The organism is Lysinibacillus parviboronicapiens (genome assembly GCF_003049605.2).
GTDB lineage: Bacteria > Bacillota > Bacilli > Bacillales_A > Planococcaceae > Lysinibacillus > Lysinibacillus parviboronicapiens.
Genome location: NZ_CP073713.1, coordinates 1376097 through 1606782, shown reverse-complemented (window position 1 = coordinate 1606782; position 230686 = coordinate 1376097). Strand labels below are relative to the sequence as shown.

Annotated in this window: 216 protein-coding genes, 8 pseudogenes and 2 riboswitches (1 of these 226 running past the window's edge); of the genes and pseudogenes, 95 read left to right on the top strand and 129 right to left on the bottom strand. The window is 36.8% G+C overall.

Annotation, left to right across the window (positions count from 1 at the left end; genetic code table 11):
* The 7 genes from C9J31_RS07545 to C9J31_RS07515 form a co-directional block, all read right to left on the bottom strand.
* A protein-coding gene (locus tag C9J31_RS07545; RefSeq protein WP_107951016.1) for a 3D domain-containing protein crosses the window boundary here: on the bottom strand, positions 1-248 show its beginning. 424 nt of this gene lie to the left of the window's left edge; the window shows 248 of its 672 coding nt (coding positions 1-248); its start codon is at positions 246-248; the stop codon falls past the left edge of the window.
* A 160-nt stretch (positions 249-408) separates the two neighbouring features.
* The gene (locus C9J31_RS07540) at positions 409-591 is read right to left on the bottom strand and encodes a hypothetical protein (protein WP_054767807.1); all 183 of its coding nucleotides are present in this window, start codon (positions 589-591) and stop codon (positions 409-411) included.
* Between the two features lie 31 nt (positions 592-622).
* Positions 623-934 (bottom strand): hypothetical protein, encoded by a 312-nt coding sequence (locus C9J31_RS07535; protein WP_054767808.1) that lies wholly within the window; start codon positions 932-934, stop codon positions 623-625.
* A gap of 180 nt (positions 935-1114) precedes the next feature.
* Positions 1115-1345, bottom strand: coding sequence for a hypothetical protein (locus C9J31_RS07530; RefSeq protein ID WP_107951018.1), 231 nt, complete (start codon positions 1343-1345; stop codon positions 1115-1117).
* A gap of 84 nt (positions 1346-1429) precedes the next feature.
* Complete coding sequence (locus tag C9J31_RS07525; RefSeq protein WP_107951020.1) at positions 1430-1888, bottom strand: hypothetical protein; 459 nt, start codon at positions 1886-1888, stop codon at positions 1430-1432.
* 333 nt (positions 1889-2221) lie between these two features.
* On the bottom strand, positions 2222-3208 hold the full coding sequence (locus C9J31_RS07520; protein WP_107951021.1) for a phage lytic cycle repressor MrpR family protein: 987 nt from the start codon (positions 3206-3208) through the stop codon (positions 2222-2224).
* Between the two features lie 15 nt (positions 3209-3223).
* The gene (locus C9J31_RS07515; RefSeq protein WP_107951023.1) at positions 3224-4537 is read right to left on the bottom strand and encodes a ParB N-terminal domain-containing protein; all 1314 of its coding nucleotides are present in this window, start codon (positions 4535-4537) and stop codon (positions 3224-3226) included.
* A gap of 277 nt (positions 4538-4814) precedes the next feature.
* Between C9J31_RS07515 and C9J31_RS07510 the strand changes: the two genes are divergently transcribed.
* The 27 genes from C9J31_RS07510 to C9J31_RS07380 all read left to right on the top strand — a co-directional run bounded on the left by C9J31_RS07510 (position 4815) and on the right by C9J31_RS07380 (position 37441).
* On the top strand, positions 4815-5324 hold the full coding sequence (locus tag C9J31_RS07510) for a helix-turn-helix domain-containing protein (RefSeq protein ID WP_107951025.1): 510 nt from the start codon (positions 4815-4817) through the stop codon (positions 5322-5324).
* 77 nt (positions 5325-5401) lie between these two features.
* Positions 5402-5878 (top strand): hypothetical protein, encoded by a 477-nt coding sequence (locus C9J31_RS07505; RefSeq protein WP_107951027.1) that lies wholly within the window; start codon positions 5402-5404, stop codon positions 5876-5878.
* 380 nt (positions 5879-6258) lie between these two features.
* Positions 6259-6798: a hypothetical protein gene (locus C9J31_RS07500; protein ID WP_107924844.1), complete on the top strand. Its 540-nt coding sequence runs from the start codon at positions 6259-6261 to the stop codon at positions 6796-6798.
* Positions 6795-7565: a hypothetical protein gene (locus C9J31_RS07495; protein ID WP_107951029.1), complete on the top strand. Its 771-nt coding sequence runs from the start codon at positions 6795-6797 to the stop codon at positions 7563-7565. Before C9J31_RS07500 ends, C9J31_RS07495 begins: the two co-directional genes overlap by 4 nt.
* 22 nt (positions 7566-7587) lie before the next feature.
* Positions 7588-8586 carry a hypothetical protein gene (locus C9J31_RS07490; protein ID WP_107924846.1) on the top strand — a complete coding sequence of 333 codons (999 nt, stop codon included), beginning with the start codon at positions 7588-7590 and terminating at the stop codon, positions 8584-8586.
* Positions 8587-8852: 266 nt separating this feature from the next.
* On the top strand, positions 8853-9374 hold the full coding sequence (locus C9J31_RS07485) for a hypothetical protein (protein ID WP_107951031.1): 522 nt from the start codon (positions 8853-8855) through the stop codon (positions 9372-9374).
* Between the two features lie 157 nt (positions 9375-9531).
* Positions 9532-15582 carry a peptidoglycan DD-metalloendopeptidase family protein gene (locus C9J31_RS07480; RefSeq protein WP_107951032.1) on the top strand — a complete coding sequence of 2017 codons (6051 nt, stop codon included), beginning with the start codon at positions 9532-9534 and terminating at the stop codon, positions 15580-15582.
* On the top strand, positions 15582-16178 hold the full coding sequence (locus tag C9J31_RS07475) for a distal tail protein Dit (RefSeq protein WP_107924849.1): 597 nt from the start codon (positions 15582-15584) through the stop codon (positions 16176-16178). The genes C9J31_RS07480 and C9J31_RS07475 overlap by 1 nt, the downstream gene beginning before the upstream one ends.
* Entirely contained in the window at positions 16147-16836 is a 690-nt protein-coding gene (locus C9J31_RS07470; RefSeq protein ID WP_107924850.1) for a hypothetical protein, read from the top strand. Before C9J31_RS07475 ends, C9J31_RS07470 begins: the two co-directional genes overlap by 32 nt.
* Positions 16837-16846: 10 nt before the next feature.
* Positions 16847-17488, top strand: coding sequence for a phage tail domain-containing protein (locus C9J31_RS07465; protein WP_107924851.1), 642 nt, complete (start codon positions 16847-16849; stop codon positions 17486-17488).
* 24 nt (positions 17489-17512) lie between these two features.
* Positions 17513-21307 carry a phage tail spike protein gene (locus tag C9J31_RS07460; RefSeq protein ID WP_193767148.1) on the top strand — a complete coding sequence of 1265 codons (3795 nt, stop codon included), beginning with the start codon at positions 17513-17515 and terminating at the stop codon, positions 21305-21307.
* 12 nt (positions 21308-21319) lie between these two features.
* Positions 21320-21805: a PAAR domain-containing protein gene (locus C9J31_RS07455; protein ID WP_107951034.1), complete on the top strand. Its 486-nt coding sequence runs from the start codon at positions 21320-21322 to the stop codon at positions 21803-21805.
* A 26-nt stretch (positions 21806-21831) separates the two neighbouring features.
* Entirely contained in the window at positions 21832-22998 is a 1167-nt protein-coding gene (locus tag C9J31_RS07450) for a hypothetical protein (RefSeq protein ID WP_107951035.1), read from the top strand.
* Positions 22999-23054: 56 nt separating this feature from the next.
* Positions 23055-23804, top strand: coding sequence for a hypothetical protein (locus C9J31_RS07445; protein WP_107951036.1), 750 nt, complete (start codon positions 23055-23057; stop codon positions 23802-23804).
* Positions 23805-23932: 128 nt separating this feature from the next.
* Entirely contained in the window at positions 23933-24529 is a 597-nt protein-coding gene (locus C9J31_RS07440) for a hypothetical protein (protein ID WP_107951037.1), read from the top strand.
* Positions 24530-24554: 25 nt separating this feature from the next.
* Complete coding sequence (locus C9J31_RS07435; RefSeq protein ID WP_107951038.1) at positions 24555-25628, top strand: hypothetical protein; 1074 nt, start codon at positions 24555-24557, stop codon at positions 25626-25628.
* Position 25629: 1 nt separating this feature from the next.
* Positions 25630-26937: an SPRY domain-containing protein gene (locus C9J31_RS07430; protein WP_107951039.1), complete on the top strand. Its 1308-nt coding sequence runs from the start codon at positions 25630-25632 to the stop codon at positions 26935-26937.
* Position 26938: 1 nt separating this feature from the next.
* Positions 26939-28174 (top strand): SPRY domain-containing protein, encoded by a 1236-nt coding sequence (locus tag C9J31_RS07425; RefSeq protein ID WP_107951040.1) that lies wholly within the window; start codon positions 26939-26941, stop codon positions 28172-28174.
* Between the two features lie 68 nt (positions 28175-28242).
* The gene (locus C9J31_RS07420; protein WP_107951041.1) at positions 28243-29598 is read left to right on the top strand and encodes a LamG-like jellyroll fold domain-containing protein; all 1356 of its coding nucleotides are present in this window, start codon (positions 28243-28245) and stop codon (positions 29596-29598) included.
* A gap of 1 nt (position 29599) precedes the next feature.
* A complete protein-coding gene (locus tag C9J31_RS07415; RefSeq protein WP_107951042.1) occupies positions 29600-30541 on the top strand; it encodes a LamG domain-containing protein in 942 nt (313 codons plus the stop codon).
* Between the two features lie 44 nt (positions 30542-30585).
* Positions 30586-32931, top strand: coding sequence for a LamG-like jellyroll fold domain-containing protein (locus tag C9J31_RS07410; protein WP_107951043.1), 2346 nt, complete (start codon positions 30586-30588; stop codon positions 32929-32931).
* Positions 32932-32962: 31 nt separating this feature from the next.
* Positions 32963-34864 (top strand): DNRLRE domain-containing protein, encoded by a 1902-nt coding sequence (locus C9J31_RS07405; RefSeq protein WP_107951044.1) that lies wholly within the window; start codon positions 32963-32965, stop codon positions 34862-34864.
* A 26-nt stretch (positions 34865-34890) separates the two neighbouring features.
* A complete protein-coding gene (locus C9J31_RS07400) occupies positions 34891-35337 on the top strand; it encodes a hypothetical protein (RefSeq protein WP_107924862.1) in 447 nt (148 codons plus the stop codon).
* A gap of 85 nt (positions 35338-35422) precedes the next feature.
* Positions 35423-35836, top strand: a complete 414-nt coding sequence (locus C9J31_RS07395; protein ID WP_054767862.1) for a hypothetical protein — start codon at positions 35423-35425, stop codon at positions 35834-35836.
* A gap of 18 nt (positions 35837-35854) precedes the next feature.
* Positions 35855-36151 (top strand): phage holin, encoded by a 297-nt coding sequence (locus tag C9J31_RS07390; protein WP_107951045.1) that lies wholly within the window; start codon positions 35855-35857, stop codon positions 36149-36151.
* Entirely contained in the window at positions 36135-36872 is a 738-nt protein-coding gene (locus C9J31_RS23950; protein WP_107951073.1) for a peptidoglycan recognition protein family protein, read from the top strand. Before C9J31_RS07390 ends, C9J31_RS23950 begins: the two co-directional genes overlap by 17 nt.
* Before the next feature lie 185 nt (positions 36873-37057).
* Entirely contained in the window at positions 37058-37441 is a 384-nt protein-coding gene (locus C9J31_RS07380; RefSeq protein ID WP_107951046.1) for a hypothetical protein, read from the top strand.
* A 90-nt stretch (positions 37442-37531) separates the two neighbouring features.
* On the opposite strand, the gene C9J31_RS07375 is transcribed toward C9J31_RS07380, so the two are convergent.
* From C9J31_RS07375 to C9J31_RS07360, 4 genes are all read right to left on the bottom strand, one after another.
* Positions 37532-38266, bottom strand: coding sequence for a hypothetical protein (locus C9J31_RS07375; protein WP_107924865.1), 735 nt, complete (start codon positions 38264-38266; stop codon positions 37532-37534).
* Positions 38267-38504: 238 nt separating this feature from the next.
* On the bottom strand, positions 38505-39293 hold the full coding sequence (locus C9J31_RS07370) for a GNAT family N-acetyltransferase (protein ID WP_107951047.1): 789 nt from the start codon (positions 39291-39293) through the stop codon (positions 38505-38507).
* The gene (abc-f, locus tag C9J31_RS07365) at positions 39286-41082 is read right to left on the bottom strand and encodes a ribosomal protection-like ABC-F family protein (RefSeq protein ID WP_107951048.1); all 1797 of its coding nucleotides are present in this window, start codon (positions 41080-41082) and stop codon (positions 39286-39288) included. The genes C9J31_RS07370 and abc-f overlap by 8 nt, the downstream gene beginning before the upstream one ends.
* A 104-nt stretch (positions 41083-41186) precedes the next feature.
* Positions 41187-41327: an RAxF-45 family protein gene (locus C9J31_RS07360; RefSeq protein WP_167395967.1), complete on the bottom strand. Its 141-nt coding sequence runs from the start codon at positions 41325-41327 to the stop codon at positions 41187-41189.
* A gap of 251 nt (positions 41328-41578) precedes the next feature.
* Here C9J31_RS07360 and C9J31_RS07355 point away from each other — a divergent pair, with 251 nt between their 5' ends.
* On the top strand, positions 41579-43273 hold the full coding sequence (locus tag C9J31_RS07355; RefSeq protein WP_107951049.1) for a methyl-accepting chemotaxis protein: 1695 nt from the start codon (positions 41579-41581) through the stop codon (positions 43271-43273).
* A gap of 226 nt (positions 43274-43499) precedes the next feature.
* Here C9J31_RS07355 and C9J31_RS07350 read toward each other — a convergent pair whose 3' ends face one another.
* Positions 43500-44537 (bottom strand): AbrB family transcriptional regulator, encoded by a 1038-nt coding sequence (locus C9J31_RS07350; protein WP_425312813.1) that lies wholly within the window; start codon positions 44535-44537, stop codon positions 43500-43502.
* A gap of 247 nt (positions 44538-44784) precedes the next feature.
* Here C9J31_RS07350 and C9J31_RS07345 point away from each other — a divergent pair, with 247 nt between their 5' ends.
* From C9J31_RS07345 to C9J31_RS07330, 4 genes are all read left to right on the top strand, one after another.
* Entirely contained in the window at positions 44785-45234 is a 450-nt protein-coding gene (locus tag C9J31_RS07345) for a LytTR family DNA-binding domain-containing protein (protein ID WP_054767865.1), read from the top strand.
* A gap of 1 nt (position 45235) precedes the next feature.
* Positions 45236-45640, top strand: coding sequence for a DUF3021 domain-containing protein (locus C9J31_RS07340; protein ID WP_107951050.1), 405 nt, complete (start codon positions 45236-45238; stop codon positions 45638-45640).
* Positions 45641-45801: 161 nt separating this feature from the next.
* Entirely contained in the window at positions 45802-46557 is a 756-nt protein-coding gene (locus C9J31_RS07335; protein ID WP_107951051.1) for a DUF2087 domain-containing protein, read from the top strand.
* 16 nt (positions 46558-46573) lie between these two features.
* Positions 46574-46930 carry a GIY-YIG nuclease family protein gene (locus C9J31_RS07330; protein ID WP_107951052.1) on the top strand — a complete coding sequence of 119 codons (357 nt, stop codon included), beginning with the start codon at positions 46574-46576 and terminating at the stop codon, positions 46928-46930.
* 388 nt (positions 46931-47318) lie between these two features.
* Here the strand turns inward: C9J31_RS07330 and C9J31_RS07325 are convergent, their stop codons facing one another.
* From C9J31_RS07325 to C9J31_RS07290, 8 genes are all read right to left on the bottom strand, one after another.
* Positions 47319-47678: an MmcQ/YjbR family DNA-binding protein gene (locus C9J31_RS07325; RefSeq protein ID WP_107924872.1), complete on the bottom strand. Its 360-nt coding sequence runs from the start codon at positions 47676-47678 to the stop codon at positions 47319-47321.
* Positions 47679-47864: 186 nt separating this feature from the next.
* Complete coding sequence (locus tag C9J31_RS07320; RefSeq protein ID WP_107924873.1) at positions 47865-48680, bottom strand: YitT family protein; 816 nt, start codon at positions 48678-48680, stop codon at positions 47865-47867.
* A gap of 127 nt (positions 48681-48807) precedes the next feature.
* The gene (locus tag C9J31_RS07315; protein ID WP_107924915.1) at positions 48808-50103 is read right to left on the bottom strand and encodes a M48 family metallopeptidase; all 1296 of its coding nucleotides are present in this window, start codon (positions 50101-50103) and stop codon (positions 48808-48810) included.
* Positions 50104-50726: 623 nt separating this feature from the next.
* Positions 50727-51536, bottom strand: a complete 810-nt coding sequence (locus C9J31_RS07310; protein ID WP_244854887.1) for a CYTH domain-containing protein — start codon at positions 51534-51536, stop codon at positions 50727-50729.
* Positions 51520-52632: an MBL fold metallo-hydrolase gene (locus C9J31_RS07305; RefSeq protein ID WP_107951053.1), complete on the bottom strand. Its 1113-nt coding sequence runs from the start codon at positions 52630-52632 to the stop codon at positions 51520-51522. Before C9J31_RS07305 ends, C9J31_RS07310 begins: the two co-directional genes overlap by 17 nt.
* The gene (locus tag C9J31_RS07300; RefSeq protein WP_107951054.1) at positions 52625-54286 is read right to left on the bottom strand and encodes an ABC transporter permease; all 1662 of its coding nucleotides are present in this window, start codon (positions 54284-54286) and stop codon (positions 52625-52627) included. Before C9J31_RS07300 ends, C9J31_RS07305 begins: the two co-directional genes overlap by 8 nt.
* Before the next feature lie 209 nt (positions 54287-54495).
* Complete coding sequence (locus tag C9J31_RS07295) at positions 54496-55527, bottom strand: ABC transporter substrate-binding protein (RefSeq protein ID WP_107951055.1); 1032 nt, start codon at positions 55525-55527, stop codon at positions 54496-54498.
* Entirely contained in the window at positions 55524-56489 is a 966-nt protein-coding gene (locus C9J31_RS07290) for an ABC transporter ATP-binding protein (RefSeq protein ID WP_107951056.1), read from the bottom strand. The genes C9J31_RS07295 and C9J31_RS07290 overlap by 4 nt, the downstream gene beginning before the upstream one ends.
* A 137-nt stretch (positions 56490-56626) precedes the next feature.
* Here C9J31_RS07290 and C9J31_RS07285 point away from each other — a divergent pair, with 137 nt between their 5' ends.
* The 4 genes from C9J31_RS07285 to C9J31_RS07270 all read left to right on the top strand — a co-directional run bounded on the left by C9J31_RS07285 (position 56627) and on the right by C9J31_RS07270 (position 60034).
* On the top strand, positions 56627-57520 hold the full coding sequence (locus C9J31_RS07285; RefSeq protein WP_107951057.1) for a LysR family transcriptional regulator: 894 nt from the start codon (positions 56627-56629) through the stop codon (positions 57518-57520).
* 399 nt (positions 57521-57919) lie between these two features.
* Entirely contained in the window at positions 57920-58375 is a 456-nt protein-coding gene (locus tag C9J31_RS07280; protein ID WP_107951058.1) for a PTS sugar transporter subunit IIA, read from the top strand.
* The gene (locus tag C9J31_RS07275; protein ID WP_107924879.1) at positions 58375-58638 is read left to right on the top strand and encodes a PTS sugar transporter subunit IIB; all 264 of its coding nucleotides are present in this window, start codon (positions 58375-58377) and stop codon (positions 58636-58638) included. The genes C9J31_RS07280 and C9J31_RS07275 overlap by 1 nt, the downstream gene beginning before the upstream one ends.
* A gap of 127 nt (positions 58639-58765) precedes the next feature.
* Positions 58766-60034: a PTS ascorbate transporter subunit IIC gene (locus C9J31_RS07270; RefSeq protein ID WP_107951059.1), complete on the top strand. Its 1269-nt coding sequence runs from the start codon at positions 58766-58768 to the stop codon at positions 60032-60034.
* 177 nt (positions 60035-60211) lie between these two features.
* Here the strand turns inward: C9J31_RS07270 and C9J31_RS07265 are convergent, their stop codons facing one another.
* The 13 genes from C9J31_RS07265 to C9J31_RS07205 form a co-directional block, all read right to left on the bottom strand.
* Positions 60212-60820 carry an undecaprenyl-diphosphatase gene (locus tag C9J31_RS07265; protein WP_107951060.1) on the bottom strand — a complete coding sequence of 203 codons (609 nt, stop codon included), beginning with the start codon at positions 60818-60820 and terminating at the stop codon, positions 60212-60214.
* Between the two features lie 246 nt (positions 60821-61066).
* On the bottom strand, positions 61067-61990 hold the full coding sequence (locus C9J31_RS07260; RefSeq protein WP_107951061.1) for a D-alanyl-D-alanine carboxypeptidase family protein: 924 nt from the start codon (positions 61988-61990) through the stop codon (positions 61067-61069).
* Between the two features lie 88 nt (positions 61991-62078).
* Complete coding sequence (locus C9J31_RS07255; RefSeq protein WP_202973816.1) at positions 62079-63260, bottom strand: sensor histidine kinase; 1182 nt, start codon at positions 63258-63260, stop codon at positions 62079-62081.
* Positions 63193-63885 (bottom strand): VanR-ABDEGLN family response regulator transcription factor, encoded by a 693-nt coding sequence (gene vanR, locus C9J31_RS07250; protein WP_107951063.1) that lies wholly within the window; start codon positions 63883-63885, stop codon positions 63193-63195. The genes C9J31_RS07255 and vanR overlap by 68 nt, the downstream gene beginning before the upstream one ends.
* Positions 63886-64586: 701 nt before the next feature.
* The gene (locus C9J31_RS07245) at positions 64587-65051 is read right to left on the bottom strand and encodes an ANTAR domain-containing response regulator (protein ID WP_238602190.1); all 465 of its coding nucleotides are present in this window, start codon (positions 65049-65051) and stop codon (positions 64587-64589) included.
* A gap of 211 nt (positions 65052-65262) precedes the next feature.
* Positions 65263-66120, bottom strand: coding sequence for an ethanolamine ammonia-lyase subunit EutC (eutC, locus tag C9J31_RS07240; RefSeq protein ID WP_107951064.1), 858 nt, complete (start codon positions 66118-66120; stop codon positions 65263-65265).
* A gap of 15 nt (positions 66121-66135) precedes the next feature.
* Positions 66136-67497, bottom strand: a complete 1362-nt coding sequence (locus C9J31_RS07235; RefSeq protein WP_010858707.1) for an ethanolamine ammonia-lyase subunit EutB — start codon at positions 67495-67497, stop codon at positions 66136-66138.
* Between the two features lie 386 nt (positions 67498-67883).
* On the bottom strand, positions 67884-68951 hold the full coding sequence (locus C9J31_RS07230) for a sensor histidine kinase (protein ID WP_107951065.1): 1068 nt from the start codon (positions 68949-68951) through the stop codon (positions 67884-67886).
* A 644-nt stretch (positions 68952-69595) separates the two neighbouring features.
* A complete protein-coding gene (locus C9J31_RS07225; protein ID WP_107951066.1) occupies positions 69596-70930 on the bottom strand; it encodes a sensor histidine kinase in 1335 nt (444 codons plus the stop codon).
* Entirely contained in the window at positions 70927-71565 is a 639-nt protein-coding gene (locus tag C9J31_RS07220; RefSeq protein WP_107951067.1) for a response regulator transcription factor, read from the bottom strand. The genes C9J31_RS07225 and C9J31_RS07220 overlap by 4 nt, the downstream gene beginning before the upstream one ends.
* Positions 71566-71577: 12 nt before the next feature.
* The gene (locus C9J31_RS07215) at positions 71578-72147 is read right to left on the bottom strand and encodes a glycoside hydrolase family 73 protein (protein ID WP_107951068.1); all 570 of its coding nucleotides are present in this window, start codon (positions 72145-72147) and stop codon (positions 71578-71580) included.
* A gap of 466 nt (positions 72148-72613) precedes the next feature.
* Complete coding sequence (locus tag C9J31_RS07210) at positions 72614-72799, bottom strand: hypothetical protein (protein WP_107951069.1); 186 nt, start codon at positions 72797-72799, stop codon at positions 72614-72616.
* A 955-nt stretch (positions 72800-73754) separates the two neighbouring features.
* Entirely contained in the window at positions 73755-74123 is a 369-nt protein-coding gene (locus C9J31_RS07205) for a hypothetical protein (RefSeq protein WP_107951070.1), read from the bottom strand.
* 381 nt (positions 74124-74504) lie between these two features.
* Between C9J31_RS07205 and C9J31_RS07200 the strand changes: the two genes are divergently transcribed.
* Entirely contained in the window at positions 74505-75293 is a 789-nt protein-coding gene (locus tag C9J31_RS07200; RefSeq protein WP_107951071.1) for a hypothetical protein, read from the top strand.
* Between the two features lie 796 nt (positions 75294-76089).
* On the opposite strand, the pseudogene C9J31_RS07195 reads toward C9J31_RS07200, so the two are convergent.
* Together C9J31_RS07195 and C9J31_RS07190 are read right to left on the bottom strand one after the other, a co-directional pair.
* Positions 76090-76509 (bottom strand): annotated as a pseudogene (locus C9J31_RS07195) (ABC transporter substrate-binding protein); the annotation flags it as partial.
* 400 nt (positions 76510-76909) lie between these two features.
* A pseudogene (locus C9J31_RS07190) lies at positions 76910-77284 on the bottom strand (winged helix-turn-helix domain-containing protein); the annotation flags it as partial.
* Here C9J31_RS07190 and C9J31_RS07185 point away from each other — a divergent pair.
* Positions 77284-77736, top strand: a pseudogene (locus C9J31_RS07185) (hypothetical protein); the annotation flags it as partial. The pseudogenes C9J31_RS07190 and C9J31_RS07185 sit on opposite strands and share 1 nt — an antisense overlap.
* A 110-nt stretch (positions 77737-77846) precedes the next feature.
* Here the strand turns inward: C9J31_RS07185 and C9J31_RS07180 are convergent.
* Positions 77847-78059: a hypothetical protein gene (locus C9J31_RS07180; protein ID WP_107951072.1), complete on the bottom strand. Its 213-nt coding sequence runs from the start codon at positions 78057-78059 to the stop codon at positions 77847-77849.
* A 564-nt stretch (positions 78060-78623) separates the two neighbouring features.
* Here C9J31_RS07180 and C9J31_RS07175 point away from each other — a divergent pair.
* Positions 78624-79859, top strand: coding sequence for an IS110 family RNA-guided transposase (locus C9J31_RS07175; protein ID WP_107951746.1), 1236 nt, complete (start codon positions 78624-78626; stop codon positions 79857-79859).
* A 242-nt stretch (positions 79860-80101) separates the two neighbouring features.
* Here the strand turns inward: C9J31_RS07175 and C9J31_RS07170 are convergent, their stop codons facing one another.
* The 5 genes from C9J31_RS07170 to C9J31_RS07150 form a co-directional block, all read right to left on the bottom strand.
* Positions 80102-81010 carry a sensor histidine kinase gene (locus C9J31_RS07170; RefSeq protein WP_107951738.1) on the bottom strand — a complete coding sequence of 303 codons (909 nt, stop codon included), beginning with the start codon at positions 81008-81010 and terminating at the stop codon, positions 80102-80104.
* 19 nt (positions 81011-81029) lie between these two features.
* Positions 81030-81701: a response regulator transcription factor gene (locus C9J31_RS07165; protein WP_107951739.1), complete on the bottom strand. Its 672-nt coding sequence runs from the start codon at positions 81699-81701 to the stop codon at positions 81030-81032.
* Between the two features lie 10 nt (positions 81702-81711).
* A complete protein-coding gene (locus tag C9J31_RS07160; RefSeq protein ID WP_107951740.1) occupies positions 81712-82491 on the bottom strand; it encodes a DUF2705 family protein in 780 nt (259 codons plus the stop codon).
* Positions 82484-83401, bottom strand: a complete 918-nt coding sequence (locus C9J31_RS07155) for an ATP-binding cassette domain-containing protein (RefSeq protein ID WP_202973826.1) — start codon at positions 83399-83401, stop codon at positions 82484-82486. Before C9J31_RS07155 ends, C9J31_RS07160 begins: the two co-directional genes overlap by 8 nt.
* Before the next feature lie 244 nt (positions 83402-83645).
* Entirely contained in the window at positions 83646-84269 is a 624-nt protein-coding gene (locus C9J31_RS07150) for a flavin reductase family protein (RefSeq protein WP_211634932.1), read from the bottom strand.
* 194 nt (positions 84270-84463) lie between these two features.
* On the opposite strand from C9J31_RS07150, the gene C9J31_RS07145 reads away from it, so the two are divergent.
* From C9J31_RS07145 to C9J31_RS07130, 4 genes are all read left to right on the top strand, one after another.
* Positions 84464-84775 carry a winged helix-turn-helix transcriptional regulator gene (locus C9J31_RS07145; RefSeq protein ID WP_211634937.1) on the top strand — a complete coding sequence of 104 codons (312 nt, stop codon included), beginning with the start codon at positions 84464-84466 and terminating at the stop codon, positions 84773-84775.
* Positions 84776-85536: 761 nt separating this feature from the next.
* Positions 85537-85788: a hypothetical protein gene (locus tag C9J31_RS07140; RefSeq protein WP_107949592.1), complete on the top strand. Its 252-nt coding sequence runs from the start codon at positions 85537-85539 to the stop codon at positions 85786-85788.
* A gap of 103 nt (positions 85789-85891) precedes the next feature.
* The gene (locus C9J31_RS07135) at positions 85892-86185 is read left to right on the top strand and encodes a hypothetical protein (RefSeq protein ID WP_107949594.1); all 294 of its coding nucleotides are present in this window, start codon (positions 85892-85894) and stop codon (positions 86183-86185) included.
* Positions 86186-86258: 73 nt separating this feature from the next.
* Positions 86259-86690, top strand: a complete 432-nt coding sequence (locus C9J31_RS07130; RefSeq protein WP_107949596.1) for a hypothetical protein — start codon at positions 86259-86261, stop codon at positions 86688-86690.
* 964 nt (positions 86691-87654) lie between these two features.
* Here C9J31_RS07130 and C9J31_RS07125 read toward each other — a convergent pair.
* From C9J31_RS07125 to C9J31_RS07110, 5 genes and pseudogenes are all read right to left on the bottom strand, one after another.
* Entirely contained in the window at positions 87655-88629 is a 975-nt protein-coding gene (locus tag C9J31_RS07125; RefSeq protein ID WP_107949598.1) for a glycerophosphodiester phosphodiesterase family protein, read from the bottom strand.
* 301 nt (positions 88630-88930) lie between these two features.
* Positions 88931-89464, bottom strand: coding sequence for a VanZ family protein (locus C9J31_RS07120; protein ID WP_107949600.1), 534 nt, complete (start codon positions 89462-89464; stop codon positions 88931-88933).
* Between the two features lie 421 nt (positions 89465-89885).
* Entirely contained in the window at positions 89886-90770 is an 885-nt protein-coding gene (gene vanY, locus C9J31_RS07115; protein ID WP_107949602.1) for a VanY-A/VanY-F/VanY-M family D-Ala-D-Ala carboxypeptidase, read from the bottom strand.
* A gap of 496 nt (positions 90771-91266) precedes the next feature.
* Positions 91267-91356, bottom strand: a pseudogene (locus C9J31_RS23555) (spore coat protein); the annotation flags it as partial.
* Between the two features lie 399 nt (positions 91357-91755).
* Positions 91756-91989 carry a hypothetical protein gene (locus tag C9J31_RS07110; protein WP_193767065.1) on the bottom strand — a complete coding sequence of 78 codons (234 nt, stop codon included), beginning with the start codon at positions 91987-91989 and terminating at the stop codon, positions 91756-91758.
* A 351-nt stretch (positions 91990-92340) separates the two neighbouring features.
* On the opposite strand from C9J31_RS07110, the gene C9J31_RS07105 reads away from it, so the two are divergent.
* Positions 92341-92454, top strand: coding sequence for a YjcZ family sporulation protein (locus tag C9J31_RS07105; protein ID WP_107924892.1), 114 nt, complete (start codon positions 92341-92343; stop codon positions 92452-92454).
* Positions 92455-92643: 189 nt separating this feature from the next.
* On the top strand, positions 92644-93153 hold the full coding sequence (locus C9J31_RS07100; RefSeq protein ID WP_107924893.1) for a DUF3231 family protein: 510 nt from the start codon (positions 92644-92646) through the stop codon (positions 93151-93153).
* Between the two features lie 53 nt (positions 93154-93206).
* Here C9J31_RS07100 and C9J31_RS07095 read toward each other — a convergent pair whose 3' ends face one another.
* Together C9J31_RS07095 and C9J31_RS07090 are read right to left on the bottom strand one after the other, a co-directional pair.
* Positions 93207-93386, bottom strand: a complete 180-nt coding sequence (locus C9J31_RS07095; RefSeq protein ID WP_327323559.1) for a hypothetical protein — start codon at positions 93384-93386, stop codon at positions 93207-93209.
* A 164-nt stretch (positions 93387-93550) separates the two neighbouring features.
* A complete protein-coding gene (locus C9J31_RS07090) occupies positions 93551-93700 on the bottom strand; it encodes a hypothetical protein (RefSeq protein ID WP_193767066.1) in 150 nt (49 codons plus the stop codon).
* Positions 93701-94026: 326 nt separating this feature from the next.
* Here C9J31_RS07090 and C9J31_RS07085 point away from each other — a divergent pair, with 326 nt between their 5' ends.
* Together C9J31_RS07085 and C9J31_RS07080 are read left to right on the top strand one after the other, a co-directional pair.
* Positions 94027-94173, top strand: a complete 147-nt coding sequence (locus C9J31_RS07085; RefSeq protein WP_244854884.1) for a recombinase family protein — start codon at positions 94027-94029, stop codon at positions 94171-94173.
* Positions 94174-94208: 35 nt separating this feature from the next.
* Positions 94209-94769, top strand: a pseudogene (locus tag C9J31_RS07080) (recombinase zinc ribbon domain-containing protein); the annotation flags it as partial.
* A gap of 243 nt (positions 94770-95012) precedes the next feature.
* On the opposite strand, the gene C9J31_RS07075 reads toward C9J31_RS07080, so the two are convergent.
* Genes C9J31_RS07075 through C9J31_RS07050 form a run of 6 tightly spaced genes read right to left on the bottom strand, consistent with a single transcriptional unit; the run spans position 95013 to position 99630 of the window.
* Positions 95013-95384 carry a GntR family transcriptional regulator gene (locus tag C9J31_RS07075; protein ID WP_274520177.1) on the bottom strand — a complete coding sequence of 124 codons (372 nt, stop codon included), beginning with the start codon at positions 95382-95384 and terminating at the stop codon, positions 95013-95015.
* Between the two features lie 18 nt (positions 95385-95402).
* On the bottom strand, positions 95403-97001 hold the full coding sequence (locus C9J31_RS07070; RefSeq protein WP_107949608.1) for a hypothetical protein: 1599 nt from the start codon (positions 96999-97001) through the stop codon (positions 95403-95405).
* Positions 96991-97692 (bottom strand): ABC transporter ATP-binding protein, encoded by a 702-nt coding sequence (locus C9J31_RS07065; protein WP_193767067.1) that lies wholly within the window; start codon positions 97690-97692, stop codon positions 96991-96993. Before C9J31_RS07065 ends, C9J31_RS07070 begins: the two co-directional genes overlap by 11 nt.
* An 18-nt stretch (positions 97693-97710) precedes the next feature.
* Positions 97711-98490, bottom strand: a complete 780-nt coding sequence (locus C9J31_RS07060; protein WP_107924898.1) for an ABC transporter permease — start codon at positions 98488-98490, stop codon at positions 97711-97713.
* Positions 98487-99395 carry an ABC transporter ATP-binding protein gene (locus C9J31_RS07055; protein ID WP_107949612.1) on the bottom strand — a complete coding sequence of 303 codons (909 nt, stop codon included), beginning with the start codon at positions 99393-99395 and terminating at the stop codon, positions 98487-98489. Before C9J31_RS07055 ends, C9J31_RS07060 begins: the two co-directional genes overlap by 4 nt.
* On the bottom strand, positions 99376-99630 hold the full coding sequence (locus C9J31_RS07050; RefSeq protein ID WP_054767878.1) for a PLDc N-terminal domain-containing protein: 255 nt from the start codon (positions 99628-99630) through the stop codon (positions 99376-99378). Before C9J31_RS07050 ends, C9J31_RS07055 begins: the two co-directional genes overlap by 20 nt.
* A gap of 186 nt (positions 99631-99816) precedes the next feature.
* On the opposite strand from C9J31_RS07050, the gene C9J31_RS07045 reads away from it, so the two are divergent.
* From C9J31_RS07045 to C9J31_RS07030, 4 genes and pseudogenes are all read left to right on the top strand, one after another.
* A complete protein-coding gene (locus C9J31_RS07045; RefSeq protein ID WP_054767879.1) occupies positions 99817-100356 on the top strand; it encodes a helix-turn-helix domain-containing protein in 540 nt (179 codons plus the stop codon).
* Between the two features lie 85 nt (positions 100357-100441).
* Complete coding sequence (locus tag C9J31_RS07040; RefSeq protein WP_107949613.1) at positions 100442-101302, top strand: YitT family protein; 861 nt, start codon at positions 100442-100444, stop codon at positions 101300-101302.
* A 968-nt stretch (positions 101303-102270) separates the two neighbouring features.
* On the top strand, positions 102271-102579 hold the full coding sequence (locus C9J31_RS07035) for a hypothetical protein (protein WP_235616302.1): 309 nt from the start codon (positions 102271-102273) through the stop codon (positions 102577-102579).
* Between the two features lie 189 nt (positions 102580-102768).
* Positions 102769-103044: pseudogene (locus C9J31_RS07030) on the top strand (universal stress protein); the annotation flags it as partial.
* A gap of 318 nt (positions 103045-103362) precedes the next feature.
* Here the strand turns inward: C9J31_RS07030 and C9J31_RS07025 are convergent.
* The 4 genes from C9J31_RS07025 to C9J31_RS07010 are packed head-to-tail and all read right to left on the bottom strand — an operon-like array spanning position 103363 to position 106794.
* Entirely contained in the window at positions 103363-104880 is a 1518-nt protein-coding gene (locus C9J31_RS07025) for a sensor histidine kinase (RefSeq protein ID WP_107949617.1), read from the bottom strand.
* The gene (locus C9J31_RS07020) at positions 104864-105565 is read right to left on the bottom strand and encodes a response regulator transcription factor (protein ID WP_107949619.1); all 702 of its coding nucleotides are present in this window, start codon (positions 105563-105565) and stop codon (positions 104864-104866) included. Before C9J31_RS07020 ends, C9J31_RS07025 begins: the two co-directional genes overlap by 17 nt.
* Positions 105566-105600: 35 nt before the next feature.
* Entirely contained in the window at positions 105601-106215 is a 615-nt protein-coding gene (locus C9J31_RS07015) for a DedA family protein (RefSeq protein WP_107949621.1), read from the bottom strand.
* A gap of 3 nt (positions 106216-106218) precedes the next feature.
* Positions 106219-106794 carry a class I SAM-dependent methyltransferase gene (locus C9J31_RS07010; RefSeq protein ID WP_107949623.1) on the bottom strand — a complete coding sequence of 192 codons (576 nt, stop codon included), beginning with the start codon at positions 106792-106794 and terminating at the stop codon, positions 106219-106221.
* 296 nt (positions 106795-107090) lie between these two features.
* Between C9J31_RS07010 and C9J31_RS07005 the strand changes: the two genes are divergently transcribed.
* Positions 107091-107993, top strand: coding sequence for a hypothetical protein (locus tag C9J31_RS07005; RefSeq protein WP_107949625.1), 903 nt, complete (start codon positions 107091-107093; stop codon positions 107991-107993).
* Between the two features lie 91 nt (positions 107994-108084).
* On the opposite strand, the gene C9J31_RS07000 is transcribed toward C9J31_RS07005, so the two are convergent.
* Positions 108085-108678, bottom strand: a complete 594-nt coding sequence (locus C9J31_RS07000) for a TetR/AcrR family transcriptional regulator (RefSeq protein ID WP_107949627.1) — start codon at positions 108676-108678, stop codon at positions 108085-108087.
* Between the two features lie 149 nt (positions 108679-108827).
* Here C9J31_RS07000 and C9J31_RS06995 point away from each other — a divergent pair, with 149 nt between their 5' ends.
* The 4 genes from C9J31_RS06995 (at position 108828) to C9J31_RS06980 (ending at position 112403) form a co-directional block, all read left to right on the top strand.
* Positions 108828-109556: an ABC transporter ATP-binding protein gene (locus C9J31_RS06995; protein WP_107949629.1), complete on the top strand. Its 729-nt coding sequence runs from the start codon at positions 108828-108830 to the stop codon at positions 109554-109556.
* Positions 109553-110569 (top strand): ABC transporter permease, encoded by a 1017-nt coding sequence (locus C9J31_RS06990; protein ID WP_107949631.1) that lies wholly within the window; start codon positions 109553-109555, stop codon positions 110567-110569. The genes C9J31_RS06995 and C9J31_RS06990 overlap by 4 nt, the downstream gene beginning before the upstream one ends.
* 221 nt (positions 110570-110790) lie before the next feature.
* The gene (locus tag C9J31_RS06985; RefSeq protein ID WP_107949633.1) at positions 110791-111669 is read left to right on the top strand and encodes an ABC transporter ATP-binding protein; all 879 of its coding nucleotides are present in this window, start codon (positions 110791-110793) and stop codon (positions 111667-111669) included.
* A 23-nt stretch (positions 111670-111692) separates the two neighbouring features.
* Complete coding sequence (locus C9J31_RS06980) at positions 111693-112403, top strand: ABC transporter permease (RefSeq protein WP_107949635.1); 711 nt, start codon at positions 111693-111695, stop codon at positions 112401-112403.
* Positions 112404-112808: 405 nt separating this feature from the next.
* Here C9J31_RS06980 and hblA read toward each other — a convergent pair whose 3' ends face one another.
* The 4 genes from hblA to C9J31_RS06960 all read right to left on the bottom strand — a co-directional run bounded on the left by hblA (position 112809) and on the right by C9J31_RS06960 (position 118847).
* On the bottom strand, positions 112809-113921 hold the full coding sequence (gene hblA / locus C9J31_RS06975; protein WP_107924909.1) for a hemolysin BL binding component B: 1113 nt from the start codon (positions 113919-113921) through the stop codon (positions 112809-112811).
* Positions 113922-113943: 22 nt separating this feature from the next.
* Positions 113944-115188, bottom strand: a complete 1245-nt coding sequence (hblD, locus tag C9J31_RS06970) for a hemolysin BL lytic component L1 (RefSeq protein WP_107949637.1) — start codon at positions 115186-115188, stop codon at positions 113944-113946.
* Between the two features lie 55 nt (positions 115189-115243).
* A complete protein-coding gene (gene hblC, locus C9J31_RS06965; protein WP_107924911.1) occupies positions 115244-116563 on the bottom strand; it encodes a hemolysin BL lytic component L2 in 1320 nt (439 codons plus the stop codon).
* 1240 nt (positions 116564-117803) lie between these two features.
* Positions 117804-118847: a Fic family protein gene (locus C9J31_RS06960; protein WP_107924912.1), complete on the bottom strand. Its 1044-nt coding sequence runs from the start codon at positions 118845-118847 to the stop codon at positions 117804-117806.
* Between the two features lie 410 nt (positions 118848-119257).
* On the opposite strand from C9J31_RS06960, the pseudogene C9J31_RS24225 reads away from it, so the two are divergent.
* Positions 119258-119392: pseudogene (locus C9J31_RS24225) on the top strand (IS5/IS1182 family transposase); the annotation flags it as partial.
* Here C9J31_RS24225 and C9J31_RS06955 read toward each other — a convergent pair.
* The 4 genes from C9J31_RS06955 to C9J31_RS06940 form a co-directional block, all read right to left on the bottom strand.
* Positions 119382-119834, bottom strand: a complete 453-nt coding sequence (locus C9J31_RS06955) for a 2-thiouracil desulfurase family protein (RefSeq protein ID WP_107949639.1) — start codon at positions 119832-119834, stop codon at positions 119382-119384. The pseudogene C9J31_RS24225 and the gene C9J31_RS06955 overlap by 11 nt on opposite strands.
* Positions 119835-120628: 794 nt before the next feature.
* Positions 120629-121150, bottom strand: a complete 522-nt coding sequence (locus C9J31_RS06950; protein WP_107949641.1) for a DUF6886 family protein — start codon at positions 121148-121150, stop codon at positions 120629-120631.
* Positions 121151-121184: 34 nt separating this feature from the next.
* Positions 121185-121946, bottom strand: coding sequence for a class I SAM-dependent methyltransferase (locus tag C9J31_RS06945; RefSeq protein WP_238602105.1), 762 nt, complete (start codon positions 121944-121946; stop codon positions 121185-121187).
* A 212-nt stretch (positions 121947-122158) separates the two neighbouring features.
* Positions 122159-123361: a YbfB/YjiJ family MFS transporter gene (locus C9J31_RS06940; RefSeq protein WP_107949643.1), complete on the bottom strand. Its 1203-nt coding sequence runs from the start codon at positions 123359-123361 to the stop codon at positions 122159-122161.
* 114 nt (positions 123362-123475) lie between these two features.
* Here C9J31_RS06940 and C9J31_RS06935 point away from each other — a divergent pair, with 114 nt between their 5' ends.
* The 5 genes from C9J31_RS06935 (at position 123476) to C9J31_RS06915 (ending at position 130289) form a co-directional block, all read left to right on the top strand.
* Positions 123476-124366, top strand: a complete 891-nt coding sequence (locus C9J31_RS06935) for a LysR family transcriptional regulator (protein WP_107925660.1) — start codon at positions 123476-123478, stop codon at positions 124364-124366.
* Positions 124367-124758: 392 nt separating this feature from the next.
* The gene (guaD, locus tag C9J31_RS06930) at positions 124759-126129 is read left to right on the top strand and encodes a guanine deaminase (RefSeq protein ID WP_107949644.1); all 1371 of its coding nucleotides are present in this window, start codon (positions 124759-124761) and stop codon (positions 126127-126129) included.
* 74 nt (positions 126130-126203) lie between these two features.
* On the top strand, positions 126204-127556 hold the full coding sequence (locus tag C9J31_RS06925) for a uracil-xanthine permease family protein (protein WP_107949646.1): 1353 nt from the start codon (positions 126204-126206) through the stop codon (positions 127554-127556).
* Positions 127557-127783: 227 nt separating this feature from the next.
* A complete protein-coding gene (locus C9J31_RS06920; RefSeq protein ID WP_107925719.1) occupies positions 127784-128095 on the top strand; it encodes an ArsR/SmtB family transcription factor in 312 nt (103 codons plus the stop codon).
* A gap of 1036 nt (positions 128096-129131) precedes the next feature.
* Positions 129132-130289: an MFS transporter gene (locus C9J31_RS06915; RefSeq protein WP_107949648.1), complete on the top strand. Its 1158-nt coding sequence runs from the start codon at positions 129132-129134 to the stop codon at positions 130287-130289.
* A 161-nt stretch (positions 130290-130450) separates the two neighbouring features.
* On the opposite strand, the gene C9J31_RS06910 is transcribed toward C9J31_RS06915, so the two are convergent.
* On the bottom strand, positions 130451-130789 hold the full coding sequence (locus C9J31_RS06910) for a winged helix-turn-helix transcriptional regulator (RefSeq protein WP_107949650.1): 339 nt from the start codon (positions 130787-130789) through the stop codon (positions 130451-130453).
* Positions 130790-130921: 132 nt separating this feature from the next.
* Here C9J31_RS06910 and C9J31_RS06905 point away from each other — a divergent pair, with 132 nt between their 5' ends.
* Both C9J31_RS06905 and solA read left to right on the top strand, forming a co-directional pair.
* The gene (locus tag C9J31_RS06905) at positions 130922-131554 is read left to right on the top strand and encodes a nitroreductase family protein (protein WP_107949652.1); all 633 of its coding nucleotides are present in this window, start codon (positions 130922-130924) and stop codon (positions 131552-131554) included.
* A 556-nt stretch (positions 131555-132110) separates the two neighbouring features.
* Entirely contained in the window at positions 132111-133229 is a 1119-nt protein-coding gene (solA, locus tag C9J31_RS06900) for an N-methyl-L-tryptophan oxidase (protein ID WP_107949654.1), read from the top strand.
* Between the two features lie 220 nt (positions 133230-133449).
* On the opposite strand, the gene C9J31_RS06895 is transcribed toward solA, so the two are convergent.
* The 8 genes and pseudogenes from C9J31_RS06895 to rpoN all read right to left on the bottom strand — a co-directional run bounded on the left by C9J31_RS06895 (position 133450) and on the right by rpoN (position 147563).
* Positions 133450-135429 (bottom strand): hydantoinase B/oxoprolinase family protein, encoded by a 1980-nt coding sequence (locus C9J31_RS06895; protein WP_107949656.1) that lies wholly within the window; start codon positions 135427-135429, stop codon positions 133450-133452.
* Positions 135430-135453: 24 nt separating this feature from the next.
* Positions 135454-137478, bottom strand: a complete 2025-nt coding sequence (locus C9J31_RS06890) for a hydantoinase/oxoprolinase family protein (protein ID WP_107949658.1) — start codon at positions 137476-137478, stop codon at positions 135454-135456.
* A 505-nt stretch (positions 137479-137983) separates the two neighbouring features.
* Positions 137984-139381, bottom strand: a complete 1398-nt coding sequence (locus C9J31_RS06885; protein ID WP_107949660.1) for an aldehyde dehydrogenase family protein — start codon at positions 139379-139381, stop codon at positions 137984-137986.
* 11 nt (positions 139382-139392) lie between these two features.
* Positions 139393-140489, bottom strand: a pseudogene (gene ald, locus C9J31_RS06880) (alanine dehydrogenase).
* Between the two features lie 3 nt (positions 140490-140492).
* Positions 140493-141824, bottom strand: coding sequence for an aminotransferase family protein (locus C9J31_RS06875; RefSeq protein ID WP_107949661.1), 1332 nt, complete (start codon positions 141822-141824; stop codon positions 140493-140495).
* 253 nt (positions 141825-142077) lie between these two features.
* Entirely contained in the window at positions 142078-143724 is a 1647-nt protein-coding gene (locus C9J31_RS06870; RefSeq protein ID WP_107949663.1) for a sigma-54 interaction domain-containing protein, read from the bottom strand.
* Between the two features lie 293 nt (positions 143725-144017).
* Positions 144018-145436 carry an amino acid permease gene (locus tag C9J31_RS06865; protein WP_107949665.1) on the bottom strand — a complete coding sequence of 473 codons (1419 nt, stop codon included), beginning with the start codon at positions 145434-145436 and terminating at the stop codon, positions 144018-144020.
* Between the two features lie 789 nt (positions 145437-146225).
* A complete protein-coding gene (gene rpoN, locus C9J31_RS06860) occupies positions 146226-147563 on the bottom strand; it encodes an RNA polymerase factor sigma-54 (protein ID WP_107925689.1) in 1338 nt (445 codons plus the stop codon).
* A gap of 312 nt (positions 147564-147875) precedes the next feature.
* On the opposite strand from rpoN, the gene C9J31_RS06855 reads away from it, so the two are divergent.
* The 5 genes from C9J31_RS06855 to C9J31_RS06835 all read left to right on the top strand — a co-directional run bounded on the left by C9J31_RS06855 (position 147876) and on the right by C9J31_RS06835 (position 153123).
* Positions 147876-149030 carry an acyl-CoA dehydrogenase family protein gene (locus tag C9J31_RS06855; RefSeq protein WP_107949667.1) on the top strand — a complete coding sequence of 385 codons (1155 nt, stop codon included), beginning with the start codon at positions 147876-147878 and terminating at the stop codon, positions 149028-149030.
* A complete protein-coding gene (locus tag C9J31_RS06850; RefSeq protein ID WP_107949669.1) occupies positions 149027-150109 on the top strand; it encodes an acyl-CoA dehydrogenase family protein in 1083 nt (360 codons plus the stop codon). Before C9J31_RS06855 ends, C9J31_RS06850 begins: the two co-directional genes overlap by 4 nt.
* A complete protein-coding gene (locus C9J31_RS06845) occupies positions 150102-150908 on the top strand; it encodes an enoyl-CoA hydratase/isomerase family protein (protein WP_107949670.1) in 807 nt (268 codons plus the stop codon). The genes C9J31_RS06850 and C9J31_RS06845 overlap by 8 nt, the downstream gene beginning before the upstream one ends.
* A 256-nt stretch (positions 150909-151164) precedes the next feature.
* On the top strand, positions 151165-152310 hold the full coding sequence (locus tag C9J31_RS06840) for a CaiB/BaiF CoA transferase family protein (protein ID WP_244854882.1): 1146 nt from the start codon (positions 151165-151167) through the stop codon (positions 152308-152310).
* Positions 152311-152355: 45 nt separating this feature from the next.
* On the top strand, positions 152356-153123 hold the full coding sequence (locus C9J31_RS06835) for an IclR family transcriptional regulator (protein WP_107949674.1): 768 nt from the start codon (positions 152356-152358) through the stop codon (positions 153121-153123).
* 271 nt (positions 153124-153394) lie between these two features.
* Here the strand turns inward: C9J31_RS06835 and C9J31_RS06830 are convergent, their stop codons facing one another.
* The 4 genes from C9J31_RS06830 to C9J31_RS06815 are packed head-to-tail and all read right to left on the bottom strand — an operon-like array spanning position 153395 to position 156911.
* Positions 153395-153958: a 5' nucleotidase, NT5C type gene (locus C9J31_RS06830; protein WP_107949676.1), complete on the bottom strand. Its 564-nt coding sequence runs from the start codon at positions 153956-153958 to the stop codon at positions 153395-153397.
* A 14-nt stretch (positions 153959-153972) separates the two neighbouring features.
* The gene (locus C9J31_RS06825; protein ID WP_107949678.1) at positions 153973-155058 is read right to left on the bottom strand and encodes an FAD-dependent monooxygenase; all 1086 of its coding nucleotides are present in this window, start codon (positions 155056-155058) and stop codon (positions 153973-153975) included.
* Complete coding sequence (ribD, locus tag C9J31_RS06820) at positions 155055-156164, bottom strand: bifunctional diaminohydroxyphosphoribosylaminopyrimidine deaminase/5-amino-6-(5-phosphoribosylamino)uracil reductase RibD (RefSeq protein ID WP_107949679.1); 1110 nt, start codon at positions 156162-156164, stop codon at positions 155055-155057. The genes C9J31_RS06825 and ribD overlap by 4 nt, the downstream gene beginning before the upstream one ends.
* Before the next feature lie 15 nt (positions 156165-156179).
* Entirely contained in the window at positions 156180-156911 is a 732-nt protein-coding gene (locus C9J31_RS06815) for a GTP cyclohydrolase II (protein ID WP_054768541.1), read from the bottom strand.
* A 272-nt stretch (positions 156912-157183) separates the two neighbouring features.
* Here C9J31_RS06815 and C9J31_RS06810 point away from each other — a divergent pair, with 272 nt between their 5' ends.
* The 4 genes from C9J31_RS06810 (at position 157184) to C9J31_RS06795 (ending at position 161220) form a co-directional block, all read left to right on the top strand.
* Positions 157184-157837 carry a TrkA C-terminal domain-containing protein gene (locus C9J31_RS06810; protein ID WP_107949681.1) on the top strand — a complete coding sequence of 218 codons (654 nt, stop codon included), beginning with the start codon at positions 157184-157186 and terminating at the stop codon, positions 157835-157837.
* A gap of 317 nt (positions 157838-158154) precedes the next feature.
* Entirely contained in the window at positions 158155-159354 is a 1200-nt protein-coding gene (locus C9J31_RS06805) for a quaternary amine ABC transporter ATP-binding protein (protein WP_054768540.1), read from the top strand.
* Positions 159347-160201, top strand: coding sequence for an ABC transporter permease (locus C9J31_RS06800; RefSeq protein ID WP_107925700.1), 855 nt, complete (start codon positions 159347-159349; stop codon positions 160199-160201). The genes C9J31_RS06805 and C9J31_RS06800 overlap by 8 nt, the downstream gene beginning before the upstream one ends.
* 146 nt (positions 160202-160347) lie before the next feature.
* Positions 160348-161220 carry a glycine betaine ABC transporter substrate-binding protein gene (locus C9J31_RS06795; RefSeq protein WP_107949683.1) on the top strand — a complete coding sequence of 291 codons (873 nt, stop codon included), beginning with the start codon at positions 160348-160350 and terminating at the stop codon, positions 161218-161220.
* A gap of 65 nt (positions 161221-161285) precedes the next feature.
* Here C9J31_RS06795 and C9J31_RS06790 read toward each other — a convergent pair whose 3' ends face one another.
* From C9J31_RS06790 to C9J31_RS06780, 3 genes are all read right to left on the bottom strand, one after another.
* Entirely contained in the window at positions 161286-161600 is a 315-nt protein-coding gene (locus tag C9J31_RS06790; protein WP_054768539.1) for a DMT family transporter, read from the bottom strand.
* Positions 161600-161941 (bottom strand): DMT family transporter, encoded by a 342-nt coding sequence (locus C9J31_RS06785; RefSeq protein ID WP_054768538.1) that lies wholly within the window; start codon positions 161939-161941, stop codon positions 161600-161602. The genes C9J31_RS06790 and C9J31_RS06785 overlap by 1 nt, the downstream gene beginning before the upstream one ends.
* Positions 161942-162318: 377 nt before the next feature.
* Positions 162319-162416: riboswitch (guanidine-I (ykkC/yxkD leader) on the bottom strand.
* 31 nt (positions 162417-162447) lie between these two features.
* Positions 162448-163587 carry a PstS family phosphate ABC transporter substrate-binding protein gene (locus tag C9J31_RS06780; protein WP_107949685.1) on the bottom strand — a complete coding sequence of 380 codons (1140 nt, stop codon included), beginning with the start codon at positions 163585-163587 and terminating at the stop codon, positions 162448-162450.
* 135 nt (positions 163588-163722) lie between these two features.
* On the opposite strand from C9J31_RS06780, the gene C9J31_RS06775 reads away from it, so the two are divergent.
* Complete coding sequence (locus C9J31_RS06775; protein ID WP_107949687.1) at positions 163723-164196, top strand: YbaK/EbsC family protein; 474 nt, start codon at positions 163723-163725, stop codon at positions 164194-164196.
* An 812-nt stretch (positions 164197-165008) separates the two neighbouring features.
* Here the strand turns inward: C9J31_RS06775 and C9J31_RS06770 are convergent.
* The 8 genes from C9J31_RS06770 to C9J31_RS06735 form a co-directional block, all read right to left on the bottom strand.
* Positions 165009-165812, bottom strand: a complete 804-nt coding sequence (locus C9J31_RS06770) for a CsxC family protein (RefSeq protein WP_107949689.1) — start codon at positions 165810-165812, stop codon at positions 165009-165011.
* A 143-nt stretch (positions 165813-165955) separates the two neighbouring features.
* On the bottom strand, positions 165956-167128 hold the full coding sequence (locus C9J31_RS06765) for a BC_2427 family protein (protein ID WP_107949691.1): 1173 nt from the start codon (positions 167126-167128) through the stop codon (positions 165956-165958).
* Positions 167129-167986: 858 nt separating this feature from the next.
* Positions 167987-168787, bottom strand: coding sequence for a CsxC family protein (locus C9J31_RS06760; protein ID WP_193767069.1), 801 nt, complete (start codon positions 168785-168787; stop codon positions 167987-167989).
* Between the two features lie 599 nt (positions 168788-169386).
* Complete coding sequence (gene trhO / locus C9J31_RS06755; RefSeq protein WP_107949692.1) at positions 169387-170337, bottom strand: oxygen-dependent tRNA uridine(34) hydroxylase TrhO; 951 nt, start codon at positions 170335-170337, stop codon at positions 169387-169389.
* A 125-nt stretch (positions 170338-170462) separates the two neighbouring features.
* Positions 170463-170699, bottom strand: a complete 237-nt coding sequence (locus C9J31_RS06750; RefSeq protein ID WP_010858682.1) for a ferredoxin family protein — start codon at positions 170697-170699, stop codon at positions 170463-170465.
* Entirely contained in the window at positions 170699-171220 is a 522-nt protein-coding gene (locus C9J31_RS06745) for a YwhD family protein (protein WP_107949694.1), read from the bottom strand. Before C9J31_RS06745 ends, C9J31_RS06750 begins: the two co-directional genes overlap by 1 nt.
* Positions 171217-171402, bottom strand: coding sequence for a hypothetical protein (locus C9J31_RS06740; protein ID WP_107949696.1), 186 nt, complete (start codon positions 171400-171402; stop codon positions 171217-171219). The genes C9J31_RS06745 and C9J31_RS06740 overlap by 4 nt, the downstream gene beginning before the upstream one ends.
* A 249-nt stretch (positions 171403-171651) precedes the next feature.
* Positions 171652-172695 (bottom strand): DUF418 domain-containing protein, encoded by a 1044-nt coding sequence (locus tag C9J31_RS06735; protein ID WP_107949698.1) that lies wholly within the window; start codon positions 172693-172695, stop codon positions 171652-171654.
* 723 nt (positions 172696-173418) lie between these two features.
* On the opposite strand from C9J31_RS06735, the gene C9J31_RS06730 reads away from it, so the two are divergent.
* Positions 173419-176637, top strand: coding sequence for a collagenase (locus C9J31_RS06730; protein ID WP_107949700.1), 3219 nt, complete (start codon positions 173419-173421; stop codon positions 176635-176637).
* 149 nt (positions 176638-176786) lie between these two features.
* Here C9J31_RS06730 and C9J31_RS06725 read toward each other — a convergent pair whose 3' ends face one another.
* Complete coding sequence (locus C9J31_RS06725) at positions 176787-177158, bottom strand: winged helix-turn-helix transcriptional regulator (RefSeq protein WP_054769975.1); 372 nt, start codon at positions 177156-177158, stop codon at positions 176787-176789.
* 157 nt (positions 177159-177315) lie between these two features.
* Between C9J31_RS06725 and C9J31_RS06720 the strand changes: the two genes are divergently transcribed.
* Both C9J31_RS06720 and C9J31_RS06715 read left to right on the top strand, forming a co-directional pair.
* Positions 177316-177852, top strand: a complete 537-nt coding sequence (locus tag C9J31_RS06720; protein WP_107949702.1) for an NAD(P)H-dependent oxidoreductase — start codon at positions 177316-177318, stop codon at positions 177850-177852.
* Between the two features lie 548 nt (positions 177853-178400).
* Complete coding sequence (locus C9J31_RS06715; RefSeq protein ID WP_107949704.1) at positions 178401-178667, top strand: Parvovirus coat protein VP1-like protein; 267 nt, start codon at positions 178401-178403, stop codon at positions 178665-178667.
* 73 nt (positions 178668-178740) lie between these two features.
* Here the strand turns inward: C9J31_RS06715 and C9J31_RS06710 are convergent, their stop codons facing one another.
* Positions 178741-179262, bottom strand: a complete 522-nt coding sequence (locus tag C9J31_RS06710) for a GrpB family protein (protein ID WP_107949706.1) — start codon at positions 179260-179262, stop codon at positions 178741-178743.
* A gap of 236 nt (positions 179263-179498) precedes the next feature.
* Between C9J31_RS06710 and C9J31_RS06705 the strand changes: the two genes are divergently transcribed.
* On the top strand, positions 179499-180041 hold the full coding sequence (locus C9J31_RS06705; protein WP_107949708.1) for a GNAT family N-acetyltransferase: 543 nt from the start codon (positions 179499-179501) through the stop codon (positions 180039-180041).
* Positions 180042-180110: 69 nt separating this feature from the next.
* On the opposite strand, the gene C9J31_RS06700 is transcribed toward C9J31_RS06705, so the two are convergent.
* Positions 180111-180974, bottom strand: coding sequence for an AraC family transcriptional regulator (locus C9J31_RS06700; RefSeq protein ID WP_107949710.1), 864 nt, complete (start codon positions 180972-180974; stop codon positions 180111-180113).
* 411 nt (positions 180975-181385) lie between these two features.
* Here C9J31_RS06700 and C9J31_RS06695 point away from each other — a divergent pair, with 411 nt between their 5' ends.
* On the top strand, positions 181386-181964 hold the full coding sequence (locus C9J31_RS06695) for a GNAT family N-acetyltransferase (protein ID WP_193767070.1): 579 nt from the start codon (positions 181386-181388) through the stop codon (positions 181962-181964).
* A gap of 191 nt (positions 181965-182155) precedes the next feature.
* On the opposite strand, the gene C9J31_RS06690 is transcribed toward C9J31_RS06695, so the two are convergent.
* Complete coding sequence (locus C9J31_RS06690) at positions 182156-183781, bottom strand: collagen-like domain-containing protein (protein WP_238602106.1); 1626 nt, start codon at positions 183779-183781, stop codon at positions 182156-182158.
* A 224-nt stretch (positions 183782-184005) separates the two neighbouring features.
* Here C9J31_RS06690 and C9J31_RS06685 point away from each other — a divergent pair, with 224 nt between their 5' ends.
* Entirely contained in the window at positions 184006-184275 is a 270-nt protein-coding gene (locus tag C9J31_RS06685; RefSeq protein WP_107949716.1) for a translation initiation factor 2, read from the top strand.
* A 246-nt stretch (positions 184276-184521) separates the two neighbouring features.
* On the opposite strand, the gene glnA is transcribed toward C9J31_RS06685, so the two are convergent.
* Positions 184522-185856, bottom strand: coding sequence for a type I glutamate--ammonia ligase (glnA, locus tag C9J31_RS06680; protein ID WP_107949718.1), 1335 nt, complete (start codon positions 185854-185856; stop codon positions 184522-184524).
* 505 nt (positions 185857-186361) lie between these two features.
* On the opposite strand from glnA, the gene C9J31_RS06675 reads away from it, so the two are divergent.
* From C9J31_RS06675 to C9J31_RS06660, 4 genes are read left to right on the top strand one after another with little or no spacing between them, the layout of a single operon-like run.
* Positions 186362-187492, top strand: coding sequence for a SpoIIE family protein phosphatase (locus C9J31_RS06675; protein WP_107949807.1), 1131 nt, complete (start codon positions 186362-186364; stop codon positions 187490-187492).
* A 6-nt stretch (positions 187493-187498) separates the two neighbouring features.
* A complete protein-coding gene (locus tag C9J31_RS06670; protein ID WP_107922928.1) occupies positions 187499-187918 on the top strand; it encodes an ATP-binding protein in 420 nt (139 codons plus the stop codon).
* A 22-nt stretch (positions 187919-187940) separates the two neighbouring features.
* Positions 187941-189635 carry a methyl-accepting chemotaxis protein gene (locus C9J31_RS06665; RefSeq protein ID WP_107949720.1) on the top strand — a complete coding sequence of 565 codons (1695 nt, stop codon included), beginning with the start codon at positions 187941-187943 and terminating at the stop codon, positions 189633-189635.
* A gap of 51 nt (positions 189636-189686) precedes the next feature.
* Positions 189687-190073 carry an STAS domain-containing protein gene (locus tag C9J31_RS06660; RefSeq protein ID WP_107949721.1) on the top strand — a complete coding sequence of 129 codons (387 nt, stop codon included), beginning with the start codon at positions 189687-189689 and terminating at the stop codon, positions 190071-190073.
* A gap of 46 nt (positions 190074-190119) precedes the next feature.
* Here the strand turns inward: C9J31_RS06660 and C9J31_RS06655 are convergent, their stop codons facing one another.
* The 13 genes from C9J31_RS06655 to C9J31_RS06595 all read right to left on the bottom strand — a co-directional run bounded on the left by C9J31_RS06655 (position 190120) and on the right by C9J31_RS06595 (position 205233).
* On the bottom strand, positions 190120-191466 hold the full coding sequence (locus C9J31_RS06655) for a sodium-dependent transporter (protein ID WP_107949723.1): 1347 nt from the start codon (positions 191464-191466) through the stop codon (positions 190120-190122).
* A gap of 235 nt (positions 191467-191701) precedes the next feature.
* Positions 191702-192289 (bottom strand): ECF transporter S component, encoded by a 588-nt coding sequence (locus C9J31_RS06650; protein ID WP_054767205.1) that lies wholly within the window; start codon positions 192287-192289, stop codon positions 191702-191704.
* A gap of 225 nt (positions 192290-192514) precedes the next feature.
* A riboswitch (FMN riboswitch) is annotated at positions 192515-192710 on the bottom strand.
* 188 nt (positions 192711-192898) lie between these two features.
* The gene (locus C9J31_RS06645; RefSeq protein WP_107949725.1) at positions 192899-194209 is read right to left on the bottom strand and encodes an RNA polymerase subunit sigma; all 1311 of its coding nucleotides are present in this window, start codon (positions 194207-194209) and stop codon (positions 192899-192901) included.
* Positions 194206-194739, bottom strand: coding sequence for an RNA polymerase sigma factor SigX (gene sigX, locus C9J31_RS06640; RefSeq protein WP_107922933.1), 534 nt, complete (start codon positions 194737-194739; stop codon positions 194206-194208). Before sigX ends, C9J31_RS06645 begins: the two co-directional genes overlap by 4 nt.
* 168 nt (positions 194740-194907) lie before the next feature.
* Complete coding sequence (locus tag C9J31_RS06635; protein WP_107922934.1) at positions 194908-196680, bottom strand: ATP-binding protein; 1773 nt, start codon at positions 196678-196680, stop codon at positions 194908-194910.
* Entirely contained in the window at positions 196673-197389 is a 717-nt protein-coding gene (locus tag C9J31_RS06630; RefSeq protein ID WP_107923287.1) for a response regulator transcription factor, read from the bottom strand. Before C9J31_RS06630 ends, C9J31_RS06635 begins: the two co-directional genes overlap by 8 nt.
* A gap of 114 nt (positions 197390-197503) precedes the next feature.
* Positions 197504-198685 (bottom strand): c-type cytochrome biogenesis protein CcsB, encoded by a 1182-nt coding sequence (gene ccsB, locus C9J31_RS06625; protein ID WP_107949727.1) that lies wholly within the window; start codon positions 198683-198685, stop codon positions 197504-197506.
* Positions 198682-200358, bottom strand: a complete 1677-nt coding sequence (gene resB / locus C9J31_RS06620; protein ID WP_107949729.1) for a cytochrome c biogenesis protein ResB — start codon at positions 200356-200358, stop codon at positions 198682-198684. Before resB ends, ccsB begins: the two co-directional genes overlap by 4 nt.
* A 13-nt stretch (positions 200359-200371) precedes the next feature.
* Positions 200372-200905 (bottom strand): thiol-disulfide oxidoreductase ResA, encoded by a 534-nt coding sequence (gene resA, locus C9J31_RS06615; protein ID WP_107949731.1) that lies wholly within the window; start codon positions 200903-200905, stop codon positions 200372-200374.
* Between the two features lie 368 nt (positions 200906-201273).
* On the bottom strand, positions 201274-202005 hold the full coding sequence (locus C9J31_RS06610; RefSeq protein WP_107949733.1) for a pseudouridine synthase: 732 nt from the start codon (positions 202003-202005) through the stop codon (positions 201274-201276).
* Between the two features lie 602 nt (positions 202006-202607).
* Complete coding sequence (locus C9J31_RS06605) at positions 202608-203678, bottom strand: D-alanyl-D-alanine carboxypeptidase family protein (RefSeq protein ID WP_107949735.1); 1071 nt, start codon at positions 203676-203678, stop codon at positions 202608-202610.
* 210 nt (positions 203679-203888) lie between these two features.
* Positions 203889-204482 (bottom strand): SMC-Scp complex subunit ScpB, encoded by a 594-nt coding sequence (gene scpB, locus C9J31_RS06600; protein ID WP_107949737.1) that lies wholly within the window; start codon positions 204480-204482, stop codon positions 203889-203891.
* A complete protein-coding gene (locus C9J31_RS06595; RefSeq protein ID WP_107922939.1) occupies positions 204454-205233 on the bottom strand; it encodes a segregation/condensation protein A in 780 nt (259 codons plus the stop codon). The genes scpB and C9J31_RS06595 overlap by 29 nt, the downstream gene beginning before the upstream one ends.
* Before the next feature lie 170 nt (positions 205234-205403).
* On the opposite strand from C9J31_RS06595, the gene C9J31_RS06590 reads away from it, so the two are divergent.
* Complete coding sequence (locus tag C9J31_RS06590; protein WP_107949739.1) at positions 205404-205907, top strand: DUF309 domain-containing protein; 504 nt, start codon at positions 205404-205406, stop codon at positions 205905-205907.
* A gap of 551 nt (positions 205908-206458) precedes the next feature.
* Here C9J31_RS06590 and C9J31_RS06585 read toward each other — a convergent pair.
* The 12 genes from C9J31_RS06585 to C9J31_RS06530 all read right to left on the bottom strand — a co-directional run bounded on the left by C9J31_RS06585 (position 206459) and on the right by C9J31_RS06530 (position 217375).
* Entirely contained in the window at positions 206459-206830 is a 372-nt protein-coding gene (locus tag C9J31_RS06585; RefSeq protein WP_107922941.1) for a GNAT family N-acetyltransferase, read from the bottom strand.
* 200 nt (positions 206831-207030) lie between these two features.
* The gene (gene lysA / locus C9J31_RS06580; protein WP_107949741.1) at positions 207031-208350 is read right to left on the bottom strand and encodes a diaminopimelate decarboxylase; all 1320 of its coding nucleotides are present in this window, start codon (positions 208348-208350) and stop codon (positions 207031-207033) included.
* A gap of 215 nt (positions 208351-208565) precedes the next feature.
* Complete coding sequence (locus tag C9J31_RS06575; RefSeq protein ID WP_107922943.1) at positions 208566-210008, bottom strand: spore germination protein; 1443 nt, start codon at positions 210006-210008, stop codon at positions 208566-208568.
* 15 nt (positions 210009-210023) lie between these two features.
* A complete protein-coding gene (sigF, locus tag C9J31_RS06570; RefSeq protein WP_107922944.1) occupies positions 210024-210815 on the bottom strand; it encodes an RNA polymerase sporulation sigma factor SigF in 792 nt (263 codons plus the stop codon).
* A gap of 10 nt (positions 210816-210825) precedes the next feature.
* Positions 210826-211266 (bottom strand): anti-sigma F factor, encoded by a 441-nt coding sequence (spoIIAB, locus tag C9J31_RS06565; RefSeq protein WP_107949743.1) that lies wholly within the window; start codon positions 211264-211266, stop codon positions 210826-210828.
* Entirely contained in the window at positions 211259-211612 is a 354-nt protein-coding gene (spoIIAA, locus tag C9J31_RS06560; RefSeq protein WP_054767201.1) for an anti-sigma F factor antagonist, read from the bottom strand. Before spoIIAA ends, spoIIAB begins: the two co-directional genes overlap by 8 nt.
* 379 nt (positions 211613-211991) lie before the next feature.
* Positions 211992-213242 carry a thymidine phosphorylase gene (locus C9J31_RS06555; protein ID WP_107922945.1) on the bottom strand — a complete coding sequence of 417 codons (1251 nt, stop codon included), beginning with the start codon at positions 213240-213242 and terminating at the stop codon, positions 211992-211994.
* 13 nt (positions 213243-213255) lie between these two features.
* A complete protein-coding gene (gene deoB, locus C9J31_RS06550; protein ID WP_107949745.1) occupies positions 213256-214437 on the bottom strand; it encodes a phosphopentomutase in 1182 nt (393 codons plus the stop codon).
* An 84-nt stretch (positions 214438-214521) separates the two neighbouring features.
* A complete protein-coding gene (gene xerD, locus C9J31_RS06545; protein WP_107949747.1) occupies positions 214522-215424 on the bottom strand; it encodes a site-specific tyrosine recombinase XerD in 903 nt (300 codons plus the stop codon).
* Positions 215425-215662: 238 nt separating this feature from the next.
* Positions 215663-216127: a ferric iron uptake transcriptional regulator gene (gene fur / locus C9J31_RS06540; RefSeq protein WP_107922948.1), complete on the bottom strand. Its 465-nt coding sequence runs from the start codon at positions 216125-216127 to the stop codon at positions 215663-215665.
* A 124-nt stretch (positions 216128-216251) separates the two neighbouring features.
* Complete coding sequence (locus tag C9J31_RS06535) at positions 216252-216764, bottom strand: hypothetical protein (protein WP_107922949.1); 513 nt, start codon at positions 216762-216764, stop codon at positions 216252-216254.
* 65 nt (positions 216765-216829) lie between these two features.
* Entirely contained in the window at positions 216830-217375 is a 546-nt protein-coding gene (locus C9J31_RS06530) for an NUDIX domain-containing protein (RefSeq protein ID WP_107949749.1), read from the bottom strand.
* 74 nt (positions 217376-217449) lie between these two features.
* Between C9J31_RS06530 and C9J31_RS06525 the strand changes: the two genes are divergently transcribed.
* Together C9J31_RS06525 and C9J31_RS06520 are read left to right on the top strand one after the other, a co-directional pair.
* Positions 217450-218349, top strand: a complete 900-nt coding sequence (locus C9J31_RS06525; protein ID WP_107949751.1) for an aldo/keto reductase — start codon at positions 217450-217452, stop codon at positions 218347-218349.
* The gene (locus tag C9J31_RS06520) at positions 218346-218804 is read left to right on the top strand and encodes a VanZ family protein (protein ID WP_107949753.1); all 459 of its coding nucleotides are present in this window, start codon (positions 218346-218348) and stop codon (positions 218802-218804) included. Before C9J31_RS06525 ends, C9J31_RS06520 begins: the two co-directional genes overlap by 4 nt.
* 160 nt (positions 218805-218964) lie before the next feature.
* Here the strand turns inward: C9J31_RS06520 and C9J31_RS06515 are convergent, their stop codons facing one another.
* A complete protein-coding gene (locus C9J31_RS06515; RefSeq protein WP_107949754.1) occupies positions 218965-219468 on the bottom strand; it encodes a GNAT family N-acetyltransferase in 504 nt (167 codons plus the stop codon).
* Positions 219469-219688: 220 nt separating this feature from the next.
* Positions 219689-220216 (bottom strand): GNAT family N-acetyltransferase, encoded by a 528-nt coding sequence (locus tag C9J31_RS06510; protein WP_107949757.1) that lies wholly within the window; start codon positions 220214-220216, stop codon positions 219689-219691.
* A 213-nt stretch (positions 220217-220429) separates the two neighbouring features.
* Between C9J31_RS06510 and C9J31_RS06505 the strand changes: the two genes are divergently transcribed.
* Both C9J31_RS06505 and C9J31_RS24220 read left to right on the top strand, forming a co-directional pair.
* Entirely contained in the window at positions 220430-220630 is a 201-nt protein-coding gene (locus tag C9J31_RS06505) for a hypothetical protein (RefSeq protein WP_107922953.1), read from the top strand.
* 234 nt (positions 220631-220864) lie between these two features.
* On the top strand, positions 220865-221092 hold the full coding sequence (locus C9J31_RS24220) for a DUF3888 domain-containing protein (protein ID WP_107949758.1): 228 nt from the start codon (positions 220865-220867) through the stop codon (positions 221090-221092).
* Here the strand turns inward: C9J31_RS24220 and C9J31_RS06495 are convergent.
* On the bottom strand, positions 221089-221355 hold the full coding sequence (locus C9J31_RS06495) for a YqkE family protein (RefSeq protein ID WP_054767196.1): 267 nt from the start codon (positions 221353-221355) through the stop codon (positions 221089-221091). The genes C9J31_RS24220 and C9J31_RS06495 overlap by 4 nt on opposite strands.
* 118 nt (positions 221356-221473) lie before the next feature.
* Positions 221474-222658, bottom strand: coding sequence for an acetyl-CoA C-acetyltransferase (locus tag C9J31_RS06490; RefSeq protein ID WP_193767072.1), 1185 nt, complete (start codon positions 222656-222658; stop codon positions 221474-221476).
* A gap of 267 nt (positions 222659-222925) precedes the next feature.
* On the opposite strand from C9J31_RS06490, the gene C9J31_RS06485 reads away from it, so the two are divergent.
* Positions 222926-223897, top strand: coding sequence for an alpha/beta hydrolase (locus tag C9J31_RS06485; RefSeq protein WP_107949760.1), 972 nt, complete (start codon positions 222926-222928; stop codon positions 223895-223897).
* Positions 223898-224184: 287 nt separating this feature from the next.
* Here the strand turns inward: C9J31_RS06485 and C9J31_RS06480 are convergent, their stop codons facing one another.
* From C9J31_RS06480 to sirA, 3 genes are all read right to left on the bottom strand, one after another.
* On the bottom strand, positions 224185-224655 hold the full coding sequence (locus tag C9J31_RS06480) for an S-ribosylhomocysteine lyase (RefSeq protein ID WP_107949762.1): 471 nt from the start codon (positions 224653-224655) through the stop codon (positions 224185-224187).
* A 163-nt stretch (positions 224656-224818) separates the two neighbouring features.
* On the bottom strand, positions 224819-225037 hold the full coding sequence (locus C9J31_RS06475) for a YneF family protein (RefSeq protein WP_054767195.1): 219 nt from the start codon (positions 225035-225037) through the stop codon (positions 224819-224821).
* 100 nt (positions 225038-225137) lie between these two features.
* Complete coding sequence (sirA, locus tag C9J31_RS06470) at positions 225138-225563, bottom strand: sporulation inhibitor of replication protein SirA (RefSeq protein WP_054767194.1); 426 nt, start codon at positions 225561-225563, stop codon at positions 225138-225140.
* Between the two features lie 229 nt (positions 225564-225792).
* Here sirA and C9J31_RS06465 point away from each other — a divergent pair, with 229 nt between their 5' ends.
* From C9J31_RS06465 to C9J31_RS06445, 5 genes are all read left to right on the top strand, one after another.
* A complete protein-coding gene (locus tag C9J31_RS06465; protein ID WP_107922957.1) occupies positions 225793-226146 on the top strand; it encodes a lmo0954 family membrane protein in 354 nt (117 codons plus the stop codon).
* Between the two features lie 15 nt (positions 226147-226161).
* Positions 226162-226800, top strand: a complete 639-nt coding sequence (locus C9J31_RS06460; protein WP_107949764.1) for a PspA/IM30 family protein — start codon at positions 226162-226164, stop codon at positions 226798-226800.
* Positions 226801-226915: 115 nt separating this feature from the next.
* Positions 226916-227596 (top strand): cell wall-active antibiotics response protein LiaF, encoded by a 681-nt coding sequence (gene liaF / locus C9J31_RS06455; RefSeq protein WP_107949765.1) that lies wholly within the window; start codon positions 226916-226918, stop codon positions 227594-227596.
* Positions 227593-228630 (top strand): sensor histidine kinase, encoded by a 1038-nt coding sequence (locus C9J31_RS06450; protein WP_107922960.1) that lies wholly within the window; start codon positions 227593-227595, stop codon positions 228628-228630. Before liaF ends, C9J31_RS06450 begins: the two co-directional genes overlap by 4 nt.
* Positions 228605-229237, top strand: a complete 633-nt coding sequence (locus C9J31_RS06445; RefSeq protein ID WP_054767192.1) for a response regulator transcription factor — start codon at positions 228605-228607, stop codon at positions 229235-229237. The genes C9J31_RS06450 and C9J31_RS06445 overlap by 26 nt, the downstream gene beginning before the upstream one ends.
* 290 nt (positions 229238-229527) lie before the next feature.
* On the opposite strand, the gene C9J31_RS06440 is transcribed toward C9J31_RS06445, so the two are convergent.
* Complete coding sequence (locus C9J31_RS06440) at positions 229528-230550, bottom strand: serine hydrolase domain-containing protein (protein ID WP_107949767.1); 1023 nt, start codon at positions 230548-230550, stop codon at positions 229528-229530.
* Between the last annotated feature and the right edge of the window lie 136 nt (positions 230551-230686).

Here is a 230686-nt window from a genome sequence, read left to right as displayed (position 1 = left end):
TGTAGCTTTTCCTTATTCTTTAACCTTTGCATTTCTTGTTGTCTTTGTAGCCTTTCAGCTTTTAATCGTAGTGCTTGACTGTTGATTTTTGTAACCGAGTTCTCATACTTGCTCTGTGCCGAATTTTGCATGACAACTGTTAAATTATAGTTATTATTTTCAATGTTATTGTCATCTTCGTATAATAGGACAAAGATTATTAAAAAAAGAATAACCCATATTATTGAAATTACTGTTATTGCTTTCATAAAAATACCTTAAACTCTACATTAATACTGGCACATGATTTGCATCAAGGCATATTTATTAAAGTGTAGAATCGAACCTTTTTATATTAATTTATTTAATAGATTGTTCTTATTATGTATTATAGGTATAAAAAATTGATGTACAGATTAATATTGATGATTAACATTTATAAAAGTTCATATTTTTTAAGAATGTCTCTACTGACTTTGCCGCCTCAATTTCTAAATGCTGCATTTCCTTAGAAATGATTAAATTTATATTTCCCATTTCTTGATAAGCTAATGCCATCGCATAACGATCAATAGTACTTCTATTTGAATTCCCATCTTTGAAAGCTTTCATTGAATCCCCTTCCCTTCAAAAATTACTTTAGCTACAATTTAAATGTTCTTTTCAAATAGACTTGTTTATCAATCTCTGCCATGAGTGCACTAAGCTTTTTCAGTGTTATCTCGTTCTCTGATTGGATATGTGATGTTAATAGAGCTTTTTCACGTTTATATTCTATATCCAAAAACGTTGATGCTACTTGCTCTGTTAAATCCACAAGCTTCTTCTGAAACTCTTTACTTTTTAGCAAAAATTCTTTCATGTTGGTTTCATTGTCAAAAACTTTCCCCTGATTGATTGCGCCAAAAATATAGCTAAAATCTAACGTCAATTCTTTTAATAATTTATTATCCATAGTAGCCCCTACTTTCAATATTTTTTACGATAGTTCTAATTGTTTATAGCATTTTGTTTTTATAATTTTATAATATTTTAAATTATTTCATCCAAATAAAGCTGTACTGACTTTCTTGAATGATAGACTTAGAAATTTTCGTATAAATTTCTATTCGCACCTCACCTTTTTAGTATTATTTCATTTAAATGAAAAATTATATGTGCTTCCCCCCTTCATTAAGTCGACAATTTGTTTATCCCCAATGATGCTCTGTACAACATTTCTAGTACCATTAGTCTTTAACAAATTAAAATTTTTGACCTTAGATATGTAAATTATTGCTATTGCTTCAGCGTCGATTTTGCTGATCCTTCCTTTTGATTGTCCAATTAGTTCAGAAGCAAATTCTTTCACTAAAATTTTTTCCATTTCTGTTCACCACCTTTCAATAATAGTACAACATCACCTTTATCATCCTTTCACTTTTTCCGTAACTACTCATTTTCCAAACCTTTAACATATTCTTTCCAATATTTTATGTGCTGGATAGTGGATATTTAAATAATCTTTTAAGCTTTTTAAAGACGTAATACTATCATCATTAATGGTTTTTCTTAAAAAGCCATTATATAAATAAATTATATTTTTAAGCTCTACAACACAGTATATATTGTCCTGACTGTCATCTAATTGAATTAAACTATCATATTGAATATCTTGTGCATTTTGATAGATGAATTTTGTATCAGTCAGTTCATTCATTAATTCTATTTCCTCTTCATGCAATGAATCCATTAGTATTAAACTAGAAACCGAACTGTCCATACATGCACATTCAAGCATATTACCTCCTTCATCTCTCAGAATAACATTTGTAATACTTCCATTAAAATCTTTCATTAACTCATTTGAAATATTGCTATCCTTATAAATAACTAACTCTAAAATAGCTGTTGTTTGTATCTCATCCACTTAAAAACCCCCTAGTATTACAATGATTCCTAATATAACTTTTTCTAGCTATTCTCCTCAGCATTGATTTGTTCTTATCTTATCACGAACAGACGTTCGTTTTCAAGTTTATTTTTAGAGAATATTTACAATTTACCCAATACCCATGTCGTTTTATCTTATTATTTTATTTATAAAGTAAAACGACCATCAGTGGGGATTTTCTCTCACTGATGGTCGTCAAACCAATCGGGCTGCTACAGTCAGTAAAACGCCCACCTCGTCTTTCAACCTGAGGTGGGCGTCTTACTGACCGTTAATGCAGGACAACAAAAAAACTGGTATTCACCAGTTCTATAGCTCTATATTAAAATCTCCATAATTTGTTTTCATAAAATCAAAATCTAATTTATGTTTGAGTATAGAATAACTTACATACTTATTATCTTTGTTCGCATAACCGGTATCATATTTATTTGCAACTTTTTCTAATAGCTCTTTGTCTAGGGTTTTCACTTCATTATCTTTTACCATTTCCCACAAATACCACATCATACCTGAAATCTGTATCGTACTAGCTATTAAATTACTATTGTCAAATATTGTTTTCGCTAAATCCAGTGCTCTATTCCCGAAAGAAGCTCTCAGTTGAATATCACTACTTTTTGAATTTGCTTTCTTAAATATATAAGTATTGTCCGTAAAGTATTTTTGTCCTTGTTTTGGTGTCAAACTAGTAGAGGATATTTTGTCTAATTTTTCAAGCTTCCAATAAAGATCTTCGGTTATTTCAATTTTTCTTCTATACCCCTTATTATTCGTCAATCTAGCAAAGCAAACCCCATTGTCATTACTCAAATCAGCCATTTTTAAATTTAAAATTTCGCTATAGCCTTCACCTTTGATTCCCTCAAATAAACATAATAAAAATACTGCATGCCGTTGATCATCAAATAAACGCATATAAGTTTTCAATTGCTCTCTTGTATACCTGACGATTGACGCTTTATAAATAAATCTACTACAATATTCAATATCGATTATACTCGGTAACCTTTGTGAACGATTTTCCGTATAACCATTCATAATTGCCCAATCTATATACCTTGAGATAAAACCAATGGAGGCACTTATAGGTTGTGGACTAGGTGATTTTAAACTATAAAACAATTCTTCCAATTCCACTTTATTCATATCAAAAATATCCTTATTTTTTTGATTTTCTATCAGCGTTGCTTTATTAAAGAGCGATAAATAGGTAGTTAAACTATTATCTTTTACATCTAAAGATTTTAAATACCACTCTTTTATATCTTTATTAAATACATTATCTTTAAGCATCAATTGTACACCTCATTATTTAATTAAAACCTCAAATACTTTTTGAAGTTTTTTTCTATTTCGTGTGCTTAGTCCGCCATACTGTAAAATACCAAGCTCCTCCCATAATGAATTATGAATTGAGAAGTCAATCTGATCTAAATAATTATTTAAAATTTCAAAAGGGATATTTTCTTCATGCATCCTTGCAGCCAATTCAATATGGCCAACAAACATTCTATTTTTAAACATTAATGAATTTTTATCAGTTAAATTATCCTTGTAATAAGCAAAAAGATACATCATATATTCGTTAATTACTGTTACAACTTTACCTACCTGTAAACGACTTTCTATTTTAAAACTGTTATCGATGGCATTGGATAATTCAGAAAAAGTAACCACTTCCCCAAATGAATATTTAACATTTGAACTAGAAGTAATTTTTCCCTTTAATTCCCCATCAACTTTTAACTCAATAACTACCTCATCAGACAATTTATCTTTTGCTAATTCCTGCAGTCTTGGTTTTGGGATAGGGTTAGCTTTTGCCATATCTACTTGCACGCGTTTACATTGAGCCTCTGTCATATTTGAAAAAATAACAATCATATTACCTTGCAGATCACTTTTTTTCATGTATGCATTATAAATAGAGAAAGTACGATGTGCCCCATCTAAAACATCGAGTGTAGTTCCTTCTAATACAGTAAGGGATTGTTCTTTTTCATCATAATATAATTCTAAACCGTCATTACCCGTACCAACTTTTGCATTGTATCGTAAAGTAGATGTAATTAAATCTCCATTTAATGTTTGCTTTTCAATCTCACGCAATGATTTTGGATTTAAATTCATCACTTCGATAATTTCATTTTTTAGTTTTTTCTTTTTGGCTTGTCGCTGTATATTTGGGTTATACATAGAAATACCACTCATCCAAAGCTTGCCGATAATTGTATTGGGAAGCACTGCTGCAAACTCATGATGACCTGTTCTTATAACATGTTCAAAAGTATATGGTAACGTTATGATGTCTTCATACGGCGATTCTCTTTTATAGAATCTTAATTCTTTGATTTCAGAAGGATTTAACCATTCATTCATCCACCCAGGATTACTGTCATCAAATTTTAAATTAAGTTGCTCACCTAATAGTAATAATTCGCTTAAATTTGTTTCTCTTAGCACATTTTCATCATTAATCATTTCTAAAATATTGCCTATATTAATGTTATATCGATTAAGTTGAATAGATATCTCATCTAAAATTAAATCATGTTGAACTAACAATGGGATTTTAGCTTTAATATCTTCGATTAATAATTCTCGGGTTTTACCAATTTTCAAAGTTCCACTCCCTTGTTTTTCCATTAAAAATATGATTATTTTAATAGTACCATATGCTAAATTAAAATGTAACTATTATAAATGAATTAATGATATACACCATTTCTTTTTAGGAAGATTATTAAATTGCTTATTAAATAGGAAGAAACAACGAAAAATGGTAAATGAATGAGAATTAATGAATGAATTAATATAAAAATATATTGATTTATAAAATATAGCAATTATAATATGGATAAGTGTAATCGAATACTTACATTAAAGGAGATGACAGTTAATGGCCTATCAAACAGCTAAAGATACAAAATATCAACATTTAGTTTTATCAGACGAAACTGTAATTAAAGAATTATTGACGTTTAGAGGTTCAATAGATGATACGATGTTAAATGGCAGTCAGGGCGTGTGTGCATCAAACACTTTAAAAATGAACACGGATGTAATTAGTTTATTTGCCGATTTAGATGAATTAATAAAAAAATGTTTAAATGAAGAGCAAGTGGAATTACTTGAATACATTGCTAAAGACTACACTAATTATAAAATTGGACAGCTTTTAGGGATTCCACTAAAAACGGTGGGACGAAGGTTTAATACAATTTGTCACCAAATAAAACAAGAAAATGATAGACAATGGAGAAAGGTAGTATATACAAAGAATTTAAAACTACGAACTAAAAGTTGTAGCAAATGTAAAGAGCGACTTCCTGCAACCGACGAGTTTTACAGTTTAAATAGCAGCAGTAAAGATTTATATCATTCACAGTGTAAGAAATGCAAAAAGTAGCTTCAAAAAATTACTTGGGCGGAAATAGTAGCTTTTTAGATACACCAGTCACCTTAATAAGTAGAAGGAGCAATAATATGAAACTACAATTACCTCACAGAATGGTAGAATTGAATTTAGACCTCCCAATGGAGGAAAGAGTGCAAACTATAAGATTTATGCTAGAAAATGAAAAAGTGATTTATCAAGGTGAAGAGATACCGTTAGAATTATATTTCAGTATAACCTCACATACCCATCAGACGTTAATTTTATTAGATATGATTGGTTATTATATTACAAAAGGATATTTTACTAAAGCCGAATTGTTATTAGAAGAAGAGAATTTAAAATTTATTAAAGAAACCAAAAGGCGCAATCTCAGACGGCGAGAGATTACAAAATTACTTAGAAATCAAAGTGCCCAGCATCAATTGCAAGATAACTATGTATTATCTCATCATAAACAAAAAGAAATCAAAAAAGGTTCAATCAGACATAACACATTTTCCAATACTTCTTACTTAGAAGCAATTGCCTTTGGAATTGAAGAAGTCGAAGAAGAACATGGTTAATAAACGAATTAATTTAAAATACATACTATTAATTTGAATGAAATTTTCAAATGTATCTATGCGAAGGCATGGATACATCATGAAGGTTTCATGTACTTCAAAAGAGGTTTATAAATGGAATACATAACATGAGAACAGAATCAATACTAAATCGTAAACTGTAAGTACCTGTTTCTCAAATCGAAATTAAGTAGGTGATGACAATTGTATGTATTAAGTGAAACTCAATCAATGGAGGCTTTCTCATCCCCACCAATTGTTAGTTGAAGTAAGTAAATTAATAAATGAATTAATGTAAAAATGTTATAAAATACTCTTTTTTAATCATGAAAGCAAAACCTTCAAAATCAACCTTCTTTAGGAAGTGAGGACAAAGGAGAATGAAAATTGTAAATTATTTATCTAAGTTTTATACAGCATTGAAAGAACATGAGAAGTTACTTCGATTACTGTACTACATGCCAAAAAATCATTTAGATGATCCTTTGGATGAGTCGAAAATGGATATTTCACAGTTACCTGAAAAAGATCTTATTATAAACAACCTATTAGTAGTTGGAGAAAAAACAAGCGATTTAATTGATTCACATTTTTCTCGCATTTGTTTATATACTGGTCCACGAACGCCTCAAAAGCATTATCTTAAAAGCACAAATCAATTTACTGATCATCCCTACTCTAGCACACAACAATATATTTTTGATATCTATACGCCAGTTGCTATCAATAATATAGATTTTCGACTCGATTGGCTAGGTGAAATGTTAAATGAAGTGCTATTTCAAGAGGATATTGAAGAATTTGGAGATATGAGATTTCACAGTGGGATCCCCATTGTAAATACACCTGAAGGATTTGTAGGGTATCGCTGGATTTATATTATTCCTTCTGGTCAAGGGGCAAGAGGTTTTCAATCATGAGCTTTTCAACTAAAAAAGCATTTGGCAAGTCTACTACATATAAAGGATTAAGTATTTATCCTGTTCGCATGGTTGATGCCGATGAATTTTATGATTACGTGCAATGCTTATTATTGCCGAAAAGTGATTTTCAAGAACCAGAAGTCATTAGAATGTCTTATTTCATGTTTTTGCTTGCCCTCTCTCAAAACAAAGATGGCCCTGATTTATTAGCAAAATTAATCGCTTTATATCGTTTAATTTTTAAAACTGAAGACATTCAATTCACAATCAATGAAAAAGGTATGGCATTTATAATTGTCGACGGTATTTCATTGCATGAACGTGATTTCGATAAAATTAAAACCATCATCAGTGAGCAAAACCTCATCGATTTAGATGATGAATTTATCGATCCAGGCACTAAAAAGGCCATTCAAGAAGCACGAGCATTTATGGCAAAAAGAAGAACGAAACAGGCAGATTTAGAACAGCAAATCGTCGCTTATCATTGCAAATCTGGTCTTCCCTACCATGAGATTGAAAATTTAACGCTTTATCAATTTCATAAAGGTTTAATTCGTATGGATTATATGGTCAGCAGTGATGCCATTCTGAATGCACGTTACTCTGGAATGGTTGAATTTAAAAATGATCAAGACCTTCCCCATTGGCTAGGCCATATTGACGAGCCGAAGAAAAATGAGGATGTCATTATGACAAAGTCAGCATTTGACAAACAAATGAAACAGCTAGGACTTGATTCTAGTTCAAATAAAAAACAATAACTTAAAAGGATGGTAATTTATTATGACACAACAAAATCAATTTTTAACTTCAGTAGCAAACGTACGTTTATTTGATCGTTTAACGGATGAATTAATTCTTAACGGTAAAACTTTATTGAATTCATCGATGACACAAGCAATTCAAACACAGGCTATTCATGCAGGTAAAGGCTCGAAAAAAGTATACGAACTTAACTACCAAAAAGAATTAACGTTCTCAATTGAAGATGCTGCATTCGATACAGCTTATATTGCCTTACAAAATGGTACAGAAATCAATCACCAATTAGCTGAATTCTATACGGATGAAATTATTTTACTTGATGCGAGTGGTAAAGGCACATTAGCTGACACGCCTATTGGCAAAGTGCATGTGGAACAAGTTAATGGTACATTCTCGCAATACGCTCCTACTGGCAAAGAAATTTCTGTTCCAGCATTAGCGGGCAAAGAAGTACAAGTTGTCTATGCTGTTCAGGAAATGATGGATACAATTGAAATCTCTGCTGATTCATTCCCGAAAGCTGTGCGTATGGAATTAAATGTAGATATTCGCTCTAATAACGGAAAAACTGGCGAAGTGATTATCGAGGTGCCTAACTTTAAACCAAATGGTGCAGTGGAAATTTCTATGACACATGAAGGTGTAGCTTCTTCTTCTCTTGCAGGTAGCTCACTAGCAGACAAAAAAGGAAACTATGCCTACATTAAACTTCGTAATCTAGCTGATGAAAAAGTACAAGTTACAGCATTAGCTTCGAATCCTTCTCGTCTAGTGCTTGATTCTGCTGTTGCAGGAGATGCTCAACGCATCGCAGTACTAGGTATCCGAGGCGCAGGTTACAGCAATGTCCTTTTACAAAATAGTGATTTAACGTGGACTTCCAAGAACACAACAATCGCAAGTGTTGATGCAAATGGTGTCATTACTTTAGGTGCCTCTGCAGCAGCAAATGACCAAACAATCATTGAAGTAACTGATGGTACATACCTTGAAACAATTGTTGTTGATGTAATTTAAATGAATTAATTTAAAATGAGGCTGTCTAAAAAGTTCTTCAAACAATAACGCCTGTCTTCCTATATGGTAAAAATCCGCTTCGCTTTCCGCGGGCAAGGCATGAGCCGCATCGCTCGCTAAAGCTCCCTGCTGGGTCTCATGCTCTTGCTTTTCCCACAGGAGTCTACGCGGATTCTTACCTTTATATCAGGAAGAATATCTCTAAGCTTATTGTTTTTACTTACTTTTAGGACAGCCCATCTTTAATTAAAAAAAGGAGTTTAAAAATGGCTAAACGTGAAACGAAACTAACATTAGCAGATATTCAACAAAATGCGGATGAGCTCAATAAAAAACAAAAATTTCACATTGATAAAGACCAGGGTAAATTCATTTATTACTATCCAAAATTCAGTAAGCGCAAAGTAACGATATTAATAAATGACTTAGCAAGCACCATCGACTATATACAACAAAATAACTTAGATTTTTTTAAGAATGACCACGAATTACAACACTATGTCCTCTTTTTAGTGATCAAGCATTTTACTGATTTAAAAACTGAACTTAAAGATAAATCTATTGAAAGTCATTTTGCTACTATGAATAATCTAGTAGAGATTGGTTGGTACGACCTATTCTTAACGGAAATGTTTACGATGCAGGAAATCTCAAATGTGCTAGAGGAAATTAGTAAGCGACTCAATTTAAGTATGCAGTTTTTAGAGTTGGAAAAAGAACTAATCCATAAAATCAAGTCTACTGAAAAAGACAAACTCGTAAAAGAGCCTTCACTTAGCACTCGTTAAAATTTTGAACTACTCCCCTACCTTTTTAGGTGGGTACTTGAACATTTTAGGATATTCAAATATATTCGAAAAAATAAAACGATAAACTGATGATTACAGCTACTTTCAAAGTCGCTGTATTTTTTATGTTTATCTATAAATTAGGAGGGAAAATCGATTGAGTACTGGTGGTGGACAAACAAAAAAACCAATGGACTTATTAGTCGCTCTAGGAGTCAATGACGAAGTTTCAAGAAAAAATATACATACATATATAAAGAGATTAAAAAACATAGATGCTCTAACGATAAACTTAGATGTAAAAGGTCACAATACGCAACTATTTCTGGAATACGAAAAGCAAATTCATGCACTCCAACAACATTTAGACGCGTTAAACCAAAAATTGCAGAATGTTGGAACTGGATCATCCCCTCCCCTGTCACTATTCGATGATTTCAAACAGCAAGTGACCACTTCAGTAAAATCAATAGACCAGCTAAATGAAGCAATCGGTGATGCAAATCTAAATGTAAAATCATTTTACAAGCGTTTAGCAAGCATTCCTAGCGGCGACTTACAATCACTAGAGCAGCTATTGACACAACTGAAAACAGAAGTAGAAACAATCAATTTCAACCAATTTAAACTAAACGGCATTCAAGAAACACAACAAAACCTGCAAGCGCTCGAAGCAAATTTATATAATATTTACGAGTTAAATAAAGCCTACGCAAACAACACCGATTTCGAACAATTAACCTACCAAATTTCAGATTTGAATACTCAAATCAACAATATTCAATTTGGGGAAGGTATACATATTGCAGGCATCTCCGAAATCCCAAGCCAACTAGAAAGCATTAATCAAGCTATTGTGGAGTTTAGCAAGAATACTAAAGAAGCCTCACAAAGTTCAACGTCTCTACTTGATTTGGGGGTGAACTTGTATGAGTTATCTAAAACAGCGAAGGATGCATATGGAGATATTAGAGGTGCCGGGACAGGTATAGCAGCAATTGGGAAAGGTCTACTTTCAACATTTGGACCTGGCTTAGCTCTAGCAGGTATCGATTTTGTGTTTGGAAAAATAATTGAAAGCAGTGAGAAAGCAAAACAAAAAATAGCCGAATTTGAAGCTGCTCAAAAAGCAATGCTAAATACTTTTGAACAAAATTCATCTACAATTGATAGTTTAATTCCTCAATATGAAAGATTAAGCGAAATCGTTAATAATGGAAATGCTGATAATAGTGTACTTGCTGAGTATCGTGATATACAAAATGAACTAGCAACACTTCTCCCCTCTTTGGCTTCAGGTGAGGAAGAATACGGTAAGAAAATGGTAGGCTCAGTTGAAGCCGTTAAAATAAAGACAGCATTATTAAAAGAACAATTAGCAATAGAAAAAGAAAATGCTAAAACTGAGGAAGATAAAGCTAGAAAAACAAATATTACAGAAAATGAAACAAAACTAAATAAATTACAATCACAAGTTGATAGTAATATAAAAGGTTTTTATAATCTTAATCAACATAAAGCAAACGGCCCAGTGGGTGGATTATTTGAGAAGAAAATTAGTTCTGATTTCGAAATTGAGTTAAAAAAAAATGATAAACCTATTTTTGACTCTGAAAAAAAAATACATGAGCTATTATCAGAACTTCAAACTAAACTTGCCGAAGCAAAAACTTCAGGAACTGATAAAGATATTGAATATCTAAACTCTTTAATAAATAGCACTGAACATACTTTAAAATTAATACAGGGTCCTACAAAAGAAATAAGTGATCTTTTACCTGTTATGAAAATGAGTTATATAGATAACCTAGAAACTATTATAAGTAAGAATGAAGCTTTAAAAGGTAGTACTGAAGAGTTAGCACAAACACTAAGTGCTGATTTAATTTCTTCATCTAATGCAGATGAAGTTCAAAATTTAAATTCAGCATTGGAAACTTTATTTCAAGATAAAAATGCTTCAGAGTTTATAAATGATATTAGTTCTCAATTTAGCAAACTAGAATATGCCTCTCCAGAAAAATTTAAAGAAACTCAAAAAGAAGTTTCAGATTATATAAAAAATGTAAAATCTGCATATCCCGATATTGATGATTCTAAACTAGCTAGTATTCAAAAAGGCTTGAAACAACATCTTGGAAGTATAGCAACAGACTACAATCAATATAAAGACGCAATGGATGCAACAGGATTGTCACTTCACAACTTTACTTCAGGTGCTACAACTTCAGGTAATGAACTTGATAATCTTGCATCCAAAATGAAACACTATAAAGATGTTACTGAAAAAACGTTAGGTATTTCAAGCTCTTATGTAGATGCGTTAGATGATTCTTTGTTTAGTTACGAAGCATTAACAAATCAATTAGCTGGTTATTCTCAACAGACTTTAGTAGATATATTTAATAAAGAACATTTAACTGCTCAAGAACAAAATATAAAAGATCTTTTAGAAAGTCGATACGAAATCATGCAAGATTTGGCTTCGGTCTATCCTGAACTATTGAACAATGATTCTAAATTTATAGGCCTTTCTTCAGAAAAGATAAAAACAATGATTGCTGAAAACAACGCAAATGATGCATTGTTAAAGGCCTATAAGTTGTCTCGTGAAAATAAACTAACTGAAGAACAACAGGCCACTTTAGATCTCGCACTAGAAACAAATAAACGTATTAACATCATCAATTCCGAAATTGCTGCATTAGAAAATATATTAGCAGCCTATGCAAAAAAAATAGATGACCCAACTTCTTCATCTGACCTTGCAAATCTACAAGATGAAATGGTTTACCACAGAGCTGCAGCAAAATATGATCCAGAAATAAAAATTAGAAAAGCTGCATTAGTAGACTTGACTAAGCTAAAAATTAACTACGGAGAACAACTAAGTAAAGTCGGTAATACTGTTTCCTCTGTAAATAAAGCTGAAAAAAGTGCCAATAAAACAACCAAAGATTCAATCTATATTACAGACAAATACAAACAAACACTAGATAATTTAAATCTTGAGATTGAAAAACAGGTTAAAGTTCAATCCACCCTACCAAAACATTCCGAAGAGTATCGAAAGTCACTTCAAGCACAAATCGAACTCGAAAAGAGAAAGCTTACTTTAATTGAGGATCAAGAAAAATCCATAAAATCTCAGATTGCTGCAGGAAAGATTAATAAAACAGGGACTGTTTCAGGTAATAATGCAACAACTTCCGCGACCTCTTCTAAATTAAATGGTTGGAATGGTCCAATTACAAGCAATTATGGCAATCGTACACTAAATGGAAAAAAGGATTTTCATCTAGGCGTAGATATCGATGGCTCCATGGGGCAACGACTAGACTCCCCTATCAATGGAAAAGTTATTAAAAGTGGTGACGCAGCTAAAAACGGAGAGCATGAATCATATGGAAATATTGTCATGATTCAGGATGACAATGGCATAAAACACCTATTCGCTCATATGAATGAAACTCTCGTAAAAATCGGAGACAATATTACAGCAGGAACCAAAATTGGAACAATTGGTAATTCGGGGAATGTTTATAAAGGTTCAAGTGATGGCTCTCATTTACATTACGAAGTCAGAAAGAACGATAAAACTATTAATCCTACTGACTACTTGAACAATGCAAAATCAGGAATTATTAGCTCTAGCAGCTCGACTGCTGTAGAAACAACGCAACAAGCAATCGACCAAGCAAAATCCGAGTTGCTCAAAATACAAAGTGACATTCTTAATCAAAAAGAGCTAATTGCTAAAATTGAAAAAGACATTATAGACTCTCAGTTATCTCATTTTGATTGGAAGCGAGGAAATATACAATCTAATTTAGATTATGAGGATTCCAAGCTAAAATTGGTTGATAAAAGTTCGAGTCGATATACAAAAACAATCGATCTACAAACGAAATATTTAGAGCAAAAGCAAACCGTAAATAATCAGGAACTCGTCTATTTAGAAGGATTAATTAAAAATGGCTCTCTTTCAGCTATCACGCTAGATGAAATGAAAAGTAGATTATTGGAATTGAAAACCGAAATGTTAGACACCAATAATGCCATTTCACAATTGGCTTTGAACAAACTCGAAACGTTTGACTATCAACGCAGCATGCCAGAATCACAGCTAGAATATGAGAATGCTAAAATACAAGAATTAGATACCAATTCCGCTAGATATGCCAAGACACTGCAACTGATGACCATTTACATGAATCAAAAACAAAAGGTCAATCGAAGCGAGTTACAATATTTACAACAGCAGATTGCAGGTGGCAAGCATTCAGGCGAAGTTTTAGAGCAGCTTAAAGAGCGATATGCACAGCTTACAACTGAAATAAAATTGCTAGATATTGAAATTCGAGAAAAGAATTACGAAATATTGATTAATATTAAGACTCAATATGATGAGAAAAATGATAATATTGAGTTTTCAATCGAGCGAAGTAAAATTATCCAGTCCATGTTTGATGAAGGCTCCGATGAATATATTCGTGAAAGTAAATTCCAAAAAGAACAGCAAAAAAATTTAATAGAAAGTATTAAAAACCAAATAAACACCACCAAAAATAATATATTACAACTCAGTTTGCTTCCTGAGGATTTAAAAAAAGCAGAGGCAGACCTTAAAGCTTTGGCTCTTAAAAAGGCTAGTTTAAGAGCGGAGCTTGCAACAGACGAAAAGAAAAAACAAGAAGAATTAGCAAATAAATTAATTGATGCCTATAAAGAATACATACAAGAAAAACGGGATGCACATATAAAGAGTATCGATGACGAGATACAGCGGGAAAATGACCGTCACGACACTGTCATGGACAATTATAAAGATGAAATGGATTTATTTAGAAAAAATATCCAAGATAAATTGAAACTAATTGACCAGCAAGAATCCCAGCGTGATTATGATCAGGATATTGCTAAACTTGAAAAAGAGCGCAATGATATCCAAGGACAATACAATTTATTGCTGCTAGATAATTCTCACGAGGCTAAATCTAAACGAAAAAATTTACAAGAGCAACTTGCTCAAATTGACGAGGAAATTTCAGAGAAACGCCATGACCGTGAAATAGAATTACGGAAAGAATCATTAAATGAGCAATTAGAAGCAAAAGAAACTGAAATGAGTCAAAAGGAAGAGCTGGAAAATGAATATCACGAAAAAGAATTAAACTTAATAGATGAGAAAAAGAAATATTGGGAACAGTTCTATACTGATAGACTAAATGATGAACGTAAATTCGAAGAAATTAGAAAGAAAATTCGAGATGGAGAATTCGCTTCATTAAAACAGGAATTTGGCGATTTTAAAACTTGGTTAGACAAAAGCATGCCCGATTTAGAGCTGACACTAACAGGAACCTTCGAAAATGTTGGAACCTCTATCAGGCAAAATATTATTGAGAAATTAGAAAAAGCATTAGATTTAATGAATCAGGTTGAGAAATCATCACAAATAGAAAATGGTGAGTATGGTTCTTCGAATGATATTAGCAATAATAAAAACAAATCTTCACTGATTGAAGGTGATATGCAAGTACTGTTAGGAAAGTTTATGACCGATGTTCTTGCTGAAAATGAACCAAACTCTGTACGTAAAGCAAGTATTAGAGAAAAGGCTCACAATCTGGCCCAAGAAGGCAGAAAAAATAATTCTGAGATTCCCACAGATATCGATTTTAATAATTACATAACAACAAAACTATCTGATGATGATCTACTTAAATTAAGTAACTTTTTTATGGAACAAGCGAAGCATGTAGTCATAACTCCCCAACTTCAGGATCTTATCATAGAAAAAGCAAATGCCTTAAGAATAGCCGGGACTCAGTACAGTTTTAATAACTCTGCTTCTGCCTTACAAGGAGGAATTACAAATTTTTCCAGTCAAGGTATTGACGGTTTAGGTGGGAAAGCGATGATTGTCCATCCAAATGAATTAATTCATTCCCCTATCGACACTAAAAACTTACTTTCAATGGCCAATATAATGGATAGAGCTAGCTTATTCTTCCGACCAATATTAGATAGAATCCCGCAATTTAGCAATACCTTCCGTACAGTTCAAGCCGCTTCTGCTTCAACATACGGAGACATCAACATCGAATTTAACATCGATAAAATGAATGGTGATATGAATGATCTCAATAAATTTAGCAAAATGATTAACGATGACTTATTACGTAAGAAAGGGATGAGAAATTAGTGTTAGAATCTATTCATTTTATGTATGATAATATCTCATCAAAGGATATGGGCGTTACGATAGGATGGTCTTCAGGTAATTTATTTGAAGAGAATTTTTTACCGTCACGGCGAATTATCGAAAAGAAAATCGCAAATAATGAAACACCTTACTTTCAGAGAGTGGAGCATGAACCACTCTCTTTTAAATTGTCCTTTTATCTAGATGATTGGGTAAACGAAAGTGATTTAAGAAAAATTGCACGCTGGCTCTTCCAACCCTATTATAAACCACTAGTATTTGATCATAATCCTAATAGAGTCATGTATGCACTTGTAGAAGGTGATTCAACGCTCATACATAATGGGCTCAAACAAGGTTATGTAGAACTAAAGATTCGATGCGATTCACCTTATACCTATTCGCATGAACATATACTAGATAAGATAGAGTTTCGAGAATCGAATAAAAGTTACTTATTAAAGGATGATATGACTACATTTGCGGAAGGAGAATGCCATAATATGAAAATTACTTCAAATGGATTGACAATTGATGCAATGAATAACACATGGGGCATATTGTATGCCAACACTACGAATTGGGGTGACAATTGAAATGGAAACTACAAATAAACTAGGCTTAAAAATTGTAACAGAAACCACATTTGAGCAGGATGATATCAAGGAAACCATTGTCAACTATGGTGAAAACTTTAATAAACTTGAAAAATACTTAAAATCGTCTGCTCAATCTATTGAAGAATTACATGATAACACGTTTTATCCGATTGGTTATATTGTATGGAACAAAGCACCCGCCATTAGCGCCCATATTGGTTGGGTTGCAACGAGAGAAGGCATCCATGCTAAAACCTGGAAACCTAACAAGAATTATGTTGTAGGAGATTTAATAAAGGCTGTGCCTGATAATGGTGGTTTATATGAATGTGTAGTGGATGGCAAAAGTTCAACTAGCTCCCCTACCTTCCTTACAGGATTACATCAAGAGTTTTATGATGTTAATGGTAGTAATTGGCGCAAGGACTATAACTATGAAGTTGGGGATATTGTTTATCCTACTAATGGTAGCAAACAATACTACTACATTTGTGAAACAGCAGGATTGTCTTCAGTAAATGAACCCGTATGGTCTTCCATTCAAAATGAAACTGCATCCATTGATAACTCTGTCGTTTGGCGAAAAGCGAAGACCATTAAATGGAAACGTATTGGAAACAGCTGTGAATTTAGGCCATTTGGCAAAATAGAATAGAGGTGCTTGCATGACAAATTGGGGTTCCATTTCAACGGTAAAAGGCTCGTATATCTCCAACATACATTCTATTTCTACTAATGCCCAAAAATATTTGACAACGATGGCAGCTAATATTGTAAATGTATATGCTAAACAAGTCGAATTCTATTATTCAGTATCCTACGATACGCTTAAGTGGACCGCATGGCAGCCAATAAATTTCAATGATACTGGTCTTTTAGATCAATATAGCCTCAAAGGAATGTCCTTTAGATATAAAATCGTCATGAGTGCTACTAAAGAGCATGAAAAACCTTATATCCAAACATTCTCAATTAGTTTTGATCCATGTGCTGTTTTAGAAAACTTAGGTGATTTTACGGTAAAACCTAAAGTATGGATTAGAAAAAAGAACGGCAATGGAAACGTAGCAATAACGAATACTATGACAAATCAAAAGATGCAATTACATAATTTAATTGATAACGAAGAAGTTTTTATTCATTGTCAGAAAGAAGAAATAGTGTCAAATCGACAATATTTAGGCGTCTATCGCTATGATGATCACAATGATGAATTTTTGGAACTAACGATTGGGAACAACTACATTCAAGCAGATGGAGATTTCGATATGCATGTTAGATACCAACATGTATTTATTCAACAATAATTTTCAATGAAAGGGGGTGATAAAGTGAAATTAGGTGACATTAATTATGATATAAAAGCTGCACAACCGAGAATTTTCCTCTGTAGACCCGATAAAAAAACAATCGCACTTCTTAGTGAAGCTTATGATATTAGCTATAATACGAAGTTAAATGTATTAAATGAATTATCTTTCAAGATACCGACAGTTATTTTGCAAGATGGTGTTCCCACGGACAATCCGAATATCCAAACGATTAAAAATCGATATTTATTTAAACTGAAGTTCGGTCCTGTAACGGAATACTTCTTATTGAATGAATCCACCAAATCTTATAGCGATGATGAATATATTCAATACTCTGCCCTATCGTTGGGTGTGCAACTGAGCGATAAAAATATTAGAGATTTTGAAGTAGTCAGTAAAACGCTCGCACAAATTACAAACGAAATATTATCCTCAGCAAATACTAATTGGAAAATTGGTTATGTCGATAGCTTTTTCGAAACCTATCGCAGCTATGAAGTATCCTCAAATAATATTCTAGAAATTATTTATGATTTAGCAAACCTATGGAATGCTCTAATTGTTTGGGACACACTTAAATGTGAAATAAACTACTATAGACCTGATAATATTGGCAACAATAAAGGGTTTTATATCCGAGATGGCAAATATTTAGAAAGCTTTAATTTGTCTACTAACACGATTGATACAATCACTCGATTAAAGGTTTATGGTCAAGATGGACTGACAATACATCGGTTAAACCCCACAGGTCAGGCTTATTTAGAAGATTTTAGATTCTACCTCTACCCCTTTAAACGTGAAAACGGGGTCGTCATTAGCCATTCGGAGTACTTAAGTGATGACTTATGTATTGCATTAGAAAATTATCATGCATTAGTAGAGTCATTAGCAGAAAAATTCACTCACTTAACGAGTTCTATCACTACGCAGAATTCCATTATTCAAACTGAAGAACAGCGTCTTAGCAGTCTACAAACACAAAGAATTATCATAGAAGATGAATTAGATTTATCCAATGCTAATTTTCAATCGAACTCCCCTTCTCACCTGGATATCATTAACCGACTAGAAGCAAAAAGAGCTGAGATTGCCAATCAAGAAGCCTTTATTCGGGACTTAAACTATCAATTAAGCAATTATCAAGATGAGTTAGAACGATTAAGAAGTAAATTACTTAGAGAGAATAATTTCTCAAAAGAACAGTTAGCTGAATTATCCAATTTTGAAATCGACAAAGAATATACAAATGACTCGATTGTCGATGATCAAGATTTGTTAGAAGAAGCACAAGAAATTTTCAAACAATACTTACAACCTAAAATTAAATTAGACATGAATATGATTGATTTTTTAGCAGTCGTGGAATGTCAAAATGATTGGGATAAACTCAATTTAGGTGATATCGTCAGCGTTCGTTATGACCGATTGCAGGTAGATATTAAAGCTAAAATAACGGAAATTACCTATGATTTTGAAAGAGAAAGTATTTCAGTTATTATCACCAACGAAATTGATGAAAAAAACACCTGGTTAGAGCAGCTTAGTAAGGCTGGCAATACCTCTACTCTCGTCCAAATGGAAAAATGGAAATGGAATCTTTCCGAAAAAAACAATGGGGCCATTAACGACATCATTAACAATAAATGGGACTCATTGAAAAATGCTGTAATGGCTGGATATAACCAGCAAATTGAGATCAATGAGCGCGGCATTACAGTAAAAGATTTAACCGACCCTTTAAGCTGGCTAGTGATTCAAAATGGATTTTTAGCTATCACAAACGATAACGGCAACTCATGGAAGCACGCCATTTCGAAAGATGGCATTTTTGGCGAGAGAATTTTCGGTAAAATAATTTCTGGTGTGAATTTAATCATTGAAGACGAATCAGGTGTTTGGCTGACACAAGGCTCACGGACCACTATTTATAATCGTAACGGTGATGAAGTCATGCGGTTAGGGCTTGTATCAGACAATGAAAAAGATAAGGACGGAAATTTAATTCCTCAAGAATCTGAATGTTTTGGTCTTGTTTCATGGAATACGATAACAAAAGTAGCGTTGACAACTTGTGAAGGTTTTTCAGTCAGCAAAAAAGACGGCGATGATTGGAAAAAAGTACTATGGGCTAATACAGATGGTACGTTGTATTCTCGAAATATGGTGGCCGAAAATATTAAAATCGTAAATAACCTAGACCAAGTAATTTTAGATGCAGAAAATAATTACTTTGATATTGGCTTATTTGACAAGATTGTGGCAGACGGAAAATTGACTACGCTTGAAAAATTAGAGCTTATTAAAGAATTATATAAAATACACTCAGACTACAAGCTGCTTCTCCAACAAGCGCAAAAGTATATTAGAAGTGAACGAGATAATAAAACAGATGTGAATGCCGAATTTAATACAGATACTCAAACGTTCCCTACTGTCTATTCTATAACTGATAGGTACTCTACAAGTGCTTTAAAAGATGCTTATTTAGCACTCATGAATTATATTTCAAGCTATATTAGGATTCTTAATAATGGCTTTTTAGATGCACAAAATTTAAATATTGATATGACTGACCCACTGACTGAATCCACGAGTCCGATTGAGAATCGTGGTATTTTTGTGCAAAAATTTAAAAATTACTATGATGAAGCTACTCGCCTTCGACAAGCTATTGAAGACTCCTTGTTCTATTCAGGTATTCACATGGGTGCGTATAATAATAATTTAATTATGAATGAGTTTGGTTTTATAGCTGTGCGCAGTGATGGAAAATACCGAGCTTTTCTGAATGCTACTAATGGTCTTGCTCTGCAAAAGTGGGAGAATGATAAATGGGTCAGTAAATTATTTGCTACATTAAATGACGACAAATGGGAAGATGGCACACTGTATGCTGAAGGTTTAGTCACAAAAAACTTACGCATTGTAGATGGCAACTTAGGCGACGCCATTATTCTTGATTGGGAACGTGGCATCACTATCTTTGGTAGAAATGGCGAAGAGATAAGGCTAAACGCAAACGAAGCCATTTCAATTTATGTTAACGGCAATAGAAAATTCTACGTTGACACAGATGGTAGGCTTTATGCCAAAGATATTACGACCCATAATTTAAAAATTGTTGACGGTTTTTTAGGAGAGAAAATAACTTTCGACCACAATAAAGGTATTACGATTAACGGCAATAACGGCGAAGAAATACGCTTAAATGCCAATGAAGGCATCGCCATTGATGTTAAAGGTGAAAAGCGCATTTGGATTGGTAAAGATGGCCTTATCTACGCTAAAAAACTTCTTATAATGGGTAATGATAGTGATGAAATGATAAAAGATGTGGATGGAAGTTATATTTCCGATTTAACGGTCAATAAATTAAAGACACTGAATTCCAACCAACCACAAGACTTTATTCATGTTAAGGATAATTTCTTTAAGATTAAAACAAATTATGGCGGTTCTGAAAAAGATAAGCTCACGATCACAGTGAAAGAAACTGGAGATGCTGCTTACCCTCACATGACGTGGGGGGCAGGCGGAGATGCGGGCGCAGGAAACAATGTCGGATACCAATACAAAAAAAGTGATGGCTTCTATTTTGACTATGTGGGCACGGATGGCCAAAAACGAGAAATTGCTCTTAAAAATGGCGATGAATCCATTCTAATGAAAACACCTCACTCCATGAGCTTCGATGGCAAAAATATTAATTTCAAAGCTTCCAATGCCATTACTTTAGCGGTAGGAGAAAATAAAATTGTCATCAGCACTTCGGGAGTTAAGGTAAATGGGTCTCGAATCGACCTCAACTAAGGAGGAAGTAACATGCCTGAAGTTTCAGTGAAAGGAAATAAAATTCAAAATAGCACAGCAACGGGGCATATCAAGGTAAAAAAACCAAATGAATATACTTGTGAAGCCGGTTATATGAACGGTGAATATTATCCAGGATATTGGTCAGGTGGCGTGTGCTATGGTGTTCTAACTCCCCCCTCCTCCTCTCACTCATACGATCACATTAGTGCAACGATTGAAGGGGAAATAAACGAAGGTAGTTCCAATGTATTCGTCAATGGAAAAGAAGTGGTATATTCAGGAGCAAAAACGTCAGAAAAAGACACCTACTCAGTTCCGAGTGGTTGGTCTTATGACAGTGGTTCTCATACAAATGCCACTGGTTCTGTTACTGGAGGAAGTTCGACTGTGTTCGTTAATGGCAAGTCATTAGCCAGAAAAAGCGACAAAGTGACTACTCATGGAGGCACTACACCAACACTAAGTGAAGGTTCCAGCAACGTATTCTCAGGTTGAAAAAAATGAAGAAAGAAGGTGAGTAATTGTCATTACCTATTAACTATTTAGAATTTAATAATCCTATCCATATCGTTTGGAGAAAAGGTACGCCCAACGATCCTTTTATCGATAGACTTGATATTGCACGAGTAGTAAATCAACGGGTATTCTTATTAGAAATTCCTGACGAGATGTTTAAAGTACGTATTGCAGGCATGTTTGAGATAAACTACGAAGCCTTTATAAAACACAACCTCGATAAAAATGAATTTTATGTTGACTATACGAACGGCTTTGTTTATGTCCATGAATCAAAAGAAGCGGAGACCCTTTCCATTATATATAAAGGAAGAGGCCTTATCCTCTACCCTTCTACTCGTATCATTCATTATGATGGAACAACCGCTACTGAATCATTGCATGAAATCATTGAAAAAAGTAAAGCGCAAGTACAAGAATTAATAGATCGAACAGACACTTATGAAGAGTACTTAAAACGTCTTGTCATCGCTATTAACAATTCCAATAACGCCACAGACCAGGCTTTAATTGCAACACAGCAAGCAAAAGATGCTACCGAATTAGTGAAAGACGCGTATGAAACAACCGTTCTAATTTATCAGCCTTTTGTCAATACATATAACGATATTGCGAAAAAGTTCCCTTACCCTGAAGTTGGATGGACTACTCAGGTTTTTGATACAGGCATCCGCTATAGATGGAACGGAAAAGACTGGATTCCTATCGATGCATTAGGGGGCAACATTCCTCTAGCAAGTGAGCTTTTAAACGGATTAATGAGCAAAGAGCATTATATGAAACTTAAAGGTATTACTGAATTTGTTAATGAGAAAACAATTGTATTCATCATTCCAAAAGATATCTTAGAAGGCGTTCAAGATCCTCATGTTGTCTTTGATTACGAAGGTGAAATTGTAGAAGTAAAAGCCTCTGTCACATCAAAAGGCGCTCAACCAACTCCCGTTAAAATTCAAAAATCTGCCAATTTTACGGATTGGCATGATATCACGGATAACCCAGTTGTGATTGGCGAAAACCACTATCTTGATGATAAAACACACGCTTTAACAGAACGTAATGTGAAAAAAGGTGATATTTTCAGATTAACTATCCCCTCTTTTTCTGTCGATGCACAAAACTTATCGGTCAATGTAAAAATAGTGTTAAACGACTCTCTAAATCTTCATTGATTCGGAGAGTTTTTTATTATAAAAAATTAAATTAACTAGAAAGAAGGAATTTTATAATGACAAACGCACCTCAAGTATCATGGTATGAAGGTACAAATAAAAAAGCTGACGAAGTAAAAAAAACAGTAAACTACGATACAGTGGACGCAGACTCACAATCAGCAACTAAAGTTTTCTATATTTGGAACAACAGAGCAGGTGTTGACGATTGCTCTAAAATGGAAGAAGTAGTATTCACTACTCGTGACCGTAATGGTGGTGACGGTAGCTCAGGGGGGAACATTGTTGAAGCAGTTAAAGACAATTGGTTCAACGTTCGTGTAGACAGCTTAAATGAAGGTTCATTCGTTCCTGTTGGTAAAGGCGGTGTAGGAACACCTAACCCTAGTGGTACGAAAGATTTAGGAACTACAGGTACTACAACAAATATGAACGCTTCTACTGCTCAAGTTTGGTCTGCTAATCAAATTTTGACATTAGACACTTATATTCAACCAACAGCAGGTAATGACTTCATTTACAAAGTAACTAAAGCAGGTACTACAGACGCTACAGAACCATCATGGGCAACTGTCGAAGGAAACCCTGTATTTGATGGTACAGCAGAGTTGGTGGCAATAAAAATTGACAAAACACCAAACGCTAAAGAGATTTTAGGTTTCGCAAACAAAACAGACGTTAACGGAACTAATGCAGACTTAGCAGGTGGTAACTTTGTTAAGATTTCTGTGTATGCAGATGTGCCTATCACAGCGTCAGCAGGGAAAAACCTGTTAGTACAACGTGTTTCTTACCGTTACGTGTAAAAGTAACATAATGATATTTAAGAAATAAAACAGTGATTTTTACAGGGCAAGGGGATTTCTCCCCTACCCTATTTTTTATGGAGTTTATAAGACAAAATACTTCAATGCAATGAAGGAGACTGATAAAAATGTTATTCGCAAACGCAGGTAATAATCAAGCAATCGAAATTCCTTTTAACTGGAACGCTGATTATGTAAATGGTAAAAACTATGCTGAGTACGACCTACTTACGCATAAGAAAAATGATTTTTATTTAATTCAGAGAAATCAGGTTGTTCGTTTTGGTTTGTTTGGTCAAGGGATGAAATTTTTCTTCGAAATGTCGGATGGTTCTTTCAATTTAAGAGGTAGACGAATTGAGATTGACTATATTGATGAAGATGGAAAAACTTATCATTTAACAACAAATTTTGAAAACAAAGACCTTATCACATATAAAGAAGCCTTTACTGATTTCAGTAATGTGCAAGGTATTCAGCAATCAAACTTAAAGTCAATTAATTTTGGCTACAAAACAACTTACAAGAAAGATGATGTTCGATTATTCTTTCAGCCTGTTGTTTCACTTCCTTTCAATGAGAGTGCTTTTATTGAAGTTAAATTAACTTCAAACAAACCAATGAATGGTCATTTGGTATTTAAGTCAAGAGGAATTGAAGTAGAACGCTTCTACGCCCCTTTAGAAGCCAATAGAGCAGGTCAGATGAATTGGACTATCAAATAATTAACTAAGAAAGGGAAATGCTCATATGGCTATTCTAGGCGGTAATACAGAGAAGAAAGAGATAGGCTTGCCTATTGGTGTCTCAGGAACTCATGACAATACTGAAATTAACAAGACAACAGGATTTCTTCAACTAGTGGAAGTTGATATTGATGGTCAAGGAAACCCTATTTACACAGAAGAAGGTTCATGGACTTCTGATGTGATTGATTTAGGAGATGTTTTTCAGGACTTCGAAAAAATATTCACAACTAATACAAACAATGGCGCAAGCTCATTCGCAGTATTAACAAGAGTTTCAGACAATGGTAGAGATTGGTCTGATTGGATTGCGATTGCGGAAGATGGGGCAATTCAGTCTGACACTAAGCAGTACATTCAAGTAAGAATAGATTTATTTGCAGGGTTTGTTACGGATGTTTTTACTATAGCGAACAGTGATTTCAATACTAATGAATTTATTGAAGAAAAAGAAGTTAAAGCAGGTAGTTATGTTGTACCTAGATTAACATCAAATACATCTTCCTCAGAAGGTTTTGCTTTTGCAGAAACAGAGTATAGTAGTAGTTATTCAGCTTGGTATGCTTTTGATAAAGCAGACAAAGCAGAAGGTTATCTTTCTAGAAATGGTTTTCTAACAGGTTTTGTAGGATTCTATTTTAACAATCCTGTTAGAGTTAGCAAATATAAGGTAAGAAGCGCAGGTGGTACTAGTGGTCAGCTATCAGGTATGGTTAAGTCATGGGTTCTTCAAGGAAGCTTAGACACTACAAATGGTACTAATGGAACTTGGGTAGACTTAGATACTCAAACTAAGCAATCATGGACAGCAAGTTATCAAGACAAAGAATACTCTATTTTAAACAATGATACTTATAAAGCATATAGACTTAAATTTTCTGAAAACAATGGACATGCTTCATACGCAGGCTTAGGAGAATTAGATTTCTATGAAGAAGGTACAACATCTTTAAGTCTCAAACGTGACTATACTTATGACAAGGAATTAGATTCAACTTGGTCAGACATAGGTAGCTTACACAGAAAGAAAATCACTCGTGATGATTGGGTAAGAATTGATAGATTGGAGGTGAAGTAATATGGTAATAACTTTAGACCCAATCAATAAAGGTAGTAATGTGACTTTAAAGAACGATAATATGACCGCTGTAATTGTCGATGCGTTTGGTACTGCTAGAGCATCTATCGGTAGAAGTAGTGGAAAGTGGTATTATGAGATAACATTCGAAAGCCTTAATAATGCGATGGTTAATGTTATAACTAGTGCGTCTGTAGGGACAACGTATAATTTAACTACATCTAGAGGGTATTATAGCTCGACTGGAACAAAATGGAGTGGAGCACAATCTATATCATTACCGTATGGCACAGCTTTTAAAGCAGGAGATACAGTTGGTGTAAACTTGAATCTAGATGGTGGTGTATTGACATTCTATGTCAATGGTGCAAATCAAGGTGTAGCATTTACTGATTTAAAAACTTTAGGAACTTTATTCCCTGCCATAACATCTGGGTCATCAACTGGTGGTAGTACTGCAACATTTAACTTCGGTGCAACACCATTTAAATATCCCCCTACCGATATTAAATACAAAACTTTGTCATATGATGGCTCAAGAATGATTAATTCTACTAATAAAACTCTTATTTTACATGATGGTGAATATAAGAAATTCACCCCTAAACTAATAGGTAAAGACTCAACTACTAATGTAGTACCCCATATGACAAGTAACACTAGTCCAACAGGGAAGGTAACAGCAAGGGGCGCTTATAATCCTGCATGGCAAGCGTTTGATAAAAATGACTCAACATATTGGTATGATAATGGCTCAAACGCAGGCGCTCCATCATGGCTTCAATACCAATTTGATTCTCCGAAAATGGTAAATAAAATTATATTGGCATCCCAGTCAATTTCAGGTAGCACCTATGGACTAAAAGAATTTTCTTTGTTGGGTAGTCGTGATGGTTTAAATTATGACAACCTCCTATCTGTTAATAACCATCCTAACAGTAGTGCCAAAGTAATCTATGATTTTAACAATAGTAATGAGTATTCATTCTATAAACTACAATTTGGATTAAGCCATTTTAGTTATTATGCATTAGTAAGTTCATTTGAAATGTATGAAATGGATACTCCTGATATTCCTGCCTATTGGTCAACAGTGTCTACTACCCTACCTACTTCAACTAAATTCCAATCAGAAGGTATGGATAATCTTTCTTCCCTACTTGACCGTACAGTTACAGAATTAGAATCTTTACCAATGACAAATAAAAGTGAGATTTTAAATGAGGGTGAAGTTGGCAAAGTATTTAGTAAGACTATTGATTTGAAGAAATATATTGATATTAGAAGTATAAAAGTAGAGGTGAAATAATATGTCAGAAATAACATGGGATTTCAATAACAAAGGCTCAGGAGTGGTGTTGTCTAATGGTAATCTAACTGCCTTAGTTCCAAATGTAAATAACACTGTTAGAGCTACCAAAGGACAAGTGAGTGGTAAGTGGTATTGGGAAGTGACAGTTAACTCAATGTCAACTACCCCTGCAATGACGATAGGGATAGTAAATAAATCAGCCTCTCTGACGGCTAATATTTTCACATCTCAAAATGCAAGGTTTTACTATACTGACGGCAGAAAGATGCCAGAGAGTGTAGCATATGGAGCTAGTTACACAGTAGGCGATATAATTGGAATAGCTTTGAATTTAGATGATGGTACATTAGAATTTTATAAAAATGGAGTGTCACAAGGTATTTCTCATACTGATATTAAAACCATGGGGGAAATATTCCCTGCTGTTTCAAATGGAGGTTCAGCTTACCCAACTACTTATACTGCCAATTTTGGAGCAACGCCATTCAAGCATGGAATCCCAAATGGATACAAACCATTGGACAGCATTAAAAAAACTCTTCTTCAATCCAACAGCAAGACATTTTCACTAGAATCAATCGACACTTGGTATGAAACAAATATGACATCTAATACCGCACCTTCTCCTTTAGTAGCAAGTGCTAGTAGTGTTCATAGTTCAGGCACTTTTCCTGCTTGGAAAGCTTTTAACGGAACTGACGTTGGCACTCTAGACACTTGGATTTCTGCAAATGGAGCATTAAAAGGATGGATTCAAATAGATTATGGGAAAAAACTAGTGGTAAATAGACTTGTTCTCACATCTTCAAATTACGTAAACTATGCGGCGTCAAGCCCCAAAGATTTTGATATTTTATATTCTAATGATGGAATTAACTTTGAAAAAGCTTTGTCGCTAAAGGGTGAAACTAATTGGTCTACTTCTGAAACAAGAGAATTTCACTTCAAAGAAGTGGAGGCTAGGTATTTTAGAATTGATGTTGCCGAAGCTAATAACACTGTATATATAGTTATTGGAGAAATTCTGTTTGGATACTTTAAAGACACCTTAGTCCAAATATCAAAAATATCTCAAAAAAATTTTAGTGAATATGGCGTGAGTCCGCCTCTGGAAAATCTAAGTTCAATCTTCAAAAGTAAAGACTACATTTTACAGGATGAAGTTTCAGAAAATTCAGATGAATTATGGACAACACAATTAGATAGAAAACCACTCAGCATTAGTTTTGAATAGTGCTGAGTTTTTATTTTGAGATATAAAATAGATAACATTAATAGATAGAAAGGAATGAGATAGTATAGATGCTTATTAATAGACAAGCCTATAATTTCAAAGGCACAGGCTCTATAACATTTTCACCTTATAGCGTAGCTTACGGAGAAAGATTCACTATTGAGCTTTGGATAAAACCTTCCACAAACACGCAAGCAGACTTTTCATCTTTCATAATGAGAGGTAATGCAGGCACAGCAAATGGATTGCATATTTATGGAAATAAAATTTGTTTTAGAAGTGGTGAGCCAAATGGTCAAGGTGTTATACTTGAGGATTTTAATAGCGCCAATTACCCTATTGGCGAATGGACTCATGTTGCATTAACTGTCAATGGAAAAGATTTAAAATTTTATAGAAACTTTAATTTAGTTGCTACAGCAGTCGCCTATGGAAGTTCAACTTCAACAGTAAATACGCTTTCAATAGGAGATTGGTCAGCAAACTTTGGCGCTCAATTTAAAGGGTCTATTGCACTTGTGCGAGTTTGGAAAGATATTTTAGACATTAGTGAAATAAACAAAAATTCAAGAAAAGTAATTAAGGCAGATTTGAGATTAGGATACCAACTAAAACCTGAAAGCACGCTTGAAACTGTTATTGGTGTTGTTGGTTATGACTATATACCTTTATTCTCAGATGATAAACTAGCTATTAAAAATCCAACAACAAATGAACACTATTCCCTATCAGACAACACTCTTATTCACCTTCCTGACAACTCAACTAAAAACATGATTTTACATGGTATTGAGCAAGGTAAAGAGATTCAATTAGATGTACCATTTGATAAAAATCTCTACCCAAATGATTCACCTGTTGCAACTACAAAGGGAAAAGTTTTTACACAAGATATTGGAAAAATCAATACTTTGAATATCAAAGAGCCATTTGTAGATTTTGAGCGTTTATACACTTGGTATGAAACAAACATGACATCTGACACTTCCCCTTCTCCATTAGTTGCTAGTGCTAGTAGCGTTTACAACACTAATTATCCTGCTTGGAAAGCTTTTAATGGGACTAATATAAACGATAGCGACGGATGGCTTACGGCAAATGGAGCTAAAGCAGGATGGATTCAGTTAGATTTTGGCAGAGAGGTAAGCTTTAACATGGTTGCGCTAGTATCTTCTCCTGTTACAAACGCTAGTGTTGCATCTCCTAAAGATTTTAATATAGATGGTTCTAACGATAGGGTAAATTACGATACAGTACGCAGTATTACAGGAGAAGGAAATTGGAAACCTGATGAAATGAGACAGTATTTAATTAATCCATTAAAGAAATACAGGTATTGGAGAATAGATATAAAAGAAAATAATGGTCACATTTTTAGCAAGATTGGTGAAATTAGATTCTGCAATAAAAGAGAGGTGAATTGATTTGGCAACAACAGAGCAATTAATGGCGCAATATGGTGTCGCATGGTTTGGTTTTGATGAAACTAGTGGAAATGTTTATGATAAATTAGGCAATGGGTATGTTGGCACAGTTACAGGTGCAACAAGAGTTGAGGGGTGGAATGGTGAAGGTAAGGCAATGAGTTTTAATGGTTCAAATAACTATGTGCAATTTACTAATAAGTTTATTCCAATAAATGAAAAGACCATTAAATTTAAAGTAAAGTTTCCACTAGCTACTTCACCATCAACTTTAATATTTGATACATGTGGCTTTGCAGGAGGAAACTATGGTATATGGATTGCCAATATGGGTGGAAGATTAGGTTTTTCTATGCTTCAAGGTAGTGGAAAAGAAAACTCGTTCTACTCTCAAAATTTAAACGATAATAAGTGGCACAATATTATGATTGTTGTCGACAGCCAAGTTGATTCTTTATCAATTATGAAAATGTATGTTGATGAAAAATTAGAGAACCGTAAAAAAATGAATTTCCCACTTTTACAGGATTCAACTTATAATCTTAGACTAGGCTTCGACAATGATGGTAACACTGGTGGCGCACTTAGTTATTTCAATGGTCAAATAGATGATTTACAAATCTACAATAAGGCTCTATCCCCTTCTGATTTTGAGCAAAAACGCTTGGTAATCCAAACAACAGACAATAAAAATCTTGTTTTATCTCCTACTTCAACTCGTGTAAAAGAGATTCCTAACACAGAAGAAAGCACACTATTGTCTCAAGGTGGAGTAATTAAAGAGATTGATTCAGCAGTCGATAGACCATCAATTGATTTTACTAAATCTACAACTGAATATGAGATTGTAACTAATAACAGAACATCATTAGGAAAAGGCAGAATGTTTACTATTCCTATTGGTAGTGATTTTAAAACAGCAATGATTGAGGACAATTATTAATTTGGTTGTCCTTTTAATATGGAAAAATATTGGAGGTCAATACAATGGCTAATAGCAAAGATAATTTAAATAAATATGGTAAAGCCTTTATTGGTTTTGATGAAACTAGTGGAAATACTATAGATTCTATTGGTGGATATACAGGAACTATATACAACACCCCTACTCGTGTAACAGGTTGGGATGGTAAAGGGTATGCTATGGATTTTAATGGTACTAACCAATATGTCCAATATAATAGTAAGGTTATTCCTATTGGAGCTAAGAGTATAAGGCTAAAACTAAAAATAACAGGTGGCTATCCTGCAAATGGAGTGTCGCAAAACATAATAAATACATTAGGAGAACCTAATCAAAAAGGCTTTATTATCGAACTATTTGGCGACAATTTTGGAATTGCTTCTGCTAATGGAGATTCAACATCTTGGACAAATGTAACCCATTCTTTTATAGTTCAAGTTCCTAGAACAACTTTAAACTTAGCTGATAATATGTGGCATGATATTTTGTTTACATGGGATGGGACATTAAACCCTAATTCTGTAAAACTATTTATAGATGATATGACTAACCCTATCGCTCTAAGTCAAGCCAAAAACCTAGAGACTTCTTATGTCAATAATTTAACACTTGGGAAGTGGGCAGGAGCAGGAAACTATTCATTTTTCAATGGTCAACTAGACCAAATCGAAATTTATGACAGCGTAATCTCCCCTATTCCTGATAAATACCTAGTACAACACAACTCACAACACAAATACCACAATGGCACTTCTTGGCAAACAACTACAGCTACAGAAGAAAACTTCATTAAATATGGAATGAATAATCTAGACCATATTACAGAAGCACAATGGAATGAGCTATCAGGGAACAAATCAATGATTATGTGGTCTGATTTTGAAGACAAGCAATTTGCTTCTGTAGTATTGAACAAAGAGACTTTCAAGGCGCAAGACCTCTTAGGTGATACAGCTCAAGTAATTTACTACACTGATTCAGATACTTCGCAAGTGTCATTTGAAACAGGTGTTGAACCTTATTCAGTCTATGATTACATTGGTGAACTTCCTGAGGTTCTAGTGTACACAGAAACAACAGACGATATTGTCGTGTCCACAACTACTGAGCCATTTGATATTTATGATGAATTTGGCGACAGTGTTGAGGTTCTTTATTACACAGATGATGAAGATGTAAATGAAGCTGATTTAATTCTTGAAGCTAATTGGTCGCCTATAGATGAACTAGAAGGTGATTTTGAAGTTGTCACATGGACAGATGAAGCCCCTGAGACTGCTCAGAGAGTGCTTGAAATGACTGCTATACCAAAACCTCAGTTTATTAAACTAGTCAACCCTAAACGTGTCTATGGTGCTTTAGATGATGTTATCGTCAATGACATATCTCAATCATATCGTGATGAAGCTCGCTACTTTATCGCAGGAGAAACACCTGATAAATGGTATGTATGGGATAAAAAACTAGAAAAGTTTGTTGTCTCTGATGCTTCTACGGAGCAAGCAATATCAGCTAATGGTATGAAACATACAGACCTAAATAACATCACCGATGCTCAGTGGCGTACATGGAAAGAAAAATACTTGAACATTGGTGTGTTCTTGAAAGACAACCCTCGTGACACAATTGTTTCTGTTGTGGAGAGTGTTTCATATGAAGATTATCTTCCTCGTGACACTACAACTATTTCAGACACAAGCTTATACATCTTAAACACTACTGCTAAAATCGACATTTCATTTGACGCTAATATTCTTAAAGGTATTTTAAGTGATGATGATTTAACTCGTGTTCAATATCGTGTATTACTCAACAATGGTTACTACTACCCTACTGATGGAAGCTTTACTAAACTAGGTGAGTCACCTCAGAACATTGAGTTAGTAATCGGTAGTAAAGATATTAGAATTGATGATTGGAACACACTTAAAATAGAGTTTCAAGACTTCTTTGGTACTACTGATTATTGGCAAGCAAGCTTTATTGGCTCATATTCAGGTCTTATGTTCAAGGATGTGTATGGTCAATACTTCTCTAGTGAGATTGGTGAAGTTCTACAGTATCTTGACTTCGGTGTTATCATTGCAGGTCAAACTACAATTGAGCATGAGGTTATTCTTAAAAACCAATATGGCTATGACGTTAAGAACATTCACTTGTATGCTAATACATCTAATTTCCCTACAGGTATGACTTGTGAGTTTAGTACAAGTTCATCTCCTTTTGACCCACAACCTGATTTAAGATTAGGTAGTGTACTACAAAACAACGAAGAAATGTCATTCTTCATTCGACTAAAATCTGAATTAGGCGCAACGCCTGACGCTAACGGTTCTTTTGACATTATCGTAAGAGCAGACAAAGCCTAATCACAATACAATGTGATAAGGAAGTGAAATTATGGAGGAAAATAATTTTAATGAAGGAGTTACGGATCCCCTGCTACAACAGAATACGGGTGAAATAGTAATAGCATCCTTCCACACTGATTCACCCCCTCACAACAGCTTTAAAGCCAAATATTCTTTAATCGCTGTTGGAAACAATGACGTATTTACAGAAATTATTGCGAGACCTGCTGAAAACGCTGATATTAATACATATATTATCCCTCGGGCCTATGATGAGACTTCAAAAGAGATTTACATAAACATTATGTATCGTGGTAATTCAGAAATTCTAACTGAAATTCAACCGATTGGATACAACAACCTAGAAGCTGAAATAGAAATACCTCCTCATAATCGAATGTCAACGCTCTATGAAATTCAACAACCGCCCATTATTACAGACATTTTCAACCCTACTCAAGACGCTTTCACGCGTGAAAAAATAGACTATCAAACAATTAACTACGGTGGCTATTCTTCTATGGTAGTTGGTCGTAGTCACGAGGATATTTGGCGTTCATTTGTACAATTTGACTTATCTTCCATTAATCCATCTTATGTACTTACGGATGCAAATTTAAGATTGTACTACAGTAACAGTATCCCTCAAAATATTACTCTAGAGGTTTTAAATGCTAATAATTCATGGTCTGAATATGGTATTACGCACTTAAATAGACCCACTCCGATTAAGCTAATTACCAATCAATTTACTGTCAACAAACAAGCAGGTTATGTTGAATTTAATGTATTCGATATTGTAAAAAATTGGGTAGCACTTACTCAAATAAATAACGGCTTTATCATTCGTGTGTCTAATGAAATAACGGATGGACAAGTTACATTTAAAACCAGGGAATCCAAACTCCCTCCAGCGTTAGTAGTAGAATACTATGACTCCAGGATATTTAGTTTTGGTAGAAGTCAGCATATTACTGAAATCTTCGTATATAAGCGGCTAAATTCAGGTAAAAATACTGAAATAACTGTTGATTCAACATTTGAATCTTCTGATCAACAAACATATCTTTACGTGCACCGATCAGAAGTGCCTTTAGATGAAGATATATGTGTTGAAATCACAGCAAATAAGCCTTATGTGCCTACCAAGCTAATAGTAGCTATTCCGAAAGATCACGATATTACAACAGAGATTAGTGTTAGAAATCCTAGAAATAGTCGCATTTTGATTGAAATAATTGTAAACAAACCTACTATTCCTATTGAAATATCAGCTTCAAGAAGAAAAGAGGACGAAATTGACACCGAATTAGTCGTTTCTAAACCTTGCACACATGTTGAAATTACTATTCCTACTTATGGGAATAGCGTTATTGACACTGAAATTGATATTAACACTATTTATGCAAGTGTTGTTGACACTGAGATTATAGTGAGCAAGGAAACTATCCCAACGGAAATTACTCCACGAGTTATTAAAAATAATAACTTATATACTGAAATAGCTGTTTCTAAACCAAAAATTTACATTGAAATTGAAGTAAAATATCGCAACGATATTTGGGTCGAAATTGAACCGAATATTAAGAGTGATATACTAATCGAACTTGTTGTATCTAAGCCTACTGTTGAAGCTTTAGTTACTGCTAGAGTATATGAAGATGCTGATTCGGATGCTGAAATTTTTGTAGCCTACGTAAGTGAAATAAACACTGAAATTATCGCACGTAAAGTAAGTCAAATTAATACTGAGATTACTAGTAAAGCAGTCAGTCAAATCAACACTGATTTATCTGTATCGAAGCCAAAGATCCTTGTTGAAATTACTATTCCGACTTGGGATGATTCTGATATTGTCACGACGATCGAACCCCGTGTCCTAATGGTTCATAACACTGACACAGTCATTGTGGTGAATGGCGGCGTTACTGGCTATGCGTTTATTATGTAAATTAGTGAACAAAAGGAGAAATAGAGATGATTATAAAAAATTACGAAATCGGTGAATTACAAGCTTTTCTTTTTAACCTCATTTTAAAAGGGAAAGAATCACGAATGAGAACTCGCTTTATCAAATTGTTAGAACAGCAATTGAATCAAGTAAATCAAGAAAGACAACAATTGGTTGATGAATATGCGGAAAAAGATGAAAATGGAGAAATTTTATATAATACAGAAATTGTAGATGAAAAAGAGATTGAGCTTCCTATTTTCACTGAAGAAGCAGAAAAAGAAGTGCAACAACAAATTTTGACGTTACTACATGAAGATTTTATTATTGAAGAAACGGCAGAAAAAATTGACATGTTACATATTTTACAGGAGATTGTCTTAAATTGTGATTTAGAATTCACAGGTAAGAAAGCAACTCTATTTGATAGATTCTGTGAAATTTTTGAGGATATTACATTACTTGAAAACTAGATGAAATGAGCAGTCAATTCAGGATAGGTGTGGATCTTATCGTCCTCCCTATCCTTTTATTATTTATATAAAGTCGGTGATTAAATTGCAAAATGACAAGCTAGGTGAACGATTAGCTAGTGTTGAAGTGGAAATCAAGAATCAGGATAGCCGTATTTCAAAACTGGAAGGTAATCATGAATTATTGTATCGCTTAACAGTCGTGTCAGAACAACAACAAGAAATGAATAAACACCAACAAATTCAATTAAATAGAATGGATAAAACCTTCAATAACATAAATATTAACCTCACCAAATTAAACATGTCGCAAGTTGAACTACAAGATGATGTAAAGGGCATTGGAAAACGAGTGGACAGTATTGAAGAGGATTTAAAACTGGAATCCGCTAAAGATAGCCTCTCTATTAGTGACACGATCAAACAATATTTACATTGGTGGATTTTCATTCCGACAACAATTGTAGGGGCACTCCTACTAAAATGGCTAGGTTTATAAAGAAAGGAATGGATACATATGAAAATTAACTGGAAAGTTCGCATTTGTAACCCACAATTCTGGGTGACCCTAGGATTATCGATTATTACCCCCCTATTTGCCTACTACGGCATCACTGGCGCTGATTTGACTACCTGGGAAAGTGTCTGGACCTTAATTGTCAATGCGCTTGCTAACCCTTACATATTAGCTTTAATGGCAGTCAGTACATATAACGCAATTTTAGACCCGACCACGGCCAATGTTAGTGATTCAAAAAGAGCCATGGCTTATGTGAAACCGAAACGAGATGATTTTATTGACTATAAACATTAAACAGAATTTAGTATCGCCCTCAAAATACGGTATCAAATGTCCTTATCACATGGATGCACAATTTATAACTATACATAATACAGCCAATGATGCGGCAGCTTCAAACGAAATTCGTTATATGATTAGTAATCACAATCAGGTGTCCTACCATTTTGCTGTGGATGATCAAGAAGTTATCCAAGGATTACCTTTACATCGTACTGGATGGCATTGTGGAGATGGAAAAAGCAACGGCAACATGAAATCCATCGGTATTGAGATTTGTTACTCGAAATCAGGTGGTGAACGCTATGCAAGGGCTGAAGAATTAGCGGTTCAACTTACAGCACAGCTATTGCATGAACGTGGCTGGACAATGGATCGAGTGAGAAAGCATCAGGATTGGAATGGAAAATACTGCCCCCATCGTATTCTTGATGAAGGAAGATGGTCTTCCTTCTTACATAGAGTACAGAAGGAACTGAATCTACTGACGGACAATAAGGGAGGTTTTACAGTGTCACAATTTGAAGAATTAAAAGCGGAGAACCATGCTATAAAACAACAATTAGATTTCATTAAAAAATCGTTAGGATTGGTGGAACGACCTGTTAGTGATTCCCATGAAGCGGGCTGGCAATGGGCTAAAAAACAAGGCCTACTGAATGGGTTAGATCCACAAAAGCCACTTACTCGCGAGCAATTTGCAACTGTCCTGTATCGACAAATCAATAAAAAATAGAAACATACTTTTCCCTCTCACTGTTCGTTATAGCGAATGGTGGAGAGGGAATTTTTTTGCTTCTCCTTCTATTTGAGGAATCACAAACAAATAAATTTTCATCATTTTAAATGTGGCTTTATATTCTTAACACAAAGAACCATGTTACAATAGAAAGGAACATTTGGCATCAAAGGAGACATTACATGAAGCTTTCAAGCATTTTAAATTTTTGTATTCTTGTATTTTTCACGCTACTATTCGTCAATGATTTTTTTCCTACCACTACTTTAGCAGAGGTTTTATCGAAGAAGGTTATCCTTGTTATATTAATCGTCCTCGTCATTATTCAAATATCGACAACAAAGGATACATATAAGAGGCTATCTAAAAAGGCATATGTGGGTGTAACCCTCTACACAGTCGGACTTTGGATTATCTTATCATTACTTGGTGGGAAGTCACAATTCGGACTATCTTTGAACAGCCCCATTTTTTATATTATTGTATTGTTACTGGCGTTTGATTTATTACGGGTCTATCGCCAGTCAAAAAATGAAGAAACAGAAAAGAAAGCAAAACCACAATAAAAAGCATGTTGCCGAGCAGAGCTACACTTTTGAGCTCAATCGGCAACATGCTTTTATTTTTATTCGGAGTCTCCGTCAATCGTTAGATGATTACGATTCTAATGCACCTAGTATGACATCCAGCTCATTAACAGCATGATCTAAGCGTTCCTTCGCTTCGACATTTTGCTGCTTTAATTGACTAAACTCTAACAAATTTTTCTCATGCTTTAATTTTATCGAAGACAAACGTTCTATGCGTGACTCAACCTTTTCAATTGTCTGCTCACAAACTGTTGTCCAGAGCTTTTCCGACTGCTGCATTTCATTTGTAGACGGATTGTGTTGGCGCATGATGCGTGTATACACTGTTTCAATATGTTCAATCAATTCCGTATAAAAATGACGTTCTACTCGTGTTGTTTGGAATGTTGGATGCTCCACCTCTTTTGCATATGGGGTAATTTGGCGGAGTAGTTTCCCAGCATTTTCTCCAAAACCATGCGACAAATTCAGGACATTCATTAGTTGCAAAAGTAAGCGAATTTCCTCGAGATTAATGAGTTGCGCATCGATATTTTCCTTTAACTTTAACGATTCCATATAGCGACGATCGAAATGCTCAATTTCACCATTGCGTTGTTCTACCAAATGGACACTCGCATTTTCTTTTAAGCTTTTAATATAGCGGATTGCATGACTTCTTAACTCTTCCAACGAAAGCGTGTTGTCATTTTCTTGTTGTGGTTTCCCTCGTTGAACATAGGCAAATGCATCCAATTTTTTGGGCCATTGTGCTTTAGGGGTTTCTTCTGAGACATTGTAGCGTATATAAATTCCGTGCATTCCATATCCTCCAAGTCCAATTAACAAGTATCTCTAAAGACAATAAATCGAATACGGCTTTTTTTCAAGTAAAAAACTTTCAAAGTTGTAAAATCTTTTTTCGGAGGTAGTCTATCATGCGCCAAATCCAAAAAATTGCGCAATATTATTTTCTTCCACGTCTTTCCACGTTAAGATTTACTCATGTATAGACTACCTCACAAACTGTGCTTGTCATCACGATTGGACAGCCTGTTTATTAACCCTGACGTAGTTCTTTAATGCTCTTTCCTTCTGTAAACGCATGAATAGATGTCACTGAACCAACTGACTTGAAATTCAACTTGGCATAGACCCTTGCAACAGGCGCACTAATTGGCATAATCCAAAGATTCTCTATTCCTGCTTTCATCGATTGTTGTTGAATATGCCGCAACAAATAGCCAATCAATCCACGTCCACGGAAGCTTTCAATAGTCGCGACACTCTCCACTCTACCTTGATTTCCTGCTACAAAAATATTGGCAGTGCAACAAGCTACCCCGTTAACTCTTAATAAATAATACGTAAAGTGCGGTGATTGATACGTTTTATAGAAAGCTTCTTTTATTAAAGCGGGCTCACCGAATGTGGATATACTCATTTCTACAGCCAATGCTTCTTGTACATTACTATCTGTTACACGCTCAATATCAATCGCTGGATTTATCGGAAGCTGCACAAACTCGCCATTCCAGCATTGTATGTCATCTGTAAAGGTCTCATATTGAAAGCCATGCACATGTAATTTCTCTATGCATTGTTGATTTTCCTCTACATTGTATAAATACATTCTTGGTATAAGTCCTTTTGAAACATAAAATTTCTTTATGTCCATTAAAAAACAATCTACCTGCTCAATCTTCTGCCATATATGCGCATGATTGGCGTCATAGTATGTTGGCATTTCCTGATTATAAAACAATATTCCTGCTGCATACTTCTCCATGTCACTAAAACTTTTTATATAATCAATATCCAACTGTATAATTTTTTCCAGATTACGCATGCTCAATATCTCCTTCTAACCATTGGTCATATAAAACCTCTAGCTGTTGCTCTAATTTAAGGCGTTGTTCTTTGGCAAGTTTCGGTTCTTTTAATTTCAATTCTAGCTTCTCGATTTGCTCTTCAATAGATAGTTCTTTTTTATTATGGATTTTCGCTTGTGCTTTTTCGTTTATCGGTACGTTCACTACGGACAGGCGCTTCGTACGCGCCCATTCATAATCACCCTCATATACCTGGATATGCTCGTATTCAATCCATGCCATTTTTGTAAAGATTTTTTGTAAGAAATATCGGTCATGGGATACACCAACAATTGTACCTTCGAAAGATTCAAGGGTATCCTCCAACACTTCCCGAGCTTCAATGTCTAAATGGTTGGTTGGTTCATCCAGCACAAGTAAATTGATATCCTCATGCATTAACTGAGCTAAACGCAGTCGCATTTTTTCACCGCCACTTAAATCCTTTACTTTCTTAAATACGTCATAGCCATAAAATAAGAACTGTGCAAGTAGATGACGGGCATCGGCTTCCGAAACAGACACACGCTCACGAAAGGCATCAATTAGTCGAATTGCTGGATTGTCATGCTCAAATTGTTGCGATAAGTAACCAATTTTCACACTACTTCCTACCTTACAATTGCCCTTATTTGGCACAATCTCACCTAATATCATTTTGAGCAGTGTTGTTTTGCCACTGCCATTGTCCCCGACAATCGCCACTCGTTCCCCAAAATAAACAGACAAATTACTATCCTTCAATAATGGCTTTTCAAATGCATGACTAACGTCTTGTATCTGTACAACTTCCTTACCACTACGTTCAGCCATCGTTAAGGCCAAGTTCATTTTCTTTTTGGTCATTGGCTTTTTTACACGTTCTATACGTGCCAGTGCCTTTTCCATGCTTTTGGCACGACGATGTAAGGAGGCATTAGGTGGATTCGCTTCATTTGCCCACTGTTTTAAACGTTTAATGGTTTCCTGCATTTTTTTAATTTTCTTTTGTTGTTCTTCAAACTCGGCAAATTGCTGTTCAATTTTCGCCTCTTTTTGTGCCACAAAAGCGTCATAATTCCCCTGATACGTAAATGCCTCGCCATCTTCAATTTCTATAATTTTTTGCGCTATTTGATTCATAAACCGGCGATCATGCGATACTGCGATAATCATTCCAGTAAAGTTTTGCACATAACTTTCTAGCCATTCAATGGCCTGCATATCCAAATGATTGGTCGGTTCGTCTAATAATAGAATGGAGGGATTACTTAAAAGGATTTGCCCTAACATGACTTTTGTTTTTTCGCCACCGCTTAAGTTTGCAAAGGGCTGTGAGAGCAATGCTGTAATACCGAGCCCATTTGCAATCATTGCTAATTGTGCGTCTACCTCGTAGCCCCCCTGTTGCATATAGAGTTCCTGTATATGACCATATTGCTGCAATACTTTGTCAGTAACCTCAGTTTGCATCTCCAACTCCAGCTTTGTCATTTTTGCTTTTACAGCATAGATATTGGCAAATGCCTCCTCAAGTACCTCTTTTGCTGTAAGTAAAGGATAGCTTGGGATTTGATGTAAATACCCAATTGTCGCATCCTTACTTTTAATAATACGTCCTGCATCTGGTGTATCGGCACCTGCTAACAACTGTAATAACGTCGTTTTTCCACAGCCATTTACACCAACAATCGCCACATGTTCTCCTGTATTGACTTCCAGTTGAAGTCCTTCAAATAAGACATTACCACCCATAACTTTTTGTATATGTTCAGCTTTAATTTGCATCGTTTTTTCCTCCATGAAACGTGCGGAAAACATCTTAAGACAACAAAAAAAGACTGCTCCATTAACAAGCAGTCTTTTCCCTCGTTATTTGTGAAAAAGAATGGTTAATCCGCTACGTTTTGTATTTGATTTTGCTTAAAAATGGACAGACCTATCCCGTTGTTTGCAAAATCGAAAGTAAGTACACGTGCAAAATACATCGCTTTATCTGCATTTACACCTGTTCTCGTAGCGTTTTGATTCATTCCTTTTCACCTCCGTTCATCATAATTGGTTTTATATTACCACACTCCATAGAAATTGGAAACAGAAAAAAATGCAATAACTTTTATTTTTGAAATATACAAACATCTCTAGTAGTTATATACTAATGTGGAATAGCAATGTTTTCCTTATTGATTGTAATAATTAGATAATATTATGATTATTTGGTAGTAAGTTACTTTAGTGTTAACTTACTGTCTTTTTGTGTAAGGAAGAACTTGGAGGGACTTCTATGAAAAAATTGAGTATGCAAAACAAAATGAGCTTGTTATTAGTGGGGATCACCTTATTTGTCCTTATTGCAGTAGGGCTCGTTAATACAAGCGAAATGAAAACCACATTAGAAACGGAATACAAGGCTCGTCTTGGCGAAATTTTTGATTTAAGCGTATATAATTTAGATCAAACACTACCTGGTGAATGGCAATTAAAAGATGGGGAGCTTTACAAGGGGGAAGCAAAAATTGCCAACGAGACAGCTTTAGTTGATAAATTAGGAGAGTTATCGCAAGCAGCGATTACTATTTTCGCTAAAGATACACGTATAAATACAAACATTATGGTAGATGGTCAACGCGCTGTAGGTACAACTGCCGATTCAAAAGTTGCGGATGCCGTGTTAACACAAGGAGACGTATACAGTGGAACAGCAGAAGTGGTCGGCAAACCCTATTTAACACAATATGAACCGATAAAAAATGCAAATGGTGAAATAATTGGTATGATATTTGCAGGTGTCCCTACTTCTGAAATAGATGCCGTGGCCCAAAAAATGCTGTTAAAAATGGGGGTCATCGCCTTTATAGCTGCTGTTATTGCTGTCATTGCCGGCATATTATTTGTGCGTGGTATCGTTAAGCCTTTAAAACGTTTAAACGACCAACTTGAAACAATTTCTGCTGGCAAAGGTGATTTGACGCAACAATTAGTCGTTAATGCGAAAGACGAAATCGGTGATCTTGCCCATTCATTCAATGCCATGCTGGAAACACTGCGAAATATGATGCGACATGTCGATGATACAGCCAATCAAGTTTCCGCTTCATCCGCTGAGTTATCTGCTACAGCCGGTTCTACGACAAGTACAACTAAACAATTAACATCCAACATGGCGGAATTAGCGAGTGGTGCAAGCACACAAAAACACAGTGCTAACGAAAATGTCGAAGCCATGCAGGACATTGCAGGTGGTATTCAACTTGTAACAGAAACAAATAGTGAAGTCTCAACCTATGCATCGGATGCCTTTGACACTGCGAAGCATGGTGAAGAATCTGCTCAGGCAATGCAGATGCAAATGCATGTCATGACAACAGCGGTCCAAGAGAGTGCCAATTCTATTGCGGCACTTGACACACATGCCAATAAAATAGGCGAAATTGTAGAGGTCATTCATGCCATAGCTGACCAAACGAACCTACTTGCTCTAAACGCCTCAATAGAAGCGGCGCGTGCTGGAGAACATGGCAAGGGCTTTGCCATCGTCGCAGAAGAAGTTCGAAAATTAGCTGAACAATCTAAAACATCTGCTGCTCAAATTACTGATACTATCCATACCATGCAGCAACTATCCAAAGAAGCAAGCGAACATATGCAACAAAGTGAAAAGGAAGCCACTTCAACTGTGAAGGTTGTTCATACAACAAGCGTAGCCTTTGAAGACATTACGACAAAAGTTTCACTTGTTACAAATAAAATCCAAGAGGTATCTAGTATCGCCGAGGAATTATATGCACGCATCGAACAAGCGAATGCCTCGACACAGATTATGGCTGAAATCGCAGTCGATGCACGTGAGCAGTCAAAAGAAGTCACACAGATTGCGGAAGCCAACCTCTATTCCATGGAAGACATAAACAACGCGGCAACCCAGCTCACAAAAAACGCAGAAACACTGCAAGATTTAATCCATCAGTTTAAATACTAACTTCCGTGAACGCGGTATCTTATCAGCGCAAGTCATGGTTGTTTCAGCGATAAATGCAATTCTATCAGTGCGACATGTCGTTCTAACAACGATTCACTGGGATTCATGTAAAATACTAATTCAGCAAAAGATTGTTCATTATCAAGACATTTGATAATGAGCAATCTTTTTTACGTAGTCCACATCCTTGTTAGGCTATATCTCTAAAGTAGGCATCCAGCCCTTTTTAGGTTCTCACTTTTTTCACGAACACCTTCACGAAAGGAACAAGGAAAATGGAGACAATCAGTAACCTGAATAACTGAAATGCAGTGACAATGGTGACATTCGCATGAACCGAAGCGGCAATAATCCCCATTTGGTCAAGTCCACCCGGTACGATACTTAAAAAACCTGTTTGAAAATCAAGCTCGTATAATCTCTTCAAGATAAAAGTTAAACCATAGGCAGTACCGATAAAAATTCCTGCTGATACAAATGCATAAAACACATGCTTCTTCGATAAATGTAAATCCTCTTTTTTCAATAAAAGCCCAATATAAATACCAATACATAGCTGTGCCATATGAAGAAGAAACAATGGCATTTTTGGGACATCTAGCCCAACTAAATTCAAGCCCATTAATAAAAATACTGGCCCAAGCATATAGCCTGTCGGGATTCTCCCCCTTTGTGCAAGCAAGCCTGCTAGTCCACAAATAGCAAGCAAGCCTGCTAGTTCCCATGTCCAGCCGCCATCTACAGGCATGACATTCCCACCGGAGCCTGCCACCATTAAGGGCACAAAGCCAACAATCAGTAGCACACGCAAAACCTGATAAAATGTAATAACGGCAATATCCATATCCCCTTGCTCCTCAGCGAAAGCCACGACTTGTGCCATTCCCCCAGGTACGCAGCATGCCAAGGCCGTCGAGAAATCTAAATCTGTACGTCTTGCTACTAAAAAACTTATGGCAAGAAACAACACGATAAAGATTACATTCAGCACAATCATACTGCCTAAAAATTGTTTAATATCCTGAACCGCTTCCGGCGTAAAAGCAAAGCCAATGGAATAGCCTGCAACGACTAAACCAAAATTGCGAAAATATTTATGCCATTTCAATTGAACGTTTGTAAACAGTTGGACACAAAGCACTGCAGTAATGGCCCCAAGTAACCAAGGCATCGGAATATGTAAAAATTGAAATAACAGCGCTCCAATATACCCAATACATAACGTAATCAATATTGGCTTCAAAAATTCATACAGACCAAGCACCCCCTTACGAATGAATAGCTCTATTATGCAGTGAACGAAGTCAATTTACCACTCCACTACCTTTCTAGTCCCTATATGCGTATAAAAGAACCTGTTATGAATTAATTGCAACCTCTTATCAAAGAATCTACCCTATCCAAAAATTTCTATGCTACATTTATATTATCCTGATTCGGTTGATGGACGCCATCCGCAAGAGTGCAGGAACAGTTACGTTTAGATGTAATTGATTGTAAGGGGGCCACCAATGAAAATTCATTTAACGATTAATAATGCGCTAGAAGAAACCGAGATTCATATTCACGCAAAGGAGTACAACGAGCAAATTGAAAAACTAATGAAACAATTGCAAGCAGCTCAAACAACAATGCTTGACGGCTATTTGCAGCAGGAAATCCATCTAGTAAAAATCACCGATATTTATTCAATTTATGCAGAGGGTGCGAAAGTATTTTTACAGACGGAAGAGCAGGAATTCGAAACCAAGCGCAAACTATATGAACTAGAAACACAGTTAGCAAAAGACTTTGCCCGTGTTAGTAAATCGACACTCGTCAATATGAACAAAATTGCTTCGATTCAGATGGGCACAATTGGGACCACAGAATTACTTCTCGATAATGATGTATCCATTCATGTTAGCCGTAAGTATATAAAAGAATTAAAGCGCCAGTTAGGTATCGGGAGGGATTCATAACATGAGAATTTTAAGCATGATGATTATCGGACTACTCTTTTCACTTAGCTCTTCCTACGTCCTCGTGACGATTAGTATCGTGTCTAATAATGCTGTGGTAACAGGACCAGAATTACTAGAGCAAATTATAATCGCCGCCATACTCGGCATGGTCATTGGCCTACTCTCCCTAATTTTTGAATTAGAGCGTTTATTATTTACTATTCAGCTTGCACTGCACTTTCTTGCTGTAACACTTTGCGTTTTCATAGCAGGCTATTTTGGCCGTTGGTTTGAACATTCGGGCATGTTCTATGTGTTTGTCTCTGAGGTAATCATTTACTCCATCGTCTGGTGCATTTTATACGTGCTACAAATAAATGATATTGAAAAAATCAATCAAGAACTACAAAAGAGAAAGCAATAACAATATGGGCTTATTACAAAAAATCTGAATATATGCCATATATAATACACATCGTTTATAGAAACGATGTGTTTATTATTGATTTTTAACAAACAATTTGATAAATTATTTATAAATAAACAAACAATATAAATAAAAGTTTGTTTCCAGGAGGTTCCGCAATGGATGTAAATCAATTATTTTGGCAAGCTTCAATTGATGATATTAAGCAAGGCTATACAGAAGAACGGACACACTTCACTTGTTTGCTTTGTGGCGAGACAATCGAAAAAGGAATTATATATCCACACGAGGGTGTATTGTATGAGGCTGAAAAATTTATGCAGCTTCACATAACGGCAACACACCAATCTGTTTTTCATTACCTTAATGGATTAAATAAAAAAATGACAGGCTTAACGGATCATCAAAGTCATATTTTGCGCTTATTTTATGAAGGTAAAACCGATCAAGAGATCAAAGAAGAATTGGAAATAGGCAGTGCCACAACTATCCGTCACCATCGTTTTGCATTAAAAGAAAAAGAGCGTCAGGCAAAAACATTTCTTGCAATGATGGAGTTATTAAAAGAGCATGATGAAAAAGTCGATACTTTTGTGCCTATTCACAAAACGGCAACGATGGTAGATGATCGCTACAATATTACACTTACGGAAGAACAACAGTTACTTGAAAAATTCTTCCCGAGTGGTATCGGCAAAGAGCTTGTCCGCTTCCCAAAACGTGAAAAGCATAAAATTGTTGTACTTCGAGCAATCACAAAGCTTCTGGATGACTCAAAACACTATACAGAAAAAGAATTAACTGCGATTATTCAACCTATCTATGAGGACTATGTGCAAATACGTCGCTATTTAATCGAGTATGGTTTTATGAATCGTAAAGATGATGGCAGTGCCTATTGGGTAAAAAAATAAGAAAGTAGGGTTTAAAGTGGATCATAAAAAAGAATTGAAAGAGTCCTATAAAGAAATTGAAATTGAAGCTGGTGTTTTCACGATGACCAATAAACAAAATGGTAAAGTGTTTGTCAGTAGCTTTAATAATTTAAAACGTTTAAATGGTTTCAAGTTTATGTTAAAAACAAATACACATAATAATAAAGCATTACAGGCTGACTACAATACATTCGGCATGGAGGCATTCGATATCGAGGTTGTCGCGTATTTAAAGAAAAAACAAGAAGGCTATTTCGATGCCAAGAAAGAACTCGAAAAGCTTGAGCAAAAATGGCTCGACGAACTACAGCCCTTTGGCGTACAAGGTTATAATTCTCCCAAGAACAAGTAATACTTGGGATTCCACAAAAAAGTTAGCAGACTGATGACAAAAGGTATTCGCCATAATCACATTGCGAATACCTTTTGAATTTTTATCAACAATACATTATCTCAATCATTTATAAATCTACACTAGTTAATCGGAGCACAGGTGGCGAGTGTAGCTGACGGCATTCGCCTTTCGCTACAGAGCAAAGCTTTCTGCGGGAAAAGCATGTGCTGAAGGCCCCGCCGAGGACACTGAAGCCATGCCCGCGAAAGACGTCCGCCGTAGCAGAAATCAACGGGTTAATATAGATACTTCTCTTTTAAAAGAAAAAAAGACTGTCACCAAACTCAATTTTGAGTTTTGTCTACGGTCTGAGTTAGAGCGATTATGCTGCGTTAAAATAATGTTTCTATTGTGCTGTTATTTGTTGTTGAACTTTTTTTGTCAACTTTGCGAAAACTAAATCATAGGAATGCTGAATGAGCTGTTCAACTACATCCATCGAGATATCTGAATTCATGTAAATAGAGTTCCAATGTGTTTTATTCATGTAATATCCTGGGATAATATCTTCATATGTTTCTCTAAGGTCCTCAGCACGATTAGGTTCACATTTTAAGGTAAGAACTGGCTTCCCAGTGGCATTTCCGCCAATCATGGCATACAGCTTATCACCAATTTGATAACGCTCAGCTTCCCACTCTTCTTTATAATCATGTGTTGTGCCTGCAAGCTTCAAACAATAATCATGTATCTTGTCCTTGTCCATATGATTCGCTCCATTTCAACATTATTAGTATAAAAAAACACACGTTCGGTTATAAACATTATAACCAGTAACGTGTGCCTAAGCAATTGTAATTGTGACTCTTTGTAAGGAACGTTTGGAATCCCTGTCGTGACAAAACACAATCATAGTAGATTAATTTTTTACCAACAAAAACAAAACAATCCCTCACTTTAAGCTACGATCGAACATACCGATGACTTCGGTCGTTTGTAGAATATTGACAAACGCTTTTCCATCTGTTTCTTTAATCATACTTTTTACTTCTGCAAGCTGGTAGCGCGTAATGACGGTAATTAATACTTTGCGCCCCTCTCCAGAGTAAGCCCCTTTGGCATCAATAATTGTTACACCGCGAGGAAGCTTCGCTAAAAGCTGTTGCCTTACTTCTTCACCTTTACTAGTGATAATCATTAGCGTTAATTTAATATGACTTGTATGAATTGTGTCTACAACCTTCCCTGTGGCATAGATGGATACAAGGGTTAGTAAAGCAGCGTCCCAGCTAAAGACAAATCCTGAGATGGCTACAACGACTGCATTCATTCCAGAAAGTAACACACCGAGCGGAAAATCCCGTTTGCGACTTAACAACATTGCTACAATATCAAAACCTCCAGAAGAACCTGAGGCACGAAAAATAATGCCAGAGCCAATACCTACAATGACACCGCCAAATAAAGATGCCAGAATTGGCTCTTGTGTTGCTTTATAAATAGGGATAACATATAAGCTTACCGACAATACGACTACCGATAGAATGGTATATCCTATAAAGCGCTTCCCCAATTTCATAACACCTAAAATTAGCAATGGTAAATTTAATAAAAGGTTCAAAACCCCTGTATTTAAGGGTGTGACAATACCAAGCATGATGGCTATCCCACTTAATCCGCCACTCAAAATTTCATGGGGAATTAACAAAAAATTATAAGCAAAGCCTACTATTATGGATGCCAGCGTAATGATGACAATATTGCGCATAAATAATCCCCCACCATTCTATAACGAACAAATTTTGATTCATCTTTCCCTTAGAATACCCAACTTATTCGCCTGAAAAACCTACATCCATCGTTTTCGTGGCATCTAGTGCCCTTATCTAGAATCCCTATTTCTTTTGTTCTTCCTTAATCGGCGCTTCCTTTTTTTGTCCCTCTTTTTCAGCTACCTTATAAATACGTTCCAGCATAGGCGGATGAGTATAGCGGAACCATTTTACGAGCAGCTGTGGATTAACTTCACTTAAGCCAGACTTTGTTAACTTTTGAAATGCGGTCACCGCGGACGCCTGATCGCCCATTAAGGAAATAGCATACTGATCTGCTCTTGTTTCCTGATATCTTGAAATATAGTTAGAGAGTGGACTCGATGCAAACAAAAGAATAGAGGTAATGAGTAAAAACAATGGTAATGAATGAATGTCGCTAATTTTATTAATTTTTAATATGTGTCCATAACGTGTAATCAGCCATTTCATACATTTCGATGTCAGCCACAGTCCTATTAATGTCAATAAAAGATAACCAGCGATACCAAAATAAATATGCTTCTCTACATAATGGCCCATCTCATGTGCCATGATGAACAAAATTTCATTGTCTGACAGTCGGTTTAAGGTCGTATCCCATAACACAATTCTCGAATTGCTACCTACACCCGTCACATATGCGTTTAAAGCATTAGTCTTTTCCGCCATATTGACTTCATATACATGCTCCGCCGGTATTTGGGCTTGTTCAGCAAGCGTTAAGATTTTTGTCTCTAGCTCTTTATTTTTCAGCGGATAAAAATCATTGTATAACGGATCAATGACAACCGGTTGGATAAACATGACAAAAATCGTAAAGGGGATGGTTAAAAGCCATGCAAACAACCACCATCTCTTAGTACTCTTCCTGATGAGCCAATACAGTACAGATACAATGAGGAAAGTCATGCCAAAATTCACCCAAAAATCAATGACACCGTCTCGCATCCACGAAGAAAAACCTTGTGTACTTATGCCATAGCTTTTACTTAGATAAAAACGATAATATTCGATTGGGTATAATACTACATACAGCACAATCGATAATAAAAACAAATAAGCGGCATTTTGCACAAGTTTCCATTTAGTTTGTGCCGTTGAAACCTTTTCAAAATAGCGTGATAATCCCATCAGCAATATAACTAGGTAGACAAGCCATTCAAAAGGTGTAGCCACAAAAAATAGGAAATTTCGTATTTTTGAATATTCACCACTTAAGTATAGTTCTCGTTCAGACATAAACATCGCTGGGTCCGCAACTGTTCCTTTTAATGCTTGTGGTATTGTGCCACCACCACCATGAAAAATATACCAATACATGCAAAGAACATACACTCCAAATAATAATAGCGCGACAATTCCCATTTTTTTCGCTATGTCATTTCCTCCTTGCTCCATGCTAAGTTCGTCCTATAGTAAGTGTAAGCTAAATCAAAAAAGTTAGAACAAATTTTTCGGTGTTTTTATTTCATCTCATAACCATGCCACAATTTTATTACTAGCAATGTTTCTCTTTACGACATCACATCTATTATGCTCAAGTAATAGTTTTACATAAATAGCTTCTGGCAGATTGGAAATAATAGACCACGGTTTATAATCTATTTTTAAGTGCTAAAAATATGTTCAATGATAGCAGTCTCTTACTGAGACCTAAAACCAACGGCATCGAATGGTTATCCCTCAAGAATTTTTGCAGGTTAGGAGCACAATAGGCGATACAAGCTGAGTGGCGTAAAAGGCGCGGCGCGTTTGCAGGAACAGCACATGTGGAAAATCCAAGTTGTGGTGACCCACCGCAAAATTAGTTAACGCTGTGCCGGCCAAAAGGGAGCGCCTGCAACGAAAATCAACGGTTTCTTGCTATTTATGCTAAAAAAAAGACTGTAGGCAAACTCAAATTTCTTTGAGTGTCTACAGTCAGGGGAGCTTTTATAATGCATAAAAAATCATTTTGTTCAGCGCATTTACAGACGCCCATTGAGAAGGGTTTCCTTGTATTACTTGTCCATAACAAAGGCCGTTTTGCCACGTTGATCTGCACTTAAATAGCCAGCCGTTAGTAAATGATCTTGCCATTGTTGTTCAATGCTAGCCGCTTTGGCAGCATCGCTTTCTTTCGTTGAAAGTTCTACCATGATTTCTCCTTGATAGTTCCAAACTTCAATATCTGCTTCATAACCAGCATAGCTCCCTTTATACGTTGTCGCCGTTGCAGGGCCGTAAACGACAGCCTGTGCTAATGTGTCGTTATACCATGCTGCCGAATCCCAATTTAAAATTTTCTTCGGAACGTTGTCTAAAATTAATTTCTTTGCAGCACTCGTATCTACTGTATCGTAGGAAACTTTAGATGTTGCCTTTAATGACTCTTTTCGACTGATTGTGAACGTACGATTACCGCCCTTAATGTCCAACTCAAATTTATAATTGGATTCAGAGCCAGTGAAACCATGACTCTCTGTGATAGCTAGTGCCTCTTCAAGCGGTGTATTTAGAAATCTTTTTTTATACGTAATATCGATTTTATTGCTACCTTTATAGACACGTAAGCGGTTGTTATAGTCTGCAGTTTGAAAGTTCTTACTTGGTGTATCGAAGTAATAAATTTTCACTTCATCTTTTTTAGTAGCACTGAAAGTACTTAAGATGTTAGCTTCATTGAATAGCTCCGATTTAATATTATATTTAATCTCATGACCAGGTTCGATTGCTGCTTTCGCCTGTGTGACACCCATTACGCCAATACAAAGTAATACAACACCCATTAGAGTTAGTTGCAGTGCCATTTTCTTAACATGGTTCATCATATATGTCATCCTCATTTCCTATAATTTTTAAAAGTGTTGTTTCTTTAGTTGTTAACTGACTGTGAAAATAGATGATTTTTTGAGCGTTTATTTTTTGGGATAGCTCTATGATGTCATGATAATCAGGGTGTGTTTTGTAAAAAAATTGCTTCGCTCGATTTTGCACTACATGTTTCAAGTTGCTGCCATTCTTACAGTACCCAGTAAAAATAACAATGGCTGTCGGAAATTCGGACAACAGCTTCGAAATTGTCGATTCGTCACGCTCTGGGACAAAATAGATTGCGTTATCCCCCTCTGTCTTATCCTGCAAGTGGTTGCTTTTTAATGCTGTTAACACTGTGTTAAACGTTGAAGACATTAGATTTTCTGGCGCCTCGACATAATCTTCAAAAAAGGCCAACAATTCATTGTCTACCATTAGTTCTCTTGCCGTATGCTGAAAAAGGTAAGTCGCTATATCAGCGGTTTTTCCCGAAAAAGAAGATGGAAAAATAATCGGGCAATTTTGCTTGGCATTGATAAATTTCGTGATTTGCTGCAACACTTCTACATTTTTGATGCGCTTCTCAATATGGCCGCTATCAATAAATGCTAAATCATACCCCCTATCATCCTCTGTCGGGAGAGTAGCCTTTAATAGATAGGAATCTACAACATAATCTCCCGAGAAAAATATCACCTCCTCTAAAAATCGAATTTTGTACCACACACTGCCAATTACATGGCCACTAAAGCCCCATTGAAAGGACAGATTATCGCTAATAGTTAACCAGTTGCCCATCGACTCTGGCTGAAATATTGTTATATTTTCATAAGTTTGCTTGAGTTGTTGCGCTGTCATCTTACTCATAAATAGCTGCCCGTTGTAGCCCCACTGCTCAAGTAAAGGGAGAGCACCCACATGGTCAATATGCGAATGAGAAATAAAGACAGCATCTAGCTTGGCCACATGGGCTTCGGTTAAATCTGGGGACGTTTTCTCATGATTATTCATCACGCCACAATCCAGAAGAATGGCCCGCCCTTCAGTTTCGACATAAAAACAATTACGACCATACTCACCAACTCCCCCTAAAATTTCCACATTAAGCACTTGCATGTCCTCCCCGTTTTTGAAGCCAATCTAATACGAACATGAAAATAACTGTCATAGCGACTGTAATAACCGCAACAGCCATCCCTACGCCAACGTTTCCTTGCTCAAATTGGCTGTAGATAAATGTTGCACCCGTCTCAACTGATGGTGGCAAAATAAGCAATCCTGCTACGAGCTCACGCATCGAAATAATAAATGTCATCATCATGCCAGCGAGGATTCCTTGCATTAATAGTGGAATAAAAATAGAGCGGTACATGTCCCAACTACTACGGCCAAAAATAGCGGCTGATTGAAAAATCGATTGATCCAATTGTGATAAAGATGATTTGGTATACTGCACAGAATAGGGTAAGAACAGCACACAATAAGTCACAACTACCATTGCCTTCGTGTTATAAATAGTCGCTGGCAACCAAGGTGCATTCCAGAACATGATTAAACCGACGACAAAAACAATTCCTGGAATAATATTCGGCATGAGACTAAAGAAATCTAACACTTGTTGCTTTTTGCGTTCGCCTTTTTTAATATACAGTGCAATAAATAATCCGATAATCGCTGTTACGACAGCTGTAATTATCGAGAAAACTATACTATTTAGAAATGCTGATAAACCAGCGCTTCCACTTGTAAATACAGCCTGATAAGATGCTAAACTGAAATTACCAGCACTCAAACCATTTCCTCGTACTTTTTGCAACGATGTGACAATAATTGAAAAGTACGGAATAGCTATCGAAAACAGCAACACCATTCCTACAAATAACCAGGAGCCGAGCTTGATATACCATGTATCTTTAATCTCCCGAACAGCAGGGGTTTTACCAGAAAGCACACTGTATGTATATTTACGTCCGATGAAATTTTGGAAATACCAGATGACTAGACACACGGAGAGTAAAAACAATGAAAGGGATGTCGCCATACTAATATCTACCGGCCATCTTGCAAGATAAGAGTGAATTTCTGTCGTAAAAACTTGAAAACCAATGCGACTTCCAAAGGTTGCAGGGGTCCCAAATTCTGCTAATGTTTTGATAAAAATCAGCAATATACCTAGAACATAACTTGAAACCAATAAAGGCAAAACAACTTTTGTCCAATTGCGCCAAGAGCTACGTCCAAAAATGAGTGCAGCATCTAAAAATGACCCATTGATTCTTAGTAATGTATTTTTCAACATTAAATATAAAAAAGGAAACAAATGTAGACTCATAATCATGACCATTCCAAATAAGGAGAAAAAGGTATTGGACATCCATGTTGCACTCGGCATTAACTGCTGTAAAAAGCCATTATTCTGCATAAACAGTATCCATCCCATCGAGCCAATATAAGGTGGTGTCATAAAAGGTATGGTGAGGATAATATCTAACCAATCAAATTTATGTAAACTGGTTTTTGTGCGAATCAATGCCATGGGCAAGGCTAATATCGTTGTGCCCAAAATAACTAATAAACCTAATAATAAGGAGTTGCCCAGTGTTTGCCACAGTCTATCATTAGCAAACATTCTATTCATCTGCGAAACATCTAAATGCCCATCATTAAAAAAAGTATAATAGACAATAGCTATTAATGGCGCGATAGCAAACGTTGCGACAATCGTCAGTAATAATCCAAAAGTGCGTCTGCCTTCCATTATCATTGTTACTTCATTCCTTCCTATGTAAACATGGGTGGAGCTTAGCCTACAGAAGTAGGCTTGATGGGCGTGACAACAAGCAGGCAAGATCCCACAGATGTGGTTGTATCGTGCAGGCTCGCCATGCCCCGCTGAAAATGAATATTTTTTCTATAGAAATTTTTAAGGCCTACTCGAAAGCACTGAGAATTTTAAACTTTTACATTTGTCGCTTAGCGAAAAATATCATTAAATTTAGTTAAAATATCCAGTTGCTTTGCTTCTGCACCTTTCCAGTCCACATTGAACTGTGGAATTTCATCCAATGTTGCACGATCCTTCACAGGAATTTCTTTATTGCCGGGTAGTAAATAAGCATCTGTGACAAGTTTTTGGCCTTCATCTGACAGTAAGAAATTCACGTAAGCTTTAGCACCTTCAACATTCTTAGCCTCTTTCATAATGCCCACAGCTCGGGGACTGACAACTGTCCCACTCTTCGGATAAACAATCTCAACTGGCTCACCACTCGCTTTAGCTTTATAGGCCATATAATCTACACCTGAAATAGTTGCATTTTTGTCCCCTGTAATCACAGCATCAAGAGCTTCCTTATTTGCCCCATTCACTTGCAGTCCATTCTTTTTCCATGATTGGATTGTATCCCAAGCTGTTTTTTCTGCCTCCGCATAGCCGTATAGGAAATCTACCGCAGAACCTGACAAACTTGGATCAGGGATATTAATCTTATCTTGCCACTCCGTTTTTGCTAAATCTGTCCATTCTGTCGGAGCTTCTTTCGTATTTTTCGTATTGTAGGCAATTCCTAATGCCGATGCACTATAGCCATAGTAATAGCCATCTGCATCCGACCAATCACTGTTAATTTTAGTGGCATTTTCAGCGTCTTTATAGCTTTGTAGCTGATCTGAACCCTTTAGTCCGTCTATGGATGCAACAGAAGCTAAGACAACAACGTCTGCCACAGGGTTATTTTTTTCTGCCTCTAAGCGAGATAAGATTTTCCCTGTCGTCCCTTGAAACATTTCTACTTTCATGCCTGTTTTTTCTTCAAAAGCTTGCTGAATATTTGCCGCCAAACCATCCGGACCAGCAGAATAAACTGTTAACGTTTGAACTTCTGGTGGTTTTGCATTCGCCGCATCTTTACTGACACTTTCCGCTGATTGCTTATTTCCGCAACCTGCTAATGTCAAAGCTAAAAGAACCCCTGCTATTGCCAGTAATTTGAAACGTTTTTTCACTGTAAACCCTCCAATTGATAGATTTGTTTTTCATCTACAAAAACTTCCAGTTGCTTGCCATGTTCGAGCGGCATTGCTTCATAAAAGCTCCATTGCTTGCCTTCTACTTGTGCCTGTACTAAATACCGATCTCCCACAAAAGTACTTTTCACAATCATTGCTTGCTTGGCAATGGTTCCTGGCTGTGGACGCCTCGATACACCTTCTGGTCGCACGATACAGCTATCTTTATCCAGCCAATTTACTTTGCCAATAAAATCCGCAACATACGGTGTTGCCGGTGCATGATAAATTTCTTCAGGAGAGCCAATCTGTGCGATTCTGCCTGACTCCATGACAATAATTTGATCTGACATCGTCATTGCCTCTGTTTGATCATGGGTTACAAAAATGGCCTGACAATCTAGTTCATGAATAATATGCATAATTTCATCTTGCATTTTTTCTCTTAGCACTGCATCTAAAGCGGATAATGGCTCATCAAATAAAATTAGTTTGGGATTGGTGGCCAATGCCCGAGCTAGTGCTACCCGCTGCTGCTGTCCACCTGATAATTCGCCGGGTTTTCGTTTTTCAAAACCTTCCATGTTCACCAATCGCATGACGTACGCTACCCGAGCAGGAATTTCTGTCTTTGGCACAATGCCCTTTAAGCCAAATGCAATATTTTGAAAAATGGTCATATGTGGCCACAGCGCGAAATCCTGAAAGACCATAGCTATATTGCGCTTATTTGGCTTGACATTTTTGTGCAACTTAGAAGAATAAATAATCGTGTCATCAAACATAATTTCACCATTTGTTGGTTTTTCAAGACCTGCTAATATTTTTAATAATGTCGTCTTTCCACAGCCTGATTGCCCTAATATTGTGATGAACTTACTATCTAATACCATGTTAATTGGCCACAGCGCTTGAGACTGTCCATATTTTTTCTCTATATTTGTCATTGAGATTTTCATCGTATCCTCCTCGTCTATCTCTACTATAAATTCCAGATATTTAGAAAATATTAACCTACTATTAATATGTCGTTAAAAAAAATCTAATAAACTAAAGCAAATGCAATACTTTATCTAATTTACTTTAGGAGGATAAAATGAATCAGCTAAAATTACAGGCATTTTGCTTACTCGTAGATTTAAAAAAACTAGCTCCTGTCGCAAAAGAGCTAGGGATTACACCACCCACTGTATCCTTCCACATTCGCTCGATTGAAGAGGAATATGGTGTGCGATTATTTCGTACAAACGCAGGAGGCTATCGATTAACAGAAGCCGGACAAGGGCTCTATCACTATGCCCGCCAAATTGTGCAATTACAACAGGACATAAATCGCTTCTTTGAAAATCTATTGGCCGGCCATATCGGCTCCATCCGACTAGGTGCAAGTGGACTACCAGCACATATTTTTATGCCTGATATTATCCATCAAATTTCAACGGCTTATCCAGACATACGAATTTCCCTAGAGGTAAAGACGGCACCTGAAATCGAAAATATGGTGGCCCTCCAAGAACTCGATTTTGGTTTAATCATGGAGACAAAACAACAACATCCATCCCTCGTCTATGAAACGATTGGCGAAGATTCGCTTGTATTAGCTTTAAGCCCTAACCATGAACTTGCAACAAAAAAAGACATCTCTAAGTCAGATGTCCTTAAAAACAAAGTATTATTGCACACTTCATCCAGTTCCACTAATCACTTTATCGAAAAATGGATGGATCCTTTCCAGCCATCCTTCTATACGATTGAACTCGATTCTGTCAGTACCATTAAAAAGATGCTTACCTTTGGCAAAACCATTGCTTTTCTATCAGTGGCTCTTATTGAGGAAGAACTAAAATCAGGTCTATTAATGAAAAAAGATTTACATGACATAACACTGACACGAAAAATTCAGCTCGTCTATCCTAAATCCAGACTAGACAATAACATCGATGCATTTGTAAAAAAATCTATCTACGATTTAGCGGAATCAATTTCATAGTTCACTTTCATATCAATAAAGGCGAATATTATAAAAGAAAATAAAGTAATTGTTCCTATCACATCAGTAATTCCGCTACAGGCGAACGCTTTCCGCGGGCAAGGGGGCATGGTCACGAAGGCGTTGTCACAGGACGTGATGCTTTTAGCCTTCGTTCCCATAAAAGCTCAGTCTAGGGTCGCAGTTCGCTTGCTTTTCCCGCTGGAGCGGCCACTATACGCTCCTACTTAAAAATGGTCATTGGCAGCCATTTGACATCTCTCGATTATTAAAAATCCACATCCGTCAGCATTCAACAATTTCACTAAAAAATTTTCCCTTCCTGACATAATTACCTAACTTGCATTAATAACATAAAGAGAAGTCTTTTAAATGCCCATTGAAAGGAGGTATGACAATTTGCTTTCCGAGTTACTGACTAAGGAGACGATTCAAATTGCTAACAAGGTAGACACTTGGCAGGATGCGATTCGCTTAGCTTCCTCCCCATTATTACAGCAACATAAAATAGAACAGCGCTATATTGAAGCGATGATTCAGGCCATTGAAGAACACGGTCCCTATATAGTGCTAACCCCTAAAGTGGCGATTCCCCATGCTCGGCCAACTAAAGGGGTGAACGAATTCGCCATGAGCCTATTATGCTTACAAAATCCTGTACATTTCGCACTAGATAAACCCGTTTACTTAATCATTGTCTTAGCGGCTATAGATGATGCCTCTCATTTACAGGCATTGGTCGATTTAACGCTCGTTTTACAGGACCCCACTCAAATCGACAATATTATCGCCTGCCAGCATCCAGAAAGCATTGTTGAAAAAATAAAACACTACGCTACAAAGGAGCAAATATAATGAAGATTTTAGTCGTGTGTGGCAATGGCTTAGGTAGTAGTTTCATGATGGCACTCACTGTAAAAAAAGCACTGGCTGAACTCGGGCAAGAAGCCGATGTAACGCATACAGATTTAACAACTGCAACGGCTGAGCAAGCTGATATGTATATCGGTGCAGGAGACATTGTGGATCAACTAGATGATGGTTTTAGAAAAATTGTCCGTGTCGTCAATATGATGAGTATTCCTGAAATTAAATCAAAGCTTGAACCGTTGTTATAATGCATGATTTTTACTTCTATAATGAAATCGCCTCCCCTTTTTTTCTCCTTTATTCATGTTGAAATAGGTGGCTGAGCACAGTTAGTACGGGATGTAAAAAATAATTTGGATAGGATGAGGTGTTGGTATGTTAGATGTTATGATGAATGACATTTTAGGTACACCAGCAATACTAGTCGGCCTTTTCGCATTTGTCGGCTTACTAATCCAAAAGAAATCCGCTTCAACCGTTCTTTCAGGTACGTTAAAAACAATTATGGGCTTTGTGATTCTTGGCGCTGGAGCCGCCGTTTTAATTGGCTCTTTAACTCATTTTAGTAAAATGTTCGATGTTGCCTTCAATGTGCAAGGGGTTATTCCAAATAACGAAGCCATTGTTGCAGCAGCTCAAACGAATTTTGGTACATCCACTGCAATGATTATGGTGTTCGGTATGGTCATGAACTTATTGTTAGCGCGATTTACGCCTTTAAAATATATATTTTTAACTGGTCATCATACATTATTTATGGCGTGTTTAATCGCAGCTTCCCTTTCTGTTGGTGGGATGAGTGGTGCCCCGCTTATTATTGTTGGTTCTATTTTATTAGGTATATGTATGGTTGTATTCCCTGCTATTTTACAACCAACTGTTCGCCAAATTACAGGTAGCGATGATTTTGCTGTCGGTCACTTTGGTAGCATTGGCTATTATGTTTCCGCTAAAATTGGCAAGCTTTTTGGAAATAAAGCACATTCAACAGAAGCTATTCAAGTACCTAAATCGCTAGGTTTTTTAAAAGATACATCTGTTGCAGTTTCCTTAACAATGAGCATATTTTTTATCATTGTCGCAATGTTTGCTGGTCAATCTTATATTGAAAAAGAATTATCAGGTGGCTCTAACTTCATCGTCTTCGCCATTATTCAAGCCATTACTTTCGCAGCAGGGGTATATATTATTTTAGCAGGTGTGCGTATGCTCATTGCAGAAATTATTCCTGCATTTAAAGGGATTGCGGATAAGCTCGTTCCGAAAGCAAAACCTGCATTGGACTGCCCAACGATTTTTCCATTCGCGCCAAATGCAGTAATTATCGGCTTTTTATTTAGCTTCTTTGCAGGATTACTGTCCATGTTTGCGCTCCCACTCATTGGGTTAAAAGTCATTGTACCTGGTCTCGTCCCCCATTTCTTCACAGGGGCAGCTGCTGGGGTTTTCGGAAATGCAACGGGTGGACGAATGGGTGCCATGGCAGGCGCCTTTGCCAATGGCTTGATAATCAGTTTTATACCAGCCATCCTTCTGATATTTATGGGGGATATCGGTTACGAAGGTACAACTTTCGGTGATTCAGACTTCGGAGTAGTAGGTATCCTCATTATTAATATTCTGAAATTATTTGGAGCCGTGTAGATGCGCTGAGGGAACCCAACATTTACTCGTAAAAATAGCCAAAGGGGCCTTAAAAGCCCCTTTTTTGCTTGGTTTTCAAAAATCGTAAAATCTAAAGACTTGTTTAGAATTTATTAGCCAAATATTTATAAATAAAACTGACCCAGATTACATAAAGGATTCATATTGTTAAACATCTCATTTAAATTTTAGTTTTTTTAGCTTGATGAAATTTGCAATAATTACTTTTTCAATGGCTTCGTATTTCGTGATGGTAGTTGTTAGAACTGTTAATTTTGGCACTGTAAAGTAAATGATACTTGCACAAGTAATCCCAATAACAGCACCGACAAAAACATCTAATGGATAATGCACGCCTACCCAAATACGTGAAACGCCCACTAATATAGCTAACAAAATCCAGCCAAACCATGTCCCTTTTTTAAACAACCAAAAGGTCATACAAAATGAAAAAAATAAAATAGTATGATCGCTAGGAAAAGAATTATCGACTGCTTTTTCTATCAACTGATTGGTATTTGACAGCACCGCAAATGGTTGATGATTAAAATGCAATAATCCTGCAAGTTTCCCTACAATTTCAGCCAAAATAAACGCTATACTTCCGCAAATAAGCATTATTTTATGTTCTTTATTTTTAGTAAACCACAACAGTATAACGAAAATAGCTAAGAAAAAAACTGTATATTCAGCAATGATAATCATTGGTAAATTAAGGTGTTGATATTCTTTCCCTAAGCTATTAACCGTTCTAAATAACTGATTATTTATTTCCGAAATATTCATGATACTCTCTCCTTTAAGCTTTATACAGCTATATTAAGAAAAAAGATATCAAGGAACCATCGATTCTGATGACATTAAATAGTTTACTCTAACATTATTGTCACTTTGACTCGAAACTTACTTATTTCTGCTTGAGGTAGGCGTCCTACTGATCGTTAATGTGGGAAAAAAGAGACCCTCCATTGTCATTCTCAAATGCTTGTTTCCATAATTCACATTCACATGTATCCAATATAGTTAATGCTTTTATAAGCCACTATACACCGAAAATGCATCCGTAATATTAAATTGTTCGGTATGATGGTCACCCTCAGCTCCTACTGTAACGAGGATATATTCTTGCTCATTTATGACAGCTAGACTTGCTAGACATAAGCCAGCTTTTTCTGTATAGCCTGTTTTGCCGCCGATAATCTTTCCTTTAGGTAAGTCACTTGAACTAATATTTTTGAACATGCGATTTGTAAATGTTATGCCTTCTGGATGCAGATTGGTCGGGGATGTAGAGTACCTTTGTGCTGTGTACACATCACGAAATGTGTTGTTTGTTAATGCATATTGTAGAAGTATTGAAATATCTTTAACACTTGTATAATGGTCATGGTGATGGAGGCCAGTTGCATTCGTAAAATGCGTGTCTTTCATCCCTAACTGTTGTGCTTTGTCATTCATGAGTTTGACAAATTTTCTCTCTGACCCTGCTACAAAATTTGCTAAACCAATAGATGCTTCTGCTCCAGATGGCAACATCGAACCATAAAGTAAATCCTTAGCGGTTACCTCTTCATTTGCAAGGAAGCCTGCCATTGAAGCATTTTTTTTATATAAATCTGCAAATATACTTTGAGGAAGAAAAACCTTTTCATTTAATTCCGGTATATTTTCAATTGCTACAAGTACAGTCATTATTTTTGTTAAAGAAGCCGGATAAATGACTTCCTCACTATTCTTGTCCAGTAAGATTTTATTTTCATCCAAATTGACTAATACAGCATTTGAACTGTGTAAATCAATATCCAAACTTTCATCACTTTTCGTTGGCATCTCCATCTGAGGCGAGTCCAAAATGTCTTCCATTGGATTCTTCGAATTTTCTTTTACAAATAAAATAAACATTAAAATAATGACTATGCTTAACAAGAGACTAAATAAACTCTTTTTCTTTAACATAAAAACAACTCCTTTTCTCATTGTCTCTATTGAAACATAGAAAAAGGAGTCCTTTTTTAATAATCCATTATAGAAATCTTAAGTTTTCTTAAGAATGTGGAATTTGTACTGTAAACACTGTGTTGTCATCGTTACTCGTTGCAGATATACTTCCGCCATGGGCGACAATAATTTCATTGGCAATCGCCAGTCCCAGCCCCGCACCACCTGTCTGTGTAGACCGGGAAGAATCTAAGCGATAAAATTTTTCAAAAATCATCTCTAACTTTTGAGGAGGAATTGCCTTTCCCCTATTTGTAAATGTAATGATTGTTTGGTCCATGACATTTTCAGCACTAATATCAATGGTACTGTTATCATCACTGTATGCTATGGCATTTTTAAAAATATTATTAAATACCCTTGCTAACTTATTGGCATCAGCAAAAATCTGAATATCCCCTTGAATATTCACAACGGCTTGCTGTCCTTTTGGCGCTAACAAAGGATAAAATTCATCTGCCAATTGCAGTAACATATAGTTTAAATTAATGGCTTCCTTATCTAAAATAATGGACTGCAGGTTAAATCTTGTAATTTCAAAAAATTCATTGATTAATTGCTCAAGTCTATATGATTTATCTAATGTAATCTTTGCATATTTTTCTTTTTGCTCGACAGGCATATCCTTCGCTTCATCCAACAGACTCAAGTATCCAATAATGGATGTCAGAGGTGTTTTGATATCATGCGCTAAATAAACAACAAGATCATTTTTTCGTTGTTCAGCTTCTTGCGCATCCTTTGCCCGTTTTTCTAATTTACTTTTCACAGTATTTAGCTTCTTTTCCATGAATTCAAGCTCTGAAGGGAGTCGTATCTCTTTATCTGATTCATCAGAAAGCATCGTTACACCTGTACTAATCAAAATAAAATAACGGGTAAAACGAGAAAGAGCTACATAAAAAATGACCAGAAGTAAAATAATGAGTCCGATAGCTAACCATAAATGTTTATTCTGCTGAAATAATATTCTGTACGCATTTTGTGCTGCGTAATAGTCTAACTGAAGTACATCCTCACAAAATCTTATAAACCAGTCCGCAAAAGGTGCTTGTAACATACCATCAATTAAAGTGTAGTTGATAATATAACCAATAATCATGGTCAGTACTAATATGAAGATAATTTGTAGAATAATTTTCCTTTTTAACATTCCAAACTCATTTTTCAATTGTATAGCCCACTCCCCACACGGTTTTAATAAATTTTGGTTTTTCAGCAGAATCATTCATTTTTTCTCGTAAATGTCGAATATGAACCATCACCGTGTTATTACTATTAAAATATTTTTCTTTCCAAACTTCTTTGAATAATTCTTCTGAGCTAATGACTCTACCTTGATTTAAGCTTAAAAACCAAAGGATAGAAAACTCTGTAGGCGTAAGAGCTAATTGTCTCTCATTTAGGAAAACTTGCCGTGTATTGTGATTCAAGACTAGACCTGCAAAGTCAATAATGTCTTCATTTTGTTTTGTATCCTGATTATACTTAGTAAATCTCCGAATTTGAGCTTTTACACGAGCAATTAATTCTAATGGGCGAAAAGGTTTTGTTATATAATCATCTGCTCCTAACGAAAAACCATTTATTTTATCAATTTCCTCTTCCTTCGCAGTTAGCATGATCACCGGAAAATTAAATTTTTCTCTAATTTTTCGCAAAATAGTAAAACCATCAATATCAGGAATCATGATATCAAGAATGGCAAGATCCAACTTTACTGTGTCAATACAATGAAGGGCTTCTTTTGCTGTATAAAATTTAAAGACGTTGTAATTTTCATTTTTTAAGTAAACCTCTATTAAATCGGCAATTTCCTTCTCATCATCAATTACTAAAATATTTATACTCACTATGTTGTTCTCCTTAAAATAGTTTAAACCAAGAATTCACTCTAATATAAGTAGGTGCTGACCTTATTATTTCTATTCATCTCCCGTGACATATTATCATAAACATCGAAGTATATCACTGCTTTCAATATACTTGTCATTTAATCACTTTCTTCTTATGGCTTGCCGAAAGCAACATCCTAGATTCATCCATTTTTTTGTAATTATCCAGTTAAAAAATGAATACCCCCTATCCTCTTTCCACATCCATTAAACCAAATAATTTGAAAATTTTTAAGTTAATTCATAAATCTTCATACTTATTTTGAAATTCTTAAGTACTTCTTAAGATAATCTTGATCCCAACTTAACAATCAAGATGCCTGCTCCATGTGGAAAAATCAAAACGGCTACAGTGAAGAAGATCCCCACGGATTGGAGTTTCACTTTATATTTGTCATTCTTGTATCTTTGTTTCTACGTTAACCAGTACAGCAGCTACAATACTTTCATATGGATTCAAAGTTATTACTACAACTTTAGCTTTATTATTTTCATCTATAAGTCGTTTCAAAATTTAAACCTTTAATTTTATTTGGTATCACTTCAGTGTCCAACAAATGGATTGCAGGTTCGATGAGGCAAAAAAACAATGCTGCAATTTAAAAACTTCAATTGCAGCATTGTTTCTATTTTGGTCCCGCAAGTCGCCCGATAGCTGATTACTTTCCATCAAGTTGCCCTTTGGCGCGCTCAATCATTTTTCGCTTTTGAATCTGTTCTTGTGTGAGTTGTAAAGTTAGCTTTAGCTTCTGTGTCTTCTCAGCTTGTTGAAGTGCAATGATGACTGCTGAAATTAAGCTAACTTCAGAAACTGGTTTCACTAGATAACCCATAACATTATCTTGCTTAGACTTTTCTACAAATTGTTTTTGACTATATGCAGTAATCAACAACACTGGTATATCCAGTTGACGACCAATAACCTCACTTGCTTTTAAACCATTTAGTTTTGGCATGTCTATATCCATTAACACAAGATCTGGTTTTAATTTATAAGCAAGTTCAATCGCTCGATCCCCATCTCCTGCTTCTCCGACTACCTCATAACCGTGATTCCAAAGCATTACTTTCAAGTCCAGTCTGATAATTGGTTCGTCTTCAGCAATCAGTATCCGTTTTTTCATAAAACATCACAACCTTTCTGAACAGAAAAAAGGATTATCGTATAATTCATGTCATAAACATTGTTTTTCTTGCATTAAACGGCCCTATTCAACAGACTTTAAGTAAATCACTATCTTTTGTTACGTTACTGCCATTATTAAAGCGCAACAGATAGTTACTCGACGTCCAAGATTTACATGTAATCACTCAAAAACAGGATACCTGTTATCTTTACTTGTTGAAATTTCTTTGCTGAGCAAAAGAAACGCCTGTACACTTAGCAAGAAGCATTTGTTCAATCAACTCAGATAAATAGGCACCCGCTTCAAGTGGTGTCAGTCCATCTTTATGAATATTTGAAATTACCGTCCGATCGGCTTCAACCGTTTTTTCAGTAGGTCGGTATATCATATATGCACTCAAGCTTTCATCTGTATTTAGACCTGGCCTTTCACCAATCAATGAAATCACTAGGTCACAATCAACAATAGCAGCTACTTGGTCTTGCACCCATACACGTCCTCGCTTAATAAAAAATGGCTTAGCGACGCTGATATTTTTTAATTTTAACCCTTGTATTAAAGCAGGCAATAAATTACCTACATTGGCTTCCACAGCCGAAGAACTCAAGCCATCACAAACAATAATTTGCACATCTTTTCGTTTATCTCCGTTTTCATCAAGAAACTTAACCGATTCATCTGACAGCTTTCGACCAGAATCTAAATCCATTAAGTAAGATTGCATATCACGAGCATTTGTCTCCAGCTTATGCAACCCTATCTCCCGAAGAAAATCATCACTTACACCTCTTGATACAGCATCCTGTGCAGCTGCATGATCAATTAAAAATTGTAAATAGCTTGTTGTCAACATGCGGGTGCCAGTTCGACCAATACCAATACGGGCAGGTGTAATACTTTGTGCTCGCTCAATAGATGCAGCATTATGCGGTTCTACAACGCCATTTATCCGTTTTTCTGGAAAATCTATTATCTCTTCCGTTCTTTGATCGCTATTGGCATTTGGCGAATTCAAGTTTTTCTGTACTTCTTCTACTACTCTTTGAACAATTTTTTGAATATTCATTGTATCCCCCTTCCCTTAATCAAAAATTGATAAGTCTCCCGCACGTTTTGTTAGCTTGCCATTTTCCATCAGGTCCATTTTTTCCAGCCATTTTTCAAATTCTCGAAGTGGTCGGAGTCCTAGAATCTCGCGTAAGCTAGCATCATCGTGATAGCTTGTATCTTGATAATTAAGCATAACATCATCCCCACCTGGTACGCCCATATAAAAATTCGCGCCTGCAACTGCTGTTATTATGCCAGCCACTTCCTGATCATTTTGATCGGCATTCATATGATTTGTGTAAGTGGGCGCAATTCCCATTGGCAAGCCATGCAATTTCCCCATAAACCCATCTTCCAAATCCGCTCTAATTAATTGGCGACCATCATACAGTGTCTCCGGTCCTATAAAGCCGGAAACAGTATTGACCATGAAAGGTTTCCAGTGGCGTGCATAGCCGTAGCTTCTTGATTCAAGCGTTTGCATATCTACACCATAGTCGGCATTTAAAGATACCTCCGAACCTTGGCCTGTTTCAAAATACATAAAGTTCGGGCCTGTTGATGTACCATAACGAGCCATCATCTCATATCCCTCATCAAGAATTTTTTTCGATATACCGAATGCTTCGTTGCCTTTTTGTGTGCCTGCTAAACTTTGAAACATAAGTGCGATAGGTGCCCCCTGTTTTAGTGCTTCCATTTGTGTTGTGATATGGGCCAAAACACAATTTTGCGTTGGGATTTGCCATTTCTCAATAAATTCATGTGAGATTGTCAAAAGACTTTTCACGGATTCAACCGTATCTACATTCGGATTAATACCAATAACCGCATCACCTGCTCCGTAGGATAACCCTTCTTTAATTGAATACAAAATTCCTTCTGGAACATCATTTGGATGATTTGGCTGACAACGAAATGCCAAGCGGCCAGGCTCCCCTATTGTAGTATTACAATGTGCTTGATATTTCATTTTCTGGGATGCAAGAACAAGATCAATGCTTGACATAAGCTTGGCAACAGCTGATATCATTTCACTCGTCAATCCCCTCGAAAGCCTTAATAATTGATACGCACCTGTATCAGATGACAAGATATAATTTCGCAGTTCTCCAACTGTCCAATTTTGAATATCTTTGTAGATCGTGTCGCTAATATCATCATAAATCAAGCGTGTTACTTCATCTAACTCATATGGAATAACCGGATTCTCATAAATCTCTTTCAGCTGCATCTCACTAAGTACTACTTTTGCTGCCATACGCTCTAGGGATGATTGTGCTGCTATACGCGCCATCACGTCCCCAGATTTCATTTCACTTGCTTTTGCAAGTACCTCCCTTACCGACGAAAACGTATAGTGAGTTCCTTTTACAACACAGGACAATTTCATCATTTAACACCCCTTTTTATGTTAAAGATTGCAATTAACGAAAAAAAAGCGCTTTCACAATTCCCTGAAGAAATTTTCTTCAGGCGTGAAAGGCGCCTTTGCCTCAAATATTATTTTGGTTCATTTTACACTATTCGTAAGGATTTTGTAAAGAGAGCTTCCTCTTTTCGAAAATAAATACCTGTTAGATTAGAGCTCAATCCTTTTCTGCTCATTTCCGCTCGAATTGCTCGCTACGGACAAGACAAAAGCTTCCTCGAAATCTTGTACAACTAAATTTCTTTGGGGTGACTTGCTTTGAATTCTCTACGCTACAATGAATTAGTTTCACTAGTAGCTACTACTAATTTATTTTAACTGATAGTATTAACTAACGTTGATAGCTATTAAATCGGAAAGGTTATCGAAACTTTTGTGCCTTTGTCGGACAGTGGGAATGACAGAACCCCTTGCAACCTCTCTTCCACTAACATATTCACAAGATGTAATCCTAAAGAAGACATATCGCCTGTGGAAAAAGAATCTCCTATCCCACATCCATCGTCCATTACGATAATAGTGGCCATTTGTTTTCGTTGCCTTAAAATTATTTCAATATTCCCGCGATTCAACGCAGGAAAAGCATGTTTTATGCTATTTTGAACCAACTCATTGACAATCAGTGCAACAGCTGTTGCTTTGTCGGGAGAACAGAATACCGATTCCCCTTCAACAGACACAGCAATATCTTGACCTGGAATAATGGATGAAGAGACTAGCAATGTAGAAATTTGTTGTATTAAAAATTTAATATCTGCTTCCTCAATGCCGCGCTGTGCCAAATAATCATGAACCAAAGCCATACTGGATATACGCGATATACTGTCATGAAATACCTCCGTTACTTCCACCGAATGACACCGTTGCATTTGTAATCGCAGTAAACTAGAAATAACTTGCAAATTGTTTTTGACGCGGTGATGGATTTCCTGAACAACAATGGCTTGATATACACTTTGCTTTTCCTCACTATTGGTCGCATTTATAAGTTGCTCCATATTTTTTTCGTTCTGTACTTCTTGGGAGATATCCCTTTCTTTAATTAACACGGCAATGGTCTCCCCACCCAGATCTTTTATAGGAATAATGTCTTGTTGCATGATTCCACGCTCCTCCGTTATCCCTCTTGATTTAAAAATTGGTTTGCCAGTTTTTAAACTAAATAATACACCTGGTTCCGTTTCTTCAAATGCTATATGCCCTAACATACTTTTTTTATACAAAGTAGGCGTCGTAGTAGGTTTTGCTTCAGCTACAACTAAAGATGCATTGTCTTTTTTCAACAGACAATTAATAAATATATCTGCTTGAGAAAGGTCAGCTATTATCTGCAGGTTCTGAGCCGCAACTAAAATAATTTCACACTGTTCATTTGATAAACCGGTTAAGTGGTTTAAGTCTAAAATTTCTTTCATGACCTATACGTCCCCTTTTTCTAGTTTTCAAACACTATAGCAAAAACAAAAAGTGTGTTCAATGTAACAAACTAGTAAATCGATTTAACATATCTAGGAAGAAGAAATATAAATAATGAACGACAACAATTAGAAGTGCTGACAATGGACCAAATAGTGCCTGAAGACCATTTCGTACGCAAATTGTAAGCTGCTATTGATCTTAATTTTATCTATCCATTAGTAGCATATCAGGTCTCGAAAATACTTAATGTTTACAGTCACAGTCACTTTTCTTTTCAACATAGAAGCATCTATATGAGCCCGTTGCTTTCTACTACGGCGGACGCTTTTCGCAGGCATGGCTTCAGTCTCCTCGTCACTTCGCTTCTGTGGGGCCTTCATTCCATGCTATTCTTTGCAGAAGTCGCCGCCTGCGCTCCAATCAACTAGTGTAATGTCTATAAATAATTGCGGTGATGGCTAGAATGAACCTGTCTTTGCGGATGCCAAAGAAGGCATGGTATATGTTGAAAAACCTTACGAGGGATACAAAAATTGTTTCAAAAGGTATTCGCAATGTGATTATTTCGAATACCTTTTGTCATCAATCTGAAATGAGCTTAGACTGATTAACGAAAACCCTCGTTAAATCAATACTCATATCATTTGATAAATCCTATTTTAAAAGTTATTTTTCCGTTTGCGAGTGTAGCTTCAGCAGAATAGCCTAATTGCTCTGCAAGACTTTTAACTGTTGCAAGTCCAAGCCCAGTACCTGAAAAATGCTTGTCACGAGAACTTTCTCCGACATAAAAAGGCAGCCATATTCTAGAAATATCTATAAGAGTTGTAGCATTACTAATTTCAAACACGCCATTTTCTTCAAGGGAAATATCTATATCATCTCCTGAAGTGTATTTTACTGCATTACTAATCATATTCTCTAAAATAAAATGGACTTTTTCCTGCTCTGTCTTCAGTATGAATTCAGTAGCATCCGTTTTAAGTTGAATTATTTTATCCCCTTGTATCGGTTGATAACTATTCACTATCTCTTGTATTAACTCAATTAAATCAAAACTGGTTTTTTTAGAATCGTTTTCTTCCGTTTTAGCAAAATAAAGCATATCTGTAATTATTTTTTCCATTCTATCAACTTGCTTATTAATAACTGTTAGATAAGTCCCATCATCTAAACCGTCTTTTATTCCACTCGAATACACCTTTATCAGGGCAAGAGGCGTTTTAAGCTCATGTGTTAAACCTATCATAAATTGCTTTAAATCAATGTTGCGTTTTGTTAATATCTGTTGCGCTGATTCAAGTGCCTTACTCATTTTATTGATACTTCTCGCAAGTTCCTCGATTTCATCACCTGTTCGAATTTCAGCCTGCTTAAAATCCAACTCCCCAATTTCTTTTGCCACTTTTTTAAGTTCATTTAGCGGACTTGTTAGTTTTCGAGATAGAATGGCTGTAACTACCATAATCACGAATATACTAATGGCTAAAAGAATTAGGTTAAATCGATTAATAAAATAAGCAATGTCAGTAAATTTAGCCATAGAGGACCCAATCATCATTAGCTGGTTACCTTCTTTTGCATAATGCACAATAAAACTAGACTTTTGTTTCCCTTGATCATAAAGCTTGCCCACAATTTTATCTTCAGCCACTTTTTGTAATACTTCATCAGAAACCCAAAATTTATTAAGGGCAATATGTTCTTTTGACAGTTGTTGTTTTAAGTTTTCATTAAGGTCATTTATATTATCATCAAGCGATACTGAAAGTATCGTCACATCAAATTGACGCTCCACCAAGCTTTCATCATCATAATTCTGATAAGCGACCAAAGCATTCGTTACTTTTTGGTTCAATTGATAGAGATAAAATTTTGGTAGAAAAAACTGGCTCACCACAAGAGAAATGCTAAAAGTGATGATTACAACAAGCGTGATATAAATAGTCAATTTTGTTCCAATTTTATGTTTCATTCGCTTGTACTATATCCAACACCTCGATGCGTTTGGATAATATCCTCTCCAATTTTTTCCCGCAGGCGCCGAATATGTGTGTCTACCGTTCGTGGATCACCCATATAATCCATACCCCAGATCAAATCTAGCAGTTGATCTCTAGTTAATATTTGTCTTCTATTTTGACTAAATACACGTAAAAGTTGGAATTCAGTTTTTGTTAAATCTAATTCTTTTCCCTCTCGCCAAACGCGTTGGCTTGAGATATCGAATGAAACATCATTTAGTCGTTGAACGGATTCCATTTGCAGTAATTTTTTCACTCTCATAATTAACACCTGTGGATAAAATGGTTTATTTACATAATCATCTGCACCATCAGATAGAGCAAGGTATTCATCTTCTCCTGTGTCTCTAGCCGTTAGAATTAATACTTTAATTTTTTGTGTCTCCTTCATCTCGCGACAAACTGTAATGCCATCTTTTTCTGGCATCATCCAATCCAAAATGGCCAAATCAATTTTTTCATGATAGAAAATATCAAGGGCCTCTGCTCCATTTGTAGCAGTAAATACCGTAAATCCTTCCCTTTGAAAATAGCTCTGCAAAATCTTTAACATGTCTAGTTCATCATCTGCAATAAGGATATTCATTTTATCTAACTCCTACTTGTCATATTTCCCTAAATTATACTGTTCGATAATAGCAATTAATTTTTCGGGATACAAAGGATCTGTGGAATAGTGGCTTTTTTTCAATGCATAGGCTGCCTCTTGATAATTTGTTGCAGCAAGTACCTCATAATATTGTTGTTCATTCCAACTCGTTCCCTCTAAAATTAATTTGCTATGGTCAATTAACGCATTTTTCCAATCTGGATAAGCTCTAAATTCAGCTTCTATTGTATAACTTTTATTATTCTTATATTCAATCGTAGGCATTTTTACAGACTTTCCTTGATACCGTCCTTTTATGCCAAAAAGGTTATTTGCGTTTACAGCCAATTCACTTTTGCCAAAACCCGATTCTAAAATAGCCTGAGCTATCGTTACACTGGGTAACATGCCACCTGTTTGTTGGTTTAATTCCACAGCTACTGTTGCAATTTCATCTATAAAATGAAGTTCTTCTCTACTATCTTTGAATAAAAATCTCCCCAAACAAAGGACAGATAATATACCTAAAATGACTACTAGTAAAATTATTGATGTTTTTTTAAAATTAATTTTGCTCATTGTTGAACCTCGTTTCAAATGGTTTAATTTCTTGTATCTTAAAACAAGAATGTTACATTCATTTGACAAAATTTTTTCTGGAATAAGTTTTTTAAATGTTTTATAGAGAATGAAAGTCAAATAACGGAAATATCGTGTAGTTCGAATATTTGCAGAAAATCAACCGATGACATATATTATTCAAACCATTAGAAATCTATTAGACTCGCAGGCTGTTGGAAATGATCTGTGGTTGTCAATCGGTTGGATGGTGTTATTGATTTCATATGTTTTTGGATTGAAGGTTTATAGAAGAGTCTAAAGAGTCATTACTGCAAAAAAGTCACTACTTTTTTGAGATTTTCACAACATGTTTATTAATAAGTTGAAGCTACATGTGAAGAATAAATTTATATGAAAAAATCGAGAATAAGCATGTCTAATGCTTGTTCCCGATTTTGATTCTATTACTTTTAGATTGGTTAATTTATAGCGAATGATCTTTTAAATACTGAATAAATGGATGCTCTTCAATATCTGATTTGCGTGTACAAATACATAAACTTTGCTGAATATGTGCCTGTTCAACATACACCCGCGCTAGTTTCCCATTTGTTATACCTTCTGTCACACTATAGGACGGTGCTAAAGTTACCGTACCCTGCTTCCGCATCGGAACGAGTCATGAATATTGTAGCTTGTGTATGCTTAATTTTTGTATTTTTTATTGTACTTGGCAGTAATAAATTTATGGTAAAAGACATAAAAGACAGGAACAACCAATAAATAAACTCATTCCGTTTGTGATTTCAATATATGATGGTTGTTTTGGACCAGGCTCAGCTCTTATGAATATAACCTATTACCTAAAAAATCAATATATCTATATAAAAGCAGTTGAGTTAACAAGAATTATTACGTTTTCAAGTTGTACAGGTGCCTTTCTTTTTTACTACTTTACGGGCATTGTTAATTGGGGATCCAATTAGTGAGGAACAGATAGAGTGATTTATGTCAATAAATCTGATACGACCTGAACAATCAGCAAGAAAAATATGATTGGTAATAGAACTTGAATCCACTTTGTTTTGATATAAGGTATTATCTTTAAACCTAAGAACGAGCCAACAATAGAGCCAATTGAAACAGGAATGGCTAAGCCGTATACCCTAAAATGGTTAATAAAAAAGGAACACTTCAATAGTTGCAACTATTATTGCTGATGAGATAATTGCTATATAAGAAGGAACAAACATAAAAATCTAATCCAAAAACTTCTGGATTTTTAATGCGCTTGTTGTGACAACGATTGTTGCGGTGTTTTTAATTTTAATTAAAGATAAATAAAAACTTCTGTAATGGATACTTATAAGAGATTACAAATTAGAACGAGGCTGCGACATAACTAGTCAATAAGATAGAAAAGGAGAAATCGAACGACATCGATTTCTCCTTTTTCTTGTTTGGCCAAGCCACTCTGTTTTCTTTACTGTCTTTCTCTGTTAATAGCCATATTTTTCAAAAGATTCACTACCATTAATAAAAGCCCATTTCGTTTTCAACTTTTGTTTTTCCACAGACAGAAAATCGAACTAAACGTTGAACATATATTGTTTAGAATCATCTGTTTATTTCACTTTTAAAGGTATCGTTTCTGATTGGTTATCCCATTTTATTTTTATCTCAACCTCTGTACCTTCAACTGCATTTGAACATCCTTTGGCCATTGTAAAAACGCCATTTTTATCTAACGAATCCGATCCAGAAGTTTCTAAATCGTGAACAATAGTATATTCAATTTGTTTAGGAATAGGTTTATCACCTATATATCGAATATAACCACTCGTAGCACCACATTTATCATTTTTAATTTTGTCGTAAGATACCACAAACTGTACTTCCCAGTTCTCATTTTCCCCTGAAAAAGTCATGACTTTAGGCATACAACCAGATAAGAACATAATACAAAATAAAATGGTAAAAATTTTAAACTTCATCTTTTACACCCTTTCTAAATGTATTAGTTTTAGGTTATCACTAAATAACCAAAATAGTTAATAAAAGTATATACTAAATAATTGGTCATTAAAATACTACGAATTTAGTAGTATTTTAATGACCTTTGTAAAAACAATTTTTTAGGTATTTAGATAGATTACTAGTTTGAATATTCGATTAGATTCCGCAAAAAGAGATTGAATATTATAAATATTTACATTATTTACAATAGGTATTATAATTATAACTGGATATAGTTGATAGTTATTATAAATATTACAAAAATAGTTAGTATAGATACATATTTTGTATTCATACTTTTTTGATTATTGATAACTGAAATCATGATATCCAAATTAAAATAAAAGGAGTGTAAGTGTATGAAAGGTTCAAAAATCCTGGTTATGTTACTTAGCACCATCTTTATTTTAGTAATTGGCAGTTTAAGCAATAATGCTCTGGCTACTGAAATTGCAAAGAAATCTTTTGTGAAAAATTTTGAAATGATTCAATTATCAAATGATGTAATACTTGAAAAAGCATTGAAAGGCGAGTTAGTCAACAATGAGCATACACAAGTAATTGTTACTGATGATATAGAACAACATGTAAAAAAGGTTTTGATTGATAAAATTCTTACTGAAGAAACACTTTCAAACGGAGATGTAATTACTAAAAATTCATCAGAATTATCAATATTCGTTATTGATCCAGAGAAGGCAACAAATGAACAAACTGAATCAGCCGCTATCACACCATTAGATACGACTGACACGCAAGGGCCAACTGGCTCAACTGTTGCAATGAAAATAATTTTAAACTATGACTCGATGAATTTGGGAGGATATAATACACGTAAATTGACTAAATATACAGTAACACCTCTTCAATTCGATTCACAATGGCACATGACTTATTTCGAACATAAGGCAGGAAATTATGGAACTGGATGGAAATCAGACGGGACAATGTATGTTGCTACTGAAACAACAAACCTTATTCCAGTTACAACTATTGTTTATAATTCGAGTAATACTGTCACTACGAACTTTTCGAAATATACAGCTCTTAACAGTGATATTATTGGAGGGTCAAAAGTTTTAGGTGAGTTTAAATATAGACGAGGTACAGGGACAATTAGCACATATGAATTTGATTTTGGTTGGTAAATTTCATTAATCAAATACGCCCTCCAAATAGGTTTACTTTTAAATAGTGACTTTTAGGAGGGCATTTTGATTTATTCTGTTTAGTAAACTTTTCTTCATAGAAGGAACAATTTATGTGGATACAGCTGAAAGTCAAGCGTAATTAAAGGTAGTCTTTTTATTTTTGGTATCTGTTTTATAACTTGGAACAGTTTTGCAACCCCAATCTTACGAAAATATATTAGTAGAATTAGCTGTTGTCTATATAAATCTTGATGACAAAGAAGTTGCATTAAAACTATTTGAAGACTTTAGGGTTCAAGGTAATACAACAAGCACAAATGTCTTCTCCCATAATCAGTTGCACTTAAATCATTCGATATTCCTTAACAAGAACATTTATTTTGCATAAATTACAAAACTAACGTTCTTGTTTGTAAAAAAATGCCCATGCTCAATTAAATAAAATAATATACTACCTACCCAATTCCATACAAAAAAAGAATCTTGGGGACATACTTAAATCAATCTCATCAAAAATAAAAAAGAAGAAATCTAACTGAATGCTTTTTTACTTCTTTTCATTTAGGCAATGGCATTTAAAAAAGCTGCCGCCTGTAAAATACAGGAAGCAACTTCAACTAGAGTAGCTGTTGTGATCTGTGGAAGATACAGTAAATAATTTAATTTTCTATTAGTTTTTTTGGCATACTCATTTTTTGATATGCTTCTTTTTTATTGTGGTTATAAAACTGGGGTTGAGAAGGATTCTCAACCCTAGAAGTTACATTTTTCAGCACTATTTTATGCTCCTTCACTACTTAACTAAAGTATTTGCAAGGTTTTCAAACAACTCTATATAAGTCTGAATTGATTCATTTGTGTAAGTATCTGCAGGTGCATAAATAATTTGTTTTTTAGAAACAGCAGTTGTTTTTTGAAGAGCAGGTGCGTTAGCAATAACATCCTGAGCAGGAACTGCATTTTCTTCACCAGAGATTGCAGCATCACGATCTAATACGAAAAGCCAATCAGGATTACTTTGCGCAATAGCTTCAACAGAAACTTCATCACCTTTATGATCTGAAGTAGAGTCGGCAACTTCTAATGCTGGTGCCCAACCGAAAATTTCATACATTGGTCCCCAAACACGTCCAGAATGAGGAGCTGAAAAACCAATATCCCCACCACCAACGATAACACTCATCACTTTATCTGTTCCATTATAAGCAGACCTTATTATGTAATTTATTTCGAAAATGATGAAGTCTATAGATTGAAATGGATAGTAATTGCTAGCCATCCTAATCACTATTGATAATCATTTTCATTTAACCGTTCTGTGAATCAGTATAGTCTTTAATACTGTGAAAATTTTGTGAAAAATGTAAGATGATAAATAAAGTTAATTTTTCACATTAAGTATTGGATACAAGAAAGTAATGCGTGAAGTATTCTTTTTATAGTTTCCTTCTCTTCAATATCTTCCAGAAACTGCTTGGTTATCACATTTAATAGAACAAAAAAACGAGCAAAACTGGTTGAAACTGTTTTTACTCGTGTTTTTACTCGTGTTTTTTCAATTATGTTTAATATTGATTACTGTGACAAACTATACTTTACCTAGTATATTACTTTTACCATTCAATCATTGAATAACCCCTGCCATGTATTGTTTGAATATATCTGTCTTTCTTTTCGCACTTTAGCTTTTTTCTTAAATATCCAATATATAAATCCACTACATTTGGATTTACTGCTACGTCATATCCCCAAACCTGGTTCAAAAGCATTTCACGGCTCAATATTGTATTTTTATTCTTAATTAAAAATACAAGTAGGTCATACTCACGCTTAGTAAGCAGGAAATTCTCTCCATCTTTTGTCACAATATTGCGGGATGCATCCACGAAGATATCTTTAAACCGAAAGAAATTAGTCTCGTTTGTCTGGATACCTTCCCCCCTTCTTAAAACAACTTCTATCCTTGCTACTAATTCTTCTTTCACAAATTGAACTCACTGCTCTCCATTGGATTTATGTTGTTTTCATTGTTTTAATTATAGGTTTTATGGTTAAGCGTCGCGATACCACCCTCATTTGTATACTTGGCATTTTCATGCTAGCCATTGTTGCTACCGGCGATTTAACTTCTTCTATAAGTGGTGTGTTTAACAGTTTTATCTATGCGATTACTGAGCTTTTGTCGACCATCCTCATTATTTCCATTATTGTTGCGATGAGTCGCGTATTAATGGCATCTGGTATTAACGAGGTCATGGTTGCGCCATTTACAAAAATCATTAAAACACCGACGCTAGCTTATTGGACGATTGGAATTTTAATGATGTTTATCTCTTGGTTTTTCTGGCATTCTCCTGCTGTCGCGTTATTAGGGGCCGTGCTGTTGCCCGTTGCTATACGTGCAGGTTTGCCAGCACTTGGCGTGCCAAACGCCAACAATAGAATCTTTTTAAATACATAAAACAAGTGCTATATTAGAAGACATCAAAATGGCTTAGGAATATCTCCTAAGCCTTTCAATCTTCTTTTAGTGTCCAACCCAACTTGACCCTATGCTACTTTTGCACAGGTACGCTTAAATATATTTGATGGATGTTCATGTGTAACAATATGTTCAGGTTTTAATACTTCTGAAATCCATAACGCAAGATTGCTGTTACGTGGATTATAATGTTCAGATATTTGATTTATTTGCCATTGTGGTAATAAGTCAATCGGAATATCACAAACAAAAATGGTAGGGATTCCGGTATTGGTTAGCATTATCGTGATATTCCCCATATATGCCTTTATCTAATTGTCCAGCAATTGCGGCAAGGTATTCACTCTCCAACATAAATAGTGTCCACTTCCGTTGAGTAGTTCTTCCTTGAATAAGCTAAAATAGACATGTTTGAAATCAGAAACTTGTGTAAAGTGATTGTAAAGTTATTTAATTCTGATCTAAAAATAAGAGCCTCGCTACAAATCATATTGTAGTAAGGCTCTTTAAAGTTGTTTAATTTCTAACCATTTAAATGTGATTGTAGAAAAAATCAATAATAAAGTTGTTTAATTCTTGTTCAACTAAAGCACTCGTTCGTATTATAAGGTCAGCCAGAGTAATCTGGTTGACTATTTTTTATTCAATTTATAGATTGATAGTAGCCGGGGTCGAACGGAAGCACCCGTGGGACTAGATCCCGACAACTAAACTGTTCGCCCTCTACTTGTTAACACATGATTAGGCTGGTTGGGACATTACGATCTCGTATAACAAGCGAAGATATGAATAACAAGCTAGATAGAGGTTACCGGTCAATACACTACCTTAGGAGGAGATAAACTATGAATCCAGTAGTTGGTCTGGATGTCGCAAAAGGTGAAAGTCAGGTTCAAATGTTCTTGGATAAAAAAATGCCCTATAAAAGCAGCGTGAAAGTTGATCATACGGTGGATGGATTGGAAGAGTTACACTCTTATTTATTAGATTTAGAGCGTCAAACAGGAATGAAGCCACCTGTTGTTTTGGAATCAACAGGTCACTATCATGCCCCAGTTGTACAGTTTTTAGAAGCAAGAGAATACATTGTCATTATCGTAAATCCACTGGTATCTTACCGAGCAAAAAGTTCTAGCTTGCGAAAAACCAAAACAGATGCCATTGATGCTTATCACTTAGGCGAACTGTATTACAAAGAGGATTTAGCGCCTCAGAAAAAGCGTGGTGTACAGTTATTAAACCTTCGGCATCTAACAAGGCAACATGAAAATATGACGGGAATTATGATTCAAACAAAGCTTCAATTTCAAGCCGTATTAGATCAAATATTCCCTGAGTACAAAGGAGTTTTTGGCGATTTATACGCTGAGATTTCCATAAAAACTTTACAAGCTTACCCTACTTCTGAATCAGTTAAAGAAGCAGGGGTAGAAGAGATCGCACAATTCATTGATACACATTGCAAAGCACGTTCGTTTAATTGGGCGCTTGAAAGATCGGAAAAATTAATCGGAGCTGCAGAACGCAATCCATTTCAATCAACTCTTTATCAAAGTCTTCTAGTCAGTTTGAATATGTATATTGATTTACTTCAAGTGTACCACCAACAACTTTCTACGTTGGAGCGTGAGATTGATGAGTTAGCGGCACAACTTGAAGAATATGAATTACTCCAATCAATTCCCGGTATTGGTGAAAAAATCGCTGCAACGATTATTTCAGAAATCGGAGAAATTGATCGGTTTAATCATCCGAAAAAGTTAGTAGCCTTTGCAGGACTAGATCCCAGTGTGTTTGAATCAGGTCGCTTTAAAGGCACGAAAAATCACATTACTAAACGCGGCTCGGCTATGCTTCGCCACATGCTTTATACAGCTGTTCGTTGTTCTATTCGAGATAGTCGGAAAAAGAAAACAACACCTGAAACTATCGCACGAAATAAGCGATTACGAGCCTTCTACGATTTAAAACGTGAGGAAGGAAAGCCATATAAAGTAGCCATTATTGCTTGTGCAAATAAGCTTTTACATTGGATTTATGCGATTTTAAAAACGAAAACACCATTCCAAGAAACCATGTAGTGACAGCATTTTCAAATACAACAAAAACCTTCCAAATCGAATTCGGAGGGTTATTTGGGTTGCGCTTTTTAGTATAGCATGAAGTGTTTTTTAATTTAAAAGATTTTTATTGACAATCTATTAGCTGGTTTAGCTTAAGTACTTTTTTTCACAATCTTATAGAGCGACTGTACTATTTTTATATTTTCTTTGCTAATTGTTACGTTTTCTGTTTCAGAAACATTCTTATTAGCTTCTAATGTTTAAATTGGAATTCTATTGATGGGGAGATGGATTTTAAGAATAAACCAATTATCATCCAACTCCGCATCTATTTTCCCATTCATTTTTTCGACTAGTTTTTTTGTCAGATAAAGTCCTAAGCCGCTTGATTCGGTATTCGTTCTACTGGTGTATTCTGTGTAAAAACGCATAAATACTTTTTCTACAACAACTTTACTATCTGGTTTGATGTCATTTTTTACGCTAAAAACAAGATAGTTTTCTTCATCCCCATAACTTATAACAGCTTGACTTTTGGCATAACGGATTACATTTTGAACTATATTCTGTATAACGCGTATTAGCATTAAACGATCAGCAAGAATTGGTCTGTTATTTTCATATTCGGGAAATCGGATTTCAATTCTCTTTTCCTCAAATTGTTCATAGTAGGACAAGAAAATTTCTTCAACTAGGTTATAAAGCAAAATAGAAGAGAATTCTATTTCTTTTTGGTTCGTTTCAATACGTGCCAAGTCATAAAACTGGTCTGTCATCTCAATCAGACGTTTAACAGATTGTTCGATAATAGTTAGATAGTGCTTCCTTCTGCCTCCATCTTTGGCAGTAAGTAAAAGTTGAACATAGCCGTCTATTGATGTGAGTGGTGTCCGTAGATCATGTGAGAGCCCAGCAATTGATAGCTTCACAGTCTCTTCCATCTGTCTTGCTTGGCGATTCTTTTCTTCAAAAGCATCGATCATTTTATTCAATTCATCGACCAAATCCAACAATGTTCGCTCACGAAAATCAAGAGATAACCTGTAGCCAAAACTGGAGCGATCCGGTAGCAGCTTGACCTCATATTTCAATTTCCGAAGTTCTCGCTTTAAGAAATAAATATAAAATAGAAGCGCGAATCCTAGAAAGATAAATATCCATCCCCACATAACATTCACACTCCTATTGTTAATCAAATTTGAAGCCTATGCCCCATACAGTTTTAATATAGGCTGTATTAGCTAAGTTCAGTTTACTCCGTAAATTACTGATATGCATATTAATCGTTTTATTGTTATCAAAAAATGGTTCATTCCAAACACTTTCATAAATATTGGCACGACTGAAGACTTTTTGTGGATTTTCAAGAAACAGTAGAAGTATTGCGTATTCTCGTCCAGTGAGAGAAAGCGTTTGATCGTTTATTATAACTTCACGTGTGTCTAAATTTACTCTTATATCCTTGTACTGAATTTCGGCACTATTGCCGACGGAAGACTTTGAGGCATGTCGTAATTGAATGCTAATTCGTGCAAGAAGTTCCTTCACATTAAATGGTTTTGTGATGTAATCATCTGCCCCATTCGTTAAAAGTTCCACAATCCAGTTTTGGTCATTAATTGCCGTGATCACAATCACAGGAATTGTAGAGTAAGATCGAATTTCTTGTAGAAATTCTTTTCCATTCATCCCTGGTAGCATTAAATCTAATAGAACTAAATCTACATTGTTTTGTGCAATTAACATTTTCCCTTCCGTTCCAGAGTATGCACTTATTGTATTATAACCATGTAAATCTAATGTTTCTTTTATTAAGGAATGAATTGCAACATCGTCTTCAATGATTAATATCTCTGCCATATTTATCTACCTACTTTATGTCTGTTCGTTTAAAGATAATAATTCCTAAAGTTGATGATAGCACGATTGTGATTAGACTGACCAATATCATATCAGGGTATTTTGCAATATCCATAGGCTTTGCGAAATCATAATTGAATAAGTACATTTCCGTAAACCAGTTAGTAAGCGGTTTAAAGTGTTTGGTTTGTTGGAAAGTCCCAGGAACAACCCACGTCGCAATTGTATAAAGAAAACTCCAAATAAGTGAAACAGCACTATTTTTTGATAGAAAACTAATCATCACGTAGACTGATACATTTGCTAATATTAATATATAGAGAGTGCTAAAAGTTTTTATAGCATAGATATAATAATTGTTAATCTCGGCAACTTCACCAAAGCCAAATGCTAATGAATAACCTATCATGCCAATTATGGTGGTTAACATTACTCCAACGAAAGAGACAAGGGTAGCAATAGTAAACTTTGAAAGATAATAATGCGTGCGACTCCGACCTAAAGACAATGCATTCCGAATTGTTCCATTCTGAAATTCTTCACCAATAAAGAAACTAATAAAGGCACTAATTACGAGTAAAATGGTTAATCCATTTTTCTCAATCATCAAGATACCTGTTGATCCATTGATAACAGTATCTTTTACTTGGACGAGAGTTGAACCATGATGCACGAGCACTTTATTATTAATGACTTGGTAAATTGGAAGCAAGGACAAAATGGCTACGACAATCATTAGTTTTTTACTTCGAGACAATTTTACTCTTTCAGCTGTCAAAAGATTAAACATGGTTTTTTCCTCCTGTTATTTGCAAGAAATAATCCTCAAGTTTTTGTCTAGTAGCTCCAATTCTTGAAACGTTCACCCCGGCTAAGACTAATGAACGGTTGATTATTCCAACGTCGTCTAAGCGTTCATAGATGTTAATTTCAGTTCCATTTATTACTTCATAGTCCTTGATCCCTAATTCATCTAGTACAGGGACTGCTTTTTGAACTTCAGTTGTTTCTAATTCGATGTATTGACGAGTTTCACGCGCTAATTCTTCCTTAGAAAATTGGCCGATGAGTTTTCCATTATGCAAAATACCATAATGTGTTGCAACTTGTGAAAGTTCATCCAACAAATGACTGGATAGTAAGACAGTGATACCACAATCTGTCACCAAGCGTTGAATGATTTCTCGCATTTCAACGATTCCTGATGGATCAAGACCATTTGTTGGTTCGTCTAAAATTAAAAACTCAGGGTTAGTAATAAGTGTGGAGGCAATTGCTAAACGTTGACGCATTCCTAAAGAAAAATTCTTAACTTTCTTTTTACCTGTATTGTCAAGGTTCATTAAGTGAAGTAAATCTCCAATCTCTCGTTCGCTTACTCCCCCGTTTGCTGCTTGCACTCGAAGATTCTCGACAGCGGTTAGATCAGGATAAAGTGCTGGCGTCTCAATTGATTGCCCCATTCTTCTTCGTGACTGTTGTAATCCCTTCATACTAGTTTCAGTAAACAGTTCAATGTTGCCTTCATCGATTGTGATTAACCCCATGATGATACGCATAAAGGTCGATTTTCCTGAGCCATTCTCTCCGATTAAACCGTAAATCATACCTCGTTTAATTTCGATAGATACTTTATCAAGTGCTTTGTGTTCACCATATATTTTTGAAATATTCTTTGCCTTTAGAATCACTTCTGACACAAAAATCATCCTTTCAACGTCTTTGAACTTAGTATAAATAGCAAATATAAATAATTAGACTAGAAAAGTATAAAAAAAGTGTAAAGAATAATTTTCTAACTCAATCCAAAGTGCCCTTTAGCTTAATAAGAAAACAATACAACCATTTCTCCGACATCTATAAATCCAAATTGCTTATAGATCATAAATCTCACATCTAAGGTTTAATAATACAAAATAGAACCATCTCAGCTAACAAAATGATTTACGTACCTTTTTGTCCATATGAAAATGCAGGCATCAGTCCGGCAAAGTCTCCTGCCAAACTAGCAAGTGGCTTCCATTTATCGACAGCTATTTTATAGTTTCCTGCATAGATTGCTTCATCTATTTGAACACATTCAACTTTTCCAAGCACTAGATAATCTCCCCCGACAGGAATAATTTGGTCTAACTTAAGTTCGATTGAGATTGGCGCTTCTAGTATTGCTGGCACATTCAAAACTTTACCATTCTGGACAGTCACTCCTGCAAGCTCAAACTCATTTTTTTCTGGCTCTACACTAGCCGATGAACGATACATCGCTTCCCCAAGTTGCTCAGTTACCATATTAATTATATATTCCTTTACTTCACGAATGTTCGTTAACGTATCCTTAATGCTTCCCATTCGTTCATGAACGCCCGGTCCTATTGAGATCAAAAGTGTTGGTGGATTTCGAGAAGCTACAGTAAAAAAGCTGAATGGCGCTAAATTTAAAATGCCATCCTTACTTTTTGATGAAACCCACGCAATCGGTCTTGGTATTACAGAGCCAATTAACAATTTATACATCTCATGCTCGCTCAAATCAATTGAATTAAATATGAGTTTCTGTTCTTTAGACATCTATTCATTCTCCTTCAACTATATTTGATTAAGTAATATGTCGATTCTATAATAGAATTATTATAGACTTCTGAAATACTTATAATTCCATCCCAAATTATAAACTCGAATACAAATAAAACTAGTATGCACTTTTTTGTTAGGTACCTACTTAAAGGAGAGTGAAGTTATTGTCAGAATTAAGTAATAATTTGATGAGACACAACAAACAAAGACCCTTTGACTTCACATTATCGTTAATCGGTGGCAAGTGGAAGATGAAAATAATGTATGAATTATCTTCCGATACGATTTTACGTTATGGAGAGTTAAAGCGGAAAATTCCAGCTATCACTCACAAAATGTTAAGTTCTCAGTTAAGAGAACTAGAGAACTCTGGAATTGTTCACAGAAAAGAATACCCACAAATCCCTCCAAAAGTGGAATACTCCTTATCACCAAAAGGACAGAGTTTAATGCCAATATTAGAGGAAATGTGCAAATGGGGTGTGGCAAATCAAATATGAACTTAATTTTATTAGAGGAAAAAGTACTAGGTAGATCTAAGTCAAGATTCCGGACACACAAAAGTACCTTCTTTAATTTTGCCAAGCTAGGTGCTGCGATATAGAGATACACTAACCTGAATAAATGTGAGCGAACTTTGCCGAGATTGTTGTCCTTTTATGAAACTTGGGAGTGAAGCTGTTGCGTTAAAATAAAGTTTGATCAAGTTATACTAATAACCTTGATAATCGATCATAGAAAAGAGCGTGTTTTGAAAAAAAGATTAATCAAAACACGCTCTTAATATTTGCAATTGATTCATTCTTTTATAAAAAGATTGATCATTTCCTGTCTATGTCGCTCAACAATCGCGCCCGATTGTTCAAAATCGTTGCCATATATTATTAAGCAGAAGCCCCCGTTCCTTTAAGTAGATTCCTTCACAGTACACGGCGACAAAGAAGTGTTGAGTATTAGATTAAATTTTATTAAATAAACCTATGGATGTTCTTTTGAATCTAGAATAATAGGCAGTTACATCATCTCTGTTTTGAGCAAGTAAATCGATAATCATTTTTCCTTATTACCATGTTCACTGTAAAAGAATTTTAGTCTAATTTATTGGAAAATAAATTGATACATATTTTTGATGATAAAGAAAAAGTTATTTAAATATCCTTTTTTTAGCAGTATTATGTTATGGTATAAATAATATTTTTTAAGAGAATAAAAATTTTATATTAAAAAAAAGGATTTATTCTAAAAGGAGTGTTTTTTTAAAATGTTAGGTTTATTTTTAGGTATAGTACTTATCATAATAGGATTTTTTATAATTCCTATTGGCTTTGTTCAATTAAAAGATGAATTAGGGGATTATAGTGATAAGCCAATATATAAAAGAATATTTGTTTATACTATTGAAATTTTTAGTTTCATAAATCTTAGTAACATCATTGGTTGGTTATTGGGTATAGGGTTTTTACTAGTTATTTCAGGTTTCTTTTTTGTAATTTTATTTTTTTCTAAATTATAATACTATTTATGGTAATTTTGAATATAAATGCTACATTAGTAAAAAATTAGTTGAATAATTTTATTATAGCGTTATAGTTTAATGGTTTAGGAGGTGAAATAAAATGGGAGTTATTTCATATGCAAAATCAACATTAAATAGTTGGAGTAATACAAGTACAATTAAAAATAATATTGCATCGTCATCTGCTCAGGGAGCAGCAATTGGTGCTGTTGCTGGTACAACGGTAACAGCAACTTTTTCTTCTCGTGGCTTTACATCTAAAGGTAGTGTTACAGCAGGCGGAGCTGCTGGAGCAACTCTAGGTGCCAATGTGGGTGCTATTAAGGGTGCTGTTACTGGTTCAGTGAAATACGCAGCTGGTTCTACAGCAAAATATTTTGGACTGACAAAGTAAGTAATAAAAATTAAAACTGGATGCAGAATTACATAAATGAGCATCCAGTTTACCATTTTTCAGGGGTGCTAACTTGATTAACTCGATTACTATTTGTGAAAATATAACTGAAGAATTTAAATCCGTTAACGAAAAAAAAATATTTACACCAAAAGATGCACATGTTTGTGCTTTAATTGAGTTAAGTAAAATAGAAGAGGATACATACATTAATATAGAATGGACAATTGATGATAGTAAACAAGAAATAATCGGCATTTATCAACTACCTTTAATCGGGAAAGAAGATGCTTCTAGATTTGCTGTAGCAGGTTTAGATATTCAATTGTTGTTATCAGAGAATATTATATATAAAACTTCTCAAATTAAAGTTACAGTTTACTTAGATAGTAATATTGAGTATAAAATAAGTAATGATTTTATATTAAAACCCTATATTGCTTACAAAGGGAATAAAATAAAAAATATAAATTTACATACATCATCCAAAGAATGGGAGATTTAAAAAGTAATATTATCTCTCAATGTAAAAAAATGCGCATTCAGATTTTGGAGTTAAATAGAAATCTTTACGAAAAATACCGGAGGACAACTTTTTATTGTAGCAGACGCTACATTCTTTTGTTATCCTCTTTTTATTTTAGCCAAAGGAGTGGAGCATAGTGGGGCTAATCCGATTCCTGAAGTCCCGCCAGTAATTAAAGCTACCTTATTTTCAAACCTCATATGATACTCCCCCTTCTTAAATTCATTAATATTCTGCTGACTTTATTTACATGCCTTCTTATTCTACTAAATGGCCCGATTGTTGAACAACAAGTTAAATAACATTCCTCAACTAAAATGCTCCGTTAGCATAAGAAGCGACTGTGTTTATGATACAATCGCTAGAAAAATTTTTACTTTTCAATTCTTTGGAAAAATACCTGATGTAACTCTATTTAATATTTTTCTAAATGGCCATTGGCATAAAGATATTGTGATGACTATTATCAAAATGAAAACAACTAATTGCAGAAAACGATTTGAAAATTGTCCAACAATCCAATTACCTCCATAATAAATACAAATAATCCCCAATAGCACGGTGGAAAGATAGGAAAAAGAAGCGAGAATTGATTGTTTAGCCGTTAATCGTCTTATTGAGTCTCTATTTTTGCGTATGAGATTGATTACCGCAAATATACAGTAAGCTATAATAATAAATGAAAACACACAAATACACCTTTCATTATCAAATCTACTTTTCAGCATATCCATATTATAACATTTACTCTTTAACCAAACCGCCCCTTTAGTTGAAGGAGAAAAAGGCCCTACTCCTTATTGAAGTAAAGCCCCGTTAGCTTAAGTATACAAATTCACAAACTTAGTTGAAATCACTCTATTTACTACAGGATTGTTGCCGTTTTATAACATAAGAAGTACGATTCCTCATAGTGAAGAATCAACTATTTTGATGGGTTAAATCATTTAGTAACCTTATCAACCCTATTTGTCCATATATACCCCTGATATCCTTCTGGAATTTTTTCAAGGCTTTCTTTTGTATCAAATCCTTCTGACCATTTACCATTTCCCTCTACGATCACGACTCGCGTGTTGACAGACTCCATTCTATCAATAAATTTATTTGGCCAACCCCATAAGTACTTCGCATATTTTAAAGGTAAATGTAGCTCCATATTATGCAATTCTTTCGGAATATATCCCGTCCAACCTAATAATTCATATTTTAATAGTGCATTTATCATCATTGTTTTCGTTAACAATTTCAACTCTGCATGTTTTGAACGTAAATAATCAAATCCTTCGCTGTCTCCATCACCATAAACTGTTATTTTATCTAATTGTTTCTTAGACATTTTACTTAAATATGAATCCCACAATACTTTTGTTGTTTCCATATCTCCATCTTTGTCATGAATTAAAAACTCTTTATTAGGAAAAGCTGCAAACACCTCATCTAAGCTTGGCATCATACCGATGCCTTTGCCACGAAACGGAAAGCTCTCTCCATTATCAGCCGTATATCTATAGCCGACATCTAGTTTCTTCAATTCGTTCATCAAATAATCTTTGACTTCACCTTTACCATTTGTTCTATACTCTAAAGCGAAATCATGAAAAACAGCTAATTGATGATCCTTCGTTAACTTAATATCTAATTCCACTACGTCAGCACCATTATCAAAAGCTGCTTTCATAGAAGGCATTGTATTTTCTAAATAGGGGTGCTCAGGTGGATAAATGATTTCAGCTGTATTCGTATCATACTCTACCTTTGAAATATCAAAGGTTTGAGCCAACCCTCTATGAGCTAGAATCTTATAATTTGTATCTTTCGAATAAAATAGACTCGTATTATTCATCCAAACCATAACAACCAAAAGGGTTAATACCCCAAAAATGATATATGTCCTTTTACCTTTTCTTTTTTGCATTTGTTGATCCTTTCTTTTCTTACTTTAAAATGAATTTACAATGTTACATCCTTTTATAAGAGTATTTGAACTTATAGTATAGTGCATTGTATTAAAAATGCAATTCAGATAGCTATTATCTGAAAAATCAAACCTTATTCTCTATTCAACTAACCTGCACCGTTAGTACAATAAGAAAAAAGAGCTACCTATGCAACTCAATGATCTTCATGGAAAGCACCAAGTTAATTTAAGTGTATTCATTCACAAATGTGCAAATAAGATTGCAGAGCAAGGTCTATCAAGCAAGAGTATAAGAATATTAAAGAATGCGAATTTTTATACCGAAAACACCTGATGAAAAACAAATACTCAAAATCAAGAAAATGATTCCCGCTATAATTGAAATGAATCCAATAGCATATTTGACTTTATCTTTAAAAATTTTGCATAGAATTTTATAAATAACAATGCCAAGGAATCCACCTAATCCATTCAAGATTATATCATCAATATCAGTAGCACCTACTTTAAATAAGTATTGCAAGATCTCAACTGCCATACTAATAATGACGCTCCAAAAAGTGTTAATGAATATCCTTTTATTGTGATTAAACAAAATCAAATAGATACCTAATGGTATAAATAAAACAATATTACCCAGAACATTAATTAATGAAATAATACCACCATTAGATAAGTAATCTGTTATAGTATAAAACGGTATAAGATTTACAGATTGAAATGAATTCGTTTTAAAAAATAAAAATGCACATAAAATAAAAAGATAAAATACTAATCCTATAATTAACAAAATATAGTTTTGTTCTGTTTTTTTACTTTCCTTAAGCTTCATAGAGTATTCTCCAAATTCTAATTTATTTTCTTAAAAGATATCTGCCTACATTATTAAACCTGTAAACATTATATTTTACTTAATTAAACCCCTATTTGCGCTATGTGGTACGGTTTGTCTTTTCTGCAACCTTTTTTTATTCCACTTCTATTAATTACTTTGAATCTAAAAAAGGCCACATTTACTTGTGATATGGTTCACCTTGACCTTTCTAAATGAGATTTTATACCTATGGCTTGATCCGGACAACTGAAGAATCTGTTGGATTTTCAATTGGAGATAGTCGCCTTTTGGCTCTCCTTCACTCTTTTGATGTTGTACCTGTATTTGGTATCTCTTTAAGTAGTGTTACAGCATGATTTATAATACCGTTACCGTTCATCAATTTCGTTCAGTTTATTCCGCACCCTCACCTAAGTTTCTACACGTTATCAGGAAATACTGTCACAATCACACCGTCCGTATTATTGCCCGATACCTCATAATGAAGATTGGTTGGCACAGTAATAGTAGTATTTTCAGTAACAGAATAATAAAAGACCTCATGTTTTTCACCATTTACAGTAGCAGAAATATGTTTTTCTTCTTTTAGATAGTCTAAATATTCCTCTAAAACAAAATTCTTTTCTTTCATAATTGCACTATGTGGTAAACCGACATAGCGGATATGCCACGGTTCATTCATAATTCCCGTTATGTCGGTTTTATCCTTTGGGTAACGTAGAGTAAATCCGTATTTCCAAGCGTTCTCTGCAATCCACTGTCCCTCAGGAGCTACCTCCATCTTCCCTTGGGTACTTCCCACATCAAGCGATAGGCCTAAATTGTGTTCGCTGTAACCTGCTGGCAAGGCACGATTAGAACCCATTTCTTCATAAAGTTTAGATTGCTCACCAAATCCTCGAAAACCACTCGTTATTAAAAAACTAGAAACTGCATCTTCTTTCGTATCAAGTACCATATCCGAAAATTTACTTGCTATATCTTCTGATAAATATGTTTCGCTATTAAACAACCGGTATCCTTTTACCAATTCTTTGCGAGCATTTAAATTGATGACATCTGATTTTATACTTTCATTGTGAACTGGGTGCTTACTGTTGACCAAAAGTAAATTTCCTTGATAAATTTGTTCTACTGGAATATCTACTTTTTTTATATTTCCAAAAGACAACTTCCCCTCCACTACACCATTCTCATTATAGGCATTTAATATTACACCTTTTTCACCTTGAAAGAACGGTACTATCTTAAAGGCTGTCACACCGCATATTACAAAAATTAATAAGAAGCCCCACTTTTTCATTCTTAACTTCTCCCTTATTCTTCTTTACTTAATAGATTATAAGTAAAACTAATTAAGAAAAATGTAGGATGAATCTTAAGTTTTTCTTAAATTACTTACTTAAAATATGAAGCTATCTTAACTATTTTGTTTACTTACCTCCTGTTGAAATAAAACCATCAAATCCACTATTTTGAAAACAATTTCTATTTTAAAATTAACTTCAATATGCACCTAAAAATACTCTTTTCTTCAACTAAACTGCACCATTGAGGCTATTTTTTATATAGTTTGCTCGTTTATAGGTATGATGTTAATTTATTATCCAGCTTTATTTCGAAAAATTATCTAATGATTACAGCCGTAAAATTTGGACAGTATTAGTCTTTTGATTTGATATGATATGATATCTTTGATTTTGAAGTGTTAAAAATACATTAATACCTTCAAATTAAAAAACAAGCAGCCGAGTAATTGGTCGCTTGTTTTTGTACCCTTACATAAAAGGGCATAACATTTAGTTAATGAAATTTTGAGGAATACATTCACGAACACCAGAATTTCTCAATGAGTTAAATAAAGCTGCACCAATCCTATTGAGTGTATCTCGCACCCACTTATATAGGCTGTGGCGTTGGTTGACCGTCACAGTGTGGTCTTTGACATAAGATATTGATAAACATCTTAAGACATGAAACCATATCATAAATTGGATTTAATTAGACTATTATAAATTTTTTAATTTATTTAACAATTTTATTTTTATTCATAAAATAATAATAAGCCACACCTATTAGATGTGACTTTAGTGGTAATAACTAATTGTATATCCCTAATCTGTTTTCTTCCATCATAATTTCTGCACGTCATACAGTTCATCTTGCATTCTTTCTACTACGATGTATTCAAATCTAGAGATGTAGAATCAATTGCAATGAATATATTCTGAAGAATAAATTTTTTCCATCAGATTCCTCTCGTTCATAGCGATCATTCATTTACATTTTTATTTTGATGAATTACCTGTTGATTGATTAATGGCTGTATTTTGTATTGATTGATTCATTTGTTGTGACGATTGGTTCATCTGTTGTAAAGGCTGAGACATTTGCTGCAATGGTTGTGCCATTTGTTGTATTGGCTGCATCATTTGTTGAGCATTCTGTAGATTTAATTTATTCGAAATATTTTTTGTGAACTGTTGTAGTGTACCATTTTGAAATCCTCTAGCTACCCCCAAAATAACAGCTCCAATTACACAGATTTTCCCTAATGCTTTTATTTATGTGTAGTCATACTTAGATGATCTACAAGGTAAGCGATTTGTTCCCGAGCTTACATAATCCAACCTTGGTACAGCACATATCTCCATGTTCTTAATGGCTTACACCTAGATCGAACTTTAAAAAATCTATTTCACAGACAAATGGCTAGACCAACATAGCCATCACATCATAACTATAGTAGTGTAAAGCTAATTTAGCCTTACGCCTCCCAATTGTTAAGAGTCACTTTCAATGTGACTCTTTTTAACTACTTTTTATTTTTTCACCTTTTCATATTAGCAATTATCGAAAGGAGGTGAATTTCTATGGGATATAGCTGTGGCTATGACGGTGGCAGTAACTACGGTGGTTCATCATTTGTTTTAATCGTGGTACTATTTATCCTTCTCATTATTGTGGGCGCTAGTTTCTTATATTAACAACATCATTTTTGTGGGCCAGCTAAGATCATCAAATAAAAGCTTGGTCCCTCCTATTTTTTTGTTCTAGGGTCACTTTCATCCGGGTGACCCTTTTCATATTTTTTTATAAAAAGTGGTATTATATTTCTTTCTGTCCACATACTATCCTTGTTTAAAAATAACGAAAAAAGCAAAGGAAGTGTAAATATGGGCATACTTGGTGGAAATCCGAAAGATGAACCATTACATTATGGTGAAGTGTTTACTGTTTGGACAGGTCTATCGACAAACTATGGCTTAATTGCTGGATATCAAACATTTTATAATCATGCTGGCGATGAAGATCTAAAAAAAATGATTGAAGATATTATCGATGTTCTAAGAGACGAAGTAAAACCACTAGAAAAAATTCTAAAAGCTAACGGTGTTGGCTTACCACCTGCACCACCCGAACGACCTGTTGCAAGACTTGAAGATATTCCTGCTGGTGCTAAATTTAACGATCCAGAAATTAGTGCTGCGCTCTCAGTAGATCTTGCTGCTGGTTTAGTTGCATGTAGTCAAGCGATGGGCATGTGCACTAGAGAAGATGTTGCCTTAATGTATGGTCAATTCCATACAAGTAAAGCACAGCTAGGTGCCAAGCTCTTACGTCTAAATAAAACTAAAGGCTGGCTTGTTCCCCCACCATTGCATGTAGATTACCCTGAAAAATAATAATTAGTAAACCTGACAAACCGGTTCCCCAGTATAAACTGGGGATTTTTTTATTATTTGCGTGTTGAAGAATTGCTTTCGTTGCGTTGTTTTTCGTTATTTGAATTATTTCTTTGTTCTTTCGTCAAATCATTTTCTTCACGCACATCTAAATCGTCAGGACTTAAATCTGCCCCATATTCTTCTTGATCTAATTCACTTTTATTGCGCTTTTCTTTTGTCAAAATTATCACCTCCAATTTATAAATTATCCTATTTAGCTTGATTTATACTTTCCCTGTAACAAAGGCAAGATACCTCAGCAACTGTCTTGTGTTTTTATATGTACTAAGCAATTTATTCAATTTCAATGCCTTCATGTAAGCCTTAATGCTTGTACAAAAAATTCTAGACCGCGCTACTGTGCGCACTCTCCTCTCTTGACGGTAATTCCACCTACTGTTAAATCCTTCAGTCTAATTGTCCTACCATACTCCCTAGACAAAATACTTTCCACAACTGGCAACAGCTTACGAACTTTTTCTTCTGTCATATTGAACTTTTGCATAATCACACCCCTTTTTTATCAGAATATGTCGAATGAGCTTGTCTAATTTAACTAATTAAGTACTCTTTTTCAAAATTGTCTAAGTTATTTCATGGAAACTACAGCTAAGGAGGACTATGGGTGAAAAAATAAAGCATGATGGCATGAAAATAAAATGACACTAGGTTAGCAAATTAACGAGGTGTTGCTCTTGACGTCTTGGAACGACATGCCATAAACCTTTAATGAATAAAATGCTGGTGGCATAACTTTTGAATACACCATTTACATAATTCTTTTGCGTCCATGAATATACAATAACAACGACAATAGAAAGGTGGATGTGAATGCGCTGCGCTCTTTATGTGAGGGTGTCGACTGAAGAACAAGTAAAGCATGGTTACTCTATTGTAGCTCAACTTGAGAAGTTAGAAGCATATTGCATTTCCCAAGGGTGGACAATGGCTGGAGATGTGTATATTGATGAAGGTTAAAAGGCCGCATTTCCAAAGAATGATCAACGCTTTTAACGTGTGCAAGATGTGGTCATTCCATGTCAGGACACAGAGTTGGTAAGAAAAAGAACTATCGATGCACAGGTAAAAAAACAGGAAGAACCTGCAATAGTCATATGATATTTGAAGACAATCTCGTTCAAACAGTTTTTGCACAATGGGATGATTCGGTTGGAGATTTTTCAAGTAGTGAAGGCGTAACAGAATTTCCAACAGAACATCTTCAGTCACTAAAAACGACTTTAACGTTTGTGCAAAAATTAATGCGAAAGAAAAAAGTCATGTATGAAAACGATGTAATTGACATTGATGAATTAATGCAAGAGACCGAGAAACTTCGTAAAAAAGAACAAGAACTTCAGCGTGAAATAACAACTATAGAGCAAAATGATAATGGTAATAATGTAGCATTAAAATCATTACTGCTAAACATAGATCAATTGTGGTTCAAGGCAAATGAATATGAACGTAAGCAATTAATGACCTCGATTTTTGAACAATTAGTAATCGATACAAAAGACGACTATCAGAACAGTAAACAAGCAAGAGAGATTATTATCGTTTCGGCTAAATAATATGTCTTTCAATGGCAGAGGTACACTAATCCCTTGGGCATTAATTCCAGCTGCTGCTATTTGTAATGTCAGCCCATTCGAACTTGCACGGCGCAATCTGCTTCCTGTACTTATAGGACTTGTTGTCACGACGATTGTGGCGATGTTTTTGATTTAACCATGGAAAAAACCCATCCTTTTTTATAGATGGGTTTTTAGGTATTTAAAGCACGGAATAGCTTTCGTTCAAATTGGCTTTGACGATTAGGAAAATGAATACCTTTGTGAGATATCACTAAATATTTGTTGTAATTGATGTTGCTCCAGCCCCAAAACATAGGCTTCTACTATTACTTGCTCAAGTTCGATTGAAATTTGTTGTAAATCACTGTCGTTTAAAGGTGATGAATGCGGATTGATAATGAACACTTTTGAGTGAGGCTTTCTTATTATTAGCCCCTTCAATTGTAGTTCTTTATAGCTTTTATGCACAGTATGGAGATTGAGCTTTGTTTGCAACGCCATAGCACGGATAGAAGGCATTGCCTCACCATACTTCAAATTACCTTTAGCGATTTCTACAATCAGTTGCTGAACTAACTGTTTATAAAGAGGAACTGGACTATTTGTATGCAGGGATATCTCTTTTATATTTCACACTTCCTCACGTTTTGTCAAATAACTATGATATTTTCCTACACTAGACAGTAAAATCACCATGCTTCCTATTGCTAAAATGCCCATTGTACTTGTGGCCACCCACTGTGAAGCACCTATAGAAAGTAGCGTAAAATGGATGATTAAAATAAATAACAGCAACGGAAAGCCATAAAGTAGACTAATTAGAACGTTAGGATTTGTTTTCACAGCCTCGGATGGATTTTTCCAATTTAGTAACGGATGTCGCATATCATAAATTGGCGTTAATAAATTGTAATTGATAATGAACAACAAAGTTATGCTCAGATAAAAAATGTCTAAAGTATTGATGCCACGAAATAATAGATAAATGCCATAACTACATAGCACCGCTAGAGCACTAATGAATGAAGAGATTGTGACTTTGGCGAAAAATACTTTTCTTCGATCTAACGGTAGCGCAATACACGTTGTAAAATGTACCCCTTCTCTTGAATAGGGCGTTCCACTTATATTATTTACACAGCTTACACATACAATCATGTAAGCAAAGATGGGAATATCATTACTTAGGTTTAGTGGCACCCCACTCCAATTAAATTGAATAAGAATTAGATATATACCTGTAAAGATGGGGGATAATAGCAAGCCTAGCACTACTTGCATCATAAAATATGGTTCTGATTGAATAACCCAATATTCACGTTGCAAATAAAAACCCCAACTTGTTTTTGCATGAAACAACCTCGCTTTAGCTTTATGTTCCACACTGTTTACGAGGAAAGCATTATTATGGTAACTGCTCGTTAAATTCTTTACACTGGCTATAAATAAAAGAATACAAATACTTAGTAAGAGCAAGTAATAACTAACGCTATTTTCCATTGTATAAGGCATTATTATCATCTTGAAGAATAACTGTTGTGTGGCAAAGCTATACCCTATGTCCAAGAAATCTACAAATGAAGTGGCTAGCGTTGACAGTGTTGAAATATTTAAGTTCTTAATTAACATTGTCATCTCCTCATACTTATCGCTTATAAAGTACACGAAGGGAGCTAAGCCAATTAGTAACACAATGCTAAGCCTTATAGATAAATATATTACTGCATGAGAAAATTTGCGTTGCAAACGACTTAGGATGGATAGTACAAACAACAGGGATAGCGCTACAAAGATATTCAGCAAAGGTAAAAACGTTAAAAAAGTAACGGCTACAGTCCATTTAAAATTTATCAGTACTATTATAATAGTTGGAATGTGAAGAATACTCCCTACTATCAACGGTAATGCTAGACCACTTATTAGTTTAGCTCTGACGATTTCTTTAGGTGATAGTGGTAGACTTGCTAGTATCATAAAGTCACGCTGGCTATATACAATCGAAATTGCAAAATATGCTGTTAATATATAGAGAACCACGTTAGATAGCACAACATGATAAAATAAGTACTCCTCTGCAGTTCCCAAAAAATAAATCATGACATTAAGCCCTAAATACTGTACTGCTAAATAACATATAGCAAGAACTAACATTACTTGAAGCATCGGTTGCTGTGGCCTTGTATATGCAGATGTCAAAAAGATTTTTACGAGCTGAAAATTAAGCTTCATAGGCTTGCTTCTCCATGAAAACCATTTCTAAGTTTCCTTCTTGCAATAGCTTCTCTAGAGACTCATGCAATACAATTTCGCCATCTTTTAACAGGGCGATCGATTTGCAGATTTTTTCGGCAACATCTAATAAATGTGTAGAGAAAAGTACGGTTCCTCCACCTTCTATGTATTCTTTCATACAATTTTTAAATGCTACTACAGCAAGCGGATCTAAACCGTTCAAGGGCTCATCCATAATGAGTACTGGCGGACTAATCGTATAAGCCGTAATGAGCGCCATTTTATGAAGCATTCCATAAGAATACGTCCCCATTGGTTTATAGATACTATTCTCCATACCAAATGCCTTTATCAAGTTATCTAGCTTTCCTTTGTCCTCTACTTCATATAATGTTAAAACATACTTTATCCAGTCATATGCAGAAATATTGTTAAACACTTGAATAGTATCTGGGATAAAATAAAACTGTTTTTTATATTTAACATCATGAGATTTAGGAATATCATTAATAACTATAGCTCCATCGTCATATCTTTCTAAACCGGTAATACAATGTAGTGTTGTTGTTTTACCTGCCCCATTTGCTCCAACAAACCCTAAAACTTCACCTTGTTGAAGCTGTAATTCTACGCCTTTTAGCACTTCATGTTGTCCATACTTTTTCTTTAGATTACGTATAGTTAACACGCTCACACCTACTATCTATCAAAATTTCTTTTTCGCTATCCAATAATGCATCGTCAATGTCATGCCTAAAATAACAAGAAATGTAACTAGTAAATTAAGTTCCCACCAAGCACCAACACTGCCTGTAATTAGAACACTCGATGCACGCAAACTAAAACCAGCTGGATTAAATATATCCAAGACGGGATGTAGCCCAGCAATCAAACGACAAAGTAATAACATGACAATACTTACTAATGCAATAACAGCAGGGCTATTAAAGAATGTACTTAACATCGTTACGAATGTAATGATAAATAACAACCATAGACAGTACAGTGCAAATGCTAAAATTACCTGAGAAATGGGTACAGGAGAAAATAAAAACACTGTATAGCCATATGATGCTATATAGCCAATGGCCAAACTAAAAACCGCCAACAAATAATGTGTTGCTATTTTACTGCCTAGATAACTTGAAATAGACACAGGTCTTGTCAAAATAAATGCCAACATGCCATTGGCTTTTTCTGCTTGAATAACACTCATAGCTGCAACGATAATGATAATAATGCCCAACTGGTCAAACTGTGAATTTAATGTCGAAGCTAGTACTTCTTGACCCTCGGGTTTTGCCATTGTTGGATCAATCATAATCCCTTCCACTCCACCAAGTGACTTTAAAATCATCGGCAGATAATACATCATGATTGGTTGCGTAAGACCTAGTAACATAAAAACAATAGGTAACCACAGTATTTTATATTCTTTCACCATTTGACTGAACTCTTTTTTACTTAATACTGCAAAAGTATTCATACATCCACCACCAATGTTAAAAATGTATCTTCTAAACTCTCTTTAACGCCTATTTCAAACTTTGTAAAAGCTATTTTTTGATCTATAGCATTTTGTAATAATCGATAGGCATCCACTTGCACTTGCTCGACATGAATTTTAAAGCCCTCTTCGTAGTTTTCAACTTTCTTTACATAAGGTAATTGCGCCACTTTTTCGAGCCAGTCGACATCATCTTTTTGTAGTACTAGATAAATAGCTGATTCTTGATTTCGATGAAGCAACTGCTCTTTTGTAGCGTCTTCAATTTTCTGTCCATCTTTGATGACAACAAAACGTTCACAGATTTCTTCAGCATCTCCCAAGATATGTGTAGACAACAAAATCGTCGTTTCACTTTTTATCTCCTTGAGTAAATTCAACACTTCTCTTCGTCCTATTGGATCTAAGGCAGATACGGGTTCATCCATGATAATCAAGGTAGGCTTATGGAGCAACGCTTGTGCAATACCTAAACGCTGCTTCATGCCACCTGAAAATGCACCAACTTTTGACTGTGCTTCTTTCGATAGCCCCACCTTTGATAAGATTAGCGGAATATCTTTGTGCAATTGTTTTTTCGAAATACCGGACAGCGTTCCCATAAATAGTAATGTGTCATAGGCTGTCATCCAAGAGTAGAAATTGGGGTATTGAGGCAAATAGCCAATTTGATTTTTCTTCTTAGATATATTTTGTCCATCAAGAACAATACTCCCCTCATCCGCATAGAGAATATCTGCAATAATTTGAATTAACGTCGACTTCCCTGCCCCATTTGGTCCGATTAATCCTACACACTCATTCTCTTCAATGACCATCGAAAAATGATTGACAGCCGTTTTATGCTTAAACTTTTTTGTTACATTATTGATTTCTAAGCGCACGTTCGTTTACATCCTTTCTGCCAATCGTAAAATATAAAATCGGTCCAATTGTATTAAATAACACAATCACAATCGTCCACATAAGTACGTTTTCTCTTACTTTTCGATAACGATATAAATCAATTAGAGCAATCAAAATCAATAAAAATCCAACAAGTAAAAACGGAATCAAGATGGGTAGAATACTTGCCCAATCAATATGACTTAATTCATCGAAACCATAGTGTAACTTCATAGCTGTTCACCTCATTCATTATCATTATCAATAATGATAACAAAAGACCTTACGAATTGCATTACTTTTTTACACTATACATTTGAATTAATTTATATTATATTTTTTGATAACATTCGCAACTTATATAATTAAGTTGTTTTTTTCTTATTTACACAGCGTTCAAGCTTAATGGAGGAGTTAAATATGCGGAATAAAGCAGAAGTTTTAATGCATCCTGTGAGAATGAAAATCTTACAGGCACTTATGCAAAACAAAGAAGATGGCTTAAGTACATTAGAGATGAATAAAGTGATTAAAGATGTTCCACAGGCGACCTTATACCGACATATTCAGATTTTAACAGATGAAAGTATTATTAAGATTGTCAAGGAACGAAAAGTGCGTTCAGTCGTTGAGAAATTTTATGCATTAAATGAGGATGCAGCACGACTAAATCCGGAGGACTGGCAGCATCTATCCCAAGAACAAAAGCTAAACTATATTTCCTACTATCAATTAGTCTTACTAACGCAATACCAACATTATTTAACCTCAATTGCGGAAACACAACATGTTGAAGATACCGCGACATTTTCATTTGTAGATTTAACTTTATCAAGCGAGCAATTTATGCTTTTTCAACAAGACCTCAATAATTTAATGACTAAATATTATAAAATGGGCACGTTAAATGAGCAGACAGAAACAAAAACCATTGCTTTCAACATTATTCCGAAGCCATAGCTTTCAATTGACCTAAAAAAAATATTACAATAGTAAAGTACTTTTTAGAGAAATAACTTATCGGGAAAAGAAATGGAGAAGATTTATGAAAAAAAGAAAGTTAGTACAAAACATTCGTAAAATTATTATGATTGTCATTGGTGCAGTCATTGCAGCTTACGGGCTAGAGGCCGTGTTAATCCCCAATAATGTCATCGACGGTGGTGTCACAGGGCTTAGTATTATGGGCGCGCATCTATTTGGGATACCGTTAGGCGTATTACTCTTTGTCTTGAATATTCCCTTTGTATATTTAGGCTATAAACAGGTCGGGAAAACATTTGCCCTAATGAGTATTGTCGGCATTGCGGCGTTATCCATTTCAACAGTACTTTTACATGATGTGAAGACGATTTTAGGGCCTGATGATTCCTTATTAATCGTATTAGCTGGTGGTATTTTGCTTGGTGTCGGGATTGGAATTGTTTTACGGAATGGCGGGGCTTTAGATGGCTCTGAGGTTTTAGCCGTTTTACTATCGCGTAAAATTCCATTTTCAGTCGGCGATATTATTTTATTTATTAATGCCTTTATTTTTATTGGCGCTAGTTTTATTTTCGGACTTGAAAGTGCCTTATACTCAGCTTTAACGTACTACATTGCAAAAAATGTGATTGATATTATTCAAGTTGGTTTAGAAAAATCGAAATCTGTTCGTGTTGTAAGTTCAAAATCAGAGGAAATTGGAGACGCTATTCAATCCCGCTTAGGACGCGGCGTTACCTATACACAAGGACGAGGCGGTTTTTCGAACGAGTCTACAGAAATTTTAAACTGTGTCATTAACCGTATGGAAGAAAATAAACTTGTATCGATTATTAAAGATATCGATGAAGGGGCTTTTGTCGTCATTTCAGACGTTTCAGAGGTTCGCGGCGGTAACTTTAAAAAACGCGATATTCATTAGTACAACAAGTGAGCAGGTCCTCAATAACCTACTCACTTGTTTTTTGGTTTCACTACATCATTTTAAGCATCGATGGGAATTAAACGTTAAGTTGCTCATTAGCTAGGCTGACACCATGGGTATTTTATTATTCACGTATAATTTTCAACTGTATTTTTTCATATTTCATTCCGCTAATCCGTCAGCAAGCGCCCATTAAAACACTACCGTTGCACCGATTAAAGCGTACGGATAGCTGCCTGTTGCACTAGCCAATATTCCTGCTAGTGAAGGACCGAGCTTCTGTCCTCAGGCATAACCCGTAGTTAGAAAACCTAAATTTGATGGCTATTGACTGGCAAACCTCCGGGAAATTGGAAAATCATTTCTTGTACGTTGATATCCAAATAATCTCAGCCCTTTCACTTAATGTCAGACTTTATTATTAATAGTTTCGTGTTGTTTGTAAATATCGTTTACAATGCATAAACAAATGTTTACATACATTTTACAATTAATCCAAAGAAACGACATATCGCTATAAAATAATTAATCCTACTAATAAAAAAGAAACAAAAAACATTCTATAGTCTTCCCATGTTTTTTTAAACCAAACTATAAATCAATATCGCTGTAAGAAATATTGATGGCCTGTCTAAACAACAAGTGCTAAAAATTTTCTCTCCATCCTTTCCCCTTCACATTCCTGCTGATCAGATTTATATGCAAACTTTTTCTTGCTCGTCGAACTAACAAGAATTGTAAAATATAGCCAGTTTATTTCGCTAAATTTCTCAAAGGAAAGGGATTACCATAGGCTCTTTTGTTACGAATATGCTAATATTGAATACTAACTAAAACATATAAAGCATCACAGACTTAGTTATTTGATACTTACCTAATTTGAGCTTTCAAATTTATTTTGCAAATGACTAGTGCCATATAATCACCTTTTATAAATCTATATTTTTAAAAAAGAGGAGAATGAAATGGACTTATTTATTGCTAGTGATCGTCAACTGCCCATCCGTTATTATGTTAATGAAGCGATTTGGATTCGTCGCGGTTGTTGCTATTTACCTCAATTAACTTTACCATTTTTTGTAGAGGTAGAAATTAAAAACAGCCTCAACTTACAAATAATCAATGAATATATTCAAGAATTTCAACGACAATACAAACAAACAGAAATTCAAATATTAATCAAGGACACAAATATATTAATAGAAATGTTAGAAACTCTTCCTCAAAAGATGCCATCAAATCCAAATCACCTTCTAAAAATTGAAAGACTATAGTAGGAGTCGGTACATCACCATTGCATCATCTATCATTGCTGACTTCGTCTATATAACGATACAGCGTTGACTTACTAATTCCCGCCTGATTCTTAATTTCGAGCAGTGTATACTGCTTGCTTTTATACATAGCAAACGCCTTTAGCAGATTTTGATAAAGCAAAAAGTGATTTTCTCCATGTTAGCTCGGCTGAAGGCTTAGCGTTAGAACGTCGTCATAAATTAGCGCCCATAGAGCAAATGCTCCAAGCCACTAACATTTCCTACACAACAACTATCCTGAAAGGTTTGCCAGGTCCCGAAATTATCCGTTACGCAAATGAATCGAAGGTGGAATTAGTTGTCATTGGTAGTCGTGGATTAAACCCGCTACAGAAAATGGTATTGGGCAGTGTTAGCCATAAGGTCATGAAAAGCGTGTATTGTCCTACATTAATAGTGAAAACTACTTACGCAGATTGGTAGAAAAAGATAAAAGGTCTTGGGTTGCTTAGAATTCCGAGACCTTTTGATTTGAGAACTATGGAAAAATGTATGACATCAACTTGCGCACTTTGTTAAGCATGTGCATTCAGCCAGTTTTTGATATCACCTGCACAATATTCCCCGATTGCTCAACCTAGTTACGGGCATAGCTTGTTCCACGGACAAGGCAAATCAGCCTGCATCCTACTTGCGAGGTCTAGCTGACTCGTTCTTCAGCAGGTGTTAGTATTTACTGTAGATTTATACAACGGCTCTCCATGGACTACTATTTAGAAGATTTGTTTAGCTCTTTACAGACTACTCTGTGGAAATTGGCAACAAGATTAAAAACTGTAATATCCCCTCTTGATAATTTGCTCGAATTTCCCCCGCATGTAGTTCAACAATACTTTTCGCGATGGCAAGCCCAAGCCCTGAGCCCTCAGAGACACTTGTTCTCGATTGATCTTTTTTATAAAATCGTTCAAATAAGTTCCCTAATTCTTCGTTCGTAAACGGTTCACTATAATTAGAGACGCAAATTTGCAGGCTATTTTGTTGTTTTTTTACAGATACTTTAATTTCTCTTCCACTCGTACTATATTTGATGGCATTCATTAATAAATTATCAAACACTCGCACTATCTTTTCTGAATCGACCGAAGCATATAGGCGCTCTTCCAGAAAATTTTTTTCAAATTCCAGATTACGTTCCTCCGCCTGTGGAACCAATTCTTCTATCAGTTGATCTAGTAACTCATTGATACATACCTTGTGCTGGTTTAATATGATATTGTCGTTCGTAAGTTTCGTGTACTCAAATAAATCATCTATTAGATTTTTTAACTGCTCTGACTTTGAAAAAGCAATCTTTATATACTCCTCATATTGCTCTCTATTGTCATATCTCCCCTCTCTTAATAAACGTAAATACCCCATAATAGACGTTAAGGGGGTCCGCAAATCATGTGATACATTGGTAATTAATTCATTTTTTTGTTTTTCAATTCTTCGTTCCTTTTCAATATTTATCATAATTGCTTCAGCCATATGATTTACATTCTCTGTTAATAATGCTATTTCATCCATCCCTTTTTTCTTTATTCGATAGGATAAATCCCCTTTCGCAATTTCCCTAACTCCCTTCGCCAACTCCTCAATTTGATTCATTTTTCGTTTCGTTATATAGAAGAAGGAAAAGGTAAAAACAGCAATTGCAATAAATAAAGGGATAAGACCCTCTGTCGAACTTGCGATTACCATCCCCTCCGGAATACCACTGACAAACAAATATAAGTTTTCACCTTCTATGATTAATGGATAAAATGCAATAAATTCTTGCGCGGAGTGCTCGATTGCTGGTATCTCATAAACATAGAGCGGATGGTTTGTCGCAAAATCCATTACATTACGAATTTTATTATGCACATTGATTTGTTGCTCTTCCATTTGTTTTGTTTTGTATAAAACCTTGCCGCTCTCATCGGTTACAAACACTTTCAATGCACGCTGTTTCATTTCAAGCTTTACATTTTCTGATTCAATCATTTGCTGTAAAGTTTCTACACTATTTTCATCAATAGCTAAATCTGCCGCACGCTGCGCTTGAAGATTTATCTGTTGCATTCCTTGACTATAGTCAATGGTAGCTGTTTGTTTTATATTCAAAATAAACGGAATTGATGCTTTAGCTGCAAGTAAACCCAAAAAAGCACAAAGAATAAATGTCGTTAATAGTTGAATTCTAATGCTTTGTCGAATTTTTTTTAGAGCATTTACAATGAACTTTTTTAGTTTGTTGAATAAGTAAGGGCTTAGCTTAATGATCTTTTTCAATTTTATAACCTACTCCCCAAACGGTTTTGATATACTGAGGATTTCTCGGATTACTCTCTATTCGCTCCCTTATTTTCCTTATATGTACCATCACTGTGTTATCTGATTGAAATGCTTCCTCTTGCCATACTCTTTCATAAATTTGTTGTGCACTCATTACAATACCTTGATTGTGTGCGAGTAATTCCAAAATGGAAAATTCACGAGGTGTTAACTTCACCTTCTGCCCAGCGACGGCTATTTCATGTGTCGCTATGTTGATTCGCATATCGCCAATCTCTATTTCATGTGCATCCTGTATTTCCGCACTACTCATTTTCAAATACCTTCGAAGCTGCGATTTTATACGAGCAATTAACTCCAACGGGTTAAAAGGTTTTGTCACATAATCCTCGGCCCCCATTGTTAAACCAACAATTTTATCCATATCTTGCGTTTTTGCCGATAGCATAATAATCGGCATCTCAGCTATTTCTCTTACTTTTCTACACATCTGGATACCATCCACATGCGGCATCATGACATCTAAAACAATTAAGTGTACCTTGTGTTGTTTTAACAGCAATAGACCTTCCTCTCCATCACTTGCTTGTAAAACTTCATAGCCCTCATTTTTTAAATAAATGGTGATTAGATCCCTAATTTCTTTTTCATCATCCACTACCAGTATCGTTTCTTTCGTCATACTATCCCACCAATTTCTAGATTAATAATTTATAGTTAACCATTATTTCTCTTTACTTTTAACATTTTCGATAATTTTCGTTTATAACAATAATAAATAATCCACCCGAACATAACGATTATGCCAAAATATACACCATATTGCGTAGCAAGCCTGCCAATCAGTTCCATTTGTTTTCCAAAGAAAAAGCCAAGTGTAAAATATATCATTGTCCATACAAAGCCCGCTGTGTAAGAATACAATGCATAAATTTTAAATGACATGTTATTCATGCCAACTAAATAAGGAATAATGTGCCTAACTACTGGAATAAAATAACTTATCACTAAAGCAAAATGCCCGTACTTGCTGATCATGTCCTTTGATTTTATAAGGTATTTAGCTTTGTTCTTTTTCACCAATTTATCAAGAACTTTAAGACCAAACACTTTTCCAAGGACATACCCTAACGAAAGCCCTGATACAACACCTAGGTAAGTTAAAATAAAAGCCGGAATAACACCCATTTTTTCTAAAGATGACAAAAACCCACCACTCATGACAATCATCTCATCAGGAATGGGCATGCCGACGATGCCAAGCCAAAGGCTAAAAAATAACGCAAAATAACCATAATGTTCAATAAATGCCATTAAATCTTGTAGTTCCATTACTTACTTATCCTCTGACTTCCTTTTTTTGCAACTTAACACATAGGCAGGTGGAAGATTCACCCAAACCTTTTTCAATGAAATGTCGTCAAAAAATTTTTGGATAAAGGATTTTCTAATGAGTGAATATTGAAAAGTAATAAATTCACCATTCTCTTCCAATGTGTCATGTACACTATTTAAAATTCGAGACGATACTGCCGGTTCCAAAGAGGTAAAAGGTAAGCCTGATAATATATAGTCTATTTTTTTAATATGTAATGACGTCACATACGTACGTAGATTTTCAGCAGATCCATGTATGACAATGACACTTGAATCATCTTGATATTTTTTCTTTAATGCAGTAGAAAACACTTCATTATTTTCGATTAGCACGAGTTTCGTTTGCTGTCCTTTTCGTTTGACAATCTCTTTTGTAAAAGAACCTGTGCCAGGTCCTAATTCAACAATACATTGTGCTTCATGACAACTAATGGATTCCACCATTTTTTTCGCTAATAATTTCGAACTCGGTGAAATCGCGCCTGTATTTTTTGGATGTTTAATAAATTCGGTAAAGAATGTTATAAATTGCATCTACTAACTCCCTGTATTATGTCTTGTAAGATAACTCTTACTATAGGGAGCATTTCTTAATAAATTGCATGGGTATTTCTTAAGTTTTTCTTAAGTGCCAAAAATAACAATTTTTTGTAATCATAAACAGGTCATTTTATCTATACACTTTATGTAAGTGAATTATCTCTTTTTTATAAGCAGCTAGAAATTATTTCCCTCTTAAAATAGGCATACAATTGCATTCACTTGAATAGAAACCTATATAGAGAGAAATGTAAATCTAGCTAAAGAATAATAAAGTGGGGTGTAAAAGAATGCTTGAAATAAGTAATGCAAAAGAGATGGTACTTGAAATTGTGCAACATGATCCCCTTTTTATCGTTATACAACATACGCCATTAGAAGAACAACTTTATAGTGATGTCTATTTAACACATATTCATGACAAAGAGCATTACTCCATCTCGGAGGTTGCCAATTGGTTTGAAATTACTGATGCGATGCTCCGTTATTACATCAAACCATTTGAGCAATATATTTTTGATAACACCACGATTAATCCGATCACTAATATACGTTTAAATCTCTCTGCCATATTAAGGCTACGCATGATTCTGCTGTTGAAGGACGAATACCGGGTGAAAGGTTTAAAACAGCTTTTAGGTATTGATGAAGATGGACAGCTCCTCAAACATCAAATAACTGCAACAACACTCGCTTCTACGGACGAACTGGCCAATAAAGTCGATGTGTTAGGGAATGTGTTGCAGCAAATGATGCAAACAGGACTTTTTGATATGCAAACAAGTGATAAGCAAGGTATTTTTCAAATTTCGATTAACCAAGATTTTCTCGCACAAAATATGCAATCTCTTTCCACCGAGTCAAATCATCAAATTATTGAAATTCAAAAAGAAACAGCAGACCTAAAAGATGAAAACGAAAATCTGCAAAAGCAAATACTAGAACTACAAGAGGGTAGTGTGAAGGATATTGTCAAAAAAATTCGTGAGCGTCATATAGAAAATGAAATTGTATCGACATTACGGACAGAAGCTTTACAGCAATTTTCAACGCACAATAAGGCAGGGTTTTTCGCTAAAGTTTTCCGTTCTTCTCAAATCGACATGGAAAAAGAAAAATTTGTTGTAGGCTATATTTCGCAACATTTAGAAGAACGATTAGAGAAAGCTTTAAGTGCTTACTATGAAACATAAACCGGTTATTGGTGCCAGGCACCCAAACAATTCCCACACAATTTGATCACTTCCTGATTGCCTGGCACCCAACCAACTGGCTCTTAGATTGCTATAAACTAGTCAAATGACGGAAAAAGCGTAATATGCGAAAGTGGATAGTCGCTAGTTCTTCAACATTAAAATCCTTGTCATCACTTTCTAACCATTCCTGTATCACACCTAGTATCGCTGATGTTAGAAAGGCTTGAAAATACTGCCTAAAGACCGGATCTAACACTTCAGCCTGAATTAAAGAGAGTTTTTCTAATAAGTTATCACTAAAGACTTTCTTCATCCTCTTACTAAAATCCGGACTCCCCTGCTCCCCAAGTATTACGCGAAAAGCTGTTGCATGCTCTTTAATAAAGTGAATGACAACGACAAATGGTTGGTAAAGTTGTCCGTTCTGTAAGGTGTGAAAGGCTTCTAGTGGTTGAACCTTTTTTACATAGCTCTCCAGTCCACTCAATAGCTCCTGCTGTAAATCCTCCATTACTTCAAATTTATCTTGATAATGGATATAAAAGGTTCCGCGGTTGATATTGGCTGTCAATGCGAGAGTTTTTACGGTTACTCGTTGGAAACCTACTTCTTCCATTTGTATCAGTAATGCCTTTTTGATGGCTTGCTTCGTTTCATAGTTCATTGTTTCATGCACTGACATGAAGAACTCCCTCCTTTGGTGCCTGGCACGCAAACAATTTCCACACAATTCACTTAACACTTTTTGTCATTGTGTTTATTGTATTTGCGTATATGCTAACGTAAAATTTTAATTGTATCAACACTGTGTTCAGTAAAGGAGAGTTGGATATGGGAGAAAATGCGATTACGTTAAGCGCCATCGAAAAACGTTTTCATCAGAAAGAAGTCATTGCCCCCCTTTCCTTAGAAGTTCCAACAGGGCAACTAATCGGTCTGCTTGGTCCTTCTGGCTGTGGGAAAACGACGTTAATCAAAATGATCATGGGGATGATAAAACCCGATAATGGGCGTATCCAAGTATTAGACTATGTAGTACCTCATAAACAGCTTCTCATAGACATTGGCTATATGGCACAATCGGATGCGCTTTATATCGATTTAACAGGTGCTGAAAATCTTCATTTTTTTGCCAAGCTATACCGCTTATCGAAAAAAGAGCGCGTGGAACGTGTAGCGTACGCTGCAAATCTTGTTCGTTTAACAGAGGATTTAAATAATAAGGTAGTGAATTATTCCGGTGGTATGAAGCGAAGACTGTCACTAGCGATTGCCTTAATACAAAATCCTAAGCTGTTAATCTTAGATGAACCAACAGTTGGCATCGATCCAGTATTGAAAAAAGAAATTTGGCAGGAGCTTATTCGCCTGAAAGAAAAAGAGCATAAAACCATTTTAGTGACGACGCATGCGATGGACGAGGCAGAACGCTGTGATCGATTAGCCATGCTAAGAAGTGGACAGATATTGGCACAGGGCACACCGCAAGAGTTAAAAGCACACTATCAGGCACAATATTTTGACGAAGTGTTTTTAAAGGCTGGAGGTGCTATCGTATGAGAATTGGCGCCATTGTGACAAGAATTATTCAGCAGATGATGCGCGATAAACGTACACTTGCACTGTTGTTTTGTGCACCGCTTCTTGTGCTATCCTTAATGTACTTTATTTTTAATAGCGATGAGTCAGAGGTAACGCTTATCGTATCACATGGTCCTGCACAACTAATTGAAAAACTTGAAGCTGCGGATTTTCATGTTATCGAAGATGATAATGTGACAATTACTCAATTAAAAGACAATCAATATGATGCATGGCTAGATATCCAGCAAAAACAAACAAAGTTGACATTATTAAATGATGATCCTTCCGCTGCTAAAGCTTTGCAAATGAAGCTTGCACAAGCACTACAGCCCGAGCTGGCTTCGTCGATGACATTCGTCACTGACTATGTATACGGTGACGAAGATACAGCCATTTTTGATATTTTTAGCCCTATGCTCATTGGCTTCTTTGTATTCTTTTTCGTCTTTTTAATTACAGGCATTGCGTTGTTAAAAGAACGGACTTCTGGAACATTAGAGCGATTACTAGCGACCCCCATTAAACGTTCTGAAATTGTTGCCGGTTATTTGGTGGGATATGGTCTGTTTGCCTTGGTTCAGACAATTATTATTGTACTTTTTGGCATCTATGTACTCGATATTGTTCATGTGGGCTCCATCTGGCTCGTGCTTCTTATCAATAGTTTAGTAGCCTTAGTGTCATTATCATTAGGGGCGCTGCTATCAAGCTTTGCTGCCTCAGAGTTTCAGATGATGCAGTTTATCCCGCTTGTCATTGTGCCGCAAGTATTCTTTTCTGGCATCTTCCCGCTCGATAGTATGGTTGAGTGGTTACAAAATATTGGTCGTATCATGCCTCTTTACTATGCAGCAAATGCCTTAAATGGCGTGATGTACAAAGGATTTACTTTTAGTGAAATTCTAGTTGATTTATTGGTACTTGCAGGCTTTGCTCTCCTATTTATCCTATTAAATATTATTAGCCTAAAAAAATATCGTTCATTATAATAAATCTCCACAGGTTCTGCCAGTTCGCACTGAGCAGGACCTTTTTATTGTCATTTCAAAGTATTCATAAACAAAAATAGAAAATTGTACCACTTTTCAAAAGCAATTGACTACAGATTAATTTATAATAATCTTACAAGTTAATCGAAAAACAACCCTTCGAATTTTTGTAGCGGGTCATGTCCGCACCAGGGGTCATTCATAAAAAAAGGGGTGTAAACATGAATACTATTATAGAATTGCAAAACATCTCTAAACAATATAAAGGCAAGAAAGTTTTAGAGAACATTTCATTGTCCGTTTATGCGCATCAGATTGTGGCACTTGTAGGAAAGAATGGGTCAGGCAAGAGCACGCTACTGAAAATTATAGGAGGCTTAGCGCATCCAGACACCGGTGTAATTGACAAGCATCTACCATCTCTAAACATCGGGTACGTGCCAGAGGTAACCCCTTCTCAAATTCTATTTACCCCACAAGAGTATCTGTATCATATGGGCACAATTAGTGGCATGTCTAGGAAGCAATTACAGCAACGAATCGATTATTTACTGACTATTTTTAATATGCAAGAGGCTCGCCATACGCGGATTGTCCATTTTTCTAAAGGCATGAAACAAAAAATCATGATTATGCAGGCCATGCTTGAAGAAAGAAATCTCCTTATTTTGGACGAACCATTATCAGGTCTTGATGCTAAGGCACAAAGTGATTTAGAAGATACACTAGCCTCTCTAAAAGACAATGGCTTAAGTATCTTGTTAACTTGCCACGAAACAAAATTACTAGAAAATCTCGTAGATCGGGTTTTAGTCATTCAAAATGGGCAAGTTAGTCAAACGAATCCATTACATGATACAGAAAATCACCAAAATAGAGTAATTTTTGAGATTTCCAGTCAAAAGTCACTGGAAGAACTATTGCCTTTTATTGAAATTCAACAACAGCGTTCCTTAAATAATGACATAAAGGAACTAGTAGTAACTGTTAAACAAGAGGATACAAACACACTCTTATTGGCATTGCTTCATCAAAATGCCTCCATTAAACAACTACTGCCTACAAATCGGAAGAAGGAAGAATTCTATACCCATTTCTAAATAAAGGGGAACTATAAACCGAGATGAAAAATTTATTGTGCTATCACTGTATCAATTATTTAAGAACTAAAAACTATATTCCACCTTTTTCAATTTTCATTTTGTTTATTGTGGTGAATTATACGTTTGTGCCTAATCCTATATTAGATAGTTATTCCTTTACATCTATCATGCTGTTCTTTCTGATGGGTTGGTTTACAATCACCGTATTTCACGCTGAGGAAGAAGGGCAAAAAGTCATTACCATACTCCATTCTAAAGGGCAAAGTGCGTATAACAGGTCACTTTTTATTGTTTGTGTAGCTATCGCTTTTTGTCTAAGCACGGTGTCAGTGATTTACCCTACTCTGATTGGAGCGTTTAGTGAACCGCCAAGCGTATTACATCTACTAATGGGTTTTCTATCTCACTTTAGTCTGTCTGTCCTAGCTATAGCACTATCGGCAATATTTACAAGAGAACTCATAAGAGACAGGCAAAATACTTGGTGGGGCGTTCTTAGTATCCTCATTATAGCTGTTGTAATTGCCACGTTAAAAAATGCAATCCTACAAGTGAAAGGTCTTATTTGGCTGCTCCCCCCTGTTCATCTAGTTTTAGAAATGATGAGCTCAGACGACAGTTTGAAATATATACCCACCGTTTTTTACTGGCAATTTGCTTGGATTTTTATTTATAGCATGTTATGGATCGGATTATTCTTTTTCTTCTTGCGTCACAAACGAAAATGGTAATCGTGTAAATTTGACAATAAAGGATTCAACGAACCATGCTTTAGAAATCCAAAGTGTTAATTGTTGAAGATGAAGATGATATTGCCAAGATAGTTAAAGATTATCTGCGTGTGCACAGCCAATATGTCTAACTCTGTAGAATTACAGCTGCCGACGTATCATGCAGACTACTCATCCTCCGAAATCAAGATGATTAATTTACAAAATGAAACTTTAGCAGACCATGTAGTAGATAATTGTAGAGTAAAAAAAATGCCCTCATTGTTGAATGATGGGGCATTTATAACGTATAGGCCGATTTACATATAGGTAATGTATATCTATTATGACTTAATAATTTGATTTTATAGGATTCTAGATTTTTTTACGTCAATCCGTAAGCCTCTTTCTATGTGTGGCAACAGGTTACATTTTTAATTCTTTTATCCCTTCTTTCAATGTGTCTGCATCTACTTTTAATGTTCTCCAGCTGTCTTTAGCTGCATTCAAATTAGGCAGTAAAAATTTGAATTTATTTTGATCGGCTTTTTCAGCTGCATTCTCAATATGTCTCAGCACGCCCGTATATTGAGAGTCTAAGTCATTCCATTGCGCAGACATATAAGTAAGAGCATTAATCGCATCATCGAGTGCATTATACATCTCACTAATACTATTATGCGCAACTCCAACTACACGGTTTAATGTTATTTTGTAATCAACTGTCTGTTGTAATTGTTTTAATAAAGGTTCTAATTGACTTAAATTCTCTTTTGCTATCCCCAGCATAATACCTCCGGCAATCAATGTAGGAATAGTAGGTACAGCTATTGTTATGATGCCATCAGATTCTAATTTTTTATAATAGTTTACTGATTCTAAAACTTCATTTAGGCGCTTTTGATCATCCTCAACCGCAGCCCCTTGGTTTTTTAAAATCGTCTGTAAGAGATCTTTATTATTTCCAAATGCTCTAACATCTTGGCCAATAGCGTCCCTTAATTTAATTAATTCGGCTATTAATTGTTGTGCATATTTTTGATTTAGTTGAATTTCACCTTGTAAATCAGAAATTCCTTCTATTAACGTCTCTCCATCTGCTGTATTAATGGCCTCTACAATTATGTCATAATAATTTTCAAATTTTGTATCGTATTCAATAATACCTGTCAATGTATCTATCAGCTGTTTTTTTACTTTTGTATCCCATGTAAGAGCGTGTGCTCTTGCATCCTTTTGATCTTGTACAATATTACCAGGTAAATCTGGATATCCATTAATATTAATACCTTCAAAGTTCACATCTGGATTCTTAATTAACATATAAGAATAGGCATTCATAGATTTCGCAAAAAGTCCTGCCTTTTGCAAGGTTTCTTTCATCTTCACTTCATTTGCAGAAAGAGACGTATCATCATTGTTAGTTTGCTCAATTTTGCTTGTAACTGCAAAAGCTGCTACTGGAGAGACTACAGAAGATGTTGTCAAGGTTAAAGCCGCAGATACAGCGAGTAGTTTGTAAAGAAGTTTATTATTCATTGTAAATTCCTCCTATCTATTTTTAATTCGTTAGTTCTTGTGTAAAAGCAATGTCTTTTGCAATAAACTCTGCATCTTTATGGATATCATTCCAGCTTTGTTTGGCTGCTTTTAAATCATCAGGTATTAAAGAGAGCTTATGGTCTTGCATTTGATCGATATTATCATATAAATCTTTATAATTTGCCCCCATTGTATGCCATTGAAGTTGAATATTTGTTAGAGACATTATCGCTTGATCTACTGTCTGATACAGATATGTCAGAGTGTCTTTTGTGTTAGTAAGTGAAATAACCGCTTGATTAGCAAGATCGGCTTTCATGCTTAATTCTCCGATTCTATGTGAAATTTCGTTATAGGCGTTCATGTGACTAGACGCCACAACACCAGCTGCTGTACCTAAACCAATGCCTGCTGCACCGAGAGCTGTAAGGCCACCCACAACAACTGGTGTCGCAGTACCACCAGTCACAACAATTACGACCCCTCCCGCAATAGTGCCAATAACTAAAATAGCTGCTCCCAATCCACCACCAATTGACCATGCTAATACATTGTCAAAATGTGCTTGCTGAGTAGCACGTAGTTGCTCAATTTCAGCTTGCAGTTGTGGAACCAGAGCTTGTTTTCCCGCCAATATTGCGGTTAACCCACCCTTGCCATCTGGACCACCCACATTATTTTTAAAATCTATAGTATTTGTATACAATTTTGTTTTGAAAGCTTCTAACATCTTAATGACTTCTGTCACTTCTTTTGAATTTATATCAATTGTACTGACTAAATCACTTATGCCTTCTTTTAGGCCTTCCTTATCTTTCTTTTGTGCAAAATCTACTAATGTGTCGTAATAATTCTGAAATTGTTCATCGTAATTGACAATATTACGCGCTGTCTTTTGAATCTTTGGTTTCGCTGTATCTAACCAATAATTTGCATTAATTCGAGATAGTTCCTGATTTAGGTGAATATTTTTAATTAAATCTCCCCCTTCTAAACCTAAATCAATATTAGATAGATTTACATTCGGTTGTTTAATCATTGTTTTCGCGTACAAATCCATCACAAGAATATGAGATCCTGTTTCAGCCAACGCTTTCTTCAATCCTTCAGGTCCTAGTTCATAATTCCCGTTTTTTTGTTCTTGAGCAATCTGTACTTGAACGTTCTGTTCTTGTGCAAGAGCATGAATAGAATTACTGTTAGTGGCAGTTATAACCGTTGCCAGAGTGACCACGGTCAACACTTTATATGGAAATTTTTTCATACTTTTTCCTCCCAATTTTTCGATAGGTCAATATAATTTTCTCAAATGCTAACGATTAAAATTTATTCACCTGTTCCTCAAGTTGACTTATGACATTTTTTAATCGTCTTAATGTATCTTTTTGAGACTGATTGCTAGTAGTATCAACATCCTTATATAACGTTGAGATACTATTTTTCATAAGATTCAAATCTTCTTTATAGCGTTTCATTAGGTCAAGTTCTACCTCCACTTGGTTAGCAAATGTATGCAAATCATGTTGCACAAGAAGAAGCATAGATTGTTGTAAATCTGCTATTGTTAGTTTCGTTGTTAGGTCATATAATTTTTGGTTTTGCTTCTCTAAATCATCTAAATATGCTCGCTGTTCCGCCATTAGTTTATTTACTTCAGCAAAGGTACTAAATGTTTTTTTGATTTTTTCTGGGTCAATTGCTTTCATCAGGTCGTACTCTTTCGTTTTTGTAGCTGCAGCTGCAGCAATTTCACCTTGTTTGTTTTTCTCAATTGCTTCACGCGCTTCTTTTTTGGCAGCTTCAATCTCTAGAGCAGACATACCCTTGTCTTTTGCTTCTTGCTCTGCTTTTTTCTCTGCTTCTAAAATAGCATTGTTAATTTCTTTTCCTTTGTTATACGCTGCTGCCGCTGTTTGAGCAGCTGGTTCAAGAATATCTTTTGAAAGACTATAAATTTCTTGGAATATTTTAAGGCCTTGTTCATTTAAGGCTCCTGGTACCAATGCTATTTGCTGTAAATTATGTTGAATAGATTTTTGAGTAGCTAGTAATTCATCTTTAAGCTTGTCTATTTTCCCTGTTCCCTCTGCACTTAGTATCCCCTGTGCTTTTGTCACATCAGTATCGAGCTCTTTAAGCTTTTTATCGAGCTGTAATTTTAGATCTGTTAACTCATTGATTTGGAGTTGCGCGTTGTCTTGGTTTGTCATCATCATTTCTTCAAGGACTTCCAGCCTATCCAGGAAACCTTCTTTATCTTCCTGATTGTCTACAAATCCTTTTAATGTTGGATAATAGCTATGAAATTTTGTGACAAATCCTTTACTTTTTGAATTTAGGAGTATTAATTTTGGATAAAGTTCCGATGACCATTCTTTCATATCTTGTTTGATGAGGAATTGCGCTGTATTTAAAGCTGGTACTTCCGCTAACTGAACATTAGGTTTCATTAAAGCTTGGTCTATATACATTTGAATCAATTTAGATTGTGCACCTAATTTTCTTAATGATGAGGAAAGAGCTATGTTCTCTTCTTGAATCTCTGCTTGCACTATAGGCGTTGCAAAAGTATGAATAGGAAGAACTCCCGAAGCAACTATGGATGTAACCATCAATCCTGTAATTATTTTCTTTTTCATTGTGTTTACCTCCCCTGTATAATTTTTATCATAAAAATTTAGTCGATTTCTTACACATTTTTAGCACCCCAATATACTGATAGTTTTAGGAAAAGCTTTGCTTGGAATAACGTTTTCCTATGATGTAAATTTTAGATATATTCACATTTTTTGGCAAACAACAGTGAAAATAATCTATTTTATGTACAAAATAGATTATTTTCACTGTTATTTTGATTTTAAAATAGATTAATATGAACAAAATCAAATTAAATATGTCATAATTTGTGGAAAATTATGAGATAGAAGCTAGAAAAATGACATATTTTTAGTTCTAGTGTAAAAACTAGGGAAACTGAAATGAATTTAGCGTTACTGCTAGTAATTACTCTAGACAGGACGTATTTGGTTTGGATAACAAATAAAAATATTATCTACCTGATATGATTAAATTAACTGTAAGAGGTACCTACAATACAACTTCCCTTGAGTCATATATCAGTTATGTGTTGGATCCATCAGTATGGAGCAGAGGAGCCAAGTTATAACTTTCTAACAAAGGAACTGTTTGTAAAGAGTTGACAACATATGTGAAAGTTACAGGTAAGTTGGTAATTTAGAGCTGTTGATTCAACAGGAAATAATTGATTTAAAAAAACAACGTTCATAACTTAGCCAAGTACATTTCAAAAAATCTAAGTAGTTTTTTCAGTTCCAAAGCCTCGAGAATCACTAGAAACAAAGAAAAATAAAGAACCAATTGCCGATTATTGATTGGCAATTGGTTCTTAGATTTTAGGTGTTTAGTAGACGCTGATTAGCTACCGTATGGACGGTTCATTTCGGGAAATTAACCCAGCCATAGCATTCTCCCTGATCCTCTGCCATTGAAATTAGTCGTCCCCATCATACATGCCCCCTTTATCTGATTAAAACATACCACCATCTTTAATCTCTTTCGTTTATTCGCATGTTCAATCACTAAATCTGTAACAAATTTTTGTACATCATGTCTGCATATGCTTGATATCCATGTACGGAATCGCCCATACAAATGATTTTCCGGCTTTTTAAATTAGCGTTATTTTTAACTTCTACATGAAGTGATTTTTAAGTTATGTATATTAAAGGGACTGACGTGTAAACTAATCCGTCCCTACTATACTCTCTCTATGTAACCGAGTAGATCCTCTTAAATTTTGTGTGTTTCAAAGAATGCATGCAAAGGCTATGCTCAAATGAATTGTGCGGTCCTTTCACTTCAAGATTGGACTTTCATCCAGCGCGCATTTCTCCCTTTTGAAATAAGTTTAATTTCACCTACTAATTGCAAATCAGATAAAGCTTTACTAATTGTACTTTCGGCTATATCTGGATAAATGCTACGAATGCATTCTTTTGTAAAAGGTTGTTTTTGATTATGAATAAAATTCTGAATTCGCTCTATTTTCGTATGCCTACATATAGAATCCAGTACTCTGTTATGTAGATTTTTATAAGCCTCTAAAATAATAGTTAAGAAATTTTTTAACCAGAAGCTAGTATTATGCCCATTACAGTACCAATTAACCGATGATTTATAGATGGCTTCATAGTATTCTGACTCTCTATTCTTTATATATTCATCTAAACAAACATATTTTACAAATGTATGTCCGCTTTTGACTAATAGTAATTGCATTAACATAAGTGTTAATCTACCATTACCTTGACTAAAAGGGATAATACAATAAAGATTCAATATAAAACGAGCTATTAATAGAAGTGTAGGTATCTCTTTTTTACAGTTTAATAAATTGTACTGGTTGCATAATTGTTCTACAGCCATTGGAATATTTTCAGGTGGAAGAGGACGATAAAAAATCGTGTGCATCCCTTTTTCAGGAATTCCTGGGATAGAAAATGGCTTTTGGCGCCATTTTGCACTGTCAGAGGTATTAAAATGAATTAATTGAAAATGCAATTCTTGTATAGTATCTGGACAAATAGAAAAAGTACAAGATTTTTTATGTACAAGCGTCAGGGTTTCATAATAACAAAATATCGCATCTTCCGAAATTGATTGGGGTATCATATCATCTAAAATAAGTTCTTTTAATCGCTTATTTGAAACTTTTATATCCTCATAAACTGAAATATAGTTTTTTATGTAGTGTAGGGGTATAGCTTTTTCAAGCCTTGTGAATATATCAGGTCTTTGCTCTTGGTAAGCGGTCAACTTTCCTTTATATTCACTAATTTCACTAACTAAGTTTATAAGTTGTTGCTCACTATTTATGTACTGGTCTTCGAAAAAATTTCTCATTTTGTTCCTCCTTTCTGGGAAATCATTTTGCTTTTCCTTTGTTACAATCATACATAGTATTATTTTCAAATGCGAATCTTCACTAAATTAAACAAAAATGCCAAAAATAATATCGTTTATTATTCTGTATTTGTTAATTCAGGGTATAAATGTAGCACTAGTGTGAGATAAATACGCATAATTCTTATCGGCAAATTCGTTTGAATATTAAAATGTCACAAAAATTAATAAATAGACCTATACATTTTAGAATGTGTAATTATTCCCTTAAAGGACGATGTGAAAAAAGACATAATTATAGTCAATTCAGACTGTAGAAAGTAAGATAAATCAAGTCCAGAAAAAGCCACTCGCTTGCCGCAGGAGTCTTCTTGCTTTTTGCTCTCTAAGGAATTAAGACGTGTTGTGCGATGATTTCGAAAAACTTACAAAATGAACGAACAACTTAAAATGACGCCGATTGATCAAGTGGTTCCCAAGAACAATTAGTTCGCAAATTAGAAGTTGCAATTGATTTTTCATTCATTTATCCAATTAAAAATCACTATAATTTTCTTCTGACAGCACTGTTATATTATTTCTTCTAAGTAAGGCAGTCGTAACACCTACTCCAACTAATTTTGTGCTACTAAAATCACCATTATAAATCACAGCACTCCCACATGAAGGACTATACTCTTTTAATATGACTGTAGTAGCGCCTACTTCTTTTGCTTTCTGTAATGTCGCGTAGGCACCTTTTACGTACAGTTCTGTTACATCCCGACCAGATTTTTCTAACACAAACGCTTTACCGTTTAGGACGTCTTCGCCGTCTCCTCCAACAATTTCAGCTGGTTCTCGTGGTGTAGAAAAGCCGCCCATTAATTCGGGACACACCGTCACAGCCGCATTTTCTCTCACAAGCCGTTTGATTTTTTCGTCTAAACTATCTGTCCCATTATACCGAACCTTTAACCCTGCTAAACAAGCACTTATTAAAATCATACATGCACCTCATTTCCTTATCACTCTAGTTATGTAGTACGTTTCATCTACTTTAACTAAAAATCCGTCAACAGCTTGTGACACAAACTTTCATATTGATCTGAATGCTTCCTTCCCCAACTCTTTTATTAACGATTGGGATACTTCAACCATTAATTGTAGAAATATTTTTGTAAGGTGCAATAGAAATTTACAGGCTTATTCAAATGATAAACTATATTAATAGCACAACCCGTTTATCGGCTTGTTCTACTATTTTGTTATAATTAATGCTAACAAAATCAAAATAAAGTATTACTCCTTCGAACTAAGTAAAGCTTACATCCACTAGGCTATGGATACTTCTTCAGTTTAACTACATAACATGAAAAGCTGGAAAAAAACATAGTTGACTCTACGGATTAAAGTTGATGAAGGAATTCTTGATTGGAAGGATATATCATGGATACACTATCCCAACAATTTAGGCATAGCCGATGTTAAATATTATTTACCAATATGCTGAATGGATCCATCAACTACGAATACAAGTTTACCTATACATTGTTAGGGTTTACAACCGCTCCATTACAACAGCTTTGACTATTTCGTTCAGAAAAACAGCAAGGCTTCTACAATTACGCCCTTCTTCATAAATGGTAAAAATCCGCTTCGTTTTCAGCGATATGATTCGCAGAAGACTATTGCGGATTTTTACCTTTACAGCAAGACATAATAGATTACTTCAAAGCATTTCCTTTTTGGAACAGCCTTTTGATTTGTAATACTTGCGGTAGCTAAAAAATTCCCAGATTTTATATCCTTGGCTGGGCAAAATGCATTCTACACATAGACCAATTGAACGTTGTTTTTTGAATATCATCATAAATACCCCACAAGTTATCGACGCAACGTAATTCAACATTTCGTTTAATTTGTTCTTGCAAGAGATCAACCACTTCAAATTTGGCGATAGGTGTTTGTGTTGTTTCACTTACATAGTAGCCTGCATTTTCATCCTGTAGTGTGAATTGCTTGATATCAAATTCATACAAAAATAATTTAGTATTTCTCATTCTAGTAAACCATTTGTTTTCTATAACGACTACATGTGTATAGGATGTTGACGTTAGATATGTTCGTTTATCTATTTCAGTAGTGTTTGCACCACTATGAAAGCAAACACGAGGACAATTTCTAGGTGTTAAAAAATTAGGTAAACAATTATCATCTATAGCCCATACAAGTCCTTTCGTAAAATCTAAATCCGTTCGAGTAGGCACTCGGGGCTGAAACACTTGTATATCACTTTCTTCACTTACATGGAAAATCCGCACATGGCTTACCCCCTTGAACTATATATTCTTACCTCTATTTTCTTAGTTTGAACACGATGAAATCCGCACAGTGTAGATCCTCTTCGAATTGAGGATACTTACCTAGCATTTCCTTAGAAGGCATAGGCTCAATAACGTCTTCCAACGTAAACCCTATTTTGATAATGGCTTTTATATAACTCGTTAATGTTCGATGATAAAATACAATCTTTTCATCTGAATCTATTGGGAATCTTTGATCATATACGCCTTCATAGAAATAACGCTGGACCTTCCAATATTGTTTATTCACTTGCTCATTTCGCTCCCATCCACTATTAGGTGTGATAAAACATGGATGAAGAATTGAAAAAATAAAAGAACCTCCTTGTTTTAAAAGACGGTACATCTCGCTTAATGCTGCCTCGTAATTTTCCAAATCTTGCAGTACCATATTCGAGACAATCATATCGAATTGTGCATCCGTTAAAAAATCGAGCTTCTCACAATTCCCCTGTTTATAGACAATAGCCTCCTTACTCGTCGTCCTTTCTTTGGCAATTTCTATCATCTTTTCGGCATAATCAACGGCAGTCATCATAGCTCCTTGTTTAGCAAGTATTCTGCTTAGATAGCCCTCTCCACATCCTGCATCTAAGAGCTTTTTTCCTTGTACATTGTCTAGCAATGAAAAAATCGCTGGATTTAACAGTACCTCACGGTGAATGCCACCATGCTCATCATAGCTTGCTGTGAAACATTCTGCATGGCGATTCCAACGCTTAATGGCCTCGTCAGTTGTCATTTTTTTTTCCATAGTACGCCCTCTTTTCTACTTAATCGTAACGTTACGTTTCTTGTGCACACCCTTATTTTTTCATATTCAAAAAAAAAGAACTAGACTTATAATTTATTTTTTTATATCATGTAGATAGAGGCACGCCATCTTTAAGAAAAAATCAAGCCAGAAATCCATAATCGGATTTCTGGCTTTTCAAATTGGTCTAACTATAATGGCTCTCTAGCCAACTAAGGACTAGATTGTGTGTCAATAGCAATTGTTTTTTCTAGTGTTGCCAGACGCTTACCAGTTATCCATCTACCACATAGCATAACCATCAATGCAACCAAGATAATGGCTCCTGCAAATATGAGGGCTGCTTTGTAGCTACTGTAAACTGTAACTAGCTTGCCTGCGATAATTGGTCCGATAATTTGTCCAAATGCATAGAACGTTGTTAGTAAGGAAACAACGGCTCCACTTTGAGTTGGAAATAGCTGCCGTGCATAAGCAGTTGTTACCGTCACGATGCCAACAAATGTTAGACCAAATAAAAAGGACGACAATAATACGCTCCACACTGTTTGTGAAAATACGGGTAACAGGATACCAACTACTTGGAATATATACGCCACATACAACATTTTGATGGCCGAAAACTTCTCTAATAATACGGTCCACACAGGTGCTGAAGGGATTGCTGCTACACCGACGATGACCCAACTGTAGGAAGAGTAGGCTTGTAATGAGGGAATATTATGAATAATATCCACTAAAAAAGTACCTGTGATGATATAGCCTAGCCCCTCGAAGCAATATGCAGCAATGAGCCATGGCATAAAACCTCGTGACATTTTTGTTTCATAGGATTTCTTGACCTTCATGCCATCATGAACGTGTAAGTTTCTCCATAGCACGAACGTAATGATGAAAAATAGTGCCGATAAAATACCTAAACCTATCCAAGTACCTTGCCAAGCAAAACGCGCTTCAAAGTAAGGCACTAGTAAACCTGAAATAGCAATGCCCAGCCCGATACCGCTAAATAAATAGCCAGACCAGCGTGTTAACGATTGCTTCGCCAAATAATCCATAATAATGCTCGATGTTAACACAAAGATAAGTCCCCCTGTGATGCCTGCAATTAAACGCAGAACAAGCCACACCATGTATATTTCAATCATTCCCATTAGCACAACTGACAGCACATTCAAGACGACACTCAGCAGTAAAATATTCTTTCTATATCGATAAATGAATCCAGCCCATAAGGCTCCTATAAAATAGCCAATATAATTACTGGATGCTAAAAACCCTGCCACTTCCAACGAAAAACCTGCATCATGGCGCATAAACGGGAGTATCGGTGTGAAAGCAAAACGACTTATCCCCATCGCTACAACTAGTAGTAGTACTCCGCCAAATAAAATTCCTATGTGCTGACGATTCATCTTAGCCCCCCCCTTCTATTTTGATGTTACTAAAAGGATACTTAGTGTAAATTAATAAATCTAATATATAATTTATATAAATCTATAAATTTTTTTTATATGAGGAGGGATATTTTGAATTTACATGCACTCCGACTATTCACAAAAGTTGCCGAGCTTAAAAGCGTGTCAAAAGCTGCACAAATACTTAGAATTAGTCAGCCAGCTGTCACAATCCAAATCAGAAATTTAGAAAAAGAAGTAGGTATGATACTGCTTGAATCGAAAGGAAGAGGAATTACCTTAACCCAAAATGGAGAATTTTTATTTACGCAGGCACAGCGATTATTTGATTTAGAAACAAATATTGAAAGTAAGCTAGAGCAATTAAAATGTATGGGTATTGAGGAATTACAAATTGCTTCAACACATGTTCCATCCCATTTTTTATTACCTAAATGGTTAGCGACCTATAAGCAGGCAAACCCTGCTACAAATATCCATTTAAAAACTGCCAATTCACAACAAGTTATTGAAGAGTTGCTCCATTATCAAGTGGATATGGCTTTTATCGTTAAAGAAGATGGCCACCATCCGGATATCGATTACAAATTTCTAATGAATTTAGATTATTGGTTTATCGTGCCTTATGGACATCCATTTGCTAAACAAAAAGTATCATTAGCCGAATTAATGCAGGAGCCATTTGTTTCAAGGGAGGATGGCAGTTCCACGAAAGAATTTTTAAATGCTTTATGTAAAGTTCATAAGACACCTCCACCAAAAGTAGGTCTGCAACTAGATGGCATCAATGAATCCATTCATGCCATTGCAGCTGGTTATGGCGCAATGCTTGCACCTTCTATAGCCGCCTCAAGTTTTATGGAACGACAACAGATTGCTCGTGTGCATGTAAAAGATTTGAATATTCAACGCCCTATTTATCTATGCACAAGAAAAAATGAACATAATACACCTTCAACTTTCAATACCTTTATTGAATTTATCAATCAATCAATTTCATAAAATATTTTCACACTACATTTGGATTTAATTTTACGATGAATTTGCCACCATGAAAATTTTCGTAACAAAGAAAAATGTAGTTTTTTTCATGTGTCATCTAGCAGTAATTGAGTGAGAAATTGTCTTTCATTAAATTCCTCTCGCTAGACAGCGGTCTGTCCTATAATATCTCTATTTCTAGATGACCAAGCGAGTACAAAGGGAAATTTGCTGATATTTCACGAAGTTTTTAGGATAGTGTATATCGTATTTTTGCGCTGTGTAATGGACCTTTCATGTCGCTGACCAACATATAGCCCCCATATATATATTCGTTTTTTATAGACTTAACAGTTAAAATGCCCTATAATAATCCATGAAATTATCAAAATACGAACATTAAGGTGAATTCCATGTCTGAATATACGCAAATATTTAAAGGAACTGCTTTTTCAAGTAAGTCATCACAAGAAGTACAAATCTTAAAAGATTATTTATTCTGTATCAACGCTGACGGTATGATCGCAAAAACTGTAGCACCAGACCATACTGATTATCGAAAATTACTACATACATATCAAGGAAAAGAAAACTTTCACCATTTAGCAGATGGACAATATTTTTTACCTGGCTTTGTCGATCTACATGTCCATGCACCACAATGGGCACAAGCCGGAACTGCATTAGACATTCCACTTTATGACTGGCTGAACACATACACCTTCCCAATTGAAGCCAAATTCTCTGATTTACAGTTTGCCCAAGAGGTCTATGAAGATTTAGTTAGCACGCTACTTGCAAATGGCACAACTACCTCTCTCTATTTTGCGACTGTTCATAAAGAGGCAAGCTTATTGCTAGCGAAAATATGTGCTGAAAAAGGACAACGCGGCCTAGTTGGTAAAGTTGTGATGGATGACCCTGAACAAAACCCAGCATTTTACCGTGATGCCGATACCCAAACTGCGTTAGCTGATACAGAGGAATTTATCTTAGCTGTAAAAGCATTAGCGAAATCGACTAAACAAGGGGTCTATCCGGTAGTCACGCCACGTTTTATACCAAGCTGTACGAATGGCGCTTTGCAAGGTTTAGGAGAATTAGCTGCTAAGTACGATACGCATATCCAGTCTCATTGCAGTGAAAGTGATTGGGAGCATGGTTACGTACAACAGCGATTCAAGAAAAATGATGCCTTTGCGTTACATGATTTCGGTCTGTTAGGCGATAAAACCGTGATGGCACATTGTAATTTTTTAAACGATGAAGATGCAAATTTATTTGCTGAGACAGGCACTGCCATTGGCCATTGTCCAATCTCCAATGCTTATTTTGCCAACAGTGTTATTCCAATTGCGCAGTTCCATTCAAAGGGCGTGGATATCGGTCTAGGATCAGATGTTTCTGGTGGTTTTTCTCCTAGCCTTTTCGATAATGTAAGACAAGCTGTCATGTCATCTAGAATGCTAGAGGACGGTGTGGATGCCACCCTCCCGGCAGAAAAACGAGGCGTACCAAATGCTCGAATTACTATCAATGAAGCATTTTATTTAGCTACAGCTGGTGGTGGCGAAAGTTTAAGCCTGCCCATTGGACGTTTACAAGAAAACTTCACATGGGATGTACAAATTATCGATACGAAATTATCATCTGCCAAACTACCAATTTTTAATGATCATGAAGATTTAAGCGATATCTTCCAAAAAATCATGTATCTTGTTCGCCCAGAAAACATTCGTGAAGTCTGGGTTCAAGGTAGTAAAGTTCATGAAAGAGCTAAATAAACGATTGACCATGAATTTATATGGAACAATGAAATCTTTGATTAATAACTTAACATTTCGAGGTGTGCATCTTAGTGGAAACGCAAATTAACAAGCAAAGTAACGATAAAAATAATACGCATCATTTAACCGTTTTACCCGATGAAAAAGTACCATTTGGTCAATCAGCCCTACTCGGTTTACAACATGTCATGGCTATGGATGTCTATGTCGTACCATTCCTAATTGCAATGCTAATAGGTCTACAATCAGAGCAATCGACCGCTTTGATTCAGTCAACCTTTATTGCAGCAGGCATTGCGACAATCGTGCAAACTCATTTCTGCATGAAACTTCCGATAGCACAAGGTCCTTCTTATGTACCTCTAGGTGCCATTGTAGGCATCTACGCCGCTAGCGGGAGTGGGGAACTTGGTTGGAGCTCAGTATTAGGCGCCAGCTTAATCGGTGCTATTTTAGTAATTATTCTAGGCTATACTGGTGTTTTCAATAAAATTGTGAAGACCTTCATCCCACCAGTTGTCGGCGGGACAATTATCTTCGTCGTTGGCCTTTCGCTCATGCCCGTTGGCTTAAGTTCTAATATTTATAACGGTGCTAGTGCTACGATTAAACAAAACATCTACTTAGCGCTTATTTCAGCAACTGTGTTAATTATCTGTGTGATGCTTGGTTCGGTCTTCCGTAAAAAAGGTCGTGTATTCCGTATCACCTCTGTCATTCTTGCTTTAATCGTAGGCAGTATTTCGGCAAACTTTATGGGCGTTTTAGATTTATCACCTGTTTCACAAGCAAAATGGTTTAGCATGCCACAACTTCCTTTTGCAGACTTCGGTTTCTCGTTTAATCTTTCTGCAATTATTACAATGGTTATAATTTATATTGTGTTAATGGCTGAAACAACTGGTACTTGGTTTGCAGTGAGTAATGTCATCGACAAACCATTAACAGATAAACAAATTAACCGTGGCGTTATTGGAGAAGGCATCGGCTGTTTCATCGCTTCGTTATTAGGTTCAACTCCTGTAACGGGTTACTCAACAAATGCAGGTGTTATTTCTATCACAGGTATTGCCAGCCGCCGTGTCTTTATTGCTGCGGGTGCTTGGTTTATTTTATTCGGATTTTCTGGGAAATTAGCTGCTTTAATTTCAGCCATTCCATCAGCAGTAATCGGCGGTGTATTTGTCATCGTTTGCGGCATCATTGCGATCAGTGGTTTACAAGTCATGAAAAATGAGAAAATTGGTGAAAAGGAAATGTACGTCATTGCTGTGCCTATGATTTTAACTCTAGCCTTAACATTACTTCCTGATGATTTCTTATATTCTTTACCAACAACTGTGCAATATTTATTCGGCTCACCAGTGGCAACGGCTGCTATAGTCGCCATATTATTAAATAAAGTATTACCAAGTGTTAAATAATACAAAATCTTTAATACGATAAAAAGAACGTATAAAACCTCTGCTTACAATAAAATTTTGCAGTGGTTTTATACTGTAGCTATCAATTTTTTATTACATGAACAACTTGCAAGTCAGGAAAATGCTTCTTTCTTTCCACGGACGAGCCATCTAGCCTCCCCCTCAGAGCTTTCTTCCATTTTCTTTTTTTATATTTACAAATCTAGAAAATTAGATATAATATGCACATGGAACCTTTATTGATTTATAAAGCATTGTCAAACGAAACTCGAAGTCAAATCATGTCATGGTTAAAGAATCCTAGTGAATACTTCGATGAAAAACCGTATTTAGAACAAAACCTCAATTTTAAAATTGGTGTATGCGTAGGCGATATTCAAGCGAAAGCAGGACTTGCCCAGTCTGTTATTTCCGGTTATTTGTTGACGATGCAAAAAGCTGGTTTATTGGAATCTGAACGAATTGGTAAGTGGACATACTATCGTCGAAATGAAAAGACCATACAAGAATTTTCTGAGTACATCAAAAAGAAACTATAAAGTGAAACTTCACTCAGGGGGATTTTCTTCATCCCCACTGAGTGTTAGTTGAACCAATCGGGCTTTTATGGTCAGTTTATCGCCCCACCGAGCTGATCGTTGTCATCTTTCAACTTGAAATGGGCGTCTTACATTACTGACCATTAATGCGGGATAAAGTGAAACTTCACTCAGAGGGGTTTTCTTCATCCCCACTGAGTGTTAGTTGAACCAATCGGGCTTTTATGGTCAGTTTATCGCCCCACCGAGCTGATCGTTGTCATCTTTCAACTTGAAATGGGCGTCTTACATTACTGACCATTAATGCGGGATAAAGTGAAACTTCACTCAGAGGGGTTTTCTTCATCCCCACTGAGTGTTAGTTGAACCAATCGGGCTTTTATGGTCAGTTTATCACCCACCGAGCTGACTGTTGTCATCTTTCAATCTTTCAACTTGAAATGGGCGTCTTACATTACTGACCATTAATGCGGGATAAAGTGAAACTTCACTCAGAGGGGTTTTCTTCATCCCCACTGAGTGTTAGTTGAACCAATCGGGCTTTTATGGTCAGTTTATCACCCACCGAGCTGACTGTTGTCATCTTTCAATCTTTCAACTTGAAATGGGCGTCTTACATTACTGACCATTAATGCGGGATAAAGTGAAACTTCACTCAGAGGGGTTTTCTTCATCCCCACTGAGTGTTAGTTGAACCAATCGGGCTTTTATGGTCAGTTTATCACCCACCGAGCTGACTGTTGTCATCTTTCAATCTTTCAACTTGAAATGGGCGTCTTACTGACCATTAATGCGGGATAAAGTGAAACTTCACTCAGAGGGGTTTTCTTCATCCCCACTGAGTGTTAGTTGAACCAATCGGGCTTTTATGGTCAGTTTATCACCCACCGAGCTGACTCGTTGTCATCTTTCAATCTTTCAACTTGAAATGGGCGTCTTACTGACCATTAATGCGGGATAAAAGGAAGGGAGGCTTTTTTTGTTTTAACATATCTACAATTATAGATATGTATATATGATTGGAGGAAAATTTAACATGAAAAAAATTAACCCGTTACTTATCAGTATTTTAGCGCTAGGCGTATTCGGCATTATTACCACAGAAATGGGTATTATAGGTGTTCTACCACAGGTTACTGAAAAATTTAATATAACAACTTCACAGGCCGGATTGCTAGTAAGTATATTTTCTTTAGTCGTCGCCATTTCAGGTCCATTCCTGACATTGCTCGCTTCTGGTATTAACCGTAAAGTCATTCTATTAACGGCTGTTCTTATTTTTGGGATTTCAAATATTGTTTATGCCTATACAACTAAGTTTGACGTAATGTTAGTTTTCCGTATCATCCCTGCTATTTTTCATCCTGTCTTTTTTTCAGTTGCCCTCGTGACAGCGGCTAAACTTGTCTCTCCGGAAAAGAGTAGCAAGGCAGTAACGAAAGTTTTCTCCGGTATAACAGTAGGATTTGCTTTTGGCGTCCCAGTGACTTCGTATCTGGCTGAAAAGATTTCATTAGAAGCAGGTTTTCTGTTTGGAGCTATTGTTAGTGCAATAGCCTTTTTAGGCATACTCGCTTGGCTGCCCTCTTTGCCTGTTACTGAAAAATTATCTTATGGTAAACAGCTTGGAATATTACGTAAACCACAATTGTGGCTAAATATCCTGACCGTTATTTTTATTTTTGCGGCAATGTTTTCTGTGTACAGTTACTTTGCTGAATATCTAAGTCAAGTGACTAATATGAATGGGTCATGGATTAGTGTCATGTTGATGGCTTTTGGTACAATCATGATTTTCGGAAACTTTTTATTTGGAGGTTTGTTACACAAAAGTGTAACAAAGACCGTTATCATGTTTCCTCTACTATTTGCACTCGTGTACTTATTTATTTATTATCTGGGTTCGTATTTCATCCCGATGATTGTTATCGTATTTATTTGGGGTGCTGTGCATTCTGGGGGACTTATTGTCAGTCAGGTATGGTTAACAACTGAGGCAAGTGAAGCACCAGAATTCGGAAATAGCTTGTTTGTGTCATTTTCCAATCTTGGTATTGCCATTGGAGCCGCTGTCAGTGGTTGGTTTATCTCTTATTTTGGCATACATAATTTAATTTGGATTGGGATTATATTTTCACTGCTTGCCTTCTTACTAATCATAGTAAAAATCCAAATTTTCAAACCAAATGTGTAAAGAATCAATATGCATTAAGCTAACAAAAATCGTTAGATAGATAAATATAGACAAGAATAGAAAAAGCACTCTCGTTTATAAACAATCGAAAGGTTCCCTGGTGAATAATTTACATTTCCAAAATAAAAACTGGTTAGACATTCTAACCAGTTTTATTCGTATTATTTCTTCGTTATCTGTTCAAAATCACATAAATCAATCCATTTTTGAATGGACTGAATAACTTCTTGGAACGCTAAGCCATTGGGTGTCAGCTCATATTCTACTTTTTTTATGGAGGAATCAATGAATTTTTTATTGATGAGTCCAGCATCTACAAGCTCATTTAAACGCTCTGTTAACAAACGATCGGAAATTCCAGGGATAGCAGCATGAATTTCATAATACCTTTTCGGCCCTGCTAACAAGGTATAAATAATCATACCCATCCAACGTTTCCCTATAAATTCAATTGCCTGATGATAGCTACTACAAATATGTGAACAATTCGGTTGAGTCATATCATAACCTCCCGCCTGAGAATTTATTTTCTTCTATTGTAACATAAAATTATTTTTTATTTGACGTATAAACTTACTAATGGTAAGATTTAAAACATCAACTTACAATTAGTAAGTTTTAAGGAGGAAATTATGTCAACGACTCATACACAATCTCAACTATATACAATTATGCATGAAAGAAAGTCTGTTCGTGTATACGATCCTACATTCAAAATTCCTCAAGTGGAGCTTGAAGAAATCCTAAAAGAAGCCACAACTGCACCTTCTTCTAGCAATCTTCAAGCATGGAGATTTCTTGTCATTCAAGATGATGCAACGAAAACAGAGCTTCGTGCCATTGCTAACAATCAAGCACAAGTTGAAACTGCATCTGCAATAATTGCAGTTCTAGGTAATGCAGAAATGTATAAACAAGTTGAGCAAATTTATACGCAAAATGTGGCGGAAGGGCATATGGATGAAGCGCAAAAGAATTTGATGATTCAAAATACACTTTCTACGTATCCAGCAGCTCCATTAGAGGTTAGAAAAAACATTGCAACATTTGATGCAGGTTTAATTTCCATGCAACTCATGCTGATTGCCAAAGAAAAAGGTTATGATACAGTGACAATGGGTGGATTTGATAAAGTGAAATTTGCTGAAAGATTCGAATTACCAGACCATCTCTTCCCTGTTGTCTTAATCGCTATCGGTAAAGCTGCAGCACCAGCATATGGCTCATCACGTTTGCCATTAGAAGATATTGCTCGTTTTATCTAAATTTGTGTAGACAAAAGGTATTCTGAATGATTACATTCAAGAATACCTTTTGAAATTTTAACAGAAATATTAGTTACATATATACCCTGGATTTTTCCATATTTAATTAGCTCTGTATGGACAATTTTTTAATCCCTCATAAAATTGCCTTTCTTTCGTATCCGCAAAATACATGTTTAATATTTTTATAATTCTTATTTAAACAGACACTAGCCGATTGGGGCGCAGGCAACGAGTGTCGCTGACAGCATTCGCCTTTCGCTACAAAACAAAGCTTCCTGGGGAATAGCAGACGCTGAAGATCATGCATGAGGAGTCTGAAGCCATACCCGCGAAAAGCATCCGCCATAGCGGAAATCAACGGTTTATACAGCTATTTCCATTATAAAAGACAAAAGACTATCACCAAACGCAAGCTTTTGAATTTTTCTACAAACTGAACTAAGTTTGTATTTTTTTCACACATTCCTTATCAAATAAAATAATGTATTTTTCCAAAATTTCTGTTTTGTTTTATAATTCTTTGTTATACTTGAGCAAAAAGGTAGGGATTTAGATGACTTATGATTGTATTATAATCGGTGCTGGTTCGATGGGAATGGCAACGGGCTATTATTTAGCGAAGGCTGGAAAAAACGTATTAATGATTGATACCTTTGATCCCCCACATGAAGAAGGTAGCCATCATGGTGAAACAAGAATTATTCGTTTTGCTTACGGCGAAGGTGCTAGCTATGTACCTCTTGTTAAACGGGCTGGCGAGCTATGGCGTGAACTAGAAGCACAAACGAATGCATCATTATTTTACCAAACAGGAGTTATGAATGTCGGTGAAGTGAGCCATTCTTTTATTCAAAATGTCCTAACAAGTGCCGATCTTTACGATTTACCATTACAACAATATTCAGCTATTGAAGCAATGGAAAAATGGCCTGGCTTAACATTACCGGAAAACTTCGTGGCTTGCTTTGAGCCTACTGCTGGTGTACTTCGTGTGGAAGCTTGTATTAACGCCTATAAAAAGTTAGCTTTAGCAGCTGGTGCATCATACCATCCGAACGAAAAAGTACAGTCGATTGATGCCGGTGAGATTGTGCGTGTACATACGAAAAAAGGCATATATGAGGCCAAGCAGCTGATTGTAACAGCAGGTGCTTGGGCAACAGAGTTACTTCAAACAATGGATATCTCCTTACCTGTTACGCCAACACGAAAAACATTTGCTTGGTTTGAAGCTGATGAAACCCTTTATGGTGATGATGTATTCCCTGCTTACTGTTTTGAATTTGCAGATTCTGCTTACTATGGCTTCCCAAGCATTAACGGTGCTGGCTTAAAGCTTGGCCGACATGATGGTGGTGAGCCTGTCAATCTAAACGAACCGCTTCGTCCATACGACGAACAGGATACCGTGGATTTACAAAATTTCATCAATCGCTTTATGCCCAAGCATGGTGCACTTAAATTCGGAAAAACATGCAAATATTCCATGACACCTGATGAGGATTTCATTATTGATTTTTTACCTAAACATCAAAATATTGTGATTGCAGCGGGTTTTTCAGGACATGGCTTTAAATTTAGTAGCGCGGTTGGTGAAGTATTAGCGGACCTTACCCTTCATGGAGAAAGCAAACAAGATTTATCACTCTTTCAGCTCAGTCGATTTAGCTAATTAACCAACAAAATGACTTCCATATTGACGAACAAATTATTTTTGTTACATACTATTATTTTTAATAATGGAGTGGCAATAATACTTACATCTTTTTTTAAAAAATCATTTTTTAGCTATGGTAATTGATGAACCTTGCTGTTTTAAGCTCAATTTATTGAATCTAAAAAAGTGTTCATCTCTTGACAGATGGACACTTTTTCCATGCTTGTTTCTCTGACTAAGACCAATAAGCTAAAGAGCGCTTTCTCATCGATTCTCTGTATTGCTTCGTTGAGATTGGCAATGCTTTATTCGTTTTGTAATCCATGATAACACCATAGCGGCGCACAACATCCATTTGATTAATTTCGCCTGTATTGTACAGTTGCTCCACTTCCAATAGATCTGTTTCTAACCATTGATAACGATTTTTGCGAATATAATCACGTTCGCTTACTGTAGCAGCAACATCAATTTCAAATGCATCGATATCGCGATCGATTTCATGGATAACTACGCCATAATCAAGCTTCGCACGTTCAAGCGAAACATATTCATCTATTACATCCTCTAAAACAGCGTATATATCACGCTCTAATGGATCGCCTAAACCGCCCCCTCCTGCTGAAGGACGTGTAAAGGAATCTCCCTTTTTCACTTCAATATTTGAGAAAATCGTGCCTAAAAACTTCTCTCCCTCTTGATTTGGATTCAAGATAGCTCCTTGTGCAATAGAGGGTAACCCGCCCATGATTCCCCAAGTAATGGAACGAGAGCGATCACAGCAATAGGACATAACTGTCTGGTCTACGTCTGTTAAAAGGCCTCCCTTTTCAACACCACAGCCACCACGATATTTACCAGGACCTGCAGAATCTGTAATGATTTCATGCTTCGTCGTAATGACTGGCGACAAACGTTCTTGACCTTCACATGGCTGGACACTCAATCCTACCCCGAACACCGGTGAAGTAGCGTTCGCACCATCACGATCAATACGACCGCCGTGCCCCCCTGCCATCCAGTCATACCACATAAAGTACCCACTGCTATTTTGTCGTTGATCGTAGCCCCCAATTAGTAAGTACTCTAAGTTAAACGAACATGCAATGGCACGCTCAGGCATAATGTTCGACCATAACTCAAAGCATGCATTCATAATCTTTTCAAAAGAGCCTGAGCAATAGCCCGATACAGCTACTGGACTAGGGGCATTGACAACAGAGTTTTCTGGAAGATAAATTTTCACGACACGATAGAATCCTGAGTTCAATGGGATTTCTGGAAAGAAAGTTTTTGTCCCTGCATAAGTTCCCGAAAGTGCTGAACCGAATCCGGCATTTAAAAAACAACTAATAGCAGGATGAGAACCACTTAAATCATATAAGATTTCATCCTCTGTAATGGTCATTTTCACACGAATTGGAATCAAACCATCGCCTATTTGCGGATCCATGTCAATATAATCTACTGTTTCCCATTGTCCCTGCGGCAATGTCTTAATTTTCGCTCTCGTTAAACGTTCTACGTAATTTTGTACTTCGTCGAAAGCTAATAACACTGTATCCATACCATACTTCTCAATCATCTCTATTAGTTGCTTTTCACCAACTTTGGCTGCTTCTACTTGTGAACGTAAGTCCCCAATACGTTCTTGTGAAATACGCATATTCATCACAATGATATTCACGACATCTGCTAAATATTGACCTTTACTATAAATACGTACAGGTGGAATACGCAACCCTTCCCCGTAATGTTCTTTTGCCGTAATATCAAAGGATCCTGGGTTAGAACCGCCGACATCCGCCCAGTGTCCATTTGTTTGCATAAGCGCAATTAGCTTCTCTTCATGGAATACAGGAAGAATAACGCGAATGTCACTAAAATGTGTCCCACCACGATATGGATCGTTTATTAAAAATACATCGCCTGGATGAATATCATCTGCAAAATCCTCTAACACAGCTTTCGCAGTTAAATGCAATGTCCCAACATGAACGGAAATATCTTGCGTTCCTTGCATGACAGTATTTCCCTCCGCATCACATAACGCACAGCTAAAATCTCGGTTATAAATAACAAACGAATAACATGTACGTAACATTTGCTCGGCCATTTGATCGACCAAATTCACAAAGCCGTTTTTTAAAACTTCAAATGTTACAGGATCTAGATTTTGTACATTTCTATTGACTACTAACTTCGTTGTACTCATAGATCGCTTCCCCCTTATCATGTATTAGTTCACCGTAATAATGATATTTTTATAAGCATCTACCTTAGCTGTAAACCCTGGTGGAATAACCGTTGTCGTATCTAATTGGTCAACAATTGCCGGACCAATTAATTGTGTGTGAACCGGAATCTTGTCACGATTATATACTATCGTTTCAACATATTGACCACCAAAATAAACAGGGCGTGTTTCTTTATAAGCATCTTCCAGCGAACCTTTAGGTACATATTGCGGGAAATTAGGCTTAGGCACTGTTCCAATTGCTGTCACACGCAATCCATAAATTTCTACAGCCTGTTCCTTATCAGAAAAAGCAAATTCCCGTTCATGCTCCCGATGGAAAGCTGCTAATACATCTTCCAGCGATGTTATTTGATCTGGAATTGCAACAGCTAATGATCGCCACTGTCCCTTATAACGAAGATCCACGTAATTCATCAATGTAGATGTATCATCTGAAATCCCTTCTTCTTCTAAGAGTATTTCCGCCTTTTTCCGTAGCTCAACAAATTGACTTGTCAGTTCCTCAGCAGATACATCGTTAACTTTTTTCACATAAGTTTTGGCAATATCATGTCGTACATCAACAAGTAAACATCCCATTGCAGCTGCTACTCCTGGATGAGTAGGAATAATGACTTTAGGGATGTTCAAATCTTTGGCTAAATATGCACCATGTAAAGGCCCTGCACCACCAAAGGCTACAAGAGCGAAATCACGCGGATCGTAGCCTCGACGCACAGAAATTAACCGAACTGCATCACTCATATTGGCATTGGCAACTTCTATTATGGCACTTGCAGCTTCTTCAATGGACTGATCAAATGCATCTGCAACTTTTCTTATAGCCTGTACTGCTGCATCTTTATCTAATTGCATCGTACCATCTAACAAATTTTCACCTAGTCGCCCTAAAACTAAATTAGCATCCGAGTTTGTTGGCTCTGTGCCACCCTGACCATAACACGCTGGACCTGGTAAGGCACCTGCACTTTGCGGACCATTACGTAAGGAGCCACCTTCATCTTTCCAAGCTAAGCTGCCACCACCTGCACCAATCGTTAAAATTTCTATACTTGGGAATCCGATTGGATAACCATATTCAATCGACCAATCCTTCGTTATACGAATATCCCCTTCATACATGAGTGAAATATCGGTACTCGTACCGCCCATATCCAAGCCAATTGCATTTTCAAATCCACATAATTTAGCAATATGTTTACTAGCAATTGCTCCAGCAGCTATTCCCGAACTCGCTAACCTGGCAGCATAGCGAGGGACTGTACTAGAAGTCATGACGCCCCCACCAGAATGTAAAACTAAAATTTCCTCTTCATAGCCTTTTTTATGCATTTCATCGCTCAATTTGCTAATATAATTACTCATAATTGGACCAAGAACTGCATTAATAATCGTTGTACTCATTCGTTCATGCTCGAAAATTTCTGGCAGCACCTCGCTTGAAATACATACATATATATCTGGTAGCTCCTCTTTCAAAATCCCTTTGACTATTGCTTCATTTTCGCCATTTACATACGAATTGAGGAAACAAACGGCAATAGATTCTGTCCCACGACGTTTTAATTTCTTTGCTAGTGCGCGAATTTCTTCTTCTTGAATAGCTTCAATAATATTTCCTTCATAATCGATACGTTCTGCTACTTCAAATCGATCACGCCGCTGAATATAAGGTTTTGCAGTATCTTTATACGTATCCCAAATATCTTCCTTCGTACCTCGACGAATTTCGGTTACATCTCGGAAGCCTTTTGACGTGATGAGTGCTGTTTTGGGCAATTTCCGTTCAATTAATGCATTTGTTCCAACCGTTGTCCCATGAGAAAAAATCTTAATATCTTTTCCATTCAGTTTCGCCTTCTCAACCCCATGTAATATTCCCTGCTCTGGGTTCGATGGTGTAGACGATGTTTTCGTAACAAATACTTCTCCTGTTTCTTCATTAAAGACAAATACGTCAGTAAACGTACCACCGACATCAATTGCTAAGCGAGTTTGTGCCATAGAATACCTTCTTTCATTTTATAGTTTTAACTTCATTCAGCAGATGTTTTTTTGCGCGAAAGCACAGCGACAGTGGCAGGTACAGAAATCCCATTCTTCTCAAGGTTGGGATGAATGCTAAAGTTTTTTTCAGTGGATAATATCAACTCCTGCTGAATAAAGTTAAGCTTCCGGCGGATGTCACGGATTTTGAAAGGAGGCCGGCACGTTGTCGGTCATTTAGGTAATGCCATAGGACGTGGCGTTTTTACCGATGCAGGTCAGTTAACCGTTGTCACAGGAAGTGACGATTTTAGGTGTACTTCCTACAAAGAGCACAATTCAAAATCCGGACGTTAATGACACCGAGAAGTAATTAAATGACGCATGACAATCTATTAAATTATCAGAAATATCGTATTTAAGGCTACTAACTTCCGTAGCAACCTTAAGTTTCTTTAAGTGATAGCCCTTACATTTTCACATGCATGCTATACAGTAATATTTACGCAAATCTTTAAGCTCTTTATATACTTTGTGTACCTATAGTAATTGTCTTAAATACTGTAAAAAACTCTTTCGCAGCTTGCCCTTGCTCACGGGCGCCTGTACTTGAGTTTTTCATTCCTCCGAATGGCGCTTGAGGCTCTGCTCCCCCAGTTTCATCATTTACTTGAACAAGCCCAACCTCACTACGCTCAATAAAATCAAATGCTTTTTGAATATTATTTGTATAAATAGAAGCACTCAATCCAAACTCAGAATCGTTCGATAAGCGAATCGCTTCTTCATAATCTTTTACCTTCATTACTGCCAGAACAGGACCAAAAATTTCTTCGCGGGCAATCGCCATATTATGTGTTACATTTGTAAAAATCGTTGGATCAATATAGTACCCTTCAGATTTGTCTTTTGTCGGACAACCACCTAATACAAGTTCAGCCCCATCAGATTTTGCTTGTTCAATCGCTGATAAAATAGCATCATATTGCCCTTTTGATGAAACAGGACCCATCGTAACACCAACTTCTATTTTTTTTGCTTCTATGATTAGATGTTCTAAAATCTCTTCATAAACAGCTTCCTCGACATATACTCGACTAGTTGCCGTACAACGTTGACCTGTTTGTTTCATCGCACCCTCGATCGTCAATCTAGCTGCTCTATTAATATTGGCGTCTGCTAAAATAATGGCAGCGTTTTTCCCTCCAAGCTCTAGTTGAATTTTTTTATTGGTAGGACCAGCTGTGTTTAAAATGCTTTGCCCCACGCCATTCGAACCCGTGAACGTAATCGCTCTGACTTCAGGTACTTCCAGTAAAATTTGCCCTACTTTTGAACCTCGCCCTTGCACAACATTTAAAACGTTTTTTGGCATACCTGCCTGTTCAAATAGTTCTCCAATTAACTTCCCTGTTAAAGCCGCTTCAATAGAAGGCTTCCAAACGACTGTATTACCATACACTAATGCTGGGGCAATTTTCCACAAAGGGATGGCCACAGGGAAATTCCACGGTGTAATAGCCGCCACAACACCAAGCGGCACACGTTTTGTGTACAATACTTTCGCTTCACTGGTAGAAGGTAATACTTCACCTGTTGCACGCATTCCTTCTTGTGCAAAATACCGCAAAATAGAAGCACCACGTTTCACTTCACCAAGCATTTCACCTTTCGTTTTACCCATTTCACGAGAAGCCATTTCTGCCACTTTCTCGCTATTTTGCTCAAGTAAGTCTGCCGTCAGGCGTAAAATTTCACCACGTGCGATTGATGATGTATTTTTCCAACCTTCAAATGCTTTCTGAGCCCCAGCAACAACTGCCTTCGTTTCATCCAGTGTGAAAAGCTCAATTTGACCAATGCATTCAGACGGTTTTGCTGGATTAAATTGTTCTCGCATTTCTCGAATGATGGTTGTCATAAATTCCCTCCTTAAATTACGACTGTTTGTAACACATCGTTTAACGGTGTATACAAAATGTTATGGGCATTCGCTACAGCTTCGTAAGTTATTCTACCGTTTATTGAATTCACACCTTTCGCTAATGCTGTGTTTTCAATCACGGCCTTTTCATAACCTTTATTAGCCATTTGTAATGCATACGGTAATTGTCACATTTGTTAGCGCAATCTTTGATGTTCTTGCTACCGCTCCTGGGATATTTGCTACCGCATAATGTAATACCCCATGCTTTTCATATACTGGTTCGCTATGTGTCGTAATGCGATCAATCGTTTCAATTGAACCACCTTGATTGACTGCAACATCGACAATAACAGAACCTTTTGGCATTTCTTGCACCATGCTTTCGGTAACTAATCGTGGTGCACGTGCCCCAGAAATTAAGACAGCTCCTATCAATAAATCAGCTGAAATATTAAATGCGGTGGACAAGCTTGTTTTTAAACGTCCGGCAAATTGGTCATCTAATTGGCGTAATCTGTCGACATTCGTATCTAAAATAGTGACATCCGCTCCGGCACCAACAGCCATTTTTGCTGCATTTGTACCGACAATTCCACCACCAATAATCACTGCTTTGGCAGGTGAAACACCTGGAACACCTCCAAGTAACACACCTTTTCCACCTTCATGCTTTTCTAGAAAATGTGCGCCAAGCTGAACAGCCATACGTCCTGCAACTTCACTCATTGGCGTTAATAATGGTTGTGCACCATTTTGTAGCTGAACCGTCTCATAAACAATCGCTAAGACTTCTTTTTCAACTAGCTGTTTCGTTAAAGTAGGTTCAGCTGCTAAATGTAAATAAATCTTTCTTAAAATATTCATATTCTTGAGGTAATGGTTCTTTCACTTTGATGACCATGTCTACATCCCATGCTTCTTTCTCCGTAGGACAATCTCCGCACCTACCTCTGTATACGCCTCGTCTGTAAATCCACTGCCTAATCCGGCACTCTTTTCTACTTTTACTAAATGACCGTTTTTTTGCAGATCAAAAACTCCCCCTGGAGTCATCCCTACACGATTTTCATTATTTTTTTTCTTTTGGAATCCCAATAATCATCGCTTACCCTTCTTTCTCAACGATCGTTTTACGTACATATTCAAATGTCTCATCTAAAATACGTAACATTTCGTCTAATTCTGCTTTCGATAAAATCAAGGGTGGCGAGAAGACAACTGTATCTTGATCGTACGTAACCGTTCGTAAGATTAATCCCCGTTTCATTGTTTCTTGTACGAAAATCGGGCTCAAATAAGACTGGAAAAGCTCGCCGGTCTCACGGCTTTTTACTAATTCAATTGCTCCAAGTAATCCAATAGTACGAACGCGTCCGATAAAGCTGTATTTTTCTTGAAGTGCTTTGAAGCCTTCTAACATCGCTTCACCCATGTGTGCTGCGTTTTCTACAAGCTTTTCACGTTCAAGTATTTCAATATTTTTAAGCCCAACTTGACAAGCGAGTGCATGGCCGCTGTACGTATAACCGTGCATTAATGTGCCTTTGGAAAGTTCACAATAATCTTGATGGATTTTTTCGGAAATCACCACACCTCCAAGCTGCGCATAACCGCTAGAAACACCTTTAGCAAATGACATCATATCCGGTACTACGCCGTAATGCTCCATACCAAAAAGTTTACCCGTACGACCGAAGCCCGTAATGACTTCATCTGCAATGAATAAAATACCGTACTCATCACAAATTTTTCGCACTTCTTTAAAGTAATCTTTTTGTGGAATATTGACGCCTCCGGCACCTTGTACAGGCTCAGAAATAAATGCGGCAACAGTTTCGGGCCCTAGTGCTTCAATCATTTCGCGTAAATGACGCACGGACTGATTGTATACATAGTGAAAATCAGGCGCATGTGAGTTCGTAAAATCGCGGAAAGCTTGTAAACCTGTCGCATTTGTAGCACCCATTGCGACACCATGGTACGACAGGGTACGTGAAATAATTTTTTGACGTTCTGGCTGCCCCTTTAATAACCAGTAATGGCGCGCTAATTTAATCGCTGTATCGTTCGATTCCGAACCACCTGAAGTGAAAAATACCGTATTTAAATTCCCAGGCGCTAATGAAGCAATTTTAGAAGCTAAACGAATGGCTGGTTCATTACTAAATGTAGCAAAGCAAGAACTAAATGCTAATGTAGCCATTTGTTCCTTCGCAACTTCAGCAATTTCTTCACGACCATGCCCGACATTTACATTCCATAAAGAAGACATCCCATCAATGTAGGTATTGCCTTCCATGTCTTTCAAATAAATACCTTTCCCTTCTGTGAAAATGGCAGCAGGTCCTTGTGCTTGTTGTTGTTCGATGGACGTAGTTGGATGAAGGAAATGCTTCTGATCTAATGCCTTTAACTCTTCTTTTAGTTGAATTGTCATAAATCCCAACCTCTTTTCCCTTATTTTTTCATACACTTATATAACAGCAATTCCCATGCCAACCTCTAAAAAAAGAGGCAATTTTCTTTTTGAAAATGCCCCTTCTGTCACCCTAAATGTTTCAATAGATGATTTTATATTTTATTGCAAATCATTGTTGTTTTTTTCATGACCGTTGCAATACAACATGAGAAATCGTTGTTGTATTGCAACCTTTTATGCATAAATACAAATTTGATGTAAAAACGCATCGTTAATCTTTATAGGAAACATGACGAGTTAATTGAAATTTTTGTATTTTCCGTACTAATGTCGATTGATCGCAGCCGAGTGCTTTTGCTGCTTGTCGTATGCTTGGATGTTCAGACAATGCTTGCTTAATCATTTGCTTTTCAAACGCAGCTACTTGCTCCTTTAATGTGCCAGCAAACGGTGTAGTTGCAACATTCCCTTGACTATTTTGCTGTTGTGCTGTATTTTCTGTATCTCGCACAATAATGAGGTTACTATCTAACTCTTGTTGTACAGTGTTTGCCGTTATTTCCGGCTGGGTTGCTAATAAACAAATTCGTTCCACCATATTTTTGAGCTGCCGGACATTCCCTGGCCAATCATACCCCTCTAATATTTTCATAGCTGATGACTCAATCGTCCGATGGATACCATACTTTTCTCCAATTAAGGCTAAAAAATGATTGACCAGCGGAATTATATCTTTGCGACGTTGCCTTAAAGGAGGAATTTCAATCGGGATGATGTTTAAACGATAATATAAATCCTCACGGAAACCACCTTCCCTAACCATTTCCTGTAATTTTCGATTTGTCGCTGCAATTATGCGTACATCAATAGGAATAGGCTTTCCACTGCCAATACGCTGAACTTCAGATTCTTGTAGCACGCGCAATAATTTCGCCTGTAGCAGCAAAGGCATTTCACCAATTTCATCTAAAAAAACTGTGCCCCCTGATGCAATTTCAAATAATCCAGCTTTCCCTCCTTTGACTGCCCCTGTAAATGACCCTGCCTCATAGCCAAAAAGCTCCGATTCTAGTAATGTTTCAGGTATGGCACTACAGTTAATCGTTAATATTTGCTTATGGCTACGTCTACTATAAGCGTGAATGAGCTTTGTGATTTCTTCTTTACCAACACCCGATTCACCTCCGATTAACACGGTAGAATCTACTTCTGCAACCCTCATAACACGCTTTACAACTTGCATCATGGCGGGAGACACTGTAATTAAACTACTTTTTCTTGATTCTTTATTATGTAAGGCTTGTAGTTTATTTTTAAAAGTTTCATTTTGAACTTCTAATTTTTCTACTTCTTGTTCTAACAATTTTAGCTGTGTCATATCACGTGTAATTGCTACAACGTATTGCAACTCGCCGTCTTCATCAAAAATTGGCTTACCAGAAACTAAAAAGCATTTTCCGTTAATGAACGTTTGCAAAATGGTTACTTTTTCTTTTGATTCGATTACTTTCATCGATATGGAATCACTCATTAACCCTTCGTCTATTACGTCTTTTGCGTATCTTCCCATTAGATTCATGCCGACAATTTCAATATCAATATCATTTTGAAATAATATTTTGCCGTTGCAGTCACAAATCGTAATGCCATCTGAAATGGAATTTAATACTTTATGTGAAAGAGGATTCATAAAATCAATATCGCTAAATTGCTTCAATGACCTTACATTAAATAAGTTGCCATTCGATGTTTCTAATACATGAACAAAATGACCTTCTGCCTCAAATGTTACTTTTCCTTTACAATATTCTTTTAGTATTTTTTCAAGGAGCTCTATCTGGATATCACTTTTTACAATCACTTCATGGTTTTTCATAATAAAAAAATGTTCTGCATTATGAAGTTCTGTTATCGACATATAGACCACATCCTCCCAAACTTGAAGAGGCTAGGACAAAAGAGAAAAAGTGTTGATGTCCGCTACGGTGGACGCTTTCCGGGGGGCGTGGCCTGAGCCTGTAGTCTCAGGCGTCACACTAATCCCCCAGGAGTCGCCGCCTCGCTACCTCACTTCTGAATTTTATTTATGCCAAAAGGAAGAACGTCTAAATTTTTCTTCATTTTTAGATAGCAAAAATTTAATAACACCTTTGCTCCTCTTTCTTAAAATTAAAAGTTATGTCCCAGCCTCTTCATCTTCAAGATAATATTCTACTCTGAAATTAATTTTTCCTCTATTTGTTCCACTGGTCGTCTTGAAGAGACTTTCCGCATAATAAAGAACAGCACAATAGAACCAATCAACACTAATGTGCTTAAGTAGAACTGAGGGCGTAAAGATTCAATGATCATTTGGCATAAATAGACAACTGTTAAAATACCGATTGTGACATATGATAGATATGGAAATAACCACATTTTAATGGATAATCGCTCGCCTGAAACATTATCATAATAACGCCGAAATCGAATTTGCGAAATCGCTATGAAAATATACACAACAATCATTAATCCCCCAACGCAGTTACCTAAAAAATAGAAGATGACTTCAGGAGAAATGAAGTATAGCATCGCACAAATATACGCTACAACTGTACTACCGATAATAGCTGGTACAGGTGCGCCGCGACGATTTTTAATGTACGAAAAAATTTTCGGCGCATTGCCTTGGCGCGCCATTTCAAGTAACATACGTGAACTCGTATAAAGTGCTGAATTTAATACAGAGATTAATGAAATGAAAATAACCACTTGAATAATTTGAGCAGCAATTGGAAGCCCAGCTATTGTTAAAATATTTGCATAAGGCGCTGCCAACAATTTTGAATCATTCCATGGTAAAATCATAATCATAATTGCTACTGAACCCACGAAAAATAAACCTAAACGGAATACGACATTTCGAATGGCACGAACTATATTTTTCGCAGGATTATCAGACTCTGCCGCTGCGATAGCTGCAACCTCAGCACCACATATGGAGAAAATCACGAATACGATCGCCGTTAGAATCGGTACAATACCATTTGGTGCAAAGCCGCCGTAACCAGTTAAAATGCCAAGTCCCTTTGGCTCATAATTGGGCCATATGCCGAATATCATCGCTGTTCCAACAACTAAGAATACGATTATAGCCGTAACTTTAATGAATGATAACCAGTATTCAAACTCCCCAAATGATTTTACGGAATATATATTAATGATTGTCATTAATAATGTGACACCTACACTACCCACCCAAATCGGTATAACTGGAAACCAGTTATGCAACATGCCTCCAATTAACGCAGCTTCTAATCCTACAATAAATACCCAGCTTGCCCAATATAGCCAACCAACTGTAAAACCTGCCCATGGACCAATATACTTCCCTGCATATGAAGCAAATGAACCTAACTCTACCGAACCACCAGATTTCTTTCCTAATACTATTTCTCCAGCTGCCATTTCACCAACCATCTGCATGACTAAGACAATGAGTAAACATGCAATCGCGTAAGAGACAACTGCTGCAGGACCTGTGCTTAAAATATTTTTTCCAGTACCAACGAATAACCCTGTGCCAATTACCCCACCGATAGAAATCATCGTAATATGCCGCGTCCTTAGTGATTTTTGCAAAGTTCCCATTAAACCACCCCTTAGTGTTTTTATGTAGACATTTACTAGCACCTTCTCTCTAATCCAATGTCTTCTGTTTAATGAGCAATTTTGATGCCAAAATCTACTTATCACAAAAAATAAGCTAAATAAATTCATCAATTTCGCCTTGGCATAATTGCGTCCGGATTTTGAATTGTGCTCTTTGTAGGAAGTACACCTAAAACCGTCACTTCCTGTGACAACGGTTAACTGACCTGCATCGGTAAAAACGCCACGTCCTATGGCATTACCGAAATGACTGATATCGTGTCGGCCCTCGTGCAGGCCTCCTTTCAAAATCCGTAACATCCACCGTAGGCTGGCTTTAGGCCAACAGATGTTTTTTGTGCGAAAGTGTAGTGCTAACGTAGCGGCAGCAACATGATGTTGGTCACTCAGTCGTGTGTTGTTGTTGCTGTCGCTTCGCTTTCGCACAGATATAAAAACCGTGTTGCTGTCGCTTCGCTCTCGCACAGATAAATTGCCACAGGACGTGGCGTTCTTAGACTGAGTTCCTCTATTTCAGTAGGTGTTACTGAAAAGGAACCACATCAGCTTTCATCTCACCACCTTCAGAGGTGGCGTCTTCTGTATCTACCGCTACGCTATCGATACAAAAAACATTTGCTGAATGAAGATAAAAAATGAGGAAACGATTCTACATCTCTAGAGTGTTTGATGTAAAAATAGTAAATTAGGATAATTTGATGATACATTCTATGGTAAATCCAAATTTTTGATGTGAAATCGCATCATTGATATTTTATTTACATCATATTATCCATAAGCTCGATTAAATGAGCTCATAATATTCATTTCCTCTCTATACTTCGCCACTGTACGTCTGGAAATTTGTATACCTTCTGTACATAATATATTTGTAATTTGTTGATCAGCTAATGGGTTTTGTTTGTCTTCTCTCTCAATAAGTTGTTTTAGCCGTTTCTTAATATACATAATAGAATCCATTTTCCCGGAAGTATTCATGAGACCTTTTGTAAAAAAGGATTGTAATGCATAAATGCCATGAGGTACTTGTATATACTTCCCACGAATAGCTCGACTAATCGTCGACTCATGAACACCTAATACTCCTGCTACATCTTTTAAACGCATAGGCTTTATTGCTTCTAGACCGTCTATAAAAAAATCCTCCTGTAGTTGAACAAACCATCTTGCTAATTCGTAAAGTGTTTTATCTCGCTGTTCAATTCCTTGTAGTAACGCGAGTGCGTCTTTTATTGAATCCCGGTAGTAGGTTTTATAATTCAGATCATTTTTGAGTAAAGTTACGTAGCTTTCATCAATCGAAACGGAAGGTAAATAGTGCCGATTCAATTTGATAATCCATTCTTCCTCTATTTTCTTTACTTCTATATCTGGATTGACGTATGGAATCGTTTCCAATTTATCGCCTACAATTATCGGCTTTAATTTTTTTATATAGTGAACGGCTTTTTTCACTTCTTGCAGAGGTATATTGTATTTTTTGCTTAACTGTTTAAACGCCTGCGCTGCTACTAACTCTAGATCAGAACTTATAAATTGTGAAGCTATTATAGGGGCAAACTGGTCGTTGTCCAATTGAATGAGTAAGTATTCTTTATAACTTCGTGCGCCTACTCCAACTGGCTCAAAAGTTTGAAGTAAATCCAATATTGCTTCTACATGCGATAAGGTTGTTTTATATTTTTGAGCTACAATCTCTAACTCTACATCTAAAAATAAACGGTCATCTAAGGATTGAATTAAAAACTTTAAAATTCTCAAGTCAACAGACGATAGGTTTTTGTGCATAGGCACTTGTTCGAGCAAAAACTGCTCATAGCTTTCTTTTTCAGCAAGCTTCATCTCAATGATGTTAAATTGGTCATTTCTTGATACATCATATGGCAAAGAAAAGGTGTTAAAGGAACAGCTTGCTAACTGCATGATTTCCTCATATTGTCTTTTTGCTTCTGCGTCAGTTACAACTATCAGTGGATTTTCATTGGCTTTTTCATAAATGTATTGCTCTAGCTCATTAGCCGAATATTGCAGTATTTCTAAATGTTGCACAAGTTGTGCAGATAATACTTGTGTGACTTTTTGCGAAGTTTTGATAGTCATTTGCATACCACACACCCCCAAAACAGAATTTTCTACATCGTAACATGTTTATTCTGTTATTTTCCATTTTTTCATAAATTGAATATTTTTCACTGTTGTTTTTGAAAGGGATTTTATTTCAACTTCAGAATTCTACCCTTGCATAATAACAGTTACTGTTTCCCCTCCACTAAAAATCATATTCTTCGAAATAAATAAAATATAATTATAGAATTTTCTAATTATTCTAAAAAACAATTGACTTATTCTCATAATACCCCATAAAATACACATATAATGTAATAGTTATTATAATACGGTAAAAGGAGGAGTCGTAAAATGTTTCATTTACCAACTGTGCAATTTACAGAAGAGCAAGAACAATTTCGTTTAGAAGTTCGCGCGTTTTTACAGCAAAAACTAGCAAATGGCACCTTCACACCAAAGTGTGACTCATGGTTAAGCGGTGATGACCCTAAGTTTTCAAAATTAATCGGGAAAAAAGGATGGATTGGTATAACTTGGCCAAAAAAATATGGCGGTCAAGAACGCAGTACAATCGATCGCTACATTTTAACCGAGGAGTTTTTAGCTATCGGTGCACCTGTTGCAGCGCATTGGTTCGCCGATCGTCAAACTGGTCCCTTGCTTTTACGTTATGGGACTGAAGAACAACGTCAATTTTTCTTACCACAAATTGTGAATGGGGAATGCTACTTTGGGATTGGTTTAAGCGAACCAAATAGTGGCTCTGACTTAGCATCTGTAAGTACACGCGCTGAAAAAGTAGAAGGTGGTTGGATTGTAAATGGCCAAAAAATTTGGACGAGTAACGCTCATCTTTGTCATTATATGGTCACTTTAGTGCGAACGAGTCCATTTGATGGAAAAAATAAACATGCGGGAATGAGCCAACTTATTGTCGATTTACAGGCAGATGGTATAACCGTTGTACCGATTAAGTTTTTGACAGGGGAACATCATTACAATGAAGTGTTCTTTGAAAATGTCTTTGTACCTGACAATATGGTTGTAGGGGCAATCGGTAATGGCTGGGCTCAGGGATTAGCAGAGCTCGCTTTTGAGCGCAGTGGCCCTGAACGTATTTTAAGCACTTTCCCACTCCTTGATGAACTTATTCAAGAACTGAAATGTCAAAACAATAGAGAAGGATTAAAACAAGCATCTAAAGTTGTGGCACGTCTATGGAGCTTGCGTAACCTTTCAATAGGTGTGGCACAGCTATTAGAATCCGGTGAAGGTGATGACGTGTCGATCCCTGCTGCCCTTGTAAAAGCTCTTGGGACGAAGTTCGAACAAAGTATTCCTGAAATTACACGCTTATTAGTGCAAACCTATCCAACACTTGACGCCCAACGTAAAATTGATCGCTTAATGGCGGAATCGATTTTACATGCGCCAGGCTTTACAATTCGCGGAGGAACTTCAGAAGTACTATATGGTGTGGTGGCGAAAGGGGTTGTAGCACAATGAGTGACATGAAAGACATGATTGTAGATGTTGTAGAACGCATGTTAAAAGAAAATGTAGATAAAGATTTGGTCGATACCGTAGAACAAGGTAGATGGGCACCTGAAGTATGGAATATGTTTAAAGAAAACGAGATAACAGCGGTTGCCATTACGGAAGACAATGGCGGTGCAGGGGGCGATTTAGAGGATCTACTAAATATCGTTCGATTAACAGGGAAATATGCTGCTCCGATTCCATTTACTGAAACAACTTTAGCAAATTATTTATTGGAATTGACAAACTTACAGGTGAAAGATGATTTGGCGACGTATATGCTCTCTGCTGATCAAGCCTACACGCTAGTGAACGGAAAACTAACAGGTGAAGCCAGTCAGATTCCTTGGGCGCGTCATTCAAAATACTTGGTGACACTTGCGGAAAGCGTAGAAGGTATTCATCTAGTAGAAGTAGAATTAAAGCAAGCTGAAATTACACCAGGAACAAATTTAGCAAGTGAACCGCGTGATACAGTGAAATTTAATAACCTAGATATTTCACAAGTATCTGTTGTGTTATCCCCTGATCATATTGGTACTATGAAAACACTTGAAACAGCCTTTCAATTAGCACGGATGACGGGTGCTATCGACAAAATTAACGACTTAACGGTTCAATATACGAAAGAGCGTGAGCAATTTGGACGCCCAATTCACCGCTTCCAGCTCGTTCAGCAGCATATCGTACAATTAGCAGGTGAAACCGTTGTCGCTTTAGCGGCATTTAATAATGTAACAGATGCCCTTCTTGCGCATTGTCAAAATAATGAGACGGCTTATGCACGCATTCGTTTTGAAGAAATCATTCAAACCGTAGCGACCACTTCCCATCAAGTGCACGCTGCCATTGGTACGACACATGAACATAGCCTGCACCAATATACGCGTAGACTTTGGTCATGGCGTGATGAAGGAACTAACATCTCGTATTGGACTGATTTTGTTGCTACACAACTGCTGGAAAATAGTGGTAATAGCCTATGGGCGTACTTAACTGAAACAAAAATACCCACGACTATAGAAGGAGTGATTTTTAATGGCTGATTTACTATTTGAAGTGAACAATCATATTGCAACGATTACGTTAAATCGACCTGAAGCATATAACGCCTTCAGCGAAGAAATGATTACGGAGTGGATTAAAGCACTTGAAACGGTCCGTGATTCGGATGATATTCGTGTCGTAATCGTGAAAGGCAACGGAAAATCATTTTGTGCAGGAGGCGATATTAAAGCGATGCAAGCAGGGGCAGGATTTTTCCAAAGTGAAGAAGACCTCTCTTCTACAGGTTTAGCACGCAAAAATTCGCTTTGGAAAAAGATTCAACGGATTCCCCTTCTGCTTGAAGAAATTGATAAGCCCGTCATTGCACAAGTTCATGGCTTCGCAATGGGTGCAGGCCTGGATATGGCTTTAATGTGTGATATTCGTATTACCGCGAAATCAACAAAGATTTCAGAAAGCTATATAAACGTAGCAATTGTACCAGGCGACGGTGGCGCTTATTATTTACCGAAACTAATAGGCCTCGACCAAGCATTGGACATGTTCTGGACAGCTCGCATATTAACCGCTGATGAAGCAAAAGACAAAGGAGTTGTCACATTTGTTGTGGAAGACCATGAGCTCGAGGAATACACATTAAATTATGCTAAAGAATTAGCGAGTCGCCCAACCACTACCTTACAATTCATTAAACGCGCAGTATATCAAAGTCAAAAGATGGATTTGCGTACTTCTCTTGACTACATTTCATCACAAATGGCCATTGTAACAGAGCTCGATGACTTTAAAGAAGGTGTAAGTGCAGTCGTAGAAAAACGCAAGCCTATTTATAATTGAACTTATTCAGTGAGGGGCGACGCACAAATCGTGCTAGTGCAGACATTTATGACAGGACGTAACGTTCTTAGTGTCCTCCATCCCCCACTGATTAATAGTTAAGGCACGAATGATGTGGTGAAATTTAAATGTGTTCTTTTATCTGATACTCACGAATGCTTAATCTCTCACATAAAACTTCCTGCTTACTCTTTGTTTTGAAATAGGAGTCTTAGTGCCCGTTAGTACGGGATCAATGATGGTTATAGGAGGAAAAATGATGCAACCTCTTGAAAATATTCGAGTGTTAGATCTGTCACGTGTCTATGCTGCTCCTGCAGGCTCGATGATGCTGGCAGATTTAGGAGCAGAAGTAATTCGCGTAGAACATCCCAACGGCTCAGATAGCATGCGTGACTGGGGCCCATTTTTGAATGATCAAAGCACGTATTATTTATGTGCCAATCGTAATAAAAAATCGATTACATTGGATTTAAAAACAAATGAAGGCAGGAAGAAATTTAAAGAGCTTGTCAAAGATGCAGATATCATACTCGAAAATTTTAAAACGGGAGATATGACTCGAATGGGGCTAAGCTATGAGGAGCTTAAAAAAGTGAATCCGAGGATAATACATTGTGCGGTAACTGGCTTCGGCCAAACAGGCCCCCTCGCTTACGAACCAGGCTTTGATCCGGTTATTCAAGCAATGAGCGGGTTAATGCATGTGACAGGTTCAACTGAAGGTGAAGCAACAAGAGTTGGTGTCCCTATTGCGGATATTTTAACTTCTCAGTATGTTGTCATTGGTATTTTAGCTGCTCTGCGGATGCGAGATCAAACGAATGAAGGACAATTTATTGATTTAGCTTTATTAGATGTGCAAATGAGTAGCTTAGCAAATGTGGCAAGTGCTTTTTTAAATACAGGCTTTGCTTCGGAGCGTCTAGGTAACCGTCATAATAATGTAGCGCCCTATCAAGTATTTAACTGTGCGGATGGTCCTCTCATGATTTGTGTTGGCACAGATGGACAGTTTCAAAAATTTTGCCTTATGATGGAACACGAGGAATGGGCAAAAGATGCACGCTTTATGACAAATACGATGCGGAAGCAAAATGAAGCTGAACTTGTTAAAATGATTACTAACATGACCATGACCAAAACACGCGATGAATGGATTGTATTATTACATCAATACAAAATTCCAGGTGGCCGTGTAAATACGGTTGCTGAAGCATTAGAACAACCGCAATTTATGGCACGCGACATGATTGGTGAAATAGAGCACGAACAATACGGTAAAATGAAGTTCGTCAAAAACCCGTTAAAGTTCTCAAGTTTAAACATTCAGTATAAATTAGCGCCTCCGACACTTGGAGAACATACAAATGAATTCCAAAAGTCCTCTCTACCAAAATAAAATTACGCTATAATAAAAGTAATTTTTATATAAGTAGGTGATGAAATGAATCAGGAGACATTCGAAAAAAACTATACAATGTCGTCGCTCCATAAAGCGATTAAAGTGTTAAAAGCTTTTACGAAAGAAGAGCCAAATCTTTCTTTAACAGAGTTAAGTAAAAAGACTGGAATAAGTATTTCCAGTTTGCAACGTTTTGTTTCTACCTTTGTGTACGAGGGATTTCTTCATAAAGACGAGCGTACGAAACGCTACCAATTAGGTCACTCACTGCTGTACTTAGGAAACTTAGTTAAACAGGAATCTAGTCTAATTATTGTTGCAGAACCCATTTTAAAAAAGTTAAACGAAGACATGGGTGAAAGTGTTTCCATGAATATTATCGATGGATTGGAAAGACGCTGTATTTTAAACTATGATTCAACATATCCGCTATCAACGAAAATGTATGTTGGAGATACCTCGCCTCTTTATGCTGGTGCATCATCTAAAACATTGCTCGCATTTATGCCAAATGTTGAAGAATATGTAGAACATATGTCTCTTGAACCCATCACGGATAGGACAATTCTTTCAAAAGACCTGCTGTTGGAGGAATTACAGCAAATCCGATCTCAGCGTTTTGCAAAAAGTAGTAGCGAGCGTGTGCGCGGAGCATGCTCTGTGTCAGCACCGATTTTAAATGCTTCACATCAAATCATCGCTTCGGTGACGCTTGTCATTCCAGAAGTACGATACAGTGATTATGATGAATATCAATTAATTGAAACCATTCAACACGTCGCAGTGGAAATTGAAAAGCAACTGTATTAAAAACGAGGCTGGGACAAAACTTTAAATTTTAAGAAAGAAGCAAAGGTATTATTAAATTTTCGCTATCTAAAATGAAGGAACATTTAGAAGAGAGCACTAGTTGATGGTAGCGAAGGCGGCGACTCCTGGGGGGATTAGCGTGACGCCTGAGACTACAGGCTCAGGCCACGCCTCAGGAACGTCCGCCGTAGTGGACATCAACGTTCACAGCAAAAAAGTGTTAGATTGACTGATGTCGATCTAACACTTTTTCTCTTTTGTTCCAGCCTCTTTATGCTTTAATAATATTGTCAAATTCGTGCCAATGATGCAAACGCGGCAATCGCACATGTTCATTGTAGGATTGATTTTTTAGAATCACTTTCGTCTCTATGTCATGCAGTGTTTCAAGCACAGCAGGTTTATCATCAACATAAACATCTAAAGCTAGGTTTTTTATAATAGCTACTTTCTCTGCATCTTGCATACCGCAGAAAAAGTGCCCCTCTTTAATTGGGAAACCTAGTGCGCTCATCCACTCTTGTGTTTGCGCACAATAGTGTTTTGGACGTGAAGTAATATAATAAATGTCATGTCCCTGCTGATTCAAGCCTTGCAGTGTTTCAAGTGCTTGCTCAAAAATTGGGCAATCCGTAAAATAAATTTCTTCTAAAGAACTATTCCACATCGCTGAACCTTGTGAATCCGTTAACCCAAAAGGCTCATGTATTTCAACTCTTTGCAATGCTTGAAAGGTTTCAATAGGTATGTTTTTCTCTAGTTTTTTATTATAAAGCGAGAAAGCATGTGCGCGTAAATCAATTAGTGTATCATCTATATCAAAACCAAATTTCATCTATCTTCTTCCTTTCAAGAGGCCCAGTCTTCAAAATTGGATGCAAAGCTTTGTTCTTTTTCAATTTGCTGTGCCACCACTTTTTCAATGGCCTGCTCTCGTATCTGTTGAAACTCTTGTACGTTAAATTGGGCAATCGTTGCCTTCGCTAGCATCGACGCAAGACAATCTGCATCCTTTAAGGCACTGTTTAGTCCAAATGCTCCTGTAGGTGTCATCGTGTGGACGGCATCTCCTAATAATACAAGTCCGTCTGTTCCCCAGCAGTCACAATGACTACTAAAGACATCAAGCAATACAAAATCTTGCCACGACTGAATATGGTGAGTCACTGTTTCAGCTAATTCAGGAAATGTATCTGTAAGCTGTTTAATAAACGGTGTAAACGCTTGTTTTCTGAGCTGTGGAAAACTACCTTGCTCAATATTCCAGCCAATTTGAATAAAGCCTCCTGCCTGCGTGAACAGTGATAATTGTTTATCCTCGACTAATGCCATTTTAATGGAGGGCTCCCACCCTTGTGGTGCCGGAATTTTTGCCCATAGTAAATCAAAGCCATGTTTGTGCTTCTGCGTGTCAATGTGTGCTTGCTTACGAATTGTAGAGTAACGTCCATCCGCTCCAATGATAAGCTGACTGACGATTTCAATTGTTTCTCCCTCTCGTGTTGCAACAACACCGACATAACGCCCCGATCGATCTGTAATGAGTTTTGTCACTTTTGTATTTAATAAGCAAGTGAAGTGTGAAAATTGTTGTGTTTCCTGCAATATCCCTTTTAGTAAATGTGCTTGTGGTACATGTATACCTAAATGACCAATTGCTGTATCTGGAAGAATCGTTTTAAATGCTCTACCTTTTGCATAATACTCTAACTTTTTCATCCGTAATATGCCAAGCGCTTCGACGGCTTGCAAAAGATGATGACTTGTTAACACGGCCTCGCCCTCTTCGTTTAAATGCTCCCCACGAAATGCCTGCCCAAGCGCTGCGTTTTGTTCCAGTAGTATGACAGAAAGACCCTTTTTCGCTAATAAATGCGAAAGTAGTGCACCACTTGGTCCAGCCCCAACGATACAAACATCCGCTTGATAGTTCACTTTTTCTCACCTTTCTTCGGGTAAGCAATAATGCGTAAATCTTGACCTACTTTGTCAAATGAATCAAATTCAACATCCCACGCTTCCTCCAGAGAGGTCGGGCTATGACCAGCAATTGGTGTAAGTGAAAGACGACCACCTAAAACCTTTGGCGCAACATAAATGACATATTTATTGATAGCACCATTTTGTAAAAATGAGGCATTCACAGCGCTACCACCCTCGACTAAAATGTCTGTAATGCCTAGCTGATAGAGCTTTTCAAGCATTTCATCAATAACAAGACCTTCCCGTTCACGACTTACAGGTAAAACGGTTACACCTTTCTTTTCTAGTGCTGTGATTTTCTCCTGCTCCACGCCTTTACTACATACAATTATCGTTTTAGCTTGTTCTATATTTAATACATGGGCATGTGGTGGTATTCGAAGCAAACTATCCATAATAATCCGCACTGGATTTTTGCCGTATCCTTGTTTTAGTCTCGTTGTTAAGGAAGGATTATCTGCTATAACTGTGCCAACACCCACTAAGATTCCATCTACTTCATGACGAATATGGTGGACATCTTCCCTTGCAACCTCACCTGTCACCCATTTGGAATGCCCTGTATGTGCAGCAATTTTCCCGTCCAAGGTCATCGCATATTTAGCAAGTACAAATGGGCGTTTTGTCAGCATATTATGAATAAAACGTTCGTTTAAACGACGAGATTGTTCTTCTAGGACGCCAACCTCTACTACTATACCTGCATCCCGTAGCAATTGTATGCCACGACCTGCTACAGATGGATTAGGATCTTGCATCGCCACCACAACCCGACTCACTCCTGAGTCTTTCACTAAATTCGCACACGGTGGTGTTTTACCGTAGTGTGAGCATGGCTCAAGCGTTACATAGACTGTTGCTCCTTGTGCGTGTTCGCCGGCCATGCGGAAAGCATGCACTTCCGCATGTGGCTCGCCCGCTTTTCGATGTAAACCAGTTCCCACAATGACGCCGTCTTTCACAATGACAGCCCCTACAAGTGGGTTCGGATTTGTATTTCCTCTCGCACTCGCTGCTAAATCAAGTGCTAATTGCATATATTTTTCATCTGCCGTCATCTTCGCAACCTCCACTTACTTTGTTTCACGCATATGGCCTGATTTTTCTACTTTTGTCTTTAAATAAAAGCTATTCGTCTCTGTTAAACCACCCCATAAAGGGACATGTCCTTCAGCAGCTAAACCACGCTCCTGTAATGCTGCCAGCTTTTTCGGATTATTGGTAATAAGCGTTACAGGCTTTGTACGAAGTGTAGCTAACACAGAAATGGCATCCTCATAAGAGCGAGTGTCATCAGCAAAGCCAAGTGCATGGTTTGCTTCAACTGTATCTAATCCTTCTTCTTGTAATAGATAAGCAAGTGATTTTGAGAATAGACCGATACCACGCCCTTCATGATCTGCTAAATAGAAAATCGCACCGCAGCCATGCTCTACAATCATTTTCATCGATTCATGTAATTGATAGCCACAATCACAACGCTGACTACCAAAAATATCACCTGTATGGCAGATGCTGTGCATGCGGATTAAAGCATTCTCTGCATTCGTAAAATCACCAAAGACAAGCACTGATGATTGCTGCAAAAATGCTAAATTAGCCGTTACTAGACCATCAATTACTTCTTCTTTCGAGAGATTTGCTTCAATTTTCAACCAGTTATACCATTGAAATGTTGCTGAAAAGTCGCCTTGCTTGATTGGTAATTTCACCGGACCAATTAGACAAATATTTTCTGTTTCAGATTGCTTTATGATTGTCATTTTGTCCTTCACTATATCCATAACTTTAGTAGTAATTGTCATATTTTTCTCCAACTTTCTATTCTAAACAGCTAGCCAATTTTGCTAACTGAGCGCTTGTATTTACACGTCACTTACATAACGTAACTAAGTTTATAATAATAACTACAAACTGTCAAATAACTGCTTCTATTCTAAGAAAAAATTTTCTATGAACCGAAAACTGTTTGAAGACGTTTCAATCATATACTAATAGCTTATGGAGGTGCTATTTTTTCTGTGCAGGCTAGTCTATAATAAGCGAGGTAAGTTGTTATGACGAAAGGAAGTTTAGAATGAACTTAGAAAAAAATGTCCAGGTGAAGCAACCAAAGTACCAGCAAATCGCGGTGGATCTTGCCTCAAAAATTGTGGAAAAAAAATATCAAATAGGCGATAAAATATATGCAAGATCTTCGCTTGCCAGCCAGTATAATGTATCTGCTGAAACCGCTAGAAGAGCGATTGCAGTGTTACAAGATTTAGAAATCGTCGAAGCATCCAAAGGAAGTGGTGTCTTCATTAAATCATATGAAAAGGCAGCACGATTTGTCCGGCAATTCCATGATGTCCAATCCGTTCATGAGCTTCAAAATGAGCTTATAACGAGTATTCATAAGCAACAAAATGAACTGTTGAATTTACAGGAAAAAACAAAGCAGCTTATAAGTCGAACTGAACATTTCCGCTCCGTCAATCCATTTATTCCTTATCAAATTGAAATGACAGCAGAAAGTCCATGCATTCACCAAACACTGCAAGAATTAAATTTTTGGCAAAATACCTCTGGCACAATTGTTGGTATACGACGCGGGAACGAATTATTACTATCACCTGGACCCTATCTTTCATTCGAAGATGGAGACATTATTTATTTTATCGGTAATGACGAAAGTTTAGCTCGCGTGCAGAGCTTTTTATATCCAAATGAAAATCCGCTTAAGCGCTGATATAACAGCGTTTAAGCGGGTTTTTTCTTATTTGTCGATTTGACAAAAGTAACAACCTTTTGTTAACGTTAAGTTGTTACTTGTTCATTTTTGGATATCATTATCCTCAAATAGTATAAATTAAAACTTCCTTTAGGAAGGATTTTTCTCTTATCTCACGATGTATAGGCAAAAGCGGCAGAATGAAGGTCACGTATACATGTGGTGTCGTTTTATCATACTTATTAGCAGAAGATAACCGCCTACCTTCTTTACTTCAAAAGGCGAGCGTCTTACTGCTTGTTAATGTGAGATAAATTTATGAAAGGAATGGTTCGATGGAAAAAATAAAAGTAGAACATGTTTCCAAGGTCTTTGGAAAACATATTCCACAAGCATTAGAACTCGTCAAGCAACAGAAAAGTAAAACCGATATTTTAAAAGAAACAGGTGCAACCGTGGGTGTTTATGATGCTAGCTTCACCGTAAATGAAGGTGAAATTTTCGTCATCATGGGTTTATCTGGCAGTGGGAAATCAACACTCATTCGACTACTCAATCGTCTTATTGAACCGACAAACGGAAATATTTTTATCGATGGAGAAAACATTTCCAAGATGGGCAAAGACGCTTTACGAACCGTTCGGCGTAATAAAATGAGCATGGTATTCCAAAACTTCGGTTTATTTCCTCACCGTACACTACTACAAAATACCGAATACGGTCTTGAAATTAGAGGCATCTCAAAAGAAGAACGTAAAACAAAAGCGGAACAGGCTCTTGCGAATGCAGGCTTACTCGCCTATAAAGACCAGTATCCAAATCAATTATCTGGGGGAATGCAACAACGTGTTGGTTTAGCCCGCGCACTTGCAAATGATCCTGAAATATTATTAATGGATGAGGCATTCTCGGCACTTGACCCTCTTATTCGAAAAGAAATGCAAGATGAGTTACTCGATCTTCAACAATCATTGAAAAAAACAATCTTGTTTATCACCCATGACTTGAATGAGGCACTTCGGATTGGTGACCGCATCGCCATTATGAAGGACGGCTCCATTATTCAAATTGGTACGGGTGAAGAAATTCTAACGAATCCAGCAAATGACTATGTTCGAACATTCGTAGAAGATGTCGATCGCTCGAAAGTACTAACAGCTGAAAACGCTATGGTTCGACCTGTATATGTCAATGTCGACCTTGACGGACCTACAGTAGCACTTAAAAGAATGCGTGAAGAGACTGTAAGTATACTAATGGCTGTAGATAAAAATCGGAAGTTAAAGGGTTACATTACCGCTGACGATGCACTAGCCGCTGCTAAAAGACATGAGCAAACCGTACATTCTATTGTACAATCAGAAATTTTAACAGTTCCCCCTGACATGCTTTTACAGGATATATTAGGAATGATTTATAATTCCCCTACTCCAATTGCAGTAGTTAAAGATGAACGTTTACTCGGTGTTCTCATCCGAGGCGTAGTCATTGAAGCACTTTCTTCGTTCAATGAGGAGGCCGAAGTACATGAATAATTTTTTAGACAATTTACCAACATTACCACTTGCCCCTTGGGTAGAATCAGCTATGGACTGGTTGACGAGTAATTTTTCTGTATTCTTTAGTGCGATTCAAAAAACCGGAAAACTACTCATGAGTCAGGTCACTGATTTATTAATTGGCATTCCTGCCATTATTCTAATATTACTTGTTGTCATTTTTGCGTTTTTCGTAACTGGCAAAAAGTACGGGCTTGCTGCGTTTTCTTTAATAGGTCTGTTATTTATTTATAATCAAGGCTTATGGACACATCTTATGGAAACAACTACACTCGTGCTGTTTTCAAGTGTCATTTCGATTGTAATCGGGATTCCATTAGGTATCCTCATGTCCAAATCGAGTGTGGCGGAAAGCATTATTAAACCGATACTCGATTTCATGCAAACCATGCCTGGTTTCGTTTATTTAATCCCTGCTGTTGCGTTTTTCGGTATAGGTATCGTGCCTGGTGTATTTGCATCTGTTATTTTTGCCTTACCACCAACGGTACGTATGACGAATTTAGGCATTCGCCAAGTACCGAAAGAATTAGCCGAAGCAGCTGATTCCTATGGTAGTACGTCTAGTCAAAAACTATTTAAAGTAGAAATTCCCCTTGCCAAATCAACTATTATGGCAGGTATTAACCAAACTGTCATGCTATCACTTTCGATGGTCGTTATCGCCTCAATGATTGGTGCACCTGGCCTCGGCCGTGAAGTATTAACAGCATTGCAACGTACACAGGTTGGGAATGGTTTCGTTGCAGGTTTAGGACTCGTGATTTTCGCGATTATTATCGATCGCTTAACTCAAAGCTTTAATAAAAAGAAAGAACTGTAAGACGTGCATTCACACCCACCCATACCAATGAGCTTATGAATCCAAGGCGCAGATAGTGCAACAAGCATCTTTCGCCTGAGAGAATAGAATTGCCGTTTGAGTGTGTGGGTTGACTGCAAAATCATGAAAGAAGAAAGGAAGATTCGATGAAACTGAAAACTTTATCTAAATTAGGAATGGCATTAGGGCTTGGCCTCATGCTTGCTGCCTGCAGTGGGGATGATTCTAGTAAGAGTGGAGATTCAAAAGAAGTAAATTTAGCTTATGTTGAATGGGATACAGAAATCGCTTCGACACATGTCGTAGGTCAGGTTCTGGAGGACTTAGGCTATGATGTTACGTTAACACCACTGGATAACGCGATTATGTGGGAAGCTGTTTCAAAAGGAGAAGCGGATGGTATGGTGGCTGCTTGGCTACCACATACACATGGTTCTCAATATGAAAAATATAAAGACAATCTAGATGAGCTTGGCGAAAACCTTGCAGGTGCTAAAATCGGACTAGTAGTACCGAGCTATATGAATGTCAACTCCATTGAAGATTTAAAAAATGAAGCAGACCACACGATTACAGGTATTGAACCAGGTGCTGGTATTACAGCTGCAACTGAAAAAGCATTAGAAGAGTATGATAATCTAGCAGATTGGAACCTATTAACTTCTTCTTCTGGTGCGATGACAACGGCTCTTTCTAAAGCGATTGATAATAAAGAAGAAATTATCGTGACAGGTTGGTCTCCACACTGGAAATTCGCTTCATATGACTTGAAATATCTAGAGGATCCAAAAGGCGTCTTTGGCGGAGAAGAAACGATTAACACATTCGTACGTAAAGGTTTAAAAGAAGATCAACCTGATGTCTATAAAGTATTGGATAACTTCCACTGGACATCAGAGGATTTAGAAAGTATTATGCTAGAAATTATGGATGGTAAAGATCCAAAAGAAGCTGCTAAAGACTGGGTTACAAACAACGCAGACAAAGTTGCTGAATGGACGAAGGATATTGAAAAATAAACAGTAAAAACAGCACTGCCGTTATGAGCTAACGGCAGTGCTATTTTAATGCGATTGTGCACTATTTAAGATATCAATTTTAAAGAAATTGCGGCACCTAAAACTAAAACAATACAGACAATCCGACGCCAATCTTTCGATTCATTGAAAAACAACATGCCCAACAGTGCGCCACCAGCTGCCCCAATTCCCGTCCAAATTGCGTAGGCTGTACCCATCTGTAACGTTTCCATCGCATAAGCGAGTCCAGCAAAGCTAAGCGTGAACGCAACAATAAGGAGCGTTAAATTTTTCATGCTCTTGCTGTCATTATATTTACTAATCATATAAACACCCATCATTTCACAAAGCCCTGCGACAACTAATGCAAGCCACGCCATTATGCCTTCACCTCTTTATCTTGTGGTTCTCCCGTTAAAAGCTTTAAGCCTACGACTCCTGCTAGTAAAACGACGATACATAAGATTTTTGCCAACTTCCACGGTTCCCCAAATAGCAAGCTATCTGCACACACCGTCCCTGCGGTTCCTAAACCCACGAACACCGCATATACCGTGCCAACTGGTAAAGTTTCGCCCGCCTTAATTAATAAATAAAAGCTAATAAATATAGCAATAGCTGTACCAATCCATTCCCACACACTTCCTGCATGCTTTAGGCCAATTACCCAACCGACCTCAAAAACAGCTGCTACAATAACACTAAACCATTGTTTATTCATTTCGTATCTCTCCATTCATTTGTAATCATAGTTAACATTGCACAATAAATATTCGCGCCAGAGCGTGATGGCCTTTACCTGAGCGTTTGTCCCTTGCACAAGAGCGATACTCACTTGGACCCGAGCGATAAGCCCCTCTACCTGATCAGAACTCACCTGCACCTGAGCGATAAACCACTCTATCCGAGCGGAACTCACCTGGACCTGAGCGATAACGTCCTCTACCCGAGCGATTAACCCCTCTACCTGAGCGAACCCCCTACTATCCTATCCAATCTATAAATAACCAGACCACGAAATATTCATCTCTAGCGTTGGCAACATAGCCACATTTTAGCCAAACAAAAAAAGCCTGCGGAAACACTGTTAAAAACAGTATCTCCCAGGCTTTTATCCTTCCGTGTCACAAAAATAATTTTGTGGTTTTCTCTCGGACCAGGCTAGCTTATGCTACGGAACCCTAGAAAACTTTCATATCTGATTGTCAGTTTAGTATAGCAAATAACTTAGAAATTTTCCACTGGAACGTAGCCAACTTTGTCGACTAATGTCTGTCCTTCTTCAGATACAATCCAATCGACAAATCTTGTGACATTCGGATTGTCAGTTCCCGCTGTCACCGCATAAAATTCGGACGTTAGTGGGTATGTACCATTGCGAATATTTTCCTTTGTGGGTGCAACACCATCGATAGACAGCAATTTTATTTCCTTACTCCCCACCATCTCGGTCGAATAATATCTGAATGTGTAGCCAATAGCGTTTTTATAATTGCGATATTTTGAAACTTCATGTATGATGCCCCCCATTCCTGTCGCCACATCCTCCGCAGGGGCCTCCATAATAGGCATATCCTCCATAATCTTTTCGAGTGACGTTTGACTTCCACTATTTGCTGGACGCTGAAACGCACGAATAGTATCATCAGCCCCTCCAACCTCACGCCAATTCGTAATTTCACCGGCATACATTTGTTTTACTTGTGCAAGCGTTAGATTATCGACACTATTTTTATGATGGACAAAAAAGACAAATGCCTCGCGTCCAATAGGCGTCAGATTCAATGTCTGCCCTCTCATGTCTGCTCTTTTTTGCTGTGACGCTGACGGAGCTGCTGCAAAAATTAAGTCAACATCTTCATAAATTAAATTATGGTAGGCCACGGGTGTACGGTTTACCATTACTTCACTTTCATCGGACAGATAACTTTTTTTCGGATATGTTGCTTCCACAAAAGCAGCATACAGTGGATACATTGCCGTAGCCCCATCTATACGAGGCAGAGGCTCCTGTAATTGTAATGAGGCCTTGGACTTCACAACCTTATTTTGTGCTGCAAAGGGTTCATAGGCAAAGACATCGATTTCGGCATCGACCGTTGGTATATTCATTTTATAATGATATTGGATGGGAGCAATCGAAGCACTGACAAGCGCTACCCCCATTATTCCAGCAAACCATGCCTTGCGCTGCTTTGTCGTAAACCATTCAAATATCAGACAAGTAAACAGTAAAAACAGGCTAATTGGAACAACAAGGAGAAGGCCCTTATAATGCATCAAACCATTTAATAATGTGATTAAAGCGACAATTCCCGTGAAAAACAGTAAACAAATAAACACAAATAAAGTTTGTATAATTTTCATTTACTTTCCTCCTTTATACAATAGTGTAAATTTACACTACTCTATTTAAGATAAATGATTTCAGGTAAAAAGGCAACTGCATTTTCTGAAAATTATGTTAAAATAAAATTTAGTACTGATAGGAGGTATGTACATATGGCAATTGAAAAAGTACGCGAACATTTTGCTCAGTGGCATTTACAACACAAAATACAAGAGCTTAGCGAGAGCTCAGCAACGGTTGAATTGGCCGCACAAGCGCTTGGCTGTGAGCCTGAGCGGATTGCAAAAACGTTATCGTTTCTTGTCAATGACGGTGCAATTCTAATCGTTGCCGCAGGTGATGCTAAAATTGACAACGCGAAATACAAATCCCTCTTTGGCACAAAAGCGAAAATGGTGGCAAAAGAAGAGGTCCTTGAACGCATAGGACATGATATCGGTGGCGTTTGTCCATTCGGCATTAATGAGGGAGTTGCAGTTTACTTAGATGAATCGCTCAAACGTTTTACGACCGTATTTCCTGCTTGTGGTAGCAGTAACTCCGCTATCGAGTTGACTATTGCTGAATTAGAAACATATACACCCTATAAGGAATGGATCGACGTCTGTAAAGGCTGGAACGATTAATGAAAAAGAACAACAAGCGGCATCAAGCTTGTTGTTCTTTTTACTCGCTTTCCCGTGAAAAACCAACTGGCTCATTCGTCTCGTAGCTTTTTCATCAGCAGATAATAGCGCTAAAAATTATGTATTGCTAGTGGTGAGGCGTAGTTAATAGACGCTAAAAATGGCAATGTGCTTGGCTAAATAATTTAATCAGTGATGACCATTCCAAAAGCCAGAAATATAAAGAAGACTCCTACTAAGAACAGATATAAAATTTACTCAGAATGAAAAAGAGTATAATCGGATACTATTCGAAAGAGACGTAAAGAAAAAACTTATTGCAATGTTTGTGAGTGACATGAGCGTTGATAAGAAAAGAAATGTAAGAAGGCCCGAATCTGTTGCAATCACTGAAATTGAATTCTTATAAATACTAATGTGCTTATCGTCCTAACAAGATAAGAGTAAGTAAAAATATTCCCCCCCTGTAAAATATGGTGAGTCATTTGCTATGAGCATATTTTGATGAATAAACCATTTTCCATCTGCCCTCTCATTGATAGCAATTAATCATCACATCAATCCTATATGTAAATGTTAAACATTCTTTAATAAGAATTTACTTTTATTTACTTAATATACAAATAAAAAAAGCCAAAGTTCAAAATTAATTTCGTTTTTATTACAAAAGGCAGTTGAAAGTTCGATTCAACCGAACTTTCAACTGCAACTCATATTTTGGATTTTATCAGTGCCTCTTAAAAATTCTAGGGCTGTTTATTTTTGCGTTGTACAACCCTTATTCTTTGTTTTGCTCCTCTAAAAAATAGTGATTATTGCCAGTGATTAGTAGGAGATTCAGTAGCAGGGCTAACAGGAGGCGTAAGTCCTGAAAGCACAGGCGTTACTACACTACCCGCACCTAGGCGAATTTGTTGAACTTGTAGTACTTTTACAGTAAGCTCCAGTACAATTTTTTCACGCAATTTGCTAAAAGTTCCTTCAGGTCTTGCCATAGTTGGTGAAAAGTCAAGTTCAAAGAAGTTTGCAGCTACTAATTCGCCAAAAGGTTGTTCATTGTATTTTACGAGGTTTTGGAAGAAAGCCTTATCCAATCGAGCATCCAATTGGGTATGATCATTAAGGAAGTTCACTTCGGCAAACTCGGAAATCCCTAGGATTGGCGTAGGGCCTCCAGCTTCTTGTGGGAAAGTAAGGTCTGCAAAACCAGAAAACGGAACATCGGCAATTCTATCTTGAAGTGCCCCATTACATGCTGATGAAGCATATTCGATATTTTTACGAATATGGCCCGCTACGAATAATTTAGCTCTTGTTACCCTAAAAAAGTCAGTGCCCGCAATACGTGTAAATCTAACCGGTACCAGTTTCACTTGATTTAGGAATACATTTTTTTTCACTCTTTTGATTTCAGTTGCTGCAGGACTAAGCGTAATATCCGACTCCACAACAATTTGAAGTGTTGGTTCCGAAAGTACAACCGGTATTTTTATAATGGGCGTCGAAAGCGGTGTAGTGACTACTGGCGTATTCGCACTCGATAATGGTGTTTGTTCAGTTGATGTAACTGGACAAGGAAGACAAGGTTGGATCTGATTATCTAATTGATCACTCAAAAAATTCCCTCATTTCATTTTTAGTATTAGAGAGCTCTCTATATTGTTAGAATATGTAGCAACCAAATCGGTGCATGGACGTTTTACTAATGCTTTTACTCATTTTAATAAAAGGGATTTTTGAGATGAGAGATAAATTTCAATTAGCCTCTAGTCCCTTGGCTATCATAACTGACTCGAATTTGCTGTACTTGTAGTATATGAATGATTAATTCTAAAACTATGTTTTGGTACAATTGATTTGCATCATTTAATGACTCATTTTGTGCAGGTACTGCATTCCGAGTATAAGATGAAGTATACTCAATATTCTGATGTATATATCCTTCAATAAATAAATTAGCCTTTGATGCTGTACACGTCCCATTTCCTAATGCTTGAGAAAACTGATGAGGTACGAATCTACAATCTGTTAGTATTACCTCATTCGAGATTTCTTTAAATGCCACAATTCCTTTTTCAAATAAAATATTTTCTTCTAGACCTATTTCAATTTTGTATTCCCCTACTACAACTGGAACTCTGATATGCATAAAATCATCGGAAGAGTATGCGTGATTATTGGTTTCACCTTTTTTAATTGATGGTGCGCTATGTAAGGGAACTACAACTGATTTAGAAGGATTATTCTTCTGACTATTTTTATCATTAGTATCCGTTTGCATTAAACATATAATTTCATTAATTTTTGAGCGAACCAAACGACAATTAGGCTGTTCAGGATAATCCGTTGTAGTATTAAATAGTTTGGTTTCAAATTGAGGCGTAAGGTGATTGTTTAGGTCAAGAAATTCAAATGTATTTCGAACCATCTCACCACAGATCGGAGCATGAAGAAAATCATCAATTGTCACGTGAGTAGAAAATGGGGTTTTTTGAGTTATGGAACATACTGTCCCAGAAGATGCATGACCACTATCTGTAGAACTGTTTTGCGCCATCTCTTCTATATCAATAGGACGCCTCACTTTATTCCCCACATCGGATTCAGAAGGACTAACAATTTTACAATCAGAGTTTAATTGGGCTGCAAAATCCTGTTCTTCCCCAGTATTTGTTTCATCTGTCTCTTCCGGATCAAGGTGATGAACGATTTCTTCCTCATCATTATTTACTGAAGGTATGAGTAGTTCACGATTGGAATCTAAATGGGCTGCAAAGCAGGTTTTATCTTTTTTTTCGGAATCAGTAGAATTTAGTTGAGATGCGTGATCTATGTTATTTGAAAGTTTAATTTGATTCATCCACTCGGTGTAATCGATTTGCTTGGAACTTACTTCCTTCATCTTTTTATAGTTAATCCATGGAGTTTTCATTCATTCACTCCCAAATGATGTTTAGTCAAATTAAGTGCAACATTTGCTCCGAAAAAACTCCTGCACTTTTTTCCGGCCAAGACATTTTCTTAGTCGATTTATCTTTTAATGTTAGGCTTTATGAGTTCTTCTGGGGAGACATAATCAAAATTCATTTTCAACTTGAAAAACTCACTAAGTAACCTGTTTTCAGTCTTATTACTACCACGCCACGTTGCCATCAGAAAATGAATCTGTAAAAAGTGATGTCATTTCTTTTTCTAACGGCTGATCACAGCTACACTCTTTCTCTTCTATATTTGCTCGAAGATACGATTGATGGCTCATAAGGATTTCCATTGTTCAAAAGAGAAACATTTTATAAGACATCATTAATGAGCTACTGTTATTTTGACTAAATGTTTCACAATCCATTTTATGCTTTATTTTTACTTTTGCCACAAAGCGCTTTCCAAATCTCAGTAGCAATTGAGATACAAATGTTTGGGAGACGTTGGTTTAGGAATTGATCTATGTGTTACCTCAAAAATTTCAAAAATTGATTAGACAAAGGTGAGAATTTATAAAGAGGAGTTTCTGAAGGTAAATTTATGTTAACAACATTAACATAAATAAACTGAAGTGACCGCAATTGACGCGAAAGAATAAAATAATCAGGATACCTTTAGATAAATAGGTGACATTCCGATCGTTATCTATATATTATTTTGTTTTCAACTCTGTATAACGTAAAATCTACAAATAACACCTATTAATGCATTTACAATCGTTAATATATAACGAAAAAGCAGTTGAAAGTTCGATTCAACCGAACTTTCAACTGCCAACTCATTTGTTTTGCTCCTCTAAAACTAGAGATTAACAATAATCAGTAGGAGGTTCAATAGCAGGACTAACTGGAGGCGTAAGTCCTGAAAGAACAGGCGTTACTACACTACCCGCACCTAAGCGGATTTGTTGGACTTGCAATACTTTTACAGTAAGGTCCAGTACGATTTTTTCACGCAATTTGCTAAAAGTTCCTTCAGGTCTTGCCATAGTTGGTGAGAAATCAAGTTCAAAGAAGTTTGCAGCTACTAACTCGCCAAAAGGTTGTTCATTGTATTTTACAAGATTTTGGAAGAAAAACTTATCCAGTCGAGCATCCAATTGGGTATGATCATTAAGGAAGTTCGCTTCAGCAAACTCGGAAATTCCTAAAATCGGTGTAGGACCTCCAGGTTCTTGTGGGAAAGTAAGGTCTGCAAAACCAGAAAACGGAACATCGGCAATTCTATCTCGAAGCGCCCCATTACATGCTGATGAAGCATATTCGATATTTTTACGAATATGTCCTGCTACAAATAATTTAGCCCGTGTTACCCTAAAAAAGTCAGTGCCCGCAATACGTGTAAACTTAACTGGTACCAGCTTCACTTGATTTAGGAATACATTTTTTTTCACTCTTTTGATTTCAGTTGCTGCAGGACTAAGCGTAATATCCGACTCCACAACGATTTGAAGTGTTGGTTCTGAAAGTACAACCGGTATTTTTATAATGGGCATCGAAAGCGGTGTAGCGACTACTGGCGTATTCGCACTAGATAATGGCGTTTGTTCAGTTGATGTTACTGGACAAGGAAGAAAAGGTTGCATCTGATTATCTAATTGATCACTCAAAAAAATTCCCTCATTTCATTTTTAGTATTAGAGATGTTCTCTATATAGCTAGAATATGTAGCGACCAACTCTATGTATGGACGTTTTACTAGTTCTTTTAATTTTATAAAAGAGATTTTTAAAGGAGACATAGGTTTTTAATTAGCCTCTAGTCTTTGGGTCATTATAACTGCCTGGAATTTGCTGTACTTTCTTGTGTACCATCTTTCCATTTCCATACGTCTTTTTTTGCATAATAAAAGCCCTCCACAATTGTTGTGGAAGGCTTTTTCATCTTTCGCGTTTTATAGAGCTCAAATGGTCAAATAGTAACCTCAATACTCCCACTTGTTCTTTCTTCAGTAACCTTGTATATCTTGGTATTTCTTTTTGAGTATTGCCAATTCGGTGTTTTGTTTTAAAAAAACATTAATCCATTTAGTCAATAAAATAACGCGAAACTTCTGCTTGTGTTTTCTGTTTGCCCGGTAGAGGCAATTTATCACGAAGATGAATTGTTTCATGAAGAAAGACAGGTTATTAGCCAGAAAATCACTTTATTTTAATAAGTAGTGTTTTCCATTAAGTTGCGCAGTAGATCGTTATCTTTTTTAGTTATGTTAACGCAATGATTGCTCCAATATAGCAATTCGTTCAGCAGCCACTTCTTTTGAAATACCATGAATGTGTATATAGCGGTTGCGTTTATGCTTTGTACATTCAATTGTACAGCCACCTAAGTGTTTTGCCTCATTCTCTTGGGAGCTTAAAATCTGTTTATTACATTCAGGATTGGCACAATTAATGTAACGTTCACAAGGTGTGCCATCAAAATGATCTTTGCCAACAATAGTTGGGCTTACTTGATTTATCGGGACAACTAGACGTTCATCAAAGACGTAACATTGCCCATTCCAAAGCTTGCCTTGTGCAACTGGATCTTTACCATACGTTACAATTCCACCATGTAGTTGACCTACATCATCATAACCTTCACTTATTAGCCAGCCAGAAAATTTTTCGCATCGCACACCACCTGTACAGTATGTTAAAATACGTTTTCCTTCTAATAATTCCTTATTATCTTTAATCCATTTGGGTAATTCACGAAATGTTTCAATCTCCGGTCGAATCGCACCTTCAAAATGACCTACATCAAATTCATATGTGTTTCGAACATCAATAACAACAGTATCATCTTGTTGCATTTGCTCATAAAAATCCGCAGGTGCAACGTAACGACCTGTCATTTCGAGCGGGTCAATATCATGCGCTAAGTTTAAATTTACCAGCTCAGGTTTTGGACGCACATGCATTTTCTTGAAGGCATGACCCTCTACCTCATCAATTTTAAAGACAATGCCTTTAAATAACGAATTATTTTCCATCCATTCTATATAAGCATTTGTTTCTTCAATTGTTCCAGAAACTGTACCGTTGATGCCCTCAGAAGCCACTAAAATGCGACCTTTTAAGTTCATCTTTTTACATAATTGTAAATGCTCCTCTGCGAAGTCATCAGGTGATTGAATAGTTGTATAATGGTAATACAGTAACACTCGATAGTTCAATTTATTTTCCACCTATCATTTATATTTGCAGGATATACCTGATAGCTACTATCATCAAAAACTCAGTATTAAAAATACTATTGAAACTAGCATACATAGTTAATCGCAACAATAACCAGATCATTTTAGTTTCGATAATGATTAAGTGCTAGTAAGGTTGCTGAATGATATTCAGCGGGTAAATCATCCTCGTGAAAAATTGCCTCTACCGGACAAACCACTTCACAAGCACCACAATCAATACATAAGTCAGGGTTAATGACATATTGTGTATCTGTTAAATCAATACAATTCACGGGACAGGCATCTAAACAGATGGCCGCTTTTTCATCTTTACATAATTCTGTAATTACAAAAGCCATTATAAATCCCCCATTATAGAAAGTTGTTGTTTGATTTCCTCAGGTGAGTGTTGCCAGTACTGCTCGTTAAAATTAGCCAAAAACTGATGAAGTAATCTTTTTGAATTTGCATCGAGGTGATTCAAAATAACTTTACCTTTAAGTGCTTTGTCTAAATAATTCACTTGCTCTGGCAACGATTTGTAGCCTAGTTTTATGCGACGTTCTTCTTTTGACACGCGCACTTCACTTGCAGTACATCCCGCATAAAAAGGTCCATTTTGAGCAATTTGAATAGCTACCCAAACAATCCAATAACGATGATAATCATCGCTAGCATGGGTTAAATCAGCGGAAAATCGAACTTTTTTTTCGATAATACTTCGCCCATGTAAGGCCTCTAAATCGATATATACGTGTTGGTTTTCACAATCTATAATAAGCGGCGTGACATTATTCAAATCAAGGGTGCCTACGCCGTAGCCGCCGTCGCCATCACTTGAATCGTTGCTTAAAATAGTAAAATGTAATTTTTCTTTCATGAAATCATCTCCACATCGAATTGGATTTCTTGAATAAGATTAGGTTTCACTTGACGAAAAATAGCTGTCTGATGAATTACATCGCTTACTCTTCGGTAAAATGGCATCAAAAAAACAGCATCGTACGCACAGTGTACAAGATGCTGTAAACCTAAAATCGTTGATAACTGTATCGTGTCCACATTACAAACACATCACGTATAGTATTTTACAAATGAATGTAATTGAACGTATTCGTAGTAGTTTTTAAATTATACGAAATGGTTGTTTAGAATTTTTTCTAATAAATAAAATATACATTCTATCGTCATTTCCTGCCATCAGACTTATGTCTGAACTATTAATGCATTACTGTGGCTATGTTTAAATAAATCAATGATAGCTAAAATCCCTAATAGCCTGATATACAAGCTGTTAGGGATTGGAAATACTTATTTTGTCGTTACTGTTCTTCCATAAGTCATAAATCTCCATAATTTCTCTAATGGACCCATTTTAAAGAACTTAAACCAAATAACACTATAGATGATTTGAATTAAGAAAGTTAGGGTTGCAATGATAACGACATGATGAGGTGAAACAACTTCTAGTCCCATTAATGAAATAAGACCTAGACCGATAAAACTTTGCGCCCAATAATTTGTAAAGGCCATTTGGCCAACACGACCGATTGGCTGAAGAAGTTTTGCAATCCAGTTATTTTCTAACAATACAAACAAAGTACATAAATAAAAATAAGTCGTCGGTATTACCCCTAATCCCAAAATAGATTGAAGATTTTGGTCATTTCCTTGTGCAGCAAACCAGATCCAAATGGAGAAACCTATGAATAATGGGAACGTAGTGATTTGTATCCATTTAATTTGTTTAGAAAATTCACGTACATGGCTAACCCAATCTGCCTTCGCTACTAAAAAGCCGGATAAAAACATAATAAAAATGGCAACTGCATCATTTCCTAGAAGACCACAAACAGTTGATACTACGCCTGTGATCGGCACAAAAATTTGCATAACTATCGCAATGACGTGAACAGTTATCAGGCTAAACAACCATTTACTTATAGTTGAAACTTTTGCATGATAGAACGGTAAAAGGAAGAAACCAATCACTGCATAAATGGCAAGAATGGAGCCCCAGAAAACAAAAACGTGAACGATACCAATAACTAACAGCGCGAATAAACGTCTTGCAAAACGCCATCTTGGCTTGTCACCACGACTTTCAGCACGTGAAGCGAAAATATAGAACCCTACTCCAAATAAAAATGAAAAAATGGAAAAGAATTTTTTCTCGACAAAAATATTGATTAATTTATCAATAATACCATTTATTCCACTAAAATCAGGCATGGGTCCGCCTTCTATTATGACTTGATACGCAGTGACATTTATAAACAATATGCCGAATAGCGCTAATCCTCGAATAATATCTAAGGAAACGATTCTTTCTTTTTGTGTAACAGATGGATTCATATTTTTAAAACTCCTTATCTTCAATACTTAATTTCTCTAGGATTATCTTAACTTTCCAGCCTTACAGCTGTTTAATTTAAAGCTTACAAAAACCTTAAGGATTTGCATTATTTACATGTATGTTGATGTTTTAAGGTCGTAAATAGGTAAAGGTTTTTCAACTCCACTACTTTCTTTGAATTTACTATCGTTATTTTTCAAGCGATATTAGGTTTGGGGTACCTGGAGCACCGAATTTTTCTGGATATGTGCATACAAATGGATGAATAAATATATTTAAACAATAGAAATTCTTGAACCTCTCGAATTGAACTACCCCCTTAAAAATGGACAGTTTCATCAAAGCTACAATAAATGACTTCGGTATTGTGCCGGAATCCTTTAATTCAGTCCCTCGAACCTTCCTTTGTTATAATCCTCAAGTTATTCATTTAAAAGCTTTCATTAACTACTATAAAAGTTCCCTTTAGCACTAAAAATAGAAGCCGAATTTCGGGTTCTTTTTTATGTGAACGAAAAGTTTAGCTTCCTCACACTCCTACCCATACATAAAATTAATGCTCTAATTGTGTCTTAACGTTCAAATTATACAGGGAAATATTACTAAATATAACAATTTATATTGCTATATTCACATAGTGTGTTATTTTTAAATAAGTAATATAGTGCTAAATAATCAATATATTACCTAATAGTCAATACAGTACTAAAGGAGGACTTTTTATGAAAAAGAAATTAAAATTCAATCAAGTGTTAATTGGGGTCAGTACAATAGCACTGTCGTTAGGTGGGTTACAAGCAGAAGCATCAGCCGCAGAAAAAACGCCTTATAATGTATTACAAATAAAACCTGCTGGCATAGAAACTCCAAAAGATGACATTGTTCTCTCTACAAAGGCTGATGAAACATTATCATTTGAAAAACGCTTGAGAATTGGAGATTTTTCGCAACACCCAGCTCCAACTATAAAACTTGCTGAAACGAAGCAATTGCAGCAACAGTACTCGATGGCAGAGCTTAATAGAATGAGCGATAGTGAACTAATTGATACGCTAGGAAATATTCGCTGGCATCAAATTACAGACTTATTCCAATTCAGTGAGGAAACAAAAGTTTTTTATCAAAATAAAGAACGCATGCAAGTCATCATCGATGAATTAGGGAAACGAGGAAGGTCTTTTACGCAAGAAGATTCTAAGGGTATTGAAACATTTGTTGAGCTACTACGTTCTGCTTTTTATGTAGCATTTTATAATAACGAACTAAGTTATTTAAACGACAGAAGTTTCCATGATAAGTGTTTAACGGCATTAAAGGAAATGGCTAATAATCCAAACTTCAAACTTGGTACAGATGAGCAAGATAAAGTGGTATCTGCCTATGGAAAATTAATAGGTAATGCTTCTAGTGATGCGGAAACCGTTCAGTATGCTGCGAAGATTTTAAAGCAGTATAACGAAAATCTCTCTACATATGAAAGCGACCCTTTAAAAGGAGCAGCTATATATGATTTAATGCAAGGGATTGATTATGACTTGCAGTCGTATTTGCAGGAGACACTAAAAGAAGCGAATACGACGATGTGGTACGGAAAGATTGATAGCTTTATAAATGAAGTGAATAAAATTGCGCTTATCAAAAATGTAACAGATGACAACAGTTGGTTAATCAATAATGGCATTTATTATGCAGGTCGTTTAGGAGGATTCCATAGTAATCCAGATAAAGGTTTAGAAGTTGTTACACAAGCGATGCAAATGTATCCTTATTTAAGTGAGGCTTATTTTGTAGCTGTTGAGCAAATTTCAACAAATTATGGGGGAAAAGACTATAGTGGAAATACAGTAGATTTACAGAAAATACGGGATGAAGGTAAGAAGCAATATTTACCGAAAACATATACATTTGATGATGGGTCAATTGTATTTAAGACGGGGGATAAAGTAACTGAAGACAAAATTCAAAGATTGTACTGGGCTGCAAAAGAAGTAAAAGCCCAATATCATCGTGTAATTGGGAATGATAAAGCATTAGAACAAGGCAATGCTGACGATGTATTAACAGTTGTAATTTATGACTCTCCAGATCAATATCAATTAAACCGTCAATTGTATGGCTATGAAACAAATAATGGTGGTATTTATATTGAGGAAAAAGGAACATTCTTTACATATGAACGTACACCGGAGCAAAGTATTTATAGTTTAGAAGAGTTATTCCGCCATGAATTCACACATTATTTACAGGGCAGATACGAGGTTCCTGGTTTATTCGGAACAGGAGCTATGTATCAAGATGAACGACTAACATGGTTCCAGGAAGGAAATGCAGAATTCTTTGCAGGATCCACTCGTACAAATGATGTTGTTCCACGTAAGAGTATTATTAGTGGATTATCTGATGATCCATCACAACGCTATACAGCGGAACAAACTATGTTTGCAAAATATGGAGCATCATGGGATTTTTATAACTATTCATTTGCACTGCAATCTTATATGTATCATCATCAATTTGATACATTTGATAGGATTCAAGATTTAATTCGTGCGAACGATGTGAAAAATTACGATGCCTATCGTAACACCTTAAGTAAAGATCCACAACTCAATACCGAATACCAAGCCTATATGCAGCAATTGATTGATAATCAAGAAAAATACGAGGTGCCACAAGTATCAGAAGATTATTTAGTGGAGCATGAACCTAAAGCGTTAAGCGAAGTGAAGCAAGAAATTGCCGATGTTGCTAACGTAAAAGATGCAAAAATCATAAAACATACGTCTCAATTTTTTAATACATTTACAGTCGAAAGTACGTATGTAGGTAGTGAAACAAAAGGTGAATCTAATGATTGGAAAACAATGAGTAAACAAGTGAACCAAGTACTGGAGCAACTGTCGCAAAATGAGTGGAGCGGCTATAAAACAGTGACAGCGTATTTTGTAAACTATCGTGTGAATGCTGCAAACCAGTTTGAATATGATCTTGTTTTCCACGGCATTGCAACGGATAAGGGAGAAAATCAAGCACCTCTTGTCAATATAAATGGTCCATATGCTGGAATCGAAAATGAAAAAATCCAGTTCAAGAGCGATGGTTCAAAAGATGAGGATGGGGAAATCGTTTCTTACCTTTGGGATTTTGGGGATGGAAAAACAAGTGAAGAGGCAAACCCTACTCATGTATACGAAAAAGAAGGAACATACAATGTGACATTAACAGTGAAAAATGATAAGGGAATAGAAGGTAAAGATCAAGCAATTGTCACTGTACAAAAGGGAGCTCCTCATCCAGAAGAAGCGAAGATACTTCCATTTAATATGCCCCTAAAAGGTAGTTTGATTGATGATGATACAGATGTATATCAATTCGAGGTTACGTCTCCAGAAGAAATAGATATTTCTGTCGTAAATGAAAATCAAATTGGCATGACATGGGTGCTTTACCATGAGTCTGATATGCAAAATTACGCATCCTATGGACAGGAAGATGGAAATATTATTAAAGCGAACTATAAAGCGGAACCTGGAAAGTATTATTTATATATTTATAAATTTGATCATGAAAACGGAACATATACAGTAAATGTACAGAATGGAGCACAAACAGAGATAGAACCAAATAATCGTCCAGAAGAAGCGAATATCATTCCATTTAATCTGCTCCTAAAAGGTAGTTTGTTTGATGGTGATGAAACGGATGTATATACATTCGAGGTTACGTCTCCAAAAGACCTAGATATTTCTGTCGTAAATGAAAATCAAATTGGCATGACATGGGTCCTTTTCCATGAGTCTGATATGCAAAATTACGCATCCTATGGACAGGAAGATGGAAATATTATAAAAGCTAACTACAAAGCGGAACCTGGAAAGTATTATTTATGTATTTATAAATTCGCGAATGAAAACGGGACATATACAGTTAAAGTACAATAATAGCGTATACGAAAATTCCTACGTATCTGTGACGAGTAGCATTGAAAAGTGAAAGTTATCTCGAATTTATATGGATGGAAATTTAATTCTGCATTAAAAATATAAGAGCCTAGCTACAATAAACATGTAGCAAGGCTCTTTATAGTTATTTAATTTCTGATTCCATCATGTTCCTCTAATGATAATTGTATTTCTTCTCCCTCTTCTATTCTTTTTTTTATATTAACTGCACCCCAATCACACATTAGATCAATAACGTGCGTTAGACTTTCACCATATTCTGTTAATGAATATTCAACTTTTGGAGGACTTTGATTGTATACTTTTCTAAGTATAATATTATCTTTTTCGAGTTCACGAAGCTGTTGAATGAGCATTTTTTGTGTGATATTTGGAATCATTCTTTTCAATTCACTCGTTCTTTTTCTTTGATCCATCATCAGAATACATAGAATCACAATTTTCCATTTACCACCAATTATATCCAAAGTGGCTTCTATCGAGAAATTATATTTTTTCATTTTTAATCCTCCTAATCTAAGGCTTTCATAAATTGTTACTTAATAGTAACTAGGTTACTTTAAAGTGGGTACTAAACAACCATAAAAGTATAGTATACCATCATAATTAATCGAAGCATTCCACATGCTTTTTTAATTTGAAAGGGGTTTTTTATTCATGAAAACACTTGTAATAGTTAGCCATCCAGATTTATTAAATTCGCGAATCAATAAAAGATGGGTGGAAGAATTAAATAAATACAATAAGGAAATTACAGTTCATGATATTTACAAAGAATATCCAGATGGAAATATAAATGTTGCAAGAGAACAAGCGTTAGTGGAAGAACATAGCTCCATAATTTTTCAGTTCCCTTTACAATGGTTTAGCACGCCTCCTTTGTTAAAGAAATGGCTTGACGATGTACTATCCTATGACTGGGCTTATGGTTCCACAGGAAAAGCACTAGTTGAAAGGAACATCGGCTTAGCTATTTCAGCAGGAATAAGAAAGCGTGATTTCCACGAAGAAGGAAAATATAAATTTACATTAGAAGAAATAACAGTACCATTTAAAGCCACAGCCCTATATACTGGAGCGACCTTTCTTCCCACTTTTGCTGTTTATGGAGCAGAGAGTGAATTATCTGATCAAGAAGTTGAACAAAGTGCACCAGAGTATGTTAGTCATATTTTTAATCAGGCAAAAGTATAATAAACACGGCTATTTACTTTAGATTAGTGTCTCAATAACTGTCATACCTTCATTGGTTTATTTCGGATTATTCTTCACAAAATCTAGCATCTACTCATTTACGAACCACTCAGGATGGTAAATGAACTCTTAATCGTTTACTAAACTTCACAATTGATACGAAAACATTTGGTGAAAACTGTGTAGAAAACATTCTATGCCAATAAAATAAAGTCCACTTTAAAATGGGCAACGTTATTTCCTTTGTCAACTTGTTGTGTCTGAGTTCGGTAATGTACTGGACTTAGGCTTTTTAATTTGACTTACAAAACCTTTCCACAGATTGTTCATTCACGCATGTAGTAAAAGAACGCTTCTGTTTGCGTTCTTTAGCAGAGACTCCTTTTTAAAGAAAGGAGTTTTATCACTATCAGGGCATGGACAACTGTTGACATATAGTTTCGTCTTATGCTGCAGTTTTTTAAGCTTATACTAGTTTTTAATCCCTTTTCAAAAGCCATAACTACATATTTTATAGTAACGAGAACATTTTAGAAAAGAGGAAAAAAATGAAGAACAGACGTAGCAAACTAGGTTTTTGTTATCCGGGCTATAGATACTGCGGACCTGGATGTTCTGGCCCTGGCGAACCAACGAATCCAGTCGATGCCTGCTGCAAGTTTCATGATGAATGTTATTCGCGATATGGTAGAACCAAGTATTGTGATCAATTATTTCAAAGTTGTTTATTGCCAAAAATTAACCCTCATAACAAAATGGGCAGAGATGCTCGATTGTTCTACAATATTTTCGAAATACGTAACAAGCTTTATTAATTTTTATAGGGAATCCTGTTTTCAGGTAAACAGGATTCCATTGTACTATTTACACTTTGTTAGTGAACCCATTTCATAATTCAATGTCATATTCTTGGCACCATTCAAGTGCTTTTTTCTCCATTTGTGAAACAAATGCTTTTTTAGCAGGGCTATAATCGCGAGTAGAATCATACTGATTCGCCAACTCTTCTTTAAACTCACTATATCTTGCCGCTTCATCAGGGTTTGCAAGCAGATACTCTCGAAATGCTAAATATCGTTCAATGTGCGGATTGTCAAATTGATAAAAATGAATATGATGTGTTCTATTGTCCCTACCTTTACGAAACAATCTTCTTCCCTCAATGCCCCAATCACCACCTACATCATATCCCAATGATGCCATTTGTTCGTTATATGTATCCACTTTTTCAATGTCATCTACAATACACACCATGTCAATTACAGGTTTTGCCTTCATTCCCGGAATTGAAGTACTACCAAAATGCTCAAATGACTGAATGTTATCACCAAAAATAGTCTTTAAAAATTGTACCTCCAACTCGAACAACATTTGCCATCTCGCTGTATACGCAGTTAATCTTACTTTCATTTGATCACCCCCATCCTTTAAATTACAGTACTTTAAAGAATTAAGAAACATTCATTATTTGCAAATTTTCGTATTTTATCAGAGGCTACAATTTGCTGGTACACACACTAAGGAATTGTGTACATTGTTTATTATTTTTTTGTATAATAAATACATACAAACTGGAAGGGACTGAATTATGCGCAGATAGCAATATTTTTTCATCCAACTCAAAAAAAAATTTGGAGGTAAAAGTATTGATAGAACAACTCTCTACCAAAAGATTGCTGTTAAGAACAATGAAAGAATCGGATGCACATCATTTATTTAAAATTTGGTCAGATCCAGATGTTACGAAATTCATGAACATTTCTACCTTTACACATGAGGATCAGGCACAAGAGATGATTGAATTACTAAATGAATTAGCACTGGATCACAAAGCAATTCGCTTCACTATTATTGAAATCGCTTCAAATGAAATCATTGGTTCTTGCGGATTTAATGCCATTGACTTTGAAAACGCTAGAGCAGAAATTGGCTATGATATTGCCAAAGCTTATTGGGGAAAAGGTTACGCCCCTGAGGGAATTATGGCATTAGTAAATTACGCTTTCACGACATTAGCTTTCAATCGGATTGAAGCAAAAGTAGAGCCAGGAAATGTGAATTCTATCAAAGTTTTAGAAAAGCTTCATTTCACATTCGAAGGAACTCTCAGACAGTACGAAAAATCGAACGAAGTTTTTAAGGACATCAATAGCTATTCATTATTAAGAAGTGATGGATTCAATAATTAAAAAATAGTTACAATACCATAACAGGCTCATCAAAAGTCCTTTCACTTTTGATGAGCCTTTACTTATTTTTTATTTAATTGAAATCCAAATTTCTGAATATAAATCTGGACTAAATGGATCTTCATCTGAATAAACTTCAAGCTCTGCAGAACCTGCAGGCTCATAAGGATTAGATGGGAACCATTCAGAGTAAATTTGCTTCCAGGTATTTTGCATAGCATCTGGCATTGGGCCATGTACTTCAAAAACTACCCATTTTGCTGCTGGTACCTCCATTGTTAACAGATTGTCTGGTACCTCTCCCACATGCTCAGTCGCAATCCAATAATCCATTAAACTGTTTTCCTTATAATTCTTATCTGGTACACAAACACCGAGCACCCCTTTTATTTCCCCATTATTCAATTTAAGTAATGCATCGTCCATACCTTTGTTGTTCATTTCATCCCAGAATAGCGGAATACCTTGCGTATTCTCCCCATTTTGGCAATTATACGTTCTTTTTACCCCTACAACTTGAAACTTTTCTTTTTCTACAATTTTATACTTCATTGGTTCTGCTCCCTTCAAGCTCACCTGAATGATCAGGCGGTTGTATGATTGTAATGGTCCTTGCAGTTTTCTTGCTTCACTCGGCGTTACGTTATGCTGCTTGCGAAACGCTTTTGTAAAAGCCTCAGGAGAGTCATAGCCATATTTGTAGGCGAGGTCGATAATTTTGTGTTCTGTATTCATTAACTCTTGTGCAGCTAAAGTCAATCTTCTGCGTCTAATATAATCTGCAATCGACATGTCCGTTAAAATAGAAAATATCCGTTGAAAATGAAAGACTGAAGAATTTACCTCTTGTGCAATTTGATCCATTGTTAAATCATTTAATAAATTTTCTTCCATATAATTAATTGCTTTCTGAATCGACTCTATCCAACTCATGCCCTCACTCCTTGTTTATAGATTAAAGTATCCGGATTTTATTATCCTGTCATTTTATGCTAACTTTGGACGGGTAAAATTGAAAAAAGTTTCTGCTGTTGATTGTGGCCTATATTTCTATTATTAATAAGATCATTTAGTTGTAGTACCTTCAGTTATTACATCTCTTTTCTTTTTGTGGCGTTTTGCAAATAGTTAAATGGCAAGGTACTGCAAAAATCAAATTTATTTTCTCCTTTACTTCCTGGGGCTAGAAATACAGCATCACTGGAAGTATGAAGAATCGCCAATAGACTACTTAAGTGCAAATAATAATTAAGTGAACCTTAATTTTCTAAAAATGCTAGTTTTGTTAACCCACCTATGATAATGTATATTTTACAACAATTACCATACAAAAGGGGTTTTACCATGTTTTTAAACTTACATATTGAAACAGAAAGAATCGTGATTCGTCCTTATGCATTAACAGATGTGGATGCGTTATATGCAGTCGTTTCTGAGCCAAACTTTTATCAATTCATTCCAGAGGATAGACCCAGTCGAGAAGATGTACAACGAATAATTGAATGGTCCATGGATTGTAATCAAAAAAATACACCAACCTACATTCATAAACTTAATTTAGCCCTTGTTGATAAAGAAAGCCAAACTGTAATTGGCTTTTGTGGACTTGGCCCAGATGATGTATCGCAAACAGAGGTTGAAATTTATTATGGTATTTCGGAAGCCTATAGAGGGCGAGGCATTACGTCTGAAGCAACGTATGCTTTAATGGACTATGCATTTAAAGTCATCAGTCTCCCCCGAATAATTGCGGTTGTTCATCCAGAAAACTTGGCGTCTATCCGTATTATTGAGAAGCTCGGAATGCGTTATGAATTTACATATCACAATCTTGATTCATCGTTGCATGATTTCAAAGGATTACTAAACTACACGATTGAGAGTGAGACTTTCCTGTCAAAACATTACATCGATCATGAATGAATGGTAGATCGTCACATTCAGACAGCCTATAGATTTAGTATGAAGGACAAAATTTAAGAAGTATCAGAGCCCAACAGCCCCAACACTTCTTTTTTCTTTTCATATATTCATCACGTTCCCTGTTCAAACCCTCTCCCCAGTATAAAAACTGGGGATTTTTTATTAGTCTCTGCCATTGTTCAGCGCCTATTTCATACAGTATTAAAAAGGATAGTTGCTGAAACACCATTCGAAAAAGCACCTCCAGTTGTGGTAACTTGCAAAGAGAGAAGCGTACAACTATTAACCGGAAAATTTGAGGTTGTTTTGGCGCAACAATTTGGAGAGGTAGATGAATTTGGACCTGTAACTGTAGCAATAATTCCAGTTGCTAACGGAGCTGTAAATCCGCAATTGGTGCTTATAAATATTTGAGCTGAAGCTGTTTGTCCTGCACTTAGTAAATGGTCTCGGATATTTAAAGTTAGACTTTTAATAGTAGCATTTTCTGGTATGACTATTGAACTTCTGACAAATGAGGCAGATGAATTGCCTGTTCCAAGAAAGTCATTGTTTCCTACTGACTGATCTGTAGATAAAAAAACTTCCATTAATCCTGAGCCACTTGGCCCCGTTACTCCTTGTGTGCCTGTCGCTCCCGTTACTCCTCGGGATCCTGTTGCTCCGGTTACTCCTATTATTCCTTGTAAACCTGTCGCTCCCGTTGCTCCTATTACTCCTACTAACCCTTGCGGACCTGTCACTCCCGTTATTCCTGCTATTCCTTGCGGACCTGTTGCTCCGGTTATTCCTGCTACTCCCTGTAGACCTGTCGCTCCCGTTACTCCTGCTATTCCTTGTAAACCTGTCGCTCCCGTTACTCCTGCTACTCCCTGTAGACCTGTCGCTCCCGTTACTCCTGCTATTCCTTGTAGACCTGTCGCTCCCGTTACTCCTGCTACTCCCTGTAGACCTGTCGCTCCGGCTACTCCCGCTAATCCTTGGGGACCTGTTACTCCGGCTAGTCCTTGTAGACCTGTCGCTCCCGTTACTCCTGCTATTCCTTGTAGACCTGTCGCTCCCGTTGCTCCTGCTACTCCCTGTGGACCTGTCGCTCCTGTTACTCCTGCTAGTCCTTGTAGACCTGTTGCTCCTGTTGCTCCGGCTAGTCCTTGTAGACCTGTTGCTCCTGCTATCCCTGCTAATCCTCGGGGGCCTGCTGCTCCGGTTACTCCTGCTAGTCCTTGGGGACCTGTTGCCCCAGCTACTCCCGCTAATCCTTGGGGACCTGTTGCTCCAGCTACTCCCGCTAATCCTTGGGGACCTGTTGCTCCGGCTACTCCCGCTAATCCTTGGGGGCCTGTTGCTCCGGCTACTCCTGCTAATCCTTGGGGACCTGTTGCTCCGGCTACTCCTGCTAATCCTTGGGGACCTGTTGCTCCAGCTACTCCCGCTAATCCTTGGGGACCTGTCGCTCCTGTTGCTCCGGCTACTCCCGCTAATCCTTGGGGGCCTGTTGCTCCTGTTGCTCCCGCTAATCCTTGGGGACCTGTTGCCCCTGTTGCTCCTCCTAGTCCTCGGGGGCCTGTTGCTCCGGCTACTCCCGCTAATCCTTGGGGACCTGTTGCCCCAGCTACTCCTGCTGGTCCTTGGGGGCCTGTTGCTCCTGTAGAACCGGTAGCCCCCGTTGCCCCTGTAGCACCTACAGGGTCTTGAATTTCATATGCGCCATAAGGATATCCGTTACAACCAAATTCATTGCATTTGAATTTCATTGGATAATTACATTTTGCGTCACATTTGAAATTATCATTATTTCGATTGTAATTAAACCTCAATTATTTCACCTCCTATCCCTCTTGCATAATATTCTTAAATTAAGCAAACGCCATAGTTAAAGTACCTAGAATATAAGGCTGAATAATACGGCTGTCACTAACTTCCTATTGTTCAGTACAACAACCATTCAAGCTGCAACATAATTATTTGTCACTTTTCTTTCCTTTACATCATAGGATACAGTTGAGATATGAGATCAATATGAAAGCAAAGGGGTTATTTAATGAATGATTATAATAAAAATCCACAACAATCTTTGGATACAACAGAAATTCAAATAGCCAGACTTGCATATATCGGAGCTTCCATTTCAACATTAGGCGATGGACTGTCTGCTGTTGCAGCAGGTCTCGCGTTAAATGCGTTAGAAAAATCGAATAACCAGAATACCCAAAATCAAAATAAAGATCAATCTAAAGAAGTAGATGATCTGCAAAAGCAGATAGACTATTTAATAAATGAATTAAAAAAAATAAAAAAGGTCATGAGATAAGTTACACTTCTTGGACAAGATGAATTGACTAGTGCTAGTCAAAACGCACTTTTATCATCTGTACCAAATGATTAACTAGCGTGGCTCGTTAAACTCGCAAGCTACCTTGCCTATTTATAGTTTTGACAAATATACAGAGCAAAAAAAATAACATATGCGTTATCGGCGATTTATAGACAGCAACATATACCCATGTGGGCAAAAAATAAAGAAGTGTCGGCGCCCTACAGCCCCAACACTTCTTTTCTAGTACATCTTCATATATTCATCACGTTCCCAGTCGTGGACGCGTGTGCGGTATTTGTTCCATTCAATTTCTTTTGCAGCTGTGAACTTCTCAAAAATATGGTCTCCTAATGCTTCACGTACGATATGATCCATCTCTAGTTCAATAAGTGCATATTCCAGTGAGGACGGCAAGCTATCTATGCCATTCATTTCGCGATCTACACGAGTCATCTTGTAAATATTACGGTCCACTGCGTCCGGAGGTGTTAAGTCCTTCCGAATGCCATCGAGTCCAGCGGCTAAAATTACAGCCATCGCTAAGTAAGGGTTTGCTGCTGGATCCACAGAACGTAACTCAATACGTGTTGAGAGGCCTCGCGCTGCTGGTATTCGAATAAGTGGTGAGCGGTTTTGAGCTGACCATGCCACATAGCATGGTGCTTCATAGCCAGGCACTAAACGCTTAAAGGAATTTACTAATGGATTTGTCACTGCTGTGAAGCCATGCACATGCTTCATAATTCCCGCCATAAAGCTGCGTGCTGTTTGACTTAATTGCAACTCTGCATTTTCATCGAAGAAAGCATTTTTGTCGCCCTCAAAAAGTGAGAGGTTAAAGTGCATACCTGAACCGTTGACGCCGAATAATGGTTTTGGCATAAAAGTTGCATGTAGTCCATGCTGTGCTGCCACCGTTTTCACGACCAGCTTAAAGGTTTGAATATTGTCACAGGCTTCGATGGCATTTGCATACTTAAAGTCAATTTCGTGCTGACCAGGTGCAACCTCATGGTGAGATGCTTCAATTTCGAAACCCATCCCCTCTAATTCCAGCACAATATCACGGCGGCAATTCTCACCTAAATCGGTCGGTGCTAAATCAAAATATCCCCCACTATCATTTAACTCAAGAGTGGGATGCCCTTTTTCATCAAGCTTAAATAAGAAAAACTCTGGCTCTGGCCCTAGATTAAATGAAGTAAAACCTAATTCCTCCATTTCCTTTAATACACGCTTAAGATTGGAGCGTGGATCCCCCTCAAATGGTGTACCATCTGGTCGTGCAATGTCACAGACGAAACGTGCTACCTTGCCCTTTTCAGCAGTCCATGGAAAAATCACGAAAGTATCTAAATCCGGACGTAAATACATATCCGATTCCTCTATGCGCACAAAACCTTCAATAGAGGAGCCATCGAACATAACCTTATTGTTTAACGCCTTCTCTAATTGGCTAAGAGGTATTTCAACGTTCTTAACTGTTCCCAATATATCAGTAAATTGTAGGCGAATAAATTTCACATTTTCTTCTTTCACCAGGCGGACAATATCTTCTTTTGTATAATGTTTCATTCTTCACCACTCCAATTGTCATTTTTCCTTACGCGATATTTATAACTGATATTAAAATACACTAACCGAAGATGAAAAAGCAATATATATGTTATGTTTTCTTACATAGATTTTTTAGAATAATTTCATCTTTTTTGTAGATGTATAGAGTGCTGGTATTTTTAAGAAAAAAACATGCTAACTCGACTTTTAATCTGTCGATTGTAATTTGGTCACTTGGTTGTATTTTCATTAACGACTTAGTCATGACTTATATGAGTTTTGCAAGCCTATTAACATAAGAAATAAGTCGTAAAACATGCAAGCGTTCATATAACATAAACACCATTGAAAATTTCTGATTTTATATCACAATAGTCTTGTATAATGTCTTTTTTATTGGTAAATTTATAGCAAATTAGAATTCCCAAAATTGCTCAAGCATTTAAAGAATTGCGAATTAAAACAATATATTTAGATGAGCAAATAGTTCTAACGATACCTAAGGCGGTGAATGGTAAAAAGCATGTCAGTTTTAATTATTGGTAGTGTCAGCAATGATGTATTGCGACTGCAAAAATATTTTCATCGCATTGACATCAAAAGTGTTCATTGCTTTACCACAGCAGAAGCGGCGATGAATTATTTATTAGACGATTTAAAAGAGGATCTCGATTTAGTCATTTTAGATGCGAAATTAACACTAAAAAATTGTGAGGAAATTTGTCAACAAATTGCTGAATTACAGAGCTGGATAGATGCCCCCATTCTACTCTCCACTACTTATGAAAAATCGATTACCATCGACAGAGTTTTCGAGGCAGGCATATTCGATTTTATATTAAAGCCATTTGATTTCACCCATTTCAAAACACGCATTCAAGTTGCCTTAAAATATCGAGGAGAAGCTAAACTTCGCAAGCAGCAAGAAAGTAGTATTCAGAAGGATTTATTTATTGCTAAAAAATTCCAAAAGAACGCATTATCACCAGCGTTAAATCTCAAACATATTCAAATTGATGGACTATATGTTACTTCCAACACATTAGGTGGTGACATGTACAGCTGGTTTAAAATCAACGATGATTTAACCGCAGTTCTACTCTATGATGCGATGGGCCATGGCATAGCTGCCTCACTTGTCACTATGTCCATAAAATCGTTACTAAGAGGAATTATTACTAGATTAATAGACCCTGTGGCCGTTATTCACGAACTCAACCATCAAATATATGAGTTGTTTTCAGATGAGGATATGGATCGTTTTTTAATGACTGCTATTTATATTCTAATTGATACGAAAAATGGCACCTTACATTATGTCAATGCAGCTCACCCATCTGGATTTTTATACGGCAAATATGGAGAAACGGTGTTCCTGCCAGCGAATACACCTATCTTAGGTCTTTTTCCGACTATTCAAATCAACAAAAAAACGATACCTTTATCCGGTTGGCATCGCATCATACTTTATACCGATGGTTTACTTACACTAAATGAAGAACAAGTAATCGATTTAGATTTCTTTCATTCCTATGCATCTCAAGATAACACCTATGCCCTGCAAAAATTTTCGCAAAAATACGACTTATTCGAAAACGAATATAGCGATGATATTACAGTAGTTTCAGTAACGATAACATTACAAGGTAGGTGATTGCTGATGGAGTTCACGCTCAATGTAAAACCTAACATGCAGGCTATTAACTTTGTCGATCAAGTAATGGAAAATTATATGACTGTCTATAATCTTCCTTATCAAAAAGAATTACGATTTGTGGTGCATGAATTAGTAATTAATGCTGTCGAGGCCATGGAAAAAAAAAACACAGATTCGCAGGAAAAAATTCAAGTACATGTTATCCAAAAGGATGATGAGATACGGGTAACGGTCATTGATGACGCAAAAGGAATTGCTGTGAGTGATTGGCAAAAGGTCTTTGAATTTGATTTACATAATCTCACTTCTTCCGATCGGGGGCGAGGGTTATTATTCATAAAAAATATGGTTGATAGTATTTGGTTTGAAAATATATCAGAAACAAAATTTTTAGTTGGTATTTCAAAAAAATTTCAAGCGTAATATATACATAGGAGGAATTCTAATGAAATTGACAATTCGGAAAAAAATGACCTTGCTCACATTTACTTGTATTTTACTACTCACTTCACTGCTAGCTGGTATTAACTATTATGGAGCGAAAAAGAATTTATTAGAAAGTGCCAATACAAAGCTTTTATCAGACATTCAGTTAAGCTATCAATTTTTAGATGCTAAAATCCCTGGAGAATGGAAAATCGTAAACAACCAATTATATAAAGGCGATGTCAGCATGGTAGAAAATTTTGAAGTCGCTGATATAGTTGGTGAGCTCACAAACGGGAACGCAGTCTCCATCTTTCAAAATGATACACGAATTAGTACAAATATCGTGGAATCTGGTGAACGCGCTCTTAATACAAAAGTCTCCGATGAAGTAGCTAGCGTTGTACTCGAGCAAAAAAAGCGTTTTCTTGGCTCTGCCAATGTTTTAGGGAGCATGCATCAAGCTGCCTATGACCCTATTTTAGACAGCAATGGAGAGGTCATTGGTGTGTGGGCAACAGCTGTCCCAACGGCACCCTATATAAAAATTGCAACAAAATCTGCACTAGAAAATATTTTGATTTCCTTAGGTATAGCCATTTTGATTATTGGTTGTATTAGCTGGTTTTTACAACGTCAAATTATTACACCTATCAATATACTTAGTACAAATGCCCGAGAACTTGCCAACTTAAATTTAAACGTCAAATTATTACAACCAAAAGGAAAAGATGAGATTGCAGATTTAGCCCAAGCCTTTAGTGATATGAAAAATCGCTTAGGCGAAACAATGACCATTGTGGCCGGCAGTGCCAACCAAATTGCAAGCTCTTCTAATTCTTTAGCAGAATCATCACATCTCACAAGTGAAGCAGCCAGCCAAATTGCGTTAACAATGAACGAAATAGCTGTCGGGACTACGACACAATCAGATCAATCTGAAAGAATTGTGAATATGATGCAAAAAACGATTGATGAAGTAACTCATAGTTTACAAAAGGCCGAAGAAACTTTAAATAACGCAATAGCTTCAACACATATTGCACGTAAAGGTGACGAGGCAATCAATGAAGCCATTAAACACTTAAGCGCGGTAACAAAAACAGTCTCTTATGCTACTGATTCTATTCAAAAGCTTGGTAAGCGCTCTGAAGAAATTGGTGGAATTATTACAGTCATTACAGGTATTGCTGAGCAAACAAATTTACTTGCGCTCAATGCGGCTATTGAAGCAGCTCGTGCAGGCGACCAAGGAAAAGGCTTTGCAGTGGTAGCTTCAGAGGTTCGTCAGTTAGCAGAGCAATCTAGTTTAGCTTCAGGACAAATAACGAATTTAATCAATGATATTCAAGCAGAAACATCCGTGACAGTTCGTACAATGGAAAGTAACTTATTAGCTGTAGAAGAACAAGTGACAATCATTAATAAAGGAGGGAGTGCCTTAAAAGAAATTGTTGAAAAGGTGGTAGAAACCGAAGTAGGCGTTAAACAGATGAAAGCTGCCTTCGCTCATGTCAACGACAATTCTCTCGGTGTCCAACAAGCCATTCAAGATATTTCAAGAATTATTGAGGATTCAGCTGCTGCTACCGAAGAAATTGCAGCAACCTCAGAAGAACAATATGCAACAGTGGCAGAAATCACACAAAGTTCAGACGATTTAGCAGCAATCGCCCATAAATTACAGCATGAAGTAAATAAATTTAAGTTTTAATCTGTAATAAAAGAACACCAAACACGAAAAGAAACATGGAGGCGTTATAGTATGGCTCAGAAAAAAATTGCAATGGATATTAGCACAAAGGCTAATTATATTGTCATTACCTTTACTGGTGATTTGGAATATGGGGTAATCGAGGATATTAAAAAGGATCTTCAAGCTTTGAAATTAGAAACTAAGCACGGCTACATTATCGATATGCAAAAAGTAACGAATATTGATAGTACAGGCTTTGGTATGATTGTCAATTTTGCCAAGAAAGTTTCTGTTAATGAAAAAAGAATTGCCATTATTGTCGTTGATGACTTCATCCTTAACTTATTTGCTATTTCCCAATGTGATAAAATATTCCCAATTGCGAAAAGCGAGGATGAAGCGAAGCAAATCATCAAAGAAGGCTGGTCTGGCGAGTTATCGCTAAGTGAATATTAATATACACAAAGGGCGTATTCAAATGAATGAGTACGCCCTTTTTAATTTAAAATTTTAGCAGCATATTTAACATGACAACACTAATGACAATCGGCACTACAATTAACATTAACAAGCGGTATGTCCTAAAATACCCTTGCCCCATTTGACTGCCTATCAGTAATTCTTTTTTGACAAATTCCTTATCAACCACATAAGCAATAAAAATGGCAATCAATAAATTACCTAATGGCAACATTAAATTTGACACTAAAAAATCTGTTGCATCAAAAACTGTTTTTCCAAAAATCGATACATCTGCTAATAGACTTGATGATAAAGCTGATGGAATGGCAGCGATAAATACAACCACACCGAGTAACAATGTCAATGCAGAACGTGACATCTGACATTTTTCAATAAATGCCGCTACTATTATTTCATATAAACTAAAGGACGATGTCAGTGTAGCAAATAAAAACAGCAATAAAAACATCGCTAAAAATATTTCACCAAATGGCATTTGACTAAAAGCTGTTGGCAGCACCATAAATAATAACCCTGGTCCAGATGCAGGCTCTAAATCAAAGGCAAAGACAACAGGAAAAATTGCTAGACCAGCAAAAAATGACACAAGCACAGTTAGTATCACCACTGATCCTGCCGAATTCGGTAAGCTAACATCTTTTTTCAAATACGAGCTATACGTCACAAGGCATGAAAATCCGACGGCCAAGCCAAAGAATGATTGTCCTAAAGCCTCTAACAACGCCTTTCCTGTAATATGTGTAAAGTCGGGCCACAAGAAGAACTTAACCCCCTCCATGGCTCCATCTAACGTTAACGCACGCACTACAAGTACAACGAACATTAAAAATAATAATGGCATCATCCACTTATTTGCTTTTTCAATTCCATTTTGCACACCAAGTGAGATAACAAGTACATTTGCCAGCGTAAACAATCCCAAGCCAAGCAGTGTAATCCAAGGCGTCCCTATAATGTTAGCAAATAGATCACTAGGGTTCACTGCGGGATCAATCACCGCTCCCGTCACACCAAGGCCGCTATAAACAAAAATCCAGCCTCCTACTACACTGTAAAAAGTTAATAGCAGAAAACAACCAAGCACACCCATACGGCCAACCCATGCCCAGCCCTGTTTCGTAGGTACAACTTTTTTATACGCTGTTACAGCCTCTGACTGTGTACCACGTCCTAAAATATATTCTGATAATAGCATCGGCAAACCAATCAACAATGTAAATAACACAAAAATAAGGAAAAATGCACCACCACCACTTTGACCCGTGACATATGGCAGCTTCCATATTGCGCCTAGCCCAATTGCCGCTCCTGCCGATGCTAAAATAAATCCCAATTTACTGGACCACTGTCCGTTCTTTTGACTCATCTCTTCATACTCCTCAACATTCTAAACTCACACTTATTGTACATGAAATTAAGATTTCCGACTAGACAATCTCTAGTTGACCAGCAGAATATCTACTGTCTCGTGCTGTTATCCGTATTTTCGAGCTTTCTATCCTTCACTTTCGGCTTTCTATCCGTCATTCTAAGCTTGCATCCAGCGCTCCCAAAATCTCATAAAAAAACCTCGAGCATCTACACACTCGAGGTTCGATCTATTATTTTGTGCTATACATTTGACGTTGACGTTCAATCCATTTACGCATTGTAGTGAATAGTAATGCCATGATGGCCGTTAATAAAATACCTTTTACAATGTTGAACGGTAAAATACCCGCTACAATCATTGTATATAAAGAATCTCCAACGACTGGCTCCATGCCTAAGAAGTAAGTGTACATTGGTAAAAATATCGCATAGTTTAAAAGGCTCATACCTACTGCCATCACAATCGTTCCAGCAACTAACCCTCCGACAAGACCTGCAACTGTTTTAAAACGATTAAAGATAAACGTTACTGGTAATATAAATAGAATGCCTGTTGCAAAGTTTGCAAGGTGACCAACTGGTACGCCTGTTGGTGTGCCTGAGAAAATCCAGTCTAGGACATTTTTAAATAATTCTACTAAAATACCTGCTACTGGCCCCATCGTGATCGCCGCGATAAGTGCAGGCATGTCACTGAAATCCACCTCTAGAAACGCTGGAAATGGCGGAATTGGGAAATTAAAAAGCATTAGTAAAAACGAAATACTACTTAGCATACCAATCGTAATAAACGACTGAAGTTTGACATTTTTTTTCATTGTAAAGCTCTCTCCTCTTTGCTGATTCAATCTCGCAAGAAGAAAGGCAACGATACTATCAATTCCAGTTCACGAAAAAACCCCTATGCACAACTAGCATAAGGGAGAATAGGCAAGGTTAAAAAACGCCATTATTAGCTATTTTTTTGCGTTTACTGTGCAAAATCCACACTGAAAAAACGCTCGATTATAGCTAAAATTCGCAACATCGAATGACGATCGTACCTCCATCTTCTCCCATCCAGACTATAACTGTCGGCCTTGGAATTGCACCAAGTCAGCCATGCAAAAAAAGATTTGCACAGGTCGCGGGCTGAAGAATCTTGTAGTAAATCTTTCGAGCTATTGTATGTATGCTACAATAGCGATTTACGATTCTATTACCGCCGGTCGGGATTTTCACCCTGCCCCGAAGATGAATCAATATTATTTTATCTTACAGCTTTACTATAATGAATTATTAACAAAAAGTAAATACTTCTGCTTAAAAAATCCGATTAAGTTTGTCAGTATTAATGCAACACGTTGTTAATATGCCTATATCCCATTACTTCCAATGTTTTATTCTTACATAAAAAAACAGCTACCCTTTAAAGGATAGCTGTTCCGTCATTCCGGCATATATTGCTTATTTGCCCCTACTGGCATTGGTAAGTACTTTGTTAAATCAAAGCCCTCCCAACTGTCCTGTACAACATTATCTAAGCGCAATTTCTTATCGAAGCTCGCAGCCGTTAGCATCATTGCCTCGATTAGCTGTGTTGCACGAACTGCATCCATTGTCATTAGATCAAGTTCCACATCAAAAGTTACAACGACACCATCCGCTTCTTCCTTCACCGTATAATTCACATTTTCTGGTATTGCTGAAACATATACATCATCGTTTTTATGGCGCATGTCTGTAAGTGCCTCTGTTACGGTTGAAAACGTTTTACGGAAATCTGGCGATAAATACTCTGTGCCATTTGTTTCAGTATATACATAAAAATTATAATGTTCTCTTGGTATCAACGCCATTGGCTCACTTGGTTCACCCACTTGCGAAAACTCATAAGCCGTGCCATCTGCATTTTCAAAGGCAATTTCCTTATAATCAGAGTCTGAGAAAGTGTCCTTTAACGACCCTAGATACTTACTTACCGAGGCAGAAGCTATATCATAGGCATTTTTTTTAGGTAATACATGCACAAGTGTTTCGCCTTTTTCTTCCAACTCACCCTTATATGGATGGTAGTTTGTAAAGCCCATTGCTTCTTCATCTATTTGAGGAGCGTATTTTTCATACATTTGCAAAGATGTAGGCTTTTCCTTGCCAAAATCAGCTACAACGCGCTCATTCGGAATAATATACGTCATGGGTACACTCTCCGCTGCTTTTCCTCCGGCTAAACCAATGCGGAACACGACGGCATCTGTTAAGTCTTCTTCGTATACAGATGTTCGGAGCGACATCATCCGAGTATGTTCGGCAACGATACTGGAATCCATTACATTGTCACTACTTTCAATTTCCTTTGTAGCCCTATTTTCCGGCATGCTAGAAAACGTTGCACTATCAGGAGTTGCTTGATCTTTAGGCGAATCATTATTGTTAACAAACATGGACCCTGCTATTAAAGTCAGCACAAAAACAGCAGCAACACTCATAAATAGGGGTATTTTTTTATATTTACGTTTCGTTATCGGTAAATCTTTATTCTCTGCTTGTATAAAATCTTGTTTCTCGTTAACCTCATGCGTTGTTAGTTGGCTTTCAATTGGTCCTTGCACAGCCGCTTGAAGATGGCTATTGTCCTGCAAACGCGCATCTGCCAACAAACGTTGCAACACTTCGTCTTTCGAACGGTGGTCAGATAGCTTAGGGGCGTTGTTCAATACCTGTTCAAGTTGGTCTTCGTCAAACTGTTTATGAGTCATTGCCGTTTCGCCTCCTGTTCACTAACCGGTTGTAACTGTTGTCTTAAAAATTTAATGGCTCGATGCTGCGTCGTTTTTACTTTTGCTTCTGTCCAATCTAATATTTGCGCTGTTTCAGCAATTGATAAGTCTTGGAAGTAACGCATAATAATGACCATTTTTTGGTCGCCTGTACAGTTTTCAAGCGCTGATTCTACCTGTAAAAATTCATCACTGGCCTGTAGTAATTCTTCCGGTGATGGCGTGGTTGAATGTAATTGTTCCGTTTCCCAGTCAAAAAAATCAAGTGAATGTTTTTGGCGTACTGCCTGCTTTCTAAAATGGTCGATGGCTACGTTTTTTGCAATAGCAAATAACCATGTCTTCTCACTGCTATTCCCTGCAAAGTTATCATATGAGCGCAGCACACGAACATACACTTCATGCGCTAAATCCTCAGCAAGTGTACGGTTTTTCACTAAATAAATTAGGAACTGGAACACGTCTTGATGGTATGCATCGTATAGTCGATGGAACACGGAGTCATTCAAAGCACTCCACCCCCGTTCTTATAGTATTTGTCGTCTAACCTTCAAAGAAGTTACACTTTATCTATCTTTACATCGCAATTTTACTGTTTCACTATAATAAATCATTAGTCGTCGTTACACATACACGACTATGTGTGATCGCCTACGTTGTCATGTAGCGTAAAAAAGTTAATCGAATGGTAAATAAAACGTGAACGTCGTACCTTTTTTTAAGACACTATCGACCATAATATTTCCGGAATGTGCCTTGACGATATTTCGGGCAATAGCAAGCCCAAGACCTGTGCCACCTTTCGATCGCGTACGTGCTTTATCTGCTTTATAGAAGCGTTCAAAGACATATGGCAAATCATCCTGAGGAATGCCATGTCCTGTATCCTGTACAGAAATCTTGGCAAAGGTTGGTTCCTTCTCCACTGTCACGATCACTGATCCTTCATCCGTATGACGCAGTGCATTATCAACTAAGTTGGTTAACACTTGCTCAATACGGTCTTCATCTATGCTTATTATCGCATCATCATTAAATTCACTATCGAAAATTAGTTGCACATGCTTTTCCTTTGCGACTTGCGCGAATTTTTGTGTAATACGCTCGAATGTAGAGTTAATCGGTAACTCATCTTTGTAGAGCGTCATATGTCCAGATTCCATACGGGCAAGATCCAATAAGTCCGTAACTAGGCGTCCCATCCGCTTGGATTCATCGTAAATGATTTTAGTAATTTCATTGCGTTCTTCTTGATCTTGAATGAAATCATCCATCAAGGCTTCAGAGTAGCCTTGGAGCATCGCAATTGGCGTGCGTAACTCATGCGACACATTGGCAATAAAATCAGATCGGAGCTTTTCTAGACGATGCTGCTCTGTCATATCCCGAATAACAGCCACCGCTCCACGTATCAATTCCCCACTATAGAGCGGGCTAATCGTGAACGTGTAATAATTTCCATCCATTTCAATTTCCTCTTCAAGCTTATCTTCAAACATCAGTACATGATCAAGCATATGATACAGTTCTGGTGGAATAGGCTTTGTACTTTGTGAACCCTTATTGACAAACCATTTTTGCATTAAACGCTCAGCTGGTGGATTGCTCAGTAATATTGTACGATCACGATTAAATGTAATAACAGCATCAGTCATCGAAGTCAGTATATTCGACAACTGCTCGTTTTCTTGATTGATAACCTCTAAATTGTGTTTCAGCTGCCGCCCCATTTGGTTAAAGGCAACTGCAAGCTGACCGATTTCATCATTTTGTGTGGTAGGCATTTTCGCTTCGAAGTTTCCTTTGGAAATTTCAAAGGCTAATTCACGCATTTTACGCAATGGCGAAGTAATACGTGAAGATAGGAAAAATGCAAAGAATGTCGTTAACACAAAGGCTATAAAAGCCGCTAAAAAGACAATTTTCGTCGTCTCTTTCGATGTTTTATGTAGTGCATCTGGACTTTGATAAATAAAGACCGCACCATGTACTTCATTTTCCACGTTTAAAGGGAAGCCGAGTACGACATACGATTCCATTTTATCTTTGTCTGTTGAGGACGGCATCATCATTTCCTTAATGACAGGTTCATCTGATTGAAAAATTTCATGGAACGTTTTATTGGCCAAAATCGTATCTTGGATTTCTTTTTTATTGACGCCTTCTTGCATCGCAAATGACACTTCTACATGGCTAGTTGCAATAAGTGCGTTCGTACTATCTGGTAAAATATCTGTTAATAATTCCGAAGTGGTTTCTGCCGTTTCATTATCATCTACAATACTTGCAACTGTTGCAGCTGTTTGACGCAGCGAGATTTCTGCCTGCTGCATATGATAATTTTGAAGAAATTCGAGCATTAAAACCGTGAAAACAAATAATACAAATGAAACGAGAAGCAATATGGTTACCCATAGCTTCCCGACAACACTATTCCATATTCTATTCATTGACAACCTCAAATTTGTAGCCCACGCCCCAAACCGTGACAATCATTTTTGCAGCGTTTTCTGATACACGATTGAGCTTTTCACGTAAACGTTTTACGTGTGTATCGACTGTACGTAGGTCCCCAAAGAAATCATAGTGCCAAACCTCTTTTAGCAATTGTTCACGGTCAAATACTTTGTCTGGAGATTTTGCTAGGAAATACAGTAATTCATACTCTTTCGGTGTTAAATTCACTTCAATGCCCTCTGCCGTTACACGGTGTGCATCATGATCGATCATTAAGTGTTGGAATACAACCAAATCTTTTGAAGTAGATGTACTCGTTGTAGGTGAGAATGCTTGTGATCGGCGTAAAATAGCCTTCACACGCAGAACAACCTCACGAGGACTAAATGGTTTTACAATATAATCATCTGCACCAAGCTCGAAACCTTGTACGCGATTCGCTTCCTCGCCCTTTGCAGTTAATAAAATAATTGGTGTTGCAGCACGCTCGCGGATTTCAGCACACACTTCAAGCCCGTCTTTTTCAGGCATCATAATATCAAGTAAAATACAGTGATACTCTTTTTCTAAAGATTTCTCGATCGCTTCTTCACCATTCTCTGCTTCGTCAACTAGGTATCCTTCACGCTCTAAATACATTTTTAATAAGCGGCGAATACGATCCTCATCGTCTACTACTAATACTGAAATATTTTCTGACACTGTCACGATCCCTCTCTTCCAATCTTTCTCTACCCTCTATTGTACATGGTACTTTACGTCTTGAAAAGAAAAGAAAGCCCTTTCGCTGCGGCGAAAAGGCTTTTCGTTTCACATTTACGCGTAGGAGTGTAAACCGGCAAGAATTAAGTTAACGGCAATTAGGTTAAATAAAATAATACCGAAACCAATTAATGCCAACCAGGCAGATCTTTCACCTTCCCAGCCTTTTGATAGACGTAGGTGTAGGAATGCTGCATAGAATAACCATGTAATAAGCGCCCATACTTCTTTCGGGTCCCAGCCCCAGAAGCGACTCCATGCAATTTGCGCCCAAATCATCGCAAAGATTAGTGCCCCTAACGTGAATACTGGGAAACCAATTAACACCGAGCGGTAACCTATTTCATCTAGTAATTGTAAGTTTACTCGTTTTACGAGCGGTTGGAATATCGCACTAATTCGTCGACGTGCAATTAAACGAATTAGTAAGTATAGTATAGAACCTACTAACAATGACCATACAACCGTTGTTAATTTTTTAGCATTGATAATGCCAGGCATTTCTACTAATGGTGACATACCATGTTCTTCTACTGCCTTATAATCATTCATGCCGAAAATAGGCGGCATATTGTAAATAATTTGACGGTCTTTTCCTTCTTTATCGACATACGTATATGTTGACTCGTAATCCATTGCACTGAATGTTGATGTCACAAGGACAAAGCCAACAACAATGATAATGCAATACATAACTGCTTCTAGCCAGAAGCGTTGCTTTGAAGCTTTTTTCACATCAACCACTTTTAATAAATAAATAAGCCCTGCAACTGCACTGATTGCTAAAATCGATTGTCCTAACGCAGCTGTAATCACGTGAATTGTGAGCCAGTGACTTTGCAATGATGGTACTAATGGACTTACTTCATTCGGGAACATCGCGGCATAGGCAATGATTAACAATGCCACAGGTAATGCCACCAAACCAAGAGCCGTCATACGATAAATAAAGTAAATTAATATGAATGCTGCCACGATGAACATCCCAAAGGCAGTCGTAAATTCAAACATATTACTAACAGGCGCATGCCCTGTATGAATCCAACGGGTAATAAAATAGCTAAGCTGTGAAAGGAATCCAATTATTGTTACGACAATCGCGAGCTTGCCCCATTTATCAGTGTTATTGCCTGTAGCATTCGATTGTTTAATCGCACCACCGAACAGTAATGTTGCTACGAGGTAGGCAATAAATGCAACAAATAATAGGTTTCCACTTAAGTCAATCAAACTCATAAGGTGTTGTCACCTTCCTTTTCTTTAATGCCACTATCCGTGGACTCTTGGCCTTCTTCTTCTGTCTTCTCTAACTGATCTTTATATTGTGGTAGACCAGCAAAGGCAGTCACGGCATCTAAATCTTTTTTCATGCTAAACATATTTTTATTAACGTGGGCAGCCATAATCACGCGACCATCTGGTTCCACCTGTAACCATAGACGACGGTGATTCCAATAAGACCCAATAGCTACACCAATCATGAAAATAATACCACCAATAAATAAAATAGGAATTGTGCGGTCTTTTCGAACAGTGAAACCAGACATATCGCGTGTTTCCACACCTTCAAATTTCATTTTATATTGGTTGTCACCGAGCGGTTCAATTGTATTTTTAATCGCAACAAAGCTTGTTTCGCCCTCTGGTGTTTCCGGTGTCGTCATCTTAAACAAAAATGCTGGGTTATTTGGAACAGATGTCGCTGTTTGCGGTACACCATCTTCAAAACCAGAGAAGTCTGGTGTGTAAAGTAGTAGTTTTACAGATGCACCATTTCCTAAATCGTACTCTTTTTCAGGATTAGTTAAATCAATTTCTACTTTACCAAGAGATTGCTCAGTGGCTTTATTCACTAATTGGAAATTCATTTGCTTCAATTCGTTTAGACGATAATCCATTTGATAGAGAGCAAATCCTTCTTCTTTTAATGGATGATTGACACGAATCGAATAATCTTTTACTTTTTCAAGATTTTCGGTATCTCCAGCAATAGCATTTTCATGTTGTTTGTATAACGTAATATCTGTTTGGAAGTTTTTCGCTACTACGTTAACCCCTTGCTTGACCTGTTCACCTTGTGGTGTATTATCATGTGTTTCTAAAATAAAATCCCGGTTTTCAATAAAATAACCGTCCATGCCAGTAACTGCACGTGTTTCACCTTCACGAACCCATATCGATTCATCGACATAGAAACCAGGGACTAAACGTAGCATAACCCCACCTAAAAAGACAATTAGGCCGACATGGTTTATGTACGGACCGTAACGAGAGAAACGACCTTTTTCTGCAAGTAGCGCACTGCCATCTCGCCGAACATTATATTTCATCTCAGTCATTTTCTTTTCAACCTTTTCCAGCGCCTCTTCAGGACTAGCTGTTACTTGTCCCTCTGCAACAATACGCTGACGCTTCATGAAACTTTCATGGCGTTTGACACGTTGATTCTTTAATGACTTATAAAGTGGTAAACCACGGTCTAGACTGGCAATAATGATGGATACACCAAGCATACCTACCAAAATTTGGAACCACCAAGAACTATATAAATCTGAAAGCCCTAATGCATAATAGACTTTACCGAATGTCCCATATACGTCCTCGTAATAAGCTTCTTTGTTAACATCCGAGGCACTTACGTAAAACTCTTGCGGTAGTAATGTTCCGATTGAAGCAGCAATCAATGTGATAATAATTAACGATATCCCAACTTTAACACTTGAGAAGAAATTCCAAATCTTATCAATAATCGATTTGTTGTAAGTTTTAGAGCGAATAGCGGTACCATCATAGCGCATATCGACAACTTTATTTTGCTTTTCTTCTTCTGTTAAAGGACGACCACATTTCTCACAGAGCTTCGTGCCGTACGGGTTACTATGACCACAAGCACAAGTGATATTTTCCATCGTCATTTACTCCTTATTCTGGCTTTACTAATTCCATGTAAGAAGCGATATTCGCCTCCGTCATTTCACCGGTAATAATTTTCGCTACCTTACCTTCCGGGTCAATCATAACGGTAGCTGGTAAATTTCCGACGTTATAAGCAGTCATAACGCTCTTCGTTTTGTCAATAACTACTGGAAATGATAATTCGTACTTATCAACAAAGTTCTGCACTTCGAAATCTGTTTGTGCAATGTTCACAGCTAATGTTTGTACACCTTGGTCTTTATAGATTTGGTATTGGTTATCCATTGCAGGCATTTCTTTTTCACAAGGTTTACACCAAGTTCCCCAGAAGTTTAAAAATACCCCTTGTCCTCTATAATCAGACAGTTTATGTTTCTCACCGTTTAAATCTACTAACGTGAAGTCTGGTGCTTCAGAGCCTACTGCTACTAACTCTACTTTCTCCTTTGTTGCCGTTCCGTATACTGTGTAACCAATCGCTAGCGCTAAAATTACTAAAATAATTGTTCGTGTTACGAGACGTTTCTTCTTTTTCTCCAAGCTAATAAACCTCCCTCTTCATTACCCCTCGGAGTAATTCTTGATGACGCTTTTGCTTTTGCACTGAAAAGCCTGCGTCCAGATGATTAATCCTTACCTGCCGCATTGCTTTCGGTACTGAAAGCAATTACTGCTGTCACAATTTTATGCCGAAACAAACATCTGTGACATTTGCGAGGCTTTAATTTATTCAGCGCTACCACTGAACGAAATTAAATAAGGTGTACTATTCTCACCTATTATAGCAAAATGATACAAATTCGCTTAGCTATTAATTATGAATGATTTATGAACGTTTACACCACAAAGAAAGTGAAAAACACACTATACGTATAGCGGTATGTTCACTTTCTGCATCAAATGTTCATTTAGCCGATTTGCCCAGTTTCAGCTAACACGCGCAGTTGCTTCACTTCATGCTTGGACAATTCACGATATTCTCCTGGTGTTAGGCCATAAAGATCTAAAAAGGCAAAGCGCTCACGTTTCAGCTTGACAACAGGTGTGCCGATTGCCTCGAACATGCGACGTACTTGTCGATTACGCCCTTCATGAATGGTAATTTCACAAATTGCTTTACCTGCTTGCTCGTCAAAAGAGGTCATACTCACTTTAGCCGGTGCTGTTTTGCCATCCTCTAACTTAATACCACGCTGTAGCTTTTTTAAGCCTTCAACTGTTGGCACACCTTTGACACGTGCAATATACGTTTTGTCAATTTTAAACTTAGGATGTGTCAGCATATAGGAAAATTCGCCATCATTTGTTAATAGCAATAACCCTGATGTATCATAATCAAGACGTCCTACTGGGAAGATACGTTGCGGCATATGCTTAAATAAATCTGTGACAGTTTTGCGTCCTTTATCATCCGTCACAGCAGAAATCGTACCACGTGGCTTATATAGTAAATAATATACTTTATCCTCTTTTTCAAGTTTTACGCCTTCAACCTCAATTGTATCTGAGTTAGCCACCTTTGTGCCAAGCTCACGTACCACAACACCGTTGACCTTAACTTTACCTTCTACTATCAATTGCTCTGCCTTACGCCTTGATGCAACACCTGCATAAGCAATGACTTTTTGTAATCTTTCCATTGTTTCACCTCTAGTTTGAATTCACCTTGGCATCCGCCAAAAACCTTAACTTTAATACATGTAAAGAACAAGGTTATTTTTCCCGTTAATCTGTGAAAATTATGTCATACTTTTGTTCATTATTAAAGGAAAACTAATTATACACAAGTAATACGAGTATTCGAAATAGTTTTTTATTTGCTGTTGTCCCTATGATTTAGACTTGTTCTTTATCCATATTCACTTCATTATTCTTCATTTATTTCTAATATACACTATTTTGAAGCTAGTAAATCGCATTCACAATATGCTTGTTTTTTTGTTGGTAAAAAAGGGGTTAACAAATAAATAGCATTAGAAAAACAGGACATTCCTTTATTCTAGGTTATCCACCCACATAAAAAACCCACCACTTCTGCAGCTTTTTAACATTATTCATTTTCATTAAACTTATTTTCAATGGTTAGTCCATCTTTACTCAATGCACTATTACTAGATTGTCTTGCTCTCGTTAAATTCACTGTCAACACATGCTCAATTGGAGCGCTAATGGGAAGATCAGTTTATCTAGTACGGTTACACCCTTTTTTCAACCCTCAAATAAACAAAAAAGCAGATCGCTTTTAACGATCCGCCGATTCTACAATTACGGGTGTTGCATAGATGCGTTCTTCACCGATAAAAATGGAAAGTACAGCTTCCTTTCTTTTTCTAGAAACTTGTAGTACTTGCCTTACCGCCTCTTTTTCCTCTTTCTTTAACTGCAAACGAATCGGTTGCTCTAAACGAATGGCCAGTTTATCGTTCACATTATATTTGCCCTTTTTTACTACGGTCTCGATGTTGTAATTTTGCCACACCGAATTGGCTAAACCACGGTGTACATTCCAATCATCTGACTCATTCAATGTCACAACAATACAGGTTTGCCCGTCCTTTTGAAAGGCGGTTGCAAGTGTGCGACCAGCTACCTTTGTAAAACCGGTCTTGCCAGCGAACGCTGTACCTGTTGCAGATTTCAGTGAACTTACAGGCTGCTCTGCCTCGTCATTTATTTCTGAAGCGACCCCTGAGCCTTCTCGTAATAAACGATGCTTATTTTCCCACAGCATGCCATTGACTGTATTTGCTCGATATAAGACTGTTGATGCAATTTTTTCAAACGATTTATTTTGAAGTGCCACTCGTAGCATTTCAGCTGTATCCCTCGCAGATGATAAGTGTTGATCATGATGTAAGCCCGACGGATTCATAAAAACTGTATTCGTGAGACCTGCAATCATAGCTCGCTCGTTCATTAAACGCACAAAACCTTCAACAGATCCACCTACATGCTCAGCTAATGCGGTTGCCGCATCATTGCCTGAGCGTAGCATTAAGCCATATAACAGTGTTTCTACCGTAACTGTTTCACCTGCTTGCAAGTAGATGGAGGAACCCTCAGCCATTGCAGCATTCGGTGATATTACTACCTCTTCTTGAAGGTCACTATTTTCTATAGCGACAAGTGCTGTCCAAATTTTCGTTAAGCTCGCAATGGGAAGTCGTGCATCACTATTTACACCATTTAAAACACGACCAGTATCACCATCCAAGACGACATGTCCGCTACCACCTCTTGCCAAGCCGTTTTCCGGAAAAATCAAGAATCCCAATAACAACATCAACACCATTAAACGTACTAACCGAAGCAACAAGCCACTCCTTATTAAATGATTTGAAAGTATTGTTTCTTATTATATTGTTTAGACCAAAACACCACCCGGGGTCGTAAAAAATTTACGCTTGAAAGCCGAAAATTCGCTCTCACTTCATGCGCTCAGAAAAATCTTCACATCTGGAACATTTTTTGCAGTCAACATTGATTGGGGATTGTTACTGGTCTTTTTCACATTTTTCTTACGTTACTTTACGCCACTAAATGTTTCTTGGAATTTTGTCATAAATAAATCGGTTTCTTGCTCTGTTTCACCTTGTTCCTCCTCTGGGAGTGGAGGCATTTCTTCAATACTATTTAATCCAAAGTAATTTAAGAACTCTTTTGTTGTGCCATATAAAATTGCACGCCCTGTTCCTTCTGAGCGGCCAACTTCTTTGACAAGCCCTCTTGAAGCAAGTGTTTGTAGTGGTCTTTCACATTTTACACCGCGTAAATCCTCAATGGCCACACGTGTAATCGGCTGCTTATATGCCACAATCGCCAATACCTCAAGTGAAGCTTGGGACAATGATTGCGCTGTTGGATTCTCTACTAATCTTTGAATGGTATCTGCGAGCTCATGTTTTGTCGTTAACTGATATACCCCGGCAATTTCTTTTATCGTAATGCCTCTCGTCAAATCTTCGTCATATGTTGTACACAATGATTCCATTGTTTGTGCGACAAGTTCTTCCGCTTCACTCAATAAGTGCGCTAATTGCTTTATGGTTAAACCATCATCTCCCACGACAAATAATAAAGCTTCAATTCTATTTTGTAGCATTATTGTTTTCGTCATCATCCCATTCCTCCTTCTGTAATGTAACCGTTAGTTCTTCAAAATTACCGTCTTGCTGTACGATTACCACTTGGCGTTTCATCAGCTCAAGAAGTGATAAAAACGTCAAAATAAGCGTTGGCTTATCCTCATAGGGGAAAAGTTCGAAAAATGATGCACGTCCACCCGTCGAACGTAATGAATGAACAACAGAACGCATTTGATCCCTGACTGAACGCTCTTGTCTAGCAACTGTTGTCTTCAGTGGCTTTTTTAATTTTTTTCTTCGCATCAGCTTTTGAAAAGCCCCAAGCATATCATAAATATTGACGTTCAAATCAAATAATGCCATTTGCTCATCTGAAGCTAAGCCAGATAAGTCTGCTGGTGGTCGCGTAAACACTTGTGCCCGATCTGACTCAAGTTCTTGCAAGTTGCTTGCTGCCTCTTTATATTTCTTATATTCTATTAATCGCTGTACTAGTTCTTCACGAGGGTCAGGTCCGTCAACTTCTAGTTCGGCATCCTCTAGCTCTCCTTCATGAATTGGTAACAACATACGGCTTTTAATGGCCAAAAGTGTCGCAGCCATCACTAAGTATTCACTCGCCTCATTTAATTCCAGTACCTGCATAGCATGTATATGGTCGATATATTGTTGTGTAATTTCAGCCATTGGAATATCATAGATATCAATTTCCAATCTGTGAATTAAATGCAATAATAAATCAAGAGGCCCCGAAAAGGCTTCTAATTTTACTTCATAAGACATTGTTTACCACCCTGACATTCTATCAATTACGCTTTCAAGTAGTTGTCGTCGCTTTCTGTGCAAAAATTACTTCGACATTAGTTGGAAGCTTCAATTTTATGCAATATGTGGCTAAAAACCAACTGCATAAAGTTAAGTTCACGTTTTAGTATAGTGGAAAGGAGTTCAAAATGCATCCACAGCATCATACTTTATTTATCGACTACTGTGCCTATTTCAATGGCAATGCGGATTATTTCGAGTGCCATGAAGTGTTAGAGGAGTACTGGAAAGACATTGCTCCGGGTGATAAAAACCATCCACTTGTTGGTTATGTACAGCTCGCAACAGGCCTCTATCATTGGAGACGTGGTAATTTTACAGGCGCAGTTCGTATCTTGCAAAAAGCACTCGCTAATTTTCAATACAATGTGGACCATGCCTTTTTAACAGAAATGGACTACGAAAAACTACTCACACTTCTAAAGGATACGATATGTGCTATTCAAATAGGCAAGTCCTTTCAAGCTTTTCAACTACCGATGACACCAGCATTGCAAGAACTAACGGCCGTCCGAATACAATTTTTACCAACAAGTAGTTACGACTATCTTCTTCATAAACATATGCTTCGTGATCGCTCACATATTCTTGCGGAGCGACAAGAAAGTAAACAAAGAAAAAGCAGACGTTAACACTCGTCTGCATTTTTTTCTTTTAAAATAGAAGTATCTAAAGGAAACCGTTGCTTTCCGCTACGGCGGACGCTTTTCGCGGGCACGGCTTCAGTCTCCTCGTCGCTACGCTCCTGCGGGGCCTTCAGCTCATGCTTTTCCCGCAGAAGTCGCCGCCTGCGCTCCAGAGGCACAATGTTAAGAAGAGCTGAATCAAGACCGGGTGCACCATGGAAAGAAACCTTTTTCACCAGAGTAGTTTGAAAAAGAAGAAATGAAAGAAATCAAGGTGAGTACGACTGGCCCTGAGAGTGGCTACTATGTATATACGTTGGACAACCTTTTGAGGGATTTAAAAAATTGTCCATGCAGCTGATGCTTACTTCCGCTACCATGGATTTGAAGAAGCTAGCTAATTGGACATGGCAAAGTCCAAAAATGGCGAAAAATAGTTGTAGCATACTACTCTTGTTAATAGGGGCTATTTGGTACGAATATTTCTGATAAAATATCAAAAGGTATTCGGAATGTGATCATTCCCGAATACCTTTTGTCGTCAATCTGAGCAGACGTTAACACTCGTCTGCTTTTTCATCGATACATTGTATACATTTTTGAACAAATTCACGTGTTTCATCAGTTGCGCGCACATTTTCGTATTGGCCAAGGTCTGCCACTTCTTGTAGCATTTCCTTCGCCACACCCTCTCCTCTGTAAGAAGGGATTACGGAAACATGCTGAATTGTTGCAGTATCTTCGTCTATTACAAGACCAACGATACCAACATACTCATCATTCTTTTTCCACAAATATAACACCCAATGATCATCATTTTCATATGATTGGATTGTCTCTGTGAGCTTTTTTATGTCTTTTTCGTTAGGCATAAACGAGAGTAGCCCCATCGCTATTTTCTCGAAAGCTTTTTTATATCGAATTAACATATTTGTCTATTCCCTCTTTTTCTAGCTGTACATAATCTTTGACTATCCTACACGATTTGTACTTTTACCGCAAGTCAATTTCTGTCTTACGAACCAGGTCCGAGAATACCTTTTGAAGCTAACACCCAATAAACAACGCCCCATAACAAAATAAAAGTTGAAATGGATGCAAGTAATACCCATTTATTTTTTCTCAAATTCTACTCACCCTTTTTTAACGTTAGCGGGAGGTCGTTTTGTACAATATCTTCATAACTTTCACGTTTGATGGCTAATTGATGCTCGCCATCTTCAGCAAACACCACCGCTGGACGTGGAACACGATTGTAGTTACTCGCCATTGAGTACCCATACGCGCCTGTACAGAAGATTGCTAGTACATCACCTGAAGCTGCCTCTTGCAGTTTAGCATCGATAATCAATTTATCACCTGACTCACATAGCTTCCCAGCAACTGTGTACGTCTCACTCTTCGGTGCATTTGCCTTACCGGCAATGACCGCTTCATATTTCGCATCATATAGTGCTGGACGAATATTGTCACTCATCCCACCATCGACCGCAATATATTTGCGCACATCTGGTACTGTTTTTTGTGAACCGATTGTATAAAGTGATGTCCCTGCATCGCCAACAAGGGAACGACCTGGCTCAATCCAAATTTCTGGCATGGTAAGACCAAGTACAGTTGCTTTGTTTTTAACAACTGTAATCATATCCTCTACATATACTTGTGGCTCAAGCGGTGCATCTTCTTCTGTGTAACGAATACCAAAGCCCCCACCTAAGTTTAACACAGTACAAGTAAAATCGTGAGTCTTGTGCCAATCAGAAATTTTATCGATTAATTTTTCACCTGCTAAGCCAAAGCCAGCTGTATCGAAAATTTGAGAGCCTATATGGCAGTGTAAGCCCAGCAGCTCTAAGTATTCATGGTTAAATGTTTGCTGGAATGCATCATCTGCTTGACCATTATTTAAGTCAAACCCAAATTTAGAATCCGCCTGTCCTGTTGTAATGAAATCATGAGTATGCGCCTCAACACCTGGAGTAACACGCAATAAAATACGTATTTTTTGCTGACGGCGCTCTGAAATTTCTTTTAAAAGCTCGATTTCGTAGAAGTTATCTACTACGATACAACCAATGTTTGCGTCAAAGGCAAGTTCTAATTCGGCAATGCTTTTATTATTACCGTGGAAATGTATGCGCTCAGCTGGGAATCCAGCTTTTAAAGCAGTAAATAATTCCCCTCCTGAGACAACATCCAATGACAGATTCTCCTGTGCCGCTAACTGATACACAGCCACACATGCAAATGCTTTTGAAGCATAAGCTACTTCTGCTTTTACGCCTAGTTTTTTAAACGTATCTATAAAGCCGCGAGCACGCTTACGAATAAGCGCTGTATCGTACACAAATAGTGGTGTACCGTATTGTTTCGCAAGCTCTAGTGTGTCTACCTGTCCGATTGTTAAATGACCGTCTTCAGAAATCGCTTGTGTTCCATATAAATGCATGTGCATCTCTCCCTTTTCACATCGTTCCATCCTGTGATCTACGGCCTTAGCGTCATTGCCTCCACATTACGAACTGTGCTTGCACAATACATAATATATGCTGAAACTTCGCCTGCGCACGCAAAAAACATCTATTGAAAAAAGATAATTTTTGCAAAAATCACAAAATACTATATGTGAACTTTATCACATGGAAAAAACGAGCGCAACGGCTCCTATGACCTTTTTCGCTGTTTGGAAGCAACTACATAAGGCCTTAGTGCATCGGCTGTCATCGGGAAACGGACAAGAACCCGAAGCATTGCATTTGGGAAGAACGGGATTAGTGGCCATAAATACGGCGCTTGTAATGGACGCAGTGAACATAAATACGTAAATAAAATAAATAATCCAATAAAGAGACCATCTGCACCCCAAATACCTGTCATTATTAATAACACTAGCCTAAAGAGCTTGATGGAAATACTTAGCTCGTATGACGGTATTATAAACGTAAGAATTGCGGCTACTGCTGTATACAACACAACTTCCGCAGAAAAAAGTCCTACATCAATCGCAATTTGTCCAATAATTACACCCGCAACCAAACCCATCGCAGTGGATAACGGAGACGGGGTGTGAATGGCGGCCATCCTCAAGAATTCAATCCCAATATCCGCAATAAGTACTTGCAGTAAAATTGGAACATGAGACTTTTCCTGAGCACCTAAAAATGATAGCGTTTCAGGCAATAAAGATTCATTAGTTGCAAATAAATACCATAAGGGCAATAATAATAATCCCATTATCGTCCCGAAATAACGCATAAACCGAACAAATGTCCCAACGGCAGGCGCCTGCCTATATTCCTCAGCATGCTGTAATAAATGAAAAACTGTTGCAGGCACTAAAATAACAGAAGGTGAGGTATCCACTAAAATAGCCACATGTCCTTCAAGTAAGTGGGCTGCTGCAATGTCAGGACGTTCCGTATAACGGACAAATGGCACAGGATGGAACTTTTGCTTAAATAGCCACTCCTCTAATGATTTATCAGCCATTGTGAGTCCATCATGATTAATTTGTCCGAGGCGCTGTCGTAATTTATCGAGCATCTCATCATTCGCAATATCCTTCATAAACGCCAGTGCAACATCGGTTTGACCAATCTTGGATATTTTATGTAGCTCGAAACGTAAATTACTATTACGGATTCGTCGACGAATCAAAGCAGTATTTTGTGAAATCCCTTCAGTAAAGCCATCCCTTGAACCACGTATAACCTTTTCATTATCAGGTTCCTCTGGTGAACGCCCCGGATAATTACGCAGTTCAGCAACATAACAATAACCACTTTTCGTTATAAATGTTACTTGCCCACTTAAAATGGCCAGTAAGTAAGCTTTGCGCTCTGTTTCCTCCGAACGGCCATGAAAATTGAAGTAAGCTTCAAAATATTCCTGCTCATCTTCAATATCTACCTCTTCATCGGGCAACATACTCGAGAGTAATTGCGTTAAGGCCTCTCCGTCCACAAGACCACTTATATAGGCACAAAGGACCGGTAAATCCTTGACAAATAAATGCTTGATGCCTACGTCAAAAGATTCACCGTCCCCAAACTGATCTTTAAGAAAATTTTCGGCTTCTTCTAAGCTGTTAAATAGTTTATTTGTCATGCTGTCACCATTTTCTTAGATGTCTTTTTTTACTACCTGCTCCTCGACTGTCGCACTTGTGGCCATCCAGCTCTTTAATTGGGCTAGTATCTTTTTCTCTAAACGTGATACTTGCACTTGCGAAATGCCTAGCCTGTTTGCTATTTCCGTTTGTGTACAATCGGAAAAATATCGCAAATAAATGATGGATTGCTCTCTTGGATCAAGTCGTGTGAGCACCTCTTTTAGTGGTATATAGTCAAACGGCTGCTCAGATTTTTCATCTTTCATTTGGTCCATTAGGGTGATGGAATCCCCTTCACTCTCATACAATTGCTCATGTAAGGAAGCGGGATCCCTTAGGGCATCAGACGCTGTCACAATTTCTTCCGCTGTGACATCAAGCACCTGTGCCAATTCCTGAATGGTCGGTGGATGTTCATTGTTTTTGATAAATTCATCGGTTGCATGGCGAATTTTAAAGTTGAGTTCCCGTATAGAACGGCTAACCTTTACCATGCCATCATCCCTTAGAAAACGCTGAATTTCCCCGATGATCATCGGTACCGCATATGTTGAAAACTTCACATCATACGATAAATCGAATTTATCCACCGACTTCATGAGCCCTATGCAGCCAATTTGAAATAAATCCTCGAGCTCTACGCCCCTTGTAGTAAAGCGTTGAACAATGGACCACACAAGCCTCGTATTCCCTTCAATCATGCGTTTACGAGCCTCATGATCGCCCTGCTGTGAAAGCGCAATTAACTCACGCATTTCTTCCTGTGACAATAGCTTATCGGACGACTGTTCTAGTGGCTTCATGTTAGCATCCTCACATGACCGCTGTGCGAACCGAGTAAAATTTCTTCGTAAACGTTACAGTTGTGCCCTCTTGCCACTTAGACATTACTGTCAATTGATCCGAAAAACTATCCATAATTGTAAAGCCCATACCTGAACGCTCCATCGCGCTTTTCGTTGTAAACAACGGCTCCATCGCACGACTTACATCCTCGATGCCCATTCCATTATCCATAACAGACACGGTTACAATATCATCCTCACGTTTTGCATGAACTGTAACAACGCCTCTACCATCCTCTTCATAACCGTGAATTATGGCATTAGAAACAGCCTCCGAGACAACCGTTTTAAATTCCGATAGCTCATCAATCGTCGGATCTAATTGTGCGATAAAGCCTGTCACAGCCACGCGTGCCAAGCCTTCGTTTTCACTAATTGCTAAAAAAGTTAATGTCATTTCGTTATCCATTTACAATCCCCCTAACTCGCTCAATTGCCTCTTCTTCGGTTGCATCCATCATCCACGGACCTAAGCCAGAAAACTGGAATACTTTTCGCATTGTCGGCGATGGATTCAATAATATCGTTCGTCCTGCGACAGCCTCTAACTCACGCATTCGACCCAGCACTAAGCCGACTCCCGAACTATCCATAAAGGACAGTCCTTGTAAGTTCCAAATGATAGTCGATACAGCACCTTGAAAAATTGCTGATGAAATTTTTGCTCGAATTTGTTCTACTGCATGATGATCGAGCTCCCCATATAAACGTATAACTACTGTCTCTCTTGTTACCATTTCAATTTGAAAATGCATGAACATCGCCTCCTCCTCGTGCAATTCTACGTTCTATGCGGTGAATCCTTGCACCTGACAGAACTAGTGCAAAGTCTTCCGAAATAGTGTCAAATCGACATACTTATGGCTTTTTAGGTTAAATGCAGTATGGGACAAATGAAGATATTTTAAACGTAGGCCACACTTTTTGCAGGAATACTGGTTTTACGGTTAGATTTCGTTGTATTAGAGGTTAATCACTATGGCATATAAGGATAGATTTCAAACATTGAAAACAACTTGCAGCGTGCTGTATTTAAACCGTGCTGTTTGAACATAGACATGAAACACAAGCTTGGACCCGCCAAACCAAAAAAAGAACCCTCCTAAGGTAAGGAGAGTTCTCGCTCAATATTATTTATGCCATAGTGTAGGCTTTTTGTACTTTATTGATTGTTTCATCAGCAATTTCACGATTTGAATATAAATAAGCAATTGTTTCGCCTGTCTTCACAGCATCGCCTTTTTTGGCTACAAGTTGAATACCTGCATCGTAATCGAGTGCAGATTCCTTCGTTAAACGACCTGCACCAAGTTCCACGCTTGCTTCACCGATTAACAAAGCATTAATCGTTCCCACAACACCGTTTGAGGCAGCTTTCACAGCCACCTTATTTGCTGTATCATTTTGCACGATATCTGCTAAATCGCCGCCTTGCGCCACGATAAATTCCTCGAATTTTGCAACTGCAGAGCCATCTTCTAACACACGTTTGACAGCAGCCGTTGCCGTCGCTTCATCCTCACCAGCAGCAACTTGATACATAAGAGAAGAAATAATAATACATTCCTCAAGTAAATCTTCATGCGTTTCGTCCTGGCGACCGCTAAGTAAAGAATGTGCCTCCACAACCTCGAGCTTATTACCGATCATTTTCCCTAACGGATTATCCATATCGCTAATATGTGCGATGACTTTTCGCCCTAACTTTTCACCAATCGCTGTCATCGCATCCGCTAATTTCTTCGCTTCTTCTTGCGTCTTCATAAATGCACCTGAGCCACATTTCACATCTAGCACAATACCATCTGCGCCACTTGCAATTTTTTTGCTCATAATTGATGCAGCAATTAAAGGAATTGAATCGACAGTACCCGTCACATCTCGTAATGCATAAAGTTTTTTGTCGGCAGGTACGAGATTACCTGTTTGACCTGCTACTGCAATTTTATGTTTATTGACATTATCGATAAACTCCTGTGACGAAAGCTCTGTTTTAAAGCCTCGAATAGATTCTAATTTATCGATTGTACCACCAGTTATACCTAAGCCCTTGCCGCTAAACTTTGCAACAGGAATACCCAGTGCAGCAATAATAGGTGTCACGATAAGCGTTACTTTATCACCTACACCGCCAGTAGAGTGCTTGTCAATTTTAAAGCCATCAATAGATGTTAGATCAATTACATCACCTGATTCAATCATTGCCTTCGTTAAAAAGAATGTTTCTTCATCAGTCATGCCTAGTAAACGGATAGCCATTAGAAGGGAGCTCGCTTGATAATCAGGAATAGATCCTGTTGTGTAGCCTTCTACAAAGTAATTTATTTCAGCCTGTGTTAGCTCTTGGCCTTGCTTTTTCTTTTCAAACAGCTGTGCCATATTCATAAGAAAATCCCCCTTATTTTAAATCATGCAAGAAACTTTTACCAAATTCTGGTGCTTCAACGTCAAAGTTTTCTGCGACAGTTGCTGCAATATCTGCAAAAGTTTCACGTAACGTAAGCTCACTACCACCTTTAAAACGAGGTGAATAGACAATTAGTGGCACATATTCACGTGTATGGTCTGTCCCCGGGAATGTTGGATCATTTCCGTGGTCTGCCGTAATAATCAATAAATCGTCCTCAGTCATTGCCTGTAAAATTTCCGGAAGACGCGCGTCAAATTCTTGTAACGCATTGCCATAGCCAAGTGAATCACGACGATGCCCGAAATTTGCATCAAAGTCTACTAAATTTAAAAAGCTTATACCGCGAAAATCACGACGTGCAACCTCTGCAAATTTATCCATACCATCCATATTATTTTTTGTACGAATGGCATCTGTTACACCTTCGCCATTGAAAATATCAGATATCTTCCCAATTGCAATAACGTCTAGATTTGCATCTTGCAATGCATTCATCGTTGTGCGACCGAATGGTTTTAATGCATAGTCATGACGATTTGACGTACGTGTAAAGTTTCCAGGTGTACCAATGAACGGACGAGCAATAACACGCCCAACTAAATACTCAGGTTGCAATGTTAATTCGCGGGCAATTTCACAAATTTTATATAATTCCTCTAGTGGAATTATCTCTTCGTGTGCCGCGATTTGTAGTACAGGATCAGCAGATGTATAAACAATCAATGCCCCTGTCTCCATGTGCTCTTGGCCAAAATCCTCAATAACTTGTGTGCCACTTGCAGGTTTATTGCACAGCACTTTACGGCCAGTACGTTTTTCAAGCTCCGCAATAAGCTCTGCTGGGAAACCTTCTGGGTACACTTTGAATGGTTTATCAATATGCAACCCCATAATTTCCCAGTGTCCAGTCATCGTATCTTTACCTACTGAGGCTTCCTGCATTTTACCGTAGTACGCTTGCGGTGCGTTTGCTGCTTGCATACCTTGTAGCGGCTCAATGTTCGCTAAGCCAAACGCTTCCATATTCGGCATTGTAAGCCCATTCATTTGTTCAGCGATGTGTCCTAATGTATGAGAGCCCACATCTCCAAAGTTTGCAGCGTCTGGTGCTTCACCAATACCAACTGAGTCCATAACCACTACGTGGATTTTTTTAAATGTTTTATTCATAATTATTGCCTCCTAATCTCACGACTCTATTTTACCAAAAACCAGTGAAAAATAAAGGTCAGACATCCGACTAAGGTAAAAAAATTACGCGCGTGGATGGAATTGCTTATATACCTCGGATAGTCGTGTTTTACTAATATGTGTATAGATTTGTGTTGTGGATATATCAGCATGTCCCAACATTTCCTGTACCGCCCGTAAATCCGCCCCATTTTCCACTAAATGTGTCGCAAAGGAATGTCGCAATGTATGCGGTGTTAGCTCATGTTGGATGCCTGCCTTTAAAGCATGCTCCTTCATTAATTTCCAACAACCTTGCCTTGTTAAACGTTTCCCTCTTTGATTAATAAAAAACGCATCTGTTTTTGGGTATTTCCCTTGCAATTGACCTCGTGCGCCATCTAAATAAGCACTTAATGCTGACAGGGCACTTTTCCCGAGCGGTATAATACGCTCTTTGCCGCCCTTGCCAAAAACACGGACAAAACCCATTGTCAGGTGGATATCAGCTAAATCAAGTGCAATCAGTTCGCTAATACGCATTCCTGAGCCATATAATAGCTCAAGCATAGCGACATCACGAACTCCCTGAGGCTTACTGCGATTCGGAGCTATTAGTAAGGATTCGATTTCTTCAATAGAAAGGATATTCGGCAGCTTTTGTTCAATTGTTGGCATCTCTAAATGCACAGTTGGATCTGTTTCCGTACGTTTTTCGCGAAGCAGAAATTGATGGAAACTCCGAATAGAAGAAATATGGCGCGCAACTGTACGACTCGTCTTGCCTTGCATACGTAGCTGCTCTAGATGGCGTAAAATCGTCGTCCGTTCCACTTTATGGAAACTAGACATGCCCTCAGCTTCCTGTAAGAACTGCACATAATTTTCTAAATCTCGGCGATAGGATGCTAATGTATTAATCGATAATTGCCGCTCAACTTGGATAAAATGGATATAATCCTCTATTGCATAATGAAAGTCACTCATCACAACGCCCCCCTTACTGTCAATTATTCTCTATTTTAGCACGCAAACTAAAAAAAGTGCTAAAAACGCCTTTTACTGCGCTCGATAATAGTGCTACAGCCCTGCTTTATTGCCGTCGACGACAAGTTCTATCTCAACATGATGTCTGCCTGTCGACTCTAACGCATGGCAAGCTTTTGACACAACAAAAAACTGTCTGATTCAATCCATTTCTAGATCTTCATCAGACAGCTTCTCGTTATTGTTCTTCATCTTTTTCGTCGTTTTTATCATGACAGCGCCAGCAAATACCGTGGAAAGTTAGACGGTGGTCTTTTATAATAAAGTTCCAACGCTTTTCAACAACGGCTTCCACATCTTCAAGTAAGTCTTCTTGGATTTCATCAACAGCACCACATTCGATACAAACAAGATGATGATGGAAATGCGCAGCTCCCTCTTGGCGTAAATCATAGCGCGATACGCCATCGCCAAAGTTGATTTTGTCGACAATTTTGAGCTCTGTTAGTAACTCTAACGTTCTATAGACAGTAGCTAGACCAATTTCAGGCGCTTTATCTTTTACTAAAAGATAAACATCTTCCGCACTTAAATGGTCCTCTTCGTGCTCAAGCAATACAGCAACTGTTGCTTCTCGCTGCGGCGTCAGCTTGTAACTAGCACTGTGCAACTGTTTTTTTATACGATCAATTCGGCTCTCCATGTGACGCCCCCCTAAACTCATTCCATTATACCAAAGGAGTAAATCCTATTACAAGATAGTGATTAGATTTCAAATATGACATTACATATTTTTACCTGTGGCTACATTTTTACAAATTTATGAATCATTTTAATACATAAGATATTACGATAAACTCAGCAACTATTATGATGAAAAAAGCGATAAAATTCAACAAAATTGTCCGCCCATTCATCTTTTTCCCGATCTTTCGCTTTGACCACGCGGGAACAAGTAAATTGCAAAGGACTAGCAACAATATACAATAGATGAGTTGAAATGGGAACCACCAAATCGTATAAAGCCAAAATGCTTCTAGTTTTTGGAGTAAAAATACCGAACTAAAGCCAAAGAAAGTTGCGCGCATTGCGACCGTGACACGCACTAAAACTTTCAACACGCTATGTGTTGCAAGCAATAACACAATAGCAACGGAAACAGCAACAGGCAATATTAAACGAAAAATGGACTGCCTGTCCCCATCTGCTAAACGTGGTTCTATAAATAAAATAAAAGGCTCCGCATTCGCCCCACCAATAATATGAAAGCAGATGACGCCACAAACGAAGCTCACTGCAACAATCGATGCGTGATAAAATATAGAAACCGTACGAGACATAAGCATGCTCCTTTTCTATCAAGGTTTGTACAGCTTATGCTCGTCCGCTTCTATTATGCTAAAGATTATTTGACTTCCTGTAATGCTAGCCAAAGTACTGCAAACGCAGTCTTGGCGTCATAGATACGCTCATCTGACACCATTGCTTGTGCCTCTTCCAACGAAACTTCTAGTAATTCGACAAACTCATCTTCATCTAAAGCTGCTTTGTTTTCAATGTGGTATAAATCCTTTGCTACAAACAGATGAATGACCTCATCCGCAAAGCCTGGTGACGTTGCAAATGTTTGTAAAAATATAAATTCCTTTGCACCATAGCCCGTTTCTTCTTCTAATTCTCGACGTGCTGTGACAATTGGCTCTTCACCTGGCTCAAGCTTACCTGCAGGAATTTCGATAATTGAACGTTCTAGCGCTTTCCGATACTGCTCAACCATCACAAGCTTGCCTTCATGCGTAATGGCAATGACTGCTACTGCGCCTGGATGCTTAATAATTTCACGTTTGGCCATATTGCCATTCGGTAATATCACTTCATCGACCTGTAGTTTCACAATTTTTCCGTCAAATATAGCTGTTGTCTGTGTCGTTTTTTCTTCAAACTTTTTCATAGCTCCAACCTCGCTTGTTCTTCAGATACTTTTCATTGTACCATTAAGTAGAAGATTCGAAGGAGGTAATTGACTTGAAAAAAAGACAACTAGGTTCAAGTGATTTATTCATATCAGAAATTAGTTTAGGAGGTATGTCTCTTTCGACAGATAAGGAGCAGGCAGCTAGCATTGTCGATATGGCACTAGATGCAGGAATTAATTATTTCGATACAGCCGATTTATATGATTTTGGTGTTAATGAGGCAATTATTGGGGAAACGTTAGGAAAACGCCGACAGGATATAATTTTAGCAACAAAGGTTGGCAATCGTTGGACAGAGGGTGTGGACGGTTGGCACTGGGATGCTTCCCCTTCTTATATAAAAGAGGCGGTACATGCGAGCTTACAACGGCTAGGCACAGATTATATTGATGTCTATCAGCTTCATGGAGGAACAATAGAGGACGATTGGGATGGTATTATTCATACCTTTGAAGATTTGAAAAAAGATGGACTGATTCGTGCATACGGTATTTCTTCTATTCGACCAAACGTACTCCAACGATTTTTGCCAGCAAGTTCGGCGAAAATTGTCATGATGCAGTATAGTATGCTCGATCGCCGCCCAGAAGAGTGGTTTGATTTCATCGGGAATGAAGGCGCTTCAGTCGTTACACGAGGTACTGTTGCAAAAGGTTTATTGACTAATACTTGGAAAGAACGCTTACAACGCGAACATAGCTATAACGCTTATACGGCAGCGGAGTTAGCGCCGACATTAGCAAGTTTAGCAAAACATTATGACGATTTACACGCGCTCGCATTAGCCTTTAATCTGAAAGAAACAGTAATCGCTTCAACCGTCGTTGGTGCTAGTTCACAGGAGCAACTTGCCCAAACCTTAACCGCCTACGAAAATTCTTTAGGGCTATCGGATTTCGCAACGGCCAAGCAATTAACAAAAGCCGAGCAATATCAAGATCACCGATGAAAAAATGGCTTATCTTACTCGCCTTTTTAGTCATACTTGTAATATCTTCAAGCATGACCTATGAACAGCAATCTATTATTCCTGAGTTGGAGGAAGTTTTGGCAAATAAGCCTTTTGAACAACAATTGTCTCGCTTACATATTCCTTATTGGGACACCGTTGTTTCTATTGAAGAACGTGGCTACTTTAAGTTTGTCGAATTTTTAATTCGTAAACTCACTCATTTTGTGGGGTTTGGCTGTATAGCACTTGGACTTTATTTTACATGGGGTAAACGCCGTTATGCTGCGTTTGTTGCTATCTTTGGCACAATGCTTATTGCGTTGCTCGATGAATTTCGCCAAAGCTTTACACCTGGACGTATGATGAGCGCTCAAGATGTAGTTGTTGACACAGCTGGTGCGATTGTTTTTGTTGGTATTGTCGTGCTAGTGAGGAAAGTACGCAAGGTATAAAGGTATAATGTGAACACACCGTTAAATAACGGCTTATTTTAACAGTAGAAGGACAGTCCGCGCGATGCAGGACTGTCCCATTTTGTCTTATTCACAAATCTATTTTAGGTGCTAAAAGCAACCACAATGAGATCGTTATCTATCTTTGCGACAACATATTTCAAAAAAATCTCCAAAAATATAATTCTTCCGTTTCTTTAAATAGTTGTGCGCCTGCTTTTTCTAATACCTTGTGTGAGGCAAGATTGTCTTTTTCGGTATCTGCAATCACAAACATAACATCAGGCTGGCTTAATAACCAATTTTTCATTGTATTAATCGTCTCCGTCATATAACCGTTTCCTTGATAAGGTACAAAGGTGTAGTAACCGATTACCACTTCTCCTTTGTCATTGGGAAGTCCCTTCATCATAATGCCACCAACTGTACAGTTTTTTTCTTTCGATACGATTAACCAATTCGTGTGCCATAAATAATTGTGCTCATCTGCTAATAATTTTGAAAGTCTGAATTTCAAAGCATGTCTAAGCTCTTCATCAAGAAATACCTCTGAATTACTTAATGATAACGCTGCTGCCAATCCATTTTGATGATCAATTAGTAATTTCAGATTGTCAGCGTTTAATGGGATTAACGTTAATCTTTCAGTGTTTAATGCAATCATTTTGCTCTCCAATCATAATTTGTAGGTCTTCTCAAAAGACTCAAACTAATCTATAAAGAGTTATACGTTATTGGCAGCGTCCCCCATTATTTTTTTCTTCCATAATAAATGAAGGGATAAAGAATTGGTACACATCTGTAATCCCCTATTTGAAGTTTATTTATTTTATCATTTATACGTTAAATTGTAAATATTCCCAAAAATCATTATCTCAGACCTATCAACTTCTTAACAGTGAATAAACAAACGTGTCATGGGCTTGCCCATCTTGATACATATAGTCTCTCAATATGCCCTCTTGTTGAAAGCCTATTTTCGTTAGTAACTTGTTGGAAGCTTCATTTTCTATAAAAACAACAGCACCAATGCGCGTTAAATCTAGTTCTTCAAAACCATACGATAACACGCTTGTTACAGCTTCCGTAGTGTAACCATTGCGCCAATAGTCAGGATGTATTTCATAGCCAATTTCTGCGCGTTTATGTTTGGGAAGCCATGCATTAAATCCAATTGTTCCAATTATTCCACTGCTACCCTTTATTTCAATTCCCCAACGAATACCTCGTTTTTCCGTATAGAGATTCGAGAAAAATTCAACGAACTTCGCAGCTTGTTCAACACTTTCGAATGTATCTTGCCCATAATATCGTGTGACATCACGATTGGAGAAACAATTAAAAATCCCCTGTGCATCCTCTTGTTTAATTTCCCTTAATACTAGTCTTTGTGTTTCTAATGTAGGAAACATTTCATCTCTCCTTATGTAATTTTTAACAATTCAGTATCCACGAAGTTTTCGTTTAGTTATGGATTCTACAAATACGCCTAATAACCTTTATTACTGCACAACCATCTATCCTTACAGCGCTTTAAAGTTTACTATCTACGTAATTTCAAATGCCTGCTATTGAGCATAAAACCACCTATAGTGCGCACATTAAATGCGAGGAGGTGAAAAACCATGCGTAAAAATAACAATAAGAAGATGAGCGAAAACAAGCACAACCCCTCTGATGTTTTTAAATACAATAATACTACTAATGACAGTAAGCCCGACGAAACTCTAAATGAAGAATTTTCTGCTGAATGGGACGCAAAAGTAAAAAATAAAATTAATCTAACCAATTACGACACAAATCAACAAACCAACAAAAAACAATAATTTACGAGAAAAACAAAAGGTGAGAGCTTTAAGAACTCGCCTTTTTTATTTTATATAGAGTTAACGACCGATCGAATGGAATACTACCTTTATAGCGGTGAATAACTTTGATAAGATATATTATCTTATGTGTGCTCTTATCATTTTTTATGCTCCTGCCAAGTACGATAAAGCATTGGTGAGCTTTATAAAAATCTCTCAAGTTTATCACAATGGGCTGCCTAGGATACAAAAATAGTAATAATTAAACAATTATACGGGATCAGAGCAGCGTATGAAATTACATTAGAAATAAATAATTATTTTGGACCACACAATTCTTTCGGAGTAGATCAAGTCACAATTGAAATGAATACTGGCATTACAAAAATAATTGATTTGAAACATACTAAAGACACCTTTCACTCTTCTAGCAAGATAAAAAACAGTGAACCCACATGTGGATTCACTGTTTTTTCTTAGAACTTCGAGCCTTTGTCACCGTATTCGTTGAGTAGTTCCTCAAACGATTTATTTTTCTCACGTTGCTTGCGCTCGAAAGCTAGCTTAGCTTGACGCTCTTCTTCTGCTGCCTGCTCTTTCGCAGTTAAATCTTGCTTGGCGGCTTTTAACTTAGCAAGCACGTCGCCTCCAAGCTGATCAGCTAATGTTACTGCCTGCTGCTTTGGTAAACCTGCAGTTACACTATCGTCTACTCGTTGTTGCTGTTTTCTTTTTTTTCCCATTTCTTTCACCTTCTAGATATCAGTTACACCTCAGCATTGTTTCATTCAGTTTTAACAAACATCTGTGACATTCGCTAGAGGCTAGTATTTCTTAAACGACAACTAAGTAAAATTTCGATTAAGGGCGTTGTACAACTGTTGCTACGCCTTGTCCACCACCGATACATAGTGTTGCAAGACCGGTTTTGGCATCACGCTTTTCCATCTCATGTAAAAGCGTCACTAAAATACGTGCACCACTTGCACCAATCGGGTGACCAAGAGCAATTGCTCCCCCGTTCACATTTAGTTTATCATGATTGAAGCCTAGTTCGCGATCCACAGCAATCGATTGTGCCGCAAACGCTTCATTTGCTTCAATTAAATCTACATCTGTTAATGATACATTCGCTTTTGCCAATGCTTTCTTCACCGCAGTTACAGGTCCAGTTCCCATAATCGAAGGGTCAACACCTGCACTTGCATTTGCCGAAATTTGTGCTATTGGTTGAATACCAAGTGCTAATGCCTTTTCTTTCGACATCACGACAACTGCTGCAGCACCATCATTTATGCCCGAAGCATTTGCTGCTGTCACAGAGCCGTCCTTCTTAAAGGCTGGACGTAGTTTCGATAATGCTTCAGCTGTAACACCTGCACGCGGGAATTCGTCTTTGTCAAAAATAATAGGTTCTCCCTTGCGTTGGGGAATTTCTACGGCTACGATTTCGTCGTCAAATTTCCCTGCTGCCATCGCGGCTTCTGCGCGTTGTTGTGAACGTGCAGCAAAAGTATCCTGCTCCTCACGAGAAATTTCATAAGCGTCACATAAATTTTCGGCTGTGATTCCCATATGATAGTCATGGAAGGCACACCATAAACCATCATGAATCATCGTATCCACTACTTTCTGATCACCCATGCGGAAGCCCTCACGTGCATTTTTTAGGACATAAGGAGCTTGACTCATATTTTCAAAGCCACCTGCGACGATGATATCAGCATCACCCGCTAAAATTGCCTGTGCTGCTAAATGGACTGCTTTTAATCCTGAGCCACATACTTTATTGATTGTTAACGCTGGCACTTCTTGTGGTAAGCCCGCTGCCATTGCTGCTTGACGTGCTGGATTTTGACCAAGCCCTGCCGATAAAACATTCCCCATAATGACTTCATCGACCTGTTCACCTGTTACGCCTGCACGTGCTAATGCTTCTTTAATAACGATACTACCCAGAGTTGTTGCTGGTACATCCTTTAATGTTCCCTGGAATGAACCAATCGCAGTGCGCACAGCACTTACAATTACTACCTCGTTTGTCATAATCATTCTCCCCTTTTCCCCGTTCAAAAATCAACACTGCATGCATATGCTACTAGCAGATATGTATATTTTAACAAATGTTTTGACGATTTTCGATAACAGAAATAATCGCACTTTTTCAAAAGTTATTGTAAAATGTTGTCGTGTTTTAAACAATCTTAGTTGGGAACATTACAAGTAAGAAAGTGCTTTCGCGGCTGAGGGAACCTTTTCCGTGTAGTGCCAATGTCTGAACAACAAAAGAAACAGGATGTGGAGGTGTTGAAGATGAAGAAGAAAATGCTGTTATTTTCAGGTATTACAACGACGCTTGCCGCTGCAGTAACAGGTCTGTTCGGCTTTGCGCTTTCCAATAAATTAATGTATATTCAGCAAAAAGATCCAGAATTTATTCGTGAACGTGAAACAACTGCCAAACGTTTCGATGAGGTCTGGTACAATCAAAACTTTAAATGCGAATTAAATATCGACTCACCCAATGGCTATTCCATTCGAGGGATTATGTTTCAGCCACTGCAAACGAATAATACTATCATCATCTGCCATGGTGTAACCGAAAATAAAATTAATTCCGTCAAATATGCACGCCTATTTGAACGTCTTGGCTATAATTCCGTTATTTTTGACCATCGTAGACATGGGGAGTCAGGTGGTAAAACTACGAGCTATGGCTATTATGAAAAAAACGACCTTGATGCAGTTGTTAAAACCGTTAAAGCTATGATTGGGGAAAATGCCATTCTAGGTATTCATGGAGAATCAATGGGTGCTGCAACAATGTTGCTGTATGCAGGGACTGTTGAGGACGGTGCCGATTTTTACATTTCTGACTGTGCATTTTCAGACTTTTCAATGTTGCTTAAACAAATAGCCAAAAAAGAATTTAAGTATGGCTCAATTATTCCAATCGGTTTTGCAGATTTTTTTGTCCGCCTACGTGATGGCTATTCGTTTAAAAACGTCACTCCGGCCGAAGCTGTTACACATATTGAGAAGCCCGTACTCTTTATCCATAGTATTCCGGACACGTTTATTCCGGCTTCGATGTCACTGGATTTATACAATAAGAAAGTAGGACCTAGAAAATTAAAACTTTTTGATACAGGGGCTCATGCGCAATCCTTTAATGAAAATATGGCTGAATATGAGGAACTGATACATGATTTTTTAGAAAGTTTTATCTATCAAAAAATTTTGCATGAATCTTCTTCGTCCAATGTCATTCCCTTTCACTTTTAATGGCTGAAATCGGACGATAAGTAAGAGGCTGGGACAAAACTTTAAATTTTAAGAAAGAGCAGCAAAGGTATTATTAAATTTTCCCTATCTAAAATGAAGAAAAATTTAGACGTTCTTCCTTTTGGCATAAATAAAATTTAGAAGAGAGCACTAGTTGATGGTATCGAAGGCCACGCCCCTGGAAAGCGTCCGCCGTAGTGGACATCAACGTTTACAGCAAAAAAGTGTTAGATCGACATCAGTCAATCTAACACTTTTTCTCTTTTGACCCAACCGCTTTTATTGTTTTATTCGGCGAAAACGATAGGCCATTCATCGCGTTTAGCTAAAAATTCTTGTGCTAATGTTTGAGCACCTTCAAGGCTATGGCTTGCTGCCCAGCCACACTGCACTTCATTGCAAGCAGGTACTGCCGTTGCTTTTGTAACATCTGTAAATGTTTTTTCCAAAATAGTTAATAAGTCATCATAATCATTATGATTTATTAATGACACATAGAAACCTGTTTGACATCCCATCGGACTGAAATCAACGATATTATCTGAATAGTTTCGGATAATATCTGCCGATAAATGCTCTAAAGAATGTAAAGCTGGCATGTCCATATGTTCCTTGTTGGGCTGTTTCAAACGAATATCGTATTTGTATACTTCATCGCCATTTCTACCTGCTTTTACTCCCGCCAAGCGAACATATGGTGCGGTTACTTTCGTATGATCAAGATCGAAACTCTCTACATTTGTTTTTTCGCGTTCCACTGCTAACAACTCCTTTTTGACTATTATTTCTATTATAACAAGTTTTCCGATAGAATTGTATGATTTTTATGAATTTTATAAAAGTATGACTTCTCTACCATTTCGGGCAAACAAAAAAAGCAATTAGTCTGGCTTAGACTAGTTGCTCCTTAAAAATTCCTAATTATTTTTGGAATTTATTCATTTGTGCCATCATTTGACGTACTTGCTTTTCAGACGGAGTACGACCCATTTGCGCCATCATCATACGAATCATTTGTTCGTTAATTGGTGGGTTTTCTTTTAAATATTTCATCATAGCTTGACGAGCGAAATAGAAACCAAGTGCTGCCCCTGCTGCTAAAGCAATAATTACGATAATAATCCAAATCCAAGTTGCCATCTTGCCAACCTCCTCCACTAACAATATACCGAGAAAAAACTCTCCACGCTCCATTATACACGAAATAGTAGCGTGTTACTATATATTGTCGTGAAAATTACTAGTGCATTGTATACTTCATCGGCTTTAGCCAACCGCACTCATTCTCTTGTTTATTAAAAGCAATAAAGCGTTCACTCATTTTTGCCAACATCTGAAATAGATCTAAATCTAACATGCGTGATCCCTCACAATAGACACAAATTTTGCGTTCCACCAAATAAATAGCCATTTTCCCTTTTATCGGGTGTTCTAAAAATAGGGCATTGCGAGCTTTTTCTAAATGCGCATACTTTGAATCTAGCTGCGCTTCTAACATAGCAGCAATTTCATCGAAGCGAATTGTTTCACATATATATGCGAGTTCCTTTAAGGATTTCTCATTGGCATCTTCACAGCCCTGCATCATTTCTAACAACTTACGCTCTCTGCCGAAAATAAACGTTAAATGCTCTTCTTTTATTTTATATATGGAATAGGTTCTCACCAGAAATCCCCCTTCGCTCAGTTTCTTTACCGTAAGTATAGCCTAAACAAACTCGTTAATTTGTCAAAAGAAGGTGGCATACATCTTCTATTTTTGTCGAAAAGCTTCTAGTTTCGGCTTCTTAAAATTCTCTCAGCCTCGAGACCTAGAAGAAAATCCATTTCCAGTCCGTTTTAGAAGAGCTTTCAAACAGGTACTATAAAGGTACAAACGAAAGGAGCTCACCCATATGAAAAAATTTCTTTTACTAACAGGTGGCATAATCGCAGCATGTGTCGCACTTGCCTTAATTGGCCCATTAGCAGGTTTACTATTCTCAGGTTTATTGGTAGCACTTGGCATGCACTTCTACATCGGAAGCAAATCGACATTCGCCAAAATTATTTGGGCAACAGTTGGTCTAATTGGTGTCCTATCAGCAGTATCTAACATCCCAGCAATGATAGGTCTAGCAGCTATTGCCACTATCTATGTCATCTATAAAAAATGGAATGGCGAAAATGTAAAAATCCCAACAATTGAAGCGAGAGAAGAAGATCCATTTACGAACTTCGAAAAAGAATGGTCAAATTTAACAAAATAAAAGGAGCCAATTAATATGAACTTATTCCAACGTTTTAGATATACAATTGAGGCAGATTTACATCAAGTATTTGATAAGAAGGAACAAAAAAATCCAATCGCGATGTTAAATCAATATATTCGTGAAGCTGAGAAACAAACAGAACAAACTGGCAAATTGTTAGAACGTCAGGGGCAGCTTAAAGAAAAGCTAGAAGTGGAATTCAAGGACAACTCAGCGTTACTAGCAAAACGTGAGTCTCAGCTGCAATTAGCAAACACAAGTGGCGAGCAAGATTTAATTGAATTCGCTACAGATGAAGTAGCAGCATACACAGCACGCAAAAATACATTACAAACAAGCATTGAGGCAAGTACACGCGAGTACTTTGAGCTTGAACGTAAATTTGAAACAATGAAGCACAAAATTAAAGATATGAAAGTTCGTCAGTTACAACTGATGGGCAAAGAAAATGTGACAAGAGCGCATCATCAAATGGACGGTATGCTTGCCAAAAACAATAAGACGAACTTCGAGGATTTAGAATCATACATCGATAAGCTGGCATTCCAAATTGATAAAGATCATGAAGTCACTACTTTTGAAGCACGCCTTGCAGCACTAGAAAAAAATGCAACTGATGCTAGCTCACCACTACTAATTGAAAACAAATAACATGTTATAATGGAAAGAAATGCGCCACATTAAGCGGCGCATTCTTTCACGTTTTGTATTAGAGGGATATTATCTCCCTCTCTCATACTATTAAGTAGAAAGAAGGGTGTCCCTCTTGCAAAATTTCACAACAAATAAACTCACATTTTGGGTACTGTGCTTCTTTTTACTCGTTTTTGTGGAGCTTACAATCTTTAATAATGGCGGTGCTTTTTGTTTATTGATTGGGGCTATACTTCTGTATTTAAGCTTTTCAAAAAATATACGATTTTTTAAATGGACAGGAATTTTCTTTATTGCGATTGCACTCTTTACGATGTGGAGTTTGCGCCTTTTTATCGTCTTACTGCTCTTATACATGCTGTATCATTATTTGCAAAAAGAAAACGAACCTAAAGTCGTAACATTAGAATTTGAAAAGCTTCCAGCAGACAAAAATGAACTATTTGGCACAATGCCTGCACCTGTAGAAGCCTATAAATGGCAGGATGTACAAATACAAAGACTTGCAGGTGACATTACAATTGATACGACGCAGACAATTTTACCAGCTGGCAGCAGCCTGATTACAATTCGCCAAGGGATCGGCAAAGTACAAGTTTATATCCCTTATGAGATTCCATTCCGTTTACATTTTACGACGTTATTTGGTGAGTTAACTTGCTTGCATACTGGTCCGCAGCGGCTCCTTAATGAGAGTGTAGTGTTCTCAGATGGAAATCCTGAGGATGCGAAGCGTACACTCGTTATTCATGTTGCTACATGGCTAGGGGATCTGGAGGTGTTGCGAAAATGATTGCCTTTCTTTCAAGAGTATTTACCTTGTTTTTTATTTTGATTGGTGCTACATTCGGCCTCCTTTTTGCTGTGTGGGGAGAACCAAACGAGAAGGTTTGGCAACCACTCTGGCAACAAAATTACGATAATATTCCGTTAGGTGGCGTTATTTTACTGAGTCTATTTGCACTTAGTCTACTATTTGCTAGCTGGATTAGTATGACGGCTAGGGCAAGAGAGGCGCAAGCAACCCGCTTTGTGAAAGAATTAGTGGAACCTGATTTTATGCTACCGAAAAAACAGGCACTCCCGAAGCCACTGAAAAAGGCGCTCGCGCAAACAAGCGAGCTAATCGATACACAGCGGAAAAGCTTACAGCGCCTATCAAATGAACGCGCTGAAGCCAATGACAAAATTATTCAAGAACGTATTATTGCCGAACGCCAACGTCTTGCTCGTGAGCTCCATGATTCTGTATCTCAACAATTATTCGCTGCTTCCATGTTACTCTCAGCCCTAACGGAAAGTGATGAAAATGCCAAAAGCTTAAAACAGGTCGAGAAAATTGTTCAGCAGGCACAGCTTGAAATGCGCGCATTATTATTGCATTTACGGCCTGTTGCTCTGCATAATAAAACCCTCGCGCAAGGCTTAGAGGAACTCATTATAGAGCTACAGCAAAAGGTCTATTTCCATATCGAATATGAGCTAGAGGAAATGGCATTAACTAAAGCAGAGGAAGATCATTTGTTCCGCATTGCGCAAGAAGCTTTATCAAATACATTGCGCCATTCAAAGGCCACAGAGGTTGAATTACTACTTATAGCCCGAGATGAACTAGCCATTTTACGTATTCAAGATAATGGTCTGGGCTTTGATGTTGAAACTGATAAGTCTACTTCATATGGCTTACAAAATATTGCAGAACGTGCTGTTGAAATTGGTTGTACGTACAAAATTGTTTCTGTGCCTGGAGAAGGTACGATTGTGGAAGTAAAAGTGCCACAGCACAAGGAGGTTGTTGAAGTTGATTCAAGTATTAATAGTGGATGACCACGAGATGGTTCGCATAGGCGTGTCTGCCTATCTATCAGCACAGCCTGACATTACCGTTGTTGGTGAAGCTGAGAATGGTGCCGAGGCTGTTGAACGAGCACTTGCCCTACGCCCTGACATTATTCTAATGGACAATGTCATGCCTGTTATGACGGGTGCCGAGGCGACTGTGAAAATTTTAGAGGCTTGGCCCGAGGCAAAAATTATGATGGTTACGAGCTTTTTAGATGATGACAAAGTCTATCCGGCTCTAGAGGCTGGCGCTGTTAGCTATATTTTAAAAACATCTAACGCCAAGCAAATTGCTGACGCCATCCGTAAAACAATCGGTGGCGAAACGGTTTTGGAGCCAGAAGTAACCTCTAAAATGATGCATCGTATGCGTCACGGTACGAGTACCCCACTCTATGAGCAGCTAACCGACCGTGAAATGGAAGTATTACTGCTGATGGCAAAAGGCAAGGCAAACCAGGAAATTGCTGATGATTTATATATTGCTTTAAAAACCGTAAAAACACATGTGAGCAATATTTTAGCTAAACTAGATGTTCAGGACCGCACACAAGCCGTTGTCTATGCCTTTCAAAATGGTTTAGCAACGTAAATTTTAGTGATTCCTGCTAGTTTTCAGCGTTGTATGTGATGTTATCAGCAGTTTTCGGTACATTGTCGGCGATTTCCATGGTGTTATCAGCGGTTTTACTATTTAAAGCTACACTAAAAAAGGTCCATGGCAAGCATGGATCTTTTCACAAAATGCCTACGCAATGTTGACCCCTTTTGTTGATTTAGTACTACTACAAGCGATTAACATAAAAAGACCAGACTTTGTTAGCCCTATTTTAGGATTAGATAACATTCCATCTAAATCAAATTTCATATGGCTCGCTCCTTTTATTCAAATTTACTAGTTCTAAGAAAATCCATATATGTCCTATCCGATTGATAAACCATTGAACCAAACTCGTGAATATCTTGAATGTAGTCAAACCCTTGGGGTGAACCAAAGCTATTAAAACCTCTAACTGCTAGAATATTCTCTGTTGGAATCACCAATAACGCTACACTTGTGTAGCCAAGAAGTTGAAAACTTCCTTCTGGTAATAAGGGACTTAGCTCTGTCACCCCCTCTATCACTTGTGGCTGAACAAACCAGAAAACACCGTTAGTGGGTAAGTGCTTCGGTTTACTGTTTGGGGATTGAATGGTCGTTAATAATTGGATGATCTCTATAGGTATGACTTGCTTTCCGTTTACTTGCCCCTTATCAAGAAGCACTTGCCCCCAGCTAGCTAACTCACTTAATGAGCTATACATATTCATCTTACTACCATCGCATACTTCACTTTCATACCAAAATGGATGATTTTTATGGTCCACTTCTATTAGGTTTTCAATTTTTTCACCGAACCAATTTGTCTCAGTAAAAGACAAAGCCTGAAAAACTTCTTCATTGACGATTTCAGCAATGGTTTTTCCTGTAGTGTTAAAAATAATTTGAGCAAGTATATCTACATTGACATCTCGATATGCCCAATTAGACCCTGCTATGAATTCCTTCATAATTTTTTCATTTTGCCAACGTAAACCGTGAGTATGTGTAACTAAATGTCTTATCGTTACGCTCCCAAAAATGCTAGTATGTCCTAAATAATCACTTAATCTATCATCTATTGAAGCAATATAGTTGTGATAAATTGCATAGGCTACAGCGAAACCAACATATGTTTTACGAACTGAGGCTAGATGGAAGAGTGTATGTGGACCTACCTTTTTCGCCTTTTTTTGTTGTCCATATACACCAAAGTACTCTTCTAGAATAGTTTGACCACGTTTTTTAATAATAACTCCGCCACCCGTACAATCTAACGCTGAGAAAGTTTTCTGTACTTGTATGATTATATTTTGTGTATGCATGCAATACTCCTTTATCCATCCCAAACCTTAACTAGAAAATCGTAATAGTTGTAGAGGCTGAGCTAGCAAACAATATGTAGGCTTTAGTTGTTCGAATCCTTAATATAACTTTATTATACATAATTTGGAAAGTAAT

Excerpts from the sequence above, each read along its gene's own strand:
- C9J31_RS06510 (WP_107949757.1), bottom strand. The coding sequence starts at position 220,216 with ATGTTTCCTACATTAGAAACACAAAGACTAGTATTAAGGGAAATTAAA.
- C9J31_RS06670 (WP_107922928.1), top strand. The coding sequence starts at position 187,499 with ATGGAGTTCACGCTCAATGTAAAACCTAACATGCAGGCTATTAACTTT.
- C9J31_RS06980 (WP_107949635.1), top strand. The coding sequence starts at position 111,693 with ATGAAAAATTTATTGTGCTATCACTGTATCAATTATTTAAGAACTAAA.
- C9J31_RS07040 (WP_107949613.1), top strand. The coding sequence starts at position 100,442 with ATGAAAAAAAGAAAGTTAGTACAAAACATTCGTAAAATTATTATGATT.
- hblD (WP_107949637.1), bottom strand. The coding sequence starts at position 115,188 with ATGAAAAAATTTCCATATAAAGTGTTGACCGTGGTCACTCTGGCAACG.
- C9J31_RS06905 (WP_107949652.1), top strand. The coding sequence starts at position 130,922 with ATGTCAACGACTCATACACAATCTCAACTATATACAATTATGCATGAA.
- C9J31_RS06745 (WP_107949694.1), bottom strand. The coding sequence starts at position 171,220 with ATGAAAGAAAAATTACATTTTACTATTTTAAGCAACGATTCAAGTGAT.
- C9J31_RS06865 (WP_107949665.1), bottom strand. The coding sequence starts at position 145,436 with ATGGGAACTTTGCAAAAATCACTAAGGACGCGGCATATTACGATGATT.
- C9J31_RS07370 (WP_107951047.1), bottom strand. The coding sequence starts at position 39,293 with ATGCGTAATCTGGAAAAAATTATACAGTTGGATATTGATTATATAAAA.
- glnA (WP_107949718.1), bottom strand. The coding sequence starts at position 185,856 with ATGAAACATTATACAAAAGAAGATATTGTCCGCCTGGTGAAAGAAGAA.
- C9J31_RS06840 (WP_244854882.1), top strand. The coding sequence starts at position 151,165 with ATGATGCAACCTCTTGAAAATATTCGAGTGTTAGATCTGTCACGTGTC.
- C9J31_RS07290 (WP_107951056.1), bottom strand. The coding sequence starts at position 56,489 with ATGAAAATCTCAATGACAAATATAGAGAAAAAATATGGACAGTCTCAA.
- spoIIAB (WP_107949743.1), bottom strand. The coding sequence starts at position 211,266 with ATGGATAACGAAATGACATTAACTTTTTTAGCAATTAGTGAAAACGAA.
- C9J31_RS07435 (WP_107951038.1), top strand. The coding sequence starts at position 24,555 with ATGGCTATTCTAGGCGGTAATACAGAGAAGAAAGAGATAGGCTTGCCT.
- C9J31_RS07060 (WP_107924898.1), bottom strand. The coding sequence starts at position 98,490 with ATGAATACTTTTGCAGTATTAAGTAAAAAAGAGTTCAGTCAAATGGTG.
- C9J31_RS07260 (WP_107951061.1), bottom strand. The coding sequence starts at position 61,990 with ATGTTAAAGAAAAAGAGTTTATTTAGTCTCTTGTTAAGCATAGTCATT.
- C9J31_RS06940 (WP_107949643.1), bottom strand. The coding sequence starts at position 123,361 with ATGAATCGTCAGCACATAGGAATTTTATTTGGCGGAGTACTACTACTA.
- guaD (WP_107949644.1), top strand. The coding sequence starts at position 124,759 with ATGTCTGAATATACGCAAATATTTAAAGGAACTGCTTTTTCAAGTAAG.
- C9J31_RS06700 (WP_107949710.1), bottom strand. The coding sequence starts at position 180,974 with ATGAGTTGGATAGAGTCGATTCAGAAAGCAATTAATTATATGGAAGAA.
- C9J31_RS06710 (WP_107949706.1), bottom strand. The coding sequence starts at position 179,262 with ATGAAAGTAAGATTAACTGCGTATACAGCGAGATGGCAAATGTTGTTC.
- C9J31_RS06485 (WP_107949760.1), top strand. The coding sequence starts at position 222,926 with ATGAAGAAGAAAATGCTGTTATTTTCAGGTATTACAACGACGCTTGCC.
- C9J31_RS07035 (WP_235616302.1), top strand. The coding sequence starts at position 102,271 with ATGGACTTATTTATTGCTAGTGATCGTCAACTGCCCATCCGTTATTAT.
- C9J31_RS06725 (WP_054769975.1), bottom strand. The coding sequence starts at position 177,158 with ATGAAAAAATATAATTTCTCGATAGAAGCCACTTTGGATATAATTGGT.
- C9J31_RS06765 (WP_107949691.1), bottom strand. The coding sequence starts at position 167,128 with ATGAAAACTCCATGGATTAACTATAAAAAGATGAAGGAAGTAAGTTCC.
- C9J31_RS06655 (WP_107949723.1), bottom strand. The coding sequence starts at position 191,466 with ATGAGTCAAAAGAACGGACAGTGGTCCAGTAAATTGGGATTTATTTTA.
- C9J31_RS06845 (WP_107949670.1), top strand. The coding sequence starts at position 150,102 with ATGGCTGATTTACTATTTGAAGTGAACAATCATATTGCAACGATTACG.
- C9J31_RS06990 (WP_107949631.1), top strand. The coding sequence starts at position 109,553 with ATGAGAATTGGCGCCATTGTGACAAGAATTATTCAGCAGATGATGCGC.
- C9J31_RS06715 (WP_107949704.1), top strand. The coding sequence starts at position 178,401 with ATGAAGAACAGACGTAGCAAACTAGGTTTTTGTTATCCGGGCTATAGA.
- ribD (WP_107949679.1), bottom strand. The coding sequence starts at position 156,164 with ATGACGGCAGATGAAAAATATATGCAATTAGCACTTGATTTAGCAGCG.
- C9J31_RS07145 (WP_211634937.1), top strand. The coding sequence starts at position 84,464 with ATGAGACACAACAAACAAAGACCCTTTGACTTCACATTATCGTTAATC.
- C9J31_RS07135 (WP_107949594.1), top strand. The coding sequence starts at position 85,892 with ATGGGAGTTATTTCATATGCAAAATCAACATTAAATAGTTGGAGTAAT.
- C9J31_RS06650 (WP_054767205.1), bottom strand. The coding sequence starts at position 192,289 with ATGAAAAAAAATGTCAAACTTCAGTCGTTTATTACGATTGGTATGCTA.
- C9J31_RS07490 (WP_107924846.1), top strand. The coding sequence starts at position 7,588 with ATGACACAACAAAATCAATTTTTAACTTCAGTAGCAAACGTACGTTTA.
- C9J31_RS06875 (WP_107949661.1), bottom strand. The coding sequence starts at position 141,824 with ATGACAATTCAACTAAAAGAAGAGTTAAAGGCATTAGATCAGAAGCAT.
- C9J31_RS07485 (WP_107951031.1), top strand. The coding sequence starts at position 8,853 with ATGGCTAAACGTGAAACGAAACTAACATTAGCAGATATTCAACAAAAT.
- C9J31_RS07405 (WP_107951044.1), top strand. The coding sequence starts at position 32,963 with ATGGAGGAAAATAATTTTAATGAAGGAGTTACGGATCCCCTGCTACAA.
- C9J31_RS06895 (WP_107949656.1), bottom strand. The coding sequence starts at position 135,429 with ATGAGTACAACGAAGTTAGTAGTCAATAGAAATGTACAAAATCTAGAT.
- C9J31_RS06575 (WP_107922943.1), bottom strand. The coding sequence starts at position 210,008 with ATGACAAATAAACTATTTAACAGCTTAGAAGAAGCCGAAAATTTTCTT.
- C9J31_RS06595 (WP_107922939.1), bottom strand. The coding sequence starts at position 205,233 with ATGTCTTATGAAGTAAAATTAGAAGCCTTTTCGGGGCCTCTTGATTTA.
- C9J31_RS07445 (WP_107951036.1), top strand. The coding sequence starts at position 23,055 with ATGACAAACGCACCTCAAGTATCATGGTATGAAGGTACAAATAAAAAA.
- C9J31_RS06910 (WP_107949650.1), bottom strand. The coding sequence starts at position 130,789 with ATGACTCAACCGAATTGTTCACATATTTGTAGTAGCTATCATCAGGCA.
- C9J31_RS06475 (WP_054767195.1), bottom strand. The coding sequence starts at position 225,037 with ATGGCAACTTGGATTTGGATTATTATCGTAATTATTGCTTTAGCAGCA.
- xerD (WP_107949747.1), bottom strand. The coding sequence starts at position 215,424 with ATGAGTGACTTTCATTATGCAATAGAGGATTATATCCATTTTATCCAA.
- C9J31_RS07140 (WP_107949592.1), top strand. The coding sequence starts at position 85,537 with ATGTTAGGTTTATTTTTAGGTATAGTACTTATCATAATAGGATTTTTT.
- C9J31_RS06800 (WP_107925700.1), top strand. The coding sequence starts at position 159,347 with ATGAATAATTTTTTAGACAATTTACCAACATTACCACTTGCCCCTTGG.
- hblA (WP_107924909.1), bottom strand. The coding sequence starts at position 113,921 with ATGAATAATAAACTTCTTTACAAACTACTCGCTGTATCTGCGGCTTTA.
- C9J31_RS07050 (WP_054767878.1), bottom strand. The coding sequence starts at position 99,630 with ATGAAGTTACACTATGGTTTCGATGAATTAAGTCATATTGATTGGGCA.
- C9J31_RS07275 (WP_107924879.1), top strand. The coding sequence starts at position 58,375 with ATGAAGATTTTAGTCGTGTGTGGCAATGGCTTAGGTAGTAGTTTCATG.
- C9J31_RS06635 (WP_107922934.1), bottom strand. The coding sequence starts at position 196,680 with ATGAATAGAATATGGAATAGTGTTGTCGGGAAGCTATGGGTAACCATA.
- C9J31_RS07045 (WP_054767879.1), top strand. The coding sequence starts at position 99,817 with ATGCGGAATAAAGCAGAAGTTTTAATGCATCCTGTGAGAATGAAAATC.
- C9J31_RS07180 (WP_107951072.1), bottom strand. The coding sequence starts at position 78,059 with ATGCTAACCAATACCGGAATCCCTACCATTTTTGTTTGTGATATTCCG.
- C9J31_RS07360 (WP_167395967.1), bottom strand. The coding sequence starts at position 41,327 with ATGAATCAAAACGCTACGAGAACAGGTGTAAATGCAGATAAAGCGATG.
- C9J31_RS06750 (WP_010858682.1), bottom strand. The coding sequence starts at position 170,699 with ATGGCTTTTGTAATTACAGAATTATGTAAAGATGAAAAAGCGGCCATC.
- C9J31_RS06490 (WP_193767072.1), bottom strand. The coding sequence starts at position 222,658 with ATGACAAACGAGGTAGTAATTGTAAGTGCTGTGCGCACTGCGATTGGT.
- C9J31_RS07510 (WP_107951025.1), top strand. The coding sequence starts at position 4,815 with ATGGCCTATCAAACAGCTAAAGATACAAAATATCAACATTTAGTTTTA.
- sigF (WP_107922944.1), bottom strand. The coding sequence starts at position 210,815 with ATGAAGCCACTAGAACAGTCGTCCGATAAGCTATTGTCACAGGAAGAA.
- C9J31_RS06495 (WP_054767196.1), bottom strand. The coding sequence starts at position 221,355 with ATGGGAAAAAAAAGAAAACAGCAACAACGAGTAGACGATAGTGTAACT.
- C9J31_RS07165 (WP_107951739.1), bottom strand. The coding sequence starts at position 81,701 with ATGGCAGAGATATTAATCATTGAAGACGATGTTGCAATTCATTCCTTA.
- C9J31_RS06960 (WP_107924912.1), bottom strand. The coding sequence starts at position 118,847 with ATGAGAAATTTTTTCGAAGACCAGTACATAAATAGTGAGCAACAACTT.
- C9J31_RS06850 (WP_107949669.1), top strand. The coding sequence starts at position 149,027 with ATGAGTGACATGAAAGACATGATTGTAGATGTTGTAGAACGCATGTTA.
- lysA (WP_107949741.1), bottom strand. The coding sequence starts at position 208,350 with ATGCATTTATATGGAACACAAGCGATTTCTGAAGACGGTCATTTAACA.
- C9J31_RS06995 (WP_107949629.1), top strand. The coding sequence starts at position 108,828 with ATGGGAGAAAATGCGATTACGTTAAGCGCCATCGAAAAACGTTTTCAT.
- C9J31_RS06890 (WP_107949658.1), bottom strand. The coding sequence starts at position 137,478 with ATGGCACAAACTCGCTTAGCAATTGATGTCGGTGGTACGTTTACTGAC.
- C9J31_RS06805 (WP_054768540.1), top strand. The coding sequence starts at position 158,155 with ATGGAAAAAATAAAAGTAGAACATGTTTCCAAGGTCTTTGGAAAACAT.
- C9J31_RS06810 (WP_107949681.1), top strand. The coding sequence starts at position 157,184 with ATGAACTTAGAAAAAAATGTCCAGGTGAAGCAACCAAAGTACCAGCAA.
- spoIIAA (WP_054767201.1), bottom strand. The coding sequence starts at position 211,612 with ATGCATTTTCAAATTGAAATGGTAACAAGAGAGACAGTAGTTATACGT.
- C9J31_RS07235 (WP_010858707.1), bottom strand. The coding sequence starts at position 67,497 with ATGAAATTGTCCTGTGTTGTAAAAGGAACTCACTATACGTTTTCGTCG.
- C9J31_RS07245 (WP_238602190.1), bottom strand. The coding sequence starts at position 65,051 with ATGAAAAAACGGATACTGATTGCTGAAGACGAACCAATTATCAGACTG.
- C9J31_RS07215 (WP_107951068.1), bottom strand. The coding sequence starts at position 72,147 with ATGAGCAAAATTAATTTTAAAAAAACATCAATAATTTTACTAGTAGTC.
- C9J31_RS07335 (WP_107951051.1), top strand. The coding sequence starts at position 45,802 with ATGGATGTAAATCAATTATTTTGGCAAGCTTCAATTGATGATATTAAG.
- C9J31_RS07230 (WP_107951065.1), bottom strand. The coding sequence starts at position 68,951 with ATGAAAGAAATTTTAGACTTAAACCACTTAACCGGTTTATCAAATGAA.
- C9J31_RS07210 (WP_107951069.1), bottom strand. The coding sequence starts at position 72,799 with ATGCGGAAGCAGGGTACGGTAACTTTAGCACCGTCCTATAGTGTGACA.
- C9J31_RS07425 (WP_107951040.1), top strand. The coding sequence starts at position 26,939 with ATGTCAGAAATAACATGGGATTTCAATAACAAAGGCTCAGGAGTGGTG.
- C9J31_RS06790 (WP_054768539.1), bottom strand. The coding sequence starts at position 161,600 with ATGGCGTGGCTTGCATTAGTTGTCGCAGGGCTTTGTGAAATGATGGGT.
- C9J31_RS07105 (WP_107924892.1), top strand. The coding sequence starts at position 92,341 with ATGGGATATAGCTGTGGCTATGACGGTGGCAGTAACTACGGTGGTTCA.
- C9J31_RS06775 (WP_107949687.1), top strand. The coding sequence starts at position 163,723 with ATGGCAATTGAAAAAGTACGCGAACATTTTGCTCAGTGGCATTTACAA.
- C9J31_RS07380 (WP_107951046.1), top strand. The coding sequence starts at position 37,058 with ATGAAGCTTTCAAGCATTTTAAATTTTTGTATTCTTGTATTTTTCACG.
- vanY (WP_107949602.1), bottom strand. The coding sequence starts at position 90,770 with ATGAAAAAGTGGGGCTTCTTATTAATTTTTGTAATATGCGGTGTGACA.
- C9J31_RS06920 (WP_107925719.1), top strand. The coding sequence starts at position 127,784 with ATGGAACCTTTATTGATTTATAAAGCATTGTCAAACGAAACTCGAAGT.
- C9J31_RS06450 (WP_107922960.1), top strand. The coding sequence starts at position 227,593 with ATGATTGCCTTTCTTTCAAGAGTATTTACCTTGTTTTTTATTTTGATT.
- C9J31_RS07540 (WP_054767807.1), bottom strand. The coding sequence starts at position 591 with ATGAAAGCTTTCAAAGATGGGAATTCAAATAGAAGTACTATTGATCGT.
- C9J31_RS06665 (WP_107949720.1), top strand. The coding sequence starts at position 187,941 with ATGAAATTGACAATTCGGAAAAAAATGACCTTGCTCACATTTACTTGT.
- C9J31_RS07120 (WP_107949600.1), bottom strand. The coding sequence starts at position 89,464 with ATGAAGCTTAAGGAAAGTAAAAAAACAGAACAAAACTATATTTTGTTA.
- C9J31_RS07345 (WP_054767865.1), top strand. The coding sequence starts at position 44,785 with ATGAAAATTCATTTAACGATTAATAATGCGCTAGAAGAAACCGAGATT.
- C9J31_RS07015 (WP_107949621.1), bottom strand. The coding sequence starts at position 106,215 with ATGGAACTACAAGATTTAATGGCATTTATTGAACATTATGGTTATTTT.
- C9J31_RS07430 (WP_107951039.1), top strand. The coding sequence starts at position 25,630 with ATGGTAATAACTTTAGACCCAATCAATAAAGGTAGTAATGTGACTTTA.
- C9J31_RS07470 (WP_107924850.1), top strand. The coding sequence starts at position 16,147 with ATGCCAACACTACGAATTGGGGTGACAATTGAAATGGAAACTACAAAT.
- abc-f (WP_107951048.1), bottom strand. The coding sequence starts at position 41,082 with ATGCAAATTAAAGCTGAACATATACAAAAAGTTATGGGTGGTAATGTC.
- scpB (WP_107949737.1), bottom strand. The coding sequence starts at position 204,482 with ATGACGAAAACAATAATGCTACAAAATAGAATTGAAGCTTTATTATTT.
- C9J31_RS06590 (WP_107949739.1), top strand. The coding sequence starts at position 205,404 with ATGCATCCACAGCATCATACTTTATTTATCGACTACTGTGCCTATTTC.
- C9J31_RS06505 (WP_107922953.1), top strand. The coding sequence starts at position 220,430 with ATGCGTAAAAATAACAATAAGAAGATGAGCGAAAACAAGCACAACCCC.
- C9J31_RS07325 (WP_107924872.1), bottom strand. The coding sequence starts at position 47,678 with ATGGACAAGGACAAGATACATGATTATTGTTTGAAGCTTGCAGGCACA.
- C9J31_RS07270 (WP_107951059.1), top strand. The coding sequence starts at position 58,766 with ATGTTAGATGTTATGATGAATGACATTTTAGGTACACCAGCAATACTA.
- C9J31_RS07070 (WP_107949608.1), bottom strand. The coding sequence starts at position 97,001 with ATGAAGCTTAATTTTCAGCTCGTAAAAATCTTTTTGACATCTGCATAT.
- C9J31_RS07410 (WP_107951043.1), top strand. The coding sequence starts at position 30,586 with ATGGCTAATAGCAAAGATAATTTAAATAAATATGGTAAAGCCTTTATT.
- C9J31_RS07520 (WP_107951021.1), bottom strand. The coding sequence starts at position 3,208 with ATGCTTAAAGATAATGTATTTAATAAAGATATAAAAGAGTGGTATTTA.
- ccsB (WP_107949727.1), bottom strand. The coding sequence starts at position 198,685 with ATGAGTTTGATTGACTTAAGTGGAAACCTATTATTTGTTGCATTTATT.
- C9J31_RS07310 (WP_244854887.1), bottom strand. The coding sequence starts at position 51,536 with ATGATGAACCATGTTAAGAAAATGGCACTGCAACTAACTCTAATGGGT.
- C9J31_RS06685 (WP_107949716.1), top strand. The coding sequence starts at position 184,006 with ATGAATGATTATAATAAAAATCCACAACAATCTTTGGATACAACAGAA.
- C9J31_RS06675 (WP_107949807.1), top strand. The coding sequence starts at position 186,362 with ATGTCAGTTTTAATTATTGGTAGTGTCAGCAATGATGTATTGCGACTG.
- C9J31_RS07495 (WP_107951029.1), top strand. The coding sequence starts at position 6,795 with ATGAGCTTTTCAACTAAAAAAGCATTTGGCAAGTCTACTACATATAAA.
- C9J31_RS07535 (WP_054767808.1), bottom strand. The coding sequence starts at position 934 with ATGGATAATAAATTATTAAAAGAATTGACGTTAGATTTTAGCTATATT.
- C9J31_RS06530 (WP_107949749.1), bottom strand. The coding sequence starts at position 217,375 with ATGAAAAAGTTTGAAGAAAAAACGACACAGACAACAGCTATATTTGAC.
- C9J31_RS06645 (WP_107949725.1), bottom strand. The coding sequence starts at position 194,209 with ATGACTCATAAACAGTTTGACGAAGACCAACTTGAACAGGTATTGAAC.
- C9J31_RS07000 (WP_107949627.1), bottom strand. The coding sequence starts at position 108,678 with ATGTCAGTGCATGAAACAATGAACTATGAAACGAAGCAAGCCATCAAA.
- C9J31_RS06460 (WP_107949764.1), top strand. The coding sequence starts at position 226,162 with ATGAACTTATTCCAACGTTTTAGATATACAATTGAGGCAGATTTACAT.
- eutC (WP_107951064.1), bottom strand. The coding sequence starts at position 66,120 with ATGAATATTCAAAAAATTGTTCAAAGAGTAGTAGAAGAAGTACAGAAA.
- C9J31_RS07160 (WP_107951740.1), bottom strand. The coding sequence starts at position 82,491 with ATGTTTAATCTTTTGACAGCTGAAAGAGTAAAATTGTCTCGAAGTAAA.
- fur (WP_107922948.1), bottom strand. The coding sequence starts at position 216,127 with ATGGAGAGCCGAATTGATCGTATAAAAAAACAGTTGCACAGTGCTAGT.
- C9J31_RS06515 (WP_107949754.1), bottom strand. The coding sequence starts at position 219,468 with ATGATTGCATTAAACACTGAAAGATTAACGTTAATCCCATTAAACGCT.
- C9J31_RS06720 (WP_107949702.1), top strand. The coding sequence starts at position 177,316 with ATGAAAACACTTGTAATAGTTAGCCATCCAGATTTATTAAATTCGCGA.
- C9J31_RS06520 (WP_107949753.1), top strand. The coding sequence starts at position 218,346 with ATGAAAAAATGGCTTATCTTACTCGCCTTTTTAGTCATACTTGTAATA.
- C9J31_RS06815 (WP_054768541.1), bottom strand. The coding sequence starts at position 156,911 with ATGACAATTACTACTAAAGTTATGGATATAGTGAAGGACAAAATGACA.
- C9J31_RS07225 (WP_107951066.1), bottom strand. The coding sequence starts at position 70,930 with ATGAAACATAAAATTGGAACAAAATTGACTATTTATATCACGCTTGTT.
- C9J31_RS07170 (WP_107951738.1), bottom strand. The coding sequence starts at position 81,010 with ATGTGGGGATGGATATTTATCTTTCTAGGATTCGCGCTTCTATTTTAT.
- C9J31_RS07200 (WP_107951071.1), top strand. The coding sequence starts at position 74,505 with ATGAAAGGTTCAAAAATCCTGGTTATGTTACTTAGCACCATCTTTATT.
- C9J31_RS06535 (WP_107922949.1), bottom strand. The coding sequence starts at position 216,764 with ATGTCTCGTACGGTTTCTATATTTTATCACGCATCGATTGTTGCAGTG.
- C9J31_RS07090 (WP_193767066.1), bottom strand. The coding sequence starts at position 93,700 with ATGCAAAAGTTCAATATGACAGAAGAAAAAGTTCGTAAGCTGTTGCCA.
- C9J31_RS07175 (WP_107951746.1), top strand. The coding sequence starts at position 78,624 with ATGAATCCAGTAGTTGGTCTGGATGTCGCAAAAGGTGAAAGTCAGGTT.
- C9J31_RS07205 (WP_107951070.1), bottom strand. The coding sequence starts at position 74,123 with ATGAAGTTTAAAATTTTTACCATTTTATTTTGTATTATGTTCTTATCT.
- C9J31_RS06915 (WP_107949648.1), top strand. The coding sequence starts at position 129,132 with ATGAAAAAAATTAACCCGTTACTTATCAGTATTTTAGCGCTAGGCGTA.
- C9J31_RS07265 (WP_107951060.1), bottom strand. The coding sequence starts at position 60,820 with ATGAATATTTCGGAAATAAATAATCAGTTATTTAGAACGGTTAATAGC.
- C9J31_RS07390 (WP_107951045.1), top strand. The coding sequence starts at position 35,855 with ATGAAAATTAACTGGAAAGTTCGCATTTGTAACCCACAATTCTGGGTG.
- C9J31_RS06785 (WP_054768538.1), bottom strand. The coding sequence starts at position 161,941 with ATGAATAAACAATGGTTTAGTGTTATTGTAGCAGCTGTTTTTGAGGTC.
- C9J31_RS07005 (WP_107949625.1), top strand. The coding sequence starts at position 107,091 with ATGCTTGAAATAAGTAATGCAAAAGAGATGGTACTTGAAATTGTGCAA.
- C9J31_RS06610 (WP_107949733.1), bottom strand. The coding sequence starts at position 202,005 with ATGGAAAGATTACAAAAAGTCATTGCTTATGCAGGTGTTGCATCAAGG.
- C9J31_RS07300 (WP_107951054.1), bottom strand. The coding sequence starts at position 54,286 with ATGATAATGGAAGGCAGACGCACTTTTGGATTATTACTGACGATTGTC.
- C9J31_RS07530 (WP_107951018.1), bottom strand. The coding sequence starts at position 1,345 with ATGGAAAAAATTTTAGTGAAAGAATTTGCTTCTGAACTAATTGGACAA.
- C9J31_RS07020 (WP_107949619.1), bottom strand. The coding sequence starts at position 105,565 with ATGACGAAAGAAACGATACTGGTAGTGGATGATGAAAAAGAAATTAGG.
- C9J31_RS07440 (WP_107951037.1), top strand. The coding sequence starts at position 23,933 with ATGTTATTCGCAAACGCAGGTAATAATCAAGCAATCGAAATTCCTTTT.
- solA (WP_107949654.1), top strand. The coding sequence starts at position 132,111 with ATGACTTATGATTGTATTATAATCGGTGCTGGTTCGATGGGAATGGCA.
- C9J31_RS07500 (WP_107924844.1), top strand. The coding sequence starts at position 6,259 with ATGAAAATTGTAAATTATTTATCTAAGTTTTATACAGCATTGAAAGAA.
- C9J31_RS06440 (WP_107949767.1), bottom strand. The coding sequence starts at position 230,550 with ATGCATACACAAAATATAATCATACAAGTACAGAAAACTTTCTCAGCG.
- C9J31_RS06465 (WP_107922957.1), top strand. The coding sequence starts at position 225,793 with ATGAAAAAATTTCTTTTACTAACAGGTGGCATAATCGCAGCATGTGTC.
- C9J31_RS07320 (WP_107924873.1), bottom strand. The coding sequence starts at position 48,680 with ATGCGCAATATTGTCATCATTACGCTGGCATCCATAATAGTAGGCTTT.
- C9J31_RS06780 (WP_107949685.1), bottom strand. The coding sequence starts at position 163,587 with ATGAAAATTATACAAACTTTATTTGTGTTTATTTGTTTACTGTTTTTC.
- C9J31_RS06735 (WP_107949698.1), bottom strand. The coding sequence starts at position 172,695 with ATGAATCCATCTGTTACACAAAAAGAAAGAATCGTTTCCTTAGATATT.
- C9J31_RS06585 (WP_107922941.1), bottom strand. The coding sequence starts at position 206,830 with ATGTTAATTCGATATAAAAAAGCTTTCGAGAAAATAGCGATGGGGCTA.
- deoB (WP_107949745.1), bottom strand. The coding sequence starts at position 214,437 with ATGAATAAAACATTTAAAAAAATCCACGTAGTGGTTATGGACTCAGTT.
- rpoN (WP_107925689.1), bottom strand. The coding sequence starts at position 147,563 with ATGCAAATGACTATCAAAACTTCGCAAAAAGTCACACAAGTATTATCT.
- C9J31_RS07455 (WP_107951034.1), top strand. The coding sequence starts at position 21,320 with ATGCCTGAAGTTTCAGTGAAAGGAAATAAAATTCAAAATAGCACAGCA.
- C9J31_RS07340 (WP_107951050.1), top strand. The coding sequence starts at position 45,236 with ATGAGAATTTTAAGCATGATGATTATCGGACTACTCTTTTCACTTAGC.
- C9J31_RS07085 (WP_244854884.1), top strand. The coding sequence starts at position 94,027 with ATGCGCTGCGCTCTTTATGTGAGGGTGTCGACTGAAGAACAAGTAAAG.
- C9J31_RS07125 (WP_107949598.1), bottom strand. The coding sequence starts at position 88,629 with ATGCAAAAAAGAAAAGGTAAAAGGACATATATCATTTTTGGGGTATTA.
- C9J31_RS06730 (WP_107949700.1), top strand. The coding sequence starts at position 173,419 with ATGAAAAAGAAATTAAAATTCAATCAAGTGTTAATTGGGGTCAGTACA.
- C9J31_RS06695 (WP_193767070.1), top strand. The coding sequence starts at position 181,386 with ATGTTTTTAAACTTACATATTGAAACAGAAAGAATCGTGATTCGTCCT.
- C9J31_RS07505 (WP_107951027.1), top strand. The coding sequence starts at position 5,402 with ATGAAACTACAATTACCTCACAGAATGGTAGAATTGAATTTAGACCTC.
- C9J31_RS07355 (WP_107951049.1), top strand. The coding sequence starts at position 41,579 with ATGAAAAAATTGAGTATGCAAAACAAAATGAGCTTGTTATTAGTGGGG.
- C9J31_RS07285 (WP_107951057.1), top strand. The coding sequence starts at position 56,627 with ATGAATCAGCTAAAATTACAGGCATTTTGCTTACTCGTAGATTTAAAA.
- C9J31_RS06795 (WP_107949683.1), top strand. The coding sequence starts at position 160,348 with ATGAAACTGAAAACTTTATCTAAATTAGGAATGGCATTAGGGCTTGGC.
- C9J31_RS06835 (WP_107949674.1), top strand. The coding sequence starts at position 152,356 with ATGAATCAGGAGACATTCGAAAAAAACTATACAATGTCGTCGCTCCAT.
- C9J31_RS06555 (WP_107922945.1), bottom strand. The coding sequence starts at position 213,242 with ATGAATATGGCACAGCTGTTTGAAAAGAAAAAGCAAGGCCAAGAGCTA.
- C9J31_RS06855 (WP_107949667.1), top strand. The coding sequence starts at position 147,876 with ATGTTTCATTTACCAACTGTGCAATTTACAGAAGAGCAAGAACAATTT.
- C9J31_RS07420 (WP_107951041.1), top strand. The coding sequence starts at position 28,243 with ATGCTTATTAATAGACAAGCCTATAATTTCAAAGGCACAGGCTCTATA.
- C9J31_RS06830 (WP_107949676.1), bottom strand. The coding sequence starts at position 153,958 with ATGAAATTTGGTTTTGATATAGATGATACACTAATTGATTTACGCGCA.
- C9J31_RS07465 (WP_107924851.1), top strand. The coding sequence starts at position 16,847 with ATGACAAATTGGGGTTCCATTTCAACGGTAAAAGGCTCGTATATCTCC.
- C9J31_RS07010 (WP_107949623.1), bottom strand. The coding sequence starts at position 106,794 with ATGCAATTTATAACATTCTTTACCGAATTTATTAAACATCCAAAAAAT.
- C9J31_RS06885 (WP_107949660.1), bottom strand. The coding sequence starts at position 139,381 with ATGACAACCATCATTCGAGAAATGCGAGAACAATTTAATCCAGCAAAA.
- C9J31_RS07375 (WP_107924865.1), bottom strand. The coding sequence starts at position 38,266 with ATGCACGGAATTTATATACGCTACAATGTCTCAGAAGAAACCCCTAAA.
- C9J31_RS06945 (WP_238602105.1), bottom strand. The coding sequence starts at position 121,946 with ATGGAAAAAAAAATGACAACTGACGAGGCCATTAAGCGTTGGAATCGC.
- C9J31_RS06660 (WP_107949721.1), top strand. The coding sequence starts at position 189,687 with ATGGCTCAGAAAAAAATTGCAATGGATATTAGCACAAAGGCTAATTAT.
- hblC (WP_107924911.1), bottom strand. The coding sequence starts at position 116,563 with ATGAAAAAGAAAATAATTACAGGATTGATGGTTACATCCATAGTTGCT.
- C9J31_RS06985 (WP_107949633.1), top strand. The coding sequence starts at position 110,791 with ATGAATACTATTATAGAATTGCAAAACATCTCTAAACAATATAAAGGC.
- C9J31_RS07255 (WP_202973816.1), bottom strand. The coding sequence starts at position 63,260 with ATGATTCTGCTGAAAAACCAAAATTTATTAAAACCGTGTGGGGAGTGG.
- C9J31_RS07150 (WP_211634932.1), bottom strand. The coding sequence starts at position 84,269 with ATGTCTAAAGAACAGAAACTCATATTTAATTCAATTGATTTGAGCGAG.
- resB (WP_107949729.1), bottom strand. The coding sequence starts at position 200,358 with ATGGAAAATATCACTTGTGCTTGTGGTCATAGTAACCCGTACGGCACG.
- C9J31_RS07400 (WP_107924862.1), top strand. The coding sequence starts at position 34,891 with ATGATTATAAAAAATTACGAAATCGGTGAATTACAAGCTTTTCTTTTT.
- C9J31_RS06870 (WP_107949663.1), bottom strand. The coding sequence starts at position 143,724 with ATGTCGATAACAGAACTTCATAATGCAGAACATTTTTTTATTATGAAA.
- C9J31_RS07100 (WP_107924893.1), top strand. The coding sequence starts at position 92,644 with ATGGGCATACTTGGTGGAAATCCGAAAGATGAACCATTACATTATGGT.
- C9J31_RS07220 (WP_107951067.1), bottom strand. The coding sequence starts at position 71,565 with ATGAATATCCTTATTGCAGATGATGAACTAGACATGTTAAAGATTTTG.
- C9J31_RS06955 (WP_107949639.1), bottom strand. The coding sequence starts at position 119,834 with ATGATTTTAATAAGTGCTTGTTTAGCAGGGTTAAAGGTTCGGTATAAT.